Here is a 230,686-nt window from a genome sequence, read left to right on the forward strand (position 1 = left end):
GAGTAATAGAGAAGCACTTCATTTTAGACAGATCGCTTGGTGGGCCAGATTCAGCGTTTTCGATGGAGCCTAGGGAATTTTCTGATATGGTAGAAAGCGTTCGCCAAGTAGAGCAGACTTTAGGTAAAGTCACCTATGCGGTAAGCGAAAAAGATAAGCTAAGACGTCGTTCGCTTTACGCCAGTGCACCCATTCAAAAAGGGCAGCCCTTTACCCACGATAATGTTAAGTCACTTAGAACTGGGTTTGGCTTAGCACCGCAACATTTAGACGCACTTCTTAGTCGTGATGCGTCTAAACATTACAACATTGGCGAGCCTATATTAGAACTTGAAGTTAACTCGATAATTGATTAACAACGTCAATTGTCGTATCGACTATGTATTGCGCTTCTTCTTGCGTTAATGACGGGTAAAGAGGTAGCGTAATAGCATGGTGATAGTATTGTTCGGCATGCGGGTAGTCACCTTTTTTGAAGCCTAATTTTTGATAAAATGGCTGAAGGTGAATGGGAATGTAGTGGACGTGAGCAAAAATTCCCTTCGCTCTCAAGGTCTCTATAGCAATTTTATGCGTTTCAGAGTTCAACCTTGTGGCTCTTACAACGTACAAGTGATAGCTACTGTAGCAGTTACTTTTTACATCCAGAGGCGTGATATTGGCTTGATGTTCGAATGCATTGTCATAAAAAGCCGCGAGTACGTTTCTTTGCTCAACGAATTGAGCCAGTTTTGTTAGCTGACTTGTGCCTAGTGCAGCCTCTACATCGTTCATGCGGTAGTTAAAGCCCAATAGCACCTGTTGGTAGTACCAAGGTCCATGAGAAACTTCTGTCATTTCGTCCTGAACTGCCGTAACGCCGTGGCTTCGCATCAGCTGAATTTTTCGAGCTAACTCGCTTTTATTGGTTAACGCCGCGCCGCCTTCCATCGTAGTGATTATCTTAACGGGGTGAAAACTGAAAACCGTAATGTCTGAATACTGACAGCTTCCAACTGGCTGATCGCGGTATTTCGCGCCAATAGCGTGAGAAGCATCTTCGATAATACGAAAGTGATATTTTTCAGCGAGCGCCGCAATAGCTTTCATGTCGCATGATTGACCTGCGAAATGCACGGGAATGACAGCTTTGGGAAGGGTTCCATGCTCTTTAGCCTGCGCTAACTTTGCGGCTAATGCACTTACATCCATATTGCCTGTTGTGGGCTCTACATCAACAAAGTCTACCTCGGCACCGCAGTAAAGTGCACAATTCGCAGAGGCAACGAAGGAGTTGGGGCTGGTCCATACCGTATCGTTTTTCTCTACTCCAAGAGCAAGGCAAGCGAGGTGCAGTGCTGACGTAGCGCTGTTAACCGCTACAGCATGCTTAGCACCGCTTTGCAGAGTCAGAGCTTCTTCAAATGCTGGTACGGCTGGACCTTGCGTTAGCCAGTTGGATTTTAGTGAATTAACGACGGTGTTAATGTCATCTTCATCAATCGACTGACGTCCGTATGGGATCACTTATCCGCATCCTTATTACAGGAAACTATTTCCTCTACCGTGAGAAAATGTGGATTTGTATCAGATACATATTCGAAACCATCTGAAACTGGCTTACCTACTTCCTCCAGTCCGTTTGAAGTAAAGTTATTACTCCTGTGGAAGAACTTGATGGATGGTGCAATGACAAAGTGATCGTCATATTCGAAAGTGTGAAAGGCCATGTCGCCAGGGCACATCATTTCGTGAAGTTTCTCGCCAGGTCGAATACCCACTATCTTAATGGGTACACCTGGTGCCATGGCTTCGGCTAAATCGGTAATTCTAATTGACGGTATTTTGGGCACAAATATTTCGCCACCCATCATGCGCTCGAAATTCTTCAAAACAAAGTCGACGCCCTGCTGAAGTGTTATCCAAAATCGCGTCATATCTTTATGCGTAACCGGAATATGGTCAGTGCCTTCTTCAATGAGCTTATTGAAAAACGGAACAACCGAGCCTCTAGAGCCCACTACATTCCCGTATCTCACTACAGAAAATCGAGGTCTGCCCGCGCCAACCATATTATTTGCTGCAACAAACAGCTTATCGGAAGCGAGCTTAGTCGCACCGTACAAATTAACGGGGTTAGCTGCTTTGTCGGTCGACAGCGCGATAACTTTGCTTACCGAATTATCAATAGCTGCGTTTATAACGTTTTCAGCGCCATCGATATTAGTGCGGATGCACTCCGTGGGATTATATTCAGCAGCCGGAACTTGTTTCATGGCGGCAGCATGGATAACGTAGTCTACCCCTTGCATTGCGCGCGTAAGGCGGTCTTTATCTCGCACATCACCGATAAAGTAGCGCATGCAGGGAGCATTAAATTTCTGCTGCATTTCGAACTGTTTTAGCTCGTCACGCGAATAGATAATTAAGCGCTTGGGGTTATAGCGTGATAACAAATTTTCGGTGTATTTATGACCGAACGAACCTGTACCACCTGTTATCAATATAGACTTGCCGTCAAACATAGATCGCCCACGATTTTTATGATTATCGTTTAAATATATCATGTGTCGGCAACAATGCCATAAACCATTAGTTTTTAACGAGTCTTCCTTAAATAAAAAGTGAAATACTCAACAGTAACGATACCGTTGAGCCGTTGGGTATTCATTTTCATACTCTTTAAAAAAACAGTCACTCGTTATTCTTCTGTCTATTTACTACACTATATTAAGTGAAAGTTTAATAGGGTAGCCTCATGATTAAAATAGGTTCCGATTCAGGTAACTCACTTCTCAGCCAAGTGCAAGAGAAGCAAGAATCCTTGATGGAAAAGCTTGCCAGTGGTAAGAAAATTAAAGATGCAACTGACGGCGCAGCGGCCCAGCAAATCATCGATCGGTTAACTTCAGAAGTAGAAGGCAACCGCCAGGCTATTAATAACGTTTACGACGGAATTTCGGTGGCGCAGGTCGCAGAGGGTGGTTTAGGCAGCATCAATGACGATGTAAACCGCATTCGCGAACTTACCTTACAGTCTGGTAATGGTGTTTTGAGCAGTGGCGATCGCCGTGCTATTCAATCTGAAATTACGCAATTACAAGAGAATATCTCTCAAACCATTGAGCAGACGAATTTTGCTGGCAAGCCGTTATTATCTGAAAATGGCTCACTTGAATTCCAATCAGGTTCAAGTGCGGGTCAATCAATAAGCGTCAATACACAAGATGTTGCTGCTCAATTAAATGATGTACTGGCTATCGATATTACATCTGGCACTAGCATTGAAGATGCGCTAGGTGCAACTGATGCTGCAATTGAAACGATCGGTAACGCGCGAGGCGATTTAGGTGCTACCCAAAACCGTTTCGAAAGTGCGGCGCGTTCTCTTACTCAAGCTAACGTGAACACCGCTGAAGCGCGTAGCCGCATTCAAGATCTTGATTTTGCTCAAGCTGTGTCACAGCAGGCGTCAAACGATGTGCTGGGTCAGGCGGCGCTAACCGTTCAAGCGCAAGCGAATCAGCAGCAGAGTCAGGTTTTATCGTTGTTGAGTTAAACCAACATACGTTAATTTTGCTAAAATTAATCGAAAGAAGCAGGGTAACCTGCTTTTTTTATTGATACATTTCCGAAAACAGCGGTTGCGCTCCGATCTTTTGTCGTTACAATTTATAAATGCGCTAAACTGTAAATAATAACAAAGCGTTCTCGGGGAATTGATGAAGAACATTTTGCTGGTTAGTGACAACCAGGAACTTATTCAAAACTTGGAAACTATCGTTACCTTCATGGGAGAATCGTGTCAATCGCGAGGCTTTAGTGATTGCGAACGGTATTTGCAAGATAGTGGGGCTGATGCTGTTCTTATTGAGCACATATCGCCAGCCATAGTCAGCGGACTGGTTGAGAAGTTTCCTCACATACCATTTGTAGCATTGGTTGAAAATAATAGCCAAGCATCAGCAGGTTGTAATCTCGTTAGCGTTATTGCAACGCCATTAACCTATCCCGTTTTGACCCAAGCTATCCATCGTTGCCAAGAATACTCAAGGCGCAAACCGAGCTTGTCTCGTACATCGGGAACAAAGACGCGACTGTTTAGAAGCCTTATTGGTAAAAGCGAACAAATACAAATAGTTCGTCGATTAGTTGAACAGGTTGCTCCAACTGATGCCACTGTCTTGATTCTAGGTGAGTCTGGAACAGGTAAAGAGGTCGTTGCACGTAATGTTCACTTCTTATCTGAACGCAAAGACGGGCCATTTATTCCGGTAAACTGCGGTGCCATTCCTGGCGAACTGCTGGAAAGCGAGCTGTTTGGTCACGAAAAAGGCGCGTTTACTGGCGCAATCAGCGCGCGTAAAGGCCGTTTTGAGTTAGCGGAAGGCCGTACGTTGTTTCTGGATGAAATCGGTGATATGCCGCTTCAGATGCAGGTTAAATTATTGCGCGTGTTACAAGAGCGTACCTTCGAGCGCGTAGGCGGCAACAAGCCCCTTCAGTGTAACGTACGCATCATCGCCGCGACGCACCGCAATTTGGAAACCATGATCAGTGAAGACAAGTTCCGTGAGGACTTGTATTACCGACTCAACGTGTTCCCAATTGATAGCCCTGCACTTAGACAAAGAAAAGACGATATCCCCTTACTGCTCCAAGAGCTAAATAGTCGTATCCAAGGTGATGGGGTGGAAGGTGTGCGCTTTACCGAGCAAGCGATCGCCTCGTTAATGGAGCACGAATGGGCGGGCAACGTTCGTGAGCTGTCTAACTTGGTTGAACGCTTAACAATTCTTTATCCTGGTCAAATCGTTGATATCGCCGATTTACCTGAGAAATATCAATACGGTGATATACAGGCTTACGAGCCTGATTATCCCGAAGAAATTCTTGAGCGTGAAGCATTCAATGCACTCTTTGCTGAAGCGGCCGCGCAAGAGCCTGAAGAAGATCTTAACGAGCAAAGCCATGAGGGTTTGAACGGAATGGTTTCTTCATCTTTACCTGAGGAAGGGGTTAATCTCAAAGAGTACCTTTCTGAGTTGGAAGTAAACCTCATTCGACAGGCGTTAGACAATCAAGATTGGGTGGTGGCTCGAGCTGCCGACAAACTTGGTATGCGCAGAACAACGCTTGTCGAGAAAATGCGGAAGTACGATATTCAACGTACTGAAGAAGCGTAATGTCAGGTAATTGACGTTGCGCTTTCCTCTATAATTTAATCCTATCTAACTGAAAAATAAGCCAATGATGAATTGGCACATCTTCTGCTTTATCTAAGTCATAGTTTAACAGCGTCTGCAATTTGACGAGGGCAATATGGCTTTTGACAGCACACCACAATCAACTGAGTACTCAGCATCAAGCTATGCGTTAGATAGTATTGATAATGCGATATCTCGTGATGAATACGACCCCTCAAGCAGTGACGATATTTCGTCTTTACGGTTGCAGGCGAGTCGACTTGAGCACTTACTTCAGGTAATGCCTGCTGGCGTTATCGTTATAGACGGTAAAGGGATCGTGCGCCAAGCCAATGAACAAGCGAAAGCACTGTTAGGTGAACCGCTGGAAGAGGAAGTGTGGCGAAGTATTATCACGCGCTCATTCAAGCCTCGCGCTGACGACGGCCACGAAGTCTCACTTGTTGACGGTCGCCGAGTGAAGCTTTCTATCACGCCATTAGAAAATGAGCCTGGGCAATTAATTGTTATTACCGACTTAACCGAAACGCGGCAGCTGCAAGCACGCGTGAGTCATATGCAGCGCCTGTCTTCTCTCGGAAAAATGGTGGCATCCCTTGCTCACCAAATTCGTACGCCTCTTTCTGCGGCCATGCTCTATGCGTCTAATTTAACGCGCAAAGGCTTGGGACAAGAAGCACAAACTCAATTTGCAAACAAGCTAACTGACAGGCTTAAAGAGCTAGAGAGTCAGGTTAACGACATGCTGCTTTTCGCTAAGTCAGGGGAAGAACAAGTGGTCAGCCAAATTAGCTTGGGAGAGTTGTTTACTTCAATTGAAGGCAGTGCCCAAACCATGACGGCTCAAGCACAGCAAACGCTAACTTTTAGCGGCTTCGATAAAAACGTATCTATTACCGGTAATCTTACAGCGCTTCAAGGCGCGTTATTAAACCTTGTTCACAACGCGAGCCAAGTTACTCCGAAAGGGGAGTGCGTGCACGTAGAAACTGCAGTGTCTGATGAACGTTTGCATGTGGCCATTATAGATAAAGGTCCTGGCGTACCGGATAAACTCAAAAACAAAATTTTTGAACCGTTTTTCACAACTAAAACTCATGGCACGGGCCTTGGTCTTGCGGTGGTTAAATCCGTCGTAAACGCCCACAACGGTTTGCTTAGCGTATCAAATATGCCAGAAGGTGGGGCGTGCTTTAGTGTGTCTTTGCCGTGTGTGGTGAACGCTCAATCTTCACAAACATTGACTCATGTTGCGTAGGTCATAGGAGAGAATAATGTCTAAAACTACCATTTTAATTGTTGAAGATGACGCAGGATTACGCGAAGCACTCCTAGACACCCTTCTGTTAGGTAACTATGAGGTTGTTGCCGCTGACTGTGCTGAAGAAGCGTTAATGGTGCTGTCTTCGCGCTCCGTCGATTTAGTGGTAAGCGATATTCAAATGGGCGAAATGAGCGGTTTAACGCTACTTAAAAGTATCAAAACTAAGTACCCCAATATGCCGGTGCTATTGATGACAGCCTATGCCACTATTGATGATGCCGTGCAGGCAATGCGCGATGGCGCAACAGATTATCTATCCAAACCGTTTGCCCCAGAAGTACTGCTTAATTTAGTGGGACGCTACGCGCCGGCTCAAAAAATAGAGTCACGCACGCCTATTGTTGCTGACCCTTCAAGCTTGAAGTTACTTGAGCTTTCTCGCAAAGTCGCGAAGTCCGACGCCACTGTGATGGTAATGGGACCAAGCGGTTCGGGTAAAGAAGTGCTGTCTCGCTATATTCACGATCAGTCGCCGCGAAGTGATGCGCCATTTGTCGCCATCAACTGTGCAGCCATACCAGAGAACATGCTAGAAGCGACCTTGTTTGGTTACGAAAAAGGTGCGTTCACCGGCGCAATCCAAGCTTGCCCGGGTAAATTTGAACAAGCCCAAGACGGTACGCTGTTACTTGATGAAATAACCGAGATGGATTTGGCGCTTCAAGCTAAACTGCTACGCGTGTTACAAGAGCGCGAAGTAGAGCGTCTTGGCGGACGTAAAACCGTTAAGCTCAACGTCCGTGTTATTGCTACAAGTAACCGAGATTTGAGAAAAGCAGTGGATGCGGGAGAGTTCAGAGAAGATTTGTACTACCGCTTAAATGTATTCCCTATTGAGTGGCGCCCGCTATCGGAACGTCCGGGTGATATTGTCCCTCTCGCCGAACATCTGGTTCAGCGTCACGCTAGTTCTCAAGGGCTGGGTACTATCAGGTTAAGCGCAGCAGCACGCAATAAGCTGTCACAATACAGCTGGCCAGGGAACGTTCGCGAACTAGAAAACGTGGTTCAACGGGCGCTTATTTTATGCGAACACAATGAAATCGACGCCAGCGATTTAATGATTGACGAAGACATGACTGCACCTGTTGAGACACCGCAAGAGCATGTTGAAGATAATAGGCTAGGGTCTGAGCTGCGCTACCAAGAACATCAAATTATCCTCGATACATTGGTGTCGTGTAACGGCAAGCGTAAAGATGTGGCAGAAAAGCTCGGCATTAGTCCAAGAACCCTTCGTTACAAATTAGCGCGCATGCGCGAAGACGGTATTGAAGTGCCCGCATAAGGTCGCTTTCTACACTTTCGGTTTCCTCGTCCTTATCCGTCGCCTCTGTAGTAAAGAAGGCGGCGGTTTTTTGTTGCTCACACTAAGTCAAACGCCATAAATTTGGCTAACCCTCTTATTTTTGATTTATCTTCTTGATATGTATAGTTTTTTAAAGTTGGCAAGCCCTTTGCTAAATCCCCTCTATACATAAGTTATACGCCGATGTTCAGGCGGTCTCGAAAAAGCACTAGGAGTGGTTATGGACGTTAAAGCCAATAGTTTGTATCAAGAAATGCAGAACATGATTGGGCAAACTCGTCTTCAAGTTAATGAGCCTCAACAGCAGCCGCTTAGTGAAGTTAATAGCTCGGCAAGTGATTTCTCGACCATGCTAAAGAATGCGGTAGATGGTGTAAACGGCATGCAGCTCGAATCTAAAGACGCGCAGCAGCGTTTTGAAATGGGCGACCCTAACTTAAGCCTAGCTCAAGTTATGCTGACGAAAGAAAAGGCAGGCATTGCTTTTGAAGCCACTGTTCAAGTGCGTAACAAAGTACTTGAAGCCTATAAAACAATAATGAATATGCCGGTGTAGGTGGAGTAGGTTATGGCTGAAGCTACAGGTACAAACCTTACGGTTCCTGATCAAAATCAAGCAGTGGACAATGAGCCAGAAAACAAATCTGGTTTTATGGACACTTTAGGTAGCGCAGATATGATGCGCCAAATGGCCCTTGTGGTTGTTTTGGTAATCTGCGTCGCCATCGCTATTTTTATTCTTATCTGGTCGCAAGAACCTGATTACCGTCCACTTGCGAAAATGGAAACCCAAGAGCTTATTGAAACCCTCGATTATATGGATGCAAACCAAATCGACTATAAGCTTGAAGGCAATATTGTTTACGTAAGAAGTGACGAATTCCAAAACATCCGTTTAGGCATGACCCGCCAAGGGTTAACAAAGGCCTCTGATGCCGGTACAGATATCATTATGCAGGATATGGGGTTTGGCGTGAGCCAGCGTGTTGAGATGGAACGTCTAAAACACGCCCGCGAGCAACAAATCGCGGCTACCATCGAAGATATCGCGAGCATTCAAAAAGCCCGTGTCTTGTTAGCTATGCCTAAAGAGAACGTATTTGCGCGAAGAGAGAAGAAAGCGTCGGCAACCGTTGTGCTAACGGCTAAGCGCGGTGCCGTTATTGCAGGTGAAGAGGTTGATGCTGTTGTCGATATTGTGGCGTCTGCAGTGCAAAACATGGAGCCGTCTAAGGTAACCGTAACAGACAGCAATGGTCGTCTGCTTAACTCAGGCTCTCAAGATTCTATGAGTGCTCGTGCCAGAAAAGAATACGAGATTGAGCGCCAGCGTGAGCAAGAGTACTTAGAAAAAATTGACGCGATACTGATTCCAGTATTGGGCATAGGTAACTACACAGCACAAGCTGACGTTACCATGGACTTTACAGCTATGGAACAAACACAGCGTAGCTACAACCCTGATTTACCTGCGGTTCGCAGTGAAATGATAATGGAAGAAAACAGCGTAGGTGGCGGTGTTGGCGGTATTCCTGGTGCACTGTCTAATCAGCCTCCGTTAGATTCTAATATTCCAGAAAATGCAGTGGGCGGCAGTCAACAAACTATGCCTGGGCGCACAGCAAAAGAGTCTACGCGCAACTACGAACTTGATACCACTATCAGTCATACCAAGAAACAGACAGGGGTTATTCGCAGATTAAGTGTATCTGTGGCGGTGGACTATACCCAAGTTGCGGGTGAAGACGGTGCGATGACGCCAACACCGCGTAAACAAGAAGAGATTCTCAACATACGTAGGCTTTTACAGGGCGGCATTGGCTTTGACGTTACCCGTGGTGATTCGTTAGAAGTTGTAAGCGTGCCCTTTACTCGGATGGACGCAGGGGAAATTGAAGACGCGCCTATTTGGGAGCAGCCCGGATTTCTACCAATTCTTAAGCTAGTTGTTGGTGGCTTGGTTATAATAGTGCTTATCATCTTCGTGATTCGTCCTATGCTACGTCGTCTTATTAATCCTGATGAGTCGAACGACGCCGATGAATTTGATGCAGATGAGGGCTTAGATTTAGGCGATGACACCATTAGCATGTTAACGTCTGACTTTGACGAAGGACAGGTAGGTTTTGCGCCAGATGGTTCACTCATGCTGCCTGACCTGCACAAAGATGAAGATGTACTTAAAGCTGTACGTGCCCTTGTGGCCAATGAACCTGAGTTATCAGCCCAAGTAGTGAAGGGCTGGTTAATGCAAGACGAGTAGTGAGATAAGATTATGGCTGAAGAACTTGCCAATGTTGACGAGCCGTCATACGACGTCAGTAAATTAGAAGGCGTAGAAAAAGCGGCCATCTTGCTGCTGAGTCTTTCTGAAGAAGACGCCGCCCAGATATTGAAACACTTAGAGCCCAAGCAAGTACAAAAGCTCGGTACTGAAATGGCAAAAGTGGACGATATGACGCAAACCAAAATTACGGCGGTTCATAAGCACTTTATCGAAGAAATTCAGAATTACAGTACCATTGGCTTCCAAAGCCAAGACTTTGTTAAACGTGCGCTAACAGCCGCGTTAGGTGAAGATAAGGCGGCAAACCTAATTGATCAAATCCTGATGGGAAGCGGTGCAAAAGGCCTAGACTCATTGAAATGGATGGATTCTAAGCAAGTAGCTAGCATTATTCGCAATGAGCACCCGCAGATTCAAACTATCGTATTGTCTTATTTAGAGCCTGAACAAAGTGCTGAAATATTGGCGCAGTTCCCTGAAAAAGTACGACTCGACTTGCTAATGCGTATAGCAAATCTTGAGGAAGTTCAGCCGGCTGCACTACAAGAGCTGAACGAAATCATGGAGAAACAGTTTGCAGGTCAAGCGGGTACACAAGCAGCCAAAATGGGCGGCTTGAAGTCAGCGGCGAACATCATGAACTACCTAGATACCGCGATAGAAGGTCAGTTGATGGATGCTATTCGCGAGCAAGACGAAGAGATGAGCCAGCAAATTCAAGACCTGATGTTTGTATTCGACAATTTAGTCGATGTAGACGACAAGGGTATTCAGGCCATACTGCGCGAAGTACAGCAAGACGCGCTGCTTAAAGCCATTAAAGGTGCTGACGAAGAGCTTAAAGACAAAATTATGCGCAATATGTCTAAGCGTGCTGCTGAAATGCTTAATGATGATTTGGAAGCGCTCGGTCCTGTGCGTATTAGTGAAGTGGAAACAGCGCAGAAAGAGATCCTTTCTGTTGCCCGTCGACTTTCTGACTCTGGTGAAATCATGCTTGGTGGTGGCGGTGGCGAAGAGTTCCTGTAGGAACGCTAGTCCCGTCACTCATTTAGCCTAGGTAAATATATGACTGCCAAAAAAAGTTTCAGCGAAAACGAAGTAAATGAAGCTAAAAAATGGGACCTACCTTTCGTTGATGACCCCACTGCACCCCGAGAAAACGAGCCGACCAACGCGTTAAACAAACGTTCAGACTGGAAGTATGAACCGCCTGAAGTTGAGGAAGAGATTAAGCCGCCTACCGCTGAAGAAATAGAAGCTATACGTCAGGCTGCTTATGATGAAGGTTATCAGGAAGGTAAAGAAAAAGGTTTTGAAGAAGGAAAAGCGCAAGGCCTTGAAGCAGGTTTAGCGGAAGGTAAAGAGCAAGGTCACACCGAAGGGCTTGAACAAGGGCTTGAAGAAGGCCGCCAGCAAATGACGGCACAAGCCGAAGTGTGGCAAATGCTTGCTGAAAAATTTCACGACCCACTCTCGCAAGCCAACGATGAAACCCGAGACCAATTGGTAAAACTCGCCGTAACTCTTGCAAAAGCAGTTATTAAAATAGAGGTAAGTACTAACCAACAGGTTATAATGCAGGCGTTAAGCGAAGGTATTAAGGCGCTACCAATTAATCAAGCTGACTATCAAATTCATATGAATCCTGAAGATATTGAATTGGTAAAAGAGCATTTTGGTGAAGAGGAAATGACCAAAAAAGGCTGGAATTTGGTTGAAGCACCAGCAATGGAACGCGGTGGCTGTGACATTACCACTGCGCAAAATGCCGTAGATGTGTCGATTGAGCGTCGATGCCGCGACGTTATCGATAAGTTTCTTTTAAACCAAGGTTTATCTAATGACTAGCCCTTGGCATGCCCATTTTGAATCACTTACTAAACAAGTGACATCGCCACCCGTTGTTGCGGCGGGAAAATTAGTCCGGGGCATAGGGCTTACCCTTGAAGCTGTAGGTTGCCAGCTGCCGGTGGGCAGTCAATGTTTAGTGCAAACCATCGAAGGCGAAATAGAAGCTGAAGTGGTTGGCTTTGGTGATGATATTACCTATTTGATGCCCACTGAAGCGGTTCGCGGTATTGTGCCAGGGAGTCGCGTTATGCCGTTAAACCGGCAAAGCGGTTTGCCGGTAGGTATGGGACTGTTGGGACGTGTAGTCGATGGCAACGGTCAGCCACTTGACGGACTGGGTGAAATCAATGCCGAAGCGCGAGCTCCCACTACGCGTCCTCCTATGAACCCGCTCATTCGCCGTCCAATCAACACCCCTATGGATGTTGGCGTACGTGCCATCAATGCGTTAAATACGGTTGGCGTTGGTCAGCGTATGGGGCTTTTTGCAGGAAGTGGCGTGGGTAAAAGTGTGCTACTTGGCATGATGACCCGAGGCTGTGAAGCCGATGTGGTCGTGGTTGGGCTTGTAGGTGAGCGTGGCCGAGAAGTAAAAGAGTTTATCCACGAAATACTGACAGAAGAAGAACGCCAACGGGCGGTTGTAGTGGCAGCGCCAGCCGATACTTCACCGCTTATGCGTTTAAAGGGCTGTGAAACGGCGGTAACGATTGCTGAGTACTTCCGCGACAAAGGTATGAAGGTGCTGTTGCTGATTGATTCGTTAACTCGCTATGCCATGGCGCAGCGTGAGATTGCATTAGCTGTGGGTGAGCCACCAGCCACAAAAGGTTATCCGCCTTCGGTGTTTGCTCGGCTGCCCGCACTAGTAGAACGTGCAGGTAACGGCAGCGAACGGCAAGGCTCTATCACGGCTTTTTATACGGTGCTAACCGAAGGTGACGATTTGCAAGACCCAATTGCCGACGCCGCTCGCGCAATTTTGGATGGTCACGTAGTGTTGTCGCGAACCCTTGCCGATAGCGGTCATTACCCTGCTATTGATATTGAGGCGTCAATAAGTCGTGTAATGCCTATGGTCGTGAGCGAAGAACATCAATTGATGGCGCGTCGTATTCGACAAGTTTATTCAAACTACAAACAAAACCAAGACCTCATTTCTATTGGCGCTTATGCGAAAGGATCAGACCCGCGTATTGATCTGGCAATTCGCGCAGAGCCTGCAATCAACGCTTTATTGCAGCAAGGGATGAAACAAGTCATACCGTATGACGAGAGCTTAGAAGGCATGGCTGCACTGGCTAAAGGGCTGGGGCAAGGCTAATGTATAGCGCTGCAATGCAAGTTAGCTTGCCTATGATCCAGAAGTCATCAACCTTCCAAAAGGTATCGCATAATGTCTAAACAACTAGAACGTTTAGCTGAATTCGAGCGCGAAAAAGAGCAGCGAGAAGCCCGATACTACAAACAGGCCCAACAGAACGTTAATCAGCAAAAGCAAAAGCTAACCAGTCTTGAGCAGTACCGCATTGACTACATAAAAGGTATTCAACAAACCGGTCAAGCAGGTGTTACCGCCACCTATTATCAGCAGCATTTATCCTTCGTTGGAAAACTGGATAAAGCATGCGAACAACAGATGCAAGTGATTGCTCGTGCACAAATGGCGGCGGATCAGCGAAAGCAACTTTGGCTAAAGCAACAACAAAAAGTGAAAGCTGTTACCTTGTTGCTAGATAAGAAAAAGTTGGCAGAGCAGAAAAAAGAAGCCAGAGCTGAGCAGGCCATGATGGATGAGTTCGCTACCCAACGATTTTTCAGAGCTAAGCGCTCGTCTTTCTGATAATTAGTCGAGCCTCTGCCACTTTGGCTCAACCCTTGCAAAAACCATTTCATAATGTACTAGCGCGACGTAATTACTTTGCAATCGCTACTACGGTAAATCACCGTTTCTTTGAGTTTCATCACACAGTATAGCGTTTGAAATTCAGCGAGGGCGACTAAGGGCCGTAGCGAAAAATCATAGCGATACATGCTGACTAAGTAATGCTAAGTGATTGTAAATAAAGTAAGCGTTGGTGGGTTTGCGATGAAATGGCATCAAGTTTTTTGTAATAAAACGCCACGTGAATCATTCGCATCACGATACGTCTTCTTGGTGAAAGACGATTTAAATGTAGGACGGTAGGACAATATGCAACAAGTTGCCGCACATAAAACAGACATTGCCGCATTACCATTCTCTGCTTCTGGTACGGCGAAAGCCGTTGGAACGGGTATCGGAACTCAGCAACAAGCGAACAATGAAAATAACCAAGCATTTAACCGACTTTATCAAGACGCGAAAACGACCAAGTCAGATTTTGTTTTAAACGAAAAAGAAGATCAGGTTGCTCAATCTCGAACAGCAAACCGTTCGGACAAAGCGGCTCCCCAATCTTCAGTCTCCAGTGACACGATCAAAAATGGTAAAGACCGCGATGCGGGACATACGGATTTACCTGTTCGTGACGAAGTGACAGATATTCCAGCTGAGTCTGAAGCTGACTCTCATAATGCAAATCAAGAAGAAAATGCAACGCTTGGTGCACACGAGGTTGCGCAAGGTTCAGCAACGACAACGCAGCCTTCAACTGACGGTGAAAATACCAATCTCGTTATTGACGACGCTGAAGGCGCCGTTGAACAAAAAAACGTGACCGACGCGCAGTATGTCATTGGAGAAGGCGGCAGGAAAGATGCCGAGGCTGGCGTTATAACCTCACCTGGCACGCCAGACGGAAAGCCAAGCAAAGACGACGGCGAGCCAGACTGGATTGCCTACGTTGAGACGGTAGCCAATCGTTTTGGAAAAAGTGATGAATCTTCAGGTGAATCAGGTACCACAGAAGATAAGGGTATCTCTGAAGCTGCAGGCGAGGCAGTTAACGTCGTATCTATAAAAGAAAGCGGAAAACTTTGGAAGCTTCCGGAGGATGTGGATGCGAGCGATATGCCATCGGTCATGGCTCATCTGTTGTCGCAACTTAATAGTAACAATGATGGTGAATTAGCCATCGAATCCCTGTCGTCTGAAGCACAACAAACACTCACTGCACTAACTTCACTTCTTATTGGTGGCAACGCTAACAATCAACAGAGTGGAAGTGATAGTGAAGCGAACAATGCGTCTTCAAATGCGCAAACCGATATCAATACTAATTCAGATAAAAAAGTAAAAAATGACAATGAGCTTTCAGCATTAATTGCCAAGCTCATGCAGACTGAGAACACAGAAAACCCTGAACAAGGTCTAGCGTCAGACACTGAAGCCGCAAGTGCATTAAGCGGTATGTTAGAAACGTTAAATGGGCTATCTGAAAGCGGTAAAAAATCGGCCGAAGAATCGCTCGTACTAAGTCTACTAGCAGATGAACTTAACAATATTCAGGCCAAATCTCTTGATGACAATCTCGCCGAGGCTCAAGAGTTATTGGCCGAGTTAACTTCAGAGGCAGCTGTTGCCGGCAGCGTGGCGGTAAATACAGCAGCATCAAACGACGCTAAATCAGTATCGTCTGAGGGGCTGTCAAACGTTGATAACAGCGGCGAGCAAACCAAGGTAGTTGATTCTTTTGGTGCTACAGAAATTTCAAGCGACCTGCTTTCAGCGATAAGTGAGCTATCGCCACAAAGCGCGCAAAAGGCAACAGAAGCGTTTGCAGAGCGTGTAGTCGCGGCTCTGCCTGGTGGTGCACAGCAACAAGCGGTGAAGGCTAACATTATCGCTGGCATTAACGAGTTTCAGCAACAAGTCCAGCAAGGTAGAGAGCCTGGCATTGATTTATCAACTATTGTTGCCGATGCCGCGAAAGATGCTGCGGTAAGTGCTGATGTGGTTGCTTCAATGACAGCGCGTGTAGACGGTCAAGCCAGTCAATTCTTAAATTTGATGACGCAAACGCAAGCAAGTGCTCAACACGCTATTGCTGGATTGGTTAATCCAGCTGAATCGGTTATGCAGGAAAACTCTCAGCTTCGCGCTGAAGCGTCAAAAACTCAGCAGCAGTTTGAAGGTTTTGATAAAGCGGTCAATATTCATAAGAGCGACGGCCAGCAGCAGCTTAGTGAGAAAATTCGCTGGATGGTTAATGCGCGAAATACCATGGCTGAAATTCGCTTAGATCCTCCCGAGCTTGGCAGTATGCAGGTGAGAGTAAATGTGGCGGGTGACGCTGCAAGCGTCAGCTTTGTTGTGCAATCACAGCAAGCTAAAGATGCGTTGGCCGATGCTATGCCTAAGCTAAGGGATATGCTTTCAGAACAGGGTATTGAGTTAGGCGACGCCCAAGTTAGGAAAGATAATTCTTCTGGTCAAGAAAATGGCCAGCAACTTGCAGGAAACAGTCACCAAGGTCAGGGAGCTGGGGATCGTGGAGAAAATGACGGTGTAGATGACACGGATGGCATGCGGGTTATTGAGCAGTCGATTTCGCGCGCGGACAAGGGCGGCATAGACTTTTACGCTTAACCACATCCCGTATGAATTATTACCAATAGGTCGCATAGAGAGAATACGTAAACGCTGCTATGTTTTGAATGAAAGGAGTGAGCAGTAGGTGATATTAGAGGGTAATAGGAAGCGTGAAGACGCAAAAAATTACCCGTACACATATTGTTTTCCTCAAATAATGGCATTGCCATTTTTGACGGAACCTTGATAATACGTTTTTTCCGAGCATTACTGACGAGTTACACATGGCTGAAGAAGAATTACAAGTAGAAGAAGGCGGTAAAAAGAAAGGCAAAATGATGTTGATCATCATTATCGCTGTGGTTCTTTTAGGAGGCGGTGCAGCTGCCTATTTCTTATTATTCGCAGGCGGTGATGAGCCAGCAGCCGAACAGCTTGCCGAGACTGATGCTGCCGCAGCGGCTGCGAGTGCACCAGCATCAGCAGCAGGACAAGCTGAAATGGGCACTGCGCTTTACGTAGCGATGCCACGACCATTTGTTTTTAACGTGCCGGGCGCAGGAAGAGACAGGTTGGTTCAGATAAAAGTGCAGTTGCTTGTGCGCGGTTCTGACAATGAAGAGCTGGCGAAGACGCATATACCGCTAATTGAAGGGACATTACTACAGGCTTTTAGTACTTCAAACGCAGACGATCTGGTTACCGAAGCCGGTAAAATTGAGCTTCGCGAGCAGGCAGTAACTGAAGTACAAAAAGCATTAAAGGACATTACGGGCAGCGATGTAGTTGAGCGCGTATTGTTCACTGGGTTTGTCATGCAGTAATGCATTGACTAAGTAAGGTAGAAGACGGTGAGTGATTTATTATCTCAAGATGAAATCGATGCCCTATTACACGGGGTAGATGATGTAGAAGAAGAAGAGGTCGGCGGCAGCGACTCTGATGCTTCTACGCTCGAGTACGACTTCTCCTCGCAAGACAGAATAGTGCGTGGGCGTATGCCTACGCTTGAAATAGTTAATGAACGTTTCGCACGTCACATGCGTGTGAGTTTGTTCAACATGATGCGACGTTCAGCTGAAGTATCGATTAACGGTATTCAGATGATCAAGTTTGGCGAATATATTCATACGTTATTCGTTCCAACGAGTTTGAACATGGTGCGTTTCCGTCCACTTAAAGGTACGGGGCTTATCACCATGGAAGCCCGCTTGGTATTTATTCTGGTAGACAACTTCTTTGGTGGTGATGGTCGCTATCATGCGAAAATTGAAGGCCGGGAGTTTACGCCAACGGAGCGCCGTATTATCCAGATGCTGCTTAAAATAATCTTTGAAGATTATAAAGAAGCCTGGGCACCGGTCATGGATGTGTCGTTTGAATATTTGGACTCAGAAGTAAACCCTGCGATGGCGAACATTGTGAGCCCGACCGAGGTGGTGGTCATCAGCTCGTTCCATATCGAACTCGATGGCGGCGGTGGCGACTTCCACGTGTCCTTGCCATACTCAATGTTAGAGCCCATTCGCGAATTGCTTGATGCAGGTGTTCAAAGCGATAAAGAAGATACAGACTTACGTTGGAGTAAGGCGCTTCGCGATGAAATCATGGACGTTAAGGTGGCGTTAACTACGCATATGCTAGACGTTGATGTACCGCTTCGCGATGTGATGGAGTTTAAACCTGGCGATATCATCCCTGTGGAGATGCCAGAAACCATCACAGTATTAATTGAAGATTTACCCACATTCAGGGCTAAATTAGGTCGCAGTCGCGACAATTTGGCACTGAAAATTGTAGAGAAGATTGCAAGACCGACTTCAGTGAAGTCTGAGCTACAGTTATTAACCCGCGGTGGGCGCATTATTGATAATGACGCAGAACTGCAAGTACTCGAAGAAGACCTGTAAGGTAGAGGGGAGTTCCCATGAGTGAAGACGGTATGGACGATTGGGCAGCGGCAATGGCCGAACAAGCCGAATCTGAAGCGGAACAAGAGGCTGGCGATAACGAAGACGTACAAGTTGCTGAACTTGACGAATTAACTGACGACGCGCCGATTACGCAAGAAGAAAAGAAAAAGCTAGATACCATTCTAGATATACCTGTGACTATTTCGATGGAAGTCGGTCGTAGTCAAATAAGTATCCGAAATCTGCTACAGTTGAACCAGGGTTCTGTGGTGGAGCTGGATCGTGTTGCCGGTGAGCCACTAGATGTATTAGTTAATGGCACGTTGATTGCTCATGGAGAAGTAGTAGTGGTCAACGACAAATTCGGTATTCGATTAACGGATGTTATTAGTCAAATTGAGAGAATCAAGAAGCTCAGATAAAACTTCTTATAAAGTAAGGGGTTGCGCAATGCTGCCCCTTTTATTTAGCCAGATAGCCGTCGCGCAGTCGACCCAGTCAATCACCAATCCCACGTCGGTACTGTCAATTTTCCTTTCTTTACTTGTCGTTGTTGGCGTCATTTTCGCCCTGGCGTATGTGATGCGTCGATTTAATGTCACTGCGATGGGGGGAAATCAAATGAAAGTCGCGGCCAGCATGGTTGTTGGCACAAAAGAAAAAATCATGGTGATTCAGGTAGGTGAAGAGCAGCACCTCATTGGTGTTACCAGTCAAAACATCTCTCATTTAAGCAAATTAGATAAGAATCTCGATGTGCCTGTGAAAGGTGTGAACAAAACCACAGGCGAGCAACAAAATGGTGCCGATGCGTTTAAACAAAAACTTGTTGCTGCCATGGCGGGAAAGCTCAACCCGAATATAGAAAAGAATAAAACAAAGGAAGAGTCGAGAGATGCGTAAGTTTGCCTGGCTACTTTTAATACTGCCCTTATTACTTCTCGTTGAGCCCGCCTATGCTCAACAGGGGATTTCTGCAGTCACGGTGACAACCAATCAAGATGGTTCTCAAGACTACACCATGACGCTTCAAGCGCTGTTTATCATGACAGCGCTAAGCCTTATTCCTGCGTTTATCATGATGATGACCTCTTTCACGCGTATTATTGTGGTGTTGTCTATTTTGCGTCAGGCGATTGGCTTACAACAATCACCGTCAAACCAGATACTCATTGGCGTTAGTTTGTTTCTATCCATGTTTATTATGACGCCGGTATTCGAAGAGGTGAACGAGCGAGCTTTACAGCCCTATCTTAACGAGCAGCTCACCAGTTTAGACGCTCTTGAGCAAGCCAAAGGCCCTATGCGCGCGTTTATGCTTTCGCAAACACGGGTTAAAGACCTAGAAACGTTTGTACGAATAGCCGGAGACGAAGGAAAATACGCTGATACCAATGAAGTACCGCTAACCATTCTAATTCCGGCTTTTGTAACCAGTGAACTTAAAACCGCGTTTCAAATCGGTTTTATGCTATTTATTCCCTTTCTCATCATTGACTTGGTGGTAGCGTCTATATTGATGGCTATGGGTATGATGATGCTTTCACCTATGATTGTATCCTTACCGTTTAAGCTCATGTTGTTCGTGTTGGTTGATGGATGGAACTTGATTTTCGGCACGTTGGCGACCAGCTTCGGCATGGGCGTCTAGGAGGGCTTATGTCACCAGAAGTCTTTGTAGAAATACTGCGAGAAGCCATGTTCATGGTTATTGTGTTGGTATCTGCGGTGATTGTTCCAAGCTTGATCGTAGGCCTAGTTGTCGCTGTTTTTCAGGCAGCGACCAGTATCAACGAACAGACCATGAGTTTCTTGCCCCGCTTACTTGTAACGCTTCTCGCGCTGAGTTGGGGCGGAAACTGGTTGGTGCAACAGCTTATGGACTTTACTTTCAGAATGGTTGATATGATCCCGCAGGTTGTGGGATAGAAGGCTAAAGCTGTGGAAGTCGAACTCGCGACCATCAATCAATTTCTAGCGGACATGCTGCTGCCGTTTATGCGCATTAGCGGCTTATTCGTGGCCATGATTGGCTTGAGTGCTAAATCCATTCCGCCGCAGGTAAGAGCCTTGTTGGGTATAATGCTCACGCTCATCATCATGCCGGTAGTGCCCCCGTCACCCATAGAAAATTTGGTGGATGTGGGCACATTTTTAATCGTTATTCAGCAGTTGCTAATAGGCATTGCTATTGGTTTTATATCAATGATGGTGCTCAATACCTTCGTGCTTGCAGGTCAAATTATAGCAATGCAAACCGGTTTGGGGTTTGCGTCAATCGTTGACCCGGTAAACGGTATTAACGTGCCCGCAGTCGGCCAGTTTTATCTGATACTAGCGACCTTATTGTTTTGGACCTTGGATGGGCATTTGTCCATGATCCAAATGATAGTCATGAGCTTTGAGGCGTTTCCCATAGGCGAAGCATGGTGGACCGGTGAACAGTTTCGCGATATTGCCCATTGGGCCGGCTGGATGTTCATATCGGCAGTGACCCTTTCCCTTGCGCCAATCGTCTCGCTGCTTATCGTGAACTTGGCGTTTGGCGTAATGACCAAAGCTGCACCACAGCTAAACATTTTTAGTATTGGTTTTTCCATTGCTCAGGTAATGGGGTTACTAATTATTTGGATAACACTTGATAACTTTACTGCACACTTCGAAACCCAATGGTATAGAGCCGAACAGTTTATGTGTGAACTATTGAATATTTGTTCGTAGGAAAACATGGCAGATTCAAGCGAAAAAACAGAAGACCCCACGGGGAAAAAACTCGAAGATGCCCGAAAAAAAGGGCAGCTAGCCCGTTCCCGTGAACTCTCTACGACCCTAGTACTTATCGTCAGTGCTTTTATGTTCTTGTTTGTGGGCGGGTGGATTGCTGAATCTGTTTTTAAACTTACTCAGAGAATGTTCATTCTCTCTCGTGACGAAACCTATGATATCACCCACATGTTTGGCGCATGGGGTGAAGCCTTTTCGGCAGTAGGTCCTGCCGTGCTGCTATACATGGTTGTGGCAATGATAGCGGGCATTTATGGCTCTATCGCCCTTGGCGGTTTTAACTTTACCTGGGAAGGTGCAAAACCTAAGGGTTCAAAAATGAGCCCTATTCAAGGCTTCAAGCGTATGTTCGGCATGAACGGCTTGGTTGAGTTACTCAAGTCTATAGCGAAAGTGGTGGTCATAATTGGTATGGCCATCGGAGCGTTACTGTTCTTTGAAGATGAAGCGCTCCACCTTGATATGGAGCTTTATCCGGGAAACATCTTTCACGCACTCGACATGCTTAAGTGGGCGTTTCTTATTCTGGTGTGCGGCATGATCCCTATCGCGCTCATCGATGTGCCTTATCAAATGTATAAGCACAACAAAGAAATGAAGATGACCAAGCAAGAGGTTAAAGACGAACGGAAAAATGCGGAAGGCGACCCCATGGTTAAAGGCCGAATTCGCCGTTTGCAATATCAAGCAGCAACCAAGCGCATGATGCAGGAAGTACCGCAAGCAGACGTTGTAGTGACCAACCCTACTCACTTTTCTGTTGCCATTAAATATGACGAAAAAGGGGTAAGAGCGCCGGTTGTGGTCGCTAAAGGTGCTGATGAGCTAGCGATGCACATCAGAAAAATTGCTACAGCCAACGATGTGCCGTTGATCCCTTCTCCCATGCTTGCACGCGCCATTTTCTACTCCACTGAAGTGGACGATGAAATTCCTAACACCTTATTTATGGCGGTAGCGCAGGTGCTCGCACATGTTTATCAGTTAAAAGCGCATAGAGCAGGTAAGGGCAAACGTCCTAAGCCACTTAAACGGGATTTGCCTATCCCACCAGAGTACCGACACTAACCCAACTGCTGAATGGGTGAAAATTGACTTTGAAGGTGGGGCATAGGTATGTGCCCCGAACCAACAATTCTACCAGCGCGCTAGGGTTCCTCTCACATCCACATGAACAAAAGGCCCGTGCGCCGCATTAGCACCGTAAATACCAAGCCCACCGACTCTTGGACCGAAAGCGCCTTGTTTAGACATGTTTGATATAAAGTTCGCGAGCCATACCGCATCTTCGCGGTTTACCACACCGTCTTTATTGAGGTCATCCATCACCCCATCTTTCGGTGACTGATCGATATAGAAATCCGCTGCGCCACCCCAAACGTGACGGCTGTACTGAACATTGCCAATAGCTTTGTTGTAGAACGGAGTGCGATATCCACTCATTATGGTTAAGCCTTCAACAGCATGCCCTTCGTCATTTAAGGTGTGCAGTATTTTTTCCAGTTTCAACAAAAGGCCTGCTCGCAAATGTACATATTTGGGAAATCCTTGTTGCTGCTTGGATAGAAATTGACCTAGGGTGAAATTGGGCGACAACCTTACGTCCGTTTGTTCTGGCGATACTTCAATAAGTCCTGATGGGGGTAAATAAATGGGGTTGTTTTTTAAAGGCTTATCAGGATATTTACCAATTGTGTAGCCGTTTAACTTACCTGTTTTGTCTACCTTTTCCAAAGATGTCATCACAAAGACGTTGAGCGTCGCAGTTTCTCCTGACTGCGCGTTGGTGGTTTTAAGTACATAGTGCCCTGATTTCTTAGGTGCCATTATTGGCGCTTTCCCCACAACCCCGCTAACTATTTGAAGGTTCGAACTCGTCTTTAGTGACTCACCGTTCGCATGGTGAAATTGAAAGTTCCCAGTATGGCTTTTGTTGTCAAACTCAACAGTGAACGTTTTATTCGGCATTACGAAAATAGAGAAAATAGGGTAGGAGACCGTATTTCCATTAATAGCAAGCTTAGAGTTGAGCATGTCATTGTCAAAGGAGAACGCATCACTGGCGCGCACTACAGTTAAAAGAGCAATCAGCACTAACAAACACTTACGCACGTTTAAACTCCTTCAATTTCTCAATAATATGGCTGTCCCGATTGTATGCATCGCGGCGAAATACAATGGTTCCTGCTTCATCTGCAAACGCTGTGAAGTACACAATAAGAACAGGCATAGGTTTCTTCAAATATAGTGTACTGGTCTCTTCACTTTGAAGTAATTGCTCAGCTTGCGGTATTGCCTCTGTCTGGCCTGAATGAGTGAGTACCCATTGAGACAGCTTCAAAGGGTTAGAGACTCTGATGCAGCCAGAGCTGAAGTTCCTTTCTAATTTCGAAAAAAGGCTGTGATCGGGCGTGTCGTGAAGATAAATGGCATGCTTATTTGGAAGCATGAATTTCACTTTACCAAGGGCATTGTGCGGACCGGGCTTTTGTCTGAGTGTATAGTGAAATGTACCACGGCTAACATTTGTCCAATCAAACTCATCGACAGGGCTGAAGCCGCTGACACCGGCGGGCTGGGCTTCGTAACCTTGCTCAACCAATAAAGAAGGATTGGTTTTTAATTTCGCCAGCTTGTCTTTAGTGGCTATACTGAAAGGCACGGTCCAGTAGGGGTTAAACACCATATACTTCATTGATTCAGCGAAAACGGGCGTTTGCCTCACTGGTGTACCGACAATCACAGGCATTCCCAATGTTTCCTCACCTTCAGTAAATCCTCTCAACTGAAACGACGCAATGTTAACGCGTAAATATGTTGACCAAGTTTGATGAGGGAGCCAGCGCCAACGCTCTAAGTTTGCATCAATTCTTTCTAACCAAGAAAACGTGGTGGCATTTAATGCTTCTAAAGTGGAACTTCCCACGATACCATCTGGCTCTAAGCCCGCAGACATTTGAAACTGCTTAACCGCGTCCAGTAAATCTTTATCGAATAACTCTGAATAGGTGCCTGGCCCTAAAAGACGAGACTTCAGCAACACAACTCTTTCGCTCGTTGAGTTCAGCTTAAGTGTTGGGCCAACTGGAATTTGTGTGGTAACTGTAGAAACTGCCGTGAGTAAACGACGCTTTTTTTCTAACAGTAACTGGTATTCATGGTGTGATGGCCACATGGCCCGCAATGTTGCAGAAACACCGTTAGTTAATGCGTGATTGAGCGATGCCACAGGATCCGCTTCTCTTTGCTTAAGGAACCACTGCGAATCTGCATTGGCGGGGCTAACAAGCCCATTTAATCGATGCAGAGTTTGACTGATGAAGGCATCGGTTGCTAGTACATCTAAGAGTGCCGTGTTGGCGTCGCGACTTTCGAGCATTGACGCGTGGTAATACTCGGGCGAGAAGCCATGTAACTCTGAATCAGCAATTTCATGGAGGAGTTCCTGAAGACGGTTTTCAGCATCACTAGTACCAAACCATATAAGCTGGTAGCCCTGTTGAGTGTAGACCTCGCTTACCAAAACTCTATTGTACACACGAGATGGGTTACTATTTTGTGAACCGTATATCTCCACTGAATCAACTAGCAAATTCTCCACACGCTGTCGTAAGTTAGGTTGTTTAGATGCATGAGCTACATGACTAAAAGTCAGCATGATGACAAGGCTGACCCAACAAAACGTTGCAACACGGTTTTGTAGTACTACCATGAATAATCCTTTTAAAACGAAGAGTAGGCCCTAGGAATAGTGACGTAATTATAAACTGTTCGTATGTCCCTCGGATACAAAATCTTAATCGCCCTATACAAGTCACTGTAGACAGTAATCACGCATGATTACAGCTCAGATTTGGATAACTTTTGCGTAAAACACAAAGCTGGCACGTTAGTTGAAAACTCACTAGAAGATTCACATAAAGCGTCAATTTTCTGATAGAGAGACACCAAGCCATGCAGTTATCCGGTTATCTTCAGCGATTCGATAAAAATCAGCTGCAAAATTTTACCAGTGGTTTAGGCGCACCCATCGTCCTTTTGGCAATTATGGGCATGGTTATATTGCCTATGCCGCCATTCTTACTGGACGTGCTGTTTAGCTTTAATATTGCGTTGTCGCTAGTCATTATCTTGGTGGCTGTACTTACCCAGCGTCCAGTAGATTTCGGCATTTTTCCCTTGGTGTTACTTATCGCTACCGTTTTGAGACTAGCGCTTAACGTGGCTTCTACTCGCGTTGTCTTACTTTACGGACATGAAGGCGGCGATGCAGCAGGTAAAGTTATCGAAGCCTTCGGTGAGGTCGTGATTGGTGGTAACTACGCCGTAGGTATTGTTGTTTTCGCCATTCTTCTTATTATCAACTTCAAAGTTGTAACCGCAGGCGCAGGACGTATTTCAGAAGTAAGCGCTCGCTTTACGTTAGATGCTATGCCCGGTAAGCAAATGGCCATAGATGCTGATTTAAATGCAGGGTATATAGATCAAGACCAAGCACGTAAACGCCGTGAAGAGATTACCGCAGAAGCGGATTTTTACGGGTCGATGGACGGTGCGTCAAAATTTGTAAAGGGTGATGCGGTCGCAGGCCTTTTCATCATGCTGATTAATATTGTCGGTGGTCTTTTTATTGGCATGATTCAGCACGGGCTTTCATTCGGTAACGCTATAGAAATCTACACCATATTGACCATCGGTGATGGTTTGGTGGCGCAAATTCCTTCATTATTACTTTCGGTCGCTACAGCCATTATCGTTACTCGTGAAAACGAGACCCAGGAAATGGGCAAAGAAATCCGCGGTCAGCTTGGTAATAATCAAGCTCTTTATATAGCCTCGGGCGTTCTATTTGTGATGGGTATCATTCCAGGGATGCCTCATATCGCATTCTTAGGCTTCTCATTCTTGATTGCAGGCTTTGCTTACTGGCAGTCGGTCCAAGAAAAGAGAAAGGCCGCAGAGCCCAAAGTGCCAGACAATGTGGTAAAAGATGAATCGGTTGCGCCTGAAGTGAAAGAGCTTGGCTGGGATGATGTTCAGCAGGTAGATACCATCGGATTGGAAGTGGGCTATCGCTTAATTCCTCTTGTCGATAAATCCCAAGGTGGCGAGTTGTTGACGCGCATTAAAGGCGTACGTAAGAAACTATCGCAAGAGCTGGGTTTCCTTATTCCGCCTGTCCACATTCGCGATAACTTGGATTTAGAGCCCAACACTTACACCATCGCTATGCTAGGCGTAACGATAGGCGATTCCATCATCAGTCACGATGAAGAACTTGCTATTAATCCAGGGCAAGTGTTCGGTAAATTAGAAGGGCGTGCCACTAAAGACCCCGCGTTCGGCTTAGACGCAGTATGGATTAAGCCCAATAAACGGGAGCATGCTCAAACCCTTGGGTACACAGTAGTAGACGCTGCGACCGTTGTAGCGACCCATTTAAGCCAATTACTCTCTAACAATGCATATCAATTATTAGGGCACGAGGAAGCGCAACAACTTCTTGATATGCTTGCCAAGCAGCATCCGAAACTGGTTGAAGGATTAGTACCAGACATTCTTCCTCTAAGCACCGTCGTGAAGGTACTGCAAACCTTATTGTTTGAAGGCGTGCCTATTCGCGATATGCGTACAATCGTGCAAACACTCAGTGAGTACGGCACGCGCAGCCAAGACCCCGATGTTTTAGTGTCTGCAGTGCGTATTGCCCTTAAACGTTTAATTGTCCAAGAAATTACTCAAGGTGCAAAAGAGATACCTGTCATAACCTTGGCGCCAGAGTTGGAACAGATGTTGCACCAGTCACTTCAAGCAGGTGGCGAAGATGGCGCTGGCATAGAACCAGGTCTGGCAGACAAGCTGCAAAAATCATTGCAGCAAGCCAGTCAGCAGCAAGAGTTAGAAGGAGAGCCTGCAGTACTCCTTACCTCAGGCATGCTACGACCCGTTCTGTCTCGCTTCTTAAAATATTCGGTTGTTGGGCTTCATGTTCTGTCTTACCAAGAAGTGCCTGACGACAAACAAATAAAAATAGTCAGTTCGGTCGGTCAATAATCTGACACTGGGTGATTGGAGAGGTTGCAATGAAAATTAGACGTTTCTTCGGCAAAGATATGCGTGAGGCGTTAAGCCAAGTTAAAGCTGAATTGGGCAGTGACGCTGTGATCATGTCAAATCGCAAAGTCGCTGACGGTATTGAGCTTGTCGCAGCCTACGACAAAGAGCCTGAAGCGAAGTTGTTTACGCCGAAAGCGTCTCCACAAGCCGCTGCAAAAACACCCGGTCAAAAGGCAGTGCCTAGCTTGAGCGAAATCATTGGTGACGACGGTCCTGATAGCCTTAAAGCACTGCTAGAAAAGCAGCACGGTGGAAATAATGGCGTGGCGAGTCCTGCGCAACCTAACCAACCAATGACAGCGAATGCTAAGCACGCCAATGAAATTGCTTCGCACTTAGACTTCTCAGAAGCCTTTATTGACGACGTAGAAGCCCAGCAGTCTTCTCATGAACCAGTTCGTCAGAACGCTTTCCCAGAGCATCAAGCGTCAAGTATGGATGATACCTCTGTGACGCAGTCAGCGGAGCTTGCGCAAATCAAGGAAGAGCTAGCGTCTCTTCGCGATGTATTGCAATATCAAGTGGCCGACTTGATGGAAGCTAAGAACAAACGTCAAAAACCTGTTCATCAATATCTAATCACCCGTTTAACCGATATGGGGTTAAGCAACGCGTTAGCGAAACAGCTTATTAGCTATACGCCGTCACATTACAACGAACGAGATGCATGGGTATATCTTCTTAACCTATTGGCTAATCGCATAAATGTGACAGGAAACGATATACTTAGCGCACAAGGTGCTGTTGCATTAGTAGGGCCAACAGGTACCGGTAAAACAACTACCGTTGCGAAACTTGCTGCCCGCTATGCGCAGAAATACGGTGCAGAGTCGGTTGCGATGATTACCATTGATACGTATAGAATTGCCGCCTATGAGCAGCTAGCGACTTACGGAAAGATTATTGGCTGCACGGTGAGAAAAGCGCAGACTAGTGAAGAACTTGCGGATTTATTATTCCAACTTCGTCATAAGCGACTAGTATTGATTGATACGGCTGGATTTAGTCAAAGAGACAGTCGATTAATTAAACAAATTAAGCAGTTTGATAACGGACAAATGCCAAATGTTAAAAAATATTTGGTAGCGCAAGCAAATACGCAATATCCTGCTTTGCAGAGAATCATTCAAGCGTATGATGATATTGAACTAAGTGGCTGTATTTTCACAAAGTTAGATGAGTGCTACTCTTTAGGAGAGGTGCTTAGTGCAGCGGTTGAATACCAATTACCGGTTAGTTATGTCACCGATGGTCAAAAAGTACCTGAAGACATTAAGATTGCAGAAGCGAAATCTTTGGTTTCCGCTGCTGCAAAGCTTTATAAAAAGTACGGTTTGAATCATACTAGTGGTAACAACGCAATTAAAACAGCATAAGCAGTATGATTGACGACCAAGCGAGTAGCTTAAGAAAAATGAAGCAATCACGGTTAATCAAAGTAATCGCCGTCACCGGTGGCAAAGGTGGCGTAGGTAAAACAAACATTACATTGAACACCGCTATCGCCATGGCGAAGCAAGGTAAACGTGTAATGGTTCTCGATGCGGACCTCGGTCTTGCTAACGTAGACGTTATGTTAGGTTTGCGTGTTGAGAAAAACTTATCCCACGTGCTTTCCGGCGAATGTACACTTGATGAAGTATTAGTGACCGGTCCGCACGGAATAAAGATTGCCCCTGCCACATCAGGCACGCAGTCGATGGCAGAATTGTCGCCAACGCAACACGCTGGCCTAATTCGTGCCTTTAGTGAGCTGCGCTCGCAAATTGACGTGCTTATCGTTGATACAGCGGCAGGTATTTCAGACATGGTGTTGAGCTTTTCAAAAGCCTCACAAGACATCATGGTCGTTGTGTGTGACGAGCCTACTTCATTGACAGATGCGTATGCATTGATAAAAATTCTGAATAGAGAGCACGGTGTTTTCCGCTTCAAAGTTGTGGCTAATATGGTGCGCGACGTGCGAGAAGGCCAAAAGCTATTTAGTAAATTGAGCAAAGTGACAGGGCGTTTTTTAGATGTTGCACTAGAATTAGTGGCGACAGTACCGTTTGACGAGAACATTCGTAAAGCAGTGCGTAAACAAACAGCCATTGTCGATGCTTACCCAGGTTCACCGGCAGCCGTTGCAATAACACAGTTGGCGAGTAAAGCCTTAACATGGCCTATTCCAGCGCAGCCAGGTGGCCATTTAGAGTTTTTCATTGAACAATTAGTTGCAGAAAAAGCCGTAGGAAGTCAGCGTTGAACAGCAAGGCAGCCGCTTATCAACAACAAACCGATAAAGCGCAGTTAGTCGAAAGACATGCGCCATTGGTTAAGCGTATAGCGCATCACTTGATAGCGCGATTGCCGGCTAGTGTTCTTGTAGACGATTTAATTCAATCAGGCATGATTGGATTATTAGAAGCCGCGCGAAACTTTGATGGTTCAAAAGGAGCCAGCTTTGAAACGTTTGCCGGCATTCGCATTCGCGGTGCTATGCTAGATGAAATTCGCAAAGGGGATTGGACACCGCGTTCAGTTCACCGAAATGGCCGAGCGATCACTGAAGCAATTTCGCAAGTAGAAAGCGAAACAGGCCGCGATGCTAGAGATTCTGATATTGCTGATAAGCTTAATGTAAGCTTGCAGGACTATCACCAAATGCTTAATGAAGTAAATGCCGGAAAGCTGGTAGGTATTGAAGATTTAGGTGTGTCAGAAGATGTTATTTCGACAGAGCAAAATCGAGGTAGCGACGCACCACTGGAAGATTTGATGCAAGGCGCTTTCCAAAAAGCGCTTGCCCATGCAATTACGACATTACCTGAAAGAGAAGCGATTGTACTTTCGCTGTATTATGATGAAGAGCTGAACCTAAGAGAAATTGGTGAGGTTCTTGATGTAAGTGAATCGAGAGTCAGTCAAATTCACAGTCAGGCCATGTTAAAACTCAAATCACGAATGAAGTCGTGGCAAGCTGACGAAGAATAGAAATTAATAACAATTAACCCCTCACTGGAGGCTATTTTGGACAAAAGCATGAAAATTCTCGTGGTCGATGATTTTTCTACCATGAGACGTATCATCAAAAACCTACTTAAAGATTTGGGTTTTTCCAACATCCAGGAAGCGGATGACGGAAGTACTGCATTGCCTATGTTGCAGCAAGGTGATTTCGATTTCGTAGTTACCGATTGGAACATGCCTGGAATGCAGGGTATTGACTTGCTTCGCGCGATTAGAGCCGATGACAAGCTCAAGCACCTACCAGTACTTATGGTTACTGCTGAAGCGAAGAAAGAGCAAATTGTTGCCGCTGCGCAAGCAGGTGTTAATGGCTACGTTGTTAAGCCGTTCACTGCAGCAACACTTAAAGAAAAATTAGATAAAATATTCGAACGTTTAGGTTGATCCAGACGCTCACCAGAGAAATGAGGTTTACTGGATGTCAACGAATGTAAACGTTCCAATTTCGTTGGAAGAAGCAAAACAGCTTGTCACCTACCTTGAAGAGGGTGACAACGCTTCAGCCAATGCCCTATTAGAAGCGGCCTCAATGAAAGAAAACGTTGAGTTATTTGCCGAAGTAGGGAAACTGACGCGTCAGCTCCATGACGCGCTGAATAATTTCCAAATAGACGACCGCATTAAAAATCTCGCGACCGATGATATTCCCGATGCACAATCCCGCCTAACCTACGTAATTGAAGAAACTGAAAAAGCTGCTAATACTACTATGGATGCCGTTGAAGCGAGCATGCCTATAGCTGAAATGCTGTCGGCGCGCATCGAAAAGGTTATGCCTGAGTGGAAGAAGCTGATGAATCGCCAAATAGAGTTGGGTGAATTCAAGGCTTTATGCGCAGACTTAGACGAATTGTTGGAAGAAGGTTCGGCACAGTCAGCTAAACTTACACAGTTACTTACAGAAGTATTGATGGCTCAAGGTTATCAAGACTTAACTGGTCAGGTTATTCGCCGCGTTATCGACTTGGTTAAAGAAGTGGAAGACAGCTTAGTTAACATGCTTACCATGTTTGGTGAACGCGACGGTGCAGAACAAACTAAACCATCTAGCGTTAAGGCCGATAAGGTTGATGGTGTAGAGGCAGAAGGCCCTATCATTGATGCCGATAAGCGCGACGACGTCGTGTCAGGCCAAGATGATGTAGATGATCTTCTGTCTAGCTTAGGTTTTTAGGGGAGCGGGCGCATGTCGTTTGATGTTGACGAGGATATATTACAGGACTTTCTAGTTGAGGCTGGAGAGATACTTGAACAATTACAAGAACAGCTCGTTGATCTTGAGAACAATCCTGAAGATGCGGATTTGCTGAATGCAATTTTCCGTGGTTATCACACAGTTAAAGGGGGAGCAGGGTTCCTGTCTCTTACCGAGTTAGTAGAAATTTGTCACGGTGCGGAAAACGTCTTTGACGTAATGCGTAACGGTCAACGAACACTAACCCCTGAACTGATGGATATTATTCTGCAAGCCACAGATGTGGTGGTTGAAATGTTTGAACGAGTGAAAGCTCGGGATCCATTAGAGCCAGCAGATGCACACCTAGTAGACTTGTTACACAAACTAAGTCGCCCGGAATCTCCAGATGAGAATATTTTTGGTGAACAAAGCGCGCCGGCGTCAGAACCTGAGCCCGCGATTGAAGAGCCAGAATTAGTTGTTGAAGAGCCTACTGCACAGGCACCAAGTTCTGGTGATAGCGGCGGTATTGACGAAATCACTGAAGATGAGTTTGAAGCGCTGCTTGATGAGCTTCATGGCTCTGGGGCACCAGGACAGTCCTCAGCGGCTAAAAGCGAACCTGCAAAGGCTGCTGCACCTGCTGCCGCTAGTGATAACGACGATATCACCGACGAAGAATTTGAAGCGCTGCTCGATGATTTACATGGCAAAGGCAAGTTTGGTGGTGAAGAAGCTGCGCCAAAGGCAAATACACCAGCTCCAGCACCAGTTACGCCGAGTTCAGCTGGTGATGAAGAAATCACCGATGACGAATTTGAAGCACTGCTTGACCAACTACATGGCTCAGGGCAAGGGCCTACCAAGCAGGGAGCCGTTTCAAAGGCGCCAGAGCCTCCTGTAGATAAGGCAGCAACAGAAGCGGTTCAAAAAGCGAAACAAGCAGCGCCCGCTGCGCCAAAAGCGACGCCTGCTCCTAGCGCCGCAGCGCCAGCTAAAGCAAGCGCGCCTGCTGCACCAAAAGCAGCGCCTAAAAAAGATGAGAAGAAGGCGGCACCAGCTGCGCCTCCTGCTGAGACTACAGTACGTGTAGATACCAAGCGTCTTGACCAAATTATGAACATGGTGGGTGAACTCGTACTAGTGAGAAACAGGCTAATAAGCTTGGGTATCAACAGTAACGACGAAAGCATGTCCAAAGCCATTGCCAACTTAGATGTGGTAACGGGCGACTTGCAAGGTGCGGTAATGAAAACCCGCATGCAACCAATCAAGAAGGTGTTTGGTCGTTTCCCTCGCGTTGTTCGAGACCTCGCTAGAAGCTTGAAAAAAGAAATAACCCTTGAGCTTGTGGGTGAGGAAACTGATTTAGACAAAAACCTGGTTGAAGCACTGGCCGATCCACTTGTGCATTTGGTGAGAAACTCCGTCGACCATGGTATTGAAATGCCTGATGACCGTGCTGCAGCGGGTAAGCCGCGCATGGGTACGGTTCAGCTATCGGCATCTCAAGAAGGCGATCATATTCTTCTAACCATCGAAGATGATGGTAAAGGAATGGATCCTGAAAAGCTTAAAGAAATTGCTATTAGTCGCGGTGTACTAGACGCAGACGCAGCTGCACGGATGTCGGATGTTGAAGCGTTTAACTTGATATTCGCGCCAGGGTTCTCAACCAAAACTGAAATTAGTGATATTTCTGGTCGCGGTGTGGGCATGGACGTGGTTAAGACCAAAATTAACCAACTTAACGGCACCGTGAACATTGATTCACAGCTAGGAAAAGGCACGCGACTGGATATCAAAGTTCCGCTAACGCTAGCCATTCTTCCGACGCTAATGATTGTTGTAGGAAAACAAACCTTTGCGTTACCATTAGGTGCGGTGAACGAAATAATAAATATGGACATCAAAAAGACCAACACGGTCGATGGCCAGCTAACAATGATAGTTCGTTCAAAAGCAATTCCGTTGTTCTTCCTTGGTGAATGGTTGATTCGAGGTCCCAAAAACATCGATAGAGAAAAGGGACACGTTGTTGTAGTGCAAATTGGTACACAACAAGTAGGATTCGTAGTAGACGCGCTAATAGGCCAAGAAGAAGTGGTTATTAAACCTCTTGATGCATTATTGCAAGGCACGCCTGGTATGGCGGGAGCCACGATTACATCAGACGGTGGAATTGCACTAATTTTAGATATTCCGAGCCTGCTTAAACGGTATGCGCGTAAACCCATCAAGTAAGGCGATGAATTAACAGGAATAATAATCCATGGTCTTTAAAGTCCTTGTCGTGGACGACTCGACTTTTTATCGTCGTCGAGTAAAAGAAATACTCGATGGCGATAGGGAACTTGAAGTTGTTGGGGAAGCGAGAAATGGGCGCGATGCACTTGAAAAAGCAGAAGCGCTTAAGCCGGATGTGATAACGATGGATGTTGAAATGCCTGTCATGGACGGCATTTCAGCTGTAAAGGCCATAATGGACAAACGGCCTACACCTATTCTTATGTTTTCGTCGCTTACGCATCATGGTGCGCAAGCGACATTAGATGCGTTAGAAGCGGGCGCGCTCGATTTCTTACCGAAGAAATTTGAAGATATCGCGCAGGACAGAAAAGACGCATCGCGCTTGTTGTGTACAAAAGTACGCTTAATAGCGCGTCGTGGTATTGGTCTTAAGCGTCCGTCGTTTCGCTCTACAGAGGCAAGAAAGCTTCCTGATAATGCGCCAAAGCAGGCGTTTTTTAAAACATCAGGGTTGCTATCAGGGCATAAAGACGCAGCCAAACAACCAACCGTTTCGTCTGTAAGAGCGACGGGAAAGCACTACAAGTGTTTGGCAATTGGGGCTTCTACAGGCGGGCCTGTGGCGCTTCAAAAAGTGCTGTCTCCTTTACCTGCAGAGTTTCCTTACCCCATTTTGCTTGTACAACACATGCCTGGAACATTTACTACGGCATTTGCACAGCGTTTAGACACAAACTGTAAGATTAGAGTAAAAGAAGCCGAGCACGGTGACATTCTAAAACCAGGTCATGCGTATCTTGCTCCCGGTGGGAAGCAAATGTTGCTAGAAACCATAGGTGCGAATAAACGCATTGCCATTGTTGACGCAAATGCGAGTGACAAGGTGAATTATAAGCCCAGTGTTGATCTCACTTTCAGTTCTCTGGCTAAAGCTTATGGTGGGGATGTATTAGGAATTATATTGACGGGTATGGGGGCTGACGGCAGAGAAGGATGTCGAATGCTCAAGGAAAAAGGCGCAACGATTTGGGCTCAAGACCAAGATTCCTGTGTTGTGTACGGTATGCCTCAAGCTGTAGCCGTTGCCAATATATCCAGTAAAAATATAAACATTGATGATATGAGCAGTTGCGTTCAAACCGAAATGCGATAGCAGTTTGAACAGTAATGGAACAGCAAATATGAAAGTGTGGACAGTAGCGAATCAGAAAGGTGGTGTAGGAAAGACTACCACTACGGTGAGCCTTGGCGGCTTGCTTGCACAGCAAGGCAAGCGAGTGCTCATGATTGATACTGATCCACATGCATCGCTGAGTTATTACTTCGGTATCGATGCAGAAGCGTCAAGTCATTCAGTTTACGATATTTTTATTAAGTCTAATGACATTACGGCCGATAATGTTATGGATTGTCTGTGCCCGACAAAGTTAGACAACTTATATGTGCTTCCTGCAACAATGGCGCTCGCGACCTTAGATAGAACGATGGGTAGCGAACAAGGTATGGGCTTAGTCCTAAAAAAAGTGTTGGCAAAAATCGCAGGGGAATTCGATGTTGCTATCATCGATTGCCCTCCAGTGCTTGGGGTGCTGATGGTTAACGCTCTTGCAGCGTGTGACAAGGTTATCGTGCCTACCCAAACGGAATATCTGGCGCTTAAAGGGCTAGACAGAATGATTCGTACCATGGAAATTATGGGACGTTCGTTGGACAAATCCTTTGATACTGTGATTATTCCAACTATGTTTGATAAGCGCACTAACGCGGCGCTTGCATCGCGAAAGCGCTTAATGAATGACTATGGTGAGCGCGTGTGGGAAGGGGTTATTCCCGTCGACACGCACTTCAGGGATGCAAGTTTAGTACAGCTTCCCATTTCCGCAGCGTACCCCAAAACACGTGGTGTGTCTGCGTACGAGAAACTATTAGCGGTATTGGAGAAATAACGAGAACATGAGCAAGCAATCGCCTTTTGCCCGTGAAGAAGTGATGGAGGCATACCTTGATAGCCTCCTCAAAGAGCCAGAAGCACCGGAAGATGTGACTGCGCGCACGGCAAAATTGCTCGAGCAGGCTTCTCAGCAGATGGCTGAAACGGCACTTGCTTCTACCGCCAATGAAAGTGAGCCGCTATCGAATGAACAAGAAGCGATAGCGGAAAAGGTTACATCGTTAATTGAAACGCAAAAAGCAAAGACAATTGAAGATGAACAGCAACAGTCTCACGCAGAAACTTTAGTAGAAAATGAACAAGAAGCTGCGTTAAACCGCGCTGAAAAAACAAAAGTTCCACTAAAGGATACTCTCGGTTTTCGCTTTCAGGCGCTATTCTTTGAGGTTGCAGGGTTAACACTTGCGGTGCCTTTGACGTCGCTAGGTGGGATCCACCAAATTGAGAAGATTGGCCCTTTATTTGGAAAACCTGATTGGTTTATGGGTGTAATGTTGCACAGAGAGTCTAAACTAAGTGTTGTTGACTCTGCAAAATGGGTAATGCCAGAAAAATATGACGAAAACCTCGCACAATCGCTTAACTACCGATATCTTATAATGTTAGGGGAAAGTGCGTGGGGTCTGGCTAGTGAAAAGCTAGTCAATACGGTCAATTTGACTACCGATGATGTTAAATGGCGCGAGTCCACAGGTAAGCGTCCCTGGTTAGCAGGGATGGTTAAAGAAAAAATGTGCGCGTTAATTGACGTTGAAGAATTAATATCTATGCTTAACAAAGGCTTAGGCAGTAACGACCAGACGCCATAGTATTGGGAGCCAGGTTCATGAGCGACGAAAGAATAAATAATAACGCCACCGACAGCAACGACGAAGTCCTTCAATGGGTAACGTATCGTTTAGGTGAAGAAACTTACGGTATCAACGTGATGCAAGTTCAAGAGGTCTTGCGTTATACCGAAATAGCCCCTGTACCCGGTGCACCTGACTATGTACTTGGTATTATCAATCTGCGTGGTAACGTAGTAACGGTTATCGATACGCGTGCTCGTTTCGGATTACCGCCAACAGAAATTACTGACAATACCCGTATCGTTATTATTGAGTCTGACGAGCAGGTGGTTGGTATTCTGGTGGATAGTGTCGCTGAGGTGGTTTACTTGAAATCTTCAGAGATTGATAGTGCCCCTAACGTAGGTACTGAAGAGAGTGCTAAGTTTATCCAAGGTGTAAGTAACCGCGACGGCGAACTGCTTATTCTTGTAGATCTTAATAAATTGTTAAGCGACGAAGAGTGGGATGAGCTTAGCAACATCTAAATAAATGAATAGGCGGTATTGATTATAATACTGCCTACATTTCCCCAAGGGTTATGTCCATGGATTGGCAGCTTGCTGCACCTACCTTATTAGAACTCATACTGTGTATTCTTGTAGTTATACTCATCGCCGCGATGGGTGTGCTGTATTCACACATTAAGCAGTTGCGTTCTGCATTAAGCGAAAGCGAACATGCTAACGCAGAGGCTATTGCCCGCACTGAAGCCCTTGCTAAAAATGCAAATAATCAACAAACTGAGGCGCAAGCACGCACCTTGGTGATCACTCGACACCTTCAAGAATTAGACGAAAAGCAAACTGATATTGAAAACCAGCTTCGAGAACTCAAGCTTCAAGATCCTTCCCTACGCCTATATCAGCGTGCGGCGGACTTAGTCAAGCAAGGCGCTAGCATTGATGAAATTATTGAAGCCTGCGACATTCCTCGTGCCGAAGCTGAGATGTTGGTAATGGTGCATAAACAAAATAATTAGTATTTTTGAGCACCAGAGAAAAAACGTTTAGACGTCTAGACGTAAAGATGTTGACATATCGCCAGTTATAGACACAATACAGATATTGTAATTTATCACTGGAGCCCTCTATGCCAATTCGTATTCCTGAGCAGTTACCCGCGCAGAATGTACTACTAGGTGAAAACATTTTTACCATGGACATGGACAGGGCTGCCAATCAGGATATTCGTCCTCTTGAAGTCGGTATTCTTAATTTAATGCCGAACAAGATAGAAACAGAGGTACAGTTACTTCGTCTATTATCGAACACGCCACTGCAAATAAACGTGGATTTAATTCGAATTGATAATCAAGCGCCGAAGAATACCCCCCAATCGCACATGGATGCTTTCTATCACGACTTTTCAGCGGTAGCGAATAAGAAATACGATGGCCTTATTGTCACCGGTGCGCCTCTCGCGCTTATCGATTATGAGGAAGTAAAGTACTGGGAAACCATGACCACCATATTGGAGTGGGCGCAGCGTCACGTGAACTCAACCCTTTACTTATGTTGGGCTGCTCACGCCGCCATGTATCACTTTTACGGCATTACACGAGAGCTTAGAGACGAAAAGTTTTCAGGTGTCTTTAAACATAAAGTGAATGACCCGAACAATGAGCTATTAAGAGGCTTTGATCCTTCATTTTACGCACCACATTCCCGTTATGGGCATATTAACACCTCGTTGTATAACAGCGTCGATGGACTTAGTGTTGTTGCAGAGTCTGACGATGTAGGCGCTTATATTGTGGCGTCAGAAGATAAGCGTATGGTATTTGTGACGGGCCACCCGGAATACGATCCAGATACACTTAAAGATGAGTATTTTCGAGATATTGCCGCGGGACAAACGCCAGTAATTCCAAAAAATTATTTTGAAGAGGATGATCCAGCCAAGTCTCCTATTGTACAGTGGCGCTCACACGGCAGCCTATTGTTTACAAACTGGCTGAATTATTATGTCTATCAGACCACGCCTTACGATTTAAGTCAGCTTGCTGAAAAGTCACAGCCAAAGAGGTAGCACGTGAGCCAAAGACCAAATTCTAGCGCGCAAGCAACGCTTACAGAAGCCGCTAAAAAGCGCATCCTTATATTAGATGGCGCCATGGGCACCATGATTCAGCGCCATAAGTTAGAAGAAGAAGATTATCGCGGAACACAGTTTGCCGACTGGCACTGCGATGTTAAGGGTAACAACGATTTGTTGGTTCTTACCCAGCCCGATATCATCTATCAAATTCACTGTGATTACTTTGAAGCTGGCGCGGACATTATTGAAACGAATACGTTTAATGCTACGACTATCGCTATGGCCGATTACGATATGCAGGCTCAATCCCGTGATATTAATTTAGCTGCAGCTAAATTGGCGCGTAAAGCTGCCGATGAGTTCACAGCAAAGACACCCGACAAACCCCGTTTCGTGGCGGGCGTACTTGGGCCAACAAACCGCACTGCTTCAATTTCGCCTGACGTTAACGACCCAGGCAAACGCAATGTTACTTTTGACGAACTCGTGGAAGCGTATAGCGAGTCTACCGAAGCGCTCATTGAAGGCGGTGCAGATTTAATCATGCTGGAAACCATCTTCGATACACTTAATGCGAAAGCGGCAGCCTATGCGGTAGAGTCGGTTTTTGAAAAGCTAGGTATATCGCTGCCCGTTATGGTGTCTGGCACGATTACCGATGCCTCAGGGCGCACGCTGTCTGGTCAAACCGCGGAAGCGTTTTATTATTCCATGCGACACATCAGTCCATTCTCATTCGGCTTAAACTGTGCTCTTGGACCAGACTTACTGCGCCAATACGTAGATGAAGTTGCTACTGTTAGTGAGTGCTTAATTTCAGCGCACCCTAACGCTGGTTTACCGAACGAGTTTGGTGAATACGACATGGAAGGCCCTGAAATGGCCGAGCACATCAAAGAATGGGCGCAGTCTGGGCTAGTGAATATTGTAGGTGGCTGCTGCGGCAGTACGCCGGAACACATTCACGATATTGCTAACGCGGTCAATGGAATTGCGCCAAGAAAAGTGCCACAGTTTGAACCCAAAATGCGTTTGTCAGGCCTAGAGCCGTTTGTACACTAGGAGGGCATTATGAGCGCAGAATTTTCTACATTTATTAATATCGGTGAGCGTACCAACGTAACAGGCTCCGCTCGTTTTAAACGACTTATTCTTGAAGGTGATTATGAAACTGCACTTGATGTCGCAAGGCAACAAGTAGAGAACGGCGCGCAGATCATCGATATCAATATGGATGAGGCCATGCTTGATTCTAAGCAGGCCATGATCACCTTTTTGAACCTAATCGCCTCTGAGCCTGATATTAGCCGCGTACCTATTATGATCGATTCGTCTAAATGGGATGTTATCGAAGCAGGACTTAAGTGCGTGCAGGGCAAAGCGATTGTTAACTCTATCAGCTTAAAAGAAGGGGAAGAGCTCTTCTTAAACCAAGCCAAGCTAATAAAACGCTATGGTGCAGCAACCGTAGTGATGGCGTTTGACGAAACTGGTCAGGCTGACACGCAGGCTCGAAAAGTAGAAATTTGTCAGCGTAGCTACAAGCTGCTGACAGAAGAAGTCGGCTTTCCACCTGAAGATATTATTTTTGACCCTAACATTTTTGCAGTAGCGACGGGTATTGAAGAGCACGATAATTACGCGGTTGATTTTATTGAAGCTACCCGTGAGATACGTAAAACCTGCCCTTACTCTCATATTTCAGGCGGTCTTTCTAATATTTCATTCTCGTTCAGAGGTAACAACCCGGTACGTGAAGCTATGCACTCGGTATTCCTATATCACGCTATTCGCGCGGGTATGGATATGGCCATTGTGAATGCAGGTCAGCTAGAGGTATATGACGAAATACCGGCTGAACTTCGAGATGCGGTTGAAGACGTGATTTTAAACCGCAGAAGTGATGCCACTGAACGCTTACTCGATATTGCACCGAACTATCAAGGCGATGGAAAGGCTGCCGCAAAAGAAGATTTATCCTGGCGCGAACAAGAGGTTAATAAGCGCTTAGAGCACGCCCTAGTTAAAGGGATAACCGACTACATCATTGATGACACCGAAGAAGCGCGTCAGCAAGCTGAGCGCCCACTACACGTTATTGAAGGGCCATTAATGGATGGCATGAACGTGGTAGGGGATTTATTCGGTGAAGGTAAGATGTTCCTTCCTCAGGTGGTAAAGTCGGCTCGCGTTATGAAAAAAGCGGTAGCCCATTTACAGCCATACATTGAAGAAGAAAAGTCAGACGACGCTAAAAGTAACGGCAAAATTCTATTAGCCACGGTAAAGGGCGATGTTCACGATATCGGTAAAAATATTGTTGGCGTGGTACTTCAGTGTAATAACTTTGAAGTGATTGATCTTGGCGTAATGGTGCCAGCGGCGACAATCTTACAAACCGCTAAAGATGAAAACGTTGATATGATAGGCCTGTCAGGCCTTATTACACCTTCACTAGATGAAATGGTTCACGTTGCCAAAGAAATGGAGCGTCAGGGCTTTGATATCCCGCTGCTTATTGGCGGTGCGACTACGTCTAAAGCGCACACTGCGGTAAAAATTGAACAAAACTACCATGCGCCTGTAGCCTATGTTCCAAATGCTAGTAGAGCAGTAGGCGTATGTCAGCGCCTTCTAAACAAAACGTCCCGCGATATTTACGCGCAGGAATTGGCAAAAGAATACGATACGGTACGTGAACAGCACGCCCGTAAAAAGCCGCGCAGCAAGCCGGTGACATTAGCTCAAGCCAGAGAAAACGCTTTTAAGCCAGATTTTACGACTTTACCAGTAAAACCTGCGAACCTAGGTGTAACACCGGTAACCGCCGATTTGGCTACGCTGCGCAACTACATTGATTGGACGCCATTTTTCTTAACCTGGTCTTTGGCAGGCAAGTACCCACGTATACTTGAAGATGAGGTGGTGGGAGAGCAGGCAAAGTCACTATTTAACGACGCCAACGCCATGCTGGATAAAATTATCGAAGAGAATAGCCTTCAGGCGAAAGGCGTTATCGGCTTGTTTCCTGCCAACCGCGTTAATGACGATGTTGAAATTTATACCGATGAGTCGAGAAACCAGATTCAAGGTGTTGCCCATCACTTGCGTCAGCAAACCCTAAAAGACAAATTCGCTAATTATTGTTTAGCAGACTTTGTAGCTGAAAAGTCGAGTGGCATAAATGATTATGTGGGCGCTTTTGCCGTCACCGGCGGTATAGGTGAAGACGAGCTTGCTGATAGCTATATTCAGACTGGCGATGACTACAACGGCATTATGGTTAAAGCGGTGGCAGACAGGCTTGCCGAAGCGTTTGCGGAATATCTGCACGAGCAAGTGCGTAAGCATTACTGGGGTTACGCCGCTGACGAATCACTAAGTAACGAAGAACTTATTCGCGAAAAATACCAAGGCATTCGACCGGCACCAGGCTACGCCGCGTGTCCCGAGCATACTGAAAAGCAGCTTATTTGGGATTTGTTGTCAGCAGAGCAGCATACAGGTATGAAGCTTACGGAAAGTTACGCCATGTGGCCGGGGGCGTCAGTATCGGGTTGGTATTTTGCTCACCCTGATGCCAAATACTTTGCTGTCGCCAAAATTCAAGCCGACCAAGTAGAAGATTACGCCACACGTAAAGGCTGGACCTTAGAAGAGGCTGAAAAGTGGTTGGGTCCAAACTTAAGTGATTAATGCTGATTAGGCAGGTAACGTGTATGCAAATCGAAAAGCCTTTTAGTCAGGCTTGTGAGAACAACAAGCGCGCCATTTTGAGCGTGCTTGAACGTAAATTTGCCAATTGCCGACAGGTATTAGAGATAGGGAGTGGAACAGGTCAGCACGCCGTATTTTTGGCTGAGCATTTGCCCCATCTTATTTGGCACACAAGCGACCAACCACACTATCACGAAGGCATTGCCGCGTGGCTGAGTGATTCAAATACGGGGAATGTGAAACCTCCTATAGCATTCACCGTTGGGCAAGATGACTTTCCCAACCTCGACATAGACGGCATTTTTACGGCAAACACCGCGCATATCATGCAAAAAGAAGAGGCGAAGCTACTCATGGAATCAGTAGCGTTGCGCTTACCCAAAGGGGGCGTATTCTGTCAGTATGGCCCTTTTACACATAGTGGTAAGTTTACTTCTGAAAGTAACCAAACCTTCCATACTTCGCTTTTAGCGCGTGGTTATGGTGGCTACCGCGATATCAATGAGCTTACTGCTTGGGCAGGCGAGTTAAGCTTGCAAGAAATAATCGACATGCCCGCCAACAACCATATGCTTATTTGGCAAAAACGCTAAAGAAGTATCAAGGCTGCAGCACTTTGCTTTAAAAACAGTTGAAGCAAAGAAAGTCAGCACTCACATCAAAGGAGTAACTATGAGCTTTAAAGTAAACCATTATTTCGACAACAAAGTGAGCTCGATTGGGTTTGAATCTGCAAACGGCCCTTGTACCTCAGGCGTAATGTCGCCGGGTGAATACACATTTTCTACCTCTCAAAAAGAGCTGATGAAAGTGGTTGAAGGTGAGCTTGTGGTAAAGCTACCGGGAAGTGACGAATGGCAATCTTTCGCAACGGGTACCAGTTTTAATGTGCCTGCCGATGCATCTTTTGACGTAAAAGTGTCTACGCCTACCGCTTATCTTTGCTTTTACAGCTAATTCTTAAAAGCGTTTAATTCACTCTGTATTTAAACTTTCGTAGAATTGACTTTCAGAGGTTGTAAAATTTCTCTGTATATCTCAAAGTATTAGAAGTGCAAGCGAGCTCGGCTCACTTGCGCTTTTATACTAATAAAACTAAACCTGAAATGTGTGCGAATTATCAGGGCCTGTTGACCTTTGATGTACGAATTATGGTCTAAATGGAAGCCTTTTAATCGCGAAACAGTCCTGCAAGCCTAATGGGCTAAGTTAAAGGGCTGTGACAAAGAGTAAAAGGCTTCCATAACGACCCCTTCGGGCAGCGCCTTTGTGCCATCTATACTGCGTTGAATGTTTTCGACTTAGAACCACTAAACCGTCAAACATCCGCCTTGTCTAGATGGCACAAAGACCGCTGAAAAAATGTACAACAAAGGTCAGCAGGCCCTAGTGCTGGAATACACTTTTCACACGTTGTGGCGTTTAGTAAACAATGAGAAGTACAAATGAAATCCATATCACTCCAAAAAAAGTTCATGCTTATCGTTGGCGGTAGCATAGCTTTGATGTTACTCATTACGGCGTTTTTCTTAGTCAATACCGTTGCAGATAACACCCGCAGTCGCGTAGAAAAAGAGCTTAAATCCTTAGTTGCACGTGAGGCTAATGACGTTGAAGGCTTCTTCGCAACCTATGGCGGCGTTGCTAGAGCGTTCCTAAGTAGTCCTTTTCTACAAGATTTTTTTACGCGCCATAACACGCGAGGAGCGCCCGAAAGCCAACTGGCTCAATCCAAAGATATCTATGCCACATTTGAGGGCATCAGCAGTCAAGATCCCATTATTAAATCGGCGTTCTTTGGTTCAGCTAAGACGGGTGAATACTTCTATGAAGAGGGCCGAGTCGGCGTCGACACTTCGGGTCCTGATGCTGGCAATCCTAACGCCGGTTACTTTGCAACTAAGCGTCCGTGGTTTACTACTGCCGTTGAAAAAGGAAAGCTATATGTAACGCCTCCTGCTGTCGATTCCCAAGATGGAAGCGTATCTGCAGTAGTACAAACCCCGATATACAAAAATGGAGCGTTACTAGGCGTTGGCGGTGTCGATATTCTTATTAGCACGGTGGGTAAGGTCATAGATGCCATTCGTTATGAAGAACAAGGCACGGCTTTTTTACTCGATGAAAACCAAAACATTGTTTACTTTCCAAAACAGAGCAAAGCGTTGCCACTAAGCTCCTCTATTCGCAACTTTGACAGCGTGTTTGATAGCACTGAAGGGTTTGGCAAGTTGGCAAGTAATATTGCGGCTAATGAATCTGGTATTGTGCACGTAACCTGGAAGGGGGAAGACTATGTTGCGGTTTTTGAGCACGCTCAGTTAACTAACCCACAAATGAATTGGTCGCTGGGCATTCTTATCCCTGCAAGCATCATTGATAGCCCTATAAATAATGCAATTACTACGGCAATTATCGTCGCCTTTGTGATTATTGGATTAATAGCGCTTATTACTTATTTTGCGAGTGCTAAAGTCACTCAGCCTTTGGTCGAAATGCGCAACGCAATGGCGGAAATAGCGCATGGCGACGGCGACTTAACCAAGCGTCTGGAAGTTAAGAGTAACGACGAAATCGGTGCGCTTGCCATAGAGTTTAATACCTTTACCGATAAACTAAGATCATTGCTAAAAGATACTGCCGCTAACACTAAGGCTGTTTCTGATGCAGCGGATCACCTTCGAGATGTGAGTCACGCGACTAGCAAGGAAATTAACCAAGAGCGTAGTCAGGTGGACAATGTGTCTACGGCAGTGACGCAGATGGCTGCTACCGTCGTTGAAATTTCAAAAAATGCGGCACAGTCCAGTGACGCTGCGACTAAAGCAGATGAATTGGTACAAGCCGGCAGTGAGCAAGTGCAAGATGCCATGAGGGAAATTCGCGCGCTGGCTGACGCCATCAGTCAGGGTGTTGAAGTTGTGGGCGGATTGAGCAAAGAGTCAGATAGCATCGGTGCTGTAGTCGATGTAATTAACAGCATTGCTGAACAAACTAATTTGCTGGCATTAAACGCTGCCATTGAAGCGGCGAGAGCCGGTGAACAGGGGCGCGGCTTTGCCGTTGTTGCAGATGAAGTTCGCTCATTAGCAAGTCGTACACAAGAATCGACGACTGATATACGAAAAATGGTAGAGCGATTGCAGGCGATGTCTGAGCAGACCAACAGTGTTATGCAGGAAGGACAAACCCGTTCTCAATCTGGTGTCGATAAGACAGAGAAAGTGGTCGAAACGCTTAAAGACATTACCCAGTCTATAGGTTTGGTTCACGAGCAAAGTACTCACATAGCACTGGCGACCGAGCAGCAAACGGAGGTGGCGCAAGATATTAATAAGTCGCTCGTAGCTATCACTGGTTTAAGTGATAAAACTAGTCAGCATGCAGAAGAGTTAGCTGTGGAAGCTACGCAGCTAAGTGCCGTCTCTGGTGACTTAAAAGAATTGGTGGGGCAGTTTAAAATTTAGCGCCATTCATACCGTTAACCGCGCATAATGCGCGACAGTCTTTAATTAGAGCGTTGTCGCTTGCCAACATTGTTGGCAAGCGAATTATTTTATTCCCTAGTTTGACATAAGTTTCCGAAATACAGTTTGGAAAACCTATGGCTTGTGCGTTTGCGAAAGGGCAATGAAATCATCTACAAACCCCAATACGTCCTGCGCTTTTCTATGACCCAAGTACAGCGTTTTTGATACGCCTTGTTCACCAAGCGACCGACAAGTCAGGAGATCGCTTTCTTTTGATTCATCAATTAACCATTTAGGTAGCGCAGTAACACCACGTCCCGCTGCTACCATTTGTAAGATGATCTCTGTGGTTTCAATCGTTTTATGTTGCCTCACTGTGCAATTGGCAGGAGTAAGAAAATGCGTGAATACGTCCAGTCGACTGAGTTCTACGGGGTAGGTGATAAGGGTCTCATTGCTTAAGTCTTTCGGTGTAACAAATGGTTTCTCTGCCAAAGGGTGGTGCTTATCCATTACCAACACTTGTTCATATTCGAACACTGGCGTGTAGGTAATGGTTTCAAGTGAAAGAGGGTCTGGCGTGAGCAATATATCAATATCGTACCCGTGAAGCGCTTGTAAACCGCCAAAAGAGAACGCGCGGCGTACATCTACATCAACATCTGGAAAGGCTTTCAAAAAAGGCGCCACTACCTTGAGCAACCATTCAAAACACGGGTAGCACTCCATCCCAATACGTAATATGCCCTGTTTACCATCGGCGAATCTGCGTAATTGGGCTTCAGTATGCTCAAACTGGGGTAAAACTCGGTGAGCTAAGCCCAATACACTCTGACCCGCCTGAGTCAGCGTGAGTCTTCTGCCGTCTTTTTTCCAAAGCGGTACGTCAAAATGGGCTTCCAACTTTTTCATTGCGTGACTTAACGCTGACTGGGTTAGAAAAAGCGATTTTGCCGCTTCTGTCATCGTGCCTTCAGCATCTATCGCTCTTACTATTCGTAAATGTTGTCTATCAATCATAATAAATTACAACCAGTTTAACGTTTTTGAAGAGGGCTTGGGGCAGCACTGACTATAGTCACGGCGTCCGACAGGCGAGTTTCAATTATCTCTTTTATGATAATTGATATTTCTCTAAAGGTCTTTCGCCCAGGCGCAGTGTTTCTCCACGCTAATGAGTGCTGACGCTCAATAGGCATATCGGCAATCTCACACACGTGTAACGCTTCAGGCTTGTGCAACTCAGAATGAATATAAAGCCCTGGTAGGAACGCTACACCCATGCCCATTACCACCATTTGACGCAAAGTATCGAGGCTGGTGCCCTCATAGTCACGCTGTAAATCTGCCCCAATCTCATCGCAAATGCGCTGCACTTGATGATGAAAGTGATGTCGGTCTTCGAGTGTTAACACTTTCTCGCCGCTTATTTCTTCTGGCTTAACATAGGCTTTTCCTGACAATTTGTGATCAGAAGGCGTGACGAATTTTAAAGGCTCTTTGAAGAGTGGTTGCGTGATTAATTGAGAGTTTTCGCCCGAAAGTGGGGAAAGAATTAGGTCATATTCACCACGCAGTAGACCGTGTTGCAATGCGTTAGGGGCGCCTTCTCGAACATAGAAGCGCAAGCCGGGCTTCCGTTTGTGCAGATCTGGTAGCACAAAGGGAAGTAAATAAGGCCCTAGTGTTGGCGGTATCCCTAACCGGTAGGTTACAACTTCACCCTCGGACAAGTCTCGTGCAATTTCGCTGAACCGTTGAGAGGCCTGCAGCACCTCTTCCGCTGCATCAAGCAAGGCTTTACCTTGGGGAGATAACAGCGTTCCCGTGCGTGATCGTTCAAAAAGCGTTAGCCCTAAGAGGTTTTCTAGCGCACTGATCTGACTGGTCAGAGTAGGCTGACTAATTCCCAGTATTCCCGCTGCTTGCCTGAAGCTTAGGTATTTAGCCACTGCAACAAAATAGCGGATTTGGTTAATTGACGGGGTCTTTCCGTTGAATTGCATGGTGAAAATGGCTCTCTCTTACTATGCTTATGGGTAGTGTTACGTAAGCAGTGATAGTATTTAGCTATCGCGAGTTAGTATATTAAACTATTAATCTATCAGGTGAAACTGGCGTAATTACATAATCATTACAATTATTAAAAAATTGGGAGTTATATATGGATCACGTTATCTCAGGTGTTGCCAAATTCCAGAAAGAAGTTTACCCAAACAAAAAAGCTACGTTTCAAAAACTAGCTACTGGGCAGAACCCTGAAGTGCTTTTCATTACGTGCTCTGATTCACGTATCGACCCGAACTTAGTAACACAAACTGATCCGGGTGAGCTATTTATCTGCCGTAATGCGGGCAACATCGTACCTCCTCACAGCAACCAAACTGGTGGCATGACAGCGTCTATTGAGTTTGCAGTTGCTGCACTGGGCGTTTCTCACATTGTTATTTGTGGCCATACTGACTGTGGTGCAATGAAAGGCGCCATCAACCCTGAAGGCTTAAGTGCGCTACCGCATGTAAAAGAGTGGCTAGGTCATTGCCGTGTTGCAACTGAAGTTGTTAAAGAGCGCTGTGGCCATTCAGACCTTTCTATTGACGATCTAGAAGCGGTAACGAAAGAGAACGTTGTTCAGCAAATTCAGCACCTTCGCACTCACCCTGCTGTTGCTGCAAAAATTGCAACAGGTCAGGTTAAACTTCACGGATGGGTTTATAACATTGGTTCAGGTGAAGTGCTTTACTACAACACTGAGTCTGGTGAATTTGATGTAATGGACGAGTCTACTGCCGAAGCACAACTTGCTCGCGGTGAATAAGGTCTATAACTATGGTAAAAATTAACCTTTCAAACCTACGAGGCGATTTTACCGGCGGTTTAACAGCCGGTATCGTTGCTTTACCACTGGCGCTTGCACTTGGTGTAGCGTCAGGCTTAGGCCCAATGGCGGGTCTGTACGGTGCTATTGCGGTTGGCTTCTTTGCCGCACTTTTCGGTGGTACACCAGCACAGATTTCTGGTCCAACGGGGCCTATGGTTGTTGTTCTTGCAGGCTTGTTCGCAAGTCTGTCAGGCGACGCCAGCCTTATATTCACAGCTGTGATATTGGCCGGTATATTCCAGATTGTTTTTGGTGTCCTTGGTGTTGGCCAATACATTCGCCTGGTGCCTTACCCGGTAATATCGGGCTTTATGTCGGGCATCGGTGCAATCATCATCATTCTTCAAATCGGCCGCTTACTGGGCCATGAGCCGCCAGGCGGAACAATCGGCGCATTGACATACTTGCCAACCGCGCTTGCCGATATTGATTTTGCAACCTTAGCGTTAGGCCTTGGTACCTTGGTTATTGCCTACAAATGGCCACCGCAATTAGGCAAGTATGTGCCTGGCGCACTGGCTGCACTTATCATTGGCACGCTTGTAAGTTTAGCGTTGTCTGTGCCAATTCTTGGTGATATCCCGACGGGGTTACCTAGCCTTCACCTTCCAGTATTTGACCAAAGCAAAGCACTGCTTATTCTTGAAGCCGCGTTTATTCTAGCTGTGCTGGGAGCCATCGATAGTCTACTTACATCTCTTGTTGCTGATAACATGACGCGTACCCGTCACGATAGTAACAAAGAGCTAATCGGCCAAGGTATTGGTAATACATTTGCTGGTCTTATCGGCGGTATCGCAGGTGCAGGCGCAACGATGCGTACTGTTGTAAATATCCGAAGCGGTGGTAAGTACAACATATCAGGCATGGTACACGCGCTAGTTCTTCTAGCAATTGTGTTAGGTCTTAGCCCGCTAGCAGCGCAAATTCCTCACGCAGTTCTTGCTGGTATCTTGGTTAAAGTTGGCTTAGATATCATCGACTGGAGTTACTTGAAGCGCGCTCACAAAGGCCCACGTTGGGACTTCGGCCTAATGATTATGGTGCTTGCGCTAACGGTATTTGTAGATCTGATCACAGCAGTTGGTGTTGGCGTGGTATTCGCAGCATTAGCTTACGTTAAGCAAATCGCACAGCTGCAAATTGAAGAGCTTAAGAAAATCCCTGAGTCGTTAAACGACCCTAAAGAAAATGAGCTATTGGAATCTCTTAAAGACAAAGTATCAATCTTTAGTTTTGGCGGACCACTAAGCTTTGGTGCGGCTGCCGATTTGGGCCACCACGTTCGTGAGCGAGTGAAACCGGGTTCTAAAGTCACCATTTTAGATTTCTCGCGCGTTCCACTTATGGATGTTTCAGCTGCGATGGCAGTTGATACAGTTACCTCAGATGCACTAGCGGCAGGTCGTCAGCTGGTTATTTGTGGTGCTAATGCAGAAGTCAATAAGGTGCTTGAGGGCGTAAACGAAGCGCACCCCGGTATCCCCAACTTTGACACGCTACACGACGCCTTGCTTTACGCAGAAAAGCAAGTAGCCGGGACTGAAAGCAAAAACACTCGTTTTCAAGCCGCAACGCAGTCGTAAAGTAATATCAAGGTAAGATAAACCTTTCCCTTTTGGCCCTCCTTAGTGAGGGCTTTTTTGTGTCTGTTAGGCAAAGATTTCTTTGCTAAATTTCTGGGGCCGTTTATAGCTGATGCGTGTTTACTTGGATGTCATTGAATAAACAAACATGGAAAATGTTTTATTAATTGATTGTTCAATTAAACTTAACGCTACTGTAACAATTCCTACCTAGAGTAGTGAGTAAACATTACACAACTACTTTGGGAAACACATGAAAACACACAATAAACTCTCGTTAGCTGTACTTGCAGCACTTTCGTCTATGACTACACCTACAGTGGCGTGGGCAGAGGAAGCAGAGCGTGCTGACGAAGAGCGCATAGAAGAAATTACCGTTGTTGGGCGAAGCGTTTCTTACGCGAATAACGCAACGAGCGACGATATGTTTAAACAACAGGCTAATCTTAGCAGTGTGTTAGCCGCGGTTGATAGCCTGCCGGGTGTGCTTATTAACGAAGGTGATACCTTTGGGGCTGATGACTGGTCAACGTCTATTGTTATTCGTGGCTTTCAAGTAAACCTAAACGAGCAGCAAATTGGCATGACGGTAGATGGCATCGCCAACGGTAACTCGAATTACGGTGGTGGCGCGAAAGCGAATCGCTATATCGATACCGAAAACGTAAAAGGCGTTGAAGTTTCTCAGGGTACGGCGGATATCGCTTCCCGTTCACACGAAGCCTTGGGCGGCACACTGAATTTCACCACCATTAACCCGTCTGCGGAGCAGGGCTTAATAACCAGTGTAACTGCGGGTTCATTTGATGCGTCAAAATACTATGTACGCTACGAAACAGGCGAAATCTTTAAAGATACTTACGCGTGGATAAGCCTTTCAAGTCAAGAAAGTTCTGACTTTATGCAGCAGGCAGCAGAGAACACCCGTGATCATTTAGCCATGAAGTTTATCTCTACCGTTAACGACGTGTCTCTTACAGGTTACCTGTCTTACGACGATACCCACGAAGATAACTACCAGCGCATATACGGGCTGGCGCAATATGAGCAAAATCCTGATTGGGACCAGTTAACTGACGAGTGGACAGGCGTGCCTTATCAAGATCAGGCGTATCGTCGAGGTTGGTCTACCCTACGCGAAAACCTTTTCGCTTATTTACAGGCTGACTTTACTATTGGCCAGGTCGATTTTATGACTAACGTGTATTATCACAACAATGAAGGACGCGGCGAATGGGTTCCCCCCTATATTGTTGATATCACTGATGACGGAGCAGAAGGGCACTCAGAGCTTATTGTTGGAAATACGTTATTCGGTGGAGAGGAGCTGGGACAAATCTACTTTGTTGATAGACAAGGCAACCAGCTAAGCCCTATTGAGGGGTGTCAAAGCTCACTGACCTTCCCTTATGGTGGTGCAGGGGCAGAATATGACCCAGGCTGTCATGCGCAAGGCGCTATTCCTGTGGGCTCATATCGTCACACCCATTATGATAAAGAGCGTTTTGGCATTAATGCTGATGCTGTGTGGTACACCAAAATTGGTGATTTTGATAATACCGTACGTTTTGGTATTTGGTGGGAAGACTATGAGCGTGGCGAGTCTCGCGATTGGCATAAAATTACCAACTCGTCTATTAGCGTCGATTATGACAACGTGCCTTACTGGGTGCAGTACGACAGAACCTTCCCAGTTGATACCTTGATGTACTATGTGGGAGATGAGCTTGATCTAGGCTTTGCCCGCATTCGCGCTGGTGCCAAGAAGTTTAACGTAGATATCGAGAAAACGGACAACTTTGATTCAGCCAACAACTTAGCGGTGAATACTGACTCAGATACCTTATTCTCAGCCGGTATCGTTGCACCTTTACCCATTGAAGGAGTGGAAGTTTTCGCAGGTTACGGTGAGAACTTTGCGGCAATCAAAGATGCGCAACTAGAGCGCAACGATACTGACCTTCGCTTTATAAAGCCAGAAACAGCCGACAACATTGACGTAGGTTTCCGCTACTCTTCACCTGGCTTCAATGCCAGCGTGACCTACTACAATATTGAGTTTAACGACCGTATTCAATTTACCAGTAACGAAACCTCAGAGGGCATAGACTTTCTTGAAGCAGCCGCGGGTGGATACAAAAACGTGGGCGGTATTGAGTCTAGCGGTTTTGAAATTTCAGCAGACATTATGCTAACCGAAGAGTTCTCGTTGTTCACTTCTATTACCTTAAGCGAGTCAGAATATGTTGCGACGGTAGGTAGTTCAGGTACACAATACGATACACTTGACGATGCGCTGGCAGCCATCGCTGATCCTGAAAACCCTGAAGTGTCACTGGTAGCTATTGAAGGTAATACGGTTATCGGTACGCCTGACACTATGGCGGTAATTAGCCTTGATTGGGCACGCGATAACTACTTTGCAGGCCTGTCTACCAAGTACGTTGATAGCCGCTACCTGGATATTGATAATGCAGCACAAGTTGATGACTATATCGTTAGCGACTTCTATATTGGCGGCTTTATCGAAAACATTGGTTCAGGTGCTGAAGAGCTAGAAGTGCGTTTAACAGTAAACAACCTGTTTGATGAAGACTATGCGTCTACCATTGCACCAGGTGCATTTTGGATTGGCGCACCTCGCGCTGTTGCAGTCAACGCACGCTTAACCTTTTAATCGTGATATCATGCCTGCGGCGGCATTGTGCTGTCGCAGGTTATTTTTTAGATTTAAGGTTTGGAGTTGTAGCATGCCCAAGGTGGGAATGGAGCCAGTTCGCAAGAAGCAATTAATAGAAGCAACGCTAGAAGTGATGGCAGAAGTTGGCTATCACGGTACAACGATTAGCTTAATTAGCAAAAGAGCTGGGCTTTCTTCAGGGATAATCAGTCACTATTTTGGTGACAAGCAAGGTTTAATTGAAGCAACGATGCGCCACCTTCTCGATGCGCTAAAAATCACGCAGCGTATTGACGATCCCCTAGAGCGGATTGATTTCATTATTGAAAATAACTTTTCACAAACGCAAGGGGCGAGTTCCGCCACCAATACCTGGTTTAACTTCTGGGCGTTGTCACTACACAACGAAGGCTTGCATCGTTTGCAGTGTATTAACCACAAACGCTTAGAGCGTAATTTAGCGTTTAGTTACCGCAAGCTACTTAAACCTGAGCAGGTCAAAAACGCCGCTGCGTCTACCGCTGCATTAATTGATGGGTATTGGCTTCGTTATTCCATGGGCAGTGTGGGTAACGGTGATTTTTCAGAAGCTGTAGCCCGTTGTAAGCAATACGTTCGCGATTTAGTTGCCCAATACGGAAGATAAATAAGCAAACGGAAGTTAAACAAGTACTCGCGGCTGGCGTATAAGTACCACTGACGAATACTGATTAGAAAAATAAAAAGGGCGGTTCGAGATAAGTCGAACCGCCCTTTTTAATTATCTACACTTTCTAAATGAGCTATGCGGACTGGTATTAGCTGGCGCCAGATACAAATCGCTATCCGGCGCGAGAAGCTAGCATGTGCTCACTAAGTGCTTAACTCAATGAGTTACCAAATTCTTACGCGCTCTTCTGGCGCAAGATAAAGTGCATCACCTGGTTTCACGTCAAACGCTTCATACCATGCATCATGGTTTCTTGGAGCTTGTGCACGATAACGACCTGGCGCGTGTGTACCTGCGCGAAGTTGATTCAGCATGCTTTCTTCAGTGCGTTTTTCTTTCCACACTTGTGCCCATGCAAGGAAGAAACGCTGATCGCCTGTTAGGCCGTCAATTACCGGCGCTTCTTTGCCGTTAAGGCTAAGTTTGTAGGCGTGGTAAGCCATGGCTAGACCACCCACGTCACCAATGTTTTCACCCAAGCTGTTGCGACCATTTACGAAGTTACCTTCGATAGGCTCGTACTGGCTGTATTGCTCGGCTAGCATATCCGCTTTTTCTTCAAACGCTGCGCGGTCAGCATCGGTCCACCAATTGCGCTGAATACCGTTTGCATCTGACTTCGAGCCTTGATCGTCAAAACCATGTCCCATTTCGTGACCAATTACCGCACCGATTGCACCGTAGTTAACTGCCGCGTCGGCGTTTGGATCAAAGAATGGTGGTTGCAAAATAGCCGCTGGGAATACAATTTCGTTGAACGAGCTATTGTAGTAGGCGTTAACGCGCTGCGGTGTCATACCCCAGCGATTGCGATCCGTTTTCTCTAGCTCACGTTCTACCGATTGGTCTTGGAAGAATGTGCGTAGGTTTCGAACATTGCCTACTAAGTCTTTGTCGCTGATGGTTACGCCGTCGAAAGACTGCCATTCGTCTGGGTAGCCAATTTTAGGGTTAAATGCCATTAGCTTTTCTTTGGCATTTACCTTGGTTTCTTCGCTCATCCAGTCTAGGTTTTCAATACGCTCACCTAGTGCTGTACGCAAGTTCTCAACCAGCTCTGCCATCTGCTCTTTTGAGCTTTCTGGGAAGTATTCGTTTACGTAAATCTTGCCGATAGCAAAACCAAGTGACTCAGTACCAGACATTTGGCTCACTGCGCGTTTCCAACGAGGACGAGGCTCTTGCTGACCGCTTAGTGTACGACCAAAGAAGTCAAAGTTGGCTAGGTAGATATCTTCAGAAAGGAAATCCGCATTGTTTGAAATAGTGTGATATTTCAAGTACGACTTCCAATCAGCGAGATCAGCTTCGTTAATAATTTTAATAACGTCTTTTACTGGCTCAGGCTGTGTAATATTTAGCTCAGGTACCTTATAACCGGTTTGAGCAAAATACGTATCCCAATCAAAGCCAGGGTACTCGTCAGACAGCTTGCTACGTTCAATCTGGTTAAGAGTAAGATCGCGGTCACGGCGTTTTTCGCGAGGCCACTGAATTTCTGCAATTTGTGTTTCAAGGGCAAGAATGTTCGCCGCTTTTTCAGCTGCGTTTTCTTCGCCTGCAAAATTTAGCATCTGCTCGATGTGCGCTACATAAGCTTCACGAATTTTAACAAAACGTTCGCTATCGCTCAGGTAGTAGTCGCGATCAGGAAGGCCTAAACCACCAACACCAACACTTAATTGGTATTCATTTGGGTCAAGGCGGTTGTACCACATACCGCCGCCAATTGGCGTGGTTGAGCCTACTAACCAGCTGTTACCAAATGCTTTGGTTAGGTCAGTTTTGTTTTCAATGCTATCGATAGACGTGAGTACGTCTTTAATTGGCTCAATACCTTTCTCGTTGATAGTATCGGTATCCATATAAGCAACGAAAAAGTCGTGAACAAGCTTCTCTTCTGCATTTAGTGAAGACTTTTCCATTAGCCCATCAATGATGTTTTTAACTTGCTCTTCACTACGCTCTGCAAGACCCGTAAACGCGCCGTAGCGAGTTTTGTCAGCGGGCAGCTCGTAGTTGTCGTACCATGTACCGCTCGCGTACATGAAGAAGTCATCACCAGGTTTTACCGCTTCATTGCGAGCGGTCAAGTCTACGCCAAAAGAGCCTAGTTCCGCTTCGCCCTTCATTTCTGGCGCTTCAACATTGCTGGTTTGTTCTTGGGCTTGTTCAGGCTGACCGCAACCAGCAAGTCCCAAAGATGCCGTAATCGCTACGGCAAGAAGTTTATATTTCATCGTTTTTCTCGTTGTGATTATAAGTGTCGTCGTTAGGTGCAGTGACACTCGTTGTTTTTAAAGTAGGCACAAATTCCTTGTTAAACGGTAAAGCATTCCGTGCCTGATTAAAATAGCTTGCGATATGTGGCGTTTCTCGCTGTAAAAAGTCTGCTACAGCAGTGTGAAACGACGGATGTTGTAATTTGTGATGAGAACGGCAATAAATGGGCTCGAAGCCTCGAAGTATTTTATGTTCACCTTGGGTGCCGGGATTAAAAAGCGATAGCTTTTTCTCAATGGCGAATTCAATGCCTTCAAAATAACAGCAGGCAAAATGTAGCCCGTCTATTTCTTTCAGTGCTCCCCAGTATCTGCCATACAGTCCTGTCTCATCATAGAAAAAGAGGGCGCTGGCTACTGCTACCTTATTCTCTATTGCCGTCACTATAAGCATGTTATCGCTCATGCTCTCGACTAGCTGCTCGAAGAACGCATCGTTCAAATATCCCACGTGACCGCTTCGTTTTAAATAGGTTGCTTTGTAACACTTTGTGAAAAACTGCAGTGTCTCTGGACTAATCTCATTGCCAGTATGATGGGTAAAGCGGACGCCTTGCTCGTTCAGTTTACGTCGACTTTTCTTGATATCTTTTCTTTTGCGGGAGGTAAGCGCGTTAAGAAAATCGTCGAAATCACCATAACCGTAGTTATGCCACTGAAACTGAACTGCGTATCGGGTCAGGTAGTGGTTGGGAATACTGGGTTGAACTTTGAATTGGTCATTAGGCAAATCAGCGGCTAATGCACTGGCCTCAGGCTCGCCTTTACCAATAAGTTGAGCCGAGGTGCTTTCATTGGGAAATAGCCAATGAAAAGAAGATAAAGCCTCACCAAATACGGACTCTACATACGCTGTCAATGTATTTTCCAGTTCACTTAAAAGTGACGGAGTAAGCGCAATGTGTCCATCAGAAAGTAGTCTAGAGCCTGTTACGGGGGTAAAGGGGATGGCCGATATCCATTTAGGATAATAGTCGAGACCGTGCTGTGCATAAGCATTAGCCCATGCGTGGTCAAACACGTATTCACCGTAGCTGTGAGTTTTCAGGTAGCCGGGAATAACGAGATTAACAGCCTCATGCTGACCTTTCGCTATAGCAATATGGCAAGGCTGCCACCCAGATTCATTGCTGCACGAGCCGCTGCGTTCTAGCGCATGTAAAAATTCATAAGAAACGAAAGGACCCGATTCTTTTGCGAGGTATTGCCAGCGCTCTTTAGAGATCTGTTCAATCGAATCTATTATTGTTATGCGATAGTTGGATGCTGTCATGCAGTTTACATCATGTAGAGGTTAAGTGCGTAAAACGCTAGATAGTCGCAATGTACGAGTAATTAACGCTAAAATAACGCGGTTTCTACGTTTAATACAGAAGAGTAAGTTTACAAAAATGTCAGAGTTCGACCGAAAAATCATTACCGACGCGATTACTCGCATGCTGGCACGACGAGAGCATAGCTTTAACGAGATTATGCGAAAGTTGCAGCAGAAGGGAATAGCGAGTGATGCTTTCATGCCTATTCTGGAGGAATTCAAAGATGCTGATATCCAAAGCGATGCTAGATTTGCAGAAAGCCGAGCTCGCGCATTGTATTTAAAAGGGAAGGGACCCCGCGCAATTAAATTAGACTTACAGCAATACGGTGTAGATGAAAGTACTGCAGAACACGCAATGAGAGAGATTGACGCTGACTGGTTTGAAAGTGCTAAAAAAGTAAAAGAGAAAAAGTTTGGCGAGTTTTATGAAACCGAATTCGCGTTGAGACAAAAGCAGAAACAATTTCTTCAATATCGTGGCTTTTACCAAGATCACATTGAATATGCGGTAAGCGCAAACGAATCTAGCTAAAACGGCTGGTTTATGCTCATGTTTACCGACAAATAGATGCCGTTGGCGATTCGTTTTATGAATACTGGCTATTTTCGTCGATTTAAAGTGAAATTTGAGCCTATCTTCTCCCCGTTACACTTAACAAAATTGCGTTATCCATGGTATTGTTGCGCAAATTTGTGTGCATTTTAATTATCCAGAGAATTATAGCGAGGATAAGCGTATTGCGTATTCGCAAACTGCCCCGATTATAAAGCTCATTAGAACAGGCAAATCGCACGTTTCAAAAATAGAATAAAGGAAGTTAGGTTTTCAATGACATTATCAACTGCTGACTTACGTAACAAGTTTATCGATTATTTTAAAAGCCATGGCCACCAAGCGGTGGCGAGCTCGTCACTGGTTCCGGCAGATGATCCCACACTTCTTTTTACCAACGCGGGCATGAACCAGTTTAAAGACTGTTTTTTAGGTGCGGAAAAACGCAGCTATACCCGTGCGGTATCGTCACAGCGCTGCGTTCGCGCAGGTGGTAAGCATAACGACCTTGAGAACGTGGGTTACACTGCGCGTCACCATACCTTTTTTGAAATGCTGGGTAACTTCAGCTTTGGCGATTATTTCAAAAAAGAAGCGATAGAGTTTGCGTGGAATTTCCTTACCAAAGAAATTGGTTTGCCAAAAGAAAAGCTCTTAGTCACCGTTTATTCTGAAGATGACGAAGCTTTCGACATCTGGGAAAACCATATTGGTGTTCCAAAAGAAAAGATTATTCGCATTAGTACGTCAGATAACTTCTGGTCTATGGGCGATACCGGTCCATGTGGTCCTTGTTCTGAAATCTTTTACGATCACGGTGCGCACATTTGGGGAGGTCCTCCGGGAACACCAGAAGAAGACGGCGACCGCTTTATCGAAATTTGGAACCTGGTATTTATGCAGTTTAACAAACAAGCTGACGGTACCATGGAGCCACTCCCTAAGCCTTCAATCGATACCGGTATGGGCCTAGAGCGTATTTCCGCTATCTTGCAGAACGTGCACAGCAACTACGAGATCGACCTTTTCCAAAACTTGATCAAATCAGCAGCATCAATTGTTGGAAGCGAAGATTTAGAAAATAAATCGCTACGGGTTATCGCCGATCACATTCGTTCGTGCAGCTTCTTAATTTGCGATGGCGTTATGCCATCAAATGAAGGGCGCGGATACGTATTACGTCGCATTATTCGTCGCGCTGTCCGCCACGGCTATCAACTTGGCGCAAACGATATTTTCTTCTATAAGCTTGTAGCATCACTTGCAAAAGAAATGGGTGAAGCGTATCCAGAACTTGTAGACCAGCTACCGGTAATTGAAAAAGTACTACGTGTTGAAGAAGAGCAGTTTAGCAAAACGTTAGCCCGTGGTATGGCTATTCTAAACGATACACTAGAAACTCTAGAAGGCGACACAGTGCCGGGTGACGTAGTGTTTAAGCTTTACGACACCTATGGTTTCCCTACTGACTTAACCAATGATGTAGCACGTGAGCACGACCTTAAGATTGACGAAGAAGGTTTTGAAGCTGCTATGCAAGCACAGCGTGCCCGTGCACAGCAGGCTAGCAACTTTGGTGCAGACTACAATAGTAAACTCGCCATTGACCACACAACCTCATTTACTGGGTACACCGATGTAGAAGGCCAGGCGAATGTGGTTGAACTTATTGCCGACAATGCGTTTGTTGAGAAGCTTGAAGACGGTCAAGAAGGCGTTGTGGTATTAGACAGCACACCGTTCTACGCTGAAAGCGGTGGTCAGGCAGGTGACAAAGGTGTGCTTCGCGTGGCAAACGGTGAATTCATTGTTACTGACACCCAAAAAATGGGTAATGCGTTTGCACACAAAGGTATTGCTAAAGGTTCGGTATCTAAAGGTGATACGGCAACCGCAGCGATTGATGCAGCAAATCGTGAAGCCATTAAAAAGAACCACAGCGCAACGCATTTACTTCATGCAGCACTGCGTGAAATTTTAGGTGAGCACGTAACTCAGAAAGGTTCATTGGTTGAAGCGCCGCGCATGCGTTTTGACTTCTCGCATTTTGAGGCAGTAACGGCTGAGCAACTTGCTGAGATTGAAAGACGAGTTAACCAAGAAATACGTGCAAACCACACGTTAGCAACTGAACTAATGGATTTGGATGAAGCCAAAGCATCAGGCGCAATGGCGCTATTTGGTGAAAAGTACGACGAAAAAGTTCGCGTGGTAACCATGGGACCATTCTCTGTTGAGCTATGTGGTGGTACTCACGTTACACGTACTGGTGATATTGGCTTGTTTAAAATTACCAGTGAAGCGGGTATTGCATCGGGCGTTCGACGTATCGAAGCAGTTACTGGCGAGCATGCACTTGAAGTCGTGCAAACCCAACAAGCGACACTGTCTTCATTGTCTGCGTTATTGAAAACAGACAGCCAAAATGTACTTGATCGCGTAGTTTCTCTACAAAATCAGACTAAAGAACTAGAAAAAGCACTCAATTCTGCGAAACAAAAACTGGCGAGTCAGCAAGGTGCTGATATGCTTAGTAATGCAGTAGAGATAAATGGCGTTAAAGTTCTTATTGCGAATTTGGAAGGTGTTGAAGCGAAGTCATTGCGTTCAATGATGGATGACATTAAAAACCGAATTGGTGAAGGGATCGTAGTATTAGGTGTGGCTAATGACGCGAAAGTGAATCTTATTGCTGGCGTTACTAAAAACCTCACTAGTAAAGTTAAAGCGGGCGAGCTAGTTAACTTTGTCGCATCACAAGTAGGTGGCAAAGGGGGCGGTCGTCCAGATATGGCACAGGCAGGCGGTGACCAGCCTGAAAACTTGGGCCAGGCGCTAGATTCGGTTAACGCTTGGTTACAAGATAAGCTATAATTATTTTTGTGTATAACAGTGAGTTTTTGAAGTGACGCAGAAACATGGAATCACTGTCGCTTCCATCGGGTCGTGCCGATGGGTTGGCAAATCTTAATGGATGATGTTCAGTATTAAGGAACAGGAGCAAGCGAATGCTTATTTTGACTCGTCGAGTTGGTGAAACGCTTATGGTTGGTGACGATGTAACCGTTACCGTACTAGGTGTAAAAGGGAATCAGGTACGTATCGGTGTGAATGCACCAAAAGAAGTTTCTGTGCACCGTGAAGAGATATACATGCGCATTCAAGCAGAAAAAGGCGGTCAGCCAGGCTCTGCAGAATAATTGCATTATACGCTTCATTGGAAAAGGTCAGCTTACGCTGGCCTTTTTTGTTTTAAGTGAGTAAATCTTATCGGGCTTTAGCGCAAGCCTATTGTTTCTGTTCTATTTCGCCAGAAATGACGTTGTGATGTCTCGCGCTAACGACCAAGTTAAGTCTCTGGGTCGTGCACAGCTTTTTTCTAGCACAATGCCTTCTGGGTGGACGATTTTTAAATCGAGACATTAACCGCTTTATCTGAGATTTTGGAGCGTTTTTAAATAACTTAAGTAAGTAATACGAATCAGCGTACTTGGTTATGAACAAATAAATTCAAAACTTTTCGATATTATTTTTGAAAAATTGACTAAATTATTAAGGCGGGTCAGTTAAAACTGCAATGAAGCTGCGCATATTCAAATGCAAATTAACGAGCATCGTTAAATAAAATTCGGTTTAATTGCTTGTATTGCGAACAAATTACTGGTTTTTTGCTCGAATCGTTTAAAATGGCAGCGGGTGAACAATTTCTTTATAAAAAAGGTTTGACTCAGGCCAATGAATCCGTAAAATGCACCCCGCAGTCAAGGAGAGGTGGGTGAGTGGCTGAAACCAGTTCCCTGCTAAGGAACCATACGCATATACGCGTATCGAGGGTTCGAATCCCTCCCTCTCCGCCATTATTCGTTGGCAGTGACGGCCAACAACAAGTTTTGCGCGTGTGTAGCTCAGCTGGATAGAGTACCTGGCTACGAACCAGGCGGTCGGAGGTTCGAATCCTTCCACACGCGCCACTTATTTTAAAGCGTCGCCTTTTGAGGTAGAATTCAAAAGTACACAAGTTTACGCGTGTGTAGCTCAGCTGGATAGAGTACCTGGCTACGAACCAGGCGGTCGGAGGTTCGAATCCTTCCACACGCGCCATATTGAAAAACCCACCTTTTTAGGTGGGTTTTTTCATTTCTACTCCTTTTATTTTTGTTCTCTCCACTTTCGTCTAAGCGCGCTGTTCAAAATTTAAGCTAAACTTAATGTGTCTAACAGCAGTAAAGCGCGAGGTACGCTATGGCACATCCATCTACTACTTTCCGATTTTTAGCAGAACCTACCGACGTAAACTTTGGCGGTAACGTTCACGGTGGCATTGTAATGAAATGGATTGACCAAGCAGCCTATGCCTGTGCCGCGCAATGGTCCAAATGTTACTGCGTCACGGTGTCTGCCAATGGCATACGTTTCATAAAACCTATAAAAGTAGGCCAGCTAGTTGAGATAACCGCATCGTTGGTACACACTGGTGCGTCAAGTATGCATATCTATGTTGTGGTTAAATCGGGCGACGCCACGGAAAACACTACGTCTGTCGCAAATCGCTGTTTTATAACTTTTATGGCGGTGGACTGTGAGGGAAGCCCAGTAAATGTGCCTGCTTACGTACCCAAGGATGAACGACATATGCAACTAGAATTAGTGGCGATGCATGCGAAAGATTTCGCTAAACAGCTAGACAGTGACTTTACGGAAAATATAGGCTTTCATTAAGACGTGAGTATAAATGAACGTAAACGTAGATTGCTGGCATCGGCAACGCTTATGCTAATTCCTAAAATATGCTTTTGTTGCAAATTTATTAAAGAATAATGCATTAAGTTTCATTTTGGCGGGTTTTATTCATTTTAAAGTGGTTTTTTATGCTACTTTGTTGTGTTTTGAAAAACCACGTGATACTTATTCAGGTACAAAATAACAACAGGATTGAATATGGATTCGGGATCCGTCGCTAGCCTGCTCTTTGAAGCAGGTTCTCTTATGCTTATAGGAATGGTATTTGTTTTCTCATTCTTAGGGCTTCTTATTGTGGGTATTCATCTCATTGCCCGATTTTGTGAAGCTTTTCCCGGTGAAACAGCAGAGCTTTCAGCTAATTTAAAAGGGCCTTCAGCTAATTTGAGTCGAAACAATCAAGCGGTACAACCAGGAATAGACGGAAACGTTATCGCAGCTATTTCTGCCGCAATTCATACCCATCGCCAAAATTCTAAAAAATAAAGCCTAATCAGGAGTTACCATGTCTAAGCCTCTGGCCCTTACCGAGCTGGTTCTGCGTGATGCCCACCAATCCCTTCTTGCTACGCGCATGCGTATTGAAGATATGCTTCCCATAGCGGAAAAACTAGATAAAGCTGGCTTTTGGTCAGTTGAATCTTGGGGTGGTGCTACATTTGATGCCTGTATTCGTTATTTAGGGGAAGACCCTTGGGAGCGCATCAGAAAGCTAAAAGCAGCCATGCCTAACACGAAACAGCAAATGCTGTTGCGTGGTCAAAACCTATTGGGTTACCGCCATTATGCTGACGATGTTGTCACTCGCTTTGTAGAGCGTGCTCACGAAAGTGGCGTAGATGTATTTAGAATTTTTGATGCCATGAATGACATTAGAAATTTGAAAACCGCAATAAAAGCGACCATAGACAGTGGCGCTCACGCGCAAGGGACAATTTCTTATACGGTAAGCCCTGTGCACAATCTTAAGCTTTGGCTCGAAATGGCGAAACAGCTTGAAGACCTAGGGGTTCATTCTATCTGCGTAAAAGATATGGCTGGGCTTTTAAAACCGTACGAGTGCGAGGCATTGATTACCGGATTAAAAGAAACGGTTGATGTACCTATTGCCATGCAGTGCCATGCCACAACAGGGTTGAGTACGGCGACGTATCAAAAAGCTATCGATGCCGGTATTGATATGCTGGACACGGCTATTTCTTCAATGAGCATGACTTATGGCCATAGCGCAACTGAGACCATGGTTTCTATCGTAGAAGGTACTGAGCGCGATACGGGCATTTCATTGCCTGAGCTTGAAGACATTGCCAGTTACTTCAGGGAAGTAAGAAAGAAATACAGCAAGTTCGAAGGCAGTCTCAAAGGGGTAGATGCACGTATTCTTTTGGCTCAAGTACCGGGCGGAATGCTAACCAACATGGAAAGTCAGCTTAAAGAGCAGGGCGCTGAAGATAAATTCGAAGAAGTGTTAAAAGAAATTCCACGGGTGAGGGAAGATCTTGGGTTCATTCCTCTTGTTACGCCAACCTCACAAATCGTGGGCACGCAGTCAGTGCTTAACGTACTCACCGGCGAGCGTTACAAAAGCATTACAAAAGAAACCGCAGGCGTTCTTAAAGGTGAATATGGCGCTACCGCAGCACCAGTAAACAAGGATTTGCAGGCGCGTGTGCTTGATGGCGCAGAGCCCGTGACATGTCGCCCTGCTGACAATATTGCACCAGAGCTGGATACACTGAGTAAAGAGCTTGATGAACTGGCTGAGAAAAAGCAACTATCGCTGTCAGACGATAAAATTGATGATGTTTTGACTTATGCCTTATTCCCGCAGATAGGCCTAAAGTTTATCGAAAACCGCGGCAACCCTGATGCGTTTGAACCTGCACCTAGCGCGCAAGAGTCGCAAAGCTCGAGTGCGCCTAAGCCTGCTGAAGCCAAGTCAAGCTCACAGGGGGCTACAACGAGTGAAACTTACGATGTAAATGTAGATGGAAAAGTGTATCGCGTTGAAGTGGCGCCTTCAGGTACGCTGACGAGCGTTACACCTGCTAGTAGCTCTCAGACGCAAGCACAGCCTCAAACTAAGAGTGCTGCGTCATCAGCCTCTACTTCTTCTCAGTCTATTGATGCACCGCTTGCAGGTAACGTCTTCAAAGTCTTGGTGAGAAACGGCGACAGCGTGTCAGAAGGCGATGTGGTGATGATCTTAGAAGCCATGAAAATGGAGACAGAGATCCGCTCCGCATACACCGGTACGGTCACAGACATTACCGTAGGTGAGGGCGATGCCGTAACCAGTGGTCAACCGTTAATCTTATTGGGGTAGTACATGGATAAGTTAATGGTACTTTGGGATAGTACCGCGCTTGCGCACTTTGAAGCCGGCCAGCTTATAATGATGGCAGTGGGTTTCGGCTTGTTGTACTTGGCCATTGTTAAAAAGTTTGAGCCATTGCTTTTACTGCCCATTGGTTTTGGTGCATTGCTTACTAACATCCCTATTGCTGGTTTTTCAGAAGCGGGTGGGTTGCTGCACTACATATACAAAATCGGCATAGATACAGGGGTATTTCCTCTGCTCATCTTTATGGGCGTAGGCGCAATGACTGATTTCAGTGCGCTTATTGCTAACCCCAAAATGTTGTTACTTGGCGCAGCCGCGCAGTTCGGTATTTTTGCTACCTTGTTTGGCGCGATTGCGCTAAACCTTATACCTGGCTTTGAGTTTACGTTAAAAGACGCGAGTGCCATTGCTATCATAGGTGGCGCGGATGGGCCGACGGCTATTTTCCTCGCCTCACGCCTTGCGCCTGATTTGCTTGGTGCGATTGCAGTCGCTGCATACTCTTATATGGCGTTGGTACCTATTATCCAGCCACCTATCATGAAAGCGCTGACCACAAAAGAAGAGCGCGAAATAAAAATGGGTCAACTACGACCTGTGTCAAAGCGAGAGAAGATTATTTTCCCGCTTGCTGTGCTGTTTATGACTATCTTGTTTTTACCGGCCGCAACGCCGCTTGTCGGCATGTTCTGCTTCGGTAACTTAATGAAAGAGTGTGGCGTGGTAGACAGATTGAGCAAAACAGCCCAAAACGAGCTCATCAATACGGTCACCATTTTCCTTGGTTTAGCAGTAGGATCAAAGTTATCAGCTGAAGCATTCCTTACGGTCGAGACTTTAGGTATTTTGGGGCTTGGGGCTATCGCGTTTGGTATAGGCACTGCCGCAGGCGTACTCATGGCCAAGCTAATGAGTAAGCTGTCGGGTGGCAGTATAAATCCACTGATTGGCGCAGCTGGCGTCTCTGCTGTGCCGATGGCAGCCAGAGTGGTGAACAAAGTTGGGCTAGAAGCTAACCCTCATAACTTCTTACTTATGCATGCAATGGGGCCTAACGTGGCTGGCGTGCTAGGTAGTGCGGTTGCCGCAGGTATTCTGTTGGCTCTGGTTGGCTAGAAAGCACGAATGCATTGCTGTACAAGGGGCAATTTATTTGCCCCTTTTTTATTGCATGGCGTTTGTTCAAAAAAAGGCTTTCTAGGGTTTTCTTTTTGTGACGAGTAGAGCGTGCCAGTTCGGTACGTAAGTGCGCTTCTCAAAGAAAACAGCACCCAAACGATAAGCTCTTTATTCTCGAATTGTGTTTTGTGGCACCAGAGATTGGTATGCGGTAACGAGTTTCTTAGTGCGCGTATGCTGGGGCCACCTAAAGATAGTTTCGGTCTTGCCTTCTTCTACAATTTCACCGCCTTCCATCACAATAATCCTGTCTGCAATGTGTCGTACAATACCCAAGTTGTGACTAATAAAGATAAACGCCAAGCCAAGTTCTTGCTGAAGCTTCAATATAAGATTCACCGTTTGCGAACGAATGGAAGGGTCTAACGCTGCAAAGGGTTCGTCAGCCACCAACACTTTGGGCTTTAACACAATGGCTCTGGCTAGCGCTACGCGCTGCTGCTGTCCATCAGAAAGCATATGTCGATAAAAGTAATAGTGTTCGCGCAAGAGGCCTACCTTCACCAACATATCTTCTATAATTGGTTTGCGTTCTGCTTCGCTTAGGCCTGTATTCAAACGCAATGGCTCATCCAAAATTTTTCCCACAGGAACCGATGGATTCATAGACTCGGAGCTATGCTGCAAGATCATACGAATGTCATGGGTACGTTTTTGCTGGCTATCTTTAGACTGGTATTTGGCTAAATATTTGTGCGTGTTAATTTCAATTTCACCTGCATCAGCAGGCAGTGCACCTACCAAGAGCTTAGCCAACAAGGATTTGCCTGAGCGATTTTCACCAATAATTGCAATGGTTTCACCGCGCTTTACGCTTAAGTTCACTGGACCAAGTTGAAAAACTTCAGGACGTTTTAGCCAACGTTTCCTCTCGTTATGAATAAACGTGAGATCTTTAACCTGCATGATATCCATTACAGCTTCTCCATATGTAGAGGGAAGTGACAGCTGTAATTGTGATCGTGAATTTTACGCACGGCTGGCGTTTGTACACAGGCGCGCTGTGCACGAGGGCAGCGTGGACCTAATCGGCAACCAATAGGCAAATGCTGTAGAGTAGGAATTGAGCCACCAAGCGTGGGTAGCAGCGATTTCGGTGGTAAATCTTTTCTGAAGCTCGGCGCGCTGTCTAGTAATGCTTTTGTGTAAGGGTGCAGAGGGCGCTTCTTAATGTGCTTCATTCTACCTGACTCTACAGTCTGCCCTGCATACAACACCGTCATAGAGTGGGACATACTTGCAATTGCCAGTAGGTCGTGACTAACAAACAAGATCGAGAGCGAGCGGGTCTGATTCAAACGCGTGAAGAGCTTCAGAATTTGTGTTTTTGTTGTAGGTTCCATTCCCCGAGTTGGGTCATCGGCGATGAGCAATTTAGGCTGTGAAACCAAGGCCATCGCAATCATGAATTTTTGACCTATGTCAGCCGGTATTTGATGAGGAAAAGCGCTTAAATAATGCTTGTGGTACTTTATTCCTACTTTGTGAACGGTGCTTATTGCGATCTTTTTGCGGTGTTGTGCTCGTTGCCAGAACCAGCTACCTTCAACAAATTCATCGGGAATGCTCTCTTCCAACTGCTCGCCAAGCGTTGCCGATGGGTCTAAACTTGCCTGTGGGTTTTGGAACACGACCGCTATTTCTCGGCGCATTACCTCACGACGCTGCTGCACAGACATACTCAGCAGGTTTTCACCATTCCAACTCATGCGGTCAGCCGTTAAATTCCATTGGCTAGGAAGGGCTCCGCAAATGGCGGACACGATCAAGCTTTTGCCTGAGCCAGATTCTCCTACCAGTGCGCGAATCTCCCCGCTGCTAACTGACAGGTTAACTTTGTCCAACGCTTTAATTGCGCCATCGCTGCTCTGCATTTCCAAGGTGAGGTTTTTAATATCAAGCATTGGCATATTAATGACTCACTCTTTTTCTAAGTGCTGAACGCAAACCGTCACCCACAATGTTGATAGATAGCACCATGAAGAATATTGCCATGCCGGGGACGGCAACGTTCCACGGTGCTAGATAAGCAACATCTAGCCCATCAGCTAGAATAACGCCAAGTTCAGGAAGCGGTGACTGTGCGCCTAAATTCAGAAAACCAAGTGCAGATATGTCGATAACGGCAATAGAAAGTGCAAGCGTGCCCTGTACAACCAGCATTTCGGTCATGTTGGGTAGTATAGAATGAACAAAAAGTTGCCATCTACTGGCACCGTCCAATTTAGACGCCACTATATATTCTTTTTTCATTTCGGCGCGCACAAAACTTCTTGTGTGGTGCACAAACTGTGGAATAAGTGCAAGGGTAATTGCCCACATGCTGTTAACCAGACCGGTACCCAATATTGCAACGATAATAATCGCAATAAGTAGCGTGGGAATGGCCATAAGTGCATCGAGTAAGTGGTTGACGATACTTGAGCGAACACCTCGCAGCATGCCAGCAAAGGTCCCAAGGCTAACGCCGACTAACATGGCAAGCACAACAGTAATGAATGCGGAGCCTAGTGTGATGCGACACCCATAAATTATGCGGGTAAATAGGTCTCTACCCAACGCATCAGTACCGAAAATGTGCGATATAGAGCCATTAGCTAACCAGCTAGGCGGTATTAACAGTCCGTCGATATTTTGTTCCACGGCATCATAGGGAGTGATGATTGGTGCGAACAGCGCGCAAACAACAAACAACGCCAGCATAATCAGGCCAAGCATGGCGATGTGGCTCGCTTTAAATGATGCCCAAGTCCGTTGCCACGGCGACGGATGGAATTCTTCGTCGTATAAACTAAACTGTGGCACGTTCGTATTTCTCTCTGCTTGGGTCAATCATTCGGTTAAACAAATCAACGAGAATCGTGAGTGTAATTACTACCGTGGATACTGCCATCATACCAATTCTAAGGGCAGGGTAATCTCGCTGATAAATAGCTTGAATCAGCCAATTACCGATCCCCGGCCAAGAAAACAAGGTTTCGACAATCATCGCGTTCGTTATTAATGTCGTAATTTGTATCGCCATTAGCGGTAAAATGGGCAGTAACGCGTTGCGTAGAATATGACGAAAGAATATCTGCCAACTTGAAAGGCCTCTAGATATTGCTGCAGCGATATAGGGGCGGTGTTTCACGTCTATAACAGAACGTCTTGTTATACGTATCATCGAAGCGGTGGCGATAGCACCAATGGCAAACGTAGGTAATGCTAAGTGCGATAACGCATCCTTGAAGGCTAAGGTCTTGTTTTCTATGTCAGACAATAATATATCAATGAGAATAAAGCCTGACACGGGTTCGATGTTATAAAGCAAACTGATACGACCCGACAGCGGTGCAGCGTCTAGCTGCAAACTGAAAACCAATATAAGCAGGAGCGCAAACCAAAAAACAGGAAAAGAATAGGTTGTTATACTTGCACTATTTATTAGGTGATCCGACGTTGAATAGCTGCGAATCCCCGCATAATAACCAAGCGGTATTCCAATGAATAACGCCATCAACATGGCATAGGTTGCCAGTTCTATTGTGGCTGGCATCGCAATACCTACCTCTTCTCTTAACGGCAGGCCTGACGTAAAGCTGTATCCCCAGTCACCAGTGAGCAAATTGCCTACATAATAGAAAAACTGGAAAATATAGGGCTGATCTAGTTTAAATTGCCGCTCCAATGCCGCGCGTTGAATTTCATTTTGCGGCACGAGTCCTGTTAGGTTTTCAAGTGTATCGCCTGGAAAAAGGTAGGCGAGTGAAAACGACATAATCGCTAACACCAAAAGCGTTAATATAAATAAAGTGCAGTATCTTACGAGGATCTGGATCACAGTGCTTTTTTTACTCCACCAAAGCGTACACCGCCAAAGGGATTAATGGTCATTCCTTCTAGTTCATTCCTGTATGCCTGATAGCGATAGGCATGTGCGATGGGAACAAGAGGAAGGCGTTCGTATAATAATCGGTTAACTTGCCGGTATATGGCTGTGCGTTCTTCAATATCATCTGTCTGAAGAGCGTCGTTGAGTAACTTATCATAGTCTTCACTGCACCACATGGCACGATTTGTACCTGAGGGTATAGCGCCACAGCTCAATAGCGGACGATAGAAGTTATCTGGGTCTCCGTTGTCGGCAGACCAACCAATTAATACCGAGTCGTGCAGGCCTTCCTGAAGATGGCGTCTGAAGGTAGTCCAATCGTAACTGACAATGGTTGCTTCTACGCCTACATCACGCAAATAACGCTGAATGAGCTCGGCCATCTTTGTTGCGTTAGGATTGTAAGAGCGTTCAACAGGCATAGCCCATATCGTCATAGAAAAGCCGGCCTTAACTCCGGCGTCAGCTAATAATTTGCGCGCTAGAACTGGATTGTAGGCGGTATCGTCTGCGTCATTTTGAAACGCCCAGCTTGCCGCAGGCAGCAGGGTCTTAGCTCTAGTAGCACTGTCAAAATACACCGCTTCTAGCAATGTGTTCTTATCGATTGCGGCCGCTAGCGCACGTCTTACATCTGGGTTATCAAAAGGAGGGCGTTGAGTGTTAAACGCCCAAAATCCAATGTTTAGTCCTGGTTTTTCCGCTAGCGTCAGATCTTCTTTTGCCCGAATCACTTCAAGTTCAGTCTGTGCAGGAAAAGCGGTAGCGTCACATTCACCTGTCATTAATTTAGCCAGTCTCAGTGAGCTTCTTGGCGTAATGTCAAATATAAGCTGCTCTACAACAGGGCGCGTTTCGTCACCGTTTTGTGCTGTACCATCTTGAACAGTATCTTCGCCACCTTGGGCATTTTCAACTTCTTGGTTGGCACTCTCTACAGTATTGTTATCGCTTAGGACTTCATCACTCGTAGGCGCATCTTCCATTTGGTCACGCCAATAGTTGTCGTGGCGCAGGAACTTAATGAAATGATCTTTGCGATAGCTATCGAATTTAAAGGGGCCAGTACCTACTGGAAGCTCATCGATTTTGCCCGGCGTGCCGGTCTGTGCCAGCTGGTTAGCATATTCTTCTGATAAGATAACGGCGAAATCGGTTGCTAGATTTGCCAAAAATGAGCTATCCCTGCGCTTAAGTGTAATTTCAACGCGGTAGCCGTTTACGCGCTCTACCGACGCGATATTTTGTGCAAGGCCTATGCTTTCGAAGTAGGGATAGCGCCCACCAGATACGTAATGGTATGGATGGGAGCGTAGGCGCCATCTGTCTACACTGAAGATAACATCGTCGGCGTTAAAGTTTCGTGTTGGCGTGAAGTAGCGCGTATTGTGAAACCATACATCCTTTCTCAGTTGAAAAGCGTAGGTAAGACCGTCATCACTCACTAACCAGCTACTCGCCAAACTAGGCACGATGCGACCAGACTCAGGGTCGAAATCAAGCAATCTGTCGTAGAGTTGGTGTGAAGATGCATCTGACGTTGTACTTGATGTATCTAGCTGCGGATTGAAGGTAACTGGATTGCTTTCAGAGCAGTATATAATACCCGTATTGTAAAACGCTTGTTTGTTCTGCTTAGCACAGGATGCAACAAGAAGCGCTGTACATATACATAATGACAAACGCTTTACCAAACCATGGGACATGCTTTACGCCTCGACGCTTTCCGCGGAAGAATCTAGTAAGTTATATTTTTTGAGATAGCCTCGCAGCTGATGATACGTCAGGCTCAATTTTTCAGCAGTCTTCTTCTGATTAAACTGACTGTCAGCAAGTGCCTGTTTTATCATATCTATCTCATGTTGTTGAGAACGTTCTTTCAAATCTATGGGATATTCAACAATTTCTGGCTTTTTCACTGGTGCCAGTGGCGTAATGTCTGCACTTTCAATGCGTTCATTGGTGGCAGCGGCCTCTGAAGGGGATTGAGAAACGGGTGAGTCGGACGTATTCACTCTGTCATTGGTCTTCACTCTACCTTTCGGGCGATAAGCTGACTCAAAGGGGTCAAGAACGATTTCATGTACGGGCAGATGAGGATTATTTGTTCGATACACTGCACGTTCGACCACGTTCTTTAGTTCACGTATATTGCCTGGCCAATCGTAATCAAGAAGGGTCCGCTTCGCCTTCTCTGTAAAGCCGCTGAATAATTCCATTTCCATTTCACGGGCCATATTAATAGCAAAGTTTTCTGCCAACATCATGATATCTTCCCTACGCTCGCGTAGCGGAGGAATGGTAATTACGTCAAAGGCAAGTCGGTCGAGTAAGTCTGCACGAAATTCACCTGCATCGGCAAGCGCGGGTAAGTCTTCGTTTGTAGCTGCAATAAGGCGTACGTCAGTTTTTACTGACTTGCTTCCGCCAACGCGCTCAAATTCGCCATATTCGACAACGCGCAGTAGCTTCTCCTGAATAAGGCCAGAAGTATTAGCCAGCTCATCAAGAAATAAGGTGCCGTTGTGGGCCACTTCAAAGCGACCTTCGCGGCGTTTTGAGGCACCGGTGAACGCACCTGCTTCATAACCGAATAATTCACTTTCCAATAGGCTTTCACTTAAGGCAGCACAATTAAGCTTAATATAGTTCTGATCCCAGCGCTTAGATAAGAAGTGAAGTCGCGCGGCAATAAGCTCTTTACCTGTGCCTCGCTCACCTATTACCAGCACAGGTTTATCTAGCGGAGCAATTTGTGAAATTTGCTCTAAAACTTCTAGAAAACTATTCGCTTGGCCAAGTAAATTGTCTTGCTGTCGATACCTACTCATTAAATCCCTCAAAAGTTAGTCATTTCGACCAATTAATAGTGTAGAACAAAACATATTGAGAAACGAGTATTATTTGAACTTATAAAAAGTGTATGAAAAATAGCAGGTTAGCACAGTTATAAAGTTGGCAAGCATATTGAATACAACTAATACCAAGAGTAACCTATTTATCAAGTGTGGTGTTTTTTAAACACTTACCATTTTTAGCAAGAGGTAATTATTATGGGTATCTTCTCGCGTTTTACAGATATTGTGAATTCGAATATTAATGCGCTTTTAGATAAAGCGGAAGATCCTGAGAAAATGGTTAGATTAATCATTCAGGAAATGGAAGACACATTGGTTGAGGTGCGCTCAGCATCAGCAAAGACCTTAGCCAACAAAAAAGAAATTGTTAATCAAATTGCAAAGTATGAAAGCGATGCAAGCGACTGGGAAGCCAAAGCTGAGCTTGCTTTGAGCAAAGACAGAGAAGATTTGGCGCGTGCTGCGCTGCAGGAAAAGAAGAAGTCTGCAGAAGCTGCTGAAGCGTTAAGTAAAGAGCTGGCTATTGTTGATGAGCAAATCAGCAAACTTCAGGATGAAATTGGTCAGCTTCAAGAAAAGCTAGCGGATGCGAAGAGTCGCCAAAAAGCGATTATTATGCGCCAGAAAACTGCAAGCTCTCGTCTTGAAGTGAAAAAGACGCTGGATAGCACTAAAGTAGATAATGCGATGGGACGCTTTGAGCAATATGAGCGTAAAATCGATGACCTTGAGTCGCAGGTTGAAGCTTACGATCTAGGTAAGAAAACGTTACAGGATGAGTTTGCTGAACTAGAGGCCAGTGACAAAGTTGAAGACGAACTTGCTGCGCTTAAAGCGAAAGTAAAAGGTGCAAACACAAGCACCGAAAAATCAGAATAATAAGAATAGGGTGTACCCTCCGGATGTGAAATCGGAAGGAGGGTAATTACATCAGAGTTTGTAGGAGAGATTGAGATGGATGAAGGTACGATTGCAATGTTGGTGATGCCCCTTGTGGTGTTTTCAATATTCGTTGCTCCAATTTGGCTAATATTACACTATCGAAGCAAGAAGCAAGTGAATCAGGGATTGAGTGCAGAAGAGCACGCATCTTTGCAAGACTTAGCCGAGAAAGCCGAGAAAATGAGCGAACGCATTGAAACTCTAGAGGCCATTTTAGACAGCGAGGCACCTGAGTGGAGGAATAGAGCATGAGAAACGGTAAGCAGCTCTATCGCAACCCAGAAAATGCAAGAATTGCAGGCGTGTGCTCGGGTGTAGCTGAATATTTCGGCTTAGAAACTTGGTTAGTAAGGATTTTAGTTGTAACAGGTTTTTTCTTGTTAGCCGGACCTTTCATCTTTGTTGCATACATTGCAGCTTGGTTCATCCTCGATAAAAAACCTATTGGGTTAAAAAATGCACCAACGCAACCTGTTTTCTCAAAAGGTAAGGGATGGACAAATCCCAACGGTGGTCAGGTAAAAAGCCCAAAAGTGGAAGTGAAAACGAAAGTTTGGCAGGCGGGCGAGCCACCAAAACAAGCGTTTCACGATATTCGTAATCGTTTTGAAAAAGCAGAAGTTCGACTTCGTAAAATGGAAACTTATGTAACGTCTCGCGAATATCAACTCAATAAAGAAATTAGCCGTCTTTAATTAGCGATGGCGCACCAAGCAAACTTGAATGAAGCCGCTCGTAATGAGCGGCTTTTTGTTATATAAAACAATGCGTTTACTTGGTTTTGTAAAATTCCTGTTACAGCAAAATCGAGTCGCTCGTAAGGGCTTACACTTTTCGACGTCGCGAATTTCATTAGACTGATAGACAAGTTTTTCAACTCTTATTGGTTACAGAAGTTATGCCAAAGTCAACGCAATACCAGTCGAGACAATCTGACGAGAATGGCATTATCCATTGGTCAGACGAAGAGAACCAAATTTGGTCTGAACTCTATGCGAGACAAATTCCGCTGGTGAAAGAAAGAGCGTGCCAAGAATACTTGGACGGGCTTGATTTGTTGAAGTTAAATGAAAAGGAAATCCCTCAGCTACCCGACATCAACAAAGTACTGATGGAGAAAACGGGTTGGCAAACAGCTGAAGTGCCTGCGTTAATTAATTTTGGCGAATTTTTCAGATTACTGGCGAATAAGCAATTTCCTGTTGCCACCTTTATTCGCACCAGAGAAGAATTCGATTATTTGCAGGAGCCGGATATTTTCCATGAAGTTTTCGGGCATTGTCCGCTACTAACCAATCCTGCATTTGCTCATTTTACTCACACTTACGGAAAGTTGGGCCTTGCTGCCAGCAAAGAAGACCGAGTTTATCTTGCTCGTCTTTATTGGTTCACCGTAGAGTTTGGATTGGTGAGAGCCAAAGATGAATTGAAGATATACGGTGGAGGCATCTTATCTTCTCCTGGCGAGACAATATATGCGTTAGACAGCGACACACCTCTGCGTAACCCGCTCACTGCTATTGATGCATTAAGAACACCTTATCGTATCGATATTATGCAGCCTCTTTATTATATCTTACCGGAATTCGACCATCTGTTTGAATTAGCGGAAATGGATATTATGGCACTCGTAGAAGAAGCTAAGTCTTTAGGGCTATTTTCCCCACTTTTCCCACCTAAAGAGAAAAAAGCCAGTTAACACTATTGTTAATTAAATGTGTTTTATATAGGATGCCGCTCACTGAAGCGGCATCTTTTTTATTTGGTATGCACGGCCTTTTAATCATGCTCTCTGCGTGTTCTTAAATGTGTGATTCATCGCAAATTTAACCATCTGTAACATTTATCTTGTTATCTTTTTGTAAAAGTATGGTATTCTGTACATATATGTTTACAAAATAGCTATAACACCCTATGCGTCTAGAAATAAGCTGTCAGGACCGTCTTGGTATCACTCAAGATGTTTTAGATATTCTCGTTACTAAAGAAATAGATTTACGCGGTATTGAAATTGACCCTGCGGGGAAAATTTTCCTTAATTTTCCCAATATCGAATTTGCAGATTTTCAACACCTCATGCCTCAAATTCGCCGCATCGATGGTATCGACGATGTGAAGACGACGCTTTTCATGCCAGGAGAGCGTGAAAAAAATCAGCTTTCCGCTATTTTAAGAACGTTGCCCGACCCTGTGTTTTCTATCGATGCCAAAGGCAATATCTTGCTATGCAATGAAGCGGTATGCGCGGGGCTAGAAATTCCGAGTAGCGAAATAGAAGGCATTGAAATTGGCGAAGTTGTGAAAGGCTTTAACTTTACTAAATGGATGGACGGTAAATCGCCTGGCCCTCAGTCTTCGAAAGTGAAGTTTATTCAACAGGATTACCTAGCCGATATGCTGCCTATTACCGTACCTGACGGCGAACAGAATATGATCATGGCAGGTGCTGTGGTGATATTAAAATCAGAGATGCGACTAGGACAGCAATTTACCGCGTTCCACCAGTCTCCCACTGATAGCTTTGACCGCTTTGTCACTCAGTCTCCGTTTATGAAGCGAGTCGTTCATGAAGCCAAGCGAATAGCTGATTTGGATGCACCCATTTTAATTTTTGGTGAAACAGGCACAGGCAAGGAAATGATTGCCAGAGCCTGTCACCAGTCTAGCCGTCGCAGTGAAGGTGCATTTTTAGCTTTAAACTGCGCGTCTTTACCTGACAGCGTGGCAGAAACCGAATTATTCGGTTACGCAGCGGGGGCGTTCAATCAGCCTAATGCAAAAGTGGGGCTATTAGAGCAAGCAAAAGGCGGTACGCTTCTTCTCGATGAAATTGCTGATATGTCTTCTCAGCTTCAAGCTAAACTGCTCCGCGTTCTGGAAGACGGCGAATTTAGAAGAGTAGGGGATTCTGAGCCAGTTAAGGTAGACGTGCGATTTATTTGCACCACCTGTCGTGACTTAGGTCAGCTTGTAGAAGAAGGACGATTTAGAAAAGAATTGTACTACCGCTTAAACGTACTAAGTTTGGTTATGCCTTCTTTAAAAGACAGAAGGCAGGATATCGTTCCTCTTGCCGAGTCTTTCATCGTTCAACACAGTACCAAGTTAGGTCGTCGTCCTGCGAAACTCAGTAAATCCTGTGTTGATTTTCTGCAGCAGTACCCGTGGCCGGGTAATGTGAGACAGCTACAGAATGCGTTGTATCGCGCGTTATCACTCCTTGATGGTAAGGAGATTACCAAGGAAGACATTCAGCTTCCAAGTTGTGCGCCAAGCGTCACTTATATTGACGAAAACTTTGACGGCACATTAGACGAAGAAGTGAAGAAGTTTGAAAAGGACTTGCTCAAGCGGTTATATCCTTCCTACCCAAGTACCCGTCAATTGGCTAAAAAACTGGGGTTAAGTCATACGGCAATTGCAAATAAGTTACGTGAATACGGCATTAACAAGGCAACGGTAAAGCTTTAATTATATGGGAGCATTGACCTTTGCCATAGGGTGAGGGTTAATGTGACCAAGTATATTTGACGTCGTTTAGCAAAGTAAAAATGGCAAATGGTCTACGCCAATTTTTATATCGTTAATGCGTTTTTGTGCCTCAGAGCAATATCAATTCATCTGTTACGATAAATTTACATCGCCCACGGAGCAAGCGGGCAGCGCTATACCTGCTCAACAGAGGCTTACTAGCGTACATCCTTTCTTACAGCCAAATAAAACTTCGTCAACAGATCACTTCTCAACGCACACCAACTAGTGGCATAACTATAATCATGGAATTGTGTGTGATGCTGCCGCGTAAAAAGATATAGGTCTTTTATTCAGAACGTATTAATAAAAGACAAGAGCGCCAAGCTGATGAATAATTTTTCGAGGAAAGAACAATGAAACTAGCAACCTATAAGAATGAAACCCGAGATGGCTGCCTAATGGTAGTGTCGAAGGACCTTTCTCGAGCATGCAGTGCACAGGACATTGCGAAAACGATGCAAGACGCACTGGATAATTGGAAAGAGATTGCCCCTCAGCTACAGATGAAATACCAAGCGCTAAATGATAATGCGTGTGACAGCGTGCCGTTTGACGCATCTCGCTGTGAGTCGCCTCTGCCTAGAGCTTACCAATGGGCTGATGGAAGTGCTTACGTGAACCATGTGGAATTGGTGCGAAAGGCGCGTAATGCAGAAATGCCGGAAAGCTTTTGGACTGACCCATTGATGTATCAAGGTGGTTCCGATGACTTTATTGGACCCGAGGATGACATCATACTTCCAAGTGATGATTGGGGAATCGATTTTGAAGGGGAAGTCGCTGTTGTTACCGATGATGTTCCTATGGCGTGTACGCCTGAACAGGCTTCAGAGCGCATTCGACTTATTATGTTAGTTAACGACGTATCACTTAGAGGGTTAATCCCAGGCGAACTGGCGAAGGGGTTTGGCTTCTTCCAATCAAAACCTGCGTCTAGCTTTTCTCCGGTTGCTGTAACACCAGATGAATTAGGTGATGCGTGGAAAGATAGCAAAGTGCACTTGCCTTTGCGTTCAACCTACAATGGTGAACTATTCGGTAAGCCTGAAGCGGGTCAGGACATAACGTTTGATTTTGGTCAGCTAGTCGCGCATGCTGCCAAGAGCAGAAACCTAGGTGCAGGTGCTATCATCGGCTCGGGTACAGTGTCTAATAAACAGGGTACAGATCATGGCTCTGCCATCGCTGAAGGCGGTGTGGGTTATTCATGTATTGCAGAAGTACGCATGATTGAGACTATTCGAGACGGCAAACCTTCTACTCCTTTCATGCAGTTTGGTGATCGTATTCGCATAGAAATGCTAGATAAAGAAGGCCACTCTGTTTTTGGTGCCATTGAACAGCAAGTTAAGCCGCTTAGCTAAAACTTTAAAATGAAAAGTAGTGTGGGGTAATAACGTGGTTTACTCAGTAGGCACGTTGCTGTTTTCCCCACTATCATTATAAGAGAGAGTAGAGCGTTATTATAAGAGAGAGTAGAGCGTTTAGATTCATCAAAGCCCTGCACTCCTACCAAAAACGTTTAATAGGTGTGGTAGTACCATGAGTATAAAACTTTACGGCTATTGGCGTTCGACCGCCTCTTACCGCGTGCGGATTGCGCTGAATTTGAAAGGGGTTGAGTACGAGTATGTACCTGTACATCTTGTAAACAACGGTGGCGAGCAGCATAGTAGCGAATATACGCGTCTCAATCCTGCGCACCTTGTCCCTACTTTGGTAGACGAAGACGAAGATATTATTCTGAATCAATCGTTATCAATCATCGAATATCTTGATGAACGGTATGAAGGCGAACACCAGCTGGTTCCTGAACATCGAACAGAGAGAGCGAGAGTCAGAGCGCTAGCACAAGATATCGCGTGTGATATTCAGCCTTTGGGTAATCTACGTGTACTGAACGCGCTAAAAGGGAATTTTGAGGCGTCACAGGATGATGTGGCGAAGTGGGCATCCCACTGGATAACGCTGGGGTTCGACGGCATTGAAAAGCGTCTTCAGACCCAAGCCGGAAAGTTCTGCTTTGATTTCGATGTTACGCTGGCTGATATTTGCTTAGTACCCCAGGTGTATAATGCGCAACGTTTTAACGTTGATATGAGTCGCTACCCTTTAATTAGTAAGATAGCGAAGAACTGTAACGAGTTAGATGCTTTTGAGCGGGCTAAGCCCGAAAATCAAATAGACGCCACTTAGACTGACGGGGGAGAGTAGAAATGTACTCTGACCCCATTTTTTGAGTTATTGGCGTTTAATCGGTAGCTCGGTGGTGTTTTTCACCTGCTTTAAGGCGAAGGTTGAGCTTAAATGATCGACAAGAGGCAGGTGAGTTAATTTCGTTTTAAGTAAGAATTCGTACTCTTCAATACTTTCCACTATCACTTTTAGTAAATAGTCTTTTTCACCGCTGGTGGTATGACACTCCACGATTTCATCGATGTTTTGTACGGCATTTTCAAAATCGGTTAGCGAGTCACCGTCATGGTTTTTCAACGTGACATAGATAAAGACCGACACACCTAAATTCAGTTTTTTGCTGTTTAGCAATGTGACTTTACCAAGAATGATGCCGTCGGCTTCCATTCGCTTGACACGTCTCCAGCACGGAGTGTGCGACAATCCTACACGCTGGCTTAAATCTGCCATCGACACCGTGGCGTCTTGCTGAAGTACGCGCAAAATCTCACGGTCAAATTTATCCAATTTCATTAACACTGTTTCCGTCGTTTTTATGATGTTTATTATATATCAAAAAAAATTCTAGGATAGCTGTCCTAGAAAAATTGTAATCAATTCTATTGCGTTTCAGTTTGTAAATTTCATTAACAAACTTTGCAAGGCCTGTCCTCAAAACAATCGGATACACTTGGCAAAATGTTGCTGATCTTTGCGAGGCCGATAAGTGTACCGCAAATCATCTTCAGACTCTCACATCATCCCAAATGAGCGGCGTTTCGTTTTCGTGACAGCTAGACCTTGGGTAGGCTTTAATTCATCACAGTATTAATAGGGAAAATATGTCAGTTTTTGATCACCCGGAGTTCAATAATCACGAACACGTTGCGTTTTATCATGACGAGAAGGCGGGCTTGAGCGCCATTATTGCTGTACACAATACCAATCTGGGGCCAGCACTTGGCGGTTGTCGCATGTGGCCCTACGTAAATAGTGGTGAGGCATTGACCGATGTGTTGAGACTGTCAAAGGGGATGACGTATAAAGCAGCCATGGCTAACTTGGAGCTTGGCGGCGGTAAATCTGTGATCATCGGCGACCCTCGAAAGGCTAAATCGCCAGAAATGATGAAGGCAATGGGCAAGTTTGTTGAATCATTGGGCGGCAAGTATTTCACTGCTGAAGACTCTGGTATTTCAGTAACGGACTTGCAAACCATGGCAACCGAGTCGGATTACATCGCTGGTGTTAATGCTAAATACCACTATGCGGGCGAAGTACCTGACGGAAACCCGGCTCCGTCTACAGCATACGGTGTGTTTGTGGGATTAAAGGCGACGGTAGAGTACGGCTTGAAGCGCAGCCTTGATGGCGTCAGTGTTGCTATACAAGGTATGGGTCACGTTGGCTACCGTCTTGCAAAGCATTTGCATGAGCACGGTGCCAAGCTTTATGTTGCGGATATCTATCCTGAAGGTGTTGAAAAAGCAGTATCTGAATTTGGTGCGACAGCTGTAGCGCCGGAAGAAATACTGAGCTTAGATGTGGATGTGTTAGCGCCATGTGCGTTGGGTGCAGCCATTAACGATCTGTCATTGCCTGAAATCAAAGCCAAAGTAATTGCAGGCGCTGCAAATAACCAGCTTGCACGTGAAGATATTGGTGAATTGCTTCAACAACGCGGCATTCTGTATGCGCCAGATTACGTGATCAACGCGGGTGGCGTTATCGACATCTTCCATCAGCGTATGGAATCGAGTTCTAATGAAGCGCTTCGCGCACATATTGAGCAAATCGGCGAAACGCTAAAAGAAATTTATACCCGTGCAGAGCAAGAAGGGGCGGCGACAAACCGCGTTGCCAACCTTATTGCCGAAGAGAGATTTTCTTTAAAGGGTTGAAAACTCTCAACCAAATAGTCATAATGCGCCCCGCACTCAAGCAGGGGCGAATGACTTTGCTTTGAATGCGATTTTCTATGGTGGGCTTTTGGTCCTCCCGCAATGATACTCTGTGAACCCGGTCAGGCCTGGAAGGGAGCAGCCGCAGCAGACGACTCATGTGCCGGGATGTGGCTGGAGGCCCGCCACCCAAATTCCTTATTCGTCTTCTTTTTTAGTCTTTTCTATTTCATCTAAGTACTTGAGTGCTTTACTAATAGCATGCTCAACATTCATTTCCATTTGATTGCGTTCGCTCTGAGGCAGGTAAAACGCCATGTCTACTTCGTAGCGGATATAACGTGGTGGAACCTGATTTAAGGCAAGACAGCACAAGTCTGCTAAGTAATCAGGACTTTTCGTGGTATCGAGCCCCAGCTTACTGATTCTTTCTAAAACCAGGTGTTCATAATAGTTATGGATGTCGTCATCTAGTTTCATGTTCATTCCCCTTATAATTGTTGTTAGCGCCCTGCGTAAAAGTGCTGTGGTATGCAAATATGTTGTGCGGAAGATACAGCACTTGTCCAACTAATTGGACACATTTTTATACAAGCTAAATGGCACAACACGAACCTTGGCTATATATCCTTATAATGTATAGCTTGTATTCTGTGGATGTCGAGTCGACGGTGATAGAATTACGAAGTTAAACAAAGCAATAAGGCAAGAACGACATGAAAAAAAATATAGAGCCCTGCTACTACGGCGATTACCTACAGCTTGATAAGATTTTGGGGGCGCAGGACTTACAGAGTGAGAAGTACGGTGACGCGGCGCACGAAGAAATGCTGTTCATTATTGTTCACCAAGTTTATGAGCTTTGGTTTAAGCAGGTTCTTCATGAATTAAATGCAGTAATTGATACGTTTAATCAAGAAACGGTTAAAGATCAGCAGCTAACGCTAGTGGTGCATCGCTTACAGCGAGTGATACAAATTCAAAAGTTAATGAACGATCAAATTGCTATCATGGAAACCATGACGCCACAGCAGTTTTTGTCGTTTAGGGACTACCTAGTGCCCGCGTCGGGCTTCCAAAGTATACAGTTCAAGCGTTTAGAAATATCACTGGGCCTAAAGCGCGATTTCAGAATCGACTTTGATAAACAAAGCTTTTACAACCGTCTGACTGATAAAGATAGAGCGTTATTGGAAACCCTTGAAAGCAAACCCAGTTTGTTTGAGTTGGTCGACAAATGGCTTTCAAGAATGCCGCTTCTAAAAACGGAAGGTTTCGATTTTTGGCAATATTATAAAGATGCGGCAGACGAAATGTTGAAAGACGACCATCATACAATTTCAACCAGTGACATGCTGTCTGATACAGAGCGGCGACAAGAGCTAAAAGACTTACAAGCAACGATGGAGAACTTTGATGCGTTGTTTGATGATACGCAGTTTGAAAAGTTAAGAGGCGAGGGCAAATTCCGCTTAAGTCATAAAGCATTGCTTTCTGCATTATTTATAAAGCAGTATTCTGAAGAGCCTATCTTTAATCTGCCGTTCCAGCTTATTACCGCACTCACAGAGATAGACGAGCAACTCACTATATGGCGCTATCGTCACGCAATGATGGTTCAGCGCATGCTGGGCACTAAAATTGGCACTGGTGGATCATCAGGACATCATTACCTCAAGAAAACCACTGAGTCTAATCGTATCTATTTAGACTTTTTTAACATGGCAACCTTCTTACTTCCCAAGAGTGCATTGCCAGAATTGCCTGAAACTGTAAGAAGACGACTGGGGTTTTATCTGCAATAGTGAGTAAACCTTATTTATTAATTTTATCTTATAATTCCTTCAACATCTTTTCGCACATGTTGTAGAGCTATAATAAAAAGAAATATTCAGGTTTGTCTGGCCCTTTAAATTCGTATCTACCATATTTAAGCAAAAATAAAGAGTTATTTTAATAAAGTGGTTTTTTAATTATCGGTACAAAATTTAACCTTTTAAAGGTTGAATAATAACCGATTAAAAAGGGCCGTATAAAAAACAATCAAAAATAAATTTGGTGTTTTTTTTATAATTTATATTATTGTTATAAAAGGGTTTATTTGTAATTTGTAGCTATTTTGTTACAACTTTCTTTAATATATCAAAAAAAAAATTGAACTTTTCAGGACCGTTTATCTGATCCTTGTTGACCCTGAATTGAGCTTGTGTTTATTATCATTATGAGGTCCAAACCTTACTAATAATAAATCGTTATAAAGACGATGCTGAAATGCTAAAACGTATTTTCAAGTCCAGGGAGACAATACATGTTTACAAATTCTAAGCTGGCTAAATCAGTCAAGCTAGCGTGCGCGTTTAGTGCTGCGTCCGCTTTTTCATTTTCAGGTGCTGTTCAAGCACAAGAAGAGCAAGAAGCTGTTGCTGTTGAAAAGATTGAAGTAACGGGTTCACGTATCAAGCGTACTGACCTAGAGGGCGCTGCTCCAGTTGTTTCTATTACTGCAGCTGACATCAAGCTAGAAGGTGACTTCACGGTTGCTGACGCATTGCGTTCAAGCTCACTAAACTCTTTCGGTTCGTTCTCAGAACGTTCAGGTAGTTCTGCACAGTCTCAAGCTACTATAAACCTTCGTGGTGCTGGTTCTCGTCGTACTCTAGTACTTCTTAACGGCCGTCGCTTCCCAGGTTCACCTACATTAGGTGGTGCTTCTGCAAACCTTAACGCCATCCCGATGGCTGCGGTTGAGCGTATCGATATCATGACTGAAGGTGCTTCTTCTATCTATGGTTCTGACGCAATGGCTGGTGTTGTAAACATCATTCTTAAAGACAACTTTGAAGGTCTAACTTTCAACGTTGGTGCTGGTATGCGCGAGCAGGATGAAGGTACTACTTCATCTGAATTCTCTGTTGTTGGTGGTATCTCTAACGACAAAGGTAACGTAACGTTCTCATTCGATCACCAGCGTCGTGAAGGTATTTCTGATGCAGACCGTGATTACACCAAAGCAAAAATCGGTGACTTCGACGGCGACGGCGATATCCAAGCTTACACTGCAGATACTGTAGGTTGGTCTTATTTCGGTGCTACTGTATTGTCTCCTGACTTTGCAGAAGCTCAGCCTTCACTTCTTTGTGACAGCCTGATCTCTGAGTACGGTGAAGATACATTCCGTCGCGTTGACGCAGACGAAGACTGGGGTGAAGGTTCTGAGTACTGTATGTACGCGTTTGCTAACGTGTCTTACAACACTGCATCAATTGACCGTAACACACTATATGTAAGTGCTGATTACGAAGTAATGGAAGATGTTGAGTGGTTTGGTCAAGCAATGGTTGTTCAAAACTCATCATTTGGTCGTTACGCTCCACCTGCTGCTGCATGGGAAAATATGTCAGCTGACAACCCACACAACCCTTACGGTGTTGATGGCGCATACGGTTTATTCCGTTGGGTTGGTATCGGTACTCGTGACGGTAACGTAGACGACTACAACCAGGATTATACAACTGGTCTTCGTGGTATGCTTGATTGGAACAATGCTGAGTGGGAAGTTTACTACCACTTCAACATGGCTGATAACAAGTCAGTTGGTCAGTATTACCTATCTTACTCTGGTCTAGCTTACAATGAGCAAAATGGCATTGACCTAGGTTCAGACGAAGGCGTTGCAAACATGAAAGCAACAACCCTTCAAGAGTCTAGCTCACGCTTCCACCAGTACTATGCAGGTATCGGTTTCGACATGTTCGAACTACCTGGTGGTATGGTTGCACACTACTTCGGTGCTGAATTCTTTGAACAAACTTATGCTGACATCTATGACGGTCAGTCTGAAGCTGGTCTAATCGGTGGTTCTGCTGGTAACTCATCTATGGGTGAGCGTGACGTAACAGCATTCTTCTTCGAATCTGTACTTCCAGTATCTGACACTGTAGAGCTAAACATCAAAGCACGTTACGATGATTACTCTGATTTTGGTAGCAAATTATCTCCAGCAGTATCTGCTCGTTGGGAAGTTGCAGATGGCCTAGTACTTCGTGGTTCTTACTCTGAGTCTTTCCGTGCGCCAGGTCTTGACCTTCTAAACGCTGCACGTACTTTCTCTGCAGAAGACGCAATTGACTACAACAATGGTTCAACTGTTGAACGTCAGTATGACACGTACTACACAGCTAACGCTGAACTAGACGCAGAAACATCTGACTACATCAACCTTGGTGTTGCTTACGATGTAAACGACAACCTAAGTGTTAAACTTGATTACTTCAACCTATCGATTGATAACGTAATCCAAGCGAAAACGCTTCAAAACCTACTTTCTGACGAGGCTGCAGGTCTAATCACTGCGGTTTCAGTAGATACTGATACTTCAGACGAGACTTTCTACCTTAAGCGTGCGGCGTCTGGTGTTCTAGTTGAAGCTGGTACGTCTTACTTCAACGGTGCAGGTTTTGAAATTGAAGGTATCGACTTTACTCTTAATGCGAACCTAGAAACTGAATTCGGTAACTTCCGCTTCCAGAACGTTAACTCTTTCGTACTTTCTTACGACCAAGAAGTTGGCGGCATCGTTCAGGATATCGCTGGTTGGTCTGGTAGCCCAGAGTTCAAGTCAGTTGCTACTGCGGTTTGGAGCTTCGAAGAGCATACTCTTGCTTGGAACATGACTTACACAGACAGCACGTCTGAGTTTGAAACAGCTCCTGAAGATGCAGATGGCAACACTATTGTTGGTCCATACGACATCGCTGGTAAGCTTGATAGCTGGTTAATCCACAACGTAACTTACACGTTTGATATGGCTGACTACGGTTCAATCACTCTTGCGGTTAACAACGTAACAGATGAAGATCCAGTATTCTCATCTAACGGTACGTGGGACAACCAAGACCTATATAACAACTTTGGTCGTGACTACCGTCTTAACTACCAAATTAGCTTCTAATTATAGAATCTAGATAAAAAAGGCCGAGTAATCGGCCTTTTTTTATATGTGGATAAATAAATTTACCTTCTAAAGTGCACAGCACCAATAAAGAGAACTTTTCATGAATAGTTATTGGAGTGAATACTGGCAGCAGGGCCACGTTAACTCTTTTGCCGATTCAACAAGTCGTAATTATGAAGGCGAGCTTGCAGAACAATGGTTGGCGTTTTTTAACGAGACAAACGTTCAGGGTGGAAAAGTTGTTGATCTAGCGACAGGAAACGGCGCGCTCATTGACCTTGCAGTAAATGTTGGCAATTTCTGCGAACCTGAATACATTGGTGTTGACTACGCGACCTTAAAAATAGGCGATAGTCTTAAACAGCCAAAGATCAATTTTTTGCAAGAACAGAATATTGAGTCTCTGCCGTTTAAAGATAATGAAGTAACCGCTGTCGTTTCTCAATTCGGTATCGAATACAGTAACTTGGACCTAACACTAAGTGAAGTAAGTCGAGTTTTACGACCAGGCGGAAAATTAAGAGTTGTGGTTCACCGAAAGGAGAGCGCAATTGTTGCACCGAATTTTCAAATTCTAAAAGTGATCCGTGTATTACAGGAAGAGAAGAGTCCGCTAGATGCCCTCAAGCGGCTCGTAAGCGCTTTAAGCAACGCTAAAAAGACCGCTCAGGATAGAGAGAGTATTCGATTAGAGCTGAATGAAAAAGTCGGAAACCTCGTCAGTGAATATCAACAAGCCTTGTACGATACTAATTTCCCCAAGCTCTTGAAGACGGTTATGAATCCAAATGTGTCGTTTGAACGGAAAAAGGCTATCTTTGAAGAATACGATAAAGAATTAGAATCTCACGGTGTTAGATTATCTGATTTAACCAACGCAGCGAGAGATGCTAGTGAAGTTACGTTACTCAAAAGTAAATTAGTGTGTAATGATTTTGTTGATATCACCCTTTCAGACGTGACTGATAAACGAGGCTTAATCGGCACAATAATTCAGGCAGAAAAAAAGAAGTAATCCGACGTGTTTGTAGTCGCTAACTGTGAATTTTTATGCATGACGTATCTCACAAGTTAAATTGTTAACATTCCAATTGCATAAAAGGTGATTAATTGTGCGCTGAGTGTACAATTAGGCTCCACTTCTCAAGTACAAGTGCTTTGCTAACTTGACTCTACCGAGTAATCCATGTGAATATATCACGTTCGTAGTAGTGCATTTTCATATCATTACTACATTCCTGAAACAAAATTGTGAAAGTTTTATACGCCCCTTGCCCGAATATTTTCCTATCGGCGAGGATTCAAATAAGAAATTTGGTTGGGAACTATGTCCAAAATGAGCAAGAGAACTCTTATTGCTTCTACTGTTATGGGTGCATTCGCACTAACAGGTAGCGCAGTCTCTGCAGATACGCTAGAAGATCTTCATAAAGAAGAAGCGAAAATCCACGCGGCTGCAGCGAAATCTCAAGAAAAAATCAATACGTTGTTTGAACAATCTCAAGAACTACTTGTTGAGTATCGTCAAACAGTAGATGAGACAGAAAACCTTAAAATCTACAACGATTACATCGCAAGCCTAGTTGCAGATCAGCAGCGCGGTATCGATTCGTTGCAACGTCAAATCGACAGCATCGAACAAACTAAGCAGGGCATCGTTCCTCTTATGTTCCGCATGATCGATAGCCTTGAGCAATTCATCAAGCTAGACCGTCCAATTCACCTAGACGAGCGTCTTCAGCGCGTTGAGCGTCTTCGTGACCTTATGGCTAACTCTAACGTAACTGTTTCAGAGCAGTTCCGTCAGGTACTAGAAGCTTACCTAGTAGAAGTTGAATACGGTACTAAGATCAACTCTTACCAAGGTACTATCGACGACGCAGGCACAGAAGTTACTGTTGACTTCTTTAACCTAGGTCGTACGGCGCTAGTTGCACTTTCTCTTGACCAAACCCACGCTTGGGTATGGAACAACGAAAGCCGCGCATGGGAAAAACTGGGTGACGAGTATCTGTCTTCAGTTGTTGACGCAGTTAAAATGGCTAATAACGTCATTCCTGCGGATCTGATTAAACTACCAATTAGCGCAGCGGAGTAATTGTTAATGAAACCAGTATTCAAATCTCTTTTAGCCGCTGCGACAGTTGCAGTTGCAGCAACCGGAGCGCAGGCTCAGGAAGCAAAGAGCCTGAAAGATCTTCTAGACCAGGTTCAACAGAACCGCGTTTCTGAAGCTCGCCTAGACAAGCAACGCGAAGCTGAATTCCAATCAGCACGTGCTGACAAACAAGCACTACTTCGCAAAGCACAATCAGACCTTAAAGCTGAACAAGCTCGTGGTGACCGTCTACAGAAGCAATTCTCTGACAACGAAGTTACCTTAAACGAAAAAGCAGCTGAGCTAGACCAAGCTACAGGTACACTTGGTGAAATGTTCGGTGTGGTACGTCAAGCATCTTCTGAAGCTTACGGCCGTATCTCTACATCAATCGTAAGTGCACAATTCCCAGGCCGTGGTCAGTTCCTTGCTGAAATGTCAGAAGACTCTAAAGGTCTTCCAAACATTAAAGAACTAGAAGACCTATGGTTTGCTCTTCAAAAAGAAATGACTGAAGGCGGTGAAGTAGTTAAGTTTACCACTGAAGTAGTTAATCTTGACGGTGGTTCTTCACAACAAGAAGTTGTACGTGTTGGTACTTTCAACCTTGTTGGTGAAGCAGGCTACCTAGCGTATGACGCTGAAGCTGAAGTTGTTCAGCCTCTTGGTCGTCAACCAGATGGTCACTTCGTAGCTTCTGCTAACGATCTAATCGACGCTACTTCTGGTATTGTTCCTTTCTTTGCTGACCCTTCTCAAGGTGCAATCCTTGGTCTATTGAAGCAGAAAGCGACAATGGCTGAGCGTTATCACGCGGGTGGTCCAGTTGGTTACACAATCACTGTTATGCTTGCGATTGGCCTACTAATTGGTATCTACAAAATGATCACGCTAACGATCACTGGTGGAAAAATGCGTTCACAGCTTAAGAACGTAAACAATCCTTCAGAAGGTAACCCACTAGGTCGTATCCTTAAAGTTTACCAAGAGAACAAGACTGCCGATGCAGAAAACCTTGAGCTTAAACTTGATGAAGCGATTCTTCGCGAGCTTCCAAAAATTGAAAGCGGCATCAACGTTATCAAGATTTTCGCAGCGATTGCTCCTCTACTAGGTCTACTAGGTACAGTACTAGGTATGATCGAGACATTCCAAACCATCACTCTATTCGGTACAGGTGACCCACGTATGATGGCAGGAAGTATCTCAATGGCTCTTGTAACTACAGCTCAAGGTATTATCGCGGCTCTGCCTCTAATCCTTACTCACAGCATCGTAGCTTCTCGTAGCAAGTCAATCATCCACATTCTTGATGAGCAAACTGCGGGTATCGTAGCTGCTCACTCAGAGTCGGAGAAAGCGTAATATGAATTACCTGATTGGATTATTCGAATCGGTCAGGGACTTTATCGCTACCGGCGGTGACGTACTATACTTCGTTGCTGCCGCGCTCTTTCTCATGTGGGTTTTAATGATTGAGCGTTACTGGTATTTAACCTCGGTCTTCCCAAAGGTGAAGAAAAACATCATCGCGAATTGGGATGCCCGAGCAGATACCACATCATGGTATGCGCATAGAATCCGTGACGCGTGGATTTCTCAAGCGTCAGACGATCTTAACGCTAGAATGCTGATTATCAGAACCATTATTGCAATGTGTCCATTAATCGGTCTACTTGGAACAGTAACCGGTATGATCAGTGTTTTCGAGACAATGGCAACGCAGGGCACCAGCAACGCTCGTCTAATGGCTGCTGGTATCTCTATGGCAACAATCCCGACTATGGCGGGAATGGTAGCCGCGCTATCTGGACTGTTCATCAGTTCACGTCTTGAAGCGAAAGTGAAGCTGGCAAGAGAAGGGCTAGTTGATAGCCTGCCACATCATTAGAGAGAGAGATTATGGCTCGAAAAGTCAGAACCGAGGAAGAAGATGCACAGATCGACATGACGCCCATGTTGGATATCGTGTTTATCATGCTGATCTTCTTTATCGTTACCACTGTTTTCGTTAAAGAAGCAGGGATCGAAGTCAACAAGCCAGATGCGAGCCAGGCGATTCTTCACAAAAATGCAAACATTTTCATCGCCGTAACTGAAGATGGAAATGTATGGCTAGATAAGCGTGAAGTTGCGCCGGACAGCGTAAGAGCGAATATTGAAAGACTGCTTACCGAGCAGCCTACTGACTACGTAATCATTCAAGCTGACGTAAAAGCGAAGCATGGTTTAGTAGTTGAGATTATGGATCAGGTTAAAGCCGCTGGCGTTAACCGAGTCTCGGTAGCGGCAAGGGGATAAGATGTTACGTATAATTGTATCTATACTTTTAGGTGCTGGTGTTGCATTTGCCCTTTTCGTTCTAATGGCCAAGTTGATTGAAAATTCATCTAGACCAGCAGACGAAGTACCGCCTGCACCGGTTATCGATATTGTAATGCAGGAACCAGACGACCAGACGCAGACGCGTACTCGTGTTCCACCACCACCGCCGCCTCCGCCGCCACAGCCTCCTAAAATGGAGCAAGTTGAGCCGGAAACAGCGGAACCTGATGCAGATGGCTTTAGCTTAGCTATTCCAGCTATCGACACAGGTGGTGTTGGTGTAAACATCGGTGGTGTTGGTGCAATGCAGCGTGATGGTGAAGCAACACCTATCGTTCGTATCGATCCGAAATATCCACCTGATGCAGCCCGTGATGGACGTGAAGGTTGGGTAAGACTGTCTTTCACTATCAACGAAGTTGGTGGTGTTGAAGATATCGAAGTTATCGAAGCTGAACCTAAGCGCGTATTCGACCGTGAAGCACGTCGTGCTCTACGTAAGTGGAAATACAAGCCTAAGATCGTTGATGGCAAGCCGGTTAAACAACCTGGCATGTTCGTACAGCTAGACTTTAAACTGGAGCAATGATCATGATGAAACGTACATTCAAAATGTCAGCCGTTGCTTTAGTGCTAGGTGCAGGTGCGGTGCTTTCAGCACCCGCTGCCCTGGCGCAGTCAGCACCTGTTGTTTGTCCTGGATATGAGAAGGGAAAAACAACGCTAGTAGGTGAGCGTACCGGTAAGAAAGTTCAAAAAGCTTTTGAGTTTTACAATGAAGACCAGCTCACAGAAGCGTTAAATGTACTTTATGAAATCGATCCTTCAGACGATTTTGATAAAGCATACGTTAAGCGTTTTATCGGTAACTTATTGGCTTCACAAGAAGGTGAGGGCGGTAAGGCGTTAAACTACTTGGTCGACTCTGTTGAACCAAAAGTACTTAACGACACTGAGCACTCTCAAACACTTAAATTGATAGGTGATTTGAGCATGCAGGAAGAGAAGTACACTGATGCCATCAAATGGTATAACAAGTGGATGGAATTTACCTGTAAAGAAGATGCTGATGTGTACACGCGTTTGGCGCAGGCGTACTTTGAGTCTAAGCAGTTAGCTAAAATGGTTGAGCCAGCAGACAAGGCAATTGCTTTGTATGAAGAGCCAAACAAGAACCCTTATGTTCTTAAGTTAACTTCTTACTACGAGCGTAAGATGTACCCTGAGACGGTTTCTGTCGCGGAAGAGTTAGTTAAAACTTTTCCTGAAGAGAAGACTTGGTGGTCGCGTCTAGGCTTTTTCTATATCTTAGTTGAAGACTACAAAAAAGGTCTTTCAACGCTAGAACTTGCTTATATGCAGGGCTATCTAGAAAAAGATTCAGAAATCAAAACGCTTGCTCAGCTTTATCAAAGTAACGGCATGCCTTACAAGGCTGCGAAGTTACTTGAAAAGCACATGAAAGAAGGCTTGTTGAAGAATGATGCCGATATGCTTGCTAATATTGCTAACGCGTATCACCAGGCGAAGAACTTCAAAACTGCAGCAAATCTGTACGCACAGGCGGCCGCAAAGAGTTCTGATCCTGAGCATTATCGTAAGCAAGGTACACTTCTACTTGTAGCTGAAGACTACAAAGGCGCTATCAAAGCACTAGAGAACGCTCTAGAGCGTGGTGCTGAAGACCCTGAGAAGATTCACTTCACGTTAATGGAAGCGAACTTCTACGCAGGTAACTTCAAGTCTGCTTACAAGCACGTACAAGAAGCTAAGAAAGATCGCTCTCTACGCCGCAACGCTGCAGCGTGGGAACCTTATATCAAGGAAAAAGCGAAGAACCGCGGTATTAGTATCTAATATGTGGTTTTAGCAAAAAAGCCTCCCTTTGGGAGGCTTTTTTTTGCCCTTAATTTAGTAAGTGAGCTTTTCTCGAATAGGATTATATTTATAGGGCTTTAACACCAATCCGCATAAATCATTAGCCTCTCAGCGGTATTTAAAATGTTCGTAATAGCGGCTTGTTAACGCAGGTATAGTGGCTCTACGCTAAGCTGATTATTTGTACTTTCAGGCTACAGACTTTCTATTATTTGAAAGCAGGCAGAAGTGCTTCTCTTATAACAATAGTGACTTCTTTTAACCCACTTGCTTTTAGGTTTTCTTCGTTTAATGTAGAAACAAGTTGCTTCACATTCATATCTGAATGTGTAAGTACTTTTCTGAGAAAGCGCTTCGTGTTAATGATTTCAACAAGACGCCATAGCGTATATAGTATTGTGTTATTTGGCTTGTTCAGTTGAGTATTTGCGCTTGGTGTAGGCTGAGTCTCTGCATAACGCGCAATTTTATGTAATATCGGCCAAACATCATCTAAAGTGCGTGTGCCTTGGGTAAAATGTACTAACTTTTCTACATAGATTGTCAGTATGCTAATGGGCACGTTGTCTAACTGGTTATCGAATTTAAAGCTCTCTTTTAGCGCTACCAATTCAGAAAGCAGTTTTTTTGCTCTGTTAGAATGAGGATATAACGCTAGTGCACTGGTTTCGCCACTGGCTTTATTAGGCTTTCGCCCATAGTCTACGATCTCAAATCCATTTCTTGTCCAAAAACTGTCTAACTTAAGTGTCGTTCCATAAGAAGTACAGATAGCGTCAATACTTTGCTTCTTGGCTTCATCACTAACTCTTTGTAGCAAGTAACTGCCCATACCCTTACTCTGCGCAAGCGTATCGACGGCAATACGGTTAATACGCCAATATCTAAACGTTGCTGTTTTTGCATCAGCAGACAACAGAGCAAGTCGCTGTGCACCTAAATGCCCTTTAGGACGACGCTTTCCAGACGCAATCCCCAATGCGGTATCGTTCAGGTAGTCGCTACCTTCAGCGTTTATGATTGCAGCACCTATCACGTTGTCGTTGAATTTAAGTATGGCAACAAGTACATCCGGGCTATCCATCAAGCGCATAAAATCATCGGGCGTAGTTTGATAATGGGCTAATGAAAGTAGCGACATTATTTGCTGAAGCGCCTCTTCGGAAATGGTTTTAAACGAACTTATGGAAAAATCGTAATCTATCGGTGGGTTAATACTGTTTTTGAAATTAATCTCGCCAATATTGCGCGCCGCATCTCTGTCCTCAAATAAACAAGTCGTATTGAAAAAGGCTTCAATGGGATCATGTTCGAACCATCGTAACGGCGTTGATAGTCTTAAATGGATAGCTGATGGCGGTAAACTAGGGATGAGTTTGTGAATAAAACCACTGCCTGAACCTTCATAACCCAAAAGCGTAGTACTAAGCACCCACTGCTTGTGGTTGGCTATGATCCGGTATACATCCGGGAGGGGGATTGAAGCCGCTTCATCAACAATTACAACGTCGTACTTTTCATCTTCTGTGGTATATAACAAGGCACTGTCAGGGGGCACCCATTTTACACTGCCAAACGTCGCTGCCTCATTCTTATCACCAAGGATTAGTTGGGTTTGAATGTTAGCGGTGGATGGTTGTTGTGTTCTGACACCTGCTATTTCGTACTGTTGAATACGTGAAAGCACGTTCTTCACATTATCAAAGCGTTCACTGGTTAATAGTACATATTTACCCTGTCTGATTAGGCTTTCAATGAATATACCTAATAATGATGACTTGCCTCTGCCTCTTGGGGCGGTAATCAGCGCGTTTAGTTTATTAAGTGAGTGTGCTTGATATAAACGACTGTATGCCTGCTCTTGCTCTTCTGATTTAAATAGTGAGCCTCTATAGACGTTTGATGTTACGCCTTGGCTAATGCGGTACATAGACGTATCTGGAAGTGTGGTTTTTTCTTCAGTGTGAAATGCCACGTAGTCGTTGTTACGCAGGTGCTTTATAAAGCGTTCGAGGTATCGACTTTGTGTAAGCGTAAACCCCTCCGACAGGAACGAGACCGAAATATTGTTGACCCATTCACTCAATGCAGGGCAAATAAGTATTAAACAACCACTGCGTTTAACGATCCCCGCCACTGCCATCACGTCGCCAGGTTTGAATGAATCGCGACAGTCTAATGTGGCAATGTCACATTCGCTCCCCAGTACTTGTTTGCGGTTCTTTCCCTTAAGTGTATCGCCAGCAAAATTCACAACGCTTATAGATGAAACTTCATCTACAAAGGCTTGAACGCTACGTATGGCAGCTTCACAAAAATCATCATTGCCAGATATTACAAGCATTCTCCGGTGAAGCGGGCAAGTCACGTTTGATAAGTGTGAAGCGTGAGAGCTTTTTTTGCAGCCATTTTCGCCGCTATTTTCAAAGTAGGGGGCTAATAGCCATTCGCGTAATTGAGTTAGCGCCATGAATCAGTTTTTTCGGTATAATCTAACGCTATAGTAGCGATTTATTATGAGGAATTCGAATGCGCTTTCTTTCTCGGCGTCTAGTTATGCCAAACGACCTTAATTACGCCAATTCTTTGTTCGGTGGCCGCGCGTTAGAATGGATAGACGAAGAAGCTGCAATTTGGGCTATTTGTCAGCTAGAAACTAATTGCTTGGTAACTAAGCATATTGGTGAAATTAGTTTCGAATCACCGGCTATGCAGGGTGATATCGTAGAGTTTGGTCTAGAAACTAAAGCTGTAGGCCGTACGTCTATTACCGTAAGCTGCTTGGTACGCAACAAAGCAACCAAGAAAACCATCTGTTTTGCAGACGATATCGTTTTCGTAAAGGTTGACCCTGATACGCGTCAACCAACCGCACACGGCAAAACGTTGGAAGGTTTAAAAGCACAAACTGACGATGAAGTACGTCGCCTAAATATGAATATTGACGCTGAATAGCCCTAAGCTTTCAACGCCTTATATCATATATAAAACCTTACGTTAGCTTAACGTCTTATCTGCTTGACGGCGTGTATCGAACTGGTAGACTCCGTCGCAGAAGTTGAGTTTGCTAGTTTTAGCAGCGCAACACTATACCAAGGGGTGTCCGTTTTCGGTCTGAGATCCACATTCGTGGGAACCCTTAAACCTGATCCGGATAATACCGGCGTAGGGATGGTTCACAATATAGCCTTATCACCTGCCGTTAGACCCGGATCTTTTTTCTTAAATAAGAATAAGAGATCCCATGTATAAAACACTTTTCACACTTTCACTGCTTGCTAGTTCCGTTGCGGCCTATGCGCAACAAACCAATGTAAGTAACACTTCAGATAGCACGCCATCAGATATTGAGCGCGTCATCGTATCTGGTGATTTTCGTCAAACTACACTCGACCAGTTAAGTGCTAGCGCGACCATTTTAGATCAAGAGCGTCTTCGCAGTAGACAGCCGAGCCATATCGACAGTGTGCTAAACAGTATTCCAAACGTAAACTTTGCAGCTGGTGCGTCTCGCGGCCGCTTCGTGCAAATTCGCGGTATTGGAGAGCGTAGTCAGTTCGCCGAGCCTATCAATCCTTCTGTAAGCTTTATCGTCGATGAATTTGATTTTTCAGGCCTTGCTGCGGCAGGTCTTATTTTTGATACTAAACAACTAGAGGTATATCGCGGACCTCAGGCTACCTTATACGGCACAGGTGCATTGGCCGGAGCGGTTAAACTCTCCAGTAATGACGTGGGTAGCGACGCCCCAGACTACGTTGAAGCCCGCATTGGGAACAAAGAGAGTTACCGTATTGAAGGCGCCACTGGTGATGATATCAACACGGATTGGGGCTATCGTGTTGCGCTGGTTCATAATCGCAGTGATGGCTTTGTAGAAAATACGTTCTTAAATAGAAGCGATACCGCGAATATCGATGAAACCGCACTGCGCTTTGCCGTTGAAGGCAGTGTAGATGAGCGAACCACACTAGCGCTTACTTATCGCTGGTACGATATCGATAACGGTTACGATGCATTCTCGCTAGACAATGACAACAAAACGCTGTCTGATGAACCTGGATTTGACGAACACCAAACCCACGCTGTTAGCGCGCGCTCTACAACCAATACAGCAGCGGGCGACTTTATTCTAATTGCCACCCATGCTTCTCACAATATTGCTTATGGATACGATGAAGACTGGACATTCACAGGGTTTCACCCGTGGGGTTATACGTCTTTTGACGCCTATTATCGCGATGTAGAAACACAGACCGGAGAGATGCGTTTCGTGTCATCTGACAGTGCCGCACTTTTTGATGGTATGACTGACTGGACAATAGGCGTATTTTATAAAAGCACGGAAGAAAAGCTGCTGCGTCAGTACACTTATTTGGATAGTGACTTTGCCAGTGAATACACGCCTACGACGACCGCTATATATGCTCAGACTGAAAGTCGTTTGAACGAAAATTTAGTACTTGTAGCAGGGTTAAGAGTAGAAAACTACGATTTTGATTACGCTGATAACAACCAGCTCACTCGCGCGTTCGACACCACCATGGTAGGCGGGAAAGTCGCGCTTCAGTATACACAGGGCGATCACTTCTATTACGGCAGTATTTCACGCGGATATAAAGGGGCAGGCTTTAACCCCGACAGCCGCGTGAATGACAATCAGCGATTCTTCGACGAAGAGTATAACTGGAACTACGAAGTAGGTGTTAAGGGCCCATTACTTACGCCTGACCTAATTGCTCGCGCTGCAATTTTCTATATGGATAGAAAAGATACTCAGGTGAGCGATTTTGACGTTATCACTCGTGATGACGGTACGGCAGGGTTCGTAGATATTATTGATAATGCTGATTTAGGAACAAACAAAGGAGCCGAGCTGGAGCTTAGCTGGATTGCTAGTGAAGCATGGCAGCTTGATGCAAGTGTTGGTTACCTAAGCGCTACCTTTGAAGGGTATACGCTTGCAGACGGTACTGAAGTGTCTGAGCAAAGACAGGCTCAATCACCTAAGTGGACCGCAAACCTGTATAGTGAGTACGCACTTACAGATAACATGCTTTGGCGTGTAGATGTAGATTACAAAAGCGAATACCGTTTTTCTGACGGCCATGATGTAACCTCGCCAAGTACTACGCTGGTTAATTCGGAGATTGTGGTGTTACACGGTGATTGGCAGACATCACTGTGGGTACAAAATGCCTTTGATCGTGAGTTTTACACCCGTGGATTCGGTGGTTTCAGCAACGACCCTCGCGATGAGTATGCCTTCGATGAGCCATATTACCAAATAGGTAACGGTCGTCAGTTTGGCGTTACTGTTAAGTACGCGTTTTAAAATAAAAGGAAACAGACATGCAAGTTATGGTTGAACTGTCGTTGTACCCATTGGTTAACGAATACATTCCACCTATTCAAGATTTCATTGATAGGTTAAATAGCTATAGTGATATTGCAGTTTCAACAAGCTCAACCAGCACGCAGGTTACAGGTGACTATGGTGTGGTTATGAAAGTACTTGGTGAAGAAATGCAAAGGACCCATGAAGAAGTGGGGCAGGCTATTTTCGTTGCTAAGTTCCTAAACTTCGATGCCATGCAATCTAGAAAATCATCTTAATGGCTAACTTTTTTTCTGAGTTTACCTCACAAATTGCCGCTACTTCACTGTTAGAGTGGGTAGCGGTTGTCCTCGCTATTGCCTATGTGTTGTTAGCCGCAAAACAGAACAGCTGGTGTTGGCTGTGCGCCTTTGTAAGTACCGCAATTTACACCTGGCTATTTTGGCAGGTGACTTTGCCATTTCAGTCTGCGCTTAACTTCTTTTATATGATAATGGCGGGATACGGTTATTATCAGTGGTCGAAAGGGGCGGAAGACGGCGATGTTAAGCCAGTGCTTCATTGGCCTCTCTGGGCTCATTTGCTCATTGTGCCGAGTATGTTATTGCTCGCTTGGGTTCTGTCTGAGGTGGCAGGCTCACAGTTCAATAGTGAGTACCTACTATTAGATGCGAGCATTAATTTATTGAGTGTAGTCACAACATTTATGGTGGCGCATAAAATCCTGCAAAACTGGGTTTATTGGTTTTTCATCAATTTAGCGTCCGCCTATTTATACCTGCAAGTGGGTTATGCATTATCTGCTTGCCTGTTCTTAGGCTATGTTGGTTTTGCGGTATTTGGGTATTACCAGTGGCTAGTACAATATAAAAAACAAGGTGAACAGGTTGGATATCATCGCCACGCTGCAAAAGGCGCTTAATCTTAGCGACAGTGCGAAAATTTCGTCACACCCTGCTGGAGCGGTAAATCACGTTTACCGCGTTCAAGAGCTCGCAGATAGTCAGTTACCCTTGATTGCAAATAACCTTCAAAGTAGTGGGCAACCAAAGTCGGATCATAACCCTGTCGACTTAGCGGTGAAATGGATGGGCGATGATGACTTTAGTGGGGTTAATCGTGCGCACCAATTTGCTTTGCAGCAACAGCTTTATAGGTTGGGAGTAGCGCCGCAACCTATATGGTTAAGCGATGATGAAACCATCTGGGTTGAACAGTGGCTAGAGCACAGTGACAGTGCGACGCTTTCAATGCTTGAGCTGGCCAACACCCTCGCTCGTATTCATTCTTTGCCCATTACCGCTAGGCCATTAGATTTAGCATCAAGATGGCAGCATTATATTAATGTTGCACAGCTCGATATGAGCAGTGAGCTTTATCTAAAAGCCCAATCATTGCGGAAACAAGTAATAAAAAGTGAACAAGACGATGACGACTATGTGTTATGTCATAATGACTTGCTAACTAATCACTTATTACTGAGCGCAGATAACTCACTCAAAATTATTGATTGGGAATATGCCGCCATGGGAAACCGCTACTTCGATTTAGCAAGTTGCTGCCTTATCAATAAACTTGAAATCAATGAATGTAGAGAGCTCGTTAAGCATTACGCCAAGCTAATGAATATCGATGAGCACGACGCGATAGCGAAATTTGATCTGCACACCGAGATTGTCGCTATCACTAATGACCTGTGGTTTACTGCGCTTAACGCCAATAAGGTCTAATTGTCATAAACTGCTCCGCATTTAAAGTGACGCTGCATAGAAGTCGGTTTAAAAGCGGGCAATAAGACAAAACACAGGTGATGGATAAAGCCTATTTGGTGTTATTCGATTGAAAAAACAGCGCATTGCGTGTTAATTAAGCATGCAGTGCATGGTAGTGATAAAAAGGCTTTACCTTTTTAATGTCATCCGTATAATGCACAGCGCGCTAGGGGTGTAGTTCGAATTGGTAGAACAGCGGTCTCCAAAACCGATGGTTGGGGGTTCGAGTCCCTCCACCCCTGCCACTTTCTCTTCTTGTGAACGTTTACGTTCAAATCCTAAATCGTTTCTTTGTTAAATTCTTTTTAAATTCTTCTTAAATTTTTTTGGTTTCTGTTGCTAGTGCTTAATTTGCTGCAGCTGTTTTATTTCCTCTTATACCAAGGGCTAGGCATTATAAATTCGCGAATAATACTTAAGAATCAACGCTTATGAATTAGCGCTTGAGCATTAAAGAGCAAGTACAATCCAAGCAAAAGAACGCGATAGTTATTCAACCAAGCCTGCAACTTTAGTAAACTAAACAAATATAATGAACTATTCACGTTAGGTGTTTTTACGCAATGTCTCTTACTTCATATCAGCAGGCGGTTTTACAGGAAATGGGGATCCCTGTTTGGATCACCAAAGACGCCTACACTGAGCTAAAGCAGGAAGACCAAGCGAAACAAAACAACGCCAATGCAGCACAACGCAACGTCGGCAGTACAAATAGTTCATCGACACAGTTACCCTACAGCCAAAACGCTCAAACCAATAAGCCGCCTTCAACGCCAATATCTCAAGAAGAAAAGCAATCACGGCTTGCTCAGTTGAGAGCAAATGTTGGCAGTAGCGCGAAAGATAAGGCTAAGCCTAAAGACGGCGGGGCAGCAAAACTTTCCACGCTTGGCGCATCGCACAATGAAGGGAAAGTAGGGCAAACCGAAACAGGTGCTTCACAGTCACACAACACTTCGCCGTCTTACGACAATGCGGTTGCCTCGCAAGAGTCTTTAACAAAGTCTATTGGCGCAAAAGGGCTGGTATCGCCTGAAGGTATCCCGTTAAGTGCCGAACAGAAAGCAAAATCACAGCAATGGCTGAAGGACTTGCAGCTAGCCTGTGTTCAGTTGGGTATACCGTCACAGTGGGCTAGCACCATAATGATTGGCCGTACGCTATCGGTAACCGAAACGGCCATTATATTGCCAGCCACACCGCTTAAACTCACAGCTGTGCAAAAACGGGAGCTGTGGGCGCAGCTTATCAGCGCAGCACGCGAATTAAACCATTCAGCTAACGGCCAGTAGTCGCGTCGATGAAGTTAACAATCGTACCGCCACAAGGCTTTAACGAGCACATTGAACTTGCGCATGCTATCCATCAAGAGGCACAAGTGTCGCCTTGGAAACTAAGTACCTTCGCGGATTGTTTCACGGAACCCTATTACGGGGTGTTTGCCTTTGAAAATGACAAGATTGTTGGCTATGCCATCATGCTTGAAGTCGTTGATGAAGCTACGCTGATGGATATTGCGGTAGACAGTGGCGCAAGAGGCAAGGGGGTAGGTCGCGCTTTAGTTGATTTTGTCATTGAGACATCGGTAAAAAATGCAATGCGTGAAATGTGGCTAGAAGTGCGTGAAAGTAATGATACTGCGATTGCGCTTTATGAGAGCTCGGGGTTTGAGCATATAGAAACCCGCAAAAATTATTACACCGTAAAAAATAATGATGACGGGCATGACAAGAGTAATGGAAACAGCGCACAAAAAGAAAACGCTAAAATCATGAAGTGGACAAATCCCACCTTAGCCTAGTGTTTGTAATCCTAGGTATATACGTTTCGCGTATATCAAAGCATTATCTGAACTCAGCATACGCTTCCAGACCATAGCCGTGCGTGTTTAAATTAGAACACGTCCCCATCAATCAAGGTAGAAATAGCATGGCTAAAGTGCTCAACAAGGCTTTAATCTCATCAAAACGATTTGCTATAAATGTGGTTACCTACAAAGAGGGTCATAGCGTGTTAGAACATAATGACCCTATGGGCAGCGGGCGTTACTTTAAATTTAATGTAGTACTAAAAAAGCCGAAGCGCGGCGGTCAATTTTGGGCAGAGAAAGTCATCTTTAATCTCTTTAACCGCATTTACTTTTTTCGGCCAGATAAGTACATGCACAGCGTAAGCAAAATAGAAAGAGGTGAGCGGAAGCTGCTGTCTGTTGCATTGTACCTGTAAGTCAAAGTGTTTATCAGTGATTAACCACCCGTATAGCAAAGTTTCCACAAGGTTTTAAAAAGTTGACCATTTGGTCGATAAATTGGCGTGTTTACACGGTCAGGAAGGTTTTAATCCCTTGCTAATTCACTTATATTTGCGCCCGTAAAATTCTCCGCCTACATTCAGCTTACCGGGCGGTAGAAACTTCTCTTAACGCAGTTCGTGTAATTGGATTTTTTAAAACGCATGTCTTCATCATCGGTGGCGGAAAAAGAGCAATCAAAAGGCATTAAAATGCTTTTGGTTGCGGTGTTGTGTTTAGGGCTTAACTGGCCAGGCATGAAGTTAGGGCTTGAGATTGTAGGGCCTGTATGGATGGTGTGCTTGCGCTTCTTGTTAAGCCTTCCGGTACTCGCGCTGTTTGTACTTATCACCAAAAAACGTTTACCGGTGCTCAATCGTAAAGATCGCTCGGTGGTGTTTGTCGTTGCCTTTTTCCAGTTTATCCTATCAATGGGGCTTATTACTGTCTCACTGCAGTTTATTCCTGCCGGCACGGCCAGTATTCTTATTTACACTACACCGCTTTGGATGCTGCTTATCGACACTCTATGGTATCGGCAACGTCCGCCTTCTAAGCGATTAATTCTAACCGGTATATCTACCATTGGCTGTGCAATGATTTTATTTGCTTCGGGACAACCGGGCGCATGGCTACCGCTCTTTGGTATGTTGCTGGCATCTGCATTGTGGGCGGTCGCTATTCGAAGAGTGTCTTTTCATAAGTGGAAGGGAAGCGTCATTGAAGCTGTCTTCTGGCAGTTTACCATCGCAGGTTTCGCCATGCTTGCTATTGCACTGATAGTTGAACCAACACCTAATTTTGGGGCTTACGATATAAGCGATTGGTTACTATTGGCGTACATTGGGCCAGTGGCAACGGGTCTCGGCTTTGGGCTTATGGTAGCAGCGGGGCCTAAATTGCCACCAGATAAAATTGTACTTATTAGTACACTTACGCCGATAGTGGGTTATGTAAGCTCTGTGATATTGCTTAAAGAAACGCTGCTGCCTATGGTTATGGCCGGCGCAATATTGATGATAGCCGCGCTAATAGTAAATGGCCTCCCCCAAAGCACACTTAAAAAAATATTAGGTAAAGGCCACGCGAAATAAAGGTAAGTTAAAGAGTTAGTCGAGGCTGTATAAAATCTAAAAACGCAGAGATACGAGACGATACCGCGCTATTTTTATAGTATACCGCTTGTACCGACTCTCTGCGGTTTGGGCTGACGATGTCGTCACGAAATAGCGCTACCAGCGAGCCTGCACTGATATCTTTGTGTACCATAAAGTGAGAAAGTAACGCGATACCTTGACCTGCCAAGCACAGCTGGCGAATAGTTTCACCGCTTGACGCACGAAGACTGTACTGCAAGTTAATATCTTGCTTGAGCGGCCATTTATTTAGACTTGGTGAGTCGCTAAAGCCAATCAGTTTGTGTTTGTTTAGCGTGCTAATTCCATCCTCACCTTCAGATATGGGATATTTTTCAAGATACTGTGGGCTTGCCACAATATGCAGCTTACTTTTTCCTAAACGTCTAGCGTGCAAGTTAGAGTCGCTTAAATCACCAATACGTATTGCGATATCGGTTTTATGTTCCAACAGGTCGATAATGCTGTCGTGACTGGTGATATCGAGTGTTATGTCAGGAAATGCTTCTCGAAATTCACCCACTAACGGCGCTAGCTGGTGGAACACAAACGGGCTCGCAGCATCAACCCGAAGTTTTCCAGAAGGAGCCCGCTTTAATAGCCGTAATGCTTCTTCACCTTTTTCTAATATATTTAGCCCGTCTCTGGCATATTGCAGGAAAAGCTCACCTTCTTCTGTTAATTCCAGCCGTCTGGTAGTGCGATTCAATAGAGTTACATCTAAGCCATCTTCAAGACGAGTAACTGCTCTACTAACTTTTGCAACCTGCTGATTGAGTAGATTGGCAGCACTGGAAAAACTACCTGTATCCACAACGGTTAGGAACGCTTCTAAATCTTCAGTTTTTGATGAGACTGGCATCGCACACCTTATATTTTCAAATATCGCAAAAGTATTTTGTCATTAGTGCTGTTTTTTGCAAATAAATTTATCGTCAAACTGTACGCACTTTATTAATGGCTTTCAAAAAACGGTGTAGTTGTTCGTTCTAGAAGCCAATGGTGGCGTTGTTAATCAAGCCATCTCGTTAATTACTTTTTGAGGATAATTGAAATGCCTATTGCATTATTTGCGTTAACGTTAAGTGCGTTTGCTATTGGCACAACAGAGTTCGTGATAGTGGGGCTTGTCCCCACCATTGCCACTGATCTTGGCGTTACGTTACCAAGCGCAGGCTTACTGGTAAGCTTGTACGCCGTTGGTGTTGCCGTTGGCGCACCGGTTCTTACCGCCCTTACGGGTAAGTGGAATAGAAAGCATGTTCTGCTTAGCTTAATGGCGCTATTTGTGGCTGGTAATATTCTTGCTTGGCAAGCGCCTAGCTACGAGAGCTTAATATTAGCTCGCATTTTGACAGGCTTAGCGCACGGTGTGTTCTTTTCCATAGGGTCAACTATTGCTACAGGGCTAGTGGCGAAAGAAAAAGAAGCCAGTGCTATTGCCATTATGTTTACGGGCTTAACCGTAGCCTTGGTTACTGGCGTACCTTTGGGTACCTGGATTGGTCAAAACTTCGGTTGGAGAGCAACCTTCCTTGTGGTTTCCGCGCTTGGCACACTTGCGCTAATAGGCAGTGCGTTGCTGGTACCGAACAACCTTAAACAAAGTAAACCGGCCACCTTGAGTGAACAAATGAAGGTGTTGGTTCAGCCTCGTCTGGTATTAGTGTATCTAATGACGATATTGGGCTATGGCGGCACATTTACGGCATTCACCTATCTCGCTCCTATATTGCAGGAAGAGGCGGGGTTTGCGCCCTCAGCCATCAGCTTAATTATGCTGGTTTACGGTGTATCTGTCGCGGTAGGCAATATTTATGGCGGCAAGCTTGCTGACAAAAAAGGCCCAATCCGCGCGTTAACTATCATCTTTTCAGCCCTTGCGGTCATCTTGTTTGCCCTGACGTTTACTATGGGCAGTAAAGTTGCCGCAGTGATCACCGTTTTAGTGTGGGGCGCCTTTGCCTTTGGCAATGTTCCAGGACTTCAGGTGTACGTTGTTCAATTAGCAGAGAAGTTTACTCCTAATGCTGTTGATGTCGCTTCAGGTTTAAATATCGCGGCATTTAACATTGGCATAGCAGTGGGTTCAATTCTAGGCGGTGCAATCGTCGACGGTATGCAGTTATCTGATACCGCATGGATTGGCGCAATTATTTCTGTTGCAGCGTTACTTGTCACGCGCTATAGCGGCTACTTAGACAAGCGCGCACTCAGTACTGCGAATACGGCGAATAACACAACGAGCGCGTAGGGAGGTCATAATGACGACAAATACCTTTGATAAGCTTGCACAACACACGTTCTCAGTAGGTGTAGAGCTTCCGCTAGATAACGACTGGGCGCATTTCGACGCCACAAAAGGTACGCCATTCGGCGTACCTGATATGACCGAGCATCACAGCCGTATTCAACTAGCCGACAAACTAGGGTTTAAAGCAGCGTGGGTACGAGATGTGCCAGTTTATGACCCTAGCTTTGGTGATGCGGCTCAGGTTTTCGAAACCTTCACTTACTTGGGCTATTTAGCAGGTATCACAGACAATATTCTATTAGGCACAGCCGCCGTTGTTTTACCTCTTAGGCAGCCATGGCTTGTCAAAAAGGCGGCAGCAACGGTGCAGCAGCTAAGTAACGACCGCCTTATACTCGGCGTAGCCAGTGGGGATAGACCTGTTGAGTATCCGTTGTTCGATGTCGATTTTGACAGTCGCGGCGAGCACTTCAGGCAGTCACTGGAAATTGTAAAGCACGGTGAGAATTCCCTTAAGCCTGGCATGTCGCTGTTACCGCGCTCAACCACGCCGCCTTTGTACGTTGCAGGGCTCGCTCAGCAAAGCCCTCAGTGGGTTGGAGAAAATATGGACGGTTGGCTGGCGTATCCAGGTACACCGAACGAGCATGTAAAGCGCGTAGAACTATGGCGAAATGTCGCGGGCAACAAGCCGTACGTTAGCTTTATTCATCTTAATTTGGTTGAAGACGATGAAGCGCCCATAAAACGCCACCGGTTCGGGGTTGAAACTGGTGTAAATGGGCTTATCAAAGAACTCAATGCAATGAATGAAGCGGGGGTTGATCATATTGGCCTGCACTTCAGACGTAATACGCAACCAGTAGAAGTCGCGATGCAGCGCATTGCTGACAATGTATTACCTCACTTTCATAAATAACGGAACCAACAAGGAGGCATCATGCCGAATGTAAATCAGTCACAATCTAAAATTCCTTCGCTAGGTGTAGGCACGTTTCGCTTAAAAGACGATGAAGCCTATAACAGCGTGACAATGGCACTTGAAGTGGGTTTCCGTCACATTGATACGGCGCAAATTTACGGCAATGAAGAAGCGGTAGGTCGCGCTATTAAAGACGCTATTGCAAACAATCTTGTTGCACGTGAAGACCTTTATGTCACCACCAAGGTGTGGAATGACAAGCTGAATAAAGCAAGCTTTGTGGATAGCGTAAAAGAGAGTTTGGAAAAGCTTCAACTGTCGTACGTTGACCTGCTACTTATTCATTGGCCGTCACCGGAAAACGGCGAAAGCATGGAAGAGTACCTAGGTGAATTGCTGCGCGTTAAGGAACTGGGACTCACAAAAGAAGTTGGTATTTCTAACTTTACCGTGGCACAAATTGAAGAAGCGGTGAGTATCTTGGGCGAGGGCGTTATTTCCACGAATCAGGTAGAGGTACACCCTTATCTTACTAATGAAAAAGTGCGTGCAGCGTGTGAGAAACACGGTATCACAGTAACAGGATATATGCCGTTTGCTGTTGGTAAAGTGCTAAAAGACGAGACTATCATTGCAATTGCAGATAAGCATGGTGTGAGCACTGCTGAGGTAGTGGTAGCCTGGGAGCTGGCCCATGGTTTAGTCACTATTCCATCGTCGACTAAGCGCAAGAACCTGGAAACCAATTTCAAAGCGCTTGAACTTACCTTGAGCGCTGACGATATCGCAAAGATTGACGCGCTAGATTGTGGCGACCGTCAAGCTAACCCAGATTTTTCACCTGCATGGGACTAATCGGAAAAATCACTGTGTTAAGGAGCTTTTATGCAAGCTAACGTTTGGCAATTTGAACAAGCTGGCGCATCGCTGGTAAAGCAGGTACGCGAGTTTTCTGAGCCGAAGGCAGGGCGTATTGTCGTGCGCAACTATGCTATTGGCATTAACCCAGTTGACTGGAAGTTTATCGATGATAACCCGCGCGACTGGGAAAAAGGGCATATTCCCGGAGTGGACGGTGCGGGTGTTGTTGTCGCTGTAGGTGAGGGCGTTGATAACAGTCTATTGGGTAAGCGTGTGGCTTACCATCATAGCCTAGGTGAAAACGGAAGTTTTGCCGATCATAGTGAAGTGTATGCAAGCCGCGTAATGGTGGTGCCAGAAAGCGTTGATTTTGCACTAGCTGCTGCGTTGCCATGTCCAATGCTTACTGCCTGGCAAGCGTTCAGTAAAGTGCCGGTCCGAAAGGGGGCTGACGTGTTAGTCAGCGGTATGGGCGCCGTTAACAAATTGCTGGTGCAAATGCTTTCTCAGGCCGGTTTTAATGTACATGTTATCTCAGGGAGCTTTTCGCAAGAGCAAGCTGAGGAGATGGGCGTAAAAGCCATCCATCGCGGTAAGCCTGAAGGGCAAACCTTTTACGCGCTTTTTGATGCAAATGGTCCAGACTATGCGGCGTCACTTGTACCGCTTCTTGAAGCTAATGGTCACGTAGTGAGTATTCTAGGTCGTATTGAAGTGCCTGTTGATGCGCCTTTTACGCGTACTATTTCTTATCATGAGATAGCGCTAGGTGCGCTGCATGATTATGGCGATTTGTCACAGTGGCAGCGTTTGGTGAAAGACGGTGAGGCTCTATTTGAGCAAGTTGCTGCGCAAACGTTGGTTGTCGAAATACCTAACGTGTTTGAATTCGATAATTTGAACAACGCGCTGCAATTTTCAAAAGAAGACAAACGAAAGGCAGTGGTTGCGGTTTCATAGAGCCGGAATGATTAAGGTCCTTCTCTATCCTTAGCGATCTAAAGGGCTTCCTCTGCTCGCCTAAAGGCTTCGACGATATCGTCGAAGCCTTTTTTATTGGGTCAGTACATTTCAAGGTCAACAGGCCCTAGAAGTAGCAAATCAACTTTTCGTCCACAAATTTTAACCAGTAAGCGTTATAACTACAGGTCTTTTAAGTAAACGTGTGGTGTCGTGTAGGCTGGAATTTGTTAAGTAGACTGTGTACTACATAAATAACGCACAGGCTAAGTGCAATAGCTACGACTACCGATGAAAAGCGATACAGCGCACTATAAATAATATCCTGTTGTGGAGAGAGTGACTGGCCGTACAAAATGCCAAATGTGGTAAGTACGCCAAAGCCCGTGCCAGCACCACCACCGCTAAGCACATGCTGGCGGCTGATGAAAAATACCAATATCCATAAGCTGAAACTTGCGAAAAACAACGTGTCACTGTAGTTGAGCAAAATGAGCTGGGCGAGCAGGGCAAGATTACATCCAATTAGCGTGCCCAGCGCTCGCTGCCAGCCACTCAATGTGGCTCCTTTCCAACACAGTGGAAAAAGAATCAATACACTTGCTGCTTGTGCTGATATCGAATCTACTAAGTCGAAGGTTTGAAATACAGCAAACGATAGCGTGGCGACAGTGGTGCATAATATGACTTCGTGGCGAATACTTGCTTTATCTTTTGCCGCTTTGGGCAAAGGCGTGCGCGGCTCCTCATCGGGAAAAACAATATGCAAAGCGAATGCAATTATCAATGCTAACAGAATTGCACCGATGTTTGATATCACTAATGCGTAGATATCTATTCCATCGCTGCTGTAGCTGGCAAAGTGTAGCTGCAGCGAAAGTCCTACAAGGGAAAACGCCCCGAATAAATACAGCGTACCTTTACTCATTTGCCAAAACAGAAAAGCGAAAGTGATGGCGATTAGCGGCGTGATCAGCAATGGGTGGCTTCCGAACAAGCCGTATACCACTAAAACAGCCGCCGCCGGAAAGATGGTTGCGGCAAGAAATTGTCGAATAATGTGACCATTTAAAACGGCTACCAGTCCAAGCAACAAAATAGGGTACAAGGTAAAAAATATCGGATTAGGCCAATCCAGCGCTTTCGATATAGCAAAGCCCAACGTGGCGCCGGAGGCGATCCTAAGCATCTGCTGGACATCATTTTTACTTAGCTGTGAATCCATAATTTAAGTCTAATAAATGAAGTGCAGCAGGCTTATAAAGTGAATTTGAATGTTCGCTGCCATACTTTCAATAGAATTGTCTGGAACTATCTGCACGGTAGCGCGAGCGCCACTGGTGAGGTGGTTTAACGATATGTCTTGTTCTTCAAGCTTAATGTGGACACGTTGGCGCTGCGCATCTCGTACCCATCGATTCGACTTTTCAACGCTTGCAAGGGTACCGTTGGCGGCGAGTTGGCCGTCGCTGACACCAGCTTCAAATTCTTCCACTTTAGCTTCAAATACTTTGCCCGGTAGTGCATCAAAAACGACGTTAGCGCGAATGCCTTCTTTTACATTGGCGAGTGATTTCTCTCGAAAATCCGCAACCACATCTAGTGTGTTATCGACAACTGAGGCAAGGGGCGTACTTTGTTTAGCATAAGTGCCTTGAGTTACCTGCATGTTTGCCATTATGCCGTCATGCGGTGCTTTAATTTTGGTATAGGCTAAGTTCAACTCTGCCCGTTTAACCGCATTTACCGCTTCTAGATATTTTAGGTTTTTGTCACCTTGCTTACCTCTTGCAACAACTTGCTGGTTTAGATCGGCTTCAAGCGCACTAATTTCAGCTTCAGCGCTTTTAAGTTGCGCGTACGCTTTGTCCACGTTTTGTTGAGATACCGCTTTAGTTTGAACTAAGGAATTAAGTCGTTGAAATTCACTGTTGCGTTCGTCGTAAACCGCCGATGCAGCCTCTATCTTTGCTCTAATCGCTTCCGCTTTCGCATCTATCTGAGCGTTCTCTAACTCCACATTTGCCAAATCAATTTGCGCCTTTTCTAGCGCAATTAGGTAAGGTGTCTCATCAATGACAAATAAAACCTGCCCTTCCTTTACGGTTTGGTTATTTCTGACAAGCACCTCATTTATCGGCCCATTTATCTGAGGAGAGATTTGCGTGACCTGATGATAGACTCTCGCCTGTGGTGTCATTGGCATGCGTATATCTGCAATAATAAAGTAGATAAAGCAGATGGCAAAAGCGACCAAAGCCAGCTTTATGTACCTAGCAAATTCCTGATCTGGGGTTCGTTGACTCACTTAAGTGACTCCAATAATTTTGCGGCATTAACTTCAATTTTTTGAACACATTTAGCCATAATGCGTAACTCTTCTTCAGATACTCCTGCGTACACTTCATCTCGCAGCGCCATCAATGTACTTTCGATATCATTCATTCGACCTTTGCCCATATCTGTGAAGTAAAGTAAGCGACTTCGTTTGTCGTTAGTATCGGTAACGCGTTTGATTAACCCGGTAGTTTCGAGCTGTTTAATTGTGCGAGTTAAGCTAGGCATTTCTATTTCCAAGCTTTCAGCCACCATCTGTTGCGTACAGCCCTCACCAAGTAATGACATGTGAATCATTACGCGCCATCTAGACTCTGTAAGATCGAGATGAGCGACCGATTCAGTGACAGTTCTTCTGCACTTTTGCGCAGTGCGGGCAAAAAGCGCAATAAGTTGAAGTGGCATAGGTTCTGAAAATGACATGTAAAAACCGTTGATTTACTTAGCATGCTAACTATTTTATTTGTTTAGCATGCTAAGTAAATGCCATTGAGATGAGAAAGAGATTTTGCAAGTTGAGTGCTTATTATGAGAAAAGTGTCAGATACGAATATAAGCCTGCGCTTTTTGCGAATATTTATACTTCAAATGAGGGGAGATGAAGCCCTTAACAAGTAAATGAGGGATTCATAAAACTAGGCCAAATAAAAAAGCCGTTTATTAAACATAAACGGCTTTTTGCTTAGGTCCAAAGGGAGATTTGGATTTAGAATTTACCTCGGAATGAAGCAAACCAGTTTGTGCTAGTGTCGTAAACTGTTGGGTACGTGTTACCGTTACCAAGAGCTGGACCTGCACCAGAGTAAACTGGAGGTTGCTCACCAAGAAGGTTAAGAACACCTAGCGTGAACTCTAAGTTATCGTTCATGAAATAAGTAGCAGAGATATCAAGATAGTTGATAGCTTTGAATCCAGTTTCTAGTGTATCACCGTCATCATCGTTATCAGTTGTACCGAAGTGTCTCCAAGTCGCAGTAATATCAACGTCTAGGTTGGTATTCCACGTTGCCATAAATCTATGACGATACTCAGGGTTAGGAGCGCCACACGCGTTACCAAAGAAGCCAGCACACTCAACAGTATCACCACCAGGGAATGGTACGGTGCTTAGCTCATCTAGCATAGTTGCCGCGTAGTCAAATCTCACATCACCCAGCTCTGTGTCGAAATTGTAACCTACTTGGACGTCTAGACCCGAAGTTTTAAGTGTAGCAATGTTTAAGTTTGTTTGTTGGAAACCAACACCAAACGTACCTGCTGCAAGTGAACCAGCTGAAGAGCGAGTGATTAGATTACAGAAGGTTGGGTCACCTGAATCTAGGCAGTTGTCGAAGATTGTTTGAGCTGGAATACCAGCAGAAATCGCATCTTCTACCTCAATATCAAAGTAATCCAAAGTAATCGAAAGACCTTCGATACTTGCTGGTGTAATTACAACACCAAAGGTTACGGTATCTGCAGTTTCAGGAGATAGTTGTGGGTTACCACCTGTTAGTGATTGTGTTTGACCAGAGATAACGTCAAGGATGTTACCGTATTGCGCTGCTGTCACACCTGTTCTTGCACAGGTCTCAAGCGTCGCGATAGGGTTGCTTCCCGCACATGGATCGTATAGCTGCTCACCATTTGCATCAACACCCGCTGGGCTTAAGTTAGGTAGACCAGTGTTTTGACCCGTGAACAAGTCAATTACATTAGGCGCTCGAACAGCGCGCTGGAATTGTGCACGTAGTTTAACATCATCTACTGGTGTCCACGCTAATTGGTAACCGTAGGCATTGGTGTCAAAACTGTTAGTCGTGCCGTTACCGTCTGCGTCATAGTCAGAGAAACGATACTGCGCGCTTAGTACTAACTCTTCCGCGAACTCTGCGCCAGAAACAAGTGGTACTTGAACCTCTGTGAAGAATTCGCGAACTTCGATTTTACCTGAAACGGCAAGTGTTGCACCGCCTACACCGGTGAAACCACCGCCCTGAACTTGGCTGATTTCATCAGGTGATGAAGCAAGTTCGTCTTTGCGATACTCAACACCAAACAGCACGCCAATACCATCATCAGCAGTAGGGATCTTAATGCCGTAATCGCCTAAGTTAGCTTGGATATCCGCGCCAAAAACTTTTTGTGATGTTTCACCGTTTACGATACCGATACCTTGGATGAAATCTAACTGGTCTTGCGTGACAGAGCTCTCGCCGCCAGGGCGTTGGAAGATGTTGTAAGGTACACAGCCGCCAGACTGGTCAAGACAAACAACATTACCGTTTTCGTCAGTGGTTGCTAACAGGGCTTGTTGTAAATTCGCAACAACAAAATCGTTCGTTGCTGAACTCTGGTCGCGAGTTTCAGAGATTTGACCGAATACGTTCCACGCCCAGATGTCATCGATGAAACCATTTAGGCCACCAACGAAGCGCCATGCGCTGTTCTCTAAACGAGAATTACGTGAGCCACCTTCAACGTTACGGTGAGATGCAGTGATTCCGCTAACGATCACATCGTTTGCAATATCGTCAGCCGAGCAACCGAAAATGTCAGTGAACGCTATGCCGCTGTTACCTTGGATGAATGGGTTTCCGCAGTTGATGTCGTATGCGCCAATACCAAACGAGGCACTTGGTGCAATCTGAGCATCACTCGTGTTGTTGATGTATGAAAAATCTGCGTAAGCTTCTAAATCGTCTGCAAGCTCATAGTCACCTTTCGCATAGAAATGGTAACGCTCAGAAGGGCGTTGGAAGAAGTTGGTTGCACCAAAGTTATAGGTTTGTGTTGGGCCGCCAGCGTAAGAGATGATGTTTCCATTTTCTTCTTGGAACGCAAAACCACCCGGGCCACCAAACAAGCGGAAGTTTGCTGAACCTACACAACCAAAGCCTTCGAAACTTGATGCACCATTGCTTTGACCCAGCGTACACGCTGAGAAAATTCGGTCAGCCTGGACAATTTCCTCACGATCTTCATACGATGCGTAGATGGTTACGTTGCCTTTACCGTCAGCAGAAGATGCGCCAAACATTGTGTAAATAAGCGTTTCATCGCCGTCCATGGTTGAACCAGGAATAGGCTGCTGCGCAGCGTTTAGCACGCCTTCGTACAGACCGTTATCGTTGTCAGCGTAGTTTGTGCTGAACTGACCACCAAACTCTACACCTTCGAAATCATCGCGAAGAATGAAATTTGCAACACCACCGACGGCGTCAGAGCCGTATACCGCTGATGCACCACCAGTTAGGATATCAACACGTTCTAGCATTTGCGTTGGAACTAAGTCGACGTTAGCAGCACTGGTACCCGAGGAACCATAGGGGAGACGTTTGCCGTCGATAAGTACTAACGTTCTGTTCGCACCTAAACCGCGAAGGTTTAGTGTTGCAGTACCTGTTGAACCATTCGAAACTTCTGATGCTTGGCCGGCGAACACCTGCGGAAGCACGTTTACGAAATCTTCTACACGTAAGTTACCGCGAGCAGCTGCTTCAGCGCCTGATACGCTTAGTACAGGAGTTGCTGCTGCAACATTTGGGTTTGAAAGTAGACGCGAACCAGTAACCTCGATTTTCTCAACCGGTTCTTCCTCTGATTCGACGTCATCTTGGGCATAAATACTACCAGAAAATGCCAACGATGCGGCAGCGCCAAAGGCGCAGGCAAGTCTCACCGACTTTGCCAGTTTGTGGTTTGTAAACATTGTAGTCTCCCTAGACTTTGATTTATTGCTTTAATTATTTTTAGTGTGTTTTTTAGACACTTATTATGTATTGCACAACTTTTGTATATTATCAATAGCATATATGCGGAAAATTTGAGAAGCGTCTCTTTTTAATAAATTTTTATTGTTATTTTAGAAAAAGTTTAATTTTTCGTGTTTTTTTGTATTTTTTCTGTACAGTTGTGTGGTCTGGAAAATTCATGGACATGCTGAAAAATTGTTTGATTTGGTACAGCAAAATGCGTCATAAAATTTTATTTTTATACTTTCGTCGCATTTTTTTTATGTACTTCGTGTAGTAGCTTTAACTCTAGAAAAGGCAGTGCTCAGCAACGCTTTAGGCGAGGTTTGGCGAGAAGTTCGGGCAAATCGCGCTAACAACCGAAGAGGCAAAAAGGAGGCAAAAAAGGCATTATTTGTGTGGAGTTTGGGTGGGACAAAGCGAAGCGAAATTTGCAAACCCTACTTTCAGCGTGGTGGACCCAGTTTACACTTAGCGAGTTTTAAACGTTTTTGGGTCCGACAGAATCTATCCATCAGTTAGCTTGAAAAGAATCGGGCTTGGAGCGTGGAACGAACAACTAACAATTGCGAATACTACCGAAAAAATTGAGTTAAACGAGAAAGCTAACAGCAAGCCCGCTGACGTGCTTTCAGACGGGTGAAAATAAAAAGAAGCAACGCTAGTTTCTATTTTTAAAATGCAGATTTCAAACAGTTTACAACTGCAACAGCGACTTTAACTTTTTGAGATATCGACGGCTCACGGGAACTGAATCTCCCGTCTTCATTAGAAGCGTAGCAAGGCCATTATCCAAGCGTTTAATTTCCGCAACGCATGATAACCTCACCAAGTATTGCCGGTGACACCGAACAAGCGCGGTTCTCTCTTCTAAGGTTTTCAATGTGAGCTGCGTGTCTGCTTGTTGTTCTAGCGATCTAACATGTACGCCCGCCACATCGCTGTAAGCAAACTGAATATCAGATTCGGGCAGCAGTAATATGCGCTGATGACCTACGCAAGGAATATGTACTAATGTGGGGGAGGCAATGGCGTCAATGTCAGTTTGGGGCTGAGTTCTCTTTTTAAGCCTGGCGAGTGTTTTATCAAGCCGCTCTGGTTCCACAGGTTTGAGCAAGTAATCAAACGCGTTATCTTCAAATGCCTGAAGGGCATACTGTTCAAATGCGGTGACCAGCACAACATAAGGCATGGTGTCTAAATCAAGCATAGCCAGCATATCGAGTCCAGAGAGCTGGGGCATTTCTATATCAAGAAATATAACATCCGGACGGTGTTGTTTAATTAATGCCAACCCCTCTATGGCATTTGCGGCCTCGGCTAAGACTTGTACTTCATTGGTTTCGTTGAGTAACTGGCAAAGCTCCTCTCTGGCGAGCGGTTCATCGTCAATAACAAGCGCGCGAAATGCTGAGTTCTTAGTCATTGTTAGCCCTGATGAGAATGGTAATGAGTGTGTGGAATGGAAAAGGACATCCGAGTGAACTGGTTAGTTCGACACTCGATCACCAGGCCTGCTTGTTGACCAAACTGATGAATAAGCCGTTTATCTACAATATCCATCCCTAAACCTGCGTGTTGTTCTTTTTTGGGTTTGTACAAGCCAGCATTATCTTCAACGAGAATGTGAATGTGGTTATCTGTTGTGCATCGTACATTCAAAGTTAGATGCCCACCCTCTATTCGTTGGGCGATACCGTGTTTAACCGCGTTCTCAACCAGTGGCTGCAACGTAAAACTTGGTAGAAGCGCTGACATGGCAGCATCGTCACATTTGATGGCAACCTGCAGGCGTTCGGCAAAACGCGCCTTCTCGATTGCCAGATAAGCATTAACGTGGTCGATCTCTTCTTTTAGTGTCACCACCGCGGTGTTTTGCTTTAGGTTTATTCTAAAAAAGCGTGACAAGCTTAGCACGAGCTCTCTGGCCCTTTTGGGATCGCGACGAATAATAGCGCTAATCGTATTGAGCGCGTTAAATAGGAAATGAGGGTTGACCTGTGCATGCAGCAGTTTGATTTCAGACTGTGAGAGCAGATCCTTTTGCTGCTGATATGCGCCGTAAACAATTTGACTAGACAGCAATTGAGCGATGCCTTCTGCCATTGACAGTGTAACCGTCGACATAAACTTCCGTTTGGGTTCGTAAAGCTTAATAGTACCTACCACCTCAGAGCCAGAGTGAAGTGGAATAATCAACACTGAACCCAGCGGACAATTTTTGTTTAATGTGCACTGATATGGGCGCTCAGCGCCATCTAAATGGACTATTTTGTTATTGTTCAGTGACTCCATCGTACTTGATGACGATATGGGGGTGTTTGGTAGGTGATGATCGGCACCCGTTCCGATAAACGCCAGAATCTTTTCCTTATCAGTAATCGCTACCGCACCCACATTCGTTTCTTCATAGATAATACGTGCTACTTTTTCTGCATTAACTGGGGTGAATCCAGGTGTGAGCACGCCCACTGAGCGATCTGCTATGGATAGTGCACGTCGTGAAAAAGTGGCAGAGTACTTTTCAAAAATCGTTTTTTTGTCAGATAAGATACTGATAAAAAGTGCGGCCCCCACAGAATTTGCAATAACCATAGGTGCGGCTATAGCGCTGACCAGTGCGTAAGACTTTTCAAAAGGCTCAGCAACGGTAAGCAGGATAGCCATCTGAAACAACTCTGCTATGAAGGTAATGACACCAACTTTCCATGGGTTGAAAAGGTCTAGACTTTTGTTCTGGCGAACATAGTAAACGTGCATGAGGCCGCCGATAAGACCTTCCAGCGTGGTGGAAATAGCGCAGGCAACATCAGTAAAACCACCCAATGAATAACGATGGAGGCCGCCGGTCAATCCTACGGCAAACCCAACTACTGGACCGCCTAGTAATCCTCCTATAACTGCCCCAATGGCTCTGGTATTGGCAATGGCATCGTCTATTTGCAGACCAAAATACGTGCCCAGAATACAAAAGGAAGAAAAAACTACATACACCAAGTAGCGGTGTTTGCGATGAGAAGAAATGCTGAGAATAGGAAGAAAAAGCGGTGTTTTACTCAGCATATATGCGAGCACAAGATACACACACATTTGTTGAAGTAGCGAAAGTATGAGTTCCATGCTTGCCAATATTACCGCCGGTTAAAAATGAGCCTCATTATAACCCATGTCAAAAGTACAAAATAAATAGCCGCCCTATATAAAGGGCGGCTCATCATATTACACGTGTTTAGTGTAGGTTGTTACGCGTCTACCGGTTGGGAAGGCTTTTCAACATTCACAGATGATGGCTCAAGCGGCGCTTCACCTTTCCCCTTGGAAATTCGAATGACGTAAACCGTGGTGATTAGCGATGCGATAAGCCCGATGGTTGTCGATACATTCATCGCCATACCGAAACCCAAGGTGTCGTTGTTTAGAATAAAGGTAACGCAAACGGCCGTCATAAATATTGCTGGTACCGTAGTTATCCAGTGCAGTTTATTATGTCTTAGTAAGTATGCAGACGCGGTCCACAGCATCATGACGGCTGTTGCTTGGTTGGCAAATCCGAAGTAGCGCCAAATAACGCCGAAATCGACTTGGGTAAGAATACCGCCAAGCACAAACAAAGGGGCGGCCATGAACAAGCGGTTACGTATACCTTTTTGTTCAACGTTAAAGTACTCGGCCATGATAAGACGACTTGAGCGAAATGCGGTGTCGCCAGACGTAATGGGAAGAATAACCACGCCAAGAAAAGCCAGTACGCCACCAACAACACCTAAAAGGCCGAATGATGAGGCATAGACAACGTTTCCAGGGCCACCATTGGTAATAGCTGCCGATAGTCCTTCTAAATTGTCGAAGTAAGAAAGGGCAATGGCACACCAGATAAGGGCAATCACACCTTCACCTATCATCGCACCAAAAAACACAAAACGTCCGTTCTTCTCGTTCTCCATACAGCGAGCCATAAGCGGGGACTGGGTGGCATGAAATCCAGAGATAGCCCCACAAGCGATAGTGATAAAGAGCGCTGGCCAAAGAGGCATATCGTTAGGATTTAAATTCGTCAGCATATCACTTGCCGTGAATTGGTTAAGTATCGAGTGCTGGTCAGAATAGCTGGCAGCGGCTAATAATCCCACCGACATGAAAATAAGAAGGGCTCCGAAAAACGGATAAAAACGACCAATAATTTTATCTACAGGAACAATGGTAGCCAAAATATAGTAGGCAAAAATAATGGCGACCATGGTGCCAACTTCAACGTGCCATGATGTCTGATCATTAACGAGATTTGTGATCATGCCTGCTGGCGCTGAGACAAAAACCACACCTACCAATAGAAGCAGCACAATAGCGAACAAGTTCATAAAGTGCTTAGCGCCTCGGCCCAAATAACGGCCAGATAAGCTAGGCACAGATTCGCCATTGTTGCGAACTGACAGCATGCCTGAAAAATAGTCGTGAACAGCGCCGGCAAAAATGCACCCTAATACAATCCAAAGCATGGCAGCTGGGCCATATAGTGCACCCATAATAGGACCAAATATAGGGCCTACGCCAGCAATGTTCAGAAGCTGAACGAGATACACCTTCGGTGTAGACATGGGAACAAAGTCTACGCCGTCTTTTTGGCTATGTGCAGGAGTGGGGCGTGCTGGTGTGACGCCAAATACCTTCTCAACAAAGGCGCCATATATAAAGTAGCCAGCAATAAGCGCGGCTACGCAAATTAGAAACAATATCACAGGGCGTTGTCCTTATTTTTATAAATAGGGTTTATAAAAAGGGTCTGTCACTTGTGTTGTAAACGGTGTGTACAACAATGTTTGAAATAGGTTAACGATGTGAAAGTGTGTATGCATGAAAAAAAGCAGTGAGTGGTCGCATAGCAAATTAAGCGGTAGGGAGTATGTAATTTCGCTCTACTGTTACGTGCAGTAAAATGCTAAAATCCGCGCAATTAATTACCAAGCCGTATCAAGCGTTTTACCGCAATACTGAATTTGCGCGGAAAAGCATTGCTTATCCGTTATAAAACGCGCCTGTAAGTAATTGGTTTACAGGGATAATAGATAACGAAGATAAGTATTGATGTCAGATAAGAAGCTTCTAGAAGAGATTAAAAAGCGACGTACGTTCGCAATCATATCGCACCCGGATGCGGGTAAAACCACGATTACCGAAAAAGTATTGTTATTCGGACGCGCCCTGCAAACTGCCGGTACCGTTAAAGGTAAAAAGTCAGGTCAGCATGCTAAATCTGACTGGATGGAAATGGAAAAAGAGCGTGGTATCTCGGTAACCACCTCGGTCATGCAGTTTCCATATAGCGATCACTTAGTAAACCTGCTGGATACTCCGGGGCACGAAGACTTTTCTGAAGATACCTATCGAACACTGACGGCGGTTGACTCATGCCTTATGGTTATCGACGCAGCGAAAGGTGTAGAAGACCGAACCCGTAAACTTATGGAAGTCACCCGTTTGCGCGATACGCCGATTGTGACTTTCATGAACAAGCTTGACCGTGATATTCGCGATCCTATGGAACTGCTCGATGAAGTAGAAACCGAGCTTGATATCCTGTGTGCACCAATCACTTGGCCAATTGGCTGTGGTAAGAGCTTTAAAGGTGTATATCACCTTCACCGCGACGAAACTATTTTGTATCAAAGCGGCCAGGGTCACACTATCCAAGACGTGCGCATCATCAAAGGGGTAGATAACCCTGAGTTAGATACTGCAGTAGGAAGTGACCTCGCTGAAACCTTGCGTGACGAGCTTGAGCTTGTACGCGGTGCATCTAACGAGTTTGAACAAGAGCTTTTCTTGGAAGGCCAGTTAACGCCAGTATTTTTCGGTACAGCATTAGGTAACTTCGGTGTTGATCATATGCTTGACGGTTTGGTTGAGTGGGCACCTGCGCCACTTGGCCGCGAAACCGAAGAAGGGACTATCGAAAGTACCGATGGTAAGTTCAGTGGCTTCGTATTTAAAATTCAGGCCAACATGGACCCGAAACACCGTGACCGCATAGCATTCTGTCGTATTGTGTCGGGCAAGTACGAAAAAGGCATGAAAATGCGCAACAGCCGTTTAGGTAAAGATGTGCGTATTTCGGATGCATTAACTTTCTTGGCTGGTGACCGTTCATTACTAGAAGAAGCCTATGCCGGCGATATCATCGGCTTGCACAACCACGGAACCATTCGCATAGGGGACACCTTCACGTCAGGCGATAACTACCGCTTTACGGGTATTCCAAACTTTGCGCCTGAGCTATTTAAACGCATCCGCTTGAAAGATCCGCTTAAGCAAAAGCAACTGCTTAAAGGACTGATCCAGCTTTCTGAGGAAGGGGCGGTACAGGTGTTTAGACCGCTTGCCAACAACGATTTGATTGTGGGCGCGGTAGGTGTGCTTCAGTTTGACGTAGTTGTCGCTCGCTTGAAAGCCGAATACAACGTAGACGCGCTTTATGAGCATATTAACGTGAGCACTGCCCGCTGGGTTTACTCTGACAATGAGAAGAAGCTTGATGAATTCCGCCGTAAAGGTGAGCAAAACCTTGCACTAGATGGCGGCGATAACTTGACGTACATCGCACCTACTATGGTGAATTTACAGCTAGCGCAAGAGCGCTACCCTGATATTCAGTTCAAGAACACGCGCGAAAATTAAGCTAATAAAGATTAAACAAAGACACAATATATTATGAATATACATGCACTATTAGTTAACCGTTTCACTGAAGCTCTACAAGAAATGGGCGTAGAAAATGCGCCAGTGCCAGTTTCGCGCAGCGCTCGACCTGAATTTGGTGAGTATCAGTTTAACGGCGCGATGGCGCTAGCCAAGCAGCTTAAGCAAAAGCCGCGCGATATTGCAGAGAAAATTGTTGAGACTGTAAAGCTCGACGATATTGCCAGCAAGCTAGAAGTGGCGGGCCCTGGTTTTATCAACGTTCATTTAAATGACGAATGGCTGTCTAATCAGTGTGAGTTGTCGCTAACCGACCCACGTTTAGGTATTGCTAAGTCAAAAGAACAAAACATTGTTGTTGATTACTCTTCTCCAAACCTAGCCAAAGAGATGCACGTGGGACACCTGCGTACTACCATCATCGGCGATGCTGTGGTTAAAGTACTTGAGTTCTTGGGCCACAACGTTATTCGTCAAAATCACATGGGCGACTGGGGCACACAGTTCGGCATGTTGCTTGCGCACCTTTCAGACAAGCTACAAGATGAAGTGGCTGAAACTGCGCTCTCTGATCTAGAAGACTTTTACCGCGAAGCCAAAGTACGCTTTGACGAAGAAGAAGGTTTTGCCGACCGCGCCCGTGAATACGTAGTTAAGCTGCAGGGCGGTGACGCTCAGTGTCTGGCGCTGTGGGAAAAGTTCATTGACGTGTCTATTGCTCACTCAGAAGAAGTGTACGACAAGCTAAACGTAAGCCTGACCCGTAAAGATATTATGGGGGAGTCGGCTTACAATGACGACTTGGCCAACGTAATCAGTGACCTTAAAGCGAAAGGCCTTGCAGTAGAAGACCAAGGTGCGCAGGTAGTATTTATACCTGAGCTTGCTGATAAAGAAGGTAACCCTGCGGTTTACATCGTTCAAAAGTCGGGTGGCGGCTATTTATACGCAACGACAGACCTTGCGGCAATGCGCTATCGCAGCGGCAAGTTAAACGCTGACCGTACGCTGATTCTTACTGACGCGCGTCAGGCACTGCACTTCAAGCAAACTGAAATTGTGGGCCGTAAAGCGGGCTTTATGAAAGAAGAGCAAACTTACGAGCATTGCCCATTTGGAATGATGCTAGGCAGTGACGGTAAGCCATTTAAAACGCGTACTGGTGGTACGGTTAAACTGGTCGAATTGCTTGATGAAGCCGTTGAGCGTGCGGGTAAGCTTATCGCAGAGCGCGACAACGATTTAAGTGAAGACGAGCTTAAAGAAGTCGCTCACAAGGTGGGTATTGGCGCTGTGAAATACGCTGACCTATCTAAAAACCGCACAACTGATTACATGTTTAACTGGGACTCCATGCTAAGCTTTGAAGGTAACACCGCGCCTTACCTTCAGTACGCCTATACCCGTGTGAAAAGCTTGTTCAGAAAAGCGGGTGTGGATATGGCCACCATGCCAGTAGATATCAATATTGCTGAGAAACAAGAGCACGCGCTAGCTGTATTACTTATGCAGTTTGAAGAGGTGATTGGTACAGTATCTCGTGAAGCCACGCCTCATGTACTGTGTACTTACCTCTATGATGTGGCTTCAGCATTTATGTCATTCTACGAAGCATGCCCGATGTTAAAAGACGGTATTGAGCCAGCTGTACGCGATAGCCGTCTAGCGTTGTCAGCTCTGGTTGCCAAGACGCTAGAGCAAGGATTAACCCTACTTGGCATCGAAACACTAGAAAAAATGTAGTGTTCGCGGTACAACATACATATTGATAACAAAGAGGCTGACATTGATTGTCAGCCTTTTTTTATGCGAAACATAAGCGTCAACCCTACAACGCTCGTTTGCGCTAATCGTGATCCTTATACCAGTGGGCATAGATAATTGCGTACTCAGCGAGATTTAAAATGTTCGTAATCGCGGCGTGTAACCGCAGATATAGTGGTATGACATTCCGATTAGAACCGATAGGGCGATAGCTTCCTATAAATCAGACAACTAGAACACTACTTAAATTAACGACAGGAAACTCAAATGACTAAGATCCTTGCATTTGCAGGTAGTACCCGTAAAGGTTCATTCAACCAAGCTATTATGAAAGTTGCCGCAGAGGGCGCACGTGAGGCTGGCGCAGAGGTTACCGTTATAGACCTAGCTGACTTTCAAATGCCGTTGTTTAATGAAGATGAGGAAGCCGAGTTTGGTATGCCTGAAAAAGCACAGGCGTTCAAAGAATTGCTAATGAGCCATGATGGTTTTCTTATTGCTTCACCAGAATACAACTCAAGCTATCCCGCACTGCTAAAGAATGCCATCGACTGGGCATCGCGCATGGGGGAAGGCGAAAAGCCATTACAAGCATATCGCGGCAAGGTGGCTGGAATTATGGCTGCGTCTGCTGGTGGGCTAGGCGGCATGCGCGTGCTGGTGGTACTGAGAATGTTACTTGAAAATCTAGGTACTATGGTGTTGCCGAACCAAAAAGCTATTGCGAAGGTAAATACGCTTATGGAAGATGGCGCCATTACGGATGAAAAGACGATTAAGCAGCTTAAAAATTTGGGTAAAGAAACGGCTGAGTTGGCAGGTAAAGTGTCTTAGACGAAAGCGACCTTGCTAGAGTAACCCCAAGGGGACTCTAGCTTACCAGTCAATAGGACAGTTTATACATTCGTCCATGAAAGTGCCCTGAAATGTTGCGTAGTGGATGCGCGTGCCGGTTAGGTTCGCTCGATACAAACTTGCATCGTTCAGTTTTGCTTCCTGAATATTGGCGTTAATCAGTGAAGCACCTTCAAAGTTTGCTTTGTTCATCCAAACCCGCTCTAAGCGTGCGGCACGTAAGTTGGTGTTTACCATTGTCGCACCTGATAAACGCGCTTGGTCCAGGTTAGCACCTGAAAAGTTGGAGTTAGTGAAATCAACCCCTTGACCGAAAAGCGCCCAGCCATCTACGCCTTCTAAGTTAGCGTTGCGAACTTTTGAGCTGCGTAAATCTGCGTGTTTTAAGTTGGCGGTAGCTAAATCAGCGTGATCTAGGTTACTTTTCTTAAACGTCGCATAGCTTAAGTTGGCGTGCCTTAAATCTGTTTTGTTGAACTTAACGTTGGTGAATACTGCTCCGTGCAAATTTGCATGGCTCAAATCAGCACCGCTTAAGTCTGTGTCGCTACACACTGTCTTTGGTTTTATTTCACATCCGTTGATAATTTTCACGTCATCTTCGAAATCGGGAATGGCACTGGCAGTTGCTGAATATAGGACAACTAATAATATGGGGAGTTGTTTGGTTGCTTGAAAACGTAAGCGCATGAGAGCTCCTTAATGCCGAGAGGCGTTTTCACCGCCTCTCGGTTTGGTTTGTTGCAAAGATAAAGCTATTGTTTAGCTACGTTTTGCTTTTTATTGTGATTAGGAAGTTTAAATACCCAGAACGAACCACCTTGCGCGACAGGTTTGGTGAGTTCAGCCATATCTCCTCCCCATAGCGGCACTGCACCACCATACCCTGACGCTAAGCCGATGTATTGCTCACCATCCTCTTCCCAGGTGATAGGGCATGAAATGATGCCCGAGCCCGTTTGGAACTTCCAAAGTTCTTCACCGGTTTCCTCATCGAAAGCTTTGACATAGCCATCGCCCGTTCCGGTAATAATGAGTCCGCCTTTCGTCGCCAGAACTCCAGCCCACATAGGAAGTTTCTCTTTGTGTGTCCATTTAATTTCACCTGAAATGGGGTCTACGGCACGAAGTACGCCCACGTGGTCGTCATACATGCGCTTAATTCTAAAACCCTGTCCTAGGTAAGCGGCACCTTTTTTATAGGTCACTTCTTCCGTCCAGTAGTCTTCTTTCCAGTGGTTTGCGCCCATATAGAACCAGCCGGTATTCTGGCTGTAGGCCATCGGGTTCCAGTTCTTTCCGCCCAAGAATGGAGGCGATACCTCTATTGACTTTCCTCGTTTTTCACCCGGCTCAGGCAGTGGCGGGCGCTGTCCGTCTACTTCAACTGGGCGACCCGTGTCAGGGTCAATGTGTGTGGCCCACGTAATGTTATCTACAAAGGGAAATCCTCTGATGAATTCACCGTTTTGTCTGTTAACTACATAGAAAAAGCCATTTCTGTCTGCATGAGCCGTCGCTTTTATGAGCTTTCCATTATCGTAATAGTCGAATAGAACAAGTTCATTGTTGCCAGAGAAATCCCATGCGTCGTTAGGTGTATGTTGATAGAACCATTTAACCTCACCAGTGGTTGCATCTACACCCACTTGTCCGGAAGTATAAAGGTTATCCCAATCTCGCGGATCGCCACCTTTGGCGGTGCGTTTCCATGTATTCCAAGGAGCGGGGTTACCTGCACCTATGATGATAGTGTTAGTTTCAACATCGAAGCTTGCACTCTGCCATGGTGCGCCACCACCGTGGTGCCAAGCCTCAACCATTTCGCCGTTTTCATCCTTTGGCCACGTTGTCACTTCGTATGAACCACCCGTGGGTGTGCTGTCTTTTCCATTTAATCTGCCCATGTGCCCTTCAACAAATGGACGCATCCAAATCTCTTCACCGGTTTCAGGATCGCGTGCAAACAGTTTTCCTACAACACCAAACTCATCACCTGATGAACCGTGAATAAGCATGACCTTTCCTGACTTTTGGTCTTTAACAATCGTAGGTGCCCCCGTCATGGTGTAGCCTGCACGATAGTCTTCAAAGCGCTTCTTCCATTTTACTTTGCCCGTTAGCCGGTCAAGGGCAACAACGCCAGCATCCAGCGTACCGAAAAAGACTAAGTCACCATAAATTGCTGCGCCGCGATTTACCACGTCACAACACGGTCGAATCCCTTCTGGAAGGCGGTGGGCGTAGTCCCACAACTTCTTACCTGTTTTTGCCTCATAGGCGTAGATACGGGAGTAGCTACCGGTTACATAGACAATACCGTCGTACACGATTGCTTGGGACTCTTGACCCCGTTGCTTTTCATCACCAAAACTCATCACCCAAGCCGGAGATAGCATGTGTACATTTTCTTTGTTGATTTGATCAAGTCCGCTGTAACGCTGAGCTTCTGGACCCATACCATACATCAGTACGTTCTCAGGCGTCTTGGCATCATTTTCAATGTCTGCCCATGTCACGCCATCGTCCGCAAATAAATGTGAACTCGTACCTAAACCAATAATTACGCTTAAGGCCAATGAAGCCTTTGAATAGAACTTAGCCATAGTTTTATTTCCACTGTTACCTTGATGTTGTGTTAACAGTATGTAACTAAGTAGAGGCCCTGATAAACGGATTCCGTCCTTCAAAATACGGGAAAAATTCCCTTAGATTGAAGTGTAACAAAAATGCTAATATGTTGATTTAAATGAGATATCTTTATCATGAGACAAAGTCAGTACCAAAGGGGTATAAAAAAGATACGAAAGTACAGGGAAGTTTTCCCGACCTTGTTTAGTGGCGCTTTTTTAGCTGGCAATTTTGATATAACCCTGCTTTATAGCAAGGTGAACAAACTCGGCATTTGTCTGTAGCTCAAGTTTTCGCTTGAGCTGGGTGATAACGTTTGAGACCGTCTTTTCAGAAATGTTGAGGCTTTCAGCGACCTGTTTTCGGCAAAGCCCGTTCGCTATACCAAGGAATATATCCAACTCTCTTTGTGTCAGATCTGTTAAGTTGCCTCCGGAATGTGACAGGTTGAATGTAGCGAGCTCAATGGCAGTATTGTGTTCTAAATAACGGCGGCCTTTAATGATAGATGTCACCGCGCTTATCAGTACATCAGGTTCACTTTGTTTACTAACATAGCCCATTGCCCCTAGTTTCATAGCTCTATCGATGATGGAAATATCATCGAACATGCTGAACATAAGTACTTTTGCGTGCTCCCAGCGCTGAACAATATATTCCGCTAGCGTGAGTCCGCTGGTGGTTCCTAAATTAATGTCTAAAATAATGAGGTCGAAGTGGTTGGCACGAAGTGCATTTGTGGCTTGCTGCGCATTTTTTGCATTGGTGACGACAGCGCCTTCGAGTACCGAAGATAACAGTGTAGAAAAGCCTTCTCTCACTATTGCGTGATCATCAACAAGTAAAATTTCCATAGCTGCGCTTTATTCATATCACCATAGAATGAGCATGCCACGGTAGGCGTGTGAGACGAATAGCACTTTAGTGCTCATTCATCTCACACTTTAGTAGGATATAAGTTAATTCAAACCGCGCTGTGTTTCTAAGTAGCTGGCAAAGCTGCCAAGCCAATGGCTGCCCATATAGTGCATGTCACCAAACACCGCGTTGAGCCCGGCCTCACGATGTGAACTTAATGCTTTCTTAAGCACAGGTAAGCGTTTGTCACCTTCAGGCAAAGCTTGCATTATGCCTTCTATCATCCACGCTCGGCTGATGTTCAGCCCGTCTAGGTGAGCGAGTTTACCATCCGTCTTGTCAGTCACTGTAGCGGGAGCTAGCCAATTTGATGTTCTAGCTGTGAGGCTTGGAAAGAACGCTGAAAGCCATTGGCTATAGTCCTTTTTAGACATTACTCTTCGCATTAAATCAGCTTCGGCCAAACACGGTGATAAGAAATCTTGTCCCGAAGGCTCGTAGGCAAGAGGGCACTGTGTATCGTCTTGATAGTAGTCTTTCACCCTGGACGTTAACAGCGCTTCAAACTCCTTATTACCTGCTGTTTTCGCCCAATCCAACATTAAGCCAAAAGCAAAGGCGGTTTGGCTATGCTCACCCGTTCGGATTGGGTAAGCTAATTTGGGTAACCATGCGCTTACTCTGGCTACAATTTCGTCCTCGAGAGGACGTAAAGTATTTAGCCATTTTGTTGCTTCAGGAAGGGAAGATTGACGTAGTTCAGCGGTTAGCTGCAGGAACCAAGCAAGACCATAGGGGCGTTCAAATGAGGCATTGTTTTCACGCTTAAGGCTCGTCAATTCACCTTGGATATTTTTAGGCGTAAAGCTGATGTTGAGCTTTTCAATGATCTCATCCTTATCCACTGCATCTTGCGCAGTGTTTAGCATTCTTACTAAAAGCCAATGGCCATGAACCGACGAGTGCCAGTCTAAACAACCATAAAATGAAGGGTATAGTTGATTTGGTGCCTTAACGTCATCGCCGTTATTCATCATGTGTTTCACTACATTCGGAAACTCTTGATGAATACAATGAAGCGCGAGGTTAGCAAAAACGCTTTCGTAATTGATGTTAGGGACGTCAGCGTTGGCGGTCGCGTCTGCGGCTCGGTTAATACTAGTGCTGCTTGTGTTCGCAGATTCAACAGTCGATGTGCTGGTAGCAAAGGCAGTGTGTGCAGCAAACGCTGTGACGAATGCAACCGTACAGCTAACAACGTTTTTTATTTTGATCATAATTTTGTGCGCTTTATCAATGAGAAGTATATCGCCAATGTATAGAGATAAACGCTTTGAATAAAGTGCTGCGCGATACATAGCGCCCCAGCACTTTAAACAGCAGAAACAGGCTATTTAAGCAGGGGCTCCGATGGCCTCTAGTTTGGTGGTGTATTCATCGAGTGAGCCAATGGTCTTTTCTACCCAACCAGCATTATAGTAAGTTTCACCATACCGCTCTCCGCTGTCGCACATAAGCGTTACGATCGATCCCACTTCTCCTCGCTGCTTCATTTGTTCAGCAATACTTAATGCGCCCCATAGGTTTGTGCCGGTAGATGGGCCGGCTTTAATCCCCATGGTGTTGTTTAACCAATGCATGGTTGCAATACTGGCGGCATCGGGAACGGCAATCATGTCATCTATAACGTCATGTTGAAAAGAGGCTTCCACTTTAGGGCGTCCTATCCCTTCTATGCGGCTACCACGGGTAGCAGTAAGTGTATGATCGTTGTTTTTGAAGCTATCAAAAAACACACTGAATTCTGGATCTACCACGACAAGCTGAGAAGAGAGACCTTTGTAGCGAATGTAACGCCCTATGGTGGCTGATGTTCCACCTGTACCTGCACTCATAACCACGGTGTGTGGAATAGGGTGGGGCTCGGCTTTCATTTGCTCAAAGATACTCTCAGCAATATTGTTATTGCCTCGCCAGTCTGTAGCGCGCTCTGCGAAAAGGAACTGATCCATAAAATAACCATTAAGCTCGTGAGCTACTTTGGTTGCTTCGCTGTGCATTTGCGTAGGGCAATCTACAAAGTGACACTGCCCGCCATATCGCTCAATAAGCGCGATTTTACTTTGGGCGGTAGATTTAGGCATAACCGCAACAAACGGAACGCCAATCATTTTAGCAAAATAAGCTTCAGACACCGCTGTGCTGCCTGACGAGGCTTCAACCACAGTAGTTCCTTCTACAATTTTTCCATTACAAAGGGCGTACAGAAAAAGGGACCGGGCTAGACGGTGCTTTAGGCTGCCTGTTGGATGGGTGCTTTCATCTTTAAGGTAGATATCAATATCTCTAAAAGCGATCTGCTCTAATTTGATTAAGTGCGTATCAGCCGAACGTTGATAATCTGCATTGATAATATTGATCGCTTTTGAAACCCAGCTTTTCATAACTTTCTCTCATTCACCCAAAATGTGAAACGTTAAGCGTAGTTCGCTTGACGCTAGCTGTATAAAACAAAATTAGAATATCAGTTAAGAGCGAGTATTTGATTCTATTATTTTAGTATTAGTGCTTTATAGTAAAAAATATTTCTTTAATGGGTCTCATTTATGAAAATAAATTCCGTTTTTATGTAAGGGCGAGAGCATGACCATCTTGTTGATACAACGGTCTTTAATAAAACAAAAAAGTTCAGATAAGCCGCTAAAGTTGCTATCTTTGCACTTCGCTTTTACTTACAGGTAACAACATGAAAAATAGGGCGCTTCTCTGTGCAATAGCTTTTTTACCCGCATTATTTGTATCTACCCTGGCTAGCTCGCAAGAAGAGCAAATGCTCAAAGTCGCAACGTTTAATGTAAGTATGGAAGCCACTAACTACAAAGCGTTGGGTATGAAGCCAAGCGATCAGGTACTTCAACACGTTCTTTCAACGGGTGAGCATAGCCAAGTTAAAAACATTGCTGAAATTATTCAACGCGTTAACCCCGATATATTAATGTTGAACGAATTTGACTACATTGCAGATAAGCGTAAAGGGGTAGAAGCATTTGTTAAGAACTACGTGAATGTTTCACAAGACGGCCTTGAGCCTGTGGATTACCCGTATACGTATGTGGCCACAGTCAACACAGGGGAGCCCACGAAATTCGACTTAGATAACAATGGCAAAGCAGAAGGTTTTGGTGGCGATGCATATGGTTTTGGGCTTTATCCCGGGCAATATGGCATGGCGCTTTTGTCAAAATACCCTATTGATGTTGATGGTATTCGCACCTTTCAGACGTTTAAATGGCATCACATGCCTCATCCACAGGTTCCTATTATTCCCGATGAGAGCGGAAGTACTGATAAGGGCAAGCCATGGTACGACGTAGAAGAGTGGGCTGCGCTAAGGTTGAGTTCTAAGTCTCACTGGGATGTGCCGGTGAAAGTAGGAGGTAAAACCGTACACATACTTGCTATGCATCCAACACCACCCAATTTCGATGGGAGCGAGGACCGCAACGGCAAGCGCAACTTTGACGAAATTAGGCTTATGGCAGATTACCTTTCTCCGGATAAAGGAGCCTACATCTACGATGATAATGGCGAGAAAGTCAGCCTGTCAGAGAACGCGCGTTTTGTACTCGTTGGTGATTTTAATGCGGCGGATATTGGAGATAAACATCGCGAGGGTGTTATTGAACAGTTGACCGAGCACCCGTTAGTTAATAATGACATCATTCCAACAAGCGCAGGCGGTGCAGGCGCGTCAGGTGCAGAGTTTAGTAACCGCTTTACTGCCTATTGGGGAGCCAGAGCTGACTATGTTTTGCCATCTCGATTTGGCTTCGATGTGAACGATGCTGGCGTTTTCTGGCCTGCAAAAACCAGTGACCTATATCGATTAGTTAAAGACCGTGAAGCCAGCTCAGATCACAGGTTAGTTTGGATTAGCTTGTCGTTGACCGACGATAACTAAAAACCACAATTTTTGTGTTAGTTAATAGATAGAGGTATTATTACACCGTCTATCTAATAACGTACCGAGAAGCCATTGAAGTTTGTGTCTCTCACTTTTGTGATGTGTTTGCTGTGGGTGATACCCATAGATGGCTTTTCGGTAGAGTCTTCTCAGCTCATGCCGCTCAACCGGTATTTCCCTCAATCGTGGGGAACGAAAGACGGGCTTCCTCACAATAGTATTCACGCATTAGCACAAACGTCCAATGGGTATCTATGGGCGGGTACTTGGGAAGGTGTTGCTCGGTTTAATGGTCAGCAGTTCACTGTATTTACCCGCGGCGCGCAAACAGGATTACCAGACTCCGGCATTCGAAGCTTGTATTACAACAAGCCCCGCGACGAGCTACTTGTGGCAGGAAACCGAGGCGGTGTAACGTCGCTTATCGCAGAGCAGTGGCATGCTCAAGCGCCCCTGTCTTCAATGGTTAATCATGCATTCAGAGACAGTAATAACGTGTTGTGGTTTGCGCTGGAAGACTCGGGGATTGCAATGAGAACGCCTGACGGCACGCAAAAAGAATACATTGTAAATTCGAGTGCTTACCGCATAATCGAAGATGGATTTGGCGTAATCTGGTTTGCAACAAACCAAGGGTTATTCAAATACATAAACGATAAATTTCAGCTAGCTGTACCCGACCACAACATACTCTCTGGTCCATCATTTACTCTCGCTCTTGATAGCAAAAAACGTGTTTTAGTTGGCACAGAGCACGGTGTTTGGCAGCAAACAAACGGTACCTTCGGGCTACTTCACAGCTCACTTGCCGACAAATCAATTAGTAGTATTTTGCTTGATCATCAAAATAGCATTTGGGTAGGCACCATCAATCATGGCCTTTATCGTCTAAGTGACTTAGGCCTAGAAAAACTGGATGCGACAGCAGGTCTTCCCAATAACCGCGTTTTTTCACTGCTTGAAGATTTGGAAAAAAATATCTGGATTGGCACTAATGGTGGTTTGTTTAGGCTGCGTCTTGCGCTATTTACCACATTCTCGCAAAGCCAAGGAATGAGTGGAGACTTTTTGCGAACTGTTTTGCAAACGTCTGATGGCAAACTTTTATCAGGTGGAAGTGCTGGATTAGATATATTTTCCAATGATGCGTTTTCCAGCGCATCGCTCACTACGGGTGAAGCTTTTTCTGTACTGAGTTTGGCAGCAGTAACTGAAGAGGTAACGTTAGTTGGCACCTATACAAAAGGTGTACTGCGATATGAAAACGACCAACTTACTCCGTACCTCAATAGACATTTAGGGTTACCGAGTAATGAAGTAAGGGCCATTCTTTTAGCGAGTGATAACAGTGTTTGGTATGCCACGGCGCAAGGTGTAGTTCAACAAACACCAGATGGAAAGCTAAGCCATTTTAATGAACAAAATGGGCTACCTGCCCATTTTTCGATGGGCTTGGCAGAAGACCGTGAAGGACGAATCTGGATTGCTACAGGGATAGGGCTCGCCTATATCCAACAGGGTATTGTGCACGTAGTTTCGTTTCCTGAACATTCAGATGCGCAGCACGCGTTCAGTTTTAGCGTTGTTGAAAAGGGAACTTGGATTACAACCGATAGAGGACTTGCGTATTTTGACAATGCTACTAAGGCACTTAGTGTAATCGAAAAGTCGCAGGGGCTTCCCGTAGATAAACTGTTTTCAATCGGTATAGATCACAACAGCGGTGTATGGCTAAGTTCAAACCAAGGGGTCATTCTCACTTCACTATCAAGTCTTAAGGAGTGTCTGACATATCCAAGTGCATTATTGGAATTTGAACATTTTAAGGAAGAAAATGGCCTGGCGAGTATTCAAATCAATGGTGGGTCACAGCCATCTCAGTTTGTTGATGTAGACGGAAATGTTTGGCTTCCTACTGCGAAAGGGCTCGCCACAGTAACGCCTGCAAACCTTGCCATGTTGAGTGAATTCCCTATTCCGGTAAGTATAGAGGCGGTACTACTGGACGGTGCTGACCAGCAATTTGATACGGATAAAAGGGAAGTAGACGTAACGCCGTTAACCACGCGAGTTGCGTTTCAGTATGCAGGGTTGGGTTTCGCTATGCCTTCGCGTATAGAGTATCAGGCTATGTTAGTAGGATATGACCAAGATTGGGTTAACCGTCATCAATTTAGAATGACTGAATACACTAATTTAGCACCTGGTCGTTATCAGTTTAAAGTACGTGCTCGTTATATTGGTGGTCCCTGGCAAGAGATTACGTCACCATTTTCTATTCGCGTGCTACCCAGCATTTATCAGACATTTGCTTTTAAATTCTCGGTTTTTCTTTTCTTCTGTTTTGTTATCTATGCACTTTATAAAGTACGTTTCCATCACTTGAAAAAATCAGAAATGATTTTAAAACAAAGGGTCGATGAACAAACCAGATCACTAGAATTACAAACCAAGCGGTTCGAGTTCCAAGCAACTCACGATGATCTAACCGGTATTGCAAATAGACGAGCATTCGACCGCTGGCTTGTACAATATTTTGAAGAGGCTAAAGCGAAACAATCTCCTCTATGTCTTGCCGTTATCGATATTGACCATTTCAAACAGGTAAATGATCAGTACTCTCACTTAGTAGGGGATAAAGTCATTACTGAGGTGGCCCGTATATTAAATCGCGAAGTTCCGCATTATGCTAAATGTGCAAGGTGGGGCGGCGAAGAGTTTACTGTGTTGTTACCTGAATATGACTTGGTAAATGCAAGGGTAGCTATGGATCATGTTCGAAAAATCGTGGCAGCACATGATTTCAGTTTTATAGCGCAAACGCTGAAAGTCACAATCAGTATTGGTGTAGCAAGTGCAGATGGCGCGAGAGATCACGACAGAATGTTAACCCATGCCGACCAAGCACTTTACACTGCAAAAGAAAATGGCCGCAACCAAGTGACCATTTTCGAATAAACGATAAGTGGGGTAGTGGTTAATTACTACAACATCTTTAACCTGACTTTGCCGTAAAGCCTTACTGTGGCGATTGGCCCAACTGCGCTTCTTCGCGATCTCGTGAAACTGCCTCGAACAGCGTAAAGTAAGCCACCACAGCAAGATTAGCGACAAACCAAAGGTCTTTAATAACGAACTGACCTAGGCGGTTGACGATAGTCGTGCTGTTAAAGGTATCCGGTACAGTAAACAAAAACGTTTGTGTCATCAGAAAAACCGATAAACAAGCCAGTCCGCTCGCAATGATCACCGGCTTGTTCTTAGAAAAGATGCCCGCGCCCAATAGCAATGCAAAGAGGACATCAAATCCACCAATTACATTCGATGCCCCCTGTACGCTAAACACAGCATATAGCCACGACATAAACGGTGATGTTTCAACTAGCCCCACAATTGCATTAGCTTCAAACTCGAAAAACTTCATGCCTCCTATCCATAATAAGACCATGGCTACAGGAGCAAAGTTGAGGTATGTCAGTTGCTTGTGCGAAAATTTTTCGCGATAAAACAAGAATAGGAAAAGCGGTAATACTGCGAAGTACTTGATGATGCCTTGACCGCTGCCAATAATCGGGAAGCCCCCTAAATCGGCCATCCATCTTGTTGGTGATAATAACGTCAGCAATGGAATGGCAGTTACAAAAGCGGCATATAGTGTTACTGCTTTTGCTGATACAAGGTCAAAACGTGCTGCAATGGTCATTAACGGTAGTAACAGCAATGCGATACCTGAAAAAGCACCAAGGGCACTCTCGCTCAACACAGTGTCTAACGAGTAGAAATTAAATGTAGCGATAAGTGCATTGGGGTTTGCACCCAATAAAAATGTTAGGCCAAGAACTGCGAAGCTAAAAGTGAGCAATGCGGTGACCATGTTTTCGGTTTGGTTTAGTGTCATAAAGCGTCCGTAAATACTGCTAGTTTTGCGAAGTGTATGTAGAGACCCGTCGAGGTAGCACTAAAATTTCATAGGTTTGATAATTTATTAGGCATAGCGCAATAAGCAAATAAGGATTTATCGACAAAATAAGAACTTATCTAATAGCGGTTGTCATAAGTAGCAGCGGTCTTAATAAATTAGGTCTTAAGTAATGTGGGGCTTAAATAGTAGTGGTTTAAAAAGTAAAATAAATTGAGAGAAAAAATGAAACAAGCAAGCAGTAGAGCACAGAAGCGTTTTAGGATCTGGTTAATAGCAGGCGTGTGTGCAGCGTTGTCTGCTTGTGGCGCTCAGCCCCCAGAACCTATTGATGAGCCAATCGCGAGTGTTGAAGACGTCGAAAGATTAGAGCAAGTTGTTGATACCTCTTTGCCTTTGGTGCAGCAGGCCTATTCCATTGAGTCTGAAAAAGTGTGCGATAAACACGGTGGTAACTGGAAGAAAGTAGGCCGACAGCAGGCGCATGCTTGTGTGCTACCAGCAAACGATGCTGGTAATGCGTGTAATGACAGCAGCGAGTGCGAAGTGGCTTGTGTTACGAAAAATAATAATATGGAAGCGGGAGAAAAGGCGCGCGGCGTGTGTTTAGAAAGCACGGACTTATTCGGCTGTAGAGCCTATGTGTCTAACGGCGTTGTGGAGCATACCTTGTGTGTTGACTAAGAGGTTGTTTAGCAAACGAACGTTGAATGAAGCGCACGCCATCGGCAATGCGCTTCACAACAACGCGGGTTAATTAGCGTTGGGGAACTCGATTCTGTCCAGTTCGCTCGCCGTTTCATTGCACTCACCTAATAGGTGAAGCCTATCTTCGGTTTGGTGTGTATCTATTTCTAGAAAGCCCGTTTGGCAATAACCGGTCTCATCCAGTTTCTCTTCTAGAGATGTATAAAGTTGCTCAGTCATTCTATCGCTGCTATGTGACGAGCCTTCGCGACTTTCCTGTCCTTGGCGACCGCCACGACCACTTCGTTCGCCTCCCTGACCACGGCCGCCTTTACCGCCACCTTTGGCACTGTCACGATGCTGCATTAATGGAATGCTAAAGGCGAAGAGCTTGGTACCGTCTTGCTTGATCTTCGTTTCAAAAAATATTTCATCCATGTCTAAAGGTGGTGGCCTATGAGCGCACGCACAGACAATCAAAGAGGTCGTTATTACTAATAGTGTTTTATTCATTTTATTTAACGCTTATTTGAACCACGTCACTTTGAGATTCAAACGCCTCTTTAGTTGCAGCACCCAGTGTAAGTTTTAAGTAAAGCATTTCGGTATGCAAACTTCATAACGAGCGTATCGTTACAAGCAACACTCATTACGTTATGCATTTTACATCAAAAAGAAGCGGCATTGCCGAAGCGACAAGTCTCAACCAGATAGTCAATAAGTGCTCGGGTACGGCTTGGCACATGCTTACGAGAAGGATAAACCAAGGTAAACAACAAGGTTTCACTTCCAAGTGACGGGAAAATTCGTATAAGTTCGTTAGATGCGACTTCTTTTTGCACAGTTGAAGGTAGCAGCGTAGATATTCCCAATCCTGCTTTGACAATTTCTTGAACAAGGTGAGGAGAATTACACAGCTCGTAATGTTTGGGTGTAACGTCGATTGGTGTGTTGTCCAGCGTTAGGTAATGCATGACTCGTGAATTTAACTGAGATAGCAAAATCCAGGTATGATTATTAAGTTCTGCAATAGTCTTAGGTTCACCATATTTTTTGAGATAATCAGGGCTAGCATATAAGGCGAATTGTTCTTGATATAAGACCCTACCGACGAGCGAGTCGTCTCGTGGCAAACCAATTCGAAGTCCTACATCAATATTCTGAGCGATAAGGTCGAGCTTATCGTCACTGCTCACTATGTGTAAATCTATTTCAGGATAGCGGCGCTTGAACTCAGGCAGCAACGGTAATAAAAACTTGTGTGCAATGTCGTTGGTGACTGTTATTGATACTCTTCCTTTTGGCGCTGTTTGACGCAGCTCTTCATCAATACCATGCAAAATCTCGTGGCACTTTTTCGCATGGGAAAATACAGCATTTCCCTCGTCAGTAAGCATGAGCTGTCGAGTAGTTCTTTGCAGTAATCGCACGTCAAGAGATGCTTCTAAACCTGCCACTTGCTCGCTAACTCTAGATCGACTGGTGCCTAAACGGCGGGCAGCTTCCGCAAAGCTTCCACATTCTACTACGCTGGCAAATATGGCGAGTGCCTTAAGATGTGAATAGTTAATTGTACTCATATTCGTGACAATTTGTTCTATATATGTCTACTTATCATAACAGTGTTTCACGCACATAATCACCTCTGTGTTCAACCAGTACTCATTTAATTGATAGAGGATAGATTATGATTGCAGTAACCGGCGCTAACGGACAATTAGGTCAAAAAGTTATTCAAACACTGCTTAATACAGAGAAGGCAAACACAATTGTTGCACTAGTGCGCAACCCTGATAACGCACACGCATTAAAGCAGTTGGGAGTAGTAGTACGACAGGCCGACTATAACAACCCGGAAACGCTTAAGTCAGCTTTTGAGGGTGTTGAGAAGTTGTTGCTAATATCAGGTACAGAGTTTGGGAAACGCTTTGAGCAGCACAAAGCGGTAATAGATGCAGCTATGGCACAAAACGTTAGCCTCATTGCTTATACTAGTTTGTTGAAAGCAGATACGTCTCCTTTGCTGTTAGCGCAAGAACATAAACAAACCGAGGCTTACTTTAAAAATGTGTCAGCGCCTTTCGTGTTTCTTCGAAATGGGTGGTACACGGAAAATTACACCGATAATGTAGATGGCGTACTACAAATGGGAGCGGTGGCAGGCGCTGCAAAGCAGGGAGTTTTGTCTACCGCTAGCCGACAAGATTATGCAGACGCCGCAGTGGCCGTTCTTCTATCATCGCAAAATCAAGCAGGTAAAATTTATGAGCTTGCTGGCGACACGGGTTTTACGCTTATGGAGTATGCTTCCACCCTATCTGAAATTACCGGCGAAGATATTGGTTTTTTAGACATGGATGAGAGCGCTTATAGAGAAGCACTCATTAAAGCTGGGCTGCCTGAAGGTATGGCAGCAGCGTTAGCAGATTCAGAGCATTACGCCGCCTCGGGGTGGCTCCAAGATAACAGCGGCACCCTATCATCACTACTTGGTCGTCCAACTGCAACTCTGCGTGCAACACTTGCTGCGAAAATGAAAAGCTGAGTATCTAAAAGCTAAGTGAATTACCATCCCATGCGCATTACCTTGAATTATCATTCAAGTGATGCGCTTATTGTGCAACACTTGCGTATTCATATTTTAAATCACTTGCATCCGCAATTTGCTTATTTACAGGGATAGGTTCCATGCTTTCCAACATCATTCGCTTTGCGAAAAACATCGTCGTGTCGTTAATTGCAATCTTTGTGTGTTTTGGTGTGCTCGACTTCTTGTGGCTTGGCGTTATTGCGGATGGCTGGTATCAAAGTGAAATGGCTCCTCTGCTTAGAAGTCAATTTATCACGTGGCCTTGGGTGGTTTTTTACCTCATGTATGGATGTGTGGTGTTTGTACTTGCTGTGGTGGCGAACAGAGATAAGTCGTTACTTTATGCAGGGATCGATGGCGCGCTTCTAGGGTTGGCCAGTTATGGCGCCTACAATTTAACGGCGTACAGCATTATTGAAGGTTTTACTTTGTTTATTATGTTGATTGACTGGGCGTGGGGCACGTGCCTAACCAGCGCAAGCGCCATGGCCGGCTGGTTAGGGTTTCAACTGGTTAAGGGAAAGAGTAGCGAATAATGCGTTTTAACACGCTGGCGTATTGTTTTAAAAAGCTGCCAGTGTTGTAGTGCATGCCGTGTTCTTCGAATACGGCTTTTACCTTGGGGGCCATCTCTCGGTAGCGTCTGGCTGGGATATCTGGAAACAGGTGGTGCTCAATTTGAAAGCTTAAATTCCCAGTAAGCACGTGAAACAGGTTTCCGCCCTTTATGTTCGACGAGCCCAGCGCTTGTCGGTAGTACCATTGCCCTCGGGTTTCATTAACACAATCTTCTTGTTTAAACGTTTCCACGTCGCCAGTGAAATGGCCGCAAAAGATAATAGTAGATGTCCATAAATTGCGTAGCAAATTGGCGATAAGGTTGCCGGTAAATACCCATAAAAATAACGGCCCAGCTAATAAAGGAAATAGTACATAATCTTTTACTAACTGACGTGCGCCTTTACTAAAAAAGCGTTTCTTAAGTTCATTATGGGTAACCTGATTATTACGGTTGTCCTTCTTTTTTCCAAAAAAGACCCGCTCAGCGGCCATTTCGTGATACGACACACCCCACTGAAATAAAACACTAAGTACGATGTAAGTCGCAAACTGCCATAGGTTTTTTACACGCCATCTAAAATCGTTAGACAGGCGAAGCAAGCCGTAGCCAAAGTCTCTGTCTTTCCCAATAATATTGGTATACGTGTGATGCTCGTAATTATGAACGCGATTCCAGCTCGCACCATCGCAGGCAATATCCCACTCATAGCCTTTCGAATTAATGTGTTTGTCGTTCATCCAATCGTACTGGCCGTGCATTACGTTGTGGCCTATTTCCATATTATCGAGAATTTTTGCTGTAGCTAAACTCAATACGCCGGCAACCCAGAGCAGCGGTTGAATGAACCCCAACATTAAAAGTATCCGTCCGCTCCACTCGCAAATTCGCTGAACAAGAATAATACGTCGGATATAGGCCGCATCTTCAGCGCCCACTTTTCGTTTAATGTCAGCTTTAATTTCATCAAGCTGAGCGGCAAGTAACTCGTAGTTCGGTTTCTCTTTAGTGCTCGTTGACCGAATAGCTTTGGTTTCACTTATCGGAGAATGCGCCTGTTCGATGGCTTCTTCACGGTGTTGGTTGTCTATTGCAACGCTGGTGTTCATAGTTGAATCTCCAAATCAGTAACGGCTTGTGATACACACAGCTGAATAAGTTGCTCTGCGCTATCTGAAAGCTCACCCGTGCGGGTATCTCTCACTACGCCCCGTTTCTTAACACATTGGCATTGATGACAAATTCCCATGCCACAGCCATAAGTCACAGGTTGTTCTGCTTGCTGAAGTTGTATAAGTAGGGTTTGCTGATTGTCGATAGCCAAAGATTGGCCATTGTGTACCAGGGAAAAGGTTTCGATTTCGGTAAGGCTGGTGTTGCTCACCACAGGAAGCGCAGCGAAGTGCTCGCTCGAAACAGGCACGTTGATCGCTTTTGCATAACTTTCAACTTGCTCGAACATGGCATGTGGACCACACACTAACCAGTGTGCATTGGCAAAGTTACACAGATGCGCTTCTACGTCTCCGTCTTTTTGCTTGCTCAAAATATCATAGGTGAAGTGCTCACAGCGCTGACTGAACGCTGATAATTCATTGAGTAATACATGCTCGTCCGGCTTAGCAAAATAAAGTAAGTGTACCGGTGTATGGTTTAGCTGCGCGTTGTTGACGGCATCGTCAAGCATGGCAATGAAAGGAGTTATACCTGAGCCGCCCGCTATCATAAGTAGGGGCTTTTCAACCTTCGGCCAGATAAATTCCCCCATAGGGGCTGAGATATTTACCCATTGATTAGGCACACAAGAGTGAAGATAAGGTGTTAATGCGCCCTGAGCTTTAACCTTGGTTACAAGACGAATCTGCTTTTCTTTTTGTCGGGTGTTAGCACCACTCGCTATGGTAAACACGCGAGTGGTGAGCCTGCCATTAATTTCTATGGTTAATGCGATATGTTGCCCTGCAACATGCGTTGGCCAAGACCTCTCTGGTATAAGTAACACCTCGAGCATATCCGTGCTCAGTTTTTTTACGGTCACGACCCTAGCTCTGAAATACCCATCGCGCCACGCGGGTCTAACTTGCTGCATCAGCACTTCCCAGTAGCCCTTCCAAGAGGCATGGTGAAAAATGCGATCAGTGAATTTATCTAGTAATAGTCTCAATGTAGAAATCACACCTGTATTTCGTCGGAATATCTTAAATACAAAAAGGATGAAAATATTTTAGCTTACACTTGTACGCTAACTCAGCGCACAAGTGTAAGCTTAATTTTTTCTGCGTCAAGAGGAGATGCATGAAATTTGGGATAACGTCGTCGAAATACACCGGTACTTTTGTGAAAAATGCAAAAGTGCTTTGTTAAAAGTACGGGTTCTAAGCCAGCTATAGGGCCTTATATTTACCGTTATCTAAACGTGTAAATTGCAAGAATAAAGTTCAAAGGATCGTATTATGAAATTATTTGAAACCCTATCGCTGGCTGGAAAAACGCTGAACAATCGGGTTGTTATGCCGCCAATGACCCGCTCCCGCTCAACACAGCCGGGAGATGTGCCCAACACCCTTATGGCTGAATATTACGCTCAGCGCGCAAGTGCAGGGCTTATTGTGAGTGAAGGCACACAAATTTCGGCACTCGGTAAGGGTTATGCGTGGACGCCGGGTATTTATACCAAGGCGCAAATCGATGGCTGGAAGTTGGTAACAGATAAAGTTCATGAAGCGGGTGGTGTGATGTTTGCGCAACTTTGGCACGTGGGCCGCGTATCCCATCCTTCAAATACAGAGGGGCAGCAGCCAATTAGCGCATCGGCGATTCAAGCAAAAGGCGTAAAAGTATTTGTTGATGAAGGCGGCAACCCTGGCTTTGTTGAGTCGGTCATGCCCCGAGAAATGAGCATTGAAGATATAAAAGCCGTGGTGGAAGAGTATCGCGTTGCGGCGCGCAATGCCGTAGATGCCGGATTTGATGGCATTGAGTTGCATTCGGCTAATGGTTACTTGCTTAACCAGTTTATCGATTCTCAAAGTAATACAAGAACTGATGAATACGGCGGAAGTGTACAGAACCGTATTCGATTCTTGAAAGAAGTGGTGCAGGCTGTGTCTGAGGAAATTGGCGCTGATAAAGTAGGTGTACGTTTGGCGCCCCTAACAACATTAAACGGGACAGTCGACGACAATCCCGAAGAGACATATCTTGCGATTGCTTCCATGCTTAATAGTTTCAAGATTGGCTATATGCATATTGCCGAAGCCGACTGGGATGATGCGCCGCAAATGCCAATATCATTCAAGATGGCTATTCGTGAAGCCTATAGCGGTCTGCTCATTTATGCCGGAAAGTACGATACAGCGCGTGCGGAAAAAGCGCTGACAGAAGGGTGGGCAGATATGATTGGTTTTGGTCGACCTTTTGTGGCGAACCCAGATTTACCCTACAGACTAGCGAATAATGTACCGCTGAATGAGCACAACCCCGATACGTTATTTGGCGGTGCTGAGAAAGGCTATACGGATTACCCGTTTATCAAATAGCTTTATAGTTGATTTGATGTAATAAGGCCGCGTTGAGCATTAAAGGGGCACCGCCCCTTTAATGTGTTATCGCTGGCATGATGTTGGTTAACATTAACTGTTAAATGCGTTTCTAAGCGCGCTTAGAAGTGACGGTTTCTATATAGCCAAGCACCTATACCACTTCCCGCAATAAGCATTGAGGTTGCCAGCCATAGTTTTGAAATGGGGGCTCCGTCGGGGCATTGTAGGGCCATGGTTGCGCCGGCTAGATTTTGACAGTCAAATAGTTGTCCCAATGCGAGTACTAGCAAGCCCAGCAATACACCGATAACAGCATAAGACAAATTATTAAATGACATACTTTTCCCTTTAGTTTTTCCATTTGACGTTTACAAGGCTTCTACAGTGCCCTAATGCACACTCATGGAAAGCGTGATTGCGTTAGAACAGTGCATTGATTATTAGCACCGCACGCATGCAACCTTGTATAAGTTTATTCTTATGGCCTTTGACACCATAACCAATGCTTGGGGTAAGCAGTTGAACTGCAAAAATGTTTATTTCGTCTTTAATGGTTGAAAAGCACACGTTGTGCCAAGCAAATTGAGCTTCGCAATATTTGCGCCAACCCCTATCAAAATTCCTTCAAATTCGGTACTATCCGCGGTCTTAAATTTTTAACGAAATAAGCGGACTATGTTTGAAATAAACCCCGTTATGAATGCGATAAAAGATATCCGCGAGCGCACTGAAGCGCTTAGGGGGTATCTTTGACTTTGATGCAAAGTCAGAGCGTTTAGAAGAAGTTAGCCGAGAGTTAGAAAGTCCTGACGTTTGGAACGAGCCAGACAGAGCGCAGGCCCTTGGCAAAGAAAAAGTGGCCTTGGAGCAAATCGTAGAGACGATCCACAAGCTCGATCAGGGAACTGAAGACGTTGAAGGTCTCGTTGAATTGGCCGTTGAAGCCGAAGATGAAGATACCTTCGTTGAGGCCCAAAGTGAGCTTGAAGGCTTAATTGAGCAGCTAGAAGTGCTTGAGTTTCGCCGCATGTTTTCTGGCCCTAACGACGAAAACGACTGCTATATTGATATTCAGTCGGGCTCTGGTGGTACAGAAGCACAAGATTGGGCCAATATGCTGCTGCGCATGTATTTGCGTTGGGGCGAAGCGCACGGTTTCAAAACGGAACTTATTGAAGTGTCGGAAGGTGAAGTCGCGGGCATTAAAAGTGCTACGCTGCGCGTTCAGGGCGAATATGCGTTTGGCTGGCTACGCACAGAAACAGGCGTACACCGCTTAGTACGTAAATCGCCGTTTGACTCGGGCAACCGCCGTCATACGTCGTTTTCATCTGCGTTTGTATATCCTGAAATTGATGACGACATCGATATTGAAATCAACCCGTCTGATTTACGTATAGACACCTATCGCGCATCGGGCGCGGGTGGCCAGCACGTAAACAGAACAGATTCAGCGGTACGTATTACCCATGAACCTACGGGCATTGTGGTGCAGTGTCAGAACGACCGCTCGCAGCACAAAAACAAAGATCAGGCGATGAAGCAGTTAAAAGCCAAACTTTATGAGTTTGAACTGCAAAAACAAAACGCCGAAAAACAAGCGATGGAAGACAGCAAGTCTGATATCGGCTGGGGAAGCCAAATACGCTCTTACGTTTTGGACGACTCTCGCATTAAAGATTTGCGCACTGGCGTGGAAACACGTAACACTCAAGCCGTGCTGGATGGCGACTTGGACAAATTTATTGAAGCCAGCCTGAAATCTGGGCTGTAAACCGAACAACGAAGTGAAAGGTTATGACTGACCAACAAACAGACGATAACAAATTGATTGCAGAGCGCCGTGCTAAGCTAAGCGCTATTCGCGAGCAGTGCCGTGCAAACGGTTTCCCAAACAGCTTCCGTCGCGAAAACTATGCGGATGAGCTTCAAGCTAAGTTCGGTGAATTCGACAAAGAAACGCTACAAGAGCAGGGTAACAAAGTAAGCATCGCTGGCCGTATTATGGCAAAGCGTGGCCCTTTCATGCTGCTTCAAGATATGACTGGCCGTATTCAGGCATATGCAGATAAAGACACGCAAAAAGCCCTTAAAGCAAAATATGGTGCACTGGATATTGGTGACATTATTGGCGTGGCGGGTGACCTGCATAAGTCAGGTAAAGGCGATCTTTACGTGAACATGGAGCAATACGAGTTGCTAACCAAAGCACTTCGTCCATTGCCAGAAAAATTCCACGGTTTGAGTGACCAAGAAACGAAATATCGCCAGCGCTACGTTGATTTGATCACAAGTGAACAAACGCGCAAAACGTTCATGATCCGTAGCAAGATCGTAAACGGTATTCGCAATTATCTTACCGAACGTGACTACCTTGAAGTAGAAACGCCAATGCTACAGGTTATTCCTGGTGGCGCGACGGCGAAGCCGTTTGTGACTCACCACAATGCGTTAGATATCGATATGTACCTGCGTATTGCACCAGAGCTTTACCTTAAGCGCCTAGTGGTTGGTGGTTTTGAGCGTGTATTCGAAATTAACCGTAACTTCCGTAACGAAGGCTTATCAACCCGTCACAACCCAGAGTTTACTATGCTTGAATTCTACCAAGCGTATGCTGACTACAATGACCTGATGAACCTGACAGAAGATATGCTGCGCACGCTGGCAGAAGATATTCTTGGTACAAGCATTATCAAAAACACAACTAAAGACGCTGAAGGCAACGTAACGTCTGAAGTTGAATACGATTTTGGTAAGCCGTTTGACCGCTTAAGCATGGGCGAAGCTATTCTTAAGTACTGGCCAGAAGCTAACGAGGAAGCTATCCGCGACCCAGAGGCGAATCTTGACGCGCTTAAAGCAATGGCGAAACAGCTTCACATTAAAGAGCCTGAAGTTGACGGCATTTGGGGTGCGGGTAAGTACCTTTGCGAAATCTTCGAAGCAACAGCAGAAGAGAAGCTTATTCAACCTACGTTCATTACAGAATATCCGTGGGAAGTATCGCCGCTTGCGCGCCGTAACGACAACAACCCATTCATTACCGACCGCTTCGAGTTCTTTGTAGGTGGACGTGAATTAGCGAATGGCTTTAGCGAGCTTAACGACCCGGAAGATCAGGCGGAACGTTTTGCGAAGCAAGTTGAAGAAAAAGATGCAGGCGATGATGAAGCCATGCACTTTGACGACGATTACATTCGCGCGCTTGAATATGGTTTGCCGCCAACGGCGGGTGAAGGTATCGGGATTGACCGTCTAGCTATGCTATTTACTGATAGCTCAACAATTAAAGATGTTATCTTGTTCCCACACATGAAGCCTCAGGCGCCAAAAGACGCGCAAGAAGCGGGTGAACAAGAATAATCTTAATCCTCAAATAGCGTGATTTAGGTGCTCGGCGCTGTTAAAGCTTCAGCGCCTTAACACGCTCTACTAAAAGGGTATTCTCGGGAACGGGAATACCCTTTTTTGTTGCCATATCTACAATGTAACCGTTGATGGCGTCTATTTCTGTTTGTCTACCGTGGGCCACATCCTGATGCATACTTGAGTAGTTTTCTCCGGTCGCCTTGGCTACAGACAGCACATTTTCATGAACTGACAGTGCATCAAAATCTAGCCCGTAAGCATCCGCTACCTGAGTAAACTCATTGCAAATTGAAATACGGCTTTGTTCAAATTCAGGCTTAGCAATGTGCTTATTTTGGATATTGTGAAGCGCCGTTAGTGGGTTAATCACAGCATTAACGGAAAGCTTCGTCCACAATGCTCTTAGAATATTATTTTGGTATTGCACTGGCGGAAGAGCCTTATCTAACGTCGCAATTGCGCTGGCTAGCTGTGGCGCTATTTGTGAGAGGGCGGCCATTGTTTGAGGTGATGGCTTATCTACATTAGGCGCGCCAATTTGCGTTGCGCCAACGCCAGTATACTTAACATGAAAATCGCCGCTCGACGCGCTTACTTTTAACGCGCCATGACTGGTTGTAGCAAGAAGCAACGGATAATCGCCGCCTAGTAAATCTCTTGCGATCTCAAGTCCGCCCATACCGTTGTGAAGCAGCACAACGGTAGGTTGTTGTGTGAGATAGGGAAGCCATTGCAATAGGGCTGCTTTAAGTTGATATACTTTTAAGGGGATTATCAGCACATCACTTTTAGGTAACACGATAGGTGAAGGCTTCGCAGGTTTTAGCGCAGTGGTTTGGCCGTTTTGCCATTGTGCGCAAGAGGGCATGGTTTTCATGTCTCTGGGGTAGCAGTCATACGGCACGCCATTTTTCTGGGAGCTTGCAGCAATGAGGCTTCCTATGGCACCGCCGCCAACTATATGTAGTTTACCCATTAGCACCTATTAAACATTCAAAGTAGCTTCTATTTTCTTATGACTATTAGCACCTATTAGGTTAGCACCTATTAGGCCGTTCGCGTTTTCCCCTAGCACGCCGGCAAAAAGCGTGCGGGCAGGGAAGGCCATGGATAAGTCTCAGGCGCATTAAGCCCATTGTACCAAGTCTGCACATCGGCTTCGTTTATGACTTCACCTGTATCGAAAGGTGCAGTAACCGATAATTCACCAGAAGACAAAGGTAGGCGCAAATGCCATGCATGAAGATACAGCCTGTCTGATGTCTCACCCCCATAAAGTGTATCACCCAAAATAGGTGCGCCAATGCTTTTAAGCGCCACACGAATTTGATGGGTTTTCCCCGAGTGAGGCTTAACGATAAACCCTCGGGTACCGGGCTTAGCCGCGCTACTGAAAAACTGAGTGATAGCCGGGTTTTCTGTGGTTTTTAGCAAAATCCGCTGGCCGCCTCGACGATTTTTCATGTCGCCCATTATCGTGCCTTGTTTCTTTTTAGGCTTGTGATCACTTAGCGCCAAGTAGTATTTGCTCACACGTCGTGATGAGAAAAGCTCGCCAATTTCTCCGGCTACAGCTGCATTTTTAGCAAGACACAAGCAGCCCGACGTGCCCGTATCTAAGCGGTGGCATAGATGCAGTTCTGTTACGGCTAACTGCTTTTTTAATCGGGTGACAATGCCGTCTATTTTTTCTGGTTCGCCGTTTTCGGCAATATTTTCTCTAACATCTGCCTCATTAGTGGCATCGTGCATAGCAATGCCAATAGGCTTGTTAACAATAATGAGGTCTGTATTTTCAAAGAGAACGGGGATCGGCTGCACTAGCTATTTTCTAACTCTGAAATGGCTTCTTCATAGTCAAGTTCGTCTACCGCATCGATAATAGCCGAGCGCTTTTCTTGTGGTAGGGCAAGGGCATCTAGCCATTCATCCAGTTTGTCCTGGGCGATAAACTCGCTCGCTTTCAGCGCTGTCATTAACTGTTTTCGCGCTTGCTCAGCTGCTGCTCCATTCGCCGGTGCCGGGGCAGAAGCTGTGACTTCTGGCTCTTTGATCAACGCATCAACCGCAGCAATGGTTTCATCAAGTACTGCGATAAAAGCAGGGTATTGTTCAGCAACGCGTTTGTCGTTTCTAAAGCCGCTTTCTACAGGCTTGCTCGCATTGTGCAAAGCAAAAAGCCCTAGGTTTCCTGTCACGCCTTTTAGTGTGTGAACAAGAGAGTAAGCCTCATTAAAATCACCCTTAGCAACATGCGCCTGCAAGTCAGCATCAAGAGAACGGTATTCGTCCGTAAACTTACCAAGTAGGGTGAACAACAGTTTTTTGTTACCACTTAGCTGTGACATTCCAAAATCAATATCGACTACTGTTGTTGACTGATCCATGCAACTATCCTTTTTATTTCGCAACTTCTATTGGGCTATTTCTATTCCAAATGGAAACCGTTTGTCAGTTCATTCGTACCACTTAGCGAATTCAACTGGCTAAAGCCTATTTTACAAAAGACTATGAAGTGTAAGTGTATTTCAGAAATACACAAATTAATACAATCATAGCAAAGTCGAAGCAAGTAAAGCGCTAAAAAGTCTGGTAGTCTTCGAAAATTCGCTTGCGCTATAGAGATAGCAACCTCTGTTTTCACCCAATAAGCCAAGTACCACTCAGTGAATACAGAGTGAAAAGGCAGAGTAAAGAATGTGTAGTAATTTAAAAGGAATCATCATGTCAGGAAAACTGACCCTACGTACCTTCGTTATGACCATAGGCGTCATTGCAGTAACAGCGTGTCAGCACGTACAGGAAGAGAAGACGAATAACCAACTAAGCACAGTAGCTGATTCGTCGAACACCGTGTCTATTCCTTACGAAAAGTACACATTAGAAAACGGACTTACCGTCATTCTCCACGAAGACCATTCTGATCCACTGGTTCATGTTGACGTTACCTATCACGTTGGCTCTGCGCGAGAAGAGGTAGGTAAATCGGGTTTTGCTCACTTTTTTGAGCACATGATGTTTCAAGGCTCAAAACACGTTGCCGATGAGCAGCATTTTAAGGTTATTACAGAATCGGGCGGTAACTTAAACGGCACAACCAATACCGATCGCACTAACTATTTTGAAACCGTACCGGCTAACCAATTGGAGAAAGTCCTTTGGCTAGAATCTGACAGAATGGGCTATCTTTTAGAGGCCGTAGATCAAACTAAGTTTGAAAACCAAAGAGAAACGGTTAAAAACGAGCGTGCGCAACGAGTGGACAATCAGCCCTATGGATTGCGTTTCGAGCTTAATGGTGAAGCACTATATCCTGAAGGGCATCCATACTCGTGGATGACTATCGGCTATGTAGAAGATTTAGACCGCGTTGACGTCAATGACCTAAAAGCCTTTTTTAAGCGCTGGTATGGCCCGAACAATGCGGTCCTAACTATTGGTGGCGATATCGACGTAGCCAAAACCAAAGCGTGGGTGAACAAGTACTTTGGGGAAATCCCAACAGGACCGAAAGTAGAAGAGCCTGAGCCTCAGCCAGTAACGCTAGACGAAACCCGTTATGTAACGTTAGAAGATAAAGTTCATCTTCCGCTTCTGCAAATAACTTACCCTACAGTGTATGGTCGCCATGAAGACGAAGCGCCACTGGACGTGTTGGCCGATATTTTAGGCGGTGGAAAAACCTCACTGTTTTACAAAAACCTAGTCAAAGAAGGCATGGCGGTGCAAGCCGTGGTGTCTCACCCTTGCCGCGAACTTGCCTGTGAATTTCAGCTACTCGCTTTGGCTAACCCTGCAAAAATTACCTCACTTTCTACTCTTCAGAACGTACTGAATGAAACCCTAAAAGAGTTTGAGACACGTGGTGTCACGGCAGATGATTTGGCGCGTACAAAAGGACAAATTGAAGCGCGTACGGTATTTGGCTTACAAAGTGTGTCTGGCAAAGTGTCAGCCCTCGCCGCTAACGAAACCTTTTACCAAACGCCAGATTTGATTGCCGAAGATATTGCGCGCTACAACGCCGTAACTGCTGAAGACGTTATGCGTGTTTACAATAAATACATTAAAGACGCCAACAGCGTTGTGTTAAGCGTGGTGCCAAAAGGGAAGGTTCAGCTCGCTGCGGCTAAGCAGACCTTTGAACGTCCGGTGAGAAATATTGAAATCGATACGGTAGATGTGTCTGATGACGAAGCCTTTTCCAGTGCCCTATCTACCAATACCGCCCCTAGCTTTGATAGAAGCGTAATGCCGAAAGCCGGTGAGGCACCGGTTGTGGAAGTTCCTGATTATTGGGAATCTGAACTTGCTAACGGCATTGAAATACTTGGTGTAACCAGCACCGAAACGCCAACGGTAACGCTTACATTAGGTATGGATGGCGGCATGTTGCTAGACCCTGAAGGTAAAGCGGGTACGGCCTACTTAACCGCGTTACTTATGAATGAAACTACAAAGCATTACAGCAATGAAGAATTAGCTAGCGAACTTGCAAAACTGGGTAGCGCTATCCGATTTAGTACTGCAGGTAGATACTCACAAGTTTACGTCTCTACCTTAACCAAGCATTTAGATGAAACCCTAGCGCTATTAAAAGAAAAGCTGTTCAACCCTGCGTTCACTCAAGAAGATTTTGACCGCATGAAAGAGCGTGTTGTACAAGGCTTGCAGCAACAAGCGAAAACGCCGTCTAGCTTAGCCCGCCGCGCGCGTGACCTCGTTTTGTTTGGTGAAGAGAACCGTGTCAGCCTGCCGGATGAAGGCACGCTGCAAACTGTGCAGAATATCACGTTGGAAGATGTTAAAACGTTTTATGCCAATTACTATTCGCCAGATAAAGCGAGTATCGTCGTTGTTGGTAACTTACCGAAAAAAGACATGGTGAATACACTAGACTTTATTGGTCAGTGGAAGGGGAATACCTATGAATTTGCTGATTACAGCGACTTTCCCAAGTACGAAGAAAACCAAATTTTCCTAGTGGATAGCCCAGAAGCGGTTCAGTCGGTAGTATTTATTGTTGATAGAAGTTTACCTTTTGATGCGACAGGCGATCACTTTAAGTCTCGCCTGATGAACTTCCCATTAGGGGGAGCATTTAATAGCCGCATAAATCTGAACCTTCGAGAAGATAAAGGCTACACCTATGGAGCAAATAGTGGTTTCGTTGGTGGCAAAACCCTTGGCTGGTTTGAAGCAAGTACCGATCTCACTGCTGCTAACACAGGTGAAGGTATCGCTGAAATTTTAAAAGAGATTAATCGCTACCGCACTGAAGGTGTAACCGAGGAAGAAATTGCGTTCATGCGCAATGCCTTTACGTTAAGCGACGCACTTGAATTTGAAACACCTACCAGTAAAGCGCGCTTTTTAAGGCAATTGCTTAGCTATGGTCTTGATAAAGGCTATCGTGAAGAGCAGCTTGCTATTATCAACAATATTGATAAGAAAACGATGGATACCTTGGCAAAGCAATATTTGAATCTTGATAAGATGCAAATTATTGTAGTAGGCGATAAAGCTAAAATTTTGCCTCAGTTAAACGCGCTATCGATGCCAATTATCGAGTTATCAGTAGAGAGTAATACCCGAGAAACGTTAAACTGATAGATTGATTTTTGTTGAATTTACATTATTGCCCCCCATAACAGGGGGCTATATTGACATAACGGACCACCATTTTGACTGTAGACTCATCCCGTTTTGAAGCGCGCATTGCTGCGCTTAAGTCACCCGAATTTCTCGCTGCGCTAAAAGATATTAAGCGCGGCGTTGAGCGCGAAGCCCTTCGTATAAACCCGAACGGTACGTTGGCACAAACACCCCATCCTAAACCGCTGGGATCTGCGCTAACCCATGATTCAATCACCACAGACTTTTCTGAATCGTTGCTTGAATTCATTACGCCGCCAGAAAACAGTGCTGCCAAAACGATTTCTCAGTTAAAAGATATCCATAAATTCGTTATTGATAATATTGGTGAAGAGCAAATATGGCCGCTAAGTATGCCATGCTTTATAGATGATGAAGCGCACATTCCCATCGCCTATTTTGGTGAGTCAAATGTGGGCAAGATGAAGCGTGTATATCGCATTGGTCTTAAAAACCGCTACGGCAGTATGATGCAGGCAATTGCCGGCGTGCATTTCAACTTTTCTCTTCCCGAAACGTTTTGGAAGCTATGGGCTGAACTGAACGGAAAAGAACATTCTCAAGAGCAGACTTCAGCCGATTATTTTGGGCTTATCCGCAACTACCGCAGGTTGTGTTGGCTTATTCCTTATTTGTACGGTGCATCCCCTGCATTATGTGGATCGTTTTTAAAAGGAAAGCAGCATGCGTTACCTTTTAAAAAGGTAGGTAAGGGCACGGTATACATGCCATACGCGACATCACTTCGCATGAGTGATTTAGGCTACACAAGTGCAGAGCAATCGTCGCTTAAGATTTGTTACAACAAGCTAGACAACTATGTCACCTTGCTGCGCGATGCGATGAATACGCCGTCATCCCGGTTCAGCCAGTTTGCTGCAGGCGAAGAGAGCAATTATCAACAGTTAAGTCGCAACATCATTCAAATTGAAAATGAACTGTACTCGCCTATACGCCCTAAGCAGCCCACTCAGTCAATGGAAAAGCCAACAGACGCTTTGGTTAGACGCGGTATCAGCTACATTGAAGTGCGCGCTCTAGATGTAAATCCATTTTCGGCAATTGGTATTTCACAGACGCAATTCGATTTCTTAGATGTTTTCTTAGTTGCGTGCTTACTAATGCCAAGTGCAGAACTTGACGAAGCGCAGCTTAAAGAAGCTAAAGAGAATATGAATAAAGTGGTGTTAGAAGGGCGAAACCCTGATTTGCTCCTGCAAAATGGCGGAGAAAATATTTCACTACCTAAATGGTGTGCCTCTCTGTTTAAGTCCTTCGAGCAAGCGGCCGAATTACTCGATTTAGCCAATGATACGTCGCGTTATACACAAGCGGTGAACGTCGAGGCTGAAAAAGTGGCGGATCCGGCGCTAACACCGTCAGGTAAACTACTTGCTACTTTGCTAGAAAGCGACAAAGATAATGGCGTGTTGGGCTTAGAACTGGCACAAGCTTATCAAGCTGAGATGAAGTCTTTTGAATACACGGATACGGATGCTGCTGGTTTTGCTGCCCAAGCTGACGTGTCGTTTGCTGCTCAAAAAGAAATAGAAGCTGCTGATGTTAAAGACTTTGATACATTTATTCGTGATTATTTCGCTGAGGCCCCAGCAAAAAAAAATGCCTGACATAGGTCAGGCATCGAAGGGTTCCAGGGAAACACACATTTTACTAGAACATTAGTTAAGACAAGCTATGAACCAAAAGTTCAAAAAATTGGTTGTTTTTTTATCAACTCTCATCGTTCTTTTTCCGCTGTTTATCGCTGGATGTGCAACTACGCCTCCTAAAGACATCAGTAATTTGTGCGAAATATTCTACGAAAAGGACGATTGGTATGATGCAGCTGCTGATGCCCGCGATAAATGGGGTGTTCCTATACATGTTCCAATGGCCATGATGTATCAAGAAAGTTCCTTCCGCCACGATGCGCTTCCAACGCGTGATTACGTTTTCTTCGGGCTTATTCCTTGGGGGCGTGTTAGTTCGGCTTATGGCTATTCACAAGCGAAAACACCTACCTGGTCTGACTATATGAGAGAAACAGATAACGGTGGTGCAGATCGTGATGATTTCGAGGACGCTATCGACTTTATGGGATGGTTTATTTACAAGTCGCAAAAAGTGAACGGTATTTCTAAATGGGACGCCTACGCGCAATACCTTAACTATCACGAAGGATGGGGCGGGTACAAACGCAGAAGCTATGATAGAAAGCCGTGGCTGAAGAAAGTGGCGTCAAAAGTTAAAGCGCGCTCGCTGCGCTATGCTACGCAACTTAAAACCTGTGAGGAAGATCTCCAAAAAGGTTGGTTTATGAAGCTGTTTAGCTAAATTAAAGAAGCGAGAAAAAGCGACGTGATAGTCGCTTTTTTTATGCGTCTATGAACGTTGATTAAAATAAGTAGAAAAATATATTGAAGAAAAAAATTGAGGGATAGACGGGCGTCTATCCCTCAGCGACGCTAAGCCAAGACCGTTTTTTACCCAACGTCGAACAGGCATTTACAAGATAGTGTAAATGAGAATGATTTGCAATACCTTTTTGTAAATTAATTCTATCCCTCAATATGCAACAAATTTATCTGGCCCTGATCTTGTTCTATACTTTTCAAGTGGAGGAACGTATGGATATAGACAAGTTTAGTGCGCATGGAGAGGTTCACGCTCATTTTCAAGCAGAGCAAAATATTCTACATATAGACTTAGTAGGTCCGTTTAATCTTGAGTTCATGCAAAAGTATGAGCGTGTGGTTGGCGCACAAAGAAAGAATATTGATACACCGTGTTGGGGAAGCTTAGTAAATGTGCATGGTCTGGCACTTGCGCCCATGGAGGCTACTAACGCTGGTCAAGAAATTGTTAGCAAAGCCGTAGCATTGGGGCTAATTGCCACGGCAGTGGTGCTTCATGAACCAGAAGGTGTGGCAATGCAAAAGAAGTTTTGGTCTCGTGTTTATGAATCTTCAACACTAGCATTCGAATACTTTGACGACACTGCTCAGGCAACACTGTGGTTGAGTGAAAAAGTACTTGCTTGTCTGCAGGCCCACAATGTTAATCAGTTCAATAATGCCAGACGATAGCCATAACAGTCCTAACTAGGCGAACTCGCCCTGTCAAAACTGATCTTTGCTCAGTGCTCCACTCTACCAATTGAATGAAGGCATAACAGGAGGTAGCCATGGTAGGTAGTCAGCATCAATACCGTTTTTTCAACGTCAACAATGTTCTATTTGATATACCAAGCAATGTATACGACGATAGCGTTGTCGACGGATGGTTTAGGAATATCGCAAGAGAGGGTCAGAAACTTGATAAGTGGGTAATTCTATCTATTCCCGACAAAAGTTTAACGATTACACATACTGCCGCATCTCAACTTTGCTCACGGCTTCCCTTTCTGAGAACGTATGGATGTTTGGGTTTTCTTTTGCTTGCGAACCATGTAAACGCCAAAATCTTTCAACACAGTCTTCGAGCAACACCCCCCAATTTTGATATACAAGTTAGTGAGTCGATGGAGCAGCTGTGCCGTAATGCGGAGGCGTTGCTTGGTTATGAGGGTAACCTGAACATATTCAATCGTTACAACTAAGTATGGCAAAGCCCCAATTGTGATGGCGCGACAAATATGGGGATTGGTATTAACTGTATGTTGACCTGGATCAAATAATTAGGCCGACAGCTAACGACTAGAAATCAAATTTGATCTGGATCACATCCTCTATCTAACGCCTCTTCTACTATTTACTTAGTTGAAGAGGAGATTACTTATGTTGTGGACTATGATGAAAGACCCCGTAGTATGGGGCTCACTACTCGGTATAGGCATTATTGTAGCGATGATGATGTATTACACTTATTTGTTTATGCACAACAGTGCAGATGAAGACAAATAAGTCACCATGTATGGCTGTCCAGGCGCAAATTAACGCTTGTTGTTTTGAAGCGGTATGTCGATGAGTACCAGTAGTGCTGCTTGTCCACCGTATTCGAGGGGCGCTTGATGAAATGCACGTACGTGTGGGTGCTGAACTAAGTAATGGGGCAGGGCGGCTTTTAGCACGCCCTGACCAAAACCATGCATTACACACACGCAATCTATCAGTTCTTTTCTTGCCGTGTGAATAAGTGCGGCAAGCTCGGCTTTTGCCATCTCTCGGGTAAGGCCATGTAAATCTAAAGTCATTTCTGGCGAGTAGTCGCCACGGCGCAGCTGCTTCAAAATATGCGTAGACTCACCTTCTTGGCAAAAGCGCATGGGCCCTTCTTGCGGCAACGCTGCCTGGTACATATCAGAAAAGTCGAAGCTTGCCGCTAATTGCTTACTGTGTTTTAGATGTTTACCTTTTACCTGCTGCGACTTCTTAAATAACTCAACTTGCTTATCAGGCTCAACTTTATCTTGTGATAAAGGCGTCACTCCCTGCATTGCATCGGCAAATGAAAAGGTCTCTTCCTCGGTATTCGTAGACATATTTCCATTACGGGCGCCTTCCTGTCTCGCCTGACTGTTATGGCGATGAGGTTCAGAAAGTTGCTTCTTTAATGCTTTGAGTTCTTTTTTAAAGGTTTTCATCAACAACAGCTTGGGTAAATACACTCGAGTTTAACGATTCAAAACGCCTAAATTATAACGAATAGAAAGATTCGGTACGTAGTTAATTATGTGAATCGGTATGAAGTTTGGGTATGATACCAGCTTTGAAATTTTTGATGTACCCAAACGCCATGACCGATAAGTTTTACCTTGAAGAAGCCATTGAAGATCTGCATACCCTGTTAGATATGACACGATGGGCAACCAGCCGTTTTAACGATGCGGCTTTGTATTTTGGTCATGGTACTGACAATGCATGGGATGAAGCGACAAGCCTAGTTATGCAAGCCTTACATTTGCCTCATCCTATATTAGAGCAAGTTGGGGACAGCGTAATGACGTCTCGCTTAACGAAAAGCGAGCGAGAGAAGATTGCAGAGCTTGTTTTAAAGCGCGTGCAAACTCGCATGCCATTGCCTTATATCACAAACGAAGCTTGGTTCTGCGGTATGCCGTTCTACGTAGACGAGCGAGTGCTCATTCCTCGGTCTCCATTTGCTGAACTTATTCAAAAAGAGTTTGCGCCATTTGTAGAATCGACGCCTAACAGTATTCTTGATATGTGCACGGGCGGTGCGTGTATTGCTATTGCGCTTGCTCATGCATACCCAGAGGCGCAGGTAGATGCCGTAGATATCAGCACAGATGCATTGGAAGTGGCCGATATTAATATTCAGGAGCATGGTCTTAGTCACCGTGTTTATCCCATTCAGTCTGACCTGTTTTCAAGTTTAGAAGGGCAGAAATACGACCTTATCGTGTCTAATCCGCCTTATGTTGACGCAGAGGACATGGCTGACTTGCCTGAAGAGTATCACCACGAGCCTGAGCTTGCCCTTGCCGCAGGTGAAGACGGTCTGGAACTGGTTGATATCATGCTTAAAGAGGCGCCAACTTACCTTAATGACGGTGGCTGGTTATTCGTTGAAGTTGGAAATAGCGAAGTGCACATGAGCGAAAGGTTCCCCGGGTTAGAAGTGATTTGGCTTGAATTCGATAACGGTGGTTCAGGTATTTTCGCCGTGCGCAAAGACACACTAGTACAGTATTTTAGTAGTAAGGATTAATAGTTAATTATGTCAGGTAACAGCTTCGGAAAACTTTTCACTGTAACCACGTTTGGTGAAAGCCACGGCATTGCAATTGGCGGTGTAGTAGACGGTTGCCCTCCAGGACTTGAGATCACTGAAGAAGATCTTCAGGTTGATTTAGACAGACGTAAGCCCGGCACCTCTCGTTATACTACGGCGCGAAGAGAAGACGATGAAGTACAAATTTTATCTGGCGTATTTGAAGGTAAAACTACTGGCACCAGTATTGGTTTATTAATTAAAAATAAAGATCAGCGAAGCCAAGATTACGGCAATATCAAGGACCGCTTTCGTCCAGGCCACGCTGACTATACCTACGATCAAAAGTACGGAAGCCGTGACTATCGCGGTGGTGGTCGTTCGTCTGCACGTGAAACGGCTATTCGCGTAGCCGCAGGTGGTATTGCGAAGAAGTACCTTAAAGAAGTGCACGGTATTGAGGTATTAGGCTATTTGTCTCAGCTTGGGCCGGTAACAGTAGATAAGGTTGATCACAGCGTAACCAACACTAACCCGTTTTTCTGTCCTGATGAGTCTAAGCTAGACGCGCTGGACGAGTACATGCGAGACCTTAAAAAGTCAGGCGACAGCATTGGCGCGAAAGTATCGGTTGTTGCGAAGAATGTGCCTGTAGGCCTAGGCGAGCCTGTTTTCGATAGGCTAGATGCTGAAATCGCCCACGCCATGATGGGAATTAACGCAGTGAAAGGCGTGGAAATTGGTGATGGTTTTGATGTTATTAATCAAAAAGGCAGTGAACACCGCGATACGCTTACTCCTGAAGGATTCACATCTAATCATGCAGGTGGCGTGCTAGGCGGCATCTCTACCGGTCAGGATATTGAAGTACACATGGCGCTTAAGCCGACCTCAAGTATTTCGGTTCCCGGTAAAACTATCAATAAAGACAATGAGGAAATCGATATCGTCACCAAAGGTCGTCACGACCCGTGTGTGGGTATCCGTGCTGTACCTATTGCCGAAGCCATGCTGGCACTGGTATTGATGGATCATCTGCTGCGCCACCGCGCGCAAAATGCCGGTGTGCAGTCGACCACGAAACCAATTGCGGGTCAGGCATAGCAGTTTTTTAAATCGCAAGACCGCAATGCCAAGACTGCGACGTTAACGCGGATTAAAGATACACGCAGCATGAGCGCATGTTGCGCTAATTAATTTTATCATTCGCCACTGCCGGTTCTGCGCTAGTGGCGTTTTTGCATATGGAGATGTGAATTGTCACCAAATGGCCTAAACGATGCCAACAATACTGCGGCGAGCCCAGCAAGCAGCAAAACCGGCCTCTTTATTCTTGCTATCACCTACTGGCTTTACTTCGGTCAGCTTGGCGTGCTTGTGCCTTATTTAGGTATCTTCCTTGATGGGCGGGGATTTTCCTCTGCCGAAATCGGTGAACTCTTTGCGGTTATAACGCTAGCGCGTATTTTAGGGCCTGGCCTGTGGGCTGGCGTGGCCGATAAAACGGGTAATGCCATTGGCGTAATGCGCTTAGGCTGCTTGCTCACCGTACTGACTTTCAGTTCGGTGTTTTACTTCACCAGTTTTTGGGGGCTTACGCTGGCTTTTGGGTTAATGATGATGTTCTGGACAGCGGTGTTGCCTCAACTTGAAGTTATCACGATGAATACGGTGGCGAAAACCAATGCCACGTATGGGCAGGTAAGGCTATGGGGGAGCGTTGGCTTTATTTGTTTGACGGTAGGTGTGGGTAAAGCCCTAGATATTTTTTCTACCGACACGCCAGTGCACGCCAGTATTGGCGTACTCGCGTTACTGTTCATCAGTACCTTGTTCATACGTGCGCCCAAAGAAGCTGCACCTGAAACGTCTACGGCGGGAAGTATTTGGAAATACGCCAAACAAAAACCTTTCGCCATCTTTATATTCGCTTCAGCGTGCTTGCAAATTAGCTTTGGTGCGTATTACGGATTTTTCGCACTTTACATGCGCGACCTTGATTACAGCGGCCAACAAACTGGCATCTTTATCGCGCTTGGGGTACTCGCCGAGGTGGGGATATTTCTTATTGCCCGCCGTCTGATTAGCCAGTTTGGCGTGTGGAATTTATTGTTTGTGAGCATCGCACTGACAGGGCTTCGCTGGTATGTCATGGCGGCATTCGCTGATACCTTTATGGTGATTGTGTTGAGTCAGCTTATTCATGCGTTAAGCTTTGGTTTAACGCATGCAGTATCGGTGCATTTTATCCACCAGTTCCTGCCGAAGGCGTATCAAAGCCGAGGGCAAGCGGTATACATCAGTATAGCGTTTGGATTAGGTGGCGCATTTGGAAACTACATGGCAGGGCAGCAGTGGCAGCAAGGCACTAACGCCTATGAGACGTTCGTTACCGCAGCCGTTTTTGCAGCAATAGGCGCACTGTCATTGTTACTGTGTTCCAGAAAAGAAATGGAAAGTGCAAAGGCAGCTTAAAATCTTGTTCTGAGGGCTGACCGCAGGCTTACGCCTGCGGTGCACGTTTACACTCTGATATCACGTCAATACCATCATCACCATTGTCTTGCTCTAAACGTACATCAAATTTCCACAGCCTGTGCAGGTGGCGCATAACTTCATCTTTTGAATCACCTAGCGGAATTCCTCGCTGAGGAATATAGCGAAGAGTAAGCGAACGGTCGCCTCTCACATCAACGTTATGTACCTGAATGTTGGGTTCTAAATTACTCAAATTGTATTGAGCAGACAGCTTCTCTTTAATAATTTGATAACCCATTTCGTCATGAATAGCGCTCACCGCAATAAAGGGCTTGGTGGTGTCATCTTCAAGGGCGAATAACTTAAAGTCGCGAATAACTTTAGGCGATAAAAACTGACTGATAAAACTTTCGTCTTTAAAGTTTTCCATGGCGAAATGCACGGTTTCCAGCCAGTCTTTACCCGCAATGCTCGGTAAATATTTATAATCTTCTTCAGTGGGGGACTGACACACCCGTTTAATATCCATAAACATGGAAAAGCCTAACGCATACGGATTGATGCCAGAGTAATAAGGGCTATTGTACTCTGGCTGCATGACAACGCTTGAATGACTGTGCAAAAACTCCATCATGAAGCGGTCGCTGACCAAACCCTCGTCATACATCTCATTTAGAATATGGTAGTGCCAAAAACAGGCCCATCCCTCATTCATCACTTGGGTTTGCTTTTGCGGATAAAAATACTGTGAGACTTTCCTAACAATACGCACAATCTCACGTTGCCAAGGTTCAAGCAAAGGTGCGTTTTTTTCAATAAAGTAAAGCAGGTTTTCTTGCGGCTCTTGTGGAAAGCGAATTTTTTCTTTGTGTTTGCTATGCGGGCTATCGGGCAAGGTGCGCCAAAGCTCATTCACTTGCGATTGCAGATAGGCTTCGCGCTCTTCCTGTCTGTTTTTCTCTTCTTGTAACGAAATTTTCTGCGGGCGTTTGTATCGGTCAACGCCGTAATTCATTAGCGCGTGGCACGAGTCGAGCATATTTTCGACTTCATCAAATCCATATTTTTGTTCGCATTTAGCAATGTAGTTTTTAGCAAAGACCAGGTAGTCGATGATAGAGCTGGCATCGGTCCAGGTTTTAAATAAGTAGTTGCCTTTGAAGAATGAGTTGTGACCGTAGCACGCATGAGCCATAACGAGCGCTTGCATGGTAATGGTGTTCTCTTCCATTAAATACGCAATGCAGGGGTCAGAGTTAATGACGATTTCGTAAGCCAGCCCCATTTGTCCACGACGGTATTGTTGCTCAGTTTGAATAAACTTTTTGCCAAAGCTCCAGTGCGTGTAGTTAAGCGGCATGCCGATGCTGGCGTAAGCATCCATCATCTGCTCTGCGGTGATCACCTCAATTTGATTGGGATAGGTGTCTAACTTAAATTTTTTGGCGATGCGATCGATATGTTGCTCATACTCTTCGATAAGTGGAAACGTCCAGTCGGGCCCATCGCTTAATAAGTGGCGTTTTGATGTTTCAGGCTTGCTGTTTTCTTTTGCCATAGCGTCGGTTGTCATATTAGGCTCCTTGCTGCGCATCTTGTTCAGAGCGTTTGAATAGCTCTCTGAACACAGGATAGATGTCGGCCTGTGTTTGTATGTGCTTACATACAAAGTTGTCGTGAGTGGCGGCCACTTTCTCGTATTCTCGCCACAAACTTTGGTGCTGCCTCTCGGTTATTTCAATATAGGCATAGTAACGGGTTGCGGGTAGCAGTTTAGCGGTAAGCAAGTCACGACACTGCGGCGAGTCATCAGCCCAATTATCGCCATCTGACGCTTGTGCTGCATAGATATTCCAATTTCCATCGCTGTAGCGCTCGCGAACGACTTCATCCATTAGCTTCAATGCACTTGAAACAATAGTGCCGCCGGTTTCTTGAGAGTAGAAAAACTCGTGCTCGTCTACTTCTTTCGCTTGCGTGTGATGACGAATGTACACCACGTCTACGTTTTCGTAGGTTCGCGTCAAAAAGAGATACAGCAAGATATAAAACCGTTTAGCCATATCTTTGGTGGCTTGGTCCATAGAGCCAGATACATCCATTAAACAAAACATTACGGCTTTGCTTGAGGGAAGCGGGCGTTTGTCATAGTTCTTAAAGCGCAAATCGAAAGTATCAATAAAAGGCACTCGGGCTATTTTGGCTTTAAGTGCTTCAATTTCTTCTTTTAATGCATTTATGGCTAACGTATTGTCGTGCTTGTCTTCTACAAGCAGGGCAAGTTTTTCTTCAAGCTCTCTTAGTTTCTTTCTATCACTTCCGCTTAAGGCAATACGCCTTGCCACAGAGCCTTTGAGTGAGCGAACAATATCTAAATTACTTGGCACGCCATCGGTCTGATAACCTGCGCGATAAGTTTCGTATTGGGTGACTTTATCAAATTGATTTTTCTTTAAGTTGGGAAGCGCTAAATCTTCAAAAAGTAGGTCTAAATATTCGTCTTTGGATATAGAAAATACGAACTCATCTTGGCCTTCGCCTTCATTGCTAGCGTCGCCTTCGCCTGCGCCCTTGCCACCGCCGCCTGGCGGCCTATCAATTTTATCACCCGCTGTGAATTGGTCGTTGCCGGGGTGGACAATATCTCTACTGCCGCCGCGGCCGGTATGAAAAATAGGTTCAGAGATATCTCTGGCTGGAATGCTAATTTGCTCGCCAGAATCTAAATCGGTAACAGAACGTTTACCCACTGCATCAGAAACAGCGCGCTTTATCTGCTGTTTGTAACGCTTAATAAAGCGCTGGCGGTTTACCGTACTCTTACCTTTGCTGTTTAACCTTCGGTCAATAAAATGCGCCATACACACCTGCTTGTCTTGTTGTGAACTACAAATACCCGTGCTGAAGCACGCATTACACGCGCTTCAGCACCACATGCGTTTAGCGCTAAGACGCTTTACGTACGCGCAGGTACCATTCACACAGCAACCGAACTTGTTTTTGCGTATATCCCTTCTCGGTCATACGATTTACAAAGTCGTCGTGTTTTTTCTGCTCCTCTGCAGAGCCTTTGGTGTTGAAAGAAATAACCGGCAGTAAGTCTTCCGTGTTAGAGAACATTTTCTTCTCAATCACGGTGCGAAGTTTCTCGTAACTGGTCCATGCTGGGTTTTTGCCGCCGTTATTTGCACGGGCTCTCAAAACAAAGTTAACGATTTCGTTACGGAAGTCTTTCGGATTACTTATTCCTGCAGGCTTCTCTGTTTTTTCTAACTCAGCATTCAGTGACGCTCTGTCGAACAGCTGTCCGGTTTCTGGGTCACGATACTCTTGGTCTTGGATCCAGAAATCAGCATAGGTTACATAGCGGTCAAACAGGTTTTGCCCATATTCAGAATACGATTCTAAGTAAGCCGTTTGAATCTCTTTACCAATGAATTCCACGTAGCGAGGAATGAGGTAGCCTTTCAAAAACTCCAAATACTTATCAGCGGTTTCTTGAGGGAACTGCTCCCGTTCAATTTGACGCTCCAGTACATAAAACAAATGGACTGGGTTTGCCGCCACTTCTTGATGATCGAAGTTAAAAACCCTGGAGAGAATCTTAAATGCAAAGCGGGTGGATAACCCCTCCATGCCTTCATCGACACCGGCGTAGTCGCGGTACTCTTGATAAGACTTGGCTTTCGGGTCGGTGTCTTTCAGGCTCTCGCCATCATACACGCGCATTTTAGAAAATAGACTGGAGTTCTCTGGCTCTTTCAAGCGCGATAACACAGTAAACTGCGCTAAACACTCTAGCGTGTCTGGCGCACAGGGCGCGCCGTTAAGCTCGCTGCTGTCTAGTAACTTTTTGTAGATCTTAATTTCTTCACGTACTCGCAAACAGTACGGTACTTTTACTATATAGACACGGTCTAGGAAGGCTTCGTTATTCTTATTGTTTCTAAACGATTGCCACTCAGATTCGTTTGAATGCGCAAGTATAAGCCCATCGAAGGGAAGGGCAGAGAAGCCCTCTGTTGGGTTGTAGTTACCCTCTTGTGTTGCGGTTAATAGTGGATGCAGCACTTTAATCGGTGCTTTGAACATCTCCACAAATTCCATTAAGCCCTGATTGGCTTTACATAGTGAACCCGAGTAACTGTAAGCATCAGGGTCGTTTTGTGCATATTGTTCTAAGCGGCGAATATCAACTTTACCCACCAAAGATGAAATATCTTGGTTGTTTTCGTCACCGGGTTCGGTTTTAGCGATACCCACCTGGTCGAGCACTGACGGATAAACGCGAACCACCTTAAACTGGGTAATATCGCCATTGAATTCATGCAGGCGTTTGCGTGCCCACGGAGACATGATGGTTTTTAAGTAGCGCTTAGGAATGCCGTACTCTTTTTGTAAAATGTCGCCATCTTCTTTGACATCAAACAGACAGAATGGATGGTCGTTAACAGGCGAGCCTTTCAGCATGTAAATAGGTACGTGCTGCATCAGTTCTTTAAGTCTCTCTGCCAGAGACGATTTACCGCCACCCACTGGGCCGAGCAAATAGAGAATTTGTTTCTTCTCTTCAAGACCTTGTGCGGCGTGTTTAAGGTAAGAAACGATTTGTTCTATGGCTTCTTCCATGCCATAGAATTCTGAAAAAGCTGGATAACGAGAAATAACGCGGTTTGAGAAAATGCGGCTAAGTGCCGGGTCGTTGGCAGTGTCGATTAATTCAGGCTCACCAATAGCTTGTAGCAAACGTTCTGCTGCATTTGCATAAGCGGTTTGATCCTCTTTACAAATTTCAAGGAACTCCCCAATGGTGAACTCTTCCTGTTTTCGCTCTTCATAGCGACTTTGATAGTGTTCAAAAATACCCATGAATACCCCTTAAATACGGAACCCCGTAATTTCAGCTTAGTAGGTATTTGGGAAAACGATAGTAATTATTGTGTATAGTTTTTAATCTTTTCGTCTAATGAAAAATGCAACTTTAATAAGAATTTAGTGTCACTTAATGAACAATAGTGCATAAAAAAAGCCCCGCTTGGAAGCGGGGCTTTTTATAACTGATACTTTACGCTGTTAAGAGCGCAAGGCGCTTAACGCTTCAGTCTTTGGCTTATGCAAAGTTGCTGCTTGCGAATTCCCAGTTAACCAGCGCCCAGAAATTTTCTAGGTACTTAGGACGCGCATTGCGGTAGTCGATGTAGTAAGCGTGTTCCCAAAGGTCAACAGTAAGCACTGGCGTAAGGTCGTCGCCAGAAATAGGCGTTTGCGCGTTGCTTGTGTTAACGATATCTAGGCTGCCGTCTGCAGTTTTAACTAACCACGTCCAGCTTGAACCGAAGTTGTTAACCGCTTTATCGTTAAATGCTGCTTGGAAGTCTGCAAATGAGCCCCACTTCGCATTGATAGCTTCTGCTAGCGCGCCTGTTGGCTCACCGCCGCCATTCGGGCTTAGACAGTGCCAGTAGAACGTGTGGTTCCATACCTGCGCTGCGTTATTGAAAACACCGCCGTCAGAAGATTTGATGATTTCTTCTAGGCTTTTGTTTTCCATGTCAGTACCTTCAACTAGGCCGTTAAGCTTAGTTACATAAGTAGCGTGGTGCTTGCCATAGTGGTACTCAAGCGTTTCAGCAGAAATATGCGGTTCTAGTGCATTTTGTTCGTATGGTAATGCTGGTAATTCAAAAGCCATGACGGTCTCCATGTTGGTTTAGTATTGTAGTCTAAAGCCCACTTATCTTCGCCTGTTCAATAAGTGCATATTAATTCTATGTTCAATATACTGCTTTAGACGCTAAAGCATATCCCAAATGTGGGGATAAAGTCCTATAACTCAATGACAAAAATGTGAATTTTTTTTCAAAAGTTAAAATGTGACACTAATTTGTATTGCAATGTATGGGTAGATAACGATTCAGAGGTTGAAAAGATCAATTCAGCTATGGGTAATTAAACACAAAATTATGATACCCTTTCCCTTGATAAATCATTCATGCATTCCCATCTAACTGGGAATACACTTTTGTGCTCAGAGGAATCAAATGGATAATACTGAAAATCAATCAACGCTAGATAGAATCAAGCAGCAAATCGAAGAAAACCCAATTTTGTTGTATATGAAGGGTTCTCCTAAACTACCTAGCTGTGGCTTTTCTTCACAAGCATCGCAAGCGTTGATGTCATGTGGCGAACCATTTGCTTATGTAGATATTCTTCAAAACCCAGACATCCGCGCAGAACTACCAAAATATGCAAACTGGCCGACATTCCCGCAACTATGGATTGAAGGTGAGCTTGTAGGTGGTTGCGATATCATTATTGAAATGTTCCAACAAAACGAGCTTCAACCGCTTATTAAAGAAACGGCTGCAAAGTACAAAGAAGCAGAGTAAATCTTGTTTCCATGTACAAATCTTTAGGTTTGTAAAAAACGATTTAAAAGCCGGCTTATAGTCGGCTTTTTTTATTAAAACCCGCCAAAAATCCCGCACTTTTATTCCCGTAAAAATTATATAGACAGGTCAGAAATTAAAATCCTCTACGGAGTGAAAAAATATTTTTATTTTGTCGAAAAAGGTTTGTTTTTTAATATCTTGCGTTCTATAAAAAACACCATCTGACCGCAAATGAGTCAGTGTTGAAGGTAAAAAATAACAACTACTCTGAGCATTTTTTTAATGTGTTTAAAACGCTGAAGGTGTCTTAGAGAAACTCCGGGAAACCACCATGAATACAACCTTGTCTTTATTGACCAAAAACGTGCGTGGCGTATTAGCCGCATCAGCTGCGTTTTCAGTAATGGCCGCTGCACCTGTTTATGCGCAAGAAGCTGAAGAGAGTGCTAAGGCCGAAGATTTTGAACAAATTGCGGTAGTTGGTTCACGTGCAGCGCCTCGCTCGGTCGCTGACTCAGCGGTGCCAATTGATATTATTTCTGACGAAGAGTTTAAGCAGCAGGGTGCCACTGATATGGTATCTATGATGCAGACTGTTGTTCCGTCTTTTAACGTAAACGACCAGCCGATCAACGATGCTTCAACGCTTGTTCGTCCTGCTAACCTTCGCGGTATGGCATCAGACCACACGCTTGTGCTTGTAAATGGTAAACGTCGTCACCGTTCTGCGGTTATCACTTTCCTTGGTGGTGGTCTTTCTGACGGTGCACAAGGTCCTGATATTTCTGTTATCCCAGCAGCGGCATTAAAGCAAGTGGAAGTACTTCGCGATGGTGCAGCAGCACAATACGGTTCTGATGCGATTGCGGGTGTAATTAACTTCGTACTTAACGATGCATCAGAAGGCGGTTCGTTTGAAGCCCGTTACGGCTCTTTCTACGAAGGCGACGGCGACATGATTCAGATGTCGGGTAACGTAGGTCTTCCTCTATCTGACAAAGGCTTTATTAACCTTTCAGCTGAATACCGTACTGCAGACGACACATCTCGAAGTGTACAGCGTGCAGACGCTGCTGCATTGATAGCGGCTGGGAACACTTTTGTAGCAGATCCTGCGCAAATTTGGGGCTCACCTGAGATCAAACACGACATCAAACTTTTCGCTAATGCAGGTATAGAGCTTTCTGCTACCTCAGAAGCTTACATGTTTGGTAACTACGCCGAGCGTGAAGTTGAAGGTGGTTTTTACTTCCGTAACCCACACAATCGTGGTGGTGTGAACGATGGTGGTACAAATGACGATGGCGAGCAACTACTGCTTGTTGGTGATTTAACCGGTGATATGTCAGGTAACTGTCCAACCGACATCGTAGTTGGTGATAATGTACTAGAGAACCCGCGTTATATTAACGAAGTTCAGAACAATCCTGACTGTTGGGCGTTCAACGAAATGCTGCCAGGTGGTTTCACACCTCGTTTCGGTGGTACGGTTACAGATATGTCACTTGTCTTTGGTACGAAAGGCGAACTTGACCACGATATCACGTATGACGTGAGCTTGAACCTGGGCCAAAACGAAGTTGACTTTGCTATTAGCAACACTATCAACCCGTCTTTAGGTCCAGAAACACCTACAGAATTTAGCCCAGGTCGCTATACGCAGTCTGAGCAAACCCTTGATATTGATTTCACTAAGCCGTTCGATGTTGGTTTATATGAACCACTATTCGTGGCAACTGGTTTCCAATATCGCAACGAAAGTTATGAGAGCTTTGCAGGTGATACTGCCTCTTATGAAATAGGTCCGCTGGCGACACAAGGCTTTGGCATTGGCTCAAATGGTTTCCCTGGCTTGGCGGCCAATAGCCAAGGTCGTGTGTCCCGCAACAACATCGCACTGTACATTGACGCAGAAGCGTATATCACTGAAAACTTCATGTTAGCCGGTGCGCTACGTTATGAAGACTTCTCTGATTTCGGTGACACAACGAAAGGTAAGATTGCTTTCCGTTGGCAAGCACTTGAGAACATCGCTTTCCGTGGTGCGTTCTCAACAGGCTTTAAAGCACCTACCCTTGGTCAAAGCAACGTGCGTAACGTAACTACCGCGTTTGGTACAGGTGGTGAACTTATTGACCGTGCAACACTGCCTCCGACAGATCCAGTGTCTCAACTTAAAGGTGGTGAGCAGTTAACGCCTGAAGAGTCAGAAAGTATCACGTTTGGTGTGGTAGCCGATTTCGATAATGGTCTATTCATTACCGCAGACTACTACAACATTGAACTGACTGACCGTATCAGTACTGCCTCTGGTATTGCGCTGACTGAAGAAGACATTGCCACGCTGCTTGAGCAAGGTATCAACGATGCGTCTAGCTTCTCTGAAATCAGCTTCTTCACTAACGACTTCGACACCACCACCGAAGGTGTAGACGTAGTAGCGAACTATTCGATGGATATGATGGGCGGTGAAACTAAGTTCTCACTCGCATATAACTGGACATCTACAGAAGTTGACCGCGCGTCGGACAATATCTCTGATTTCCGTATTCGCATGCTAGAAGATAACCTTCCAGCGGTACGTTACAGTGCAACAGCTAACCACACTAATGGCGACTGGCGCTTCCTTGCGCGAATGAACTACTACGGTAGCATCTTCGAAGATCACCTAGACTCTGCATTGCCGATTGACAAAGTAGGTTCTGAAATTACGTTCGACTTTGAAGTGGCATATAACTTCACTGAAGAGTTCACGGTAACTGTTGGTGCTAAGAACGCGTTTGATGAATACCCTGACGAAAACAACACTGATGCAGGTGGTATCACCTACGCACAGATTGCAGGTTCAGCGTATCCGACAACATCACCAATTGGTATAAACGGTGGCTTCTACTACCTAAGAGGTGTTTACACTTTTTAATAGGTAAGCAATTACCTATAAACCAAACTTTCACTTAATGTTTCAAAGTTAAGGGGGCATTAGCCCCCTTTTATTTTATTAGGTGAAAAAGAACGAAAAAGCAGGCATTATTGATGCCAATGTAAGCAAATCGAAACACACAACATTTAATATTATGACGAGAAAGTCGACAGTAGCTGAAACCTTCTTAAAATACCGCTCAAAGCTAATGCGTGCGGTAGGTTCTATTGTTGGCGCCGACGACATTGAAGACATCGTGCAAGAAGCTTTTATTAAAAGCTACGAAGCAGAGTTAAAACAAGAAATACAGTATGAGCGTACCTATATGCTCAAGACAGCGCGTAATCTAGCGCTGAACCATGTTGCGAAAGCTGAAAACAAAAATAAGCAGCAGCTCGATGACATGGATATTTTGCCTTATGAGCTTGTAGGGCACAGTTTAGAAAAAAATGTAGAAAGCAAAGAGCGTTTTATTCATTTTTGCCGAGCGACAGATACACTGTCTGCTGATGTAAAACGCGTATTTTTGCTGAAAAAAGTATATGGCATGCGACAAAAAGAGATTGCAGAGCTTGTGGGGCTAAGCGAAAGCACCGTTGAGAAGCATGTCGCCAAAGGTTTAATGATGTGCTCTAGGTACTTAGCCGAGCTGTCAAAGGACAGTGCATCCCCCCGTGCCACTGCTAACGCGACTCAGGACATAAGCCGTAGTTAACATGAATAATATTCGCCAGTTTTCAAGCAAAGAAGATATCCAAGAGCAAGCATGCTTATGGATAAGCCGTCTCGATCGCGGCTTAAACAGTGTCGAAAAGACGGAGCTAGATGCTTGGTTGTCGGAAAGTAATGCGCATCGTCAAGCTTTGCTCGACGCCGCTAGCTTGTGGGACGACATGTCGGTATTAAATGAATTGAGCGGTTTATTCCCGCAGCCAACCTCTCGTCAGTCGTCGAAAAAACGCAATATGCCTAAAACAGCGGTTTGGGGCATTGCGGCCACATTTTTAGTGATGGCAATTGCTGTTGGGGTAGTGGTTCAGCGCACGTGGCTAAATAGCACCCCTGAATTCGCAGCGGTAACACAAAAGGTACAAACCGGTGTTGGCGAACAGAAAAACGTGACGCTAGCCGATGGCTCTAAACTTCATCTAAATACAAACTCTGTAGTTACCGTAGATTTCTCATCAACGGCGCGCAATATCGTTTTATTGAAAGGGGAGGCACACTTTGAAGTGGCTCACGACACGTCTCGCCCTTTCTCTGTGACCGCAGGCAACAACACCGTTACCGCTGTTGGAACTGCCTTTAATATGCAATATGTGGATGATAATGCGTTTGAGTTAGTGGTTACCGACGGAAAGGTATTGGTGAAAGACCGCTTTAAGGCTTCATCCTCAAATGAATCGCTCTTCACTAAACGTCCTGTTGCTGAAGAAGGGCTTCTTATGTTCGCGGGTGAAAAAGCCACTGTACAAGGTAAAGTGGAAGCCCGTGAAAGCATGTCTCAAAATGACATTGATGACGATTTAGCGTGGCAACAAGGTATGATTGTATTTAAAGGTGAACCGCTAGAGGCCGTATTAGCTGAGATTGGCCGCTATACACCCGTTCGCTTTAACATTTCGGACGAAAGTCTGCGCAAGCGACGTGTAGCGGGCTACTTTAAGGTAGGCGATATAGACGGTTTGTTGTCTGCACTTAAGAGCAGCTTTAACATCAACTACGAGAAAGTCACAGAAACAAGTATTGAGCTTAAGCTAGCGAAAAGTTAAATATTTCTGAAAGATAGGTGCTTTCTACTATTCGTAGTTGGCATCAATTTCTTTAATGTGACAATATAATTAAAATAATAAGCACATCGATTTTATATCTTGCAATACAGCAATTTTGCGATAAGCAGGCAAACCAAAAAGGCAATAGAAAAGCTGCATGCCCTCGCGTGTTCGGCCCAATGCCTTTCGCAAAAAAGAATGCGCAAATTCTCCCGTATCTTGTCCCTCTCGGCACTTCACATAGCGTCCGGCTTTTTTCTTTTCATAGCACCAGCGCCAACGCTTCATGCACAAACAGACAGCCCTTCGCAATCACCCGACCAAACCGAACCAAAATTGGGTGCTTACAGCTTTTCAATACCCGCACAAAATGCTAATGAAGCGCTAACCGAACTAGCTAAACAGGCAAATACCACATTGCTTTTTCCTTTTGATTTAGCAAAAAAAGTGAAAACAAACGCATTGGAAGGTACGTTCACACTGAATGAAGCGCTGGCACAGCTTCTTGAAGGAACAGAATTGGCGGTAGTAACTGATGAAAGCGGTGCGGTAAGTATTCGTTCTCGTTCATCGTTAGTGGCGAAGGAAACACAGCCACAAGATACCGAAAAGAAAACAGAAGAGGGAGGCAATGGACTTGAAAAAATTGCGGTCGTCGGTACTCGTAACTCGCCTCGAAGTGCTGTTGACTCACCAGTTCCTTTGGATGTGATTGGTTCTGAAACCCTCAACTCACAGGGGAATTCAGACGTGCTTTCTATGTTAAGCGTGATGGTTCCTTCGTTAAACGTAAACGATCAGCCCATCAATGATGCCAGTAGCCTGGTAAGGCCGGCGAACCTTAGAGGCATGTCCTCGGATCACACGCTTTTGCTGCTTAACGGAAAGCGACGCCATCGCTCTGCGGTAATCACGTTTTTAGGCGGAGGTTTATCTGACGGTGCACAAGGGCCTGATATATCGGTTATTCCTGCCTATGCGTTAAAGCAAGTTGAAGTATTGCGAGATGGTGCAGCAGCCCAGTATGGCTCAGACGCCATTGCAGGCGTGATTAACTTCGTACTTAAGGATGCTCGTGAAGGAGGGCATGTTGCGCTGAAAGTGGGCGGATACAGTGAAGGTGACGGCGAACTGTTTCAAGTGCAGTTGAATAAGGGCTTTGCTATTGGAGAAGACGGCTTTTTAAATGCAACGGCAGAGTATCGTCAGCAAAATGGCACGTCGCGCTCTGTACAGCGGATTGATGCGCAGAACTTGATTGACCAAGGGAATGTGTTCATCGCGTCACCGTCCCAAGTATGGGGAGCGCTTGATGTTAACGAAGATATTAAACTTGCGCTAAATGCGGGCGCAGACATTTCGTCTAAATCACAATTTTACAGCTTTGCCACTGCAGCAAGAAGAGAAATAAACGGTGGTTTTTACTTTCGAAATCCGCAAACCCGAGAAGGGGTGTTCAGCCGTACCGACCCAAATACAGGGGAAAGTCGTCTGATTGTAGCCGATCTCGATGGATTGGAAAGTGGAATTGCTTGCCCTTCTATAACTTTGTCCAGCAATAGTGTATTGCTGGACCCCTCGTATCAACTAATTGCAGATAACACAACGGCGCTTGGTGCCAACTGTTTTGCTTTCAATGAGTGGTTCCCTGGCGGTTTCACACCAAAATTTGGGGGTACGATAACGGATGCTTCTGTTGCGATGGGCGTTAAACATGAGTTACCTAATGGCTGGGCGATGGATGCCAGTGCGACATTGGGCTACAGTGACATTGAGTACACCATCTCAAATACAGTTAATCCATCGTTAGGGCCACAAACGCCAACGTCGTTTTCGCCCGGTGGTGTGTCGCAAGTAGAGCGAACGCTTAACTTAGATTTTAACAAACTCATTCAAACTATTTTCGACGATCCGGTTAGCATTGCCGTGGGCTTAGAATGGCGCAAAGAAACCTATTTTCAAAAGTCCGGCGATGAAGCGTCATATATTGCAGGCCCTTTCGCCCTAGAGCCGCCACTTGGGTTGAACCAAGGCTTTTCCATCGGTTCCAACGGTTTTCCGGGGTATCAGCCTCAAAGTGCTGGGCACTGGAGCAGAAGCAATTGGGCCGTGTACGCTGATTTGGAATTTTATGTTACCGAAGCATGGCAGTTTGGCGTGGCCACACGTGTAGAGCATTTCAGTGATTTCGGCTCGACATTTGATGGCAAATTGAGTACTCGCTATAAATTAAATGATATTTTTGCATTACGCGGATCTGTAAATACCGGTTTTAAAGCCCCAACAGTAGGGCAGAGTAATGTTATCAACGTAACTACCGCCTACGGTGTTAACGGTTTGGAAGACCAAGCAACGCTGCCTCCAACTGATCTTATCTCACTGCAACTAGGCGCAACTCCACTGACGCCTGAAGAATCGGTGAACTTTAGCCTCGGGCTTGTTATGCAGGCAAGCGAGAACTTTTTTGCGACGCTCGACTATTTCAATATTCGCCTTTCTGATCGCATTAGTACGACATCTGCAATCCCGTTAACCGACGACGACATTAGTGCGCTTATTGCCCAAGGGCGTCCAGATGCGGCGAAATATAATGCTGCAAAGTATTTTACAAATGACTTTGACACAAAAACTCAGGGTGTTGATTTAGTTGTTAACTACAATTTTGCGCTAGCTGATTGGTCAAATTCTTTACTTCTTGCCTTCAACTGGACAGACACACAAGTAGAGCGGGTTACACTTTATCCTGCGCAAGTGGGGGAGGAAATACGGCTTCTACCTAATCTAACACGGGCAAGAATTCGTATGCTGGAAGATAACTTGCCTGCTCATCGAGGCAGTATCACGCTGGAGCAATCGAAAGGAAATTGGGCATTTACTTGGCGGCTTAACTATTACGGTGAGTTTTATGAAGACCATCTTGATGCGTCCGCAGGGATGGACATATACGGCAATGCGTTAACCACATTCGATGCCCAAGTTGCATGGAAAGTACTGCCTCAAACACAAGTTACCCTTGGCGCCCAAAATCTGTTTGATTCGCTGCCTAATGAAAACCCTTTTCAAGGTGAAGTTGGCGCACTCTACCCACCTACATCGCCTAGCGGTATCAATGGGGCTTTCTATTATGCAGGCATTGAGTACACCTTTAACTAGGGCATGCTTCAGCAAAGCTACGTAGTTAAATGGCGCGCTGCACTCATTGAAAGTAAGAAAATGAGCCTAGCTCTGAGTTTGAAAGGACAACAACCTATCGTTTTAGGTGACGATGTAAATATTACTTAGGTATTTAAACTAGGATATGACTTAGGTCACTTAAAGAAATAATCGTGATAATAAATATGGTGTTTTAAGTCTAGCCAAGGATGCTAAGAGCGATGACGTTGCGTGTTAAGAATACGCGGGTTGGCTAATTGCCTAGCCAACGTCTTTGAATAGGGACTCATCGACGATAGTTTGGTCAATGATCTGTTGCGCCATGTTGATGCACTTACCGCATTGTGAGCCAAGCTCTAAATGTTGACGTAACTCTCGCATATTTCCCACACCGTTTTCTTCAACCGCTGCGCGAATGCTTTTATCAGTTACCCCATAGCACATGCAAACAAACATTAAACGTACTCCAAATGAATCTGTAAATGATAATAATTGTTATTCTTTGCTTTAGCAAGTGGATAATGACAAATTTAATACAAGGTAATTGAAGAAAGACTGAACAGTGTGGGGGGATGTTAAGCGGTTATTGGTATGATCAGTAAAAAAACTCGTTGTTTAATATTGTTATTTCCATATTCGTACCTATTTTCTTTGAAAGAAATTTCTTATCAAAGTGGTTACGCAACGTAATCACTTCTATTATTACAATCCAAATATAAATGGAGAGACTCATGAGTGTATTAGTTGGCCGTCCAGCACCTGACTTTACTGCAGCAGCGGTACTTGGTAGTGGTGAAATTGTTGACACTTTCACACTAAGTGAAGCAATCAAGGGCAAGAAAGCTGTTGTATTCTTCTACCCACTAGATTTTACGTTTGTTTGCCCGTCAGAGCTTATCGCCTTTGACAAGCGTTTCGACGAGTTCAAAAAGCGTGGTGTTGAAGTGATCGGTGTTTCAATCGACTCTCAGTTCTCACACAATGCGTGGAGAAACACTCCGGTAAATCAAGGTGGTATTGGTCCGGTTAAGTACACCCTTGTTGCTGACGTTAAGCACGACATCTGCCAGGCATACGATGTTGAGCACCCAGAAGATGGCGTTGCGTTCCGTGGTTCATTCCTAATCGACGAAGAAGGTATGGTACGTCATCAGGTAATCAATGACCTTCCACTTGGCCGTAACGTTGATGAAATGCTACGCATGGTCGATGCACTAGCATTCCACCAAGAGCATGGTGAAGTTTGCCCAGCGGGTTGGACTGAAGGTAAAGCTGGTATGGATGCGTCGCCTGAAGGTGTTGCTAAGTACCTATCTGAAGAAGCAGACAAGCTATAAGCTAAACTGTTTAAAGATTATAAAAAAACAGCGCCTTTTGGCGCTGTTTTTGTTTATATCAGTTTAAATAAAACTACTCTTTAATTTCTACAGGCCATCCGCCTAGCGCTTTATAGCGGTTTACCATATAGCAAAATAGCTCGGTGGTCTTTTGGGCGTCATACAGCGCACTGTGCGCTTCACTTTGGTCAAATGCGATCCCCGCTGCACGGCATGCTTTTACCAAAACCGTTTGGCCTAAGGCCAATCCAGCAAGGCTGGTGGTGTCAAATGAAACAAACGGATGGAACGGCGTGCGTTTTATATTGCAGCGTTCTATCGCGGCATTGACGAAACTCTGATCGAACGTTGCATTGTGAGCAACAATAACTGAACGTTGGCAGTCTGCATTTTTTTGCGCCTTGCGGATCCCTTTACATAAGTCCTTCATGGCTTCGCTTTCTTCAATAGCCCCTCGCAATGCACAATTAGGATCGATGCCATTAAATTCTAAGGCTGCTGGCTCTAGGTTAGCGCCCTCAAAGGGGTCAATGTGATAATGAAAAGTTTGATCAGGATGAAGTATACCGTTTTCATCCATTTTCACCGTTACCGCGGCTAATTCTAACAGGGCGTCAGTGCCTGCATTAAATCCGGCTGTTTCAACGTCGATAACAACGGGAAAGTAACCTCGAAAGCGCTGGGAGAGAAGGGGCGGGTTGGCAGACATAAACACTCTTGTAAGACTCGATTGCGTTAATTGGTTGGTGACTAAAATGCGTACCAACCTGCGAAGCATATTGCGTAAAAGAATTATCGCAAGGATACTCTCGAGTTGCCAGTTGCAATTTATAAACTGTTAAATCAGGGGGCTAGCAAAAGTACAAAACGCGAATGGTATTAAACGCTAAACTTTTCTACAATTTGGACGATAATCAAATTAAGCGTGAAAAAATCATTAGGCACATTTCTTCTTTTTGTGTGAGCTAATTTGATTCATTATGTTCGGTAATTTGTGCACGTAGTGTTGTCTTTTACCTGTGTTAGTCTGATTTTCGTTATGGTGTCGAAATGGTGTCGAAATTAAAATACATCGCTTTATTGGGGATGCTGGGGTCATTGTCTTCCCACGCTGCCATGCGGCAATATTCTGCAACCATAGAAAGCTCCAACTGGCGAATAGACAAAGACACCCGACTTCAGTGTACCTTGAACCACGAACTACCCGGTTATGGCGAAGCCATGTTCACGAGCTCAGCGTCGAAGCAGCTTAATATGGAATTCGAACTGGACATGTATTTGCTGCCCAGCAAATTTGATATGGCTGCTGTTTATTCTGTACCACCTAAATGGATGCCCGGCGTTGCGCCTAAAACCATTGCCGACATGTCTATTCGTAAACAGTACAATGGCGACCTTCCGCAGGATGCGGCTTGGACTATGTTGTCTGAATTAGAAAAAGGCTTTTGGCCCACAATCTATTACCAAGATTGGTATAACAAATACGACCAAGTAAGTGTGGCATTAAACGCTAGCAACTTCTCTGGTGTGTATCGTGAATTTGTGAAGTGTGTATCGAACTTATTGCCCTTCGGCTTTGATGACATTGCCTACACGGTATTGTCGTATCAAAACAACAGTACAGAGCTAACCAAATATTCGCAGAAGCGCTTAACCATGATAGGTGAATACTTAAAAGAAGACAGCGAGCTTGAGCTTGTGCTTCTTGATGGTTACACCGATAGCTACGGCGGTCGCTATAATAATGAACAGTTGTCTATTCGACGTGCTAACGAAGTAAAAAGCTATTTGACTACGCTAGGTGTACCTGAAGATCGAATTCAGTTAACAGGCCACGGTGAGAAACGCCATATTGCGCCAAACGATACGCGAGAAAGCCGCGCCCAAAACAGACGCGTGGTGGTGCGACTTTCAAAATCCTAGGCGCTAATTATCGCGCCTACACCCGCTTTAAAATGCGTTAGTTTAATTTTTCTCGCCACCTTAATACCGGTACTAAATGATCGGTGAAAACACCGTCAGCACCTACCACCTTGTCTAAAACTTCCAAGACTTGCTCTGAACTCATACCTGCTGGTAGTGCATCATGTCGGTAGGTGTAGGGGTGGATTGTCAGGTTATTTTCGTGGGCGTAGGCAATCCATGCCGCGGCTTCTATTTTTCCTTGAGTCATCGCTTCATTATCGAGTAATTGGCCTAACCAAGGGCCTATGCCATCGGCATACAACGCAACCTGCTGCATGCCTTCCTGAGTGCGCAGCCAGTTATAATCTGTGTCGCTTTCGCCCCAGTCGTTTTCGCCAATCAGCATCACAACTTTGCCTTTATAGCCCAGGGTTTCACGAACGCGCTTAACTTCGTTAAAATCGAAGCATTGCAGGTAGCTATTACCGCTCTCTCCACCAAACCCGTAAGCATTCAAAGCATCTACAACGATTTTACTGGCATCAACGCCTTCTTTAATGTGAAAGGCAGGGGACTTTACTTCAGGATAAACCCCGACAGACGTTCCAAATTGGCGATTTAGCTCGCTGATTAGCTCAAAGTGTTCATTTAACGTGGCAACTTTAAAATTAGCATGTGTGCCGCGGTACCTATTTGTAAAAACTTGCTTCCCGTCACTGTTAGCGCGCTCGTGTACCCGCAGTTGTCGCAGTTCTTCAAGAGTAAAATCACGCGCGTAATAGCGTCCGTCATCGCGGTGGCGTGCAGGAAACACATCTTCTACATTGGTGACCGTCTCTAAGTGGATGTCGTGTAGCACAACGGGTATGTCGTCTTTGGTGATAACAACATCTTGCTCAATAAAATCGGGGCCCAGAGAAAAGGCGAGGGTAGCTGCTTCAAGGGTATGCTCAGGTAAATAGCCCGACGCGCCGCGATGGGCTATCACGGTAAAGTGCGTTTCAACATTTTCTTTTGTGTCAGCGTGTATTTGTCCATTCTCGTTATTTGCAGCCATGGCCGAAAACGTACTGCCAGCAGCAACTGTACCGGTAAAAGCGACAACCAACGCTGGCAGAATAGCGGCCAGTTTTGCTTTTGGCTTACTGCGCAAGCCTATATTGTGCGCTGCTCGAGGCTTCCGACATATCGCTGTTCTAGCTTGGCTTTTGTTTTTATCATTTTGCGAAAATAATAAGCGGTTACGTAGCATGTCGTGTCACTCCATGTGATTTTACATCGGTTTTTTCCAGTGCCGCACGTTTTTAAGTTGATAGTTTGGCGACCTAAGCGTTCAAATCGCTTTGACTACGCTGGCAGCATCTTCAGTTCTTGTTTTTGAGCCATTTCATAGCGAAATGGATTTATTTTGTATGAGTTCTATTGCATACCCATCGGGGTCGCGAACAAAAGCAATAACGGTGGAGCCGCCTTTTACTGGCCCCGGTTTACGATATACATCAGCGCCGTTTGTTTCTAAGTTTTCACAAAACTGATAGATATCATCGACCTCAATTGCAATATGACCATACGCGTTACCTTTATCGTAGGTGTTGTCGCCCCAGTTATAGGTAAGTTCTAAGACGGTACTCTCGGTTTCATCGCCATATCCCACGAAAGCTAGCGTGTATTCATACTCTTTGTTTTCAGACTGGCGAAGAAGGCGCATGCCCATGAGTGAAGTATAAAAGTGAAGAGAGGCCTCTAAGTTTTCAACTCGAAGCATGGTGTGAAGCATTCGCATAAGAGATTCCTTTTTTGAGCCATCGGAATTACTCGATGGCACACTGTACTGTGATTGCGTGTTGGCCGTTACTTTTTGTACACATAAATACGATGAGTACTTTATTTGAGTAAACGCAAACAACACGCTTTTATGTTAATGAGGAAATGTTAACGCTTTAAGACAATATTACAATTCTAGTTAAACGTACTATACCTGCGGTAACACGCCGCGATTACGAACATTTTAAGTCTCGCTGAGTGGGTAATTATCTATGCGGACTGGTATTAATAGCCCCATAGACCGATATTATCAATTTTAAGACGGCGAGGTTGGCTCAATAGGTAAACCACCATGTTGCCTAAGTCTTCATTTTGAATTAGGCCATCGTCCACTTTCTCTGTTTCTGCTTTCTGCGACTGTATCAGTGCAGGGTTTAGGGAATGAACGTGAATACCGTAGGGACGAACTTCTTCTTGCAACGCTTTTCCAAGTCCCACCATCGCAAATTTTGATGCACAGTAAACGCCGGCATTGGCATAGCCGTTCAATGCCGCCTGAGAAGCGATATTGATGATGTAGCCTTCCCTGTTGTTAATCATGTGGGGCACAACCTCCTTACACACCAGAAAGGTCCCTTTTACGTTAGTATCCATTACTTCGTCCCAGTCCTCTTCAGACGTTTCCCAAATAAGGGTTTCCTTACCAAAACCACTGTTATTAATTAGGACGTGAAGTTCACCAAATGTATCTTTGACCTTTCTAACAAAGCCGGCAACATCAGCGCTTTTCGATACATCACAAACTTGGCCAATGACATTACCTGGGAATAGGGCGTCGAACTGCTCTACAGTCTGCATGACCGCAGTTTCAGTGCGCCCACAAATGGCCACGTTCATTCCAGCTTCTAGTAGAAATTGAGCGAGAGTTTTACCTAGCCCTTTTCCGCCTCCAGTAACAATGGCTGTTTTACCTTCTAACGCATACGTGTCTGTCATAATTTAAACCTATAGCAAAAAAGCAAGGTTAACCTAGCTTTCAAATGCCTTGAACAAACATACGTATTCAGCTTCGCCAAAAAAATTGTAAAAAAGTTGTGTTTTGGTTAAAAAATAAACTGAAAACTAGTGGACATTGCTCGCAATTACCTGTACCTTTCGCATCGCTCTAGATATGTTATTTGCTTTACCTAATACTGCGCTGTACCTCTTTTTTAAATCCTTCAAATTGAAGTTTTATATAGATATACAACTGCTTTACTAGCTTGGAGATGTCTATAGCTATTCGGTGGTTTTCCACCATCACATCAATTTTTTTAAAAGGTTTTTATTATGTCTAATTCTGTAAACGGTACAGTTAAGTGGTTCAACGAAGAAAAAGGTTTTGGTTTCATCACTCCTGAAGCTGGCGGCAAAGACGTATTCGTACACTTCCGTTCAATTGCTTCTGACGGTTTCAAAACGTTGAAAGAAGGCCAAGAAGTTAGCTTCGAAGTTGAACAAGGCCAAAAAGGTCCTCAAGCTGCTAACGTAGTAGTTCGATAAGACCTCTATGCTTATCTAAGGTCATTTCTCTTTTCTGAAGTGACCTCAAAAAAGTGGGCTCTTTCTGAAACGCTATGTTCACGCTAGAGCCTAATTATCGTTTTTCGATTTCTTTACCCAACCTGCGAGGAATTCAAAACAAACAACGTTAATAAAGAAGTATTTACTATGCAATTTCAAGATTCTATCTCTACCTTTAATAGCGCCATGTCAGGTGCGTTAATCTCAAATATCTCCATAAATAAAACAACCGTTGCTTTTAAACATGCGAATACGTATCGGCATGTAGAGCTGCCATCAAGGCAAGAGGCGAAGCGATTTGTTGCCCAGCTTATTCAAGCGCAATAAAGCCTGAGTATTTCGGACGAGGTATATTTACCAATCCACATAGATCATTGCCTACTCAGAAGGCGCTGGCAAGTTTGCTAGCGGAGCGTGGGAATGCAGAATGGGTATTAGCAGAGGCGAGGGTAAGCAGAGCACTGGTAAGCATTGGCCAGCACGAGATGCACTGACCAATGTTTGATGATTACTAACGTGTAACTACTGTTTAGCTTTTAAGTCAACGTCCGAATCGGCTAACAAGTATATACTTGCTGCGTAGGCTGCAATGTTTTGCGCAAGCTCATCGGGGTCAATTTTATCTAAGGTATCATCTGGCGTATGGTGAAGATCAAAGTAATCTCTACCGTTTTGATTTAACCTAATCGTTGGTACGCCTTTCGCTGCTAGCGGAATAATGTCAGGGCCGCCGCCAGCAATGTCTGAACCGCCACGCACTATACCTAGCGGTGATAAAATCTTCGCGATTTCATCGACTAGCACAGTCGCTTCGGGATTCACATTTGACACTACTTGCCAGATAGTTTGCGCACCAAAGTCAGACTCTGTGGCCAGAACGTGATTTTCAAGGTTCTTTTCGTGTTGTTTAGCGTAAGCAAAGGCACCTAATAAGCCCACTTCCTCAGCGCCAAACATGACCACACGAATGGTGCGTTTTGGGCGCTCTGGTAAAGAAGCAATCAACGCAGCCGCTGCCGTGGTAATAGCAACGCCTGCGCCGTCATCAACTGCACCCGTTCCTAAATCCCAGCTGTCTAGGTGGCCGCCAATAAGGATAATTTCTTCGGGCTTCTCACTGCCCACTAAATCCAGTATTACGTTGCCGCTGTTTACTTCGCCTTTCCATTTCGATTCAGAGTGAAGCGACAATGACAGCGGTTTACCTAAGTTATGTAAACGTCGTAAATGGTCTGCGTCAGGGTTTGAGATAGCGACTACGGGGATATCTGCCCAATTATCGCCGTCTGAGCTCATCATGCCTGAGTGAGGAAAACGATGAGAGTCAGATCCTACTGAGCGCACGACCAGCGCTTCAGCGCCGCCGCGTTGAGCATGTTGCCAACCAATTCGGCGACGTTGGTTCGCTTGACCATAGCCTGCACCTGTTTGGCTTTTAACCATGGCGTCGCCGTCTACAAATGCAATTTTGCCTTTAAGGGCACCATCTTTAACTGCGGTTAGCGCGTGAATATCTCTGAAATAAACGATGTCTGCATTGATCTCGCTTTCAGAAGGCGCAGCGCCGCCAAGGGCTGTGCCGTAAAGCGGCTGGGCATAAGGCGCCGTGAGTGAAATGTGTAGGTGGCCTCTATCCCAAAATGGCATAGTGAATTCTTCTATGCTGACTTTATCAAAACCTAGGCGCTCTCCTACCACCACGCCCCAATCTCTAGCTCGCTTTTCTGCTTCAGAGCCGCCCAGGCGAGGGCCAATCTCAGTGGTTAGTGATTCAACAATGCTATAGCCTAAATCACTTTTCAGGGCTTTTTGAATTAATGCTTCCGCATTTTTCTTTTGCTCGTCAGTAATGGGGGAAGTTTCTGCAAAAACACCAAAACTGCATGCACTTACTAATGCACCAAACGCCAGCCTTCTAGCGATAGTATTCAATCGAGACATGTGTTCTCCATGGATTTATTTTTATATTTCTTTTTTATTTGCGCGAGCAAAACTCTAACCCATCCATCATAGCCAATTTGGTTGTCCCTTTCGAGGCAAACCACAAGCGTAAGTCGTGTGTTAGTCGCAAAATTCCTCTTGAGAGAAAATAAATGGAGAATAAAAAAGGAGCCTAAGGCTCCTTTCTGAAAGTTTCTATTTACGCTTCTTCTTAAGCGCCAACTTTTGCTTTTTCTCTTGTTCTTTCAGTACTTCGTTAATAAAACTCTTTCTGCCGAACTCACGTGTGATAACACACTTGTTTAAGTCGAAACCGCGGGCAGGGCAGTATTCTCTGCCATATAGAATGATTTGCAGATGCAAATCGTTCCACCTTTCTTTTGGGAATAAGCGTTTTGCGTCACGCTCTGTCTGCTCAACACTCTTTCCGTTCGACAAACCCCAGCGATACATTAATCGGTGGATATGAGTATCTACGGGAAAAGCAGGAATGCCAAAGCCTTGAGACATAACCACAGCGGCAGTCTTGTGACCCACTGCGGGCATGGCTTCCAGCGCTTCAAAGTTTGCAGGCACTTCACCGTTGTGCTGCTTGATGATCATGTCAGACAAATGCCAAATGCCTTTGGACTTCATGGGAGATAAACCACAAGGACGGATAATGTCTTGAATTTCTTCAATACTCATCAATACCATGTCGTAAGGGTTATCTGCCCGAGCAAAGAGCTTTGGCGTAATTTGGTTAACGCGCTCGTCTGTACATTGCGCCGATAGGAGAACCGCAATGAGTAACGTATATGGGTCTTTATGATCTAAAAAGATAGGAATTTCCGGATAAAGGTCATCCAGTATTCGCATGATTTCTTTTACTTTTTCCTGCTTAGAAAGCGGCTTGGCCGGCTTAACTACATCATTCATTTCTAAATACTTTTTTGTTTTTGATTTTTAGCGTTTAGCTTTCAGCTGTAACGCGTACCCGTTCAGCCTTCACTGCAGGCGATGTTTGCTTAGCGGCTAACTTTGCATCAATACTGTTTTTGATAGCAATGAGAAGACCCATACCTAAAAAGGCACCAGGCGGCAGTATCGCAAGCAAAAACGGATTTTCAGTGTTGAAAAGCGTTATGGTCCAGTTCTCAGCAATTGAGCCAAACAGTCTGTCTGCACCAGCTAGCAATGTACCTGCACCCAATATCTCACGCATACCACCTAAAATGACCAGCACTGCGGTAAAACCCAGTCCCATCATGAATCCGTCGTAGGCAGAGGCGAGCGGCCCGTTTTTCGACGCAAAGGCTTCTGCGCGGCCTATGATGGCGCAGTTAGTTACAATCAGCGGAATGAAAATACCTAGCGCTAAGTAAAGGTCATAGGTGTATGCATTCATTAATAGCTGAACAATGGTAACGAACGCAGCAATGATCATAACAAAAACGGGAATGCGAATTTCGTTTCTTACCACATTACGAACGAGTGAAACGGTAACGTTACTGCCAATGAGTACCAACATGGTAGCAAGGCCTAACCCGAGACCATTGATAAACGTCGCGGTAACGGCCAATAGCGGGCACAAACCTAACAGTTGTACCAGCGCAGGATTGTTCTTCCAAAGCCCTTGTAAAGACAGGTCGCGAAAATCAGTCACGTTATAGCTCCTCTACACTATGAGGTTGAGCCTCATTCACGTTAATAGCATCAATTGTTTCAACGGAATCTGTAATTGCGCAGGTGTTAGGAGCGTTGAAAAGTGCAGATTGGTTGGCCTGTGCATAAAGCAAGGCTTCGCGTACTGCTCTTACTACTGCTCTCGGCGTGATGGTAGCGCCAGTGAACTGATCGAACTCACCACCGTCCTTTTTGACCTGCCAAGGCGCCAAATTGTCGGGTGAAAAAGGCTTGTCACTGAACGCCGTTATCCAATTGCTAACGGCAAGCTCTATTTTATCGCCAAGCCCAGGGGTTTCTTTGTGTTCGATAACGCGCACGCCAAGCACCCTCATACTGATTCTATTAGTGTTGGGCGCAGAAATATCGGACGCATTCTCGTCTTGCTCAGATGACTTCTGAGGTGTTGAGTCAAGCTCGGCCAACTCCGAGAGCGCTAACGCGGTGATATTGAGATTTTCGCTCTCACCGTCGAGCGAGTCAGTACTCGAGCCGCCTTGTGTGTTTCCACCAACGTGTGCATCCACTTTTACACCAACAACGATATCGATATCTCCACTGTATCCGTCTGGAGCAGTGGCTTCTAATACTAATGCGCTAGGTTGGCCATTTAACGTCGCACGATATATTTTGTGGGCTTTTTTGTTGCCAAGTTCAGGTGCATTGACCTCTGTGCAGTTGGCGTAAAGGGCATTGTCGTGGAATTCGCTAGGCACAACTTCATTAAGTACGCTTAGCAGCTTTTGCTGCTTTTGTTGTTCAATTTTATCTTGGGTGCCAAAAAAAGTGAGTGCTATTAACGCTGTGGTGACAACGGCAAACGCACCTAACATAAGGCCGTTTTTGGCCAGGCTTTCTTTCATCATTAGTGTTTACCTCGACCTTTTACGTTTTTGCCGTACACGCGAGGACGGGTATAGTAATCAATTAAAGGCACCGCCATGTTCATAATAATAACCGCAAACGCTACAGCATCAGGGTAACCACCAAAAGTACGGATTATTACCACCCAAAAGCCAATAGCTGCACCAAATATAATGCGGCCTCTTGGTGTTGTTGACGCTGAAACCGGGTCGGTGGCGATAAAGAAGGCGCCTACCATTACTGCACCGTTAAACAGGTGAAATAGCGGTGAAGCGTAGTAATCGGCGTTTGCTAAATGAAGCAGTGATGCACAAACAAACACGCTTAGCAGCATACCTCCCGGGATATGCCAGCTGATAACGCGGGTCTTCCAAAGGTAGAGGCCACCAAGCAAATACGCAAGACTCACCATTCCCCATCCAGCACCAGCAGCTTCGAATATGCCGCCATCGAAGATTGGCTTCGCTAATGACTCTGAGTATGTTACGCCTTGAGTTAGGTCGGTTTTCAATGTGTCTAACGGTGTAGCCATGGTTACACCATCGGCAATGGTTTTGAGTTGAGTGACATCGTATCCGCTAGTAGTAAAACCAGTAAATATGAGTGATACCGAATCAAAGAAACTTGGCGTAATGCCAGCGTGAGTCGCAGGAGGCAGCCATAGGCTCATAGCCGCAGGGAATGAAATAAGCAGCACCACATACGCTATCATGGCAGGGTTGAAAATATTAAAGCCAAGCCCGCCGTAAACCTGTTTAGCCACCGCAATAGCGAAGAAAACACCCGTTACTGTCATCCACCAAGGTAGGGTAGGAGGAATACTAATTGCGATGAGTAAGCCGGTTAATACTGCGCTGTAATCTGTTAATGTGCGCTCGATGGGGCGATTTCTTAAAAATAAAATCACGCCTTCAATGACCAGTGCACTCACTACTGCAATGATGGCTTGAATGAGCATTCCCCAGCCAAAAAAGAAGGATTGTGCAATCATGCCAGGGAGCATGGCATAAATAACCATACGCATGACTTGTCCAGTATCGCGTTTAACCCGTTGGTGTGGTGAACTCGATAAACTTAATTTCATTATGATTCTTTCTCTTGTTCAGCTGCTGCTTTTTTTGCTTTAGCCTTTGCTACTGCAGCTGCAATACGCGCTTTCTTTTCATCTTGTGCCGTCGGTTGAGAAGGCGCTTGCGTACTTGTTGCTTGACCTACACGGCTAGACGATTCGCTCTGCTCATGCGCTTTACTACTTTCCTGTTCAGCAGTATTTGATGAGGTCGCTAAATTGCCATTACTGTCTTGAGCAAGTTTCTTTGCTTTAGCCTTTGCTACTGCAGCTGCAATGCGCGCCTTTTTCTCGTCAGCTTCATTTGTCGAGGCAGCGTGGTTAGCATCAGTTTGCTCGCTTCCTTGATGTTCTTCCTGCTTAGCCGCTTTTTTGGCTTTCGCTTTCGCCACCGCAGCAGCAATGCGCGCTTTTTTTTCATCCGCTTCGCTCAAGTTGTTAGCAGGATCTGATGCGCTATCACTCTGAGCACTATTGTTTTGATCGCTGACGCTTTGAAAACTGGCTTCTTCTGGCGAGTTAACGTCTTGATTCTCAATACCAGCCGCGCCATCAGGGCTAGATGCTTGCGTTTTTTGCGAAGCGGCCTTTTTAGCTTTCGCTTTCGCTACCGCCGCTGCGATCCTAGTCTGCTTTTCATCTAGCTGTTCATTGGAGTGACTGTCTGGTTGCTCATCTAAATGAGTTGGCGCACCTTGCTCTAAAACTGACTTATCAGGCTGACCGTCTTCGCTATTTTTAGCAGCTTTTTGCGCTTTAGCTTTAGCGATTGCCGCGGCAATACGCGCTTTTTTCTGCGCTTCAGCGTTTAGCTCTGAATTAGCTTCAGTATCGGAAAGTTCAGTATGCTTTTCGCCTTGAGAGCCCGCAGTTTTTTCTGCTGAAGGTGCTTTAGACTGGCTGGCTTGCGCGGCCTTTTTTGCTTTTGCTCTAGCGATAGCGGCAGCAACTTTAGCTTTTTTCTCATCTTCTGGTGATGATGACTGGTTACTTGGCTGTTCTGTGGTTGATGGTTCGACAGCGCTTTCATCTTGCGTTTCGTTTTGAGCTTGTGCGGCCTTTTTCGCTTTTGCTCTGGCGATTGCTGCAGCAACTTTTGCCTTTTTGTCATCTTCTGGCGATGACGCCTGTTCACTTTGCTTATCCGCGCTTTCAAGTTGAGCTTCATTCTGGGCTTGTGCGGCTTTTTTCGCCTTAGCTCTGGCAATAGCTGCTGCTACCTGTGCTTTTTTATCGTCTGCCGCAGTGCTTGATTCGTTGGTAGTTGTTGTATTACTTTCATCCTTTGCGTTGGCTTGCATAGCCGCTTTCTTTGCTTTCGCACGCGTAAGCGCCGCCGCTACTTTGTCCTTGGCCTCAGTTGCGCCAGCATCAACAGCGCTATTCGCATTATCGGCTACTGCATTTTCTTCTTTGGCTTTGTTGGCGGCTAATCGTGCTTCTTTTGCTTTTCTATGTTTTTCTTCGCGCTCAAGTTTTTCGCGCTCTAAACGTTCTTTACGTGCTTCAAAACGCTGTTTAGCTTTTTCGGCCTTGTTCTTTTCATCACGCTGAATGCGTATTTCGGATTTAGCCTGGCGGTAGTAATGCACCAGTGGGATTTCACTGGGGCAAACGTAAGCACATGCGCCGCACTCTATACAGTCGAAAAGGTCGTATTCTTCGGCTTTATCGTATTCTTTTGCTTTGGCGTGCCAAAACATTTGTTGGGGGAGCAACGACGCAGGGCATGCGTCGGCGCATGCGCTACAGCGAATACAGGGGCGCTCTGCATTGTCGTCTACCAGCTCTTTTTTTGCAGGAACCAGCAAACAGTTTGTGGTTTTAACCACGGGGATCGTAGCGTCTGATAAGGTAAAGCCCATCATAGGCCCGCCCATAATCACTTTAGGTGCTTTCTGTTTTTTCGGGTTGTAGTTTGCTTCATCCAATAGATGAGAGACGGGCGTACCCAACAACGCTCTAAAATTGCTTGGTGATTCAACGGCTTCACCAGTTACGGTAACAACCCGTTCAATCAGTGGCTTGCCGTGTAAAATAGCATCTGCAATGGCATAGCAGGTACCAACGTTGAACATCATCACGCCTACGTCGGCAGGCAATCCATTTCTTGGAACTTCTCGGCCAGTCAGTACCTGAATCAGCTGTTTTTCGCCGCCGGCAGGGTATTTAGTCTCAACGCTAACAACGCGATAGTCTTTCTTATCCTGACAGGCAATATTAAGTGCTTCGAAAGCCTCTGGCTTGTTGTCTTCAACCGCAACTACAATGGCCTTCGGCCCAATAAGGTGAGTAAGAATGTCTAGACCCTGGCGTATTTGCCAGGCGTGCTCACGCATCAATCGGTCGTCAGAAGTAATGTAAGGCTCGCACTCAATCCCATTTAAAATAAGAAACTCAACAGGTTTAGACGTTGAGGTTTTTATATGGGTAGGGAAGCCGGCACCACCCATTCCTGAAATTCCTGCTTGGCAAATAGCTTCTATAAGCTTGTTCTTATCTATGTCGCTATAATTTGCTATTGGAGATAGGTCGCACCATGTGTCTTTACCATCAGGACGTATCGAAATACACATTTCTGTTAGGCCGCTAGGATGCGCTACAACATGCGGAGCAATCGCAACAACCTCGCCCGAGGTTGGCGCATGAACTGGCACAGAAAAAGGCGATGAGCTTTGCGAAAGAATTTGGCCTTTCAATACGGTATCGCCAACTTCTACGCAGCAGATACCGTCTGAGCCAATGTGCTGCCTTAAAGGAACAATCAATAATTCGGGTAGCGACGGTTTCTTTATTACTGATGTATTAGATAGAGATTTCTTATCGTCGGGATGTACGCCACCTGGAAATGAGTACATCTTTCCCGCTTCAAGGGTTTCTATAATTGAATCAAAACTTGGATACATCACAATTACGACACCATTTTGATGGGGATATCACCTTTAGGCGATGATTCAAAATCCCACTTCCATGTAGAAGTTGTTTGAGCAATTGGCACCATGTCGATACAGTCGACAGGGCAGGGATCTACACATAGGTCACACCCTGTACATTCATCAGTAATAACCGTGTGCATGTGTTTGGCGGCACCTAAAATGGCGTCGACAGGGCAGGCCTGAATACATTTGGTACAGCCGATACATTCGTCTTCGCGTATAAACGCGACTTTTTTAACGTCTTCTTCGCCATGAGCTGCATCAAGGGGTTTAGGTTCAACTCCCATCAAGTCTGCGAGTTTTTTAATCGTTGCCTCGCCACCAGGTGGGCACTTATTAATATCATCACCTTCAGCAATCGCCTCAGCATAAGGCTTGCAGCCCGGATATCCGCATTGGCCACACTGAGTTTGTGGTAGTACGGCATCTATTTGCTCAACAAGCGGGTCGCCCTCAACTTTAAAGCGAATGCTCGCGTAGCCCAGAACCAAGCCAAAAATAAGCGCAAGTACGCCAATGGCAACAACGGCGAATATAATTGCGGTAGATATCGTCATTACACTTTCACCAGTCCACTAAAGCCCATAAATGCTAGGGACATGAGACCAGCGGTTATCATAGCGATTGAGGCACCTTTAAAAGATACAGGTACATCAGCAGCAGCTAAACGCTCACGCATGGCCGCAAATAACACCAGTACAAGAGAGAACCCCACAGCAGCGCCGAAACCATAAATAAGACTCTGCATGAAATTATGCTGTTCGGTAAGGTTTAATAGCGCTACACCAAGCACTGCACAGTTGGTTGTGATAAGAGGAAGGAAAATACCTAACAATCTATATAAGGTAGGGCTGGTTTTGTGCACGACCATTTCTGTGAACTGAACCACCACCGCGATAACAAGAATAAAGGCAAGCGTTCTAAGGTAACCGATGCCCAGTGGAGCAAGTAGATAGGTTTCCACTAGGTAGCTCGATGCAGAGGCAAGGGTGAGAACAAATGTGGTGGCCATAGACATGCCCATGGCAGTTTCAAGTTTGCCAGACACACCCATAAACGGGCATAAGCCGAGAAACTTAACCAACACAAAATTGTTAACCAGTACTGTACCAATCAATAGCAGTAAAAATTCAGTCATGAATAACGCAATTCCTTCGAGGAATTTTGACGGACAATGCCCGCGAATTAAAAAGAAAAACAGATTAGGTCTATTATCCCTTTTTAGAACGGGTTTAACAACTTGATTGAATTAGGGTTATTTAATGTCTAAACGCGTTGTTTTAGGAATCAAAATAGAATGAAGTGGGTGAGGCGATTAAGAGCCAACTAAGTGGCTCCCCCTCCCCGACTCGAACGGGGGACCTGCGGATTAACAGTCCGTCGCTCTAACCAACTGAGCTAAGGGGGAATCGACACCTAAGTTGTTTGCTGAAGTTGGCTCCCCCTCCCCGACTCGAACGGGGGACCTGCGGATTAACAGTCCGTCGCTCTAACCAACTGAGCTAAGGGGGACCTGTGCTTCAACGGAGGCGAATATTAAAGACGTACTTAGGAACTGTCAACAACATAAATGAAATATTTGTGCTGACTGCGCAAAAAATAGCTTTTTACGGCTTTTATGTTCATTTTGTCGTCAATGCTGAGAAAATGATGGTTAATAACTGCACATTATTCCCTCATTGCTTATGAACAAGAGGTTGTTTTAGTAATTGATAGTTTTACCCATCTCGTTTTCTTATATATCTCACTAAAGTTAAAGGGTATAACTAAATAGAATAAAAAAGCGCTTCCATACTGGTATTATGTACAGGCTTTCATAAATCTGTAACCTGTACCTGAGGATTAAAAGGTTAGTCACCACTTACGTGCTGAGAAATTAATCGAGCACGAAATCCCGCCGAATATGGTCTGGCGTTAGTTATCCACTAAATCTGTGGATAACTATGTTGATAGCTTAGAATCGCTGTAGTTATTTACGAGATCGCGTACGTATTGATCTACTCAGGTTATGGCGTTATTGAGTGGATAAGCTTTTTAATACAGAGGGTTAGGGTGTTTTTTTTGATCTTGTTTCTCGATCGGAATAGATCGGTTGAACAAAAAGTAGCTTGTGTGTTAATTCAACGAATGCCTAAATGCTATTCAATGAAATCCATCTTAATTCTCAATGCCTTACATTTTGTTAACATTTTTGTGTGTCTTTTAAACGCTCTATTTGGATAGCTAGATGCGCCCGAGACGTTTTGCCTGCATATTAAAAGTGAAACAGGATAGAAATTAAACTGTAATGAACAAATACGCACGTGTTTTGATTTATTTTTACAAAAAACTCGTAGTTTTGTGGCGTAGCCAGCGAAATGGTTCATCGCACGTATTTTTGTCAAAAACATCGCTTTTCATACAACCCTCTTATGCTTTGTTTTGTTTGTCGAATACGCATAGCTAAATAGTGTTCACTCTTTTACACTAACGCGCAATTGATGAGGGGATTTTAGTTTGCCGGAGCTCAAGTGATAAAAAGTAACGCTAAACAACGTACTTCCGACTTATTGGAAGGAGATATAGGTACTACGTTAAAGCGTATGACCATTCCCATGATACTGGGAATGGTAATGATGATGAGCTTTGGACTTATCGATACCTTTTTTGTGAGCTTGTTGGGTACCGACCCTTTAGCCGCTATTAGTTTTACCTTTCCCGTTACTTTTACCGTGATAAGCCTAAACATAGGCTTAGGTATTGGTACCTCTGCAATTATAGGCAAGTTACAGGGCAGTAAAGAAATAACCAAGTCTCAACATTATGCGACGGGTTCATTAATGCTGTCCGTTTTGCTTGTGGGTACATTAGCTGCAATTGGCTTTTTCACCATAGAGCCTGTGTTTAAGTTGCTTAATGCAACAGACAATCTCATGCCGTACATATCTGACTATATGGGGCTATGGTACTTGTCGAGCATCTTTCTTGCTATGCCGATGGTGGGCAATAGTGTGCTGCGAGCGTGTGGCGATACCCGCACACCCAGTATTGTTATGGCGGCAGGCGGCGGATTAAACGCGTTGCTTGATCCTATTTTCATTTTCGGACTAGGGCCCATTCCGGCAATGGGAATAAAAGGTGCGGCACTCGCTACCTTTATAGCGTGGATAGTTGGTGCATTATGGATTCTTTATATTTTAGCCGTTCGTCGAAAGTTGATGTTGCCTCGACTGCTGACACTTGCCGAGCTGCGTGATAGCAGCCGTGAAATTCTCAAAATAGGACTACCTGCGGCGGGTGCAAATATGCTTACCCCTGTTGCCGGTGGCGTGATGACAGCTGTAGTTGCTGGTTACGGCGCCGAAGCGGTTGCAGCGTGGGGAGTGGGAAATAGAATGGAGTCTATTGCAAGTATTGTTGTGCTAGCACTTTCCATGACACTGCCTCCATTTATCAGTCAAAACGTTGGGGCAGGCCAAGTAGAACGGGTAAAAACGGCATATTCGCTTACATTGAAATTTGTTCTGGTTTGGCAGTTCGCCATTTTTCTTGTCATGTGGGGACTATCTAGCTGGATAGCCGTCGCCTTTGCTAATGAAGCAGAGGTAAGCGTACTAATACAGCTGTTTCTTATGATTGTACCGCTGGGTTATGGCATGCAAGGCATTATCATTCTGACTAACTCATCGTTGAATGCCATGCATCGCCCAATGACGGCATTAACGTTAAGTGTCATCCGCTTATTTGTTTTCTTCGTACCTATCAGCGTTGCGGGTAGTTTTCTATTTGAACTGAAAGGGTTATTTGCAGGAACGGTCATTGCCAATATTGCAATGGCGTGTGTTTCATTTGTTGTTTTCAAACGTGCGATTACTCAGTTTGAATTAGATAAAGAAACGTCTGAGCACAGCTAATACCAGAGCGGTTATTTAAGGTTGTGCGTTTTTAATGTTGAGTAGTTTGACCGCAAGCAAGATGTTAAGCAGTAAGCTAAAGAAAAGGTTAAGTAAATGAGTAGAGGGTTTGAGCTTCATTCTAAATACAAGCCAGCAGGCGACCAGCCAAAAGCAATAGAAGCTTTGGTGGATGGCCTAGAAAGTGGCTTGGCCGGCCAAACACTGCTTGGTGTTACGGGGTCGGGTAAAACCTTTACCATGGCTAATGTCATTAAAGAAGTGCAGAGACCAACGCTTATTCTTGCACACAACAAAACATTAGCGGCTCAGCTTTACGGTGAGATGAAAGAATTCTTCCCCAATAACGCCGTAGAGTACTTCGTTTCATATTATGATTATTATCAGCCAGAAGCCTACGTTCCAAGTACAGATACCTTTATTGAGAAAGACGCGTCAATCAATGATCATATTGAACAAATGCGACTGTCCGCCACTAAAGCGTTGATGGAGCGCAGAGACGTAGTCATTGTAGCGAGTGTGTCGGCTATTTATGGTTTGGGTGACCCTGAATCCTACATGAAGATGCTATTGCACCTTCGCCAGGGCGACACCATGGACCAACGTGACATTTTACGTCGCCTTGCAGAACTGCAGTACAAGCGCAACGATTTAGCGTTTGAAAGGGGTACGTTTCGTGTGCGTGGCGATGTTATAGATATCTTCCCTGCGGACTCTGAAAAGCAAGCCGTAAGGGTTGAGCTTTTTGACGATGAAATAGATAAAATTAGTCTGTTCGACCCGCTAACCGGGGCTGTCGATAAGTCAGTTATTCGAGCAACGGTTTTTCCTAAAACGCACTATGTAACCCCTCGAGAGAAAATCCTCAATGCTATTGAGCATATCAAGGAAGAACTTGGCGATCGCAAAAAGCAACTTCAAGAGGCGAATAAGCTGATTGAAGAGCAGCGTATTTCACAGCGCACCCAGTTCGATATCGAAATGATGATGGAGCTTGGCTATTGTTCCGGAATCGAGAATTACTCTCGCTATCTTTCAGGAAGAGCACCGGGCGAACCACCTCCAACCTTATTGGACTATTTTCCAGCAGATGGCCTAATGTTTATCGATGAGTCTCACGTAACTGTCTCTCAAGTAGGAGCAATGTATCGCGGGGATCGCTCTAGAAAAGAGACCTTGGTGGAATTTGGTTTCAGGCTGCCGTCGGCGTTGGACAATCGTCCGCTTAAGTTTGAAGAATTTGAACAGATTTGCCCCCAAACCATCTATGTTTCTGCGACGCCAGGCGATTATGAATTAAAGAAAACTGACGGTGAGATAGTAGAGCAGGTTGTGCGTCCAACGGGCCTGCTAGACCCTGTTATTGAAGTACGTCCTGTAGCCACTCAAGTTGATGATGTCCTGTCTGAAATACAAAAACGGGTAGAGCTTGACGAACGTGTGCTTATTACTACCTTAACCAAGCGTATGGCTGAAGATTTAAGCGAGTATTTAAATGAGCACGGCGTTAAAGTTCGTTATCTGCATTCGGATATCGATACCGTAGAGCGAATTGAAATAATCCGAGACTTGCGACTGGGTAAATTCGACGTGTTGGTAGGTATTAACCTTTTACGTGAAGGTTTAGACATGCCGGAAGTGTCGCTGGTGGCGATTTTAGATGCCGATAAAGAAGGCTTTTTGCGAGCCGAGCGTTCATTAATTCAGACTATTGGTAGAGCCGCGCGTCACGTGAATGGTAAAGCTATTTTGTACGCTGACAGTATTACCAAGTCGATGAAAAAAGCGATGGACGAGACTGAGCGCCGTCGTGAAAAGCAAATGGCGCATAATGAAGCAAATGGTATAACGCCGATGCGACTTAACAAGCCTATTACCGATATTATGGACTTAGGCGACAGCGCGCACCCTGCGTCTGGAAAAGTCAGACTGCGCAAAGTTGAAGAGAAGAAGAAGCAACAGAAAACAGCAAGTGCTACTGAATTAATGGACCAAATCACGGAGCTTGAGAAGCAGATGTTTGAATATGCGCGCGAGCTTGAGTTTGAAAAAGCAGCATCATTGCGTGACGATATTGAAGCACTTCGAAAGCAAGTTGTTACACTCTCTTAAAAATGGCTATGTGTCCCGCTAGCAGAGGCTGTATGTGGGTTCTTTCCGTATAAAACCGGATAACTCACTACAGCACTTTTCCTTTTGATGTAAGAAAATCCCCCTTTTTTCCTGTGGACAATACGACTTGACGTCAGTTTTTGGGTAGCACAAAACTCAAATTTTTAATAAAAAATGAGATGAAAAGCCGCAAAATGTCGTTGTAATAGCACAATTAGTTGAATATAGTTCTAAGTTGAGTATCGATAACTATACCTATAAACAGGTGCTAATATGCTTAATCGTCTTCAGGAGTCAGATATAAAGCTACTGCGTGTGTTTTACGCTGTAGCGAGCTGCAACGGATTTACTGCGGCAGAACCCGTGTTGCGTATGCAACGACCCAACATCAGTGCAGCCATCAAAAAACTGGAAGAACGTTTAGATTTGGTGTTATGTCATCGCGGCCGTGGTGGCTTTCAAATGACAAAAGAGGGTGAGGTGGTTTTCCAAGAAACCAAACGCATCTTTAATGCCTTCGACAATTTTGTCTTCAATCTGAAATCGCTTCATGATGACTACTCAGGCCATATCACTTTGGTCTTAATGGCTGGCCTTCCACTTTCTATGCACTTGGCCGTAAGTAAAGCGGTTAAAAGTACTATGAAGAAGTTTGACGATATTCACGTTAATATCCAAACTCGTTTATACAATGAAGTTGAGCATGTCGCTTTATCTGGTGAGTGCCACCTCGTTGTTTCAACCTATGACATGGTCAAACCGGAATCAGTAACTTTTCATCCTGTCGGCATTAAAACTGAAGGGCGATTGTACTGTGCGCCTACACACCCTTTGGCAAAATATCGCGATACTGATTTACCAGAAGGCGTAAAAATTGGTGATTATCCTGCCATTGGTATTTCTGGATTGTCGTCGGCAAACTACATTGAAGATGAAACCAGATTATCGATTCAAACTTTCTCTGACTCATTTGATGCAGCGATGTCTGCGATTATGACCGGCGAATATGTTGGTTTGCTGCCAGACTATATGGCGAAAGAGCAGGGCGCTGCACTTGGGCTCGTACCTATTGCAAAAGGGAGCTTATTTAAATTTAGTCACGAACTGTTTGTAATGAATGGAAAAAATACGCGATTAAACCCAGTATTACGTCACTGTATTAAAGAATTGAGCTACTTCATTTCAGAGAGTCAAAAGTAGTAGCAGCAAGCACCTGCGATCACACCTCTTATTGTTTATAAATGCTTGGATTAAAGCGTTTATAAACAATAAGAGGTGTTTTTATTTCAGATTACGCTATTCGTATTCTAGAGGATCGACGGCGTTATTTTCCTTGAACGCCTCTAAGCGCTCTTCGCACGCACCGCATTTTCCGCATGCTTTTTCTCTGCCGTTGTAACAGGTCCACGTTTGGCCGTAATCCAGTCCCATTGACAGACCATCGGTCAAGATAGCGGTTTTGCTGTCGTCGATATAAGGCGTCATAATCGTAACCGGTGTATAATTCGCAATGCCGCACACATCATTCATTTTATGAACAAACTCGGGGCGGCAGTCTGGGTAAATGGCATGATCGCCAGAGTGAGCGCCATAGTATACTTCGTTAGCGTCTAGACTGACCGCGTAGCCAACGGCCAGCGATAACAAAATCATGTTGCGATTGGGCACCACGGTTTGTTTCATGCTTGGCTCTTCATAGTGGCCTTCTGGAACTTCGATATCTGAGGTTAACGCTGAACCCCCTATGAGCGTATTTATGGCGCTAATATCTACAATTTTGTGGGGAACGTTAAGCGAATTACACACGTTGGCAGCATAATCGAGTTCTTTCTTGTGGCGTTGTCCGTAGTTAAAGCTTAGTGCATGAACTTTTTTGCCTGCTTTTAGCGCCTTATGCAGCACTGTGAAGGAGTCCATGCCTCCTGAATAGATAACAACAACGTTTTCTGACATAGTTTTTCGAAGATTTAAGAAATTATGCCCGAATTTTATGTGATCCTTGGTAAAATCCCAACATACAATCGTTAAAGGGTGTCAAATTGTCTGTAATGTCCACATTAAACATCAATGAGATGTTTGAAACTATCCAGGGTGAAGGTGCTCACACTGGTATTCCCTCTATCTTTGTTCGTTTACAAGGCTGTCCTGTGGGCTGTCCATGGTGTGATACAAAACATACGTGGGAAATTAAGCCTGACTTGAGTGTGTCGCCACAAGCAGTGATCACAAAAGGCGAAGAGTCTGAAACCTATTTCATCTCCAGTGAGGAGGCTTTGCTGGCTGAGTTTGGGAAACAAGGCTATGTGGCAAAGCATGTGGTTATTACCGGCGGTGAGCCATGTATGTACGACCTGCGTCCTCTGACGAGCCTACTTCACGACAACGGATACACAACACAAATAGAGACCAGCGGTACTTTTGAAGTACTTTGTGACACGCGTACGTATGTGACGGTTTCTCCTAAAATAAACATGAAAGGCGGATATGACGTCTTAGTAAGTGCCCTTGAAAGAGCGAATGAAATCAAGCACCCAATCGCAATGCAAAAGCATATTGACGAGCTTGATGCGCTGCTTGCTAATGTATCGTCATTAGACGGAAAACAGGTTTGTTTACAACCAATTAGCCAGCAAAAGAGAGCCACAGAACTTGCAGTGCGTACTTGTATTGAACGTAACTGGCGGCTATCTTTACAAACACATAAATACATTGGTATTGAATAAGTGTTTGAAATGCGCCGCCTTTGTGGCAAACACGTCTTGCGCTTAAGTAATCAAATTAACAAAGGACATAAAGAAGATGCATAGCTTTAATCTGCTAAAAAAAGCCGTGATAGCGGCCGTCGCTTTATGTTCTTTTACTGCTGCATCAATGGTTGAGGCCGCTACTTGGACAATCACTTATCCGCGTCCGATTGACGACTCAGATGCCCGTGCTCAATATCCGATAGCACTGCTTAAACTTGCGCTCGATAAAACCGGCGTAAATTATGAGCTACGCCCTTCTGATCGTATATTGCTGACGGGCAAAGCGATGCGTCAGCTGCGTGAAAACAGAGAAGTTAACGTAGTATGGAGTATGACGGACAGCCAGCGCGAGAAGGAACTGACCCCGATTCGTATTCCAATCGCAAAAGGGCTTATAGGTCTTCGTGTTTTCGTTATTAACGAAAATAAAAAGACGAAGTTCGACGATGTATTATCGCTGACCGACATGCGTAAACTTATACCCATTCAGGGTGAAGAATGGCCGGACACCAAAATTCTTCAAGCCAACGGGTTTAACGTGTTTACTGTGCCTGAGTTTCGCGAAGCGTATGACATGATTAAACAAGGTAAAGGGGACTTTTTTCCTCGTTCTGTTATGGAAGTGGACGCAGAGCTGGAGGTGGAAGGTCGTCGTAACAATCTTTACCTTGAGCCTTCAATGGCGCTGTATTACCCCACCGCTATGTATTACTTTGTAAGTTCAAGTAACAAAACGTTAGCGAATCTTATTGAAACAGGCCTTAACAGAGCCATTGAAGATGGGTCTTTTGATGCGTTATTTGAATCTACGTACGCCCCAATCTTAGCCTCTTTAGGGGTTAATGAGCGTAAAATTTTCACTCTCGAAAATCCGTTATTACCCATTGAGACCCCTCTTACTAATTCTGCTTTATGGTATAAACCAAAAACAGAAGATTCAAAAGAATAAATAGACAATAAAAAACGCGGCTTAGGCCGCGTTTTTTTAAATGTTAGCTCTGCTTGTACGATTGTCTATTAAGACTCGCCAGCGTGGACGCCTTTCATCGAACGGCCAGAAGGATCTGCATTGTTTTTAAAGCTCTCATCCCACTCAAGTGCTTCTGCTGTACTACACGCAATAGATTTACCGCCTGGCACACAGCGCGCCGCACTTTCTTGAGGAAAGTAGCTCTCGAAAATAGTGCGGTAGTAGTAGCCTTCTTTGGTGTCTGGTGTGTTAACTGGGAAGCGGAATTCCGCTGTTGCAAGTTGCTGATCAGTCACTTCGTTTTCAACGAAATCGCGAATTGAATCAATCCACGAATAACCTACACCATCACCAAACTGCTCTTTTTGACGCCACAGTACTTCTGCTGGAAGGGTTTCGCCGTTATCAAACGCTTTACGAAGGATCCACTTCTCCATTTTTCCATCTAGACACATTTTGTCTTGTGGGTTTAAACGCATAGCTACGTCAATGAAGTTCTTATCTAAGAATGGAACACGAGCTTCTACACCCCATGCCGATGTGGCTTTGTTAGCACGCGCACAGTCAAACATATGTAGACGATCAAGTTTACGTACCGTTTCTTCGTGGAATTCTTTGGCGTTTGGCGCTTTATGGAAATACAGGTAACCACCAAAAATTTCATCAGAACCTTCACCCGATAGCACCATTTTAATGCCCATCGCTTTAATCTTGCGTGTCATTAAGTACATTGGAGTAGCGGCGCGGATCGTTGTTGTATCGTAGGTTTCCAAGTGATAGATAACATCACGGAGGGCATCTAAACCTTCTTGAATGGTAAAGTGAATTTCATGGTGTACGGTGCCAATCATGTCGGCCACTTTCTTCGCTGCTTTAAGATCAGGTGCTCCTTCAAGACCTACAGCAAAACTGTGCAGGCGAGGCCACCATGCATCTGTCTTATCTTCGTCTTCAACGCGCTTTGCAACGTACTGCGCAGCGACAGCTGAAACCAGTGAAGAGTCCAAACCGCCCGATAGAAGTACAGCGTATGGAACGTCAGACATCATGTGTGACTTCACCGCTTTCTCGAATGCTACACGTAGCTCTTCTAGGTTGCTGGTGTTGTCTTTTACGTTGTCGTATTCCATCCAGTCGCGTTTGTAGTACTTGGTAATTTTACCTTCTTTGCTCCACAGGTAGTGGCCAGGAGGGAACTCACTGATTGTCTTACATACGCCTGCTAACGCTTTCATTTCAGATGAAACATAGAAGTTACCGTGTTCATCGTAACCGGTATAAAGCGGAATAATACCAATATGGTCGCGGGCAATAAGGTAAGCGTCTTGTTCTTCATCGTATAGAATGAACGCAAACATACCCTCTAGTTCATCGATAAAGTCGATGCCTTTTTGCTGAAAAAGCGGAAGAATAACTTCGCAATCAGAACGGGTTTTAAATGGGTACGGCTCATCTAGATTAGCAGCAAGTTGCTTGTGGTTGTAAATCTCGCCGTTAACGGCAAGAATTTGTTTATCGTTTTGGCTGATAAGAGGCTGCGCACCTGTATCAACGTCGACAATCGCCAATCTTTCGTGACAAAGAATGGTATTGTCATTATTCCAGATACCCGACCAGTCAGGGCCACGGTGGCGCAAAAGTTTTGATAAATCGAGGGCTTGGGTTCTGAGTTCAGACACATCGGTTTTGATATCAAGGATACCGAAAATACCACACATATAACGGATTCTCTCTGTTCACTTGTTGAAAAAAATAATAGAAGTTTTTTCTGTCGGTACTCGCGTACGAGTGGGCGATGATTTGTTGTTATTCTTATTCGCGTGCCCCTGAATGTGCCAGTCTGACAGGAAATTGCAAGTACATTATGATGAGAAAATGGAAATTCTTATTCCATTTATCCCAAAATAGCCGTTTATTAACATTTTTATCCTAATTCCATGCAAAGGTAAGCTTATGAATGCGGTAAGCAGTGCTTAATATAGAGGGAAGTGAGTTCAAATGTAGAGGGTAGTAAATTAATGCGGGTCAATAAAAAAGGGTTTCACGAAGAAACCCTTTATTAACGATAAAGAAGACGCGGCCTTCTTTGCGTTTTTACGTCAAGGTGATTTAGTTTTGGCGCTGGAACTCGCTTGCTTCATTCCACTTCGGCCAAGCCTCTGCATTTGCAACACCTACACCCACATCAAACAGCATTTGTGTGTCTTGCACGATACCGCTTAAATCCCAATCGTCACGATACTGATCGCACACTTGGTGATAGCAGCCCGTAACAATGACATTCATACGTTTTCTGTATTTGGCTGTCTCTTCATCTGCTGGTTCATTTCCGCCTTCAGCGTACAGTGCTGGAACACCTTGCTTGGCAAAGCTGAAGTGATCTGAGCGGTAGTAGTACCCAGCTTCTGGTCTGTCTTCTTGAGTCAGTGTACGACCTTGCTTAGCCGCAGCGGCTTCAAGATAGTCTTCCATTTCTGACTTACCCATGCCTACAACGGCAACGTTTTTGGTCTTACCTAATACGTTCATTGCGTCCATGTTGATATTAGCAACCGTATTTTCAATCGGAATAACAGGATTGCTTGCATAATATTTACTGCCTAACAGCCCTTGCTCTTCAGCAGTTACTACTAAAAATGATACCGAGCGTTTTGGTGCAGGCGTCAACTCTGAATATGCTTTGGCCATGGCTAGAATAGCCGCAGTGCCCGTGGCATTATCATGAGCGCCATTATAGATTTGGTCGCCTTCTTTGCTCTCATCTTTACCTAAATGATCCCAATGTGCCGTGTAGATAATATGCTCATCAGGAAACTCTGCGCCCGGCAGAGTCGCGATAACGTTGTTGCTCTCTGACTTTTTGAAGGTGTTGTTAACCGTAACCGATGCTTTGATATCCATTGCTTTGTTGTAAGGACCTTGCATGGCGTTTGCTTTCTCTTGGTCAAAGTCGAGCCCTGCATCAGCAAACACTTTTTTCGCCGCATCTAACGTTAACCAACCTTCAACAGCCACACGACTTGCTCCTTTGTCGGCACTTACTAGGCCGTACTGCGGACCGCTCCAGCTGTTAGCAACAACTGACCAGCCGTAAGAGGCAGGGGCTGTTTCGTGAACAATAATGGCGCCAGCAGCGCCCTGACGGCTCGCTTCTTCATATTTGTAGCTCCAACGACCGTAGTAGGTCATCGTTGTGCCTTGAAACTTACCACTTTCTGGATTTTCAAATCCCGGGTCATTAATTAGCATGACGACGGTTTTGCCTTCAACATCTAACCCTTCGTAGTCGTTCCAGTCGTACTCTGGTGCATTCACACCATAGCCAACGAAGACTAATTCTGAATCTTCAAGGGAAACTGAGCTCTGTTCTCGCTTAGAAGAGGCAACCATTTGCTCTTTATACGCGAAGTTATTGTCGCCAATAGTCATGGTCATATCTGGGTCAGCAGTAATTTCCATAAGGGCTACTTTTTGTAAAAAGCTATCCCCGTTACCCGGTTTAAGCCCCGCTTTGGTAAATTCACTAACCAAGTATTCAATGGTTTTCTTTTCGCCTTCAGTCGTCGGTAAACGGCCCTCAAACTCATCTGAAGACAGTACCTTTAATGGCTCGCGAATATCGGCGTCTGAAATATTGTTGTAAACACTGTCAAAGTTAGACGCCACAGGCATCTGTTTTTTCGCAGACTGATCTTGTGACGCGCTGTCGTTGTTAGGTGTGCAAGCACTTACGCCCAGAAGGGTAGGTACAAGCAATGGCAAAAACATTTTTTTCATTGTTAGTCTCTGTTTGCTCTACAATACTTGCTCAGTATAGAGAAAACCCCAGAGCGAACCAATAGTTGATATGCAATCAGACTCAATCCCTTTCTGTAAAGACTACTTAAAAAAACACGCAAGTTATCCTGTAACCATTCTTTTAGATGAACTCGGTTTAATGAGTCATAGTAAGTTTCCATCTCCTGATGTGCTAAATGAACTTACATCTAGATATCACAAGCAATGGACGGGGCCTGTATTTCAAGGACAGAGTCAGTTTTCAGAAGATGAACAGCGTTACTATGAAACGATTATTAGTGAAGATGGGGTTGTCCCTACCAGAGAGCAAAGCTGGCACGATTTGTTTAATGCACTGATCTGGCTGCAATTTCCCAAAACAAAATCCTTATTAAATGAACTGCATATAAGCGATATCGAGGCGTACGGCGTAAACCCTCGCACCGCACGTCGCAATCGGATTACCCACTTTGATGAGTGTGGCGTGGTGCTGGCGATAGAAGAGCCCAGACCAAGTGGCGTTGAATCGCTAGAAGTTTTCCTACAGCAACTGGCCACCCATGAATGGGAACAGGTATTTCTAGCAAATCGAGGGCGTTGGCATGCTGAAGTAACGCCCTATGTATTTGGGCATGCGAATTTAGAAATGATGCTGAACCCGTTTATTGGGCTTACTGGAAAGTGGCTCGCGGTTTCAGTGCCTCAAGGATTTAGTGAGCTCGATAAATGGCAACAACGCGCCGTACTCGACGATGCAATGTCAGCCCGAATTTCAGCACTCGATGCTTTTCAGGTCACACCGCTCTTAAAGCCCCTTCCTTTGTTAGGCGTGCCTTTATGGCATTCACCGCAGGATGCGAAGTTTTATCAAAATAAAGATTATTTCAGGCCGTTACGACAAGGGTCTAAGCCAACGAAACAGCTGCCGCTGTGGGTGTAATACCAATCCGCATAGATCATTACCCACTCAGAAGGCGCTGGCAAGTTTCCTAGCAAAGCGAGGGAATGCAGGAATGGCTGTTACCTTTCAAATTCCCAGAATGAAGCTAGGAAGCTTGCCAAACCTTCCCGAAGGGCGAGTTTAAAATGTCCGTACTCTTTGTTGTGTCACCTTGATGTAGAACCACTATACCTGCGGTAACACGCCGCGATTACGAACATTTTAACTCTCGCTGAGTGGGTAATGATCTATGCGGATTGGTATAATGATACTTCGTGTGACGACAAAAGCGGCAATGATGCTTTTCATGGTTAGTGAAAGAAATGAAAGGGTGCGTCTTTTTAAAGTAAGGCTGCGCGGCCAGTTTATAGAAACGCTGTACTAAAACACTGTAATCACAAAGATTATATTCATAACTACTGTATTAATAGCACAGCGCACTTTTCGTATAGTGGGCGCGTTACATTCGCAAGCTTAATTAGAACAAGGCGAGGGCAATCAACCAGATGCCGTAGATAACAATATAAGGTGCACTTGCAATTAATGCCGCTTTTTTAAGAGAAAAGGCGGTCCATTGAGTAATGCCTACGGTGGCTAAATAAATGCCCCAGAATAGCTCTACCCTTAACGCCTGGCCGAAAGCGTACCAAGGCGAGTCCATCGGGATATTCGCAATATACCCAAGGGACGCTGGCGATAAAATTGATGGCGCTACTTGATGGTCGCCTACGAACAACAGCAAAGCAACACCCACCAAACCAGTAAGCACATAAGGCATTGAAAGCCACCAAGCGAAACCATACCAGTCAGTAAAGCCATACACATGACTGTCGTCAGAACGGGTCATTAAATTCACGTACACGGCGTAAATGGCGTTTACGATAATAGGAATAAAAAAGGCACCTATAACCGATGACCAAAGCAAAGCATCCCTGGTGAAGAAGGCCTTCATTTGCTCTTCTTCTGCCGGACTCATATCCCCTTGCGCGGCAATATTCATCTGAGCGAACCATTCAATGTCAACGAAGTTTACATACAAGTACTGGGAAACAAGCGAAATAGCCATGATCAAAATAAATGGCATCCAGCTCCAATTGTTGTTTTCACCTACTGCTTTAAATACGCCATTAGGCTTGAAGAAAATATCGTTACACGCTTGAAAGGGGTTCGTTACATTGTGCATCCCTTGCTCCTATTTCGTTTTTCTTATTACTCTGGCTTCGGTTAAAGCCATGAGTCATTGTTAGCTTGCCAACAGGCAGGCAATAAATTGAGTTATAGATTACTGTTGGCTACAGGTGTTGTACAGCACAACATCTTGATATTTGTAAGAGAAAATGAATGTATTGAAAGGTTATAAATAAAAAAAGGGAAGCGCTTGCTTCCCTTTACGTAATACTGCTGATTGCTGCTCTATTTTTGGCGATTTTCTATGCGCTCTCAAAACACGCTGCAAGACCTTACAAATAAGTAATATTAAGCAGTGTCAAAACTATGGTGCTATACAACAGCGAAATAGGCAGTCCAATTTTTATAAAATGCGAAAACTTATAATTCGCCGCATTATAAACAAGCAAGTTGGTTTGATAACCGAATGGTGAAATAAAACTGGCACTTGCTGCAAATGCTACCGCTAATGCAAATGGCATTAGCGGTGCGCCAATGATTTGCACTAACCCGTAGGCAAACGGGAACATTAACGCCGCAGCAGCGTTGTTGGTAACGAACTCTGTTAAAACCAGTGTTAGCAAGTAGATGACTAACAATGCTATGAACCAGTCAGTACCCGACAACACCGGCATAAGTGCCTCGGTGGTTATATTAATAACTCCTGAATTTTCTAATGCGGTTGCCAGGCTTAGCGCGCCTACAATCACAACAATCAAATTCAACGGTAAGTTTCGCTTCATTTCGCCGTTTGACGTTACTCTTACGCCAATTAGCACAGCGGCTAAAAACAGCAGACCAATAGCCAGTGAAATGACATTAGTTGCAGCTAATAACACTGTGGAAAGGAAGCCGCCAAGGGTAATCCACTCTTGCTTGTTGGTTAGTGGGCGGGCTATTTTTTGCTCTGACAAAATAAAAAAGTTTTTATTTAAATTTTGACGAGTCGCAAAGTCTGGGCCTGTAGCTAAAAGTAAGAAGTCACCTGCTTGAAGCTTTATTTCTCCTAACTTGCCTGACAGCTGCTCTCCATCGCGGCGAATGGCTACAACAGCCGCATCAAATAGGGCTCTAAAGCCAAGTTTTTTAATGGTTTGCCCAATAACTTGAGCGCGATTGGCAACAACTACCTCGGTTAAGCTCTCACGCAATACCCCATCGGTCTCAGCAAACATGCTTAGCCCCTTTATGTGGCTAAGATTATCAAGCTTTTGAACGTTGCCAGAGAAGATCAGTTTGTCGTTTTCCAGAATGACCAGGTCAGGCCCAACAGGAGATATCAGGTTGCCATTGCGCACCACTTCTACCAAAAAGAGTTCTGGTAAGTTACGTAAATGGTTTTGTTCTACGGTTTTGCCTATGAGCTCTGAACCAGATTCCACTTCGGCTTCAACCATATACTCGTGATAGTTATTACTCTTATTGCCAATATGAGGTAGCAAAGGCAGTAACAAAAACATGAGAAGACCACAGCTTAAACCCGCTACGGTGCCATAAAGTGTGAAGTCAAAAAAGTTAAAGCCTGGATGCCCGTGCTCTTGCAAAAAGCTGTCTACGATTAGGTTGGTAGACGTACCGATTAAGGTGACCGTACCGCCTAAAATAGCTGCGTATGAGAGCGGGATCAGTAATCGAGAGGCAGGATGATATTGGTTTTGCTTAATTGGACCAATAAGGCTTGCCACAATAGCAGTATTGTTCAAAAGCGCAGACGATAAAAAGGTCAGTGAGAACAAGCGCCAATAGGATTGAGTAAAGTTAGCACTTACTAGTTTCCTACCTAGGCGTTTTATTAGCGCTGTTTTATCAATTGCACTGCTTACCAAAAGCAACAAAACAAGGGTAATAAGCCCCTTGTTTGTTAAATTTAGCAAGATGTCATCAAGAGATAACTGCTGGGTAACCAGTAAAGCTAACACTGCACCAGAAAACACAGTGGAAGGGCGCTGATTGGTAAAGATCAGCGCGCATATCGTACCGGCAAATACTGCCAGTACGATGAACTGGGTCACATCCATATTGCTCCAGTCCTGCTTAAAGTTTACTGATATCCACAGAGTTCCAATGCGGGAAGTGCTTGCGTACTAGTGCATTGAATTCAAGCTCGAACTCAGAGAAGTTTGGTGATGTATGCTGTGCGTCACCCGCAATTTCGTCAATGATCATACCTGCACCAACGGTTCCGTTGGTCAAGCGATCTATGACGATGAATGAACCGGTAGGGCGGTTGCGCTTATACGGGTCGCAGGCAACAGGTTGAGTAAACTTAACATCTACTACACCAATCTCGTTAAGATTTAAGTGCATGGCATCCGTTTCTTCCAACGTGTTCACATCAATTTGATTATCGATATGAGCAACTACCCCCGGCGTTGATTTAGTCGCGAACTTAAACAAGTATTGCTTGTTTGGCATTAGCGGCTCTTCAGACATCCACACAAGGTGAGTTTTAAATTGCGTGTTAAGCAGTGGCAAGTTGTCTGATTTTACAATCATATCGCCACGAGAGATGTCAATTTCATCTTCTAGCGTTAACGTTACTGCTTGAGGTACATAAGCGCGCTCTTGGTCGCCTTCAAACGTAACGACTTGCTTCACCTTTGATTTCTTACCAGAAGGAAGTGCCGTTACTTCATCACCAGGTGCAACTTGGCCAGATACCACGGTACCCGCAAAGCCGCGGAAATCTAAGTTAGGGCGGTTAACGTATTGTACAGGGAAGCGAAAATCTTCTAAGTTATCGTCTTCACCAATTTCAATGTTTTCCAACATTTCCATAAGTGGCGTGCCGTCAAACCATGGTGTCTTTTCGCTCTTGCTTACTACGTTGTCGCCTTCAAGTGCTGAAATAGGTACGAACTGAATGTCAGGAATATCAAGCTGCTCAGCAAACTTCAGGTAGTCTTCCTGAATTTGCTTGTACACTTCTTCTGAATAGTCCATCAAGTCCATTTTGTTGATAGCAACAATAACGTGTTTTATACCTAGAAGAGAAACCAGGAACGAGTGACGTTTCGTTTGTACCTTAACGCCGCCGCGAGCATCAACAAGAATAATAGCAAGGTCGCACGTTGACGCACCGGTTACCATGTTACGGGTGTACTGCTCGTGCCCCGGAGTATCTGCGATAATAAACTTACGCTTGTCAGTAGAAAAGTAGCGGTATGCTACGTCGATAGTAATCCCTTGCTCACGCTCAGACTGAAGACCGTCTACAAGAAGGGCAAGGTCAACTTTCTCGCCGGTAGTGCCCACTTTTTTACTGTCTTTAGTGATAGCTGCAAGTTGGTCTTCATAAATCATTTTAGAATCGTGAAGCAAGCGACCAATTAGGGTACTTTTACCGTCGTCTACGCTACCGCAGGTAAGGAAACGTAGCATGTCTTTCTTTTCGTGTTGTTCTAGGTAAGACAGAATGTCCTGTCTCAATAATTCGTTTTCATTGTTCATGTTATGCGCTCACAAGGAAAAAGGGGTTTAACACAGACTCTTTTTGGTTGTACGTAAGAGCGTCAGCGTTGTCATCTAATGGGTTTTCAGGGTCTAGTACGGTTACGTTTGCGCCTGCCGCTAGTGCGACGGCGTGCGCTGCTCCCGTGTCCCATTCAGATGTTGGGCCTAATCGAGGGTAAAGATGTGCTTCGCCCTCAGCCACCAAGCAAAGCTTCAGTGAGCTACCCATCGCCACAAGCTCGGTTTCACCTTTAAGCTGTGCCAATAAATTCTGAATTTCTGGGCTTTGGTGAGAACGACTACCTACCACTTTCCACACTTCGGCACCATCGTGCTTGCGCGCAGAAATAGCGGTAAATTCGCCATTTACTTCAGTCCACGCACCTTCACCAACAATACCTACATAGCTTTTGTTTAGTGCTGGCGCGTAAACCACACCCATGGTCGGTTTACCGTTTTCGATAAGTGCAATATTTACCGTAAACTCACCGTTTTTCTTAATAAACTCTTTAGTGCCGTCTAGCGGGTCTACCAGCCAGTATGACGACCACGTTTTGCGCTCTTCCCATGAAATATCTGCTGACTCTTCAGAAAGAATCGGCAGGTCAGATTCAGCTTCAAGGGCGTTTACGATTACGTTATGTGCGGCAAGGTCAGCTTCTGTTAGCGGGCTGGTATCCTGCTTTTCATAAATGGCGAAGTCTTTCTCGTAAATGGCCATTATCTTATCGCCAGCTTCTTTGGCGATAGCTAGCACTTTTTGTGCAAGACTATTTAAAGGCTGTGTCATTACACCAATCCCTTTTCTTGAAGCAAAGCATACAATCGCTCAGCGGTTTGCTCTGCTGGTTCATCCTGATAGGTTAAGTGTACTTCTGGCGCTTCAGGCGCTTCATAGGCTGAATCAATACCTGTGAAGTCCTTAATTTCACCGCCACGCGCTTTCTTGTATAGCCCTTTCGGGTCGCGTTTTTCACACACTTCAAGAGGTGTATCGATAAACACTTCTACAAACTCTCCGTCTTCCATTAAGCTGCGGCAATAATCGCGGTCGGCTTTGAAAGGCGAGATAAAAGCGGTAAGCACAATGGTACCGGCATCGACAAAAAGTTTAGCGACTTCGCTAATGCGGCGAATGTTTTCAACGCGATCTTTATCGCTGAAACCTAAATCGCCACACAGACCGTGGCGCACGTTGTCGCCGTCAAGCAGATAGGTGTGCTTGTTCTGCTCGTGAAGCTTTTTCTCAAGCAGGTTGGCTAATGTCGATTTACCAGAGCCGCTTAAACCCGTTAGCCAGAATACACGAGGCGTTTGACCAAGCTTTTCAGAGCGGGTGGTCTTGTTTACTTCGTGTTTATGCCAAACAACGTTGTCGGTGGCCATTAGAAGTACCCTTCCATTTTCTTCTTCTCCATAGAGCCTGCGCTGTCATGGTCGATAACTCGGCCCTGACGTTCAGACGTCTTGGTAAGCAGCATTTCTTGGATAACTTCAGGTAGGGTAGCTGCTTCTGATTCTACCGCACCGGTAAGTGGGTAACAGCCAAGAGTACGGAAACGCACAGAGCGCATCTCTGGTACTTCACCTTCTTCTAGCGGCATACGGTCGTCGTCAACCATAATAAGAACGCCGTCGCGCTCAACGACAGGGCGAGGCTTAGAAAGGTATAGTTGCGGAATATCGATGTTTTCTAGGTAGATGTATTGCCAGATATCTAGCTCAGTCCAGTTAGACATTGGGAATACACGAATGCTTTCGCCTTTATTAACCTGAGAGTTATAAATATTCCAAAGCTCTGGACGCTGGTTTTTTGGGTCCCAGCGGTGGTTGCTGTCGCGGAATGAGTAAACACGTTCTTTGGCACGTGATTTTTCCTCGTCGCGTCGAGCGCCACCAAATGCCGCATCGAACTTATATTTGTTAAGCGCTTGCTTAAGTGCTTGAGTTTTCATGATGTCAGTATGTTTTGCTGAACCGTGGCTAAATGGGCCAACACCAGCTTCAACACCTTCTTCATTGATGTGAACAAGCAAATCAAAACCGTGCTTCTTAGCTTGTTCGTCACGGAACTTAATCATTTCACCAAACTTCCACGTGGTATCTACGTGTAATAGTGGGAAAGGAATTTTGCCGGGCGCGAACGCTTTACGGGCAAGGTGAAGCAGTACAGAAGAGTCTTTTCCTACAGAGTAAAGCATAACTGGGTTTTCAAACTCAGCAGCAACCTCACGGAAAATCTGGATACTCTCGGCTTCGAGTTGTTTCAAATGCGTTACAGACGGGATACTAGCAGTCATTTTGAAGTCCGAATTTTATGTTATATACAAAAAAGTTATATATGGGTTATTTTTCTGCATAGAACGATAACATATTTAATTTCAAAAGTAGTATGCGATTTTGCTATTTAAAATAGCTATCTTATTCCATTAAATAAAACTGTCATGCAATTGAAGCATAAGCCACTTTTTTCAAGGCCTATAAAAAGAAAAAAGCCCTGTTTAGTAACATAAACAGGGCTTGTTATTCACTTTCGTTGCGAATGACTTATTTCGTATCGTTCGCTTACCTTTCACTCAATTTGGTCTGGAAAGCGTCGAACGTATCAACCACACCTTCTCTTGGCGAGCCAGATTTACTTAACATCATGATGGTTAAGCTAGATAAAATAAACCCAGGGACAATTTCGTACATCCAGTCACCAAGCTTTTGGCCGCCGATTTCAATAGGAAGATAAATCCACAGTAACACCGTCACTGCACCAACGATCATACCACCTAATGCAGCACGGCGAGTCATTTCACGCTTAAACAGGCTAAATAGTACAAGCGGTCCGAAGGCTGCACCAAAGCCAGCCCAAGCATTACTTACAAGCGTTAAAATGGTGCTGTCTCTATCATAAGCTAGATAGATTGCTACAAGCGCGACAACTACTACGCTGACTCGACCAGCAATAACGAGCTCGCCATCTGACGCATCACGTCTTAGGAAGGCTTGATAAAAGTCACTGGTTAGTGAACTTGAGGTTACCAGCAGCTGAGAAGAAATAGTACTCATGATCGCCGCTAAAATCGCAGCGAGCAGGAAGCCACCGATAAGCGGGTGGAATAGAATTTGAGATAAGTAGATGAAGACGGTTTCTGGATCGATTTCGTTTCCGTTACCTGTTATGTAGGCAAGGCCGAAAAGCCCCGTCATTAACGCACCAATAATCGACACAATCATCCAACTCATACCGATATTGCGCGCAGTTGGTATATCTTTAACAGAACGTATCGCCATAAAACGCACAATGATATGAGGCTGACCAAAATAACCTAGGCCCCATGACATCAGTGAAACAATGCCTATTACGCTTAGTGCTTCATTGGTAGACGCATCCATAAATGCATCGAAAAGCGCCGGATTAATGGTATCTAATGCGTCTATTGACGCGCCGATTCCACCCAACTCGCTAATAACAACAGCAGGTACCATAATGAGAGATACAAACATGATGCACCCCTGAACGAAGTCGGTCATGCTTACTGCCATGAAACCGCCAACAAGGGTATAAGCTACGACGACACCCGCGGTGACGTATAAGCCAGTCTCATAAGTTAATCCAAATGATGTCTCAAAGAGCTTTCCGCCAGCTACCACACCAGAAGAGGTGTAAAGCGTAAAGAAGACAACGATAACCACAGAGGCTATAACGCGCAATAAACGCGTGTTGTCAGCGAAGCGGTTTTCAAAATAGTCGGGGAGGGTAATGGAGTTGTTGGCTACTTCAGTGTAAACGCGAAGGCGTGGAGCAACTAACATATAATTTGCCAGAGCACCGAGTGTCAAACCAACGGCAATCCAGCCAGCAGATAAGCCTGATACATACATTGCACCAGGTAAGCCCATGAGCATCCATCCGCTCATATCCGATGCACCTGCTGAAAGCGCGGTTACCGCGGGGCCTAGTTGGCGGCCGCCAAGCATATAGCCTTCTACGTTAGTGTCTGTCTGTCGATAAGCGAAAAGGCCTATCCCTAACATTACAACAAAATACAAACCCAACGAGATTATCGTGCCAGTAGCCATATAAATTCCCTATGTTTTTTCTTTCATGCTAACACCTATGACATAGAGTCTCTATGTCAGTCGGCGACCTTGCTTGTTTTCTATACGGCTATACGTAAATAAAGTTTGGCGAAAGATTAAATTGGAATAGATGCAACGCGCGCTCGACCTTCTCTTTTGGCTCTGTAGAGAAGCTCATCGCACATCTTGATAATCGTATCGAGGTTGGTTTCTCCGTTGACGTCTAACAGACCCGAAGAAAAACTCACAGAAAACATTTCTTTTGTATTGCTCCAGTGTTTCTGGCGAGAAAGCGCGAAATTCAGCTCGTCCAGAATTCGCTTAGCAGACCTTTGGTCGGAGTCGGAAAAGTAAATCAAAAACTCTTCGCCGCCATATCGGCAGAGCTTGTCTGACTTACGAATTCGGTTTTTGATAATCTGCGTAAAGGTAGTCAACACTTCATCACCGACAACGTGGCCGTATTTGTCATTAATCTTTTTAAAGTTGTCGACATCAAGTAGAGCAATACAGGACGCTTTATTGCCTTTCAGTGATTTTTTCAAACTGTTTAGCATAGCTCGTCGCGTGAGAGCACCGGTAAGTGAGTCACGCTCAGCTAGCAAGTCGCTCTGTCGTTTTGAAATCCATAGCCATAGTGCAAGAATGATGAGAATTGTGATAATCAACGCAAAAATGGTGGTTTTCATTGCTTCTTTGTCGGTAGAAAGGCCATCTTTTTCACTTCTGAGCACAGTGAGTTCTTTTTGTCGATATCGCGCTAACTCGATATCTTTCGCAATACCGTCGGTAAACGAAGAATTTGACAACTTGAATTGCTCAGTGTTTTTTTCAACAAGAAGCCTATTGTAGGTTTTCGAATGCTTATATGCTTTTTCGTAGTCACCAATAAAATCGTAAAGTCTGGAAAGTTCAAGTTCTCCCCGTATCATTCGCTCTAATTTGAATTCGGACGATTGTAAAGAGTCGTTTAACGATCGCTTATAATTGCTAATGGCGGTTTCTAAAACACTCTGTCTATTTTGCAAGGCTGCTACATAGGATTGAAATAGGTAGGAGAGCTCTTTGGATTTAGATTCAATTACGTCAATATCTATTGAATTCAATTGATCTAATGTCGAATTTATTTCACTCTCTTGCGCTCCTCGAAAGCCTTGAAGCAAGACCTTAAGCTTTTGAAATAGAATTATGAATTTTTCATGTTCTGAATTGCGGTTTTGAGCGGTAATCAGCGCTTTGTTCGCAAGCTCTAATGCTCTTGAGTATTCGGACTGAAACATCAGCGCGTCTATAGCAGCGAAGTAAGCTAGCGTTAAGGCTTGATCGTTTTTGTTACTTTCCTCAATGATACTCATAGCATGAAAATACGCTCTGCTAGGCACAGATAACTCTATGTATGCTGCTCTAAGCCATTGATGAGCAGTCGCCCGGTCAAGCGCGTTCTCCAATGAAAGCGTTGATGAACGCGTTGGTAAATAGAGCAATGAATATTCAATTTCATTAATTGCCTGTATTGGGCTTGCTAGAGTGAGTTCCATTGAAAGCCAAATACTAGCTATAGCTGTAGCGACTCGGTTTCCTGTATCTAGCGCTTCTAATTTCAATCTTCTTAGTGCTGGAACAGTTGAATTTATGCGCAGTGGAGAACCATCAAAGTCATTAACTGCTCTAGCATATATGTAATACGCTTTCGCAGCTGAGAATAACTCAGGGTTGAGCGCCTTTAACTCTTCCCAGTGAGAATCCAAAAGGGGGGATTTTACAAAAATTGGTACTCGTGGTTCGAGAGTTTCGTTTGCCGTGGCTGTAGCCAATATGTGTCTAAAAATTATCCCTTCACTACTAATATCATCTTGTATGTTCAGATTCTCAATCATAGTTGAAATCTGCTTGTTATCTATTTCCGAGCTTCTGTTCCAATGATAAATTGTTACGGCGGCAAGGTGGCTATATGAATTTAGCTTTTTTTGCCGAATGTTGGTCGGATATTTATCTTGTAAGGCGTTAGTAGAGGGACTGATACACGCGATAAAAAGTGTGCAAATCATCAGACTTGTAAAACGAAACCAAGCGCTCATAGTGATAGAGACCTCTTTACTGCGGGTAAGTGAATGAAGTGATTTACTGAAATTAAAACGGACGTTTTAACCTTTAAGTCGGAGTATAAGTTTTATTGAACAGGGTTTCATCTTAATTTTGGGCGAAAAAAATCGGCCCAGGGAGGGGCCGACGAAGGGAAGTGCTAAAGATACGCACTTTTTTGGAACGCTATACAGTTAATTAACGTATGTTAAGCAGAGAATTGAATCCTTTCTGACACCGCCTTTTTCATTTCGCTTAAATCAGCGTCTTTATCGCCAACAATCATTACATTGGCGTGTTTCATTTTAATACTCTCTCCGTGGTACTGACCATCGGCAAACTCGCTTGGTACGGAGACATCTCCACGTTCAGGTACTACAAATACCGACATCTTGCCTTGCGGCGTATTCACAATCAGGTGAAGGCTTCTAACTGTGCTCAAATGGCAATAGTTTGCGACCTCTACACCGTCGAGCATTTCGCTAAAGCTGCCACCAAAGCTTGCTAGCTTTGCGTTAACCATATTCAAATCAACAGGAAGCAACGAATGAGCGTGTTCCATTTCTGCGTACTGCATATGGGCAAGTGCTTGTCCGCCAATACTAAGCGGTTGGTGGTACCACATGGTAAGTCCGATACCTACAGTGAAAGCAACCGATGCAGCCATGGCTAAATACCAGCGACTTCTGCGTTTATAACGGGTGAATTCGTCTGCAGACTGCTGCCATATTAGCTTGCTTGCGAGATCCTCTGGTACATCGACTTTCAATGCTTGCTTTAATTGCTTATCTAACTGCTTTTGTTCATTCCAGAAACTGCGTTTACTTTCATCCGCTTTTGCCGCTTCTACAACATCACTGTCAGTCGTTTCTGGATCGGCGTAGATACGACGCCTAAATTCTAACTCATCCATTTACACGACCTCTCTGTTCATTTTGCTTCTCTAATGCCTCTTTTAGCTGATTCCTCGCTCTGAAAAGGCGAGTCATTACCGTGTTTTTGTTAAGCCCTAACTGGTTGGCGATCTCTTCGCCACTAAAACCGAAAATCAATTGGAGTATTAAGGGTTCACGATACTCAACACTCAATCCACCTAATAGTCGCTGAAGCTCTCTATCTTTCAAGTCCCCATCAGCATGCTGTGTGTCATCTTGAATATGGCAATCATCAATATCTACTGTGTCGAACTGTTTGCGTTCAAACCGACGGGCGTTTTCGCGGCGAAGAATGGTAATTAACCATGACTTTGCTGCTTTTTCATCATTTAGGGCGTCTAATGAGCGCCAAGCACGTAAAAAGGTTTCCTGAACAACATCTTCAGCAATGCTCTGGTCTTTGATAAGCCAAAATGCATAGCGGTAGATGTCGGCGTGAAATGCCTTTACTAATGCTTCATATCTTTGGTGTTTTGCTTTCATACCCGATAAGACCTGAGCACTATCGGATTTATTTCGCCCAAACATAAAAAAATCCAAAAACTTAATTTTTTCTCACTATGGCATAAAAAACGCGCCATTTCGTTAGCCGAAAGGCGCGTTTTCATTTTATTTCCAGTGATCAGAGCACCTAGTTCGAAAAACTAGGTACGTTTTTGGGAAGTAATCCAAGCATTAATGTTTTCTTCTAAAATAGAAAGTGGGACTGGACCGTACTTCAATACCTCGTCATGGAAGCCTTTCCAATCAAACTTGTCACCAAGTTCAGCTTGGGCATGCTCTCTAAGTTCCATAATTTTCAGTTTACCAATCATATAGGCCGTAGCCTGACCTGGCATAGCAATGTAGCGCTCAATGGCTTTTTGCGCGTCGTATTCAGGGTTTGGCGTATTTTCAACAAGGTAATCTACGGCTTCTTCACGCGTCCATTTTTTCGCATGAATACCCGTATCAACCACAAGTCTGCAAGCGCGCCAAAGTTCCATGGCTAGACGACCGAAATCAGAATAAGGGTCTTTATAAAAGCCCATATCTTTTGCAAGTTCTTCGGTATATAGGCCCCAACCTTCTGTGTATGCGGTAAAGCTCAAGAATTTCTGGAATTGAGGTACACCTTCTAGCTCTTGTGCAATAGCGCGCTGCATGTGGTGACCTGGGATGCCTTCGTGATACGCCAGCGCCTCTAACTGATAAGTAGGCATTGCTTTCATGTCATAAAGGTTTGCGTAATAAATACCTGGGCGGCTGCCATCTTGCGCTGGGCTTTGATAAAACGCCTTGCCCGCAGACTGTTCGCGGAATGCTTCAACCCGTTTAACAATCATGGGCGCCTCTGGAAGAATACCGAAGTATTCAGGGATAGCTTCTCGCATGTCGTCTATGGCTGTTTTCGCCATATCAAGGTATTGCTGTCTACCTTCATCTGTTGAAGGTAGATAGAATTGCTCGTCTTCACGCATGAAAACGAAAAACTCTTGAAGGGTGCCTTCAAATTTCACTTGTTTCATAATGTCGCGCATTGCATCGTGTATGCGCTCTACATTGTCTAAGCCAATTTGATGGACTTCTTCAGCGGTTAGGTCTGTAGTGGTAAACCAGTTTAGACGATTCTGATACCATTGATCACCATTGGGTAAGCGCCACACACCATCGCCTTCAGGCGTGATTTCCCTTTGATGAGCGAGTTCTTCGATAAACTTCTCGTATGACGGCATGACTGAAGTTACCAAAGCGGCTTTCGCTTCACCTAATAACGTCGTTTTTTCCGCCTCTGTAACATCCAGGCTATTTACTTTATTTTGAAAATCTTCCCAGATAGTTGAGGGTATTTCGCTAGAATCAAATGGTGCGCCGGTGATCACGTTTTTTGACGCATCAATCATTTGATCGTAAGCCCATGCTGGCGGGAATACGCCGGCTTTTTCGCGAACTTTCATTTGTTCGATAACTTGATCAAAGTACGTACGTACATTGTCTAGTCGTCCAATGTATGCCTTAGCGTCCTCTTTACTCTTTACGCTGTGAATGTTGATAAGGAAGCTAGGCACTTGTGTATGTGCGGCGCGGAACTGATGTACAATGTAACGGTGATGTCGAAATTCGTCGTTAGCTAAATCGCGCTCAATACCTAGTTTGTACAGGCGCAAGCTTAGCTGTTCCTGTTCACTTAACTGACTGGTGTCAAAACTATTAAGCTTTTCTAGTCGGTTTTTGGCGATGGCAATGCGAGCATCAGCTTCTTCGTCACTGATGTCATCCCATTTGTCATAGTCCCATTTTTTACCCAAGTAACTTTGAAATAATGGCGAACGCTTAAGATCTTCTTCAAAAGTACGTTCGAAGAACGCATTAAGGCGCTCTGATTCAGACTGCCCGGCTGGCTGTTCTGTTTTAATAGGTTCTGGCGCTGTTTTAGCGGTTTCACTTGCAGGAGAGCAAGCCGTAAGCGTGGTAATGGCCAACGCAATTGGCGTTAGCTTTACTAGTGTTTTCTTCATTATATTCCCCGTCGCGTTTAATTGATTATTTTTATAAGCTAAAGCTTCAAAGATTAATAAGCCTTAAAGAGGACAATAAGGCTCAAAGGCTCGACTGTTTCTCAAACGCAAACATTTCTGTTACGAAGCCCTTGCCACTGAGATTTAGCTAATTGCAAGGGCTTTCATTACGCAAATTCTAGTGTATTGGCAAATGAAATGCGTTTTATGAAGCAGGATATAAGGCAGATAGCGTGTTATTGTTCCCTTCACTTTTTTGCTTCCATTCGCTGCGGGCAAGCTTAGCTTCATGTGAAAGTTTATCTAAAGCTTTCATGAACTGTTTAGATTGGGTGCTAGCGTCAGCTTTATTGGCTGAAAAGCGCAGTGCATAGAGCTCATTAACACTAGCGTTGATTCCTTCAAACTGCGAAAGTTGCGCGTTACCCGAAGTTAACGCGTTTATCCACTGCTTAAGAGCAGACGTAAGTAAACGTGTGTCCTTTGCCTTTATTACTGACATAAGGTTTTGAAACTGTGCTTTTTCATCCCACTGCGCATAAGAGTGGGGGCGCTGTGCAGAGCCGGTTCTGTGAGTGATCCCAGGTCCCATAAACTGAGCCTGTTTAAGCTTTCTGTAGGTAACTAACCATCCTGTAAGCGCTATGACGAACAGTACAAGTAGTGCTCCTGTTACCATCCAATTAAGCTGGGTATTTTCGTCAGTATTGACTTCACCTGAAGCGCTGTCTAATGGTTTATCCTCATTGCTAGCACTAGCGTTAGGCTGTGTTGCAGTTGACGGTATATCGTTTTGAATATCTTCATTGCTTGCACTACTTATTGATGGAGTGTCTAAGCTATTCGGAGTATTGGCATTATTTGCGCCAGATGCTGGCGTTACCGTAATTGAACGAGCGGGAATAGTGGCATACTCAGTTTGCTGAGTAAGCGTATTAAACCAAGGGATAGTAATTTCAGGTAAGACAAAGTTACCTGGCTGCGTTGGAATGATCGCCAGCGACGTTTGGCGCTGTGAAATTAAGCTCTGGTCTTTTTCGACTGTCGTAGTATTAGATTGATCAGGATACAGCTTAAAGTTTGGCGGATAAAACTCAGGAATATCAGGAAGCTGCTCTTCTACTACGCCCAATGCGGTTAGCGTAACAATACGAGTGACTGGTTCACCTGCTACAAAACTATCACCTTGTGGCCATTCTTCATCCACTCGCACCATTTCAGAAGGCAACCAAGGGTAATCTATCCCCTGAGGAATGGGCTTAATGTTCACCGTAATGTCGGGCCCAACCCGATTGATTTGCTGGGTGCGGTTGAAGAAGCCAAAACGTTGATTAGTATTGGCAGCCATAACTTCGCCAGTGAAAATAGGGCCTCTTAGCGTGAATTCACCGGATGCTTGAGGCACAACGGCAAATTGACGCTCTATAATCTGATACCTTCTACCGTTTACGATATCTGTATACTGTTTATCTTCTCCTAGCTGGGTGATTTCCGCATTTTGCATTTCTGGCGCTTGTAGGCTGCCGCGCTCAATATTGCTAGAAAGAAACAGCTTAACCGTGTAAAGCAGCTGTTGATTTAAATAGGCCTCTTTTACGTCGATGTCAGTGGTAACAAAATAGTCTCGTGCGACATTACTTTGTTCTTGAACTGGTATTACTTTAACTTGAATGGGCTTGGTTGATTTACCTTCAATGGTTAATGAAGGAATGGTGAACGTGCCTTCCTTACGAGGAAATAACGTAGTGGTCCAAACGGTGGTGCGCTTGGTGTCGAAATTGACAATTGAGGTTTGGCTACTTACTGATGTTCTTCCGACCACAAAGTCTTTAAGCAGGGGAGAGCTGTCGAATGCATCTCTGTCCGCGCTGCCGTCTGCGGTAACCGTTAAGCGAATGGCTTCATCCAACATGACAGGGTTTCTATCAATGGTGGCTTCCAGCGAATTTACATCGGCATAAGCCGCCGTACTTAAGAGTAGGGTTAATAAAAAAACTATACGTGTAGACTGTAATAAGGCTCTCATCTACCAATCACTCCGGTTTGAAGGCATACGTTGACGCTGACGTTTTTGTGCTTCTAATTGCATTTTTCGTTTTAGTAAGAACGCAGGATCGTCTGGCACGCGGCGCATTAAACTCTCCATTCGCTGCAGCTCTTCTTTTTCTGCGTCGGTAAGCTCGGTTTCTTGACCTTGCATTGCATGTGCTTCCTGCTCTGCTTGTTGTTCGTCTTTTTGTGCTTGCGCGCTGTCACCTTGATCAGACTCTTCCTGTTCTGCATTTTGCTGCTGAGAGTCTGATGACTCGTTCTGACTGTTCATCTCGGAATCATCAGGCTGTTGTGAGTTATCTCCGCCATTTTGCTGTTCATCGTTAGCTTGGCTTTGGTCAGACTGTTGACCCTCATTATCGTCTTGCTGACCATTCTGCTCGTTTGAACCTTCCTGATTGTTCTGGTCCCCTGATTGCTGTTTGCTATTAGGGCTATCAGAGTTATCAGAGCTATCTTGGCCATTATCCTGCGAGTCACTCTGTTTGCCATCATCGCCATTTTCGTTCTGGTTTTGGTCCTGATTTTGCTGTTGCTGCTGCTTCAGCAAATCCTCGACAATCTTTTTGTTGGTTCTTGCATCGTCGAAATCGGGGGCTTCGCTCAACGCCTGCTCATATTTCTTAATAGCGTCTTCGAGTTTACCGAGTTTTGCCAGTGCATTGCCTTGATTGTAAAGACTCTCGGCACCAGGAATGCTTTTGAAGGCATTTAATGCACCTTCGTAGTCACCTGATTTATAAAGTGATGATGCTTTCCAAGTGTCGTCATTAAACTGATTAACGGCGTCTTTGTACTTGCCTCTTTGATAGCTGTTTAATGCTTCTTGGTTGTCATTCATAAATGGCGTTTGCCACCATGAGAGTGAATCAGGTTTATTTGCCATCTCTAGAGTATCTTCTGGTGCGCCTATGCCTTGTGACGTGCCAGCAATTTCTGAGGGTTGGGCACGTTGCAAAGCATGGGCGTTTTTAATCATAGAGGGGCTAAGTAAACCCACCAACACAATGAAAACTAACCCGCGTTTGAATGCAAAGGCAGCAAATGGAAGAAGTATAAGCAGCAAGTAAGGGCCAACTTCTTTCCACTGGTCTCCTTGTAAATTACTCTCTTCTTCGTTCTCTTCGCTGTCGCTTTTATCTAGTAGAGATACCGAGGCGAGGGCATCAATGTCGGCGTCGTTTGATGTAAAGGATTCAAAGCGTCCGCCGCTCGTTTTAACCACACCTTTCACTGCGCCTTCATTTAACTTGGGAATAACGATGCTGCCGGTGAAGTCTTTCAAGAGCTCGCCGCTTTGCTGGCGAATAGGCGCGCCTTCAGATGTCCCAACGGTAAGTGCATTTACTGTAAAAGGAATAGAAGCCACATACTCTTGAAGCTCTTTTTGTTGTTCTAACTCTATACCGTCAGTAATCCAGTAGATCATGCCTGAGTTATATCCGGCATTCGTGAGAAGCTCTGACGCACTCTCTATACCTAGGAGAGGGTCGCTGCCCGGCACGGGCATAATTTCCGGTGACAGGCTTGGGATCAGGGTTGTGATATTTCCTGCGTCTTCGGTTAAGGGGCTAATGACAAACGCATCGCCAGCGTAAGCAACCAAGCCCATTTCACCTTCACCAATAGCGTTGACTAAGTCTATCGCTTTATATTTAGCGCGAGTTAGCCTGTCTGGCGTCATATCGGTAGCGCGCATTGAAAGCGACATATCTATGACTATAACGTGTCCCATTTTCAACTGGTAAACCGGCTGCGGCAGGCGTTCCCATGTTGGGCCAGCGAGTGCTATCACACTTATAATCCACACAAAAGCAAGCATCCACATTGGAGGTTTTGCGCCCATTTCGTTTTTTCCAATCACCATGTATTGATATAGGTGAGAAGGGATCACAGATTGCCAGCCAGATTGCTTAGCCGTGGTTTTTCTAATTAAAAACACAAGCAGCATCAAGGGAGCGAGCGCGATAAACCATTCGGGGCGTAAAAAATGAAATTGGTTTAAGAAGTCGAATTCCATTACTTCGTCTCCCTATTTGTTTGAGCTGATTGTATAGAATCAGCTGGATTCGGGTGTTGCTGGGACGAGTTAATTCGTCTTTGTGCGAACCAACGAAATGTTGATAAAAGAACCGTCAAGAATGCCCATAGTGCTGACAGTAATATCGCAGCACCAAGGGGATAGTAAAACAGTGCGCTCAATGGACGCATCTTGCGCGTTTCACCTTCAATAGGCTCAAGCGCGTCAAGTTGTTGATAAATAGCCTGAAGTTCCTGGGCATTTCGAGCCCTAAAATATTGGCCGCCAGTGCTAGTCGCAATGTCGGTTAACATGCCTTCATCAAGTTCTTGCGACGGGTTTATTTGTCGGCTGCCGAAAAAGCTCTGGATCAGCATTTTATCTGCGCCCACACCAATAGTGTAAACCTTCACACCCTTACTAATTGCCAACTCTTTCGCCTGTTCGGGTGTAATATTCCCTGCAGTATTTTGCCCATCGGTAAGAAGAATTAATACGTTATTAGACTCTTCCCGTTCGTCAAAGCGCTTCACCGCTAAACCTATCGCATCGCCAATAGCCGTCTGTTCGCCAACCAACCCAATGACAGCTTCACTCAGAAGTGTAGAAACGGTATCTCTGTCATAGGTAAGCGGCGCTTGAACGTACGCGGTATCGGCAAATAAGATAAGGCCAATTCTGTCGCCAACGCGACGCTGAATAAAGTCATAAACCACCGACTTAGTCATGGTTAAACGGTTAACTTGTCGGCCATTTAGCTGCATATCATCTATCTTCATACTGCCAGATAAATCCACCGCTAACATCATTTCTCGACCTTCGTTTGGTATGCTAACAGGCTCTCCTAACCATTGAGGGCGCGCGGCAGCCGTCACTAGCAGCAGCCATATCAAGCTACTTACCAACAGCGGTATTTTGGTTTGTTTCAACTGGGTTTGCTCTGACACATCGCCAGGTCGCAAATTAGGAACCCGCAATGCAGCCATAGGCATGTCTTGTGCTTTTTTAGAAAGCAGGCGTACGATAATAGGCAAGGGGAGTACAAAAAAGACCCACCACCAAGCAAAATTAAGCATGATGCGGCTCCTTGGCTTGTTTATCATGAGGGCTGCCATCGTTTGGACCGCCATCATTCACACCGCCGTAAGCCCCCTTGTTTTTTGGCAGTTTGGCTTTTGAAAGCCAGTTTTTTACTGCCCCCTTGCAGGTTTCAAAATCACTAGGGGTGGGGGTGGCTTGATAAACATTGCTTACTAACAAACCTAAATCACTTTCAAGTTTGCTATCACTACTTTTCAATGCAGAGGTTAAGAACGCTTGCCACTGTTTACCATATAACCCAGCCACTTGCTGAGTTGGGTAATAGCTCATCGCCGTGCGTTTTAGAATTGAGTTTAACGCCACGGGCCAATTGCTTTGTTGTGCTGAAATCGATTCAAGTAAGGCTAAAGCTTGCTTGCGTGCCTTATTGTGACGTATGTGAGCAGTGATCGCTTTATATAGGCAAAATAGGGCAAGTAAACATACTGCGATTGCGACCCACCAACCCCAATCTAATGGCCAAATGTTGACCTCTGTAGGTACGTGTATATCGCGCAGTTGAGCAAGTGGGTCTTGCTGCTGAGGGGGCACTGGTATTTGATTTGCCGGCGGCATCGATTGAGCAGCTGATTTTGTGTAACTAGATAGAAAGTTTGATAAAAAATGGGTTGAAAGAATACTACTCTGCATTAATTAAGCTCCAACCTTTGTTCTTGTTGCATACTTTGAAGCTGTTCGTCTAGGGGAAGACCCGCTGAAACACTGAATCGAGCGATATTGTTTTTGCGCAAGGTGCTATAAATCGCGCTGTTGTGTTCACTGCGCCATTTTTGATAGTGCTGCTGCTCTGTATTGTCGCCTAACACCCAACGTTGTTGGTTTCGACCATCAGAAACGCTGACGGTTTGTAATGAACTGGTTTGCGGCAAAGCGTGTTCTATTGGATCGTTAATCACGATAGCCCTCACTTCACAGTGTCGTGTTAAGTGACTCAAGTGTTGAATAGCTTGGGTACTTAAATGCTGAAAGTCTGACACGAGATAAACTAGACTCCCTGGCCTTGCTAGTCGTCTTGCCCTAGCACACGCATCGGCAAAAGCTTGTTCGTCTTTGTCTTTGTCCGGCTCAGATTGCGCGCTCTGTTCGTGCAATGCCATAAGTTCATGACACACGTGCAACACGGCTTTTTTGCGAGTTAGTGGTTTAATTTCTTTGTGCTGTTGCTGATTAAATACTAGCGCGCCTACCTTATCGCCGCGAGCGGCAGCAGACCAGCTTATTAATGAAGATACATGCGCGGCTTGCACCGCTTTAGTAAGCAGCTGCGTGCCAAATGCCATTGAAGGTAGGTAGTCACAGAATAGAAAAACCGGGCGCTCTCGCTCTTCCCGATACACTTTAGTGTGAGTTTTACCCGTGCGCGCAGTAACGCGCCAATCAATAGCGCGAATATCATCACCGGGCTGATAATGCCGGGCCTCATCAAACTCCATGCCTCGGCCTTTGTGCTTGGTGAGATAACTTCCAGCAAGTTTAGCTTGTGGCATACGTTTAGGCGCCAAACTAAACAGCTTAGCTAACTGCTGGTAGCGTAATAATTCTGCTGTAGACAACGAGACGCCATTACTTTGCAGCTTGTTTAGCTGCGCTTGTACATTCACCATAGCTTAAGGGACTGCGACAGTTGCAACAATCTTATCAAGTACGTCGTTAATCGTTACGCCTTCAGCCTCGGCTTGATATGACAGAATAATACGGTGGCGAAGCACGTTGTGAACCACAGCTTGAATATCATCAGGACCAACAAAGTCTCTGCCGCTAAGCCATGCGTGAGCGCGTGCACAGCGATCTAGACTGATGGTTGCTCGAGGGCTTGTTCCCATCGCTATCCACTGGCCTAATTCCGCGTCAAAATTTGCAGGCTGACGTGTGGCCATAATCAATTGAACTAAATACTGTTCTAACTCAGGCGCCATATACAAAGACAACGCTTCTTTACGCGACGTAAAAATATCGTCTTGAGTTAGCGTTGGTGGCGTAACAGGCGGTTCTGAGAGGGCTTCACCTCGCGTTAAACGCAATATCTCTAATTCTGTCTCGGCGCCAGGATAATCGATGTCCACGTGCATTAAGAATCGGTCTAGCTGTGCTTCAGGTAGTGGATACGTTCCTTCTTGCTCTAGCGGGTTTTGCGTTGCCATTACTAAAAATAGCGGAGGAAGAGGGTAGGTTTTACTGCCCACAGTAATCTGACGTTCTGCCATAGCTTCTAGCAGGGCCGACTGTACTTTTGCGGGAGCACGGTTGATTTCGTCGGCTAGCACTAAGTTATGAAAAAGCGGCCCTTTCTGAAAAACAAACTCGCCGGTTTCGGGGCGGTATATGTCTGTACCGGTTAAGTCGGCTGGCAAAAGGTCAGGGGTAAATTGTACGCGATGAAAGTCGCCGTCAATACCATTAGCAAGTGCATTGATTGCGCGTGTTTTTGCAAGCCCAGGAGGACCTTCTACCAGAAGGTGGCCGTCGGCCAAAAGAGCGATAAGAAGGCTTTTGGTTAACGCGTGCTGACCGATAATCTGCTGGTCTAAATAAGCGTGTAACTGTTGAAATTGCGCTGCTGCCATAATGCAAAATTTCCGTTTGAGTTCTCGTTATCAGGAAGTGTCACCGGAACGATAGATTTATAAATCTCTTATAAAGTGATCGCTTAGCTAAAAAGTAAATTACATATTAATTAGATAGCTTTAGCCCGTCACAATGACACAAAACAGACTTTCATTTCCATATAAGGTTCATTCTATCTTTCTTCAAGTCGTCAAACAGTAATAAAAATGCGATATGTGGTGTGAGGCAAAACGTGCTTTCTTTAATTTAAAAAAATTTCAGCAGGCAAATTTGCAGGCGAACTCCACGAACGGTGCAAACTTTAGTTTCATTTATGTTGCCCTTAACCCTGCATTATTTGCTATTTTGTTCATTGTTTGTAAAAATCGGGTTTATTACAGGTCAGACCACTTTGGAGCGATAAGCTCAAACGGAAGTCGGTCATTAATTTAGGTGCATTATGGCAACAAAACAATCAGTTACTACCCGAGAGGGTGATCGCATCGCCATTGTCGCGGGGTTGCGTACTCCGTTTGCGAAAATGGCTACATATTTCCACGGTGTTCCGGCTGTTGATCTAGGTAAAATGGTCGTAAACGAACTTCTCGTTCGCCATGGTGTTCAAAAAGAATGGGTTGACCAGGTTGTCTACGGTCAAGTAGTACAAATGCCTGAAGCGCCAAACATTGCGCGCGAAATCGTGCTTGGCACAGGCATGAATATACATACCGACGCTTACAGCGTATCTCGCGCATGTGCGACGAGTTTTCAATCTACGGTTAACATCGCAGAAAGCATGATGGCTGGTACGGTACAAGTAGGTATTGCTGGTGGTGCTGATTCAACGTCGGTATCACCTATTGGGGTTTCTAAGAACCTTGCGCGTGCGCTGGTTGATTTACAAAAAACCAAGACCCTTGGCCAAAAGCTAAACATCTTCAAGCGTTTAAGCTTAAAAGACTTAGCGCCAGTACCTCCTGCTGTAGCTGAGTACTCTACCGGTTTGTCGATGGGACAGACAGCAGAGCAAATGGCGAAAACGCATCAAATTTCTCGTGAAGAACAAGACAAACTTGCACATCGCTCGCACAGTCTAGCTGCTGAAAGCTGGGAAGCAGGCAAGCTGTCTAGCGAAGTGATGACCGCTTATGCTGAACCGTATAAAGGTGCGCTTGAGCGCGATAACAACGTACGTTTCGATTCTAAGCTTGAAGGCTACGCGAAACTTCGCCCAGTATTCGATAAAAAGTACGGCTCGGTAACTGCGGCGAACGCTACACCGCTTACTGACGGTGCTTCTGCAGTGCTTATGATGACAGAAAGCCGAGCGAAAGAGCTAGGTTATACGCCGCTTGGTTACATTAAGAGCTACGCGTTCTCGGCAATCGACGTGTGGGAAGACATGCTAATGGGGCCGTCGTACGCGACACCTATTGCGCTAGATCGCGCAGGCATGACCCTAAACGACTTAACGCTAATTGAAATGCACGAAGCGTTCGCAGCGCAAACCTTGGCAAACGTTAAAATGTTTGCAAGTGACAAGTTCGCCAAAGAGAAACTAGGCCGCGACAAAGCGACGGGCGAAATTGACATGGACAAGTTCAACGTGATGGGTAGTTCAATTGCTTATGGTCACCCGTTTGCCGCAACCGGTACACGTATGATTACGCAAATGCTTAACGAACTAAATCGCCGTGGCGGTGGTACAGGTCTTCTTACTGCATGTGCTGCGGGTGGTCTTGGTGCCGCAATGATTGTGGAGACAGAATAATATGAGTCAGGAACAAGAAATGACAAATGAAGTTCAGCCAACATCAGGCGCATTTACGTTAACTAAGCAAGATAATGGCGTTGCTATTCTTAGCATGGACGTACCTGGCGAGAGCATGAATACGCTTAAAGCTGAGTTTGGCGATGAGATATCTGCCATGCTTGATGATATTGAACGCGACAGCAGCATCAAAGGTGTGGTGTTAACAAGCGGCAAGCCAAGCTCATTCGTAGCAGGTGCCGATATCACCATGCTAGCAGCGTGTAAAACTGCGGAAGATGCCACAACCATAGCCGCTGGCGGTCAAGCCATTTTCGATAGAATTGAGAACATGAAGGCTACCTTCGTTGCGGCTATTCACGGCCCAGCGTTAGGCGGTGGTTTAGAGCTAGCATTAGCGTGTCACTACCGTGTATGTACCGATTCACCTAGTACTCAGGTAGGTCTACCGGAAGTGCAGCTTGGCTTGTTGCCAGGCAGTGGTGGTACTCAGCGCCTTCCTCGCCTAATTGGCATTCAGCAAGCGATGAAAATGATGCTTACTGGGTCTCCAGCACGCGCTAAGCAAGCTAAAAAGTACGGTATTGTAGATGATGTGGTACCTCACAGTGTTTTGCTAAAGGTAGCTGAACAGTTTGCGCTTAAACGCAAACCAGAAAGAGAAGCGCCGCAAAAGAGTGTGATGGACAAAGTGTTAGAGAAAACCGGCCCGGGCCGTAACATGATGTTCAAAAAAGCGCGCGAAGCGACATTTGCCAAAACCAAAGGTAATTATCCAGCGCCAGGTTACATTATTGATGTAATTGAAACGGGCATGAACGAAGGGATGAAAGCGGGGCTTAAAGCCGAGGCTGAAGCCTTTGGTAAGCTTGTTATGACGCCGGAATCTTTCCAGTTACGTCAGATTTTCTTCGCTACGACAGAAATGAAGAAGGAAAACGGCGTTGAAGGTGTTAAACCTGAAAAAATGAAGAAAGTCGGTGTGCTTGGCGGTGGTTTAATGGGTGGTGGTATCGCCTATGTAACTTCGACCAAAGCCGGTGTACCTGTCCGTATTAAAGACGTGCGTGCTGAAGGCATTGCCAATGCAATGAAATATAGCTATGACATCTTAAACAAAAAGGTGAAGAAGCGTTTCATGCGCAATAGTGAAATGCAGAAACAGTTAGCGCTTCTTACCGGTACGCTAGATTATAGCGGCTACCAAGATGCTGATATCGTGGTTGAGGCGGTTTTCGAAGATCTAGACCTTAAGCAGAAAATGGTGGCGGATATTGAAGAGAACTGCAAAGAAAGCACGATCTTCGCGTCCAATACATCGTCTATTCCTATTACACAAATTGCAGCTAAGGCAGCACGTTCTGAAAACGTGATTGGTCTGCATTACTTCTCGCCAGTAGACAAAATGCCTTTGGCCGAAGTAATTGCTCACGATAAAACGTCTGACCAAGTTATTTCATCTACGGTAGAGTTTGCTAAAAAGCAAGGTAAAACACCGGTTGTTGTTAAAGACGGTGCGGGTTTCTACGTAAACCGTATTTTGGCACCTTACATGAATGAAGCGGCAAACCTTATTCTTGACGGTGAGCCTATTGAGCATATTGATAAATCGTTGGTTAAGTTCGGTTTCCCTGTAGGCCCTGTAAAACTACTTGATGAAGTGGGCATTGACGTTGGTACTAAGATCATCCCATTTCTTGTAGAGGCGTTCGGCGAGCGCTTCACTGCGCCAAGTGCTTTCGATAAAGTACTTGCAGACGGCAGAAAGGGTAAGAAAAACCAAAAAGGGTTTTATTCTTATGAAGGCAAAAAACCAGGTAAAGAAGTGGACGAGTCAATCTACGAACTACTAGGTCTTTCACCTTCTGCTAAGTTAAGCGAAAAAGAAGTTGCTGAACGCTGTGTATTAATGATGCTTAACGAGGCGGCACGATGTTTGGATGAGGGCGTTATCCGCAGTGCCCGTGACGGCGATATCGGTGCTATCTTTGGTATTGGTTTCCCTCCATTCTTAGGCGGCCCGTTCCGCTATATGGATACACTGGGAATTAAACACGTTGTTGCTCGTTTAAACCATTATGCTACTGCTGTAGGTGATAAATTTGCACCTGCTGAAGTGTTAGTAAAAATGGCAGAAAACGATCAAAAGTTTTACAGCTAAGTTTATAAAATGTTAAAAGCCGGGCGTTGCCCGGTTTTTTTATGTCTAATGGGTATTTTTGCTGGTTTATTGTTCTATTTTGGGTAGAATTCCTGCGGTTAAAAAATGAACGTGTCAAATTGTTGGCGTCAATTATCAGTAAGTTAAATTGAATAATTGATGGGGAAAAGTAACCCCACGTAATTAGGTCAAACAGGCGGAGGCAGTGTGATTTCACTCGTAGTATTAAGCGTTATCTTTTCTCTATATTTTTATGTAGAAGCGTTTAAATGGGGAATGAGCGCGAAAAAGTGGGCGATAGCGGGTTTTGTGTTAGGTCCAGTCTTACTGCCTATGTTTTCCATCTCTCGCCATATACATTGGCGAAATGCAGTAGGGTTTAATAACCTTTATATTTCTGCGTAGTCTTTCCTAGCGGTCTGCTGAAAGAAGTAAGTGGGGCGTAAAATGCAGGTATAAAAAAAGAGAGCGTTGCTCTCTTTTTTTGAAAACTCTAAGGTATTTATTACAGACCAACGCCCCAGCCGTTCCCACCTGATTTAGGTTTAACGTATTTCGTTTCGGTTGCTACTTCTTTATTTGTTTCAGGAGCCTGTTTAGCGCCTTCTTGCTTGTCGGCAGCAACTGGGGTAGCGGTAGAAAGTACTAGTGCAACTGCGTACTCTTTTAACATGTTAATTTCCTCTGATTATTTTGAACGAACAAACAAAACCGATTTTTTATATTTGTCACCGGTATTTAATACTTAGCCAAATGTGTGCCAAAAATCATACTTGTGAAAATGTTTAATAAATTCAGTTGGTTAGGATGTTTTTTTAATGTTGAAATTTGTCGATGTTCATAAGCGCCATTTTAATGGCACTAAAGTCTAATAAACTAAGGTTGAATAGGCATGACTTTGCCTAAAGCTGCAATGAGTAGCATTAGGCAGGGGAAAGTACGCGCCCTATACGCGAGTAAAAGGTAAGGGCTATTAAAAGTTAGAGTGGCCAAGCAGCGTATGAAGCTTTTGATTCTCGGTGAGAAGCTTCTCGAAGCGCTCTGCATTTAATGGTCGGCTGTATAAGAAGCCTTGCAACATCTCACAATCGTAGCGACGTAAAATATCTAGCTGAGCTTCTTCTTCAACGCCCTCAGCTACAACTTTTAAGCCTAAATTGTGGGCGATATTTATAATGGCAGCCGCCATATGACGATCTACATTACTTTTTGCAATATCGTCAATAAATGCTTTGTCAATTTTTAGCGTGTTTAGCGGGAATCGCTTTAAGTAGGCTAGGGACGAGTAACCTGTACCGAAATCGTCTAGCGCTAGGTGAATACCTCTTTCGCGAAGGCGAGTCATCATTTGAAGGCCGTTTTCAGGACTTTCCATTAGCGTACCTTCAGTTATTTCGCACTCTAAATGTAGTGGTGACAAACCGATATCGCTTAAAATCTTGTTTATTCTGTCGTCTAAGTCAGGTAATTCGAACTGCTTCGCAGATATATTCACAGCTACACGACCACTAAACAAACCTTGGTTTACCCAGCGTTTGGTATCTGCACAAGCCTTTCTTAGCACTTGTTCACCAATTTCTATAATCTGGCCTGTTTGCTCTGCCAGAGGGATAAATTGCCCAGGGCTTACTATGCCCTTTTGGGGGTGCTCAAAGCGCACCAAAGCTTCCATGCTAACTAGCTTACCTGAGGCTATATCTACTTTCGGCTGGTAGTAAACCGTAAACAAGTCATCTTTAATACCTTGTCTTATAAGGTTTTCAATTTGCAGTTGCCTAA

196 protein-coding genes, 6 tRNA genes, 1 other RNA gene and 1 riboswitch (2 of these 204 running past the window's edge) are annotated in these 230,686 nt (G+C 45.0%); of the genes, 122 read left to right on the forward strand and 81 right to left on the reverse strand.

Going from position 1 to position 230,686, the window contains the following annotated elements; genetic code table 11:
- On the forward strand, positions 1-356 hold the final stretch of the coding sequence (gene pseI, locus BZA03_RS00375) for a pseudaminic acid synthase (protein ID WP_014975896.1). It extends 670 nt beyond the left edge of the window; 356 of the gene's 1,026 nt are visible here — the last part of the coding sequence; its start codon lies beyond the left edge, outside the window; the stop codon is at positions 354-356.
- Here the strand turns inward: pseI and pseC are convergent.
- Positions 337-1,506 carry a UDP-4-amino-4,6-dideoxy-N-acetyl-beta-L-altrosamine transaminase gene (pseC, locus tag BZA03_RS00380; RefSeq protein ID WP_014975897.1) on the reverse strand — a complete coding sequence of 390 codons (1,170 nt, stop codon included), beginning with the start codon at positions 1,504-1,506 and terminating at the stop codon, positions 337-339. The genes pseI and pseC overlap by 20 nt on opposite strands.
- Positions 1,503-2,504 carry a UDP-N-acetylglucosamine 4,6-dehydratase (inverting) gene (gene pseB, locus BZA03_RS00385; protein WP_014975898.1) on the reverse strand — a complete coding sequence of 334 codons (1,002 nt, stop codon included), beginning with the start codon at positions 2,502-2,504 and terminating at the stop codon, positions 1,503-1,505. The genes pseC and pseB overlap by 4 nt, the downstream gene beginning before the upstream one ends.
- A gap of 233 nt (positions 2,505-2,737) precedes the next feature.
- Between pseB and BZA03_RS00390 the strand changes: the two genes are divergently transcribed.
- The 19 genes from BZA03_RS00390 to flhB all read left to right on the forward strand — a co-directional run bounded on the left by BZA03_RS00390 (position 2,738) and on the right by flhB (position 22,178).
- Positions 2,738-3,538, forward strand: coding sequence for a flagellin (locus BZA03_RS00390; protein WP_110287684.1), 801 nt, complete (start codon positions 2,738-2,740; stop codon positions 3,536-3,538).
- A gap of 163 nt (positions 3,539-3,701) precedes the next feature.
- Positions 3,702-5,165: a sigma-54 dependent transcriptional regulator gene (locus tag BZA03_RS00395; RefSeq protein WP_110287685.1), complete on the forward strand. Its 1,464-nt coding sequence runs from the start codon at positions 3,702-3,704 to the stop codon at positions 5,163-5,165.
- 136 nt (positions 5,166-5,301) lie between these two features.
- The gene (locus BZA03_RS00400) at positions 5,302-6,444 is read left to right on the forward strand and encodes a PAS domain-containing sensor histidine kinase (RefSeq protein ID WP_039224851.1); all 1,143 of its coding nucleotides are present in this window, start codon (positions 5,302-5,304) and stop codon (positions 6,442-6,444) included.
- A gap of 16 nt (positions 6,445-6,460) precedes the next feature.
- Complete coding sequence (locus BZA03_RS00405; protein ID WP_049588047.1) at positions 6,461-7,798, forward strand: sigma-54 dependent transcriptional regulator; 1,338 nt, start codon at positions 6,461-6,463, stop codon at positions 7,796-7,798.
- Positions 7,799-8,039: 241 nt separating this feature from the next.
- Positions 8,040-8,375 carry a flagellar hook-basal body complex protein FliE gene (fliE, locus tag BZA03_RS00410; protein WP_014948630.1) on the forward strand — a complete coding sequence of 112 codons (336 nt, stop codon included), beginning with the start codon at positions 8,040-8,042 and terminating at the stop codon, positions 8,373-8,375.
- A 12-nt stretch (positions 8,376-8,387) separates the two neighbouring features.
- A complete protein-coding gene (gene fliF, locus BZA03_RS00415; RefSeq protein ID WP_014948631.1) occupies positions 8,388-10,082 on the forward strand; it encodes a flagellar basal-body MS-ring/collar protein FliF in 1,695 nt (564 codons plus the stop codon).
- A 12-nt stretch (positions 10,083-10,094) separates the two neighbouring features.
- Positions 10,095-11,135, forward strand: coding sequence for a flagellar motor switch protein FliG (gene fliG, locus BZA03_RS00420; protein WP_014975903.1), 1,041 nt, complete (start codon positions 10,095-10,097; stop codon positions 11,133-11,135).
- 39 nt (positions 11,136-11,174) lie between these two features.
- Positions 11,175-11,957 (forward strand): flagellar assembly protein FliH, encoded by a 783-nt coding sequence (fliH, locus tag BZA03_RS00425; protein WP_110287686.1) that lies wholly within the window; start codon positions 11,175-11,177, stop codon positions 11,955-11,957.
- Positions 11,950-13,284: a flagellar protein export ATPase FliI gene (gene fliI / locus BZA03_RS00430; RefSeq protein ID WP_014948634.1), complete on the forward strand. Its 1,335-nt coding sequence runs from the start codon at positions 11,950-11,952 to the stop codon at positions 13,282-13,284. Before fliH ends, fliI begins: the two co-directional genes overlap by 8 nt.
- Positions 13,285-13,356: 72 nt before the next feature.
- Positions 13,357-13,803, forward strand: coding sequence for a flagellar export protein FliJ (fliJ, locus tag BZA03_RS00435; RefSeq protein ID WP_110287687.1), 447 nt, complete (start codon positions 13,357-13,359; stop codon positions 13,801-13,803).
- A gap of 351 nt (positions 13,804-14,154) precedes the next feature.
- Entirely contained in the window at positions 14,155-16,470 is a 2,316-nt protein-coding gene (locus BZA03_RS00440; RefSeq protein ID WP_110287688.1) for a flagellar hook-length control protein FliK, read from the forward strand.
- 227 nt (positions 16,471-16,697) lie between these two features.
- Positions 16,698-17,237 (forward strand): flagellar basal body-associated protein FliL, encoded by a 540-nt coding sequence (gene fliL, locus BZA03_RS00445; RefSeq protein WP_039234237.1) that lies wholly within the window; start codon positions 16,698-16,700, stop codon positions 17,235-17,237.
- Positions 17,238-17,264: 27 nt separating this feature from the next.
- Entirely contained in the window at positions 17,265-18,323 is a 1,059-nt protein-coding gene (gene fliM, locus BZA03_RS00450) for a flagellar motor switch protein FliM (protein ID WP_014948638.1), read from the forward strand.
- Positions 18,324-18,340: 17 nt separating this feature from the next.
- The gene (fliN, locus tag BZA03_RS00455; RefSeq protein WP_014948639.1) at positions 18,341-18,748 is read left to right on the forward strand and encodes a flagellar motor switch protein FliN; all 408 of its coding nucleotides are present in this window, start codon (positions 18,341-18,343) and stop codon (positions 18,746-18,748) included.
- Between the two features lie 28 nt (positions 18,749-18,776).
- Positions 18,777-19,229, forward strand: coding sequence for a flagellar biosynthetic protein FliO (fliO, locus tag BZA03_RS00460; protein ID WP_110287689.1), 453 nt, complete (start codon positions 18,777-18,779; stop codon positions 19,227-19,229).
- Entirely contained in the window at positions 19,222-19,977 is a 756-nt protein-coding gene (gene fliP / locus BZA03_RS00465) for a flagellar type III secretion system pore protein FliP (RefSeq protein ID WP_110287690.1), read from the forward strand. The genes fliO and fliP overlap by 8 nt, the downstream gene beginning before the upstream one ends.
- Before the next feature lie 8 nt (positions 19,978-19,985).
- Positions 19,986-20,255: a flagellar biosynthesis protein FliQ gene (fliQ, locus tag BZA03_RS00470; protein WP_012517675.1), complete on the forward strand. Its 270-nt coding sequence runs from the start codon at positions 19,986-19,988 to the stop codon at positions 20,253-20,255.
- A 12-nt stretch (positions 20,256-20,267) separates the two neighbouring features.
- Positions 20,268-21,047 carry a flagellar biosynthetic protein FliR gene (gene fliR / locus BZA03_RS00475; RefSeq protein WP_110287691.1) on the forward strand — a complete coding sequence of 260 codons (780 nt, stop codon included), beginning with the start codon at positions 20,268-20,270 and terminating at the stop codon, positions 21,045-21,047.
- A 6-nt stretch (positions 21,048-21,053) separates the two neighbouring features.
- A complete protein-coding gene (gene flhB, locus BZA03_RS00480) occupies positions 21,054-22,178 on the forward strand; it encodes a flagellar biosynthesis protein FlhB (protein ID WP_110287692.1) in 1,125 nt (374 codons plus the stop codon).
- Positions 22,179-22,247: 69 nt separating this feature from the next.
- On the opposite strand, the gene BZA03_RS00485 is transcribed toward flhB, so the two are convergent.
- Positions 22,248-23,222, reverse strand: coding sequence for a D-Ala-D-Ala carboxypeptidase family metallohydrolase (locus tag BZA03_RS00485; protein ID WP_110287693.1), 975 nt, complete (start codon positions 23,220-23,222; stop codon positions 22,248-22,250).
- Complete coding sequence (locus BZA03_RS00490; RefSeq protein WP_110287694.1) at positions 23,215-24,822, reverse strand: murein L,D-transpeptidase; 1,608 nt, start codon at positions 24,820-24,822, stop codon at positions 23,215-23,217. The genes BZA03_RS00485 and BZA03_RS00490 overlap by 8 nt, the downstream gene beginning before the upstream one ends.
- 242 nt (positions 24,823-25,064) lie before the next feature.
- Between BZA03_RS00490 and flhA the strand changes: the two genes are divergently transcribed.
- The 18 genes from flhA (at position 25,065) to BZA03_RS00580 (ending at position 45,671) form a co-directional block, all read left to right on the forward strand.
- Positions 25,065-27,164, forward strand: coding sequence for a flagellar biosynthesis protein FlhA (gene flhA, locus BZA03_RS00495; RefSeq protein WP_039224872.1), 2,100 nt, complete (start codon positions 25,065-25,067; stop codon positions 27,162-27,164).
- A gap of 29 nt (positions 27,165-27,193) precedes the next feature.
- Positions 27,194-28,603 (forward strand): flagellar biosynthesis protein FlhF, encoded by a 1,410-nt coding sequence (gene flhF, locus BZA03_RS00500; RefSeq protein ID WP_014948647.1) that lies wholly within the window; start codon positions 27,194-27,196, stop codon positions 28,601-28,603.
- A 5-nt stretch (positions 28,604-28,608) separates the two neighbouring features.
- Positions 28,609-29,475 carry a MinD/ParA family protein gene (locus BZA03_RS00505; protein ID WP_110287695.1) on the forward strand — a complete coding sequence of 289 codons (867 nt, stop codon included), beginning with the start codon at positions 28,609-28,611 and terminating at the stop codon, positions 29,473-29,475.
- A complete protein-coding gene (locus BZA03_RS00510; RefSeq protein ID WP_014948649.1) occupies positions 29,472-30,203 on the forward strand; it encodes an RNA polymerase sigma factor FliA in 732 nt (243 codons plus the stop codon). The genes BZA03_RS00505 and BZA03_RS00510 overlap by 4 nt, the downstream gene beginning before the upstream one ends.
- A 36-nt stretch (positions 30,204-30,239) precedes the next feature.
- Positions 30,240-30,623 (forward strand): chemotaxis response regulator CheY, encoded by a 384-nt coding sequence (gene cheY, locus BZA03_RS00515; protein WP_012517682.1) that lies wholly within the window; start codon positions 30,240-30,242, stop codon positions 30,621-30,623.
- A gap of 34 nt (positions 30,624-30,657) precedes the next feature.
- Complete coding sequence (locus BZA03_RS00520; protein WP_014948650.1) at positions 30,658-31,413, forward strand: protein phosphatase CheZ; 756 nt, start codon at positions 30,658-30,660, stop codon at positions 31,411-31,413.
- 12 nt (positions 31,414-31,425) lie between these two features.
- Positions 31,426-33,660: a chemotaxis protein CheA gene (locus tag BZA03_RS00525; RefSeq protein ID WP_110287696.1), complete on the forward strand. Its 2,235-nt coding sequence runs from the start codon at positions 31,426-31,428 to the stop codon at positions 33,658-33,660.
- Between the two features lie 28 nt (positions 33,661-33,688).
- Entirely contained in the window at positions 33,689-34,819 is a 1,131-nt protein-coding gene (locus BZA03_RS00530; protein WP_014975914.1) for a chemotaxis response regulator protein-glutamate methylesterase, read from the forward strand.
- Positions 34,820-34,847: 28 nt separating this feature from the next.
- A complete protein-coding gene (locus BZA03_RS00535) occupies positions 34,848-35,612 on the forward strand; it encodes a ParA family protein (protein WP_110287697.1) in 765 nt (254 codons plus the stop codon).
- A 7-nt stretch (positions 35,613-35,619) separates the two neighbouring features.
- Positions 35,620-36,426 (forward strand): chemotaxis protein CheW, encoded by an 807-nt coding sequence (locus BZA03_RS00540; protein WP_110287698.1) that lies wholly within the window; start codon positions 35,620-35,622, stop codon positions 36,424-36,426.
- A gap of 17 nt (positions 36,427-36,443) precedes the next feature.
- Positions 36,444-36,935: a chemotaxis protein CheW gene (locus BZA03_RS00545; RefSeq protein WP_014948654.1), complete on the forward strand. Its 492-nt coding sequence runs from the start codon at positions 36,444-36,446 to the stop codon at positions 36,933-36,935.
- 59 nt (positions 36,936-36,994) lie between these two features.
- Positions 36,995-37,429: a DUF2802 domain-containing protein gene (locus BZA03_RS00550; RefSeq protein WP_014948655.1), complete on the forward strand. Its 435-nt coding sequence runs from the start codon at positions 36,995-36,997 to the stop codon at positions 37,427-37,429.
- Between the two features lie 110 nt (positions 37,430-37,539).
- Entirely contained in the window at positions 37,540-38,478 is a 939-nt protein-coding gene (gene metA / locus BZA03_RS00555; protein WP_110287699.1) for a homoserine O-succinyltransferase, read from the forward strand.
- 3 nt (positions 38,479-38,481) lie between these two features.
- A complete protein-coding gene (locus tag BZA03_RS00560) occupies positions 38,482-39,549 on the forward strand; it encodes a homocysteine S-methyltransferase family protein (protein WP_110287700.1) in 1,068 nt (355 codons plus the stop codon).
- A 9-nt stretch (positions 39,550-39,558) separates the two neighbouring features.
- Complete coding sequence (gene metH / locus BZA03_RS00565; protein ID WP_110287701.1) at positions 39,559-42,183, forward strand: methionine synthase; 2,625 nt, start codon at positions 39,559-39,561, stop codon at positions 42,181-42,183.
- 23 nt (positions 42,184-42,206) lie between these two features.
- Positions 42,207-42,797, forward strand: a complete 591-nt coding sequence (locus tag BZA03_RS00570) for a DUF938 domain-containing protein (RefSeq protein WP_110287702.1) — start codon at positions 42,207-42,209, stop codon at positions 42,795-42,797.
- 79 nt (positions 42,798-42,876) lie between these two features.
- Positions 42,877-43,161, forward strand: coding sequence for a pyrimidine/purine nucleoside phosphorylase (locus BZA03_RS00575; RefSeq protein ID WP_014948660.1), 285 nt, complete (start codon positions 42,877-42,879; stop codon positions 43,159-43,161).
- Between the two features lie 488 nt (positions 43,162-43,649).
- A complete protein-coding gene (locus BZA03_RS00580) occupies positions 43,650-45,671 on the forward strand; it encodes a methyl-accepting chemotaxis protein (RefSeq protein ID WP_039223026.1) in 2,022 nt (673 codons plus the stop codon).
- Between the two features lie 135 nt (positions 45,672-45,806).
- On the opposite strand, the gene BZA03_RS00585 is transcribed toward BZA03_RS00580, so the two are convergent.
- Both BZA03_RS00585 and BZA03_RS00590 read right to left on the reverse strand, forming a co-directional pair.
- Entirely contained in the window at positions 45,807-46,694 is an 888-nt protein-coding gene (locus BZA03_RS00585; RefSeq protein ID WP_039223024.1) for a LysR family transcriptional regulator, read from the reverse strand.
- Positions 46,695-46,711: 17 nt separating this feature from the next.
- Complete coding sequence (locus BZA03_RS00590) at positions 46,712-47,680, reverse strand: hydrogen peroxide-inducible genes activator (RefSeq protein WP_014948663.1); 969 nt, start codon at positions 47,678-47,680, stop codon at positions 46,712-46,714.
- 158 nt (positions 47,681-47,838) lie between these two features.
- Between BZA03_RS00590 and BZA03_RS00595 the strand changes: the two genes are divergently transcribed.
- The 4 genes from BZA03_RS00595 to betI all read left to right on the forward strand — a co-directional run bounded on the left by BZA03_RS00595 (position 47,839) and on the right by betI (position 53,467).
- Complete coding sequence (locus BZA03_RS00595) at positions 47,839-48,492, forward strand: carbonic anhydrase (RefSeq protein WP_014948664.1); 654 nt, start codon at positions 47,839-47,841, stop codon at positions 48,490-48,492.
- Positions 48,493-48,503: 11 nt separating this feature from the next.
- Positions 48,504-50,141 carry a SulP family inorganic anion transporter gene (locus BZA03_RS00600; protein ID WP_014948665.1) on the forward strand — a complete coding sequence of 546 codons (1,638 nt, stop codon included), beginning with the start codon at positions 48,504-48,506 and terminating at the stop codon, positions 50,139-50,141.
- 253 nt (positions 50,142-50,394) lie between these two features.
- On the forward strand, positions 50,395-52,818 hold the full coding sequence (locus tag BZA03_RS00605) for a TonB-dependent receptor domain-containing protein (protein WP_110287703.1): 2,424 nt from the start codon (positions 50,395-50,397) through the stop codon (positions 52,816-52,818).
- A gap of 73 nt (positions 52,819-52,891) precedes the next feature.
- Positions 52,892-53,467: a transcriptional regulator BetI gene (betI, locus tag BZA03_RS00610; RefSeq protein ID WP_069943918.1), complete on the forward strand. Its 576-nt coding sequence runs from the start codon at positions 52,892-52,894 to the stop codon at positions 53,465-53,467.
- 227 nt (positions 53,468-53,694) lie between these two features.
- Here betI and BZA03_RS00615 read toward each other — a convergent pair whose 3' ends face one another.
- Both BZA03_RS00615 and BZA03_RS00620 read right to left on the reverse strand, forming a co-directional pair.
- The gene (locus BZA03_RS00615) at positions 53,695-55,770 is read right to left on the reverse strand and encodes a M13 family metallopeptidase (protein ID WP_110287704.1); all 2,076 of its coding nucleotides are present in this window, start codon (positions 55,768-55,770) and stop codon (positions 53,695-53,697) included.
- Entirely contained in the window at positions 55,760-57,085 is a 1,326-nt protein-coding gene (locus BZA03_RS00620) for a GNAT family N-acetyltransferase (RefSeq protein WP_110287705.1), read from the reverse strand. The genes BZA03_RS00615 and BZA03_RS00620 overlap by 11 nt, the downstream gene beginning before the upstream one ends.
- Positions 57,086-57,203: 118 nt before the next feature.
- Here BZA03_RS00620 and BZA03_RS00625 point away from each other — a divergent pair, with 118 nt between their 5' ends.
- The 10 genes from BZA03_RS00625 (at position 57,204) to BZA03_RS00670 (ending at position 65,883) form a co-directional block, all read left to right on the forward strand.
- On the forward strand, positions 57,204-57,662 hold the full coding sequence (locus BZA03_RS00625; protein WP_014948670.1) for a regulatory protein RecX: 459 nt from the start codon (positions 57,204-57,206) through the stop codon (positions 57,660-57,662).
- Between the two features lie 297 nt (positions 57,663-57,959).
- The gene (gene alaS / locus BZA03_RS00630) at positions 57,960-60,557 is read left to right on the forward strand and encodes an alanine--tRNA ligase (protein ID WP_014948671.1); all 2,598 of its coding nucleotides are present in this window, start codon (positions 57,960-57,962) and stop codon (positions 60,555-60,557) included.
- Between the two features lie 134 nt (positions 60,558-60,691).
- Positions 60,692-60,883 carry a carbon storage regulator CsrA gene (csrA, locus tag BZA03_RS00635; protein ID WP_012517705.1) on the forward strand — a complete coding sequence of 64 codons (192 nt, stop codon included), beginning with the start codon at positions 60,692-60,694 and terminating at the stop codon, positions 60,881-60,883.
- Between the two features lie 565 nt (positions 60,884-61,448).
- Positions 61,449-61,540, forward strand: a tRNA-Ser gene (locus tag BZA03_RS00640).
- Between the two features lie 37 nt (positions 61,541-61,577).
- A tRNA-Arg gene (locus tag BZA03_RS00645) sits at positions 61,578-61,654 on the forward strand.
- A 53-nt stretch (positions 61,655-61,707) separates the two neighbouring features.
- Positions 61,708-61,784 (forward strand) — tRNA-Arg (locus tag BZA03_RS00650).
- 141 nt (positions 61,785-61,925) lie between these two features.
- The gene (locus BZA03_RS00655; RefSeq protein WP_110287706.1) at positions 61,926-62,402 is read left to right on the forward strand and encodes an acyl-CoA thioesterase; all 477 of its coding nucleotides are present in this window, start codon (positions 61,926-61,928) and stop codon (positions 62,400-62,402) included.
- Positions 62,403-62,621: 219 nt separating this feature from the next.
- The gene (locus tag BZA03_RS00660; protein WP_110287707.1) at positions 62,622-62,909 is read left to right on the forward strand and encodes an OadG family protein; all 288 of its coding nucleotides are present in this window, start codon (positions 62,622-62,624) and stop codon (positions 62,907-62,909) included.
- A gap of 19 nt (positions 62,910-62,928) precedes the next feature.
- Complete coding sequence (gene oadA / locus BZA03_RS00665; RefSeq protein ID WP_110287708.1) at positions 62,929-64,749, forward strand: sodium-extruding oxaloacetate decarboxylase subunit alpha; 1,821 nt, start codon at positions 62,929-62,931, stop codon at positions 64,747-64,749.
- A 3-nt stretch (positions 64,750-64,752) separates the two neighbouring features.
- Entirely contained in the window at positions 64,753-65,883 is a 1,131-nt protein-coding gene (locus BZA03_RS00670) for a sodium ion-translocating decarboxylase subunit beta (RefSeq protein WP_014948675.1), read from the forward strand.
- Between the two features lie 171 nt (positions 65,884-66,054).
- Here BZA03_RS00670 and BZA03_RS00675 read toward each other — a convergent pair whose 3' ends face one another.
- From BZA03_RS00675 to pspF, 6 genes are read right to left on the reverse strand one after another with little or no spacing between them, the layout of a single operon-like run.
- Entirely contained in the window at positions 66,055-66,861 is an 807-nt protein-coding gene (locus BZA03_RS00675; protein ID WP_014948676.1) for an ATP-binding cassette domain-containing protein, read from the reverse strand.
- Positions 66,861-67,856 (reverse strand): oligopeptide/dipeptide ABC transporter ATP-binding protein, encoded by a 996-nt coding sequence (locus BZA03_RS00680; RefSeq protein ID WP_014948677.1) that lies wholly within the window; start codon positions 67,854-67,856, stop codon positions 66,861-66,863. Before BZA03_RS00680 ends, BZA03_RS00675 begins: the two co-directional genes overlap by 1 nt.
- Position 67,857: 1 nt before the next feature.
- Entirely contained in the window at positions 67,858-68,751 is an 894-nt protein-coding gene (locus BZA03_RS00685) for an ABC transporter permease subunit (protein WP_014948678.1), read from the reverse strand.
- A complete protein-coding gene (locus tag BZA03_RS00690; RefSeq protein ID WP_014948679.1) occupies positions 68,738-69,706 on the reverse strand; it encodes an ABC transporter permease in 969 nt (322 codons plus the stop codon). Before BZA03_RS00690 ends, BZA03_RS00685 begins: the two co-directional genes overlap by 14 nt.
- A gap of 59 nt (positions 69,707-69,765) precedes the next feature.
- The gene (locus BZA03_RS00695) at positions 69,766-71,526 is read right to left on the reverse strand and encodes an ABC transporter substrate-binding protein (RefSeq protein ID WP_110287709.1); all 1,761 of its coding nucleotides are present in this window, start codon (positions 71,524-71,526) and stop codon (positions 69,766-69,768) included.
- A gap of 3 nt (positions 71,527-71,529) precedes the next feature.
- Positions 71,530-72,651, reverse strand: coding sequence for a phage shock protein operon transcriptional activator (pspF, locus tag BZA03_RS00700; protein WP_075176159.1), 1,122 nt, complete (start codon positions 72,649-72,651; stop codon positions 71,530-71,532).
- Between the two features lie 222 nt (positions 72,652-72,873).
- Here pspF and pspA point away from each other — a divergent pair, with 222 nt between their 5' ends.
- The 7 genes from pspA to maiA all read left to right on the forward strand — a co-directional run bounded on the left by pspA (position 72,874) and on the right by maiA (position 79,350).
- Complete coding sequence (gene pspA, locus BZA03_RS00705) at positions 72,874-73,557, forward strand: phage shock protein PspA (RefSeq protein ID WP_014948682.1); 684 nt, start codon at positions 72,874-72,876, stop codon at positions 73,555-73,557.
- Between the two features lie 75 nt (positions 73,558-73,632).
- Positions 73,633-73,872: an envelope stress response membrane protein PspB gene (gene pspB, locus BZA03_RS00710; protein ID WP_014948683.1), complete on the forward strand. Its 240-nt coding sequence runs from the start codon at positions 73,633-73,635 to the stop codon at positions 73,870-73,872.
- Complete coding sequence (gene pspC / locus BZA03_RS00715; RefSeq protein ID WP_110287710.1) at positions 73,869-74,315, forward strand: envelope stress response membrane protein PspC; 447 nt, start codon at positions 73,869-73,871, stop codon at positions 74,313-74,315. Before pspB ends, pspC begins: the two co-directional genes overlap by 4 nt.
- Positions 74,316-74,518: 203 nt before the next feature.
- Positions 74,519-75,319: a phenylalanine 4-monooxygenase gene (gene phhA / locus BZA03_RS00720; protein WP_014948685.1), complete on the forward strand. Its 801-nt coding sequence runs from the start codon at positions 74,519-74,521 to the stop codon at positions 75,317-75,319.
- 215 nt (positions 75,320-75,534) lie between these two features.
- On the forward strand, positions 75,535-77,091 hold the full coding sequence (tyrR, locus tag BZA03_RS00725) for a transcriptional regulator TyrR (protein ID WP_014948686.1): 1,557 nt from the start codon (positions 75,535-75,537) through the stop codon (positions 77,089-77,091).
- 416 nt (positions 77,092-77,507) lie between these two features.
- Positions 77,508-78,518 (forward strand): fumarylacetoacetate hydrolase family protein, encoded by a 1,011-nt coding sequence (locus BZA03_RS00730; RefSeq protein ID WP_110287711.1) that lies wholly within the window; start codon positions 77,508-77,510, stop codon positions 78,516-78,518.
- Positions 78,519-78,696: 178 nt separating this feature from the next.
- Positions 78,697-79,350, forward strand: a complete 654-nt coding sequence (gene maiA, locus BZA03_RS00735; RefSeq protein ID WP_014975930.1) for a maleylacetoacetate isomerase — start codon at positions 78,697-78,699, stop codon at positions 79,348-79,350.
- A 45-nt stretch (positions 79,351-79,395) separates the two neighbouring features.
- Here the strand turns inward: maiA and BZA03_RS00740 are convergent, their stop codons facing one another.
- The gene (locus BZA03_RS00740) at positions 79,396-79,863 is read right to left on the reverse strand and encodes an Lrp/AsnC family transcriptional regulator (protein WP_014948689.1); all 468 of its coding nucleotides are present in this window, start codon (positions 79,861-79,863) and stop codon (positions 79,396-79,398) included.
- Between the two features lie 308 nt (positions 79,864-80,171).
- On the opposite strand from BZA03_RS00740, the gene BZA03_RS00745 reads away from it, so the two are divergent.
- Both BZA03_RS00745 and ffs read left to right on the forward strand, forming a co-directional pair.
- Positions 80,172-81,230, forward strand: coding sequence for a Glu/Leu/Phe/Val dehydrogenase dimerization domain-containing protein (locus BZA03_RS00745; RefSeq protein WP_014948690.1), 1,059 nt, complete (start codon positions 80,172-80,174; stop codon positions 81,228-81,230).
- 86 nt (positions 81,231-81,316) lie between these two features.
- An RNA gene (gene ffs, locus BZA03_RS00750) (signal recognition particle sRNA small type) lies at positions 81,317-81,413 on the forward strand.
- 15 nt (positions 81,414-81,428) lie between these two features.
- Here the strand turns inward: ffs and BZA03_RS00755 are convergent.
- A complete protein-coding gene (locus tag BZA03_RS00755) occupies positions 81,429-81,710 on the reverse strand; it encodes a late competence development ComFB family protein (protein WP_014948691.1) in 282 nt (93 codons plus the stop codon).
- 236 nt (positions 81,711-81,946) lie between these two features.
- Here BZA03_RS00755 and BZA03_RS00760 point away from each other — a divergent pair, with 236 nt between their 5' ends.
- The 9 genes from BZA03_RS00760 to BZA03_RS00800 all read left to right on the forward strand — a co-directional run bounded on the left by BZA03_RS00760 (position 81,947) and on the right by BZA03_RS00800 (position 92,464).
- Positions 81,947-83,035 carry a tryptophan 2,3-dioxygenase family protein gene (locus tag BZA03_RS00760; protein ID WP_069943926.1) on the forward strand — a complete coding sequence of 363 codons (1,089 nt, stop codon included), beginning with the start codon at positions 81,947-81,949 and terminating at the stop codon, positions 83,033-83,035.
- A gap of 503 nt (positions 83,036-83,538) precedes the next feature.
- Positions 83,539-86,181 (forward strand): TonB-dependent receptor domain-containing protein, encoded by a 2,643-nt coding sequence (locus tag BZA03_RS00765; protein ID WP_075176162.1) that lies wholly within the window; start codon positions 83,539-83,541, stop codon positions 86,179-86,181.
- 103 nt (positions 86,182-86,284) lie between these two features.
- On the forward strand, positions 86,285-87,199 hold the full coding sequence (locus BZA03_RS00770) for a class I SAM-dependent methyltransferase (protein ID WP_110287712.1): 915 nt from the start codon (positions 86,285-86,287) through the stop codon (positions 87,197-87,199).
- 321 nt (positions 87,200-87,520) lie between these two features.
- A complete protein-coding gene (locus BZA03_RS00775) occupies positions 87,521-88,282 on the forward strand; it encodes a DUF3450 domain-containing protein (RefSeq protein ID WP_014948702.1) in 762 nt (253 codons plus the stop codon).
- Positions 88,283-88,288: 6 nt separating this feature from the next.
- Positions 88,289-89,647: a MotA/TolQ/ExbB proton channel family protein gene (locus BZA03_RS00780; protein ID WP_075176164.1), complete on the forward strand. Its 1,359-nt coding sequence runs from the start codon at positions 88,289-88,291 to the stop codon at positions 89,645-89,647.
- 1 nt (position 89,648) lies between these two features.
- Positions 89,649-90,173 (forward strand): MotA/TolQ/ExbB proton channel family protein, encoded by a 525-nt coding sequence (locus BZA03_RS00785; RefSeq protein WP_012517736.1) that lies wholly within the window; start codon positions 89,649-89,651, stop codon positions 90,171-90,173.
- An 11-nt stretch (positions 90,174-90,184) separates the two neighbouring features.
- Positions 90,185-90,583 (forward strand): biopolymer transporter ExbD, encoded by a 399-nt coding sequence (locus tag BZA03_RS00790; RefSeq protein WP_012517737.1) that lies wholly within the window; start codon positions 90,185-90,187, stop codon positions 90,581-90,583.
- 1 nt (position 90,584) lies between these two features.
- Positions 90,585-91,196 (forward strand): energy transducer TonB, encoded by a 612-nt coding sequence (locus BZA03_RS00795; protein WP_014948704.1) that lies wholly within the window; start codon positions 90,585-90,587, stop codon positions 91,194-91,196.
- A gap of 2 nt (positions 91,197-91,198) precedes the next feature.
- On the forward strand, positions 91,199-92,464 hold the full coding sequence (locus BZA03_RS00800) for a tetratricopeptide repeat protein (protein WP_110287713.1): 1,266 nt from the start codon (positions 91,199-91,201) through the stop codon (positions 92,462-92,464).
- 229 nt (positions 92,465-92,693) lie between these two features.
- Here BZA03_RS00800 and BZA03_RS00805 read toward each other — a convergent pair whose 3' ends face one another.
- Positions 92,694-94,955, reverse strand: a complete 2,262-nt coding sequence (locus BZA03_RS00805) for a GNAT family N-acetyltransferase (protein WP_110287714.1) — start codon at positions 94,953-94,955, stop codon at positions 92,694-92,696.
- A 59-nt stretch (positions 94,956-95,014) separates the two neighbouring features.
- Between BZA03_RS00805 and BZA03_RS00810 the strand changes: the two genes are divergently transcribed.
- The 10 genes from BZA03_RS00810 (at position 95,015) to BZA03_RS00855 (ending at position 102,979) form a co-directional block, all read left to right on the forward strand.
- The gene (locus tag BZA03_RS00810; RefSeq protein ID WP_012517742.1) at positions 95,015-95,440 is read left to right on the forward strand and encodes an acyl-CoA thioesterase; all 426 of its coding nucleotides are present in this window, start codon (positions 95,015-95,017) and stop codon (positions 95,438-95,440) included.
- A gap of 130 nt (positions 95,441-95,570) precedes the next feature.
- A riboswitch (TPP riboswitch) is annotated at positions 95,571-95,674 on the forward strand.
- Positions 95,675-95,729: 55 nt separating this feature from the next.
- A complete protein-coding gene (locus BZA03_RS00815; RefSeq protein WP_110287715.1) occupies positions 95,730-97,820 on the forward strand; it encodes a TonB-dependent receptor in 2,091 nt (696 codons plus the stop codon).
- A gap of 17 nt (positions 97,821-97,837) precedes the next feature.
- Positions 97,838-98,101, forward strand: coding sequence for a hypothetical protein (locus BZA03_RS00820; protein WP_014948708.1), 264 nt, complete (start codon positions 97,838-97,840; stop codon positions 98,099-98,101).
- Positions 98,101-98,745 carry a nicotinamide riboside transporter PnuC gene (gene pnuC / locus BZA03_RS00825; protein ID WP_014948709.1) on the forward strand — a complete coding sequence of 215 codons (645 nt, stop codon included), beginning with the start codon at positions 98,101-98,103 and terminating at the stop codon, positions 98,743-98,745. Before BZA03_RS00820 ends, pnuC begins: the two co-directional genes overlap by 1 nt.
- A complete protein-coding gene (locus BZA03_RS00830; protein WP_258364560.1) occupies positions 98,702-99,553 on the forward strand; it encodes a phosphotransferase in 852 nt (283 codons plus the stop codon). The genes pnuC and BZA03_RS00830 overlap by 44 nt, the downstream gene beginning before the upstream one ends.
- A gap of 210 nt (positions 99,554-99,763) precedes the next feature.
- A tRNA-Trp gene (locus BZA03_RS00835) sits at positions 99,764-99,840 on the forward strand.
- A gap of 318 nt (positions 99,841-100,158) precedes the next feature.
- On the forward strand, positions 100,159-100,887 hold the full coding sequence (locus tag BZA03_RS00840) for an alanine acetyltransferase (RefSeq protein WP_110287717.1): 729 nt from the start codon (positions 100,159-100,161) through the stop codon (positions 100,885-100,887).
- A gap of 8 nt (positions 100,888-100,895) precedes the next feature.
- Positions 100,896-101,396, forward strand: a complete 501-nt coding sequence (gene rimI / locus BZA03_RS00845) for a ribosomal protein S18-alanine N-acetyltransferase (RefSeq protein WP_110287718.1) — start codon at positions 100,896-100,898, stop codon at positions 101,394-101,396.
- Between the two features lie 128 nt (positions 101,397-101,524).
- Complete coding sequence (locus tag BZA03_RS00850) at positions 101,525-101,821, forward strand: hypothetical protein (protein ID WP_014948713.1); 297 nt, start codon at positions 101,525-101,527, stop codon at positions 101,819-101,821.
- Positions 101,822-102,049: 228 nt separating this feature from the next.
- Positions 102,050-102,979 (forward strand): DMT family transporter, encoded by a 930-nt coding sequence (locus BZA03_RS00855; RefSeq protein WP_014948714.1) that lies wholly within the window; start codon positions 102,050-102,052, stop codon positions 102,977-102,979.
- Between the two features lie 7 nt (positions 102,980-102,986).
- Here BZA03_RS00855 and BZA03_RS00860 read toward each other — a convergent pair whose 3' ends face one another.
- A complete protein-coding gene (locus BZA03_RS00860; protein ID WP_014948715.1) occupies positions 102,987-103,883 on the reverse strand; it encodes a LysR family transcriptional regulator in 897 nt (298 codons plus the stop codon).
- A gap of 192 nt (positions 103,884-104,075) precedes the next feature.
- Here BZA03_RS00860 and BZA03_RS00865 point away from each other — a divergent pair, with 192 nt between their 5' ends.
- From BZA03_RS00865 to BZA03_RS00880, 4 genes are read left to right on the forward strand one after another with little or no spacing between them, the layout of a single operon-like run.
- Positions 104,076-105,275: an MFS transporter gene (locus tag BZA03_RS00865; RefSeq protein ID WP_014948716.1), complete on the forward strand. Its 1,200-nt coding sequence runs from the start codon at positions 104,076-104,078 to the stop codon at positions 105,273-105,275.
- A 10-nt stretch (positions 105,276-105,285) separates the two neighbouring features.
- On the forward strand, positions 105,286-106,194 hold the full coding sequence (locus tag BZA03_RS00870; protein WP_110287719.1) for a TIGR03571 family LLM class oxidoreductase: 909 nt from the start codon (positions 105,286-105,288) through the stop codon (positions 106,192-106,194).
- Positions 106,195-106,215: 21 nt separating this feature from the next.
- Positions 106,216-107,052 carry a 2,5-didehydrogluconate reductase DkgB gene (gene dkgB, locus BZA03_RS00875; RefSeq protein ID WP_110287720.1) on the forward strand — a complete coding sequence of 279 codons (837 nt, stop codon included), beginning with the start codon at positions 106,216-106,218 and terminating at the stop codon, positions 107,050-107,052.
- 30 nt (positions 107,053-107,082) lie between these two features.
- Positions 107,083-108,018, forward strand: a complete 936-nt coding sequence (locus BZA03_RS00880; RefSeq protein ID WP_110287721.1) for an alcohol dehydrogenase catalytic domain-containing protein — start codon at positions 107,083-107,085, stop codon at positions 108,016-108,018.
- Positions 108,019-108,211: 193 nt separating this feature from the next.
- On the opposite strand, the gene BZA03_RS00885 is transcribed toward BZA03_RS00880, so the two are convergent.
- The 7 genes from BZA03_RS00885 to BZA03_RS00915 form a co-directional block, all read right to left on the reverse strand.
- On the reverse strand, positions 108,212-109,243 hold the full coding sequence (locus BZA03_RS00885; RefSeq protein ID WP_020743114.1) for a DUF2955 domain-containing protein: 1,032 nt from the start codon (positions 109,241-109,243) through the stop codon (positions 108,212-108,214).
- Positions 109,244-109,252: 9 nt separating this feature from the next.
- Positions 109,253-110,326 carry an HlyD family secretion protein gene (locus BZA03_RS00890; RefSeq protein WP_110287722.1) on the reverse strand — a complete coding sequence of 358 codons (1,074 nt, stop codon included), beginning with the start codon at positions 110,324-110,326 and terminating at the stop codon, positions 109,253-109,255.
- Positions 110,323-110,778, reverse strand: a complete 456-nt coding sequence (locus BZA03_RS00895; RefSeq protein WP_014948722.1) for a MarR family winged helix-turn-helix transcriptional regulator — start codon at positions 110,776-110,778, stop codon at positions 110,323-110,325. The genes BZA03_RS00890 and BZA03_RS00895 overlap by 4 nt, the downstream gene beginning before the upstream one ends.
- A 283-nt stretch (positions 110,779-111,061) precedes the next feature.
- A complete protein-coding gene (locus BZA03_RS00900; protein WP_075176173.1) occupies positions 111,062-114,046 on the reverse strand; it encodes a TonB-dependent siderophore receptor in 2,985 nt (994 codons plus the stop codon).
- A gap of 740 nt (positions 114,047-114,786) precedes the next feature.
- A complete protein-coding gene (gene btsR, locus BZA03_RS00905; RefSeq protein ID WP_110287723.1) occupies positions 114,787-115,515 on the reverse strand; it encodes a two-component system response regulator BtsR in 729 nt (242 codons plus the stop codon).
- Between the two features lie 2 nt (positions 115,516-115,517).
- Entirely contained in the window at positions 115,518-117,209 is a 1,692-nt protein-coding gene (locus BZA03_RS00910; RefSeq protein WP_110287724.1) for a sensor histidine kinase, read from the reverse strand.
- 122 nt (positions 117,210-117,331) lie between these two features.
- Positions 117,332-118,825: a carbon starvation protein A gene (locus BZA03_RS00915; RefSeq protein ID WP_110287725.1), complete on the reverse strand. Its 1,494-nt coding sequence runs from the start codon at positions 118,823-118,825 to the stop codon at positions 117,332-117,334.
- Positions 118,826-119,171: 346 nt separating this feature from the next.
- Between BZA03_RS00915 and prfC the strand changes: the two genes are divergently transcribed.
- The 3 genes from prfC to BZA03_RS00930 all read left to right on the forward strand — a co-directional run bounded on the left by prfC (position 119,172) and on the right by BZA03_RS00930 (position 123,380).
- Entirely contained in the window at positions 119,172-120,761 is a 1,590-nt protein-coding gene (gene prfC, locus BZA03_RS00920) for a peptide chain release factor 3 (protein ID WP_110287726.1), read from the forward strand.
- A gap of 33 nt (positions 120,762-120,794) precedes the next feature.
- Positions 120,795-122,525, forward strand: coding sequence for an arginine--tRNA ligase (argS, locus tag BZA03_RS00925; RefSeq protein WP_014948727.1), 1,731 nt, complete (start codon positions 120,795-120,797; stop codon positions 122,523-122,525).
- A gap of 288 nt (positions 122,526-122,813) precedes the next feature.
- Complete coding sequence (locus BZA03_RS00930; protein WP_014978661.1) at positions 122,814-123,380, forward strand: NADPH-dependent FMN reductase; 567 nt, start codon at positions 122,814-122,816, stop codon at positions 123,378-123,380.
- A 42-nt stretch (positions 123,381-123,422) separates the two neighbouring features.
- Here BZA03_RS00930 and BZA03_RS00935 read toward each other — a convergent pair whose 3' ends face one another.
- The 5 genes from BZA03_RS00935 to BZA03_RS00955 all read right to left on the reverse strand — a co-directional run bounded on the left by BZA03_RS00935 (position 123,423) and on the right by BZA03_RS00955 (position 129,334).
- On the reverse strand, positions 123,423-124,091 hold the full coding sequence (locus BZA03_RS00935; RefSeq protein WP_110287727.1) for a pentapeptide repeat-containing protein: 669 nt from the start codon (positions 124,089-124,091) through the stop codon (positions 123,423-123,425).
- Positions 124,092-124,156: 65 nt separating this feature from the next.
- Positions 124,157-126,007 (reverse strand): methanol/ethanol family PQQ-dependent dehydrogenase, encoded by a 1,851-nt coding sequence (locus tag BZA03_RS00940; protein WP_061485122.1) that lies wholly within the window; start codon positions 126,005-126,007, stop codon positions 124,157-124,159.
- A 243-nt stretch (positions 126,008-126,250) separates the two neighbouring features.
- Positions 126,251-126,886, reverse strand: coding sequence for a response regulator transcription factor (locus BZA03_RS00945; protein ID WP_014975961.1), 636 nt, complete (start codon positions 126,884-126,886; stop codon positions 126,251-126,253).
- Positions 126,887-126,991: 105 nt separating this feature from the next.
- A complete protein-coding gene (locus tag BZA03_RS00950) occupies positions 126,992-128,248 on the reverse strand; it encodes a DUF2891 domain-containing protein (RefSeq protein WP_039226488.1) in 1,257 nt (418 codons plus the stop codon).
- A 36-nt stretch (positions 128,249-128,284) separates the two neighbouring features.
- Entirely contained in the window at positions 128,285-129,334 is a 1,050-nt protein-coding gene (locus BZA03_RS00955; RefSeq protein WP_110287728.1) for a PLP-dependent cysteine synthase family protein, read from the reverse strand.
- Between the two features lie 302 nt (positions 129,335-129,636).
- Here BZA03_RS00955 and BZA03_RS00960 point away from each other — a divergent pair, with 302 nt between their 5' ends.
- Positions 129,637-130,851 (forward strand): endonuclease/exonuclease/phosphatase family protein, encoded by a 1,215-nt coding sequence (locus tag BZA03_RS00960; RefSeq protein ID WP_110287729.1) that lies wholly within the window; start codon positions 129,637-129,639, stop codon positions 130,849-130,851.
- A gap of 102 nt (positions 130,852-130,953) precedes the next feature.
- Positions 130,954-133,812: a diguanylate cyclase gene (locus BZA03_RS00965; protein ID WP_309146366.1), complete on the forward strand. Its 2,859-nt coding sequence runs from the start codon at positions 130,954-130,956 to the stop codon at positions 133,810-133,812.
- Between the two features lie 61 nt (positions 133,813-133,873).
- Here the strand turns inward: BZA03_RS00965 and BZA03_RS00970 are convergent, their stop codons facing one another.
- Complete coding sequence (locus tag BZA03_RS00970; RefSeq protein ID WP_014948737.1) at positions 133,874-134,752, reverse strand: DUF417 family protein; 879 nt, start codon at positions 134,750-134,752, stop codon at positions 133,874-133,876.
- 246 nt (positions 134,753-134,998) lie between these two features.
- Between BZA03_RS00970 and BZA03_RS00975 the strand changes: the two genes are divergently transcribed.
- Positions 134,999-135,457: a hypothetical protein gene (locus BZA03_RS00975; protein WP_101563781.1), complete on the forward strand. Its 459-nt coding sequence runs from the start codon at positions 134,999-135,001 to the stop codon at positions 135,455-135,457.
- Between the two features lie 69 nt (positions 135,458-135,526).
- Here the strand turns inward: BZA03_RS00975 and BZA03_RS00980 are convergent, their stop codons facing one another.
- Both BZA03_RS00980 and BZA03_RS00985 read right to left on the reverse strand, forming a co-directional pair.
- Entirely contained in the window at positions 135,527-135,898 is a 372-nt protein-coding gene (locus tag BZA03_RS00980; RefSeq protein ID WP_110287730.1) for a hypothetical protein, read from the reverse strand.
- Positions 135,899-136,128: 230 nt separating this feature from the next.
- Positions 136,129-137,040 (reverse strand): LysR family transcriptional regulator, encoded by a 912-nt coding sequence (locus tag BZA03_RS00985; RefSeq protein WP_110287731.1) that lies wholly within the window; start codon positions 137,038-137,040, stop codon positions 136,129-136,131.
- A 107-nt stretch (positions 137,041-137,147) separates the two neighbouring features.
- On the opposite strand from BZA03_RS00985, the gene BZA03_RS00990 reads away from it, so the two are divergent.
- Together BZA03_RS00990 and BZA03_RS00995 are read left to right on the forward strand one after the other, a co-directional pair.
- A complete protein-coding gene (locus tag BZA03_RS00990; protein ID WP_110287732.1) occupies positions 137,148-138,005 on the forward strand; it encodes an SDR family oxidoreductase in 858 nt (285 codons plus the stop codon).
- Positions 138,006-138,148: 143 nt separating this feature from the next.
- On the forward strand, positions 138,149-138,586 hold the full coding sequence (locus BZA03_RS00995) for a DUF2177 family protein (protein WP_014948742.1): 438 nt from the start codon (positions 138,149-138,151) through the stop codon (positions 138,584-138,586).
- Here BZA03_RS00995 and BZA03_RS01000 read toward each other — a convergent pair.
- Both BZA03_RS01000 and BZA03_RS01005 read right to left on the reverse strand, forming a co-directional pair.
- Positions 138,564-139,718 carry an acyl-CoA desaturase gene (locus tag BZA03_RS01000; RefSeq protein WP_110287733.1) on the reverse strand — a complete coding sequence of 385 codons (1,155 nt, stop codon included), beginning with the start codon at positions 139,716-139,718 and terminating at the stop codon, positions 138,564-138,566. The genes BZA03_RS00995 and BZA03_RS01000 overlap by 23 nt on opposite strands.
- Positions 139,715-140,773: a flavin reductase family protein gene (locus BZA03_RS01005; RefSeq protein ID WP_258364561.1), complete on the reverse strand. Its 1,059-nt coding sequence runs from the start codon at positions 140,771-140,773 to the stop codon at positions 139,715-139,717. Before BZA03_RS01005 ends, BZA03_RS01000 begins: the two co-directional genes overlap by 4 nt.
- Before the next feature lie 289 nt (positions 140,774-141,062).
- Between BZA03_RS01005 and BZA03_RS01010 the strand changes: the two genes are divergently transcribed.
- On the forward strand, positions 141,063-142,148 hold the full coding sequence (locus BZA03_RS01010) for an alkene reductase (protein WP_110287735.1): 1,086 nt from the start codon (positions 141,063-141,065) through the stop codon (positions 142,146-142,148).
- Between the two features lie 122 nt (positions 142,149-142,270).
- Here the strand turns inward: BZA03_RS01010 and BZA03_RS01015 are convergent, their stop codons facing one another.
- Positions 142,271-142,489 carry a hypothetical protein gene (locus BZA03_RS01015; protein WP_110287736.1) on the reverse strand — a complete coding sequence of 73 codons (219 nt, stop codon included), beginning with the start codon at positions 142,487-142,489 and terminating at the stop codon, positions 142,271-142,273.
- Positions 142,490-142,826: 337 nt separating this feature from the next.
- Between BZA03_RS01015 and prfB the strand changes: the two genes are divergently transcribed.
- A protein-coding gene (gene prfB / locus BZA03_RS01020) for a peptide chain release factor 2 (RefSeq protein ID WP_101563798.1) occupies positions 142,827-143,925 on the forward strand; the annotation gives its coding sequence in 2 pieces (ribosomal slippage) (positions 142,827-142,901 and positions 142,903-143,925; 1,098 coding nt in all).
- 23 nt (positions 143,926-143,948) lie between these two features.
- Positions 143,949-145,517, forward strand: a complete 1,569-nt coding sequence (gene lysS / locus BZA03_RS01025; RefSeq protein ID WP_014948748.1) for a lysine--tRNA ligase — start codon at positions 143,949-143,951, stop codon at positions 145,515-145,517.
- A 40-nt stretch (positions 145,518-145,557) separates the two neighbouring features.
- Here the strand turns inward: lysS and BZA03_RS01030 are convergent, their stop codons facing one another.
- The 3 genes from BZA03_RS01030 to BZA03_RS01040 all read right to left on the reverse strand — a co-directional run bounded on the left by BZA03_RS01030 (position 145,558) and on the right by BZA03_RS01040 (position 147,910).
- Positions 145,558-146,499, reverse strand: coding sequence for a ketopantoate reductase family protein (locus BZA03_RS01030; protein ID WP_110287737.1), 942 nt, complete (start codon positions 146,497-146,499; stop codon positions 145,558-145,560).
- A gap of 92 nt (positions 146,500-146,591) precedes the next feature.
- A complete protein-coding gene (locus tag BZA03_RS01035; RefSeq protein ID WP_110287738.1) occupies positions 146,592-147,344 on the reverse strand; it encodes a pseudouridine synthase in 753 nt (250 codons plus the stop codon).
- Positions 147,344-147,910: an Hpt domain-containing protein gene (locus BZA03_RS01040; RefSeq protein ID WP_014948751.1), complete on the reverse strand. Its 567-nt coding sequence runs from the start codon at positions 147,908-147,910 to the stop codon at positions 147,344-147,346. The genes BZA03_RS01035 and BZA03_RS01040 overlap by 1 nt, the downstream gene beginning before the upstream one ends.
- Before the next feature lie 337 nt (positions 147,911-148,247).
- Between BZA03_RS01040 and BZA03_RS01045 the strand changes: the two genes are divergently transcribed.
- The 6 genes from BZA03_RS01045 (at position 148,248) to BZA03_RS20540 (ending at position 155,080) form a co-directional block, all read left to right on the forward strand.
- Positions 148,248-151,133 (forward strand): pitrilysin family protein, encoded by a 2,886-nt coding sequence (locus tag BZA03_RS01045; RefSeq protein WP_110287739.1) that lies wholly within the window; start codon positions 148,248-148,250, stop codon positions 151,131-151,133.
- 74 nt (positions 151,134-151,207) lie between these two features.
- Positions 151,208-152,806: a glutamate--cysteine ligase gene (gene gshA, locus BZA03_RS01050; protein ID WP_110287740.1), complete on the forward strand. Its 1,599-nt coding sequence runs from the start codon at positions 151,208-151,210 to the stop codon at positions 152,804-152,806.
- Between the two features lie 67 nt (positions 152,807-152,873).
- The gene (locus tag BZA03_RS01055) at positions 152,874-153,512 is read left to right on the forward strand and encodes a hypothetical protein (RefSeq protein ID WP_110287741.1); all 639 of its coding nucleotides are present in this window, start codon (positions 152,874-152,876) and stop codon (positions 153,510-153,512) included.
- A 293-nt stretch (positions 153,513-153,805) separates the two neighbouring features.
- On the forward strand, positions 153,806-154,264 hold the full coding sequence (locus BZA03_RS01060) for a hypothetical protein (RefSeq protein ID WP_014948755.1): 459 nt from the start codon (positions 153,806-153,808) through the stop codon (positions 154,262-154,264).
- A 98-nt stretch (positions 154,265-154,362) separates the two neighbouring features.
- Positions 154,363-154,776, forward strand: coding sequence for a hypothetical protein (locus BZA03_RS01065; RefSeq protein ID WP_014948756.1), 414 nt, complete (start codon positions 154,363-154,365; stop codon positions 154,774-154,776).
- 178 nt (positions 154,777-154,954) lie between these two features.
- A complete protein-coding gene (locus BZA03_RS20540) occupies positions 154,955-155,080 on the forward strand; it encodes a hypothetical protein (protein ID WP_012517787.1) in 126 nt (41 codons plus the stop codon).
- Between the two features lie 29 nt (positions 155,081-155,109).
- Here BZA03_RS20540 and smrB read toward each other — a convergent pair whose 3' ends face one another.
- Entirely contained in the window at positions 155,110-155,760 is a 651-nt protein-coding gene (smrB, locus tag BZA03_RS01070; protein ID WP_069943938.1) for an endonuclease SmrB, read from the reverse strand.
- A gap of 152 nt (positions 155,761-155,912) precedes the next feature.
- On the opposite strand from smrB, the gene prmB reads away from it, so the two are divergent.
- From prmB to BZA03_RS01085, 3 genes are all read left to right on the forward strand, one after another.
- Positions 155,913-156,848, forward strand: a complete 936-nt coding sequence (gene prmB / locus BZA03_RS01075) for a 50S ribosomal protein L3 N(5)-glutamine methyltransferase (RefSeq protein ID WP_039226525.1) — start codon at positions 155,913-155,915, stop codon at positions 156,846-156,848.
- Between the two features lie 9 nt (positions 156,849-156,857).
- The gene (aroC, locus tag BZA03_RS01080) at positions 156,858-157,955 is read left to right on the forward strand and encodes a chorismate synthase (RefSeq protein ID WP_014948759.1); all 1,098 of its coding nucleotides are present in this window, start codon (positions 156,858-156,860) and stop codon (positions 157,953-157,955) included.
- Positions 157,956-158,108: 153 nt separating this feature from the next.
- On the forward strand, positions 158,109-159,326 hold the full coding sequence (locus BZA03_RS01085; RefSeq protein ID WP_039226533.1) for an MFS transporter: 1,218 nt from the start codon (positions 158,109-158,111) through the stop codon (positions 159,324-159,326).
- Between the two features lie 28 nt (positions 159,327-159,354).
- Here the strand turns inward: BZA03_RS01085 and BZA03_RS01090 are convergent, their stop codons facing one another.
- The 4 genes from BZA03_RS01090 to sodB all read right to left on the reverse strand — a co-directional run bounded on the left by BZA03_RS01090 (position 159,355) and on the right by sodB (position 165,021).
- On the reverse strand, positions 159,355-160,902 hold the full coding sequence (locus BZA03_RS01090; protein WP_110287742.1) for a SpoVR family protein: 1,548 nt from the start codon (positions 160,900-160,902) through the stop codon (positions 159,355-159,357).
- 1 nt (position 160,903) lies between these two features.
- The gene (locus BZA03_RS01095) at positions 160,904-162,190 is read right to left on the reverse strand and encodes a YeaH/YhbH family protein (protein ID WP_069943940.1); all 1,287 of its coding nucleotides are present in this window, start codon (positions 162,188-162,190) and stop codon (positions 160,904-160,906) included.
- Between the two features lie 85 nt (positions 162,191-162,275).
- A complete protein-coding gene (locus tag BZA03_RS01100) occupies positions 162,276-164,198 on the reverse strand; it encodes a PrkA family serine protein kinase (protein ID WP_014975982.1) in 1,923 nt (640 codons plus the stop codon).
- A 241-nt stretch (positions 164,199-164,439) separates the two neighbouring features.
- Complete coding sequence (sodB, locus tag BZA03_RS01105) at positions 164,440-165,021, reverse strand: superoxide dismutase [Fe] (protein ID WP_014948764.1); 582 nt, start codon at positions 165,019-165,021, stop codon at positions 164,440-164,442.
- Positions 165,022-165,370: 349 nt separating this feature from the next.
- On the opposite strand from sodB, the gene BZA03_RS01110 reads away from it, so the two are divergent.
- The 5 genes from BZA03_RS01110 to BZA03_RS01130 all read left to right on the forward strand — a co-directional run bounded on the left by BZA03_RS01110 (position 165,371) and on the right by BZA03_RS01130 (position 173,569).
- Positions 165,371-165,721: a Grx4 family monothiol glutaredoxin gene (locus BZA03_RS01110; RefSeq protein WP_039226535.1), complete on the forward strand. Its 351-nt coding sequence runs from the start codon at positions 165,371-165,373 to the stop codon at positions 165,719-165,721.
- A gap of 334 nt (positions 165,722-166,055) precedes the next feature.
- Positions 166,056-168,644: a TonB-dependent siderophore receptor gene (locus tag BZA03_RS01115; protein ID WP_039226539.1), complete on the forward strand. Its 2,589-nt coding sequence runs from the start codon at positions 166,056-166,058 to the stop codon at positions 168,642-168,644.
- Positions 168,645-168,726: 82 nt separating this feature from the next.
- Positions 168,727-169,359 (forward strand): RNA polymerase sigma factor, encoded by a 633-nt coding sequence (locus BZA03_RS01120; protein WP_014948766.1) that lies wholly within the window; start codon positions 168,727-168,729, stop codon positions 169,357-169,359.
- Between the two features lies 1 nt (position 169,360).
- Positions 169,361-170,416 (forward strand): FecR domain-containing protein, encoded by a 1,056-nt coding sequence (locus BZA03_RS01125; RefSeq protein WP_110287743.1) that lies wholly within the window; start codon positions 169,361-169,363, stop codon positions 170,414-170,416.
- Positions 170,417-170,635: 219 nt separating this feature from the next.
- Positions 170,636-173,569, forward strand: coding sequence for a TonB-dependent receptor (locus BZA03_RS01130; protein ID WP_110287744.1), 2,934 nt, complete (start codon positions 170,636-170,638; stop codon positions 173,567-173,569).
- Between the two features lie 261 nt (positions 173,570-173,830).
- On the opposite strand, the gene BZA03_RS01135 is transcribed toward BZA03_RS01130, so the two are convergent.
- Entirely contained in the window at positions 173,831-174,025 is a 195-nt protein-coding gene (locus BZA03_RS01135) for a bacterioferritin-associated ferredoxin (protein WP_014948769.1), read from the reverse strand.
- A gap of 275 nt (positions 174,026-174,300) precedes the next feature.
- On the opposite strand from BZA03_RS01135, the gene BZA03_RS01140 reads away from it, so the two are divergent.
- Positions 174,301-174,906, forward strand: coding sequence for a peroxiredoxin (locus tag BZA03_RS01140; protein WP_014948770.1), 606 nt, complete (start codon positions 174,301-174,303; stop codon positions 174,904-174,906).
- 73 nt (positions 174,907-174,979) lie between these two features.
- On the opposite strand, the gene rnt is transcribed toward BZA03_RS01140, so the two are convergent.
- Positions 174,980-175,615 (reverse strand): ribonuclease T, encoded by a 636-nt coding sequence (rnt, locus tag BZA03_RS01145; RefSeq protein WP_110287745.1) that lies wholly within the window; start codon positions 175,613-175,615, stop codon positions 174,980-174,982.
- A gap of 341 nt (positions 175,616-175,956) precedes the next feature.
- Here rnt and BZA03_RS01150 point away from each other — a divergent pair, with 341 nt between their 5' ends.
- The gene (locus BZA03_RS01150) at positions 175,957-176,829 is read left to right on the forward strand and encodes an OmpA family protein (RefSeq protein ID WP_014975986.1); all 873 of its coding nucleotides are present in this window, start codon (positions 175,957-175,959) and stop codon (positions 176,827-176,829) included.
- Between the two features lie 37 nt (positions 176,830-176,866).
- Here the strand turns inward: BZA03_RS01150 and glpQ are convergent, their stop codons facing one another.
- The 3 genes from glpQ to BZA03_RS01165 all read right to left on the reverse strand — a co-directional run bounded on the left by glpQ (position 176,867) and on the right by BZA03_RS01165 (position 179,571).
- On the reverse strand, positions 176,867-178,063 hold the full coding sequence (gene glpQ / locus BZA03_RS01155) for a glycerophosphodiester phosphodiesterase (RefSeq protein ID WP_110287746.1): 1,197 nt from the start codon (positions 178,061-178,063) through the stop codon (positions 176,867-176,869).
- A 135-nt stretch (positions 178,064-178,198) separates the two neighbouring features.
- Positions 178,199-178,594, reverse strand: coding sequence for a lactoylglutathione lyase (gloA, locus tag BZA03_RS01160; RefSeq protein WP_014948774.1), 396 nt, complete (start codon positions 178,592-178,594; stop codon positions 178,199-178,201).
- A gap of 266 nt (positions 178,595-178,860) precedes the next feature.
- Positions 178,861-179,571: an SDR family oxidoreductase gene (locus BZA03_RS01165; protein WP_110287747.1), complete on the reverse strand. Its 711-nt coding sequence runs from the start codon at positions 179,569-179,571 to the stop codon at positions 178,861-178,863.
- A 333-nt stretch (positions 179,572-179,904) separates the two neighbouring features.
- Between BZA03_RS01165 and BZA03_RS01170 the strand changes: the two genes are divergently transcribed.
- Positions 179,905-180,117, forward strand: coding sequence for a cold-shock protein (locus BZA03_RS01170; protein WP_014948776.1), 213 nt, complete (start codon positions 179,905-179,907; stop codon positions 180,115-180,117).
- A 168-nt stretch (positions 180,118-180,285) separates the two neighbouring features.
- Entirely contained in the window at positions 180,286-180,465 is a 180-nt protein-coding gene (locus tag BZA03_RS01175; RefSeq protein WP_039233139.1) for a hypothetical protein, read from the forward strand.
- A gap of 195 nt (positions 180,466-180,660) precedes the next feature.
- On the opposite strand, the gene BZA03_RS01180 is transcribed toward BZA03_RS01175, so the two are convergent.
- From BZA03_RS01180 to BZA03_RS01225, 10 genes are all read right to left on the reverse strand, one after another.
- Positions 180,661-182,079, reverse strand: a complete 1,419-nt coding sequence (locus tag BZA03_RS01180; RefSeq protein ID WP_014948778.1) for a M20/M25/M40 family metallo-hydrolase — start codon at positions 182,077-182,079, stop codon at positions 180,661-180,663.
- A gap of 195 nt (positions 182,080-182,274) precedes the next feature.
- The gene (gene nth, locus BZA03_RS01185) at positions 182,275-182,997 is read right to left on the reverse strand and encodes an endonuclease III (protein ID WP_014975990.1); all 723 of its coding nucleotides are present in this window, start codon (positions 182,995-182,997) and stop codon (positions 182,275-182,277) included.
- A gap of 34 nt (positions 182,998-183,031) precedes the next feature.
- Entirely contained in the window at positions 183,032-183,724 is a 693-nt protein-coding gene (locus tag BZA03_RS01190; protein ID WP_039233136.1) for an electron transport complex subunit E, read from the reverse strand.
- A gap of 1 nt (position 183,725) precedes the next feature.
- Entirely contained in the window at positions 183,726-184,610 is an 885-nt protein-coding gene (locus tag BZA03_RS01195; protein ID WP_110287748.1) for an RnfABCDGE type electron transport complex subunit G, read from the reverse strand.
- Entirely contained in the window at positions 184,610-185,692 is a 1,083-nt protein-coding gene (rsxD, locus tag BZA03_RS01200) for an electron transport complex subunit RsxD (RefSeq protein ID WP_014948782.1), read from the reverse strand. The genes BZA03_RS01195 and rsxD overlap by 1 nt, the downstream gene beginning before the upstream one ends.
- Positions 185,692-188,583: an electron transport complex subunit RsxC gene (rsxC, locus tag BZA03_RS01205; RefSeq protein ID WP_110287749.1), complete on the reverse strand. Its 2,892-nt coding sequence runs from the start codon at positions 188,581-188,583 to the stop codon at positions 185,692-185,694. The genes rsxD and rsxC overlap by 1 nt, the downstream gene beginning before the upstream one ends.
- A gap of 5 nt (positions 188,584-188,588) precedes the next feature.
- Positions 188,589-189,170 carry an electron transport complex subunit RsxB gene (rsxB, locus tag BZA03_RS01210; RefSeq protein WP_014975992.1) on the reverse strand — a complete coding sequence of 194 codons (582 nt, stop codon included), beginning with the start codon at positions 189,168-189,170 and terminating at the stop codon, positions 188,589-188,591.
- Complete coding sequence (gene rsxA, locus BZA03_RS01215) at positions 189,170-189,751, reverse strand: electron transport complex subunit RsxA (protein WP_014975993.1); 582 nt, start codon at positions 189,749-189,751, stop codon at positions 189,170-189,172. The genes rsxB and rsxA overlap by 1 nt, the downstream gene beginning before the upstream one ends.
- 193 nt (positions 189,752-189,944) lie before the next feature.
- Positions 189,945-190,021, reverse strand: a tRNA-Asn gene (locus tag BZA03_RS01220).
- A gap of 27 nt (positions 190,022-190,048) precedes the next feature.
- Positions 190,049-190,125 (reverse strand) — tRNA-Asn (locus BZA03_RS01225).
- 998 nt (positions 190,126-191,123) lie between these two features.
- Between BZA03_RS01225 and BZA03_RS01230 the strand changes: the two genes are divergently transcribed.
- The 3 genes from BZA03_RS01230 to BZA03_RS01240 all read left to right on the forward strand — a co-directional run bounded on the left by BZA03_RS01230 (position 191,124) and on the right by BZA03_RS01240 (position 195,818).
- Complete coding sequence (locus BZA03_RS01230; protein ID WP_181417273.1) at positions 191,124-192,506, forward strand: MATE family efflux transporter; 1,383 nt, start codon at positions 191,124-191,126, stop codon at positions 192,504-192,506.
- 96 nt (positions 192,507-192,602) lie between these two features.
- Positions 192,603-194,618, forward strand: coding sequence for an excinuclease ABC subunit UvrB (gene uvrB, locus BZA03_RS01235; protein WP_014948785.1), 2,016 nt, complete (start codon positions 192,603-192,605; stop codon positions 194,616-194,618).
- Between the two features lie 273 nt (positions 194,619-194,891).
- Positions 194,892-195,818: a LysR family transcriptional regulator gene (locus BZA03_RS01240; RefSeq protein WP_014948786.1), complete on the forward strand. Its 927-nt coding sequence runs from the start codon at positions 194,892-194,894 to the stop codon at positions 195,816-195,818.
- A gap of 96 nt (positions 195,819-195,914) precedes the next feature.
- Here BZA03_RS01240 and queC read toward each other — a convergent pair whose 3' ends face one another.
- Entirely contained in the window at positions 195,915-196,571 is a 657-nt protein-coding gene (queC, locus tag BZA03_RS01245; protein WP_014975995.1) for a 7-cyano-7-deazaguanine synthase QueC, read from the reverse strand.
- A gap of 95 nt (positions 196,572-196,666) precedes the next feature.
- Here queC and queE point away from each other — a divergent pair, with 95 nt between their 5' ends.
- Both queE and BZA03_RS01255 read left to right on the forward strand, forming a co-directional pair.
- Positions 196,667-197,341: a 7-carboxy-7-deazaguanine synthase QueE gene (gene queE, locus BZA03_RS01250; protein ID WP_014948788.1), complete on the forward strand. Its 675-nt coding sequence runs from the start codon at positions 196,667-196,669 to the stop codon at positions 197,339-197,341.
- Between the two features lie 76 nt (positions 197,342-197,417).
- The gene (locus BZA03_RS01255; protein ID WP_014948789.1) at positions 197,418-198,314 is read left to right on the forward strand and encodes an amino acid ABC transporter substrate-binding protein; all 897 of its coding nucleotides are present in this window, start codon (positions 197,418-197,420) and stop codon (positions 198,312-198,314) included.
- A 68-nt stretch (positions 198,315-198,382) separates the two neighbouring features.
- Here BZA03_RS01255 and asnB read toward each other — a convergent pair whose 3' ends face one another.
- Positions 198,383-200,053, reverse strand: coding sequence for an asparagine synthase B (asnB, locus tag BZA03_RS01260; protein ID WP_110287750.1), 1,671 nt, complete (start codon positions 200,051-200,053; stop codon positions 198,383-198,385).
- A 391-nt stretch (positions 200,054-200,444) separates the two neighbouring features.
- Positions 200,445-202,112, reverse strand: coding sequence for a M28 family metallopeptidase (locus tag BZA03_RS01265; RefSeq protein WP_110287751.1), 1,668 nt, complete (start codon positions 202,110-202,112; stop codon positions 200,445-200,447).
- A gap of 70 nt (positions 202,113-202,182) precedes the next feature.
- Between BZA03_RS01265 and BZA03_RS01270 the strand changes: the two genes are divergently transcribed.
- Positions 202,183-203,052, forward strand: a complete 870-nt coding sequence (locus BZA03_RS01270; RefSeq protein WP_110287752.1) for a DUF3025 domain-containing protein — start codon at positions 202,183-202,185, stop codon at positions 203,050-203,052.
- 478 nt (positions 203,053-203,530) lie between these two features.
- Here BZA03_RS01270 and BZA03_RS01275 read toward each other — a convergent pair whose 3' ends face one another.
- The 17 genes from BZA03_RS01275 to BZA03_RS01355 form a co-directional block, all read right to left on the reverse strand.
- On the reverse strand, positions 203,531-204,235 hold the full coding sequence (locus tag BZA03_RS01275) for a YIP1 family protein (RefSeq protein WP_110287753.1): 705 nt from the start codon (positions 204,233-204,235) through the stop codon (positions 203,531-203,533).
- Between the two features lie 277 nt (positions 204,236-204,512).
- A complete protein-coding gene (locus BZA03_RS01280) occupies positions 204,513-206,237 on the reverse strand; it encodes an SLC13 family permease (protein WP_014948794.1) in 1,725 nt (574 codons plus the stop codon).
- A gap of 16 nt (positions 206,238-206,253) precedes the next feature.
- Complete coding sequence (gene cysN, locus BZA03_RS01285) at positions 206,254-207,669, reverse strand: sulfate adenylyltransferase subunit CysN (RefSeq protein WP_110287754.1); 1,416 nt, start codon at positions 207,667-207,669, stop codon at positions 206,254-206,256.
- Position 207,670: 1 nt separating this feature from the next.
- Positions 207,671-208,462 carry a 3'(2'),5'-bisphosphate nucleotidase CysQ gene (cysQ, locus tag BZA03_RS01290; RefSeq protein ID WP_014975999.1) on the reverse strand — a complete coding sequence of 264 codons (792 nt, stop codon included), beginning with the start codon at positions 208,460-208,462 and terminating at the stop codon, positions 207,671-207,673.
- On the reverse strand, positions 208,462-209,058 hold the full coding sequence (gene cysC / locus BZA03_RS01295; RefSeq protein ID WP_110287755.1) for an adenylyl-sulfate kinase: 597 nt from the start codon (positions 209,056-209,058) through the stop codon (positions 208,462-208,464). Before cysC ends, cysQ begins: the two co-directional genes overlap by 1 nt.
- A complete protein-coding gene (gene cysD / locus BZA03_RS01300; RefSeq protein ID WP_014948797.1) occupies positions 209,058-209,972 on the reverse strand; it encodes a sulfate adenylyltransferase subunit CysD in 915 nt (304 codons plus the stop codon). The genes cysC and cysD overlap by 1 nt, the downstream gene beginning before the upstream one ends.
- 265 nt (positions 209,973-210,237) lie before the next feature.
- Positions 210,238-211,743 carry a sodium/proline symporter PutP gene (gene putP, locus BZA03_RS01305; RefSeq protein WP_110287756.1) on the reverse strand — a complete coding sequence of 502 codons (1,506 nt, stop codon included), beginning with the start codon at positions 211,741-211,743 and terminating at the stop codon, positions 210,238-210,240.
- 116 nt (positions 211,744-211,859) lie between these two features.
- Entirely contained in the window at positions 211,860-213,620 is a 1,761-nt protein-coding gene (locus tag BZA03_RS01310; RefSeq protein WP_258364562.1) for a GGDEF domain-containing protein, read from the reverse strand.
- A 413-nt stretch (positions 213,621-214,033) separates the two neighbouring features.
- Positions 214,034-214,738 carry a DUF3379 family protein gene (locus BZA03_RS01315; protein ID WP_075176212.1) on the reverse strand — a complete coding sequence of 235 codons (705 nt, stop codon included), beginning with the start codon at positions 214,736-214,738 and terminating at the stop codon, positions 214,034-214,036.
- Positions 214,731-215,288: a sigma-70 family RNA polymerase sigma factor gene (locus tag BZA03_RS01320; RefSeq protein WP_014976004.1), complete on the reverse strand. Its 558-nt coding sequence runs from the start codon at positions 215,286-215,288 to the stop codon at positions 214,731-214,733. Before BZA03_RS01320 ends, BZA03_RS01315 begins: the two co-directional genes overlap by 8 nt.
- A gap of 116 nt (positions 215,289-215,404) precedes the next feature.
- Positions 215,405-217,258, reverse strand: coding sequence for a DUF885 family protein (locus BZA03_RS01325; RefSeq protein ID WP_110287758.1), 1,854 nt, complete (start codon positions 217,256-217,258; stop codon positions 215,405-215,407).
- Between the two features lie 205 nt (positions 217,259-217,463).
- Complete coding sequence (locus tag BZA03_RS01330; RefSeq protein WP_110287759.1) at positions 217,464-219,284, reverse strand: BatD family protein; 1,821 nt, start codon at positions 219,282-219,284, stop codon at positions 217,464-217,466.
- Entirely contained in the window at positions 219,285-221,330 is a 2,046-nt protein-coding gene (locus tag BZA03_RS01335) for a VWA domain-containing protein (RefSeq protein WP_110287760.1), read from the reverse strand.
- Positions 221,330-222,406, reverse strand: coding sequence for a VWA domain-containing protein (locus tag BZA03_RS01340; RefSeq protein WP_075176216.1), 1,077 nt, complete (start codon positions 222,404-222,406; stop codon positions 221,330-221,332). The genes BZA03_RS01335 and BZA03_RS01340 overlap by 1 nt, the downstream gene beginning before the upstream one ends.
- Positions 222,399-223,061 carry a DUF4381 domain-containing protein gene (locus BZA03_RS01345; RefSeq protein ID WP_110287761.1) on the reverse strand — a complete coding sequence of 221 codons (663 nt, stop codon included), beginning with the start codon at positions 223,059-223,061 and terminating at the stop codon, positions 222,399-222,401. Before BZA03_RS01345 ends, BZA03_RS01340 begins: the two co-directional genes overlap by 8 nt.
- Positions 223,061-224,035: a DUF58 domain-containing protein gene (locus BZA03_RS01350; protein ID WP_110287762.1), complete on the reverse strand. Its 975-nt coding sequence runs from the start codon at positions 224,033-224,035 to the stop codon at positions 223,061-223,063. Before BZA03_RS01350 ends, BZA03_RS01345 begins: the two co-directional genes overlap by 1 nt.
- 3 nt (positions 224,036-224,038) lie before the next feature.
- Positions 224,039-224,995, reverse strand: coding sequence for a MoxR family ATPase (locus BZA03_RS01355; protein WP_014948808.1), 957 nt, complete (start codon positions 224,993-224,995; stop codon positions 224,039-224,041).
- Between the two features lie 440 nt (positions 224,996-225,435).
- Between BZA03_RS01355 and fadI the strand changes: the two genes are divergently transcribed.
- The 3 genes from fadI (at position 225,436) to BZA03_RS01370 (ending at position 229,312) form a co-directional block, all read left to right on the forward strand.
- Positions 225,436-226,746 carry an acetyl-CoA C-acyltransferase FadI gene (gene fadI, locus BZA03_RS01360; protein ID WP_014948809.1) on the forward strand — a complete coding sequence of 437 codons (1,311 nt, stop codon included), beginning with the start codon at positions 225,436-225,438 and terminating at the stop codon, positions 226,744-226,746.
- Positions 226,747-226,765: 19 nt separating this feature from the next.
- Positions 226,766-228,907 carry a fatty acid oxidation complex subunit alpha FadJ gene (gene fadJ, locus BZA03_RS01365; protein ID WP_110288070.1) on the forward strand — a complete coding sequence of 714 codons (2,142 nt, stop codon included), beginning with the start codon at positions 226,766-226,768 and terminating at the stop codon, positions 228,905-228,907.
- A 207-nt stretch (positions 228,908-229,114) separates the two neighbouring features.
- Positions 229,115-229,312 carry a hypothetical protein gene (locus BZA03_RS01370; protein WP_080760023.1) on the forward strand — a complete coding sequence of 66 codons (198 nt, stop codon included), beginning with the start codon at positions 229,115-229,117 and terminating at the stop codon, positions 229,310-229,312.
- 100 nt (positions 229,313-229,412) lie between these two features.
- On the opposite strand, the gene BZA03_RS20375 is transcribed toward BZA03_RS01370, so the two are convergent.
- Both BZA03_RS20375 and BZA03_RS01375 read right to left on the reverse strand, forming a co-directional pair.
- Positions 229,413-229,580 (reverse strand): hypothetical protein, encoded by a 168-nt coding sequence (locus tag BZA03_RS20375; protein WP_181417274.1) that lies wholly within the window; start codon positions 229,578-229,580, stop codon positions 229,413-229,415.
- A 300-nt stretch (positions 229,581-229,880) separates the two neighbouring features.
- Positions 229,881-230,686, reverse strand: partial view of an EAL domain-containing protein gene (locus tag BZA03_RS01375; RefSeq protein WP_110287763.1) — the end only. The gene runs 3,739 nt beyond the window's last position; 806 of the gene's 4,545 nt are visible here — the last part of the coding sequence; its start codon lies off the right edge, out of view; the stop codon is at positions 229,881-229,883.

It is taken from the genome of Alteromonas sp. I10, from assembly GCF_003201515.1.
GTDB classification, from domain to species: Bacteria; Pseudomonadota; Gammaproteobacteria; order Enterobacterales; family Alteromonadaceae; genus Alteromonas; species Alteromonas macleodii.

Excerpts from the sequence above, each read along its gene's own strand:
- lysS (WP_014948748.1), top strand. The coding sequence starts at position 143,949 with ATGACTGACCAACAAACAGACGATAACAAATTGATTGCAGAGCGCCGT.
- pspC (WP_110287710.1), top strand. The coding sequence starts at position 73,869 with ATGAGAAACGGTAAGCAGCTCTATCGCAACCCAGAAAATGCAAGAATT.
- BZA03_RS01055 (WP_110287741.1), top strand. The coding sequence starts at position 152,874 with ATGAACCAAAAGTTCAAAAAATTGGTTGTTTTTTTATCAACTCTCATC.
- BZA03_RS01255 (WP_014948789.1), top strand. The coding sequence starts at position 197,418 with ATGCATAGCTTTAATCTGCTAAAAAAAGCCGTGATAGCGGCCGTCGCT.
- cysN (WP_110287754.1), bottom strand. The coding sequence starts at position 207,669 with ATGAACAATGAAAACGAATTATTGAGACAGGACATTCTGTCTTACCTA.
- BZA03_RS00980 (WP_110287730.1), bottom strand. The coding sequence starts at position 135,898 with ATGGATGAAATATTTTTTGAAACGAAGATCAAGCAAGACGGTACCAAG.
- BZA03_RS00740 (WP_014948689.1), bottom strand. The coding sequence starts at position 79,863 with ATGAAATTGGATAAATTTGACCGTGAGATTTTGCGCGTACTTCAGCAA.
- fliH (WP_110287686.1), top strand. The coding sequence starts at position 11,175 with ATGACTGCCAAAAAAAGTTTCAGCGAAAACGAAGTAAATGAAGCTAAA.
- BZA03_RS00390 (WP_110287684.1), top strand. The coding sequence starts at position 2,738 with ATGATTAAAATAGGTTCCGATTCAGGTAACTCACTTCTCAGCCAAGTG.
- asnB (WP_110287750.1), bottom strand. The coding sequence starts at position 200,053 with ATGTGTGGTATTTTCGGTATCCTTGATATCAAAACCGATGTGTCTGAA.
- sodB (WP_014948764.1), bottom strand. The coding sequence starts at position 165,021 with ATGGCTTTTGAATTACCAGCATTACCATACGAACAAAATGCACTAGAA.
- BZA03_RS00695 (WP_110287709.1), bottom strand. The coding sequence starts at position 71,526 with ATGTCCCATGGTTTGGTAAAGCGTTTGTCATTATGTATATGTACAGCG.
- BZA03_RS00595 (WP_014948664.1), top strand. The coding sequence starts at position 47,839 with ATGGATCACGTTATCTCAGGTGTTGCCAAATTCCAGAAAGAAGTTTAC.
- pseB (WP_014975898.1), bottom strand. The coding sequence starts at position 2,504 with ATGTTTGACGGCAAGTCTATATTGATAACAGGTGGTACAGGTTCGTTC.
- BZA03_RS00795 (WP_014948704.1), top strand. The coding sequence starts at position 90,585 with ATGTTACGTATAATTGTATCTATACTTTTAGGTGCTGGTGTTGCATTT.
- fliQ (WP_012517675.1), top strand. The coding sequence starts at position 19,986 with ATGTCACCAGAAGTCTTTGTAGAAATACTGCGAGAAGCCATGTTCATG.
- BZA03_RS00550 (WP_014948655.1), top strand. The coding sequence starts at position 36,995 with ATGGATTGGCAGCTTGCTGCACCTACCTTATTAGAACTCATACTGTGT.
- BZA03_RS00405 (WP_049588047.1), top strand. The coding sequence starts at position 6,461 with ATGTCTAAAACTACCATTTTAATTGTTGAAGATGACGCAGGATTACGC.
- BZA03_RS01240 (WP_014948786.1), top strand. The coding sequence starts at position 194,892 with ATGCTTAATCGTCTTCAGGAGTCAGATATAAAGCTACTGCGTGTGTTT.
- BZA03_RS00680 (WP_014948677.1), bottom strand. The coding sequence starts at position 67,856 with ATGCCAATGCTTGATATTAAAAACCTCACCTTGGAAATGCAGAGCAGC.
- btsR (WP_110287723.1), bottom strand. The coding sequence starts at position 115,515 with ATGACTAAGAACTCAGCATTTCGCGCGCTTGTTATTGACGATGAACCG.
- argS (WP_014948727.1), top strand. The coding sequence starts at position 120,795 with ATGAATATACATGCACTATTAGTTAACCGTTTCACTGAAGCTCTACAA.
- BZA03_RS00850 (WP_014948713.1), top strand. The coding sequence starts at position 101,525 with ATGGCTAAAGTGCTCAACAAGGCTTTAATCTCATCAAAACGATTTGCT.
- rsxB (WP_014975992.1), bottom strand. The coding sequence starts at position 189,170 with ATGACGATATCTACCGCAATTATATTCGCCGTTGTTGCCATTGGCGTA.
- fliG (WP_014975903.1), top strand. The coding sequence starts at position 10,095 with ATGGCTGAAGAACTTGCCAATGTTGACGAGCCGTCATACGACGTCAGT.
- BZA03_RS00940 (WP_061485122.1), bottom strand. The coding sequence starts at position 126,007 with ATGGCTAAGTTCTATTCAAAGGCTTCATTGGCCTTAAGCGTAATTATT.
- fliP (WP_110287690.1), top strand. The coding sequence starts at position 19,222 with ATGCGTAAGTTTGCCTGGCTACTTTTAATACTGCCCTTATTACTTCTC.
- BZA03_RS01280 (WP_014948794.1), bottom strand. The coding sequence starts at position 206,237 with ATGGATGTGACCCAGTTCATCGTACTGGCAGTATTTGCCGGTACGATA.
- metH (WP_110287701.1), top strand. The coding sequence starts at position 39,559 with ATGAGCGCAGAATTTTCTACATTTATTAATATCGGTGAGCGTACCAAC.
- BZA03_RS00745 (WP_014948690.1), top strand. The coding sequence starts at position 80,172 with ATGTCAGTTTTTGATCACCCGGAGTTCAATAATCACGAACACGTTGCG.
- BZA03_RS01180 (WP_014948778.1), bottom strand. The coding sequence starts at position 182,079 with ATGTCTCGATTGAATACTATCGCTAGAAGGCTGGCGTTTGGTGCATTA.
- BZA03_RS01310 (WP_258364562.1), bottom strand. The coding sequence starts at position 213,620 with ATGATTGAGAATCTGAACATACAAGATGATATTAGTAGTGAAGGGATA.
- BZA03_RS00900 (WP_075176173.1), bottom strand. The coding sequence starts at position 114,046 with ATGTTTACAAACCACAAACTGGCAAAGTCGGTGAGACTTGCCTGCGCC.
- BZA03_RS00490 (WP_110287694.1), bottom strand. The coding sequence starts at position 24,822 with ATGGTAGTACTACAAAACCGTGTTGCAACGTTTTGTTGGGTCAGCCTT.
- BZA03_RS00790 (WP_012517737.1), top strand. The coding sequence starts at position 90,185 with ATGGCTCGAAAAGTCAGAACCGAGGAAGAAGATGCACAGATCGACATG.
- nth (WP_014975990.1), bottom strand. The coding sequence starts at position 182,997 with ATGAATGATGTAGTTAAGCCGGCCAAGCCGCTTTCTAAGCAGGAAAAA.
- BZA03_RS01095 (WP_069943940.1), bottom strand. The coding sequence starts at position 162,190 with ATGGCGCATTTTATTGACCGAAGGTTAAACAGCAAAGGTAAGAGTACG.
- BZA03_RS01140 (WP_014948770.1), top strand. The coding sequence starts at position 174,301 with ATGAGTGTATTAGTTGGCCGTCCAGCACCTGACTTTACTGCAGCAGCG.
- BZA03_RS00605 (WP_110287703.1), top strand. The coding sequence starts at position 50,395 with ATGAAAACACACAATAAACTCTCGTTAGCTGTACTTGCAGCACTTTCG.
- BZA03_RS01110 (WP_039226535.1), top strand. The coding sequence starts at position 165,371 with ATGGATAATACTGAAAATCAATCAACGCTAGATAGAATCAAGCAGCAA.
- BZA03_RS00995 (WP_014948742.1), top strand. The coding sequence starts at position 138,149 with ATGCTTTCCAACATCATTCGCTTTGCGAAAAACATCGTCGTGTCGTTA.
- BZA03_RS00575 (WP_014948660.1), top strand. The coding sequence starts at position 42,877 with ATGAGCTTTAAAGTAAACCATTATTTCGACAACAAAGTGAGCTCGATT.
- BZA03_RS00970 (WP_014948737.1), bottom strand. The coding sequence starts at position 134,752 with ATGACACTAAACCAAACCGAAAACATGGTCACCGCATTGCTCACTTTT.
- BZA03_RS01270 (WP_110287752.1), top strand. The coding sequence starts at position 202,183 with ATGCAATCAGACTCAATCCCTTTCTGTAAAGACTACTTAAAAAAACAC.
- BZA03_RS00810 (WP_012517742.1), top strand. The coding sequence starts at position 95,015 with ATGCGCTTTCTTTCTCGGCGTCTAGTTATGCCAAACGACCTTAATTAC.
- fadI (WP_014948809.1), top strand. The coding sequence starts at position 225,436 with ATGGCAACAAAACAATCAGTTACTACCCGAGAGGGTGATCGCATCGCC.
- fliF (WP_014948631.1), top strand. The coding sequence starts at position 8,388 with ATGGCTGAAGCTACAGGTACAAACCTTACGGTTCCTGATCAAAATCAA.
- BZA03_RS01010 (WP_110287735.1), top strand. The coding sequence starts at position 141,063 with ATGAAATTATTTGAAACCCTATCGCTGGCTGGAAAAACGCTGAACAAT.
- betI (WP_069943918.1), top strand. The coding sequence starts at position 52,892 with ATGCCCAAGGTGGGAATGGAGCCAGTTCGCAAGAAGCAATTAATAGAA.
- BZA03_RS00975 (WP_101563781.1), top strand. The coding sequence starts at position 134,999 with ATGAAACAAGCAAGCAGTAGAGCACAGAAGCGTTTTAGGATCTGGTTA.
- BZA03_RS00775 (WP_014948702.1), top strand. The coding sequence starts at position 87,521 with ATGAGCAAGAGAACTCTTATTGCTTCTACTGTTATGGGTGCATTCGCA.
- fliL (WP_039234237.1), top strand. The coding sequence starts at position 16,698 with ATGGCTGAAGAAGAATTACAAGTAGAAGAAGGCGGTAAAAAGAAAGGC.
- BZA03_RS00600 (WP_014948665.1), top strand. The coding sequence starts at position 48,504 with ATGGTAAAAATTAACCTTTCAAACCTACGAGGCGATTTTACCGGCGGT.
- BZA03_RS00615 (WP_110287704.1), bottom strand. The coding sequence starts at position 55,770 with ATGAAATATAAACTTCTTGCCGTAGCGATTACGGCATCTTTGGGACTT.
- BZA03_RS01100 (WP_014975982.1), bottom strand. The coding sequence starts at position 164,198 with ATGGGTATTTTTGAACACTATCAAAGTCGCTATGAAGAGCGAAAACAG.
- BZA03_RS01115 (WP_039226539.1), top strand. The coding sequence starts at position 166,056 with ATGAATACAACCTTGTCTTTATTGACCAAAAACGTGCGTGGCGTATTA.
- BZA03_RS20375 (WP_181417274.1), bottom strand. The coding sequence starts at position 229,580 with ATGTTAAAAGAGTACGCAGTTGCACTAGTACTTTCTACCGCTACCCCA.
- BZA03_RS00785 (WP_012517736.1), top strand. The coding sequence starts at position 89,649 with ATGAATTACCTGATTGGATTATTCGAATCGGTCAGGGACTTTATCGCT.
- BZA03_RS01320 (WP_014976004.1), bottom strand. The coding sequence starts at position 215,288 with ATGTTTGGGCGAAATAAATCCGATAGTGCTCAGGTCTTATCGGGTATG.
- BZA03_RS00540 (WP_110287698.1), top strand. The coding sequence starts at position 35,620 with ATGAGCAAGCAATCGCCTTTTGCCCGTGAAGAAGTGATGGAGGCATAC.
- BZA03_RS00545 (WP_014948654.1), top strand. The coding sequence starts at position 36,444 with ATGAGCGACGAAAGAATAAATAATAACGCCACCGACAGCAACGACGAA.
- BZA03_RS00780 (WP_075176164.1), top strand. The coding sequence starts at position 88,289 with ATGAAACCAGTATTCAAATCTCTTTTAGCCGCTGCGACAGTTGCAGTT.
- BZA03_RS01170 (WP_014948776.1), top strand. The coding sequence starts at position 179,905 with ATGTCTAATTCTGTAAACGGTACAGTTAAGTGGTTCAACGAAGAAAAA.
- cysQ (WP_014975999.1), bottom strand. The coding sequence starts at position 208,462 with ATGACACAGCCTTTAAATAGTCTTGCACAAAAAGTGCTAGCTATCGCC.
- fliN (WP_014948639.1), top strand. The coding sequence starts at position 18,341 with ATGAGTGAAGACGGTATGGACGATTGGGCAGCGGCAATGGCCGAACAA.
- pnuC (WP_014948709.1), top strand. The coding sequence starts at position 98,101 with ATGGCTAACTTTTTTTCTGAGTTTACCTCACAAATTGCCGCTACTTCA.
- rsxD (WP_014948782.1), bottom strand. The coding sequence starts at position 185,692 with ATGAAATTAAGTTTATCGAGTTCACCACACCAACGGGTTAAACGCGAT.
- pspA (WP_014948682.1), top strand. The coding sequence starts at position 72,874 with ATGGGTATCTTCTCGCGTTTTACAGATATTGTGAATTCGAATATTAAT.
- BZA03_RS01335 (WP_110287760.1), bottom strand. The coding sequence starts at position 221,330 with ATGGAATTCGACTTCTTAAACCAATTTCATTTTTTACGCCCCGAATGG.
- BZA03_RS01265 (WP_110287751.1), bottom strand. The coding sequence starts at position 202,112 with ATGAAAAAAATGTTTTTGCCATTGCTTGTACCTACCCTTCTGGGCGTA.
- BZA03_RS00525 (WP_110287696.1), top strand. The coding sequence starts at position 31,426 with ATGTCGTTTGATGTTGACGAGGATATATTACAGGACTTTCTAGTTGAG.
- BZA03_RS00670 (WP_014948675.1), top strand. The coding sequence starts at position 64,753 with ATGGATAAGTTAATGGTACTTTGGGATAGTACCGCGCTTGCGCACTTT.
- BZA03_RS01355 (WP_014948808.1), bottom strand. The coding sequence starts at position 224,995 with ATGGCAGCAGCGCAATTTCAACAGTTACACGCTTATTTAGACCAGCAG.
- flhF (WP_014948647.1), top strand. The coding sequence starts at position 27,194 with ATGAAAATTAGACGTTTCTTCGGCAAAGATATGCGTGAGGCGTTAAGC.
- BZA03_RS00800 (WP_110287713.1), top strand. The coding sequence starts at position 91,199 with ATGATGAAACGTACATTCAAAATGTCAGCCGTTGCTTTAGTGCTAGGT.
- BZA03_RS00805 (WP_110287714.1), bottom strand. The coding sequence starts at position 94,955 with ATGGCGCTAACTCAATTACGCGAATGGCTATTAGCCCCCTACTTTGAA.
- prmB (WP_039226525.1), top strand. The coding sequence starts at position 155,913 with ATGACCGATAAGTTTTACCTTGAAGAAGCCATTGAAGATCTGCATACC.
- BZA03_RS00990 (WP_110287732.1), top strand. The coding sequence starts at position 137,148 with ATGATTGCAGTAACCGGCGCTAACGGACAATTAGGTCAAAAAGTTATT.
- BZA03_RS00820 (WP_014948708.1), top strand. The coding sequence starts at position 97,838 with ATGCAAGTTATGGTTGAACTGTCGTTGTACCCATTGGTTAACGAATAC.
- maiA (WP_014975930.1), top strand. The coding sequence starts at position 78,697 with ATGAGTATAAAACTTTACGGCTATTGGCGTTCGACCGCCTCTTACCGC.
- prfC (WP_110287726.1), top strand. The coding sequence starts at position 119,172 with ATGTCAGATAAGAAGCTTCTAGAAGAGATTAAAAAGCGACGTACGTTC.
- rimI (WP_110287718.1), top strand. The coding sequence starts at position 100,896 with ATGAAGTTAACAATCGTACCGCCACAAGGCTTTAACGAGCACATTGAA.
- BZA03_RS00985 (WP_110287731.1), bottom strand. The coding sequence starts at position 137,040 with ATGAGTACAATTAACTATTCACATCTTAAGGCACTCGCCATATTTGCC.
- BZA03_RS00885 (WP_020743114.1), bottom strand. The coding sequence starts at position 109,243 with ATGGATTCACAGCTAAGTAAAAATGATGTCCAGCAGATGCTTAGGATC.
- BZA03_RS00815 (WP_110287715.1), top strand. The coding sequence starts at position 95,730 with ATGTATAAAACACTTTTCACACTTTCACTGCTTGCTAGTTCCGTTGCG.
- flhA (WP_039224872.1), top strand. The coding sequence starts at position 25,065 with ATGCAGTTATCCGGTTATCTTCAGCGATTCGATAAAAATCAGCTGCAA.
- BZA03_RS00965 (WP_309146366.1), top strand. The coding sequence starts at position 130,954 with ATGTGTTTGCTGTGGGTGATACCCATAGATGGCTTTTCGGTAGAGTCT.
- BZA03_RS00530 (WP_014975914.1), top strand. The coding sequence starts at position 33,689 with ATGGTCTTTAAAGTCCTTGTCGTGGACGACTCGACTTTTTATCGTCGT.
- BZA03_RS00570 (WP_110287702.1), top strand. The coding sequence starts at position 42,207 with ATGCAAATCGAAAAGCCTTTTAGTCAGGCTTGTGAGAACAACAAGCGC.
- cysC (WP_110287755.1), bottom strand. The coding sequence starts at position 209,058 with ATGGCCACCGACAACGTTGTTTGGCATAAACACGAAGTAAACAAGACC.
- BZA03_RS01315 (WP_075176212.1), bottom strand. The coding sequence starts at position 214,738 with ATGGATGAGTTAGAATTTAGGCGTCGTATCTACGCCGATCCAGAAACG.
- fadJ (WP_110288070.1), top strand. The coding sequence starts at position 226,766 with ATGACAAATGAAGTTCAGCCAACATCAGGCGCATTTACGTTAACTAAG.
- BZA03_RS00625 (WP_014948670.1), top strand. The coding sequence starts at position 57,204 with ATGTCAGAGTTCGACCGAAAAATCATTACCGACGCGATTACTCGCATG.
- BZA03_RS00955 (WP_110287728.1), bottom strand. The coding sequence starts at position 129,334 with ATGAAAAGCTGGGTTTCAAAAGCGATCAATATTATCAATGCAGATTAT.
- putP (WP_110287756.1), bottom strand. The coding sequence starts at position 211,743 with ATGGCTACTGGCACGATAATCTCGTTGGGTTTGTATTTTGTTGTAATG.
- BZA03_RS01175 (WP_039233139.1), top strand. The coding sequence starts at position 180,286 with ATGCAATTTCAAGATTCTATCTCTACCTTTAATAGCGCCATGTCAGGT.
- BZA03_RS01165 (WP_110287747.1), bottom strand. The coding sequence starts at position 179,571 with ATGACAGACACGTATGCGTTAGAAGGTAAAACAGCCATTGTTACTGGA.
- pspF (WP_075176159.1), bottom strand. The coding sequence starts at position 72,651 with ATGAGTAGGTATCGACAGCAAGACAATTTACTTGGCCAAGCGAATAGT.
- BZA03_RS01345 (WP_110287761.1), bottom strand. The coding sequence starts at position 223,061 with ATGCAGAGTAGTATTCTTTCAACCCATTTTTTATCAAACTTTCTATCT.
- BZA03_RS00535 (WP_110287697.1), top strand. The coding sequence starts at position 34,848 with ATGAAAGTGTGGACAGTAGCGAATCAGAAAGGTGGTGTAGGAAAGACT.
- rsxA (WP_014975993.1), bottom strand. The coding sequence starts at position 189,751 with ATGACTGAATTTTTACTGCTATTGATTGGTACAGTACTGGTTAACAAT.
- BZA03_RS00660 (WP_110287707.1), top strand. The coding sequence starts at position 62,622 with ATGGATTCGGGATCCGTCGCTAGCCTGCTCTTTGAAGCAGGTTCTCTT.
- rnt (WP_110287745.1), bottom strand. The coding sequence starts at position 175,615 with ATGTCTGCCAACCCGCCCCTTCTCTCCCAGCGCTTTCGAGGTTACTTT.
- phhA (WP_014948685.1), top strand. The coding sequence starts at position 74,519 with ATGCCAAAGTCAACGCAATACCAGTCGAGACAATCTGACGAGAATGGC.
- BZA03_RS00895 (WP_014948722.1), bottom strand. The coding sequence starts at position 110,778 with ATGTCATTTTCAGAACCTATGCCACTTCAACTTATTGCGCTTTTTGCC.
- pspB (WP_014948683.1), top strand. The coding sequence starts at position 73,633 with ATGGATGAAGGTACGATTGCAATGTTGGTGATGCCCCTTGTGGTGTTT.
- BZA03_RS00520 (WP_014948650.1), top strand. The coding sequence starts at position 30,658 with ATGTCAACGAATGTAAACGTTCCAATTTCGTTGGAAGAAGCAAAACAG.
- tyrR (WP_014948686.1), top strand. The coding sequence starts at position 75,535 with ATGCGTCTAGAAATAAGCTGTCAGGACCGTCTTGGTATCACTCAAGAT.
- oadA (WP_110287708.1), top strand. The coding sequence starts at position 62,929 with ATGTCTAAGCCTCTGGCCCTTACCGAGCTGGTTCTGCGTGATGCCCAC.
- BZA03_RS00935 (WP_110287727.1), bottom strand. The coding sequence starts at position 124,091 with ATGCGCTTACGTTTTCAAGCAACCAAACAACTCCCCATATTATTAGTT.
- cysD (WP_014948797.1), bottom strand. The coding sequence starts at position 209,972 with ATGACTGCTAGTATCCCGTCTGTAACGCATTTGAAACAACTCGAAGCC.
- BZA03_RS01125 (WP_110287743.1), top strand. The coding sequence starts at position 169,361 with ATGAATAATATTCGCCAGTTTTCAAGCAAAGAAGATATCCAAGAGCAA.
- smrB (WP_069943938.1), bottom strand. The coding sequence starts at position 155,760 with ATGAAAACCTTTAAAAAAGAACTCAAAGCATTAAAGAAGCAACTTTCT.
- BZA03_RS00880 (WP_110287721.1), top strand. The coding sequence starts at position 107,083 with ATGCAAGCTAACGTTTGGCAATTTGAACAAGCTGGCGCATCGCTGGTA.
- BZA03_RS00910 (WP_110287724.1), bottom strand. The coding sequence starts at position 117,209 with ATGGAACTCATACTTTCGCTACTTCAACAAATGTGTGTGTATCTTGTG.
- glpQ (WP_110287746.1), bottom strand. The coding sequence starts at position 178,063 with ATGCTACGTAACCGCTTATTATTTTCGCAAAATGATAAAAACAAAAGC.
- csrA (WP_012517705.1), top strand. The coding sequence starts at position 60,692 with ATGCTTATTTTGACTCGTCGAGTTGGTGAAACGCTTATGGTTGGTGAC.
- BZA03_RS01350 (WP_110287762.1), bottom strand. The coding sequence starts at position 224,035 with ATGGTGAATGTACAAGCGCAGCTAAACAAGCTGCAAAGTAATGGCGTC.
- BZA03_RS01045 (WP_110287739.1), top strand. The coding sequence starts at position 148,248 with ATGTCAGGAAAACTGACCCTACGTACCTTCGTTATGACCATAGGCGTC.
- BZA03_RS00585 (WP_039223024.1), bottom strand. The coding sequence starts at position 46,694 with ATGATTGATAGACAACATTTACGAATAGTAAGAGCGATAGATGCTGAA.
- BZA03_RS00860 (WP_014948715.1), bottom strand. The coding sequence starts at position 103,883 with ATGCCAGTCTCATCAAAAACTGAAGATTTAGAAGCGTTCCTAACCGTT.
- queE (WP_014948788.1), top strand. The coding sequence starts at position 196,667 with ATGTCCACATTAAACATCAATGAGATGTTTGAAACTATCCAGGGTGAA.
- BZA03_RS01150 (WP_014975986.1), top strand. The coding sequence starts at position 175,957 with ATGGTGTCGAAATTAAAATACATCGCTTTATTGGGGATGCTGGGGTCA.
- alaS (WP_014948671.1), top strand. The coding sequence starts at position 57,960 with ATGACATTATCAACTGCTGACTTACGTAACAAGTTTATCGATTATTTT.
- fliE (WP_014948630.1), top strand. The coding sequence starts at position 8,040 with ATGGACGTTAAAGCCAATAGTTTGTATCAAGAAATGCAGAACATGATT.
- BZA03_RS00655 (WP_110287706.1), top strand. The coding sequence starts at position 61,926 with ATGGCACATCCATCTACTACTTTCCGATTTTTAGCAGAACCTACCGAC.
- BZA03_RS00755 (WP_014948691.1), bottom strand. The coding sequence starts at position 81,710 with ATGAAACTAGATGACGACATCCATAACTATTATGAACACCTGGTTTTA.
- BZA03_RS00505 (WP_110287695.1), top strand. The coding sequence starts at position 28,609 with ATGATTGACGACCAAGCGAGTAGCTTAAGAAAAATGAAGCAATCACGG.
- BZA03_RS01330 (WP_110287759.1), bottom strand. The coding sequence starts at position 219,284 with ATGAGAGCCTTATTACAGTCTACACGTATAGTTTTTTTATTAACCCTA.
- BZA03_RS00590 (WP_014948663.1), bottom strand. The coding sequence starts at position 47,680 with ATGCAATTCAACGGAAAGACCCCGTCAATTAACCAAATCCGCTATTTT.
- fliO (WP_110287689.1), top strand. The coding sequence starts at position 18,777 with ATGCTGCCCCTTTTATTTAGCCAGATAGCCGTCGCGCAGTCGACCCAG.
- BZA03_RS00950 (WP_039226488.1), bottom strand. The coding sequence starts at position 128,248 with ATGTATCGCGCAGCACTTTATTCAAAGCGTTTATCTCTATACATTGGC.
- BZA03_RS01135 (WP_014948769.1), bottom strand. The coding sequence starts at position 174,025 with ATGTTTGTTTGCATGTGCTATGGGGTAACTGATAAAAGCATTCGCGCA.
- aroC (WP_014948759.1), top strand. The coding sequence starts at position 156,858 with ATGTCAGGTAACAGCTTCGGAAAACTTTTCACTGTAACCACGTTTGGT.
- BZA03_RS00945 (WP_014975961.1), bottom strand. The coding sequence starts at position 126,886 with ATGGAAATTTTACTTGTTGATGATCACGCAATAGTGAGAGAAGGCTTT.
- BZA03_RS01090 (WP_110287742.1), bottom strand. The coding sequence starts at position 160,902 with ATGACAACCGACGCTATGGCAAAAGAAAACAGCAAGCCTGAAACATCA.
- BZA03_RS00765 (WP_075176162.1), top strand. The coding sequence starts at position 83,539 with ATGTTTACAAATTCTAAGCTGGCTAAATCAGTCAAGCTAGCGTGCGCG.
- BZA03_RS00395 (WP_110287685.1), top strand. The coding sequence starts at position 3,702 with ATGAAGAACATTTTGCTGGTTAGTGACAACCAGGAACTTATTCAAAAC.
- BZA03_RS00865 (WP_014948716.1), top strand. The coding sequence starts at position 104,076 with ATGCCTATTGCATTATTTGCGTTAACGTTAAGTGCGTTTGCTATTGGC.
- gloA (WP_014948774.1), bottom strand. The coding sequence starts at position 178,594 with ATGCGAATGCTTCACACCATGCTTCGAGTTGAAAACTTAGAGGCCTCT.
- BZA03_RS20540 (WP_012517787.1), top strand. The coding sequence starts at position 154,955 with ATGTTGTGGACTATGATGAAAGACCCCGTAGTATGGGGCTCACTACTC.
- BZA03_RS00675 (WP_014948676.1), bottom strand. The coding sequence starts at position 66,861 with ATGGATATCATGCAGGTTAAAGATCTCACGTTTATTCATAACGAGAGG.
- BZA03_RS00620 (WP_110287705.1), bottom strand. The coding sequence starts at position 57,085 with ATGACAGCATCCAACTATCGCATAACAATAATAGATTCGATTGAACAG.
- BZA03_RS01195 (WP_110287748.1), bottom strand. The coding sequence starts at position 184,610 with ATGATGAAAGAAAGCCTGGCCAAAAACGGCCTTATGTTAGGTGCGTTT.
- BZA03_RS00840 (WP_110287717.1), top strand. The coding sequence starts at position 100,159 with ATGTCTCTTACTTCATATCAGCAGGCGGTTTTACAGGAAATGGGGATC.
- BZA03_RS00580 (WP_039223026.1), top strand. The coding sequence starts at position 43,650 with ATGAAATCCATATCACTCCAAAAAAAGTTCATGCTTATCGTTGGCGGT.
- BZA03_RS01325 (WP_110287758.1), bottom strand. The coding sequence starts at position 217,258 with ATGAAGAAAACACTAGTAAAGCTAACGCCAATTGCGTTGGCCATTACC.
- rsxC (WP_110287749.1), bottom strand. The coding sequence starts at position 188,583 with ATGTATCCAAGTTTTGATTCAATTATAGAAACCCTTGAAGCGGGAAAG.
- fliI (WP_014948634.1), top strand. The coding sequence starts at position 11,950 with ATGACTAGCCCTTGGCATGCCCATTTTGAATCACTTACTAAACAAGTG.
- BZA03_RS01340 (WP_075176216.1), bottom strand. The coding sequence starts at position 222,406 with ATGCTTAATTTTGCTTGGTGGTGGGTCTTTTTTGTACTCCCCTTGCCT.
- BZA03_RS00870 (WP_110287719.1), top strand. The coding sequence starts at position 105,286 with ATGACGACAAATACCTTTGATAAGCTTGCACAACACACGTTCTCAGTA.
- BZA03_RS00690 (WP_014948679.1), bottom strand. The coding sequence starts at position 69,706 with ATGTCGTTTTCACTCGCCTACCTTTTTCCAGGCGATACACTTGAAAAC.
- uvrB (WP_014948785.1), top strand. The coding sequence starts at position 192,603 with ATGAGTAGAGGGTTTGAGCTTCATTCTAAATACAAGCCAGCAGGCGAC.
- BZA03_RS00440 (WP_110287688.1), top strand. The coding sequence starts at position 14,155 with ATGCAACAAGTTGCCGCACATAAAACAGACATTGCCGCATTACCATTC.
- BZA03_RS01040 (WP_014948751.1), bottom strand. The coding sequence starts at position 147,910 with ATGGATCAGTCAACAACAGTAGTCGATATTGATTTTGGAATGTCACAG.
- BZA03_RS00930 (WP_014978661.1), top strand. The coding sequence starts at position 122,814 with ATGACTAAGATCCTTGCATTTGCAGGTAGTACCCGTAAAGGTTCATTC.
- queC (WP_014975995.1), bottom strand. The coding sequence starts at position 196,571 with ATGTCAGAAAACGTTGTTGTTATCTATTCAGGAGGCATGGACTCCTTC.
- dkgB (WP_110287720.1), top strand. The coding sequence starts at position 106,216 with ATGCCGAATGTAAATCAGTCACAATCTAAAATTCCTTCGCTAGGTGTA.
- BZA03_RS00960 (WP_110287729.1), top strand. The coding sequence starts at position 129,637 with ATGAAAAATAGGGCGCTTCTCTGTGCAATAGCTTTTTTACCCGCATTA.
- BZA03_RS01015 (WP_110287736.1), bottom strand. The coding sequence starts at position 142,489 with ATGTCATTTAATAATTTGTCTTATGCTGTTATCGGTGTATTGCTGGGC.
- BZA03_RS00855 (WP_014948714.1), top strand. The coding sequence starts at position 102,050 with ATGTCTTCATCATCGGTGGCGGAAAAAGAGCAATCAAAAGGCATTAAA.
- metA (WP_110287699.1), top strand. The coding sequence starts at position 37,540 with ATGCCAATTCGTATTCCTGAGCAGTTACCCGCGCAGAATGTACTACTA.
- BZA03_RS01000 (WP_110287733.1), bottom strand. The coding sequence starts at position 139,718 with ATGAACACCAGCGTTGCAATAGACAACCAACACCGTGAAGAAGCCATC.
- BZA03_RS00770 (WP_110287712.1), top strand. The coding sequence starts at position 86,285 with ATGAATAGTTATTGGAGTGAATACTGGCAGCAGGGCCACGTTAACTCT.
- BZA03_RS00730 (WP_110287711.1), top strand. The coding sequence starts at position 77,508 with ATGAAACTAGCAACCTATAAGAATGAAACCCGAGATGGCTGCCTAATG.
- BZA03_RS00760 (WP_069943926.1), top strand. The coding sequence starts at position 81,947 with ATGAAAAAAAATATAGAGCCCTGCTACTACGGCGATTACCTACAGCTT.
- BZA03_RS01275 (WP_110287753.1), bottom strand. The coding sequence starts at position 204,235 with ATGCACAATGTAACGAACCCCTTTCAAGCGTGTAACGATATTTTCTTC.
- BZA03_RS01030 (WP_110287737.1), bottom strand. The coding sequence starts at position 146,499 with ATGGGTAAACTACATATAGTTGGCGGCGGTGCCATAGGAAGCCTCATT.
- flhB (WP_110287692.1), top strand. The coding sequence starts at position 21,054 with ATGGCAGATTCAAGCGAAAAAACAGAAGACCCCACGGGGAAAAAACTC.
- BZA03_RS01060 (WP_014948755.1), top strand. The coding sequence starts at position 153,806 with ATGGATATAGACAAGTTTAGTGCGCATGGAGAGGTTCACGCTCATTTT.
- BZA03_RS00400 (WP_039224851.1), top strand. The coding sequence starts at position 5,302 with ATGGCTTTTGACAGCACACCACAATCAACTGAGTACTCAGCATCAAGC.
- BZA03_RS01065 (WP_014948756.1), top strand. The coding sequence starts at position 154,363 with ATGGTAGGTAGTCAGCATCAATACCGTTTTTTCAACGTCAACAATGTT.
- fliJ (WP_110287687.1), top strand. The coding sequence starts at position 13,357 with ATGTCTAAACAACTAGAACGTTTAGCTGAATTCGAGCGCGAAAAAGAG.